The sequence below is a fragment of the Streptomyces yangpuensis genome (genome assembly GCF_001005295.1).
GTDB classification, from domain to species: Bacteria; Actinomycetota; Actinomycetes; order Streptomycetales; family Streptomycetaceae; genus Streptomyces; species Streptomyces yangpuensis.
On the sequence record NZ_LBMK01000003.1, the window covers coordinates 78,755 to 264,822 of the forward strand.

Annotated in this window: 176 protein-coding genes, 8 tRNA genes, 1 other RNA gene and 3 pseudogenes; 107 read left to right on the forward strand and 81 right to left on the reverse strand. The window is 70.6% G+C overall.

Features of this window, described 5'->3' with window-relative positions:
• From purL to purS, 3 genes are all read right to left on the reverse strand, one after another.
• A partial coding sequence (gene purL / locus AAT21_RS15575; protein ID WP_046778372.1) for a phosphoribosylformylglycinamidine synthase subunit PurL occupies positions 1–1,298 on the reverse strand: 1,298 nt, incomplete at both ends.
• A gap of 129 nt (positions 1,299–1,427) precedes the next feature.
• On the reverse strand, positions 1,428–2,108 hold the full coding sequence (gene purQ, locus AAT21_RS15580) for a phosphoribosylformylglycinamidine synthase subunit PurQ (protein ID WP_046777515.1): 681 nt from the start codon (positions 2,106–2,108) through the stop codon (positions 1,428–1,430).
• 2 nt (positions 2,109–2,110) lie between these two features.
• Entirely contained in the window at positions 2,111–2,362 is a 252-nt protein-coding gene (gene purS / locus AAT21_RS15585) for a phosphoribosylformylglycinamidine synthase subunit PurS (RefSeq protein ID WP_008740952.1), read from the reverse strand.
• A gap of 320 nt (positions 2,363–2,682) precedes the next feature.
• On the opposite strand from purS, the gene AAT21_RS15590 reads away from it, so the two are divergent.
• The 8 genes from AAT21_RS15590 (at position 2,683) to AAT21_RS15625 (ending at position 7,123) form a co-directional block, all read left to right on the forward strand.
• The gene (locus tag AAT21_RS15590; protein ID WP_046777516.1) at positions 2,683–3,000 is read left to right on the forward strand and encodes a histone-like nucleoid-structuring protein Lsr2; all 318 of its coding nucleotides are present in this window, start codon (positions 2,683–2,685) and stop codon (positions 2,998–3,000) included.
• Between the two features lie 88 nt (positions 3,001–3,088).
• Positions 3,089–3,160 (forward strand) — tRNA-Gly (locus AAT21_RS15595).
• Between the two features lie 72 nt (positions 3,161–3,232).
• Positions 3,233–3,305, forward strand: a tRNA-Gly gene (locus AAT21_RS15600).
• Between the two features lie 149 nt (positions 3,306–3,454).
• A complete protein-coding gene (locus tag AAT21_RS15605; RefSeq protein WP_046777517.1) occupies positions 3,455–4,399 on the forward strand; it encodes an ABC transporter ATP-binding protein in 945 nt (314 codons plus the stop codon).
• Positions 4,396–5,160, forward strand: a complete 765-nt coding sequence (locus tag AAT21_RS15610) for an ABC transporter permease (protein ID WP_046777518.1) — start codon at positions 4,396–4,398, stop codon at positions 5,158–5,160. The genes AAT21_RS15605 and AAT21_RS15610 overlap by 4 nt, the downstream gene beginning before the upstream one ends.
• A gap of 21 nt (positions 5,161–5,181) precedes the next feature.
• Positions 5,182–6,420: a sensor histidine kinase gene (locus AAT21_RS15615; protein WP_046777519.1), complete on the forward strand. Its 1,239-nt coding sequence runs from the start codon at positions 5,182–5,184 to the stop codon at positions 6,418–6,420.
• Positions 6,417–7,028: a response regulator transcription factor gene (locus tag AAT21_RS15620; RefSeq protein WP_046777520.1), complete on the forward strand. Its 612-nt coding sequence runs from the start codon at positions 6,417–6,419 to the stop codon at positions 7,026–7,028. The genes AAT21_RS15615 and AAT21_RS15620 overlap by 4 nt, the downstream gene beginning before the upstream one ends.
• A gap of 22 nt (positions 7,029–7,050) precedes the next feature.
• Positions 7,051–7,123: transfer RNA gene (locus AAT21_RS15625), tRNA-Gly, on the forward strand.
• A 47-nt stretch (positions 7,124–7,170) separates the two neighbouring features.
• On the opposite strand, the gene AAT21_RS15630 is transcribed toward AAT21_RS15625, so the two are convergent.
• The 7 genes and pseudogenes from AAT21_RS15630 to ffs form a co-directional block, all read right to left on the reverse strand.
• On the reverse strand, positions 7,171–8,076 hold the full coding sequence (locus tag AAT21_RS15630) for a phosphoribosylaminoimidazolesuccinocarboxamide synthase (RefSeq protein ID WP_046777521.1): 906 nt from the start codon (positions 8,074–8,076) through the stop codon (positions 7,171–7,173).
• Positions 8,077–8,193: 117 nt separating this feature from the next.
• Complete coding sequence (locus AAT21_RS15635; protein WP_046777522.1) at positions 8,194–9,681, reverse strand: N,N-dimethylformamidase beta subunit family domain-containing protein; 1,488 nt, start codon at positions 9,679–9,681, stop codon at positions 8,194–8,196.
• Between the two features lie 237 nt (positions 9,682–9,918).
• A pseudogene (locus tag AAT21_RS39015) lies at positions 9,919–10,413 on the reverse strand (hypothetical protein); the annotation flags it as partial.
• A gap of 1 nt (position 10,414) precedes the next feature.
• Positions 10,415–11,789: pseudogene (locus tag AAT21_RS38370) on the reverse strand (M48 family metalloprotease); the annotation flags it as partial.
• A 286-nt stretch (positions 11,790–12,075) separates the two neighbouring features.
• Positions 12,076–13,329 carry a phosphoribosylamine--glycine ligase gene (purD, locus tag AAT21_RS15650; protein WP_046777524.1) on the reverse strand — a complete coding sequence of 418 codons (1,254 nt, stop codon included), beginning with the start codon at positions 13,327–13,329 and terminating at the stop codon, positions 12,076–12,078.
• 60 nt (positions 13,330–13,389) lie between these two features.
• Positions 13,390–15,654, reverse strand: a complete 2,265-nt coding sequence (locus tag AAT21_RS15655) for a DNA polymerase III subunit gamma and tau (RefSeq protein ID WP_046777525.1) — start codon at positions 15,652–15,654, stop codon at positions 13,390–13,392.
• A gap of 97 nt (positions 15,655–15,751) precedes the next feature.
• An RNA gene (gene ffs, locus AAT21_RS34955) (signal recognition particle sRNA small type) lies at positions 15,752–15,846 on the reverse strand.
• 121 nt (positions 15,847–15,967) lie between these two features.
• Here ffs and AAT21_RS15660 point away from each other — a divergent pair.
• The 5 genes from AAT21_RS15660 (at position 15,968) to AAT21_RS15680 (ending at position 20,872) form a co-directional block, all read left to right on the forward strand.
• Positions 15,968–16,052, forward strand: a tRNA-Ser gene (locus AAT21_RS15660).
• 282 nt (positions 16,053–16,334) lie between these two features.
• The gene (locus tag AAT21_RS15665; RefSeq protein WP_046777526.1) at positions 16,335–18,755 is read left to right on the forward strand and encodes a helicase-associated domain-containing protein; all 2,421 of its coding nucleotides are present in this window, start codon (positions 16,335–16,337) and stop codon (positions 18,753–18,755) included.
• Between the two features lie 122 nt (positions 18,756–18,877).
• Positions 18,878–19,093, forward strand: coding sequence for a type II toxin-antitoxin system VapB family antitoxin (locus AAT21_RS15670; protein ID WP_046777527.1), 216 nt, complete (start codon positions 18,878–18,880; stop codon positions 19,091–19,093).
• Entirely contained in the window at positions 19,090–19,512 is a 423-nt protein-coding gene (locus AAT21_RS15675; protein ID WP_046777528.1) for a PIN domain nuclease, read from the forward strand. The genes AAT21_RS15670 and AAT21_RS15675 overlap by 4 nt, the downstream gene beginning before the upstream one ends.
• Positions 19,513–19,912: 400 nt before the next feature.
• The gene (locus AAT21_RS15680; protein ID WP_046777529.1) at positions 19,913–20,872 is read left to right on the forward strand and encodes a phosphorothioated DNA-binding restriction endonuclease; all 960 of its coding nucleotides are present in this window, start codon (positions 19,913–19,915) and stop codon (positions 20,870–20,872) included.
• Here AAT21_RS15680 and AAT21_RS15685 read toward each other — a convergent pair.
• From AAT21_RS15685 to AAT21_RS15700, 4 genes are all read right to left on the reverse strand, one after another.
• Complete coding sequence (locus tag AAT21_RS15685; protein ID WP_046777530.1) at positions 20,847–21,275, reverse strand: type II toxin-antitoxin system VapC family toxin; 429 nt, start codon at positions 21,273–21,275, stop codon at positions 20,847–20,849. The genes AAT21_RS15680 and AAT21_RS15685 overlap by 26 nt on opposite strands.
• Positions 21,272–21,460, reverse strand: a complete 189-nt coding sequence (locus tag AAT21_RS36805; RefSeq protein ID WP_235439063.1) for a hypothetical protein — start codon at positions 21,458–21,460, stop codon at positions 21,272–21,274. The genes AAT21_RS15685 and AAT21_RS36805 overlap by 4 nt, the downstream gene beginning before the upstream one ends.
• A 742-nt stretch (positions 21,461–22,202) precedes the next feature.
• Positions 22,203–22,706, reverse strand: a complete 504-nt coding sequence (locus AAT21_RS37570) for a hypothetical protein (RefSeq protein WP_157879718.1) — start codon at positions 22,704–22,706, stop codon at positions 22,203–22,205.
• Between the two features lie 424 nt (positions 22,707–23,130).
• Positions 23,131–23,943 (reverse strand): VOC family protein, encoded by an 813-nt coding sequence (locus AAT21_RS15700; protein ID WP_046777532.1) that lies wholly within the window; start codon positions 23,941–23,943, stop codon positions 23,131–23,133.
• Positions 23,944–24,046: 103 nt separating this feature from the next.
• On the opposite strand from AAT21_RS15700, the gene AAT21_RS15705 reads away from it, so the two are divergent.
• The gene (locus AAT21_RS15705; protein WP_046777533.1) at positions 24,047–24,664 is read left to right on the forward strand and encodes an HhH-GPD-type base excision DNA repair protein; all 618 of its coding nucleotides are present in this window, start codon (positions 24,047–24,049) and stop codon (positions 24,662–24,664) included.
• 76 nt (positions 24,665–24,740) lie between these two features.
• Positions 24,741–25,214: a cupin domain-containing protein gene (locus AAT21_RS15710; RefSeq protein WP_046777534.1), complete on the forward strand. Its 474-nt coding sequence runs from the start codon at positions 24,741–24,743 to the stop codon at positions 25,212–25,214.
• Here the strand turns inward: AAT21_RS15710 and opcA are convergent.
• On the reverse strand, positions 25,163–26,095 hold the full coding sequence (gene opcA, locus AAT21_RS15715; RefSeq protein WP_046777535.1) for a glucose-6-phosphate dehydrogenase assembly protein OpcA: 933 nt from the start codon (positions 26,093–26,095) through the stop codon (positions 25,163–25,165). The genes AAT21_RS15710 and opcA overlap by 52 nt on opposite strands.
• Positions 26,096–26,115: 20 nt before the next feature.
• On the reverse strand, positions 26,116–27,798 hold the full coding sequence (locus AAT21_RS15720; RefSeq protein WP_079025731.1) for a helicase HerA-like domain-containing protein: 1,683 nt from the start codon (positions 27,796–27,798) through the stop codon (positions 26,116–26,118).
• A gap of 88 nt (positions 27,799–27,886) precedes the next feature.
• On the opposite strand from AAT21_RS15720, the gene AAT21_RS15725 reads away from it, so the two are divergent.
• Both AAT21_RS15725 and AAT21_RS15730 read left to right on the forward strand, forming a co-directional pair.
• Positions 27,887–28,183 carry a type II toxin-antitoxin system VapB family antitoxin gene (locus tag AAT21_RS15725; protein ID WP_008740979.1) on the forward strand — a complete coding sequence of 99 codons (297 nt, stop codon included), beginning with the start codon at positions 27,887–27,889 and terminating at the stop codon, positions 28,181–28,183.
• Positions 28,184–28,275: 92 nt separating this feature from the next.
• On the forward strand, positions 28,276–28,953 hold the full coding sequence (locus tag AAT21_RS15730; protein WP_046777536.1) for a LytR C-terminal domain-containing protein: 678 nt from the start codon (positions 28,276–28,278) through the stop codon (positions 28,951–28,953).
• 54 nt (positions 28,954–29,007) lie between these two features.
• Here AAT21_RS15730 and upp read toward each other — a convergent pair whose 3' ends face one another.
• Positions 29,008–29,643: a uracil phosphoribosyltransferase gene (upp, locus tag AAT21_RS15735; RefSeq protein WP_030647077.1), complete on the reverse strand. Its 636-nt coding sequence runs from the start codon at positions 29,641–29,643 to the stop codon at positions 29,008–29,010.
• Between the two features lie 160 nt (positions 29,644–29,803).
• On the opposite strand from upp, the gene AAT21_RS15740 reads away from it, so the two are divergent.
• From AAT21_RS15740 to AAT21_RS15780, 10 genes are all read left to right on the forward strand, one after another.
• A complete protein-coding gene (locus AAT21_RS15740) occupies positions 29,804–30,760 on the forward strand; it encodes a universal stress protein (RefSeq protein ID WP_046777537.1) in 957 nt (318 codons plus the stop codon).
• Between the two features lie 84 nt (positions 30,761–30,844).
• Positions 30,845–31,024, forward strand: coding sequence for a hypothetical protein (locus AAT21_RS15745; RefSeq protein ID WP_030647083.1), 180 nt, complete (start codon positions 30,845–30,847; stop codon positions 31,022–31,024).
• A gap of 271 nt (positions 31,025–31,295) precedes the next feature.
• Positions 31,296–31,844 carry a tRNA adenosine deaminase-associated protein gene (locus tag AAT21_RS15750; protein WP_030957005.1) on the forward strand — a complete coding sequence of 183 codons (549 nt, stop codon included), beginning with the start codon at positions 31,296–31,298 and terminating at the stop codon, positions 31,842–31,844.
• Between the two features lie 59 nt (positions 31,845–31,903).
• Complete coding sequence (gene tadA / locus AAT21_RS15755) at positions 31,904–32,332, forward strand: tRNA adenosine(34) deaminase TadA (RefSeq protein WP_046778376.1); 429 nt, start codon at positions 31,904–31,906, stop codon at positions 32,330–32,332.
• Between the two features lie 57 nt (positions 32,333–32,389).
• Positions 32,390–32,474: transfer RNA gene (locus tag AAT21_RS15760), tRNA-Ser, on the forward strand.
• 143 nt (positions 32,475–32,617) lie between these two features.
• Positions 32,618–32,947 carry a hypothetical protein gene (locus tag AAT21_RS15765; protein ID WP_136230385.1) on the forward strand — a complete coding sequence of 110 codons (330 nt, stop codon included), beginning with the start codon at positions 32,618–32,620 and terminating at the stop codon, positions 32,945–32,947.
• Between the two features lie 387 nt (positions 32,948–33,334).
• Entirely contained in the window at positions 33,335–33,496 is a 162-nt protein-coding gene (locus tag AAT21_RS38055) for a hypothetical protein (RefSeq protein WP_167344740.1), read from the forward strand.
• Between the two features lie 227 nt (positions 33,497–33,723).
• Entirely contained in the window at positions 33,724–34,725 is a 1,002-nt protein-coding gene (locus tag AAT21_RS15770) for an RNA polymerase sigma factor SigF (RefSeq protein ID WP_412180321.1), read from the forward strand.
• A gap of 230 nt (positions 34,726–34,955) precedes the next feature.
• A complete protein-coding gene (locus AAT21_RS15775) occupies positions 34,956–35,798 on the forward strand; it encodes an RNA polymerase sigma factor SigF (RefSeq protein WP_030956999.1) in 843 nt (280 codons plus the stop codon).
• Between the two features lie 86 nt (positions 35,799–35,884).
• On the forward strand, positions 35,885–36,682 hold the full coding sequence (locus AAT21_RS15780; protein WP_046777540.1) for a hypothetical protein: 798 nt from the start codon (positions 35,885–35,887) through the stop codon (positions 36,680–36,682).
• A gap of 40 nt (positions 36,683–36,722) precedes the next feature.
• On the opposite strand, the gene AAT21_RS15785 is transcribed toward AAT21_RS15780, so the two are convergent.
• Positions 36,723–36,962 carry a hypothetical protein gene (locus tag AAT21_RS15785; protein ID WP_046777541.1) on the reverse strand — a complete coding sequence of 80 codons (240 nt, stop codon included), beginning with the start codon at positions 36,960–36,962 and terminating at the stop codon, positions 36,723–36,725.
• 131 nt (positions 36,963–37,093) lie between these two features.
• On the opposite strand from AAT21_RS15785, the gene AAT21_RS15790 reads away from it, so the two are divergent.
• A complete protein-coding gene (locus tag AAT21_RS15790; RefSeq protein ID WP_046777542.1) occupies positions 37,094–37,546 on the forward strand; it encodes a MarR family winged helix-turn-helix transcriptional regulator in 453 nt (150 codons plus the stop codon).
• A gap of 109 nt (positions 37,547–37,655) precedes the next feature.
• Complete coding sequence (locus AAT21_RS15795) at positions 37,656–39,278, forward strand: MDR family MFS transporter (protein ID WP_046778377.1); 1,623 nt, start codon at positions 37,656–37,658, stop codon at positions 39,276–39,278.
• 44 nt (positions 39,279–39,322) lie between these two features.
• Here AAT21_RS15795 and AAT21_RS15800 read toward each other — a convergent pair whose 3' ends face one another.
• The 9 genes from AAT21_RS15800 to AAT21_RS15840 form a co-directional block, all read right to left on the reverse strand.
• Positions 39,323–39,976 (reverse strand): TetR/AcrR family transcriptional regulator, encoded by a 654-nt coding sequence (locus tag AAT21_RS15800; RefSeq protein WP_046777543.1) that lies wholly within the window; start codon positions 39,974–39,976, stop codon positions 39,323–39,325.
• Between the two features lie 153 nt (positions 39,977–40,129).
• On the reverse strand, positions 40,130–42,313 hold the full coding sequence (locus tag AAT21_RS15805; protein ID WP_046777544.1) for a glycosyltransferase family 39 protein: 2,184 nt from the start codon (positions 42,311–42,313) through the stop codon (positions 40,130–40,132).
• Complete coding sequence (locus AAT21_RS15810; protein WP_046777545.1) at positions 42,310–43,641, reverse strand: bifunctional glycosyltransferase family 2/GtrA family protein; 1,332 nt, start codon at positions 43,639–43,641, stop codon at positions 42,310–42,312. The genes AAT21_RS15805 and AAT21_RS15810 overlap by 4 nt, the downstream gene beginning before the upstream one ends.
• A gap of 25 nt (positions 43,642–43,666) precedes the next feature.
• Positions 43,667–45,253, reverse strand: coding sequence for a sensor histidine kinase (locus AAT21_RS15815; protein ID WP_046777546.1), 1,587 nt, complete (start codon positions 45,251–45,253; stop codon positions 43,667–43,669).
• Positions 45,253–46,020, reverse strand: a complete 768-nt coding sequence (locus tag AAT21_RS15820) for a response regulator transcription factor (protein ID WP_046777547.1) — start codon at positions 46,018–46,020, stop codon at positions 45,253–45,255. Before AAT21_RS15820 ends, AAT21_RS15815 begins: the two co-directional genes overlap by 1 nt.
• Before the next feature lie 70 nt (positions 46,021–46,090).
• The gene (locus AAT21_RS15825; protein WP_046777548.1) at positions 46,091–47,002 is read right to left on the reverse strand and encodes an amidohydrolase family protein; all 912 of its coding nucleotides are present in this window, start codon (positions 47,000–47,002) and stop codon (positions 46,091–46,093) included.
• A complete protein-coding gene (locus AAT21_RS15830) occupies positions 46,956–47,294 on the reverse strand; it encodes an antibiotic biosynthesis monooxygenase family protein (protein WP_046777549.1) in 339 nt (112 codons plus the stop codon). The genes AAT21_RS15825 and AAT21_RS15830 overlap by 47 nt, the downstream gene beginning before the upstream one ends.
• A 155-nt stretch (positions 47,295–47,449) precedes the next feature.
• Positions 47,450–48,343, reverse strand: a complete 894-nt coding sequence (locus AAT21_RS15835; protein ID WP_046777550.1) for a DUF2797 domain-containing protein — start codon at positions 48,341–48,343, stop codon at positions 47,450–47,452.
• Positions 48,340–48,774, reverse strand: a complete 435-nt coding sequence (locus tag AAT21_RS15840; RefSeq protein WP_030956979.1) for an Lrp/AsnC family transcriptional regulator — start codon at positions 48,772–48,774, stop codon at positions 48,340–48,342. Before AAT21_RS15840 ends, AAT21_RS15835 begins: the two co-directional genes overlap by 4 nt.
• Positions 48,775–48,881: 107 nt before the next feature.
• On the opposite strand from AAT21_RS15840, the gene AAT21_RS15845 reads away from it, so the two are divergent.
• Positions 48,882–49,793, forward strand: a complete 912-nt coding sequence (locus AAT21_RS15845; protein ID WP_046777551.1) for an SMP-30/gluconolactonase/LRE family protein — start codon at positions 48,882–48,884, stop codon at positions 49,791–49,793.
• 18 nt (positions 49,794–49,811) lie between these two features.
• On the opposite strand, the gene AAT21_RS15850 is transcribed toward AAT21_RS15845, so the two are convergent.
• Positions 49,812–50,177, reverse strand: a complete 366-nt coding sequence (locus tag AAT21_RS15850) for a PH domain-containing protein (RefSeq protein ID WP_046777552.1) — start codon at positions 50,175–50,177, stop codon at positions 49,812–49,814.
• A 522-nt stretch (positions 50,178–50,699) separates the two neighbouring features.
• Here AAT21_RS15850 and AAT21_RS15855 point away from each other — a divergent pair.
• From AAT21_RS15855 to AAT21_RS37580, 3 genes are all read left to right on the forward strand, one after another.
• Positions 50,700–51,437 carry a TIGR04255 family protein gene (locus AAT21_RS15855; RefSeq protein WP_079025734.1) on the forward strand — a complete coding sequence of 246 codons (738 nt, stop codon included), beginning with the start codon at positions 50,700–50,702 and terminating at the stop codon, positions 51,435–51,437.
• A 202-nt stretch (positions 51,438–51,639) separates the two neighbouring features.
• Positions 51,640–52,089 carry a hypothetical protein gene (locus AAT21_RS37575; protein WP_157879719.1) on the forward strand — a complete coding sequence of 150 codons (450 nt, stop codon included), beginning with the start codon at positions 51,640–51,642 and terminating at the stop codon, positions 52,087–52,089.
• Between the two features lie 89 nt (positions 52,090–52,178).
• Positions 52,179–52,514, forward strand: a complete 336-nt coding sequence (locus AAT21_RS37580; protein ID WP_157879720.1) for a hypothetical protein — start codon at positions 52,179–52,181, stop codon at positions 52,512–52,514.
• A gap of 63 nt (positions 52,515–52,577) precedes the next feature.
• On the opposite strand, the gene AAT21_RS39020 is transcribed toward AAT21_RS37580, so the two are convergent.
• Positions 52,578–53,147 carry a GNAT family N-acetyltransferase gene (locus AAT21_RS39020; RefSeq protein ID WP_079025735.1) on the reverse strand — a complete coding sequence of 190 codons (570 nt, stop codon included), beginning with the start codon at positions 53,145–53,147 and terminating at the stop codon, positions 52,578–52,580.
• Positions 53,144–53,917, reverse strand: a complete 774-nt coding sequence (locus tag AAT21_RS15860) for a GntR family transcriptional regulator (protein WP_046777554.1) — start codon at positions 53,915–53,917, stop codon at positions 53,144–53,146. The genes AAT21_RS39020 and AAT21_RS15860 overlap by 4 nt, the downstream gene beginning before the upstream one ends.
• 477 nt (positions 53,918–54,394) lie before the next feature.
• Between AAT21_RS15860 and AAT21_RS15865 the strand changes: the two genes are divergently transcribed.
• The 15 genes from AAT21_RS15865 to AAT21_RS15925 all read left to right on the forward strand — a co-directional run bounded on the left by AAT21_RS15865 (position 54,395) and on the right by AAT21_RS15925 (position 65,335).
• On the forward strand, positions 54,395–54,664 hold the full coding sequence (locus AAT21_RS15865; protein WP_046777555.1) for a DUF6284 family protein: 270 nt from the start codon (positions 54,395–54,397) through the stop codon (positions 54,662–54,664).
• Entirely contained in the window at positions 54,661–54,987 is a 327-nt protein-coding gene (locus AAT21_RS15870) for a DUF6303 family protein (RefSeq protein ID WP_052757832.1), read from the forward strand. Before AAT21_RS15865 ends, AAT21_RS15870 begins: the two co-directional genes overlap by 4 nt.
• Positions 54,984–55,256, forward strand: coding sequence for a DUF6303 family protein (locus AAT21_RS15875; protein ID WP_046777556.1), 273 nt, complete (start codon positions 54,984–54,986; stop codon positions 55,254–55,256). The genes AAT21_RS15870 and AAT21_RS15875 overlap by 4 nt, the downstream gene beginning before the upstream one ends.
• Complete coding sequence (locus AAT21_RS15880; protein ID WP_046777557.1) at positions 55,253–56,092, forward strand: DUF2637 domain-containing protein; 840 nt, start codon at positions 55,253–55,255, stop codon at positions 56,090–56,092. The genes AAT21_RS15875 and AAT21_RS15880 overlap by 4 nt, the downstream gene beginning before the upstream one ends.
• Positions 56,089–57,183 (forward strand): DNA cytosine methyltransferase, encoded by a 1,095-nt coding sequence (locus AAT21_RS15885; RefSeq protein ID WP_046777558.1) that lies wholly within the window; start codon positions 56,089–56,091, stop codon positions 57,181–57,183. The genes AAT21_RS15880 and AAT21_RS15885 overlap by 4 nt, the downstream gene beginning before the upstream one ends.
• A 23-nt stretch (positions 57,184–57,206) precedes the next feature.
• Complete coding sequence (locus AAT21_RS15890) at positions 57,207–57,587, forward strand: DUF6251 family protein (protein ID WP_046777559.1); 381 nt, start codon at positions 57,207–57,209, stop codon at positions 57,585–57,587.
• 74 nt (positions 57,588–57,661) lie between these two features.
• On the forward strand, positions 57,662–57,823 hold a 162-nt coding region (locus tag AAT21_RS39700; RefSeq protein WP_268768186.1), incomplete at its 3' end, for a DUF6257 family protein.
• 19 nt (positions 57,824–57,842) lie between these two features.
• The gene (locus AAT21_RS40010; protein ID WP_412180326.1) at positions 57,843–57,971 is read left to right on the forward strand and encodes a hypothetical protein; all 129 of its coding nucleotides are present in this window, start codon (positions 57,843–57,845) and stop codon (positions 57,969–57,971) included.
• A 95-nt stretch (positions 57,972–58,066) separates the two neighbouring features.
• Positions 58,067–60,133 (forward strand): cell division protein FtsK, encoded by a 2,067-nt coding sequence (locus AAT21_RS15895; protein ID WP_046777560.1) that lies wholly within the window; start codon positions 58,067–58,069, stop codon positions 60,131–60,133.
• A 149-nt stretch (positions 60,134–60,282) separates the two neighbouring features.
• On the forward strand, positions 60,283–60,528 hold the full coding sequence (locus AAT21_RS15900) for a hypothetical protein (protein WP_046777561.1): 246 nt from the start codon (positions 60,283–60,285) through the stop codon (positions 60,526–60,528).
• 155 nt (positions 60,529–60,683) lie between these two features.
• Complete coding sequence (locus AAT21_RS15905) at positions 60,684–60,872, forward strand: hypothetical protein (RefSeq protein ID WP_030742441.1); 189 nt, start codon at positions 60,684–60,686, stop codon at positions 60,870–60,872.
• Between the two features lie 105 nt (positions 60,873–60,977).
• The gene (locus tag AAT21_RS15910) at positions 60,978–61,862 is read left to right on the forward strand and encodes a bifunctional DNA primase/polymerase (RefSeq protein ID WP_046777562.1); all 885 of its coding nucleotides are present in this window, start codon (positions 60,978–60,980) and stop codon (positions 61,860–61,862) included.
• 2 nt (positions 61,863–61,864) lie between these two features.
• A complete protein-coding gene (locus AAT21_RS15915) occupies positions 61,865–63,340 on the forward strand; it encodes a hypothetical protein (protein WP_046777563.1) in 1,476 nt (491 codons plus the stop codon).
• Between the two features lie 514 nt (positions 63,341–63,854).
• Positions 63,855–64,052 (forward strand): helix-turn-helix domain-containing protein, encoded by a 198-nt coding sequence (locus AAT21_RS15920; RefSeq protein WP_030647177.1) that lies wholly within the window; start codon positions 63,855–63,857, stop codon positions 64,050–64,052.
• Positions 64,052–65,335, forward strand: coding sequence for a tyrosine-type recombinase/integrase (locus tag AAT21_RS15925; protein ID WP_046777564.1), 1,284 nt, complete (start codon positions 64,052–64,054; stop codon positions 65,333–65,335). Before AAT21_RS15920 ends, AAT21_RS15925 begins: the two co-directional genes overlap by 1 nt.
• Positions 65,336–65,413: 78 nt before the next feature.
• Here AAT21_RS15925 and AAT21_RS15930 read toward each other — a convergent pair.
• Both AAT21_RS15930 and AAT21_RS15935 read right to left on the reverse strand, forming a co-directional pair.
• Positions 65,414–65,486, reverse strand: a tRNA-Arg gene (locus AAT21_RS15930).
• Positions 65,487–65,744: 258 nt separating this feature from the next.
• Positions 65,745–65,835, reverse strand: a tRNA-Ser gene (locus AAT21_RS15935).
• A 186-nt stretch (positions 65,836–66,021) separates the two neighbouring features.
• Here AAT21_RS15935 and AAT21_RS15940 point away from each other — a divergent pair.
• The 3 genes from AAT21_RS15940 (at position 66,022) to AAT21_RS15950 (ending at position 70,507) form a co-directional block, all read left to right on the forward strand.
• On the forward strand, positions 66,022–66,447 hold the full coding sequence (locus AAT21_RS15940) for an SSI family serine proteinase inhibitor (protein WP_046777565.1): 426 nt from the start codon (positions 66,022–66,024) through the stop codon (positions 66,445–66,447).
• 120 nt (positions 66,448–66,567) lie between these two features.
• Positions 66,568–69,918, forward strand: coding sequence for a PAS domain-containing protein (locus AAT21_RS15945; protein ID WP_046777566.1), 3,351 nt, complete (start codon positions 66,568–66,570; stop codon positions 69,916–69,918).
• Between the two features lie 13 nt (positions 69,919–69,931).
• A complete protein-coding gene (locus tag AAT21_RS15950; protein WP_046777567.1) occupies positions 69,932–70,507 on the forward strand; it encodes an antibiotic biosynthesis monooxygenase in 576 nt (191 codons plus the stop codon).
• A gap of 22 nt (positions 70,508–70,529) precedes the next feature.
• On the opposite strand, the gene AAT21_RS15955 is transcribed toward AAT21_RS15950, so the two are convergent.
• From AAT21_RS15955 to AAT21_RS15990, 8 genes are all read right to left on the reverse strand, one after another.
• Entirely contained in the window at positions 70,530–72,179 is a 1,650-nt protein-coding gene (locus AAT21_RS15955) for a long-chain fatty acid--CoA ligase (protein ID WP_046777568.1), read from the reverse strand.
• Between the two features lie 163 nt (positions 72,180–72,342).
• Positions 72,343–72,876: a SigE family RNA polymerase sigma factor gene (locus AAT21_RS15960; protein ID WP_046777569.1), complete on the reverse strand. Its 534-nt coding sequence runs from the start codon at positions 72,874–72,876 to the stop codon at positions 72,343–72,345.
• Positions 72,877–73,013: 137 nt separating this feature from the next.
• On the reverse strand, positions 73,014–74,180 hold the full coding sequence (locus AAT21_RS15965; RefSeq protein WP_046777570.1) for a lipid-transfer protein: 1,167 nt from the start codon (positions 74,178–74,180) through the stop codon (positions 73,014–73,016).
• Complete coding sequence (locus tag AAT21_RS15970) at positions 74,177–74,560, reverse strand: MaoC family dehydratase (RefSeq protein ID WP_046777571.1); 384 nt, start codon at positions 74,558–74,560, stop codon at positions 74,177–74,179. The genes AAT21_RS15965 and AAT21_RS15970 overlap by 4 nt, the downstream gene beginning before the upstream one ends.
• Complete coding sequence (locus AAT21_RS15975) at positions 74,557–75,609, reverse strand: acyl-CoA dehydrogenase family protein (RefSeq protein WP_046777572.1); 1,053 nt, start codon at positions 75,607–75,609, stop codon at positions 74,557–74,559. The genes AAT21_RS15970 and AAT21_RS15975 overlap by 4 nt, the downstream gene beginning before the upstream one ends.
• Positions 75,609–76,559: a bifunctional MaoC family dehydratase N-terminal/OB-fold nucleic acid binding domain-containing protein gene (locus tag AAT21_RS15980; protein ID WP_046777573.1), complete on the reverse strand. Its 951-nt coding sequence runs from the start codon at positions 76,557–76,559 to the stop codon at positions 75,609–75,611. The genes AAT21_RS15975 and AAT21_RS15980 overlap by 1 nt, the downstream gene beginning before the upstream one ends.
• On the reverse strand, positions 76,556–77,707 hold the full coding sequence (locus AAT21_RS15985; protein ID WP_046777574.1) for an acyl-CoA dehydrogenase family protein: 1,152 nt from the start codon (positions 77,705–77,707) through the stop codon (positions 76,556–76,558). Before AAT21_RS15985 ends, AAT21_RS15980 begins: the two co-directional genes overlap by 4 nt.
• Positions 77,708–78,107: 400 nt before the next feature.
• Positions 78,108–78,530: a DUF6344 domain-containing protein gene (locus AAT21_RS15990; RefSeq protein WP_046777575.1), complete on the reverse strand. Its 423-nt coding sequence runs from the start codon at positions 78,528–78,530 to the stop codon at positions 78,108–78,110.
• A gap of 406 nt (positions 78,531–78,936) precedes the next feature.
• Between AAT21_RS15990 and AAT21_RS15995 the strand changes: the two genes are divergently transcribed.
• Positions 78,937–79,368 (forward strand): SCO4225 family membrane protein, encoded by a 432-nt coding sequence (locus tag AAT21_RS15995; protein ID WP_167350594.1) that lies wholly within the window; start codon positions 78,937–78,939, stop codon positions 79,366–79,368.
• A gap of 763 nt (positions 79,369–80,131) precedes the next feature.
• Complete coding sequence (locus tag AAT21_RS37585; RefSeq protein WP_157879722.1) at positions 80,132–81,265, forward strand: hypothetical protein; 1,134 nt, start codon at positions 80,132–80,134, stop codon at positions 81,263–81,265.
• A 116-nt stretch (positions 81,266–81,381) separates the two neighbouring features.
• Here the strand turns inward: AAT21_RS37585 and AAT21_RS16000 are convergent, their stop codons facing one another.
• Together AAT21_RS16000 and AAT21_RS16005 are read right to left on the reverse strand one after the other, a co-directional pair.
• The gene (locus AAT21_RS16000; RefSeq protein ID WP_046777577.1) at positions 81,382–81,747 is read right to left on the reverse strand and encodes a hypothetical protein; all 366 of its coding nucleotides are present in this window, start codon (positions 81,745–81,747) and stop codon (positions 81,382–81,384) included.
• 14 nt (positions 81,748–81,761) lie between these two features.
• A pseudogene (locus tag AAT21_RS16005) lies at positions 81,762–82,733 on the reverse strand (transcriptional regulator); the annotation flags it as partial.
• Here AAT21_RS16005 and AAT21_RS35695 point away from each other — a divergent pair.
• The 5 genes from AAT21_RS35695 (at position 82,723) to AAT21_RS16025 (ending at position 87,209) form a co-directional block, all read left to right on the forward strand.
• On the forward strand, positions 82,723–82,980 hold the full coding sequence (locus AAT21_RS35695) for a hypothetical protein (RefSeq protein WP_412180331.1): 258 nt from the start codon (positions 82,723–82,725) through the stop codon (positions 82,978–82,980). The pseudogene AAT21_RS16005 and the gene AAT21_RS35695 sit on opposite strands and share 11 nt — an antisense overlap.
• Before the next feature lie 189 nt (positions 82,981–83,169).
• The gene (locus AAT21_RS16010; RefSeq protein ID WP_046777578.1) at positions 83,170–84,564 is read left to right on the forward strand and encodes a tyrosine-type recombinase/integrase; all 1,395 of its coding nucleotides are present in this window, start codon (positions 83,170–83,172) and stop codon (positions 84,562–84,564) included.
• A gap of 192 nt (positions 84,565–84,756) precedes the next feature.
• Positions 84,757–85,323, forward strand: coding sequence for an RNA polymerase sigma factor (locus AAT21_RS16015; RefSeq protein WP_235438894.1), 567 nt, complete (start codon positions 84,757–84,759; stop codon positions 85,321–85,323).
• Positions 85,320–86,327, forward strand: a complete 1,008-nt coding sequence (locus AAT21_RS16020) for a CU044_5270 family protein (RefSeq protein ID WP_052757833.1) — start codon at positions 85,320–85,322, stop codon at positions 86,325–86,327. Before AAT21_RS16015 ends, AAT21_RS16020 begins: the two co-directional genes overlap by 4 nt.
• Before the next feature lie 189 nt (positions 86,328–86,516).
• A complete protein-coding gene (locus AAT21_RS16025) occupies positions 86,517–87,209 on the forward strand; it encodes a peptidase inhibitor family I36 protein (RefSeq protein WP_079025737.1) in 693 nt (230 codons plus the stop codon).
• Between the two features lie 257 nt (positions 87,210–87,466).
• Here the strand turns inward: AAT21_RS16025 and AAT21_RS16030 are convergent.
• From AAT21_RS16030 to AAT21_RS16055, 6 genes are all read right to left on the reverse strand, one after another.
• A tRNA-Ser gene (locus AAT21_RS16030) sits at positions 87,467–87,551 on the reverse strand.
• Between the two features lie 50 nt (positions 87,552–87,601).
• Positions 87,602–88,558, reverse strand: coding sequence for a trypsin-like serine peptidase (locus tag AAT21_RS16035; RefSeq protein ID WP_046777581.1), 957 nt, complete (start codon positions 88,556–88,558; stop codon positions 87,602–87,604).
• 208 nt (positions 88,559–88,766) lie between these two features.
• A complete protein-coding gene (locus AAT21_RS16040) occupies positions 88,767–89,813 on the reverse strand; it encodes a YeiH family protein (RefSeq protein WP_046777582.1) in 1,047 nt (348 codons plus the stop codon).
• On the reverse strand, positions 89,813–90,361 hold the full coding sequence (locus AAT21_RS16045) for a cysteine dioxygenase family protein (RefSeq protein ID WP_046777583.1): 549 nt from the start codon (positions 90,359–90,361) through the stop codon (positions 89,813–89,815). Before AAT21_RS16045 ends, AAT21_RS16040 begins: the two co-directional genes overlap by 1 nt.
• Before the next feature lie 79 nt (positions 90,362–90,440).
• Positions 90,441–91,346, reverse strand: coding sequence for a LysR family transcriptional regulator (locus tag AAT21_RS16050; protein WP_046777584.1), 906 nt, complete (start codon positions 91,344–91,346; stop codon positions 90,441–90,443).
• A 92-nt stretch (positions 91,347–91,438) separates the two neighbouring features.
• The gene (locus AAT21_RS16055; RefSeq protein ID WP_046777585.1) at positions 91,439–93,022 is read right to left on the reverse strand and encodes a S1C family serine protease; all 1,584 of its coding nucleotides are present in this window, start codon (positions 93,020–93,022) and stop codon (positions 91,439–91,441) included.
• Positions 93,023–93,260: 238 nt separating this feature from the next.
• Between AAT21_RS16055 and AAT21_RS16060 the strand changes: the two genes are divergently transcribed.
• The 3 genes from AAT21_RS16060 (at position 93,261) to AAT21_RS16070 (ending at position 95,928) form a co-directional block, all read left to right on the forward strand.
• Positions 93,261–94,049 (forward strand): glycerophosphodiester phosphodiesterase, encoded by a 789-nt coding sequence (locus tag AAT21_RS16060; protein ID WP_200904431.1) that lies wholly within the window; start codon positions 93,261–93,263, stop codon positions 94,047–94,049.
• A gap of 171 nt (positions 94,050–94,220) precedes the next feature.
• On the forward strand, positions 94,221–94,736 hold the full coding sequence (locus AAT21_RS16065; protein ID WP_046777587.1) for an ATP-binding protein: 516 nt from the start codon (positions 94,221–94,223) through the stop codon (positions 94,734–94,736).
• A gap of 217 nt (positions 94,737–94,953) precedes the next feature.
• On the forward strand, positions 94,954–95,928 hold the full coding sequence (locus AAT21_RS16070) for a DUF5926 family protein (RefSeq protein WP_046777588.1): 975 nt from the start codon (positions 94,954–94,956) through the stop codon (positions 95,926–95,928).
• An 864-nt stretch (positions 95,929–96,792) separates the two neighbouring features.
• Here AAT21_RS16070 and AAT21_RS16080 read toward each other — a convergent pair.
• A complete protein-coding gene (locus tag AAT21_RS16080) occupies positions 96,793–97,557 on the reverse strand; it encodes a bifunctional DNA primase/polymerase (protein WP_046777590.1) in 765 nt (254 codons plus the stop codon).
• Positions 97,558–97,955: 398 nt separating this feature from the next.
• On the opposite strand from AAT21_RS16080, the gene AAT21_RS16085 reads away from it, so the two are divergent.
• Together AAT21_RS16085 and AAT21_RS16090 are read left to right on the forward strand one after the other, a co-directional pair.
• Positions 97,956–99,509, forward strand: coding sequence for a PP2C family protein-serine/threonine phosphatase (locus AAT21_RS16085; RefSeq protein ID WP_079025739.1), 1,554 nt, complete (start codon positions 97,956–97,958; stop codon positions 99,507–99,509).
• A 117-nt stretch (positions 99,510–99,626) separates the two neighbouring features.
• Entirely contained in the window at positions 99,627–101,093 is a 1,467-nt protein-coding gene (locus AAT21_RS16090) for an aminopeptidase P family protein (protein ID WP_046777592.1), read from the forward strand.
• 89 nt (positions 101,094–101,182) lie between these two features.
• On the opposite strand, the gene AAT21_RS16095 is transcribed toward AAT21_RS16090, so the two are convergent.
• Complete coding sequence (locus tag AAT21_RS16095) at positions 101,183–101,626, reverse strand: ATP-binding protein (protein ID WP_046777593.1); 444 nt, start codon at positions 101,624–101,626, stop codon at positions 101,183–101,185.
• Positions 101,627–101,869: 243 nt separating this feature from the next.
• Between AAT21_RS16095 and AAT21_RS16100 the strand changes: the two genes are divergently transcribed.
• The 9 genes from AAT21_RS16100 to AAT21_RS16140 all read left to right on the forward strand — a co-directional run bounded on the left by AAT21_RS16100 (position 101,870) and on the right by AAT21_RS16140 (position 111,669).
• Positions 101,870–102,679: a hypothetical protein gene (locus tag AAT21_RS16100; RefSeq protein WP_046777594.1), complete on the forward strand. Its 810-nt coding sequence runs from the start codon at positions 101,870–101,872 to the stop codon at positions 102,677–102,679.
• A 108-nt stretch (positions 102,680–102,787) separates the two neighbouring features.
• Positions 102,788–103,522: a YcnI family copper-binding membrane protein gene (locus AAT21_RS16105; RefSeq protein WP_046777595.1), complete on the forward strand. Its 735-nt coding sequence runs from the start codon at positions 102,788–102,790 to the stop codon at positions 103,520–103,522.
• 75 nt (positions 103,523–103,597) lie between these two features.
• Entirely contained in the window at positions 103,598–104,254 is a 657-nt protein-coding gene (locus AAT21_RS16110) for an SCO family protein (RefSeq protein WP_046777596.1), read from the forward strand.
• Positions 104,251–104,730: a copper chaperone PCu(A)C gene (locus AAT21_RS16115; RefSeq protein ID WP_046777597.1), complete on the forward strand. Its 480-nt coding sequence runs from the start codon at positions 104,251–104,253 to the stop codon at positions 104,728–104,730. The genes AAT21_RS16110 and AAT21_RS16115 overlap by 4 nt, the downstream gene beginning before the upstream one ends.
• Positions 104,731–104,751: 21 nt before the next feature.
• Positions 104,752–106,800 (forward strand): copper resistance CopC/CopD family protein, encoded by a 2,049-nt coding sequence (locus AAT21_RS16120; protein WP_046777598.1) that lies wholly within the window; start codon positions 104,752–104,754, stop codon positions 106,798–106,800.
• Positions 106,725–108,083 carry an iron uptake transporter deferrochelatase/peroxidase subunit gene (efeB, locus tag AAT21_RS16125; protein WP_079025740.1) on the forward strand — a complete coding sequence of 453 codons (1,359 nt, stop codon included), beginning with the start codon at positions 106,725–106,727 and terminating at the stop codon, positions 108,081–108,083. Before AAT21_RS16120 ends, efeB begins: the two co-directional genes overlap by 76 nt.
• Before the next feature lie 42 nt (positions 108,084–108,125).
• A complete protein-coding gene (pheA, locus tag AAT21_RS16130; RefSeq protein ID WP_046777600.1) occupies positions 108,126–109,061 on the forward strand; it encodes a prephenate dehydratase in 936 nt (311 codons plus the stop codon).
• A gap of 521 nt (positions 109,062–109,582) precedes the next feature.
• A complete protein-coding gene (gene serS, locus AAT21_RS16135; RefSeq protein ID WP_046777601.1) occupies positions 109,583–110,860 on the forward strand; it encodes a serine--tRNA ligase in 1,278 nt (425 codons plus the stop codon).
• The gene (locus AAT21_RS16140; RefSeq protein ID WP_046777602.1) at positions 110,857–111,669 is read left to right on the forward strand and encodes an HAD family hydrolase; all 813 of its coding nucleotides are present in this window, start codon (positions 110,857–110,859) and stop codon (positions 111,667–111,669) included. The genes serS and AAT21_RS16140 overlap by 4 nt, the downstream gene beginning before the upstream one ends.
• 137 nt (positions 111,670–111,806) lie before the next feature.
• On the opposite strand, the gene AAT21_RS16145 is transcribed toward AAT21_RS16140, so the two are convergent.
• Complete coding sequence (locus tag AAT21_RS16145) at positions 111,807–112,361, reverse strand: hypothetical protein (RefSeq protein WP_046777603.1); 555 nt, start codon at positions 112,359–112,361, stop codon at positions 111,807–111,809.
• Positions 112,362–112,523: 162 nt separating this feature from the next.
• On the opposite strand from AAT21_RS16145, the gene AAT21_RS16150 reads away from it, so the two are divergent.
• Together AAT21_RS16150 and AAT21_RS16155 are read left to right on the forward strand one after the other, a co-directional pair.
• Positions 112,524–113,534 carry a sensor histidine kinase gene (locus AAT21_RS16150; RefSeq protein ID WP_157879723.1) on the forward strand — a complete coding sequence of 337 codons (1,011 nt, stop codon included), beginning with the start codon at positions 112,524–112,526 and terminating at the stop codon, positions 113,532–113,534.
• A gap of 10 nt (positions 113,535–113,544) precedes the next feature.
• Complete coding sequence (locus tag AAT21_RS16155) at positions 113,545–114,189, forward strand: response regulator (protein WP_046777604.1); 645 nt, start codon at positions 113,545–113,547, stop codon at positions 114,187–114,189.
• Here the strand turns inward: AAT21_RS16155 and AAT21_RS16160 are convergent, their stop codons facing one another.
• The 5 genes from AAT21_RS16160 to AAT21_RS16180 form a co-directional block, all read right to left on the reverse strand.
• Positions 114,190–114,855, reverse strand: a complete 666-nt coding sequence (locus AAT21_RS16160) for a rhomboid-like protein (RefSeq protein WP_046777605.1) — start codon at positions 114,853–114,855, stop codon at positions 114,190–114,192.
• 84 nt (positions 114,856–114,939) lie between these two features.
• Positions 114,940–115,659 (reverse strand): ABC transporter permease, encoded by a 720-nt coding sequence (locus tag AAT21_RS16165; RefSeq protein WP_046778382.1) that lies wholly within the window; start codon positions 115,657–115,659, stop codon positions 114,940–114,942.
• A 21-nt stretch (positions 115,660–115,680) separates the two neighbouring features.
• Entirely contained in the window at positions 115,681–116,592 is a 912-nt protein-coding gene (locus AAT21_RS16170) for an ABC transporter ATP-binding protein (RefSeq protein WP_030956885.1), read from the reverse strand.
• Complete coding sequence (locus AAT21_RS16175) at positions 116,589–117,476, reverse strand: ABC transporter permease subunit (RefSeq protein WP_046777606.1); 888 nt, start codon at positions 117,474–117,476, stop codon at positions 116,589–116,591. The genes AAT21_RS16170 and AAT21_RS16175 overlap by 4 nt, the downstream gene beginning before the upstream one ends.
• Positions 117,466–118,455, reverse strand: coding sequence for an ABC transporter ATP-binding protein (locus AAT21_RS16180; RefSeq protein ID WP_079025741.1), 990 nt, complete (start codon positions 118,453–118,455; stop codon positions 117,466–117,468). Before AAT21_RS16180 ends, AAT21_RS16175 begins: the two co-directional genes overlap by 11 nt.
• 217 nt (positions 118,456–118,672) lie before the next feature.
• On the opposite strand from AAT21_RS16180, the gene AAT21_RS16185 reads away from it, so the two are divergent.
• From AAT21_RS16185 to AAT21_RS16195, 3 genes are all read left to right on the forward strand, one after another.
• Positions 118,673–119,545: a M24 family metallopeptidase gene (locus AAT21_RS16185; protein WP_046777608.1), complete on the forward strand. Its 873-nt coding sequence runs from the start codon at positions 118,673–118,675 to the stop codon at positions 119,543–119,545.
• 23 nt (positions 119,546–119,568) lie between these two features.
• Positions 119,569–121,332 carry an SDR family oxidoreductase gene (locus tag AAT21_RS16190; RefSeq protein WP_200904432.1) on the forward strand — a complete coding sequence of 588 codons (1,764 nt, stop codon included), beginning with the start codon at positions 119,569–119,571 and terminating at the stop codon, positions 121,330–121,332.
• Positions 121,333–121,557: 225 nt separating this feature from the next.
• Positions 121,558–122,472, forward strand: coding sequence for a MerR family transcriptional regulator (locus tag AAT21_RS16195; protein WP_046777609.1), 915 nt, complete (start codon positions 121,558–121,560; stop codon positions 122,470–122,472).
• A gap of 115 nt (positions 122,473–122,587) precedes the next feature.
• Here AAT21_RS16195 and AAT21_RS16200 read toward each other — a convergent pair whose 3' ends face one another.
• Positions 122,588–123,415, reverse strand: coding sequence for an aquaporin (locus AAT21_RS16200; protein ID WP_079025742.1), 828 nt, complete (start codon positions 123,413–123,415; stop codon positions 122,588–122,590).
• 143 nt (positions 123,416–123,558) lie between these two features.
• On the opposite strand from AAT21_RS16200, the gene AAT21_RS16205 reads away from it, so the two are divergent.
• A complete protein-coding gene (locus tag AAT21_RS16205) occupies positions 123,559–124,098 on the forward strand; it encodes an RNA 2'-phosphotransferase (RefSeq protein ID WP_046778385.1) in 540 nt (179 codons plus the stop codon).
• An 83-nt stretch (positions 124,099–124,181) separates the two neighbouring features.
• Here AAT21_RS16205 and AAT21_RS16210 read toward each other — a convergent pair whose 3' ends face one another.
• Complete coding sequence (locus AAT21_RS16210; protein WP_046777610.1) at positions 124,182–125,087, reverse strand: LLM class flavin-dependent oxidoreductase; 906 nt, start codon at positions 125,085–125,087, stop codon at positions 124,182–124,184.
• 117 nt (positions 125,088–125,204) lie between these two features.
• On the opposite strand from AAT21_RS16210, the gene AAT21_RS16215 reads away from it, so the two are divergent.
• Positions 125,205–126,098: a Cof-type HAD-IIB family hydrolase gene (locus AAT21_RS16215; RefSeq protein ID WP_046777611.1), complete on the forward strand. Its 894-nt coding sequence runs from the start codon at positions 125,205–125,207 to the stop codon at positions 126,096–126,098.
• Between the two features lie 80 nt (positions 126,099–126,178).
• Here the strand turns inward: AAT21_RS16215 and AAT21_RS16220 are convergent, their stop codons facing one another.
• The 4 genes from AAT21_RS16220 to AAT21_RS16235 form a co-directional block, all read right to left on the reverse strand.
• Positions 126,179–127,930, reverse strand: a complete 1,752-nt coding sequence (locus AAT21_RS16220) for a GAF domain-containing sensor histidine kinase (RefSeq protein WP_046777612.1) — start codon at positions 127,928–127,930, stop codon at positions 126,179–126,181.
• 24 nt (positions 127,931–127,954) lie between these two features.
• Positions 127,955–131,536, reverse strand: coding sequence for a thiol reductant ABC exporter subunit CydD (cydD, locus tag AAT21_RS16225; protein ID WP_046777613.1), 3,582 nt, complete (start codon positions 131,534–131,536; stop codon positions 127,955–127,957).
• A gap of 81 nt (positions 131,537–131,617) precedes the next feature.
• Complete coding sequence (gene cydB / locus AAT21_RS16230; protein ID WP_046777614.1) at positions 131,618–132,619, reverse strand: cytochrome d ubiquinol oxidase subunit II; 1,002 nt, start codon at positions 132,617–132,619, stop codon at positions 131,618–131,620.
• Between the two features lie 18 nt (positions 132,620–132,637).
• On the reverse strand, positions 132,638–134,143 hold the full coding sequence (locus AAT21_RS16235; protein ID WP_046777615.1) for a cytochrome ubiquinol oxidase subunit I: 1,506 nt from the start codon (positions 134,141–134,143) through the stop codon (positions 132,638–132,640).
• 187 nt (positions 134,144–134,330) lie between these two features.
• Here AAT21_RS16235 and AAT21_RS16240 point away from each other — a divergent pair, with 187 nt between their 5' ends.
• Entirely contained in the window at positions 134,331–134,699 is a 369-nt protein-coding gene (locus AAT21_RS16240) for a cyclophilin-like fold protein (protein ID WP_046777616.1), read from the forward strand.
• Between the two features lie 102 nt (positions 134,700–134,801).
• Here AAT21_RS16240 and hisC read toward each other — a convergent pair whose 3' ends face one another.
• On the reverse strand, positions 134,802–135,881 hold the full coding sequence (gene hisC / locus AAT21_RS16245) for a histidinol-phosphate transaminase (RefSeq protein ID WP_046777617.1): 1,080 nt from the start codon (positions 135,879–135,881) through the stop codon (positions 134,802–134,804).
• Positions 135,882–136,242: 361 nt separating this feature from the next.
• Between hisC and AAT21_RS16250 the strand changes: the two genes are divergently transcribed.
• The 3 genes from AAT21_RS16250 (at position 136,243) to AAT21_RS16260 (ending at position 139,907) form a co-directional block, all read left to right on the forward strand.
• The gene (locus AAT21_RS16250; RefSeq protein ID WP_030028209.1) at positions 136,243–137,358 is read left to right on the forward strand and encodes a LacI family DNA-binding transcriptional regulator; all 1,116 of its coding nucleotides are present in this window, start codon (positions 136,243–136,245) and stop codon (positions 137,356–137,358) included.
• Between the two features lie 261 nt (positions 137,359–137,619).
• Positions 137,620–138,939, forward strand: coding sequence for a metallophosphoesterase (locus tag AAT21_RS16255; protein WP_079025842.1), 1,320 nt, complete (start codon positions 137,620–137,622; stop codon positions 138,937–138,939).
• Positions 138,940–139,088: 149 nt separating this feature from the next.
• Entirely contained in the window at positions 139,089–139,907 is an 819-nt protein-coding gene (locus AAT21_RS16260; RefSeq protein ID WP_046777618.1) for a membrane protein, read from the forward strand.
• Positions 139,908–139,928: 21 nt separating this feature from the next.
• Here AAT21_RS16260 and AAT21_RS36830 read toward each other — a convergent pair whose 3' ends face one another.
• Positions 139,929–140,693, reverse strand: coding sequence for a hypothetical protein (locus AAT21_RS36830; RefSeq protein ID WP_157879724.1), 765 nt, complete (start codon positions 140,691–140,693; stop codon positions 139,929–139,931).
• Between the two features lie 319 nt (positions 140,694–141,012).
• On the opposite strand from AAT21_RS36830, the gene AAT21_RS16270 reads away from it, so the two are divergent.
• A complete protein-coding gene (locus AAT21_RS16270) occupies positions 141,013–142,101 on the forward strand; it encodes a glycosyltransferase (protein ID WP_046777619.1) in 1,089 nt (362 codons plus the stop codon).
• 74 nt (positions 142,102–142,175) lie between these two features.
• Here AAT21_RS16270 and AAT21_RS39040 read toward each other — a convergent pair whose 3' ends face one another.
• A complete protein-coding gene (locus AAT21_RS39040) occupies positions 142,176–142,472 on the reverse strand; it encodes a hypothetical protein (protein ID WP_052757836.1) in 297 nt (98 codons plus the stop codon).
• Positions 142,473–143,560: 1,088 nt separating this feature from the next.
• Positions 143,561–145,348: a phosphomethylpyrimidine synthase ThiC gene (gene thiC, locus AAT21_RS16280; RefSeq protein WP_046777620.1), complete on the reverse strand. Its 1,788-nt coding sequence runs from the start codon at positions 145,346–145,348 to the stop codon at positions 143,561–143,563.
• 211 nt (positions 145,349–145,559) lie between these two features.
• Here thiC and AAT21_RS16285 point away from each other — a divergent pair, with 211 nt between their 5' ends.
• Positions 145,560–146,957 carry a YibE/F family protein gene (locus tag AAT21_RS16285; protein ID WP_046777621.1) on the forward strand — a complete coding sequence of 466 codons (1,398 nt, stop codon included), beginning with the start codon at positions 145,560–145,562 and terminating at the stop codon, positions 146,955–146,957.
• 8 nt (positions 146,958–146,965) lie between these two features.
• Here AAT21_RS16285 and AAT21_RS16290 read toward each other — a convergent pair whose 3' ends face one another.
• The 4 genes from AAT21_RS16290 to AAT21_RS16305 all read right to left on the reverse strand — a co-directional run bounded on the left by AAT21_RS16290 (position 146,966) and on the right by AAT21_RS16305 (position 149,251).
• Positions 146,966–147,415 (reverse strand): SsgA family sporulation/cell division regulator, encoded by a 450-nt coding sequence (locus AAT21_RS16290; RefSeq protein ID WP_046777622.1) that lies wholly within the window; start codon positions 147,413–147,415, stop codon positions 146,966–146,968.
• A 97-nt stretch (positions 147,416–147,512) separates the two neighbouring features.
• Entirely contained in the window at positions 147,513–148,250 is a 738-nt protein-coding gene (locus AAT21_RS16295) for an IclR family transcriptional regulator (protein ID WP_412180327.1), read from the reverse strand.
• A gap of 305 nt (positions 148,251–148,555) precedes the next feature.
• On the reverse strand, positions 148,556–148,783 hold the full coding sequence (locus AAT21_RS16300) for a DUF5326 family protein (protein ID WP_183066369.1): 228 nt from the start codon (positions 148,781–148,783) through the stop codon (positions 148,556–148,558).
• Between the two features lie 150 nt (positions 148,784–148,933).
• Complete coding sequence (locus AAT21_RS16305) at positions 148,934–149,251, reverse strand: cupin domain-containing protein (protein WP_030956841.1); 318 nt, start codon at positions 149,249–149,251, stop codon at positions 148,934–148,936.
• A gap of 88 nt (positions 149,252–149,339) precedes the next feature.
• Between AAT21_RS16305 and AAT21_RS16310 the strand changes: the two genes are divergently transcribed.
• From AAT21_RS16310 to AAT21_RS16330, 5 genes are all read left to right on the forward strand, one after another.
• A complete protein-coding gene (locus AAT21_RS16310) occupies positions 149,340–149,717 on the forward strand; it encodes a phage holin family protein (RefSeq protein WP_046777624.1) in 378 nt (125 codons plus the stop codon).
• 12 nt (positions 149,718–149,729) lie between these two features.
• The gene (locus tag AAT21_RS16315) at positions 149,730–150,221 is read left to right on the forward strand and encodes a low molecular weight protein-tyrosine-phosphatase (RefSeq protein WP_046777625.1); all 492 of its coding nucleotides are present in this window, start codon (positions 149,730–149,732) and stop codon (positions 150,219–150,221) included.
• Positions 150,218–151,387: a cystathionine gamma-lyase gene (locus AAT21_RS16320; protein ID WP_046777626.1), complete on the forward strand. Its 1,170-nt coding sequence runs from the start codon at positions 150,218–150,220 to the stop codon at positions 151,385–151,387. The genes AAT21_RS16315 and AAT21_RS16320 overlap by 4 nt, the downstream gene beginning before the upstream one ends.
• Before the next feature lie 219 nt (positions 151,388–151,606).
• Positions 151,607–152,512, forward strand: coding sequence for a LysR family transcriptional regulator (locus tag AAT21_RS16325; protein ID WP_046777627.1), 906 nt, complete (start codon positions 151,607–151,609; stop codon positions 152,510–152,512).
• A gap of 61 nt (positions 152,513–152,573) precedes the next feature.
• Positions 152,574–153,053 (forward strand): NUDIX domain-containing protein, encoded by a 480-nt coding sequence (locus tag AAT21_RS16330; protein WP_046777628.1) that lies wholly within the window; start codon positions 152,574–152,576, stop codon positions 153,051–153,053.
• Positions 153,054–153,109: 56 nt separating this feature from the next.
• Here AAT21_RS16330 and AAT21_RS16335 read toward each other — a convergent pair whose 3' ends face one another.
• Both AAT21_RS16335 and AAT21_RS16340 read right to left on the reverse strand, forming a co-directional pair.
• A complete protein-coding gene (locus tag AAT21_RS16335) occupies positions 153,110–154,318 on the reverse strand; it encodes a globin domain-containing protein (RefSeq protein WP_079025844.1) in 1,209 nt (402 codons plus the stop codon).
• Positions 154,319–154,438: 120 nt separating this feature from the next.
• A complete protein-coding gene (locus AAT21_RS16340) occupies positions 154,439–155,089 on the reverse strand; it encodes an HAD family hydrolase (RefSeq protein ID WP_046777629.1) in 651 nt (216 codons plus the stop codon).
• Between the two features lie 172 nt (positions 155,090–155,261).
• Between AAT21_RS16340 and AAT21_RS16345 the strand changes: the two genes are divergently transcribed.
• From AAT21_RS16345 to AAT21_RS16355, 3 genes are all read left to right on the forward strand, one after another.
• Positions 155,262–156,149, forward strand: a complete 888-nt coding sequence (locus tag AAT21_RS16345) for a GNAT family N-acetyltransferase (protein ID WP_107081308.1) — start codon at positions 155,262–155,264, stop codon at positions 156,147–156,149.
• A 15-nt stretch (positions 156,150–156,164) separates the two neighbouring features.
• Positions 156,165–156,626: a GNAT family N-acetyltransferase gene (locus AAT21_RS16350; RefSeq protein ID WP_079025745.1), complete on the forward strand. Its 462-nt coding sequence runs from the start codon at positions 156,165–156,167 to the stop codon at positions 156,624–156,626.
• Positions 156,627–156,687: 61 nt separating this feature from the next.
• The gene (locus AAT21_RS16355) at positions 156,688–157,863 is read left to right on the forward strand and encodes a winged helix DNA-binding domain-containing protein (RefSeq protein ID WP_046777631.1); all 1,176 of its coding nucleotides are present in this window, start codon (positions 156,688–156,690) and stop codon (positions 157,861–157,863) included.
• Positions 157,864–157,880: 17 nt separating this feature from the next.
• On the opposite strand, the gene AAT21_RS16360 is transcribed toward AAT21_RS16355, so the two are convergent.
• Together AAT21_RS16360 and dnaB are read right to left on the reverse strand one after the other, a co-directional pair.
• Positions 157,881–159,266, reverse strand: coding sequence for a serine hydrolase domain-containing protein (locus AAT21_RS16360; RefSeq protein ID WP_046777632.1), 1,386 nt, complete (start codon positions 159,264–159,266; stop codon positions 157,881–157,883).
• 9 nt (positions 159,267–159,275) lie between these two features.
• Positions 159,276–160,739 (reverse strand): replicative DNA helicase, encoded by a 1,464-nt coding sequence (dnaB, locus tag AAT21_RS16365; protein ID WP_030647415.1) that lies wholly within the window; start codon positions 160,737–160,739, stop codon positions 159,276–159,278.
• 452 nt (positions 160,740–161,191) lie between these two features.
• On the opposite strand from dnaB, the gene AAT21_RS16370 reads away from it, so the two are divergent.
• Entirely contained in the window at positions 161,192–162,529 is a 1,338-nt protein-coding gene (locus AAT21_RS16370; RefSeq protein ID WP_046777633.1) for an MATE family efflux transporter, read from the forward strand.
• A 132-nt stretch (positions 162,530–162,661) separates the two neighbouring features.
• On the opposite strand, the gene rplI is transcribed toward AAT21_RS16370, so the two are convergent.
• From rplI to rpsF, 4 genes are all read right to left on the reverse strand, one after another.
• Positions 162,662–163,108 carry a 50S ribosomal protein L9 gene (gene rplI, locus AAT21_RS16375; protein ID WP_030956813.1) on the reverse strand — a complete coding sequence of 149 codons (447 nt, stop codon included), beginning with the start codon at positions 163,106–163,108 and terminating at the stop codon, positions 162,662–162,664.
• A gap of 18 nt (positions 163,109–163,126) precedes the next feature.
• Positions 163,127–163,363, reverse strand: a complete 237-nt coding sequence (gene rpsR, locus AAT21_RS16380; protein WP_005315025.1) for a 30S ribosomal protein S18 — start codon at positions 163,361–163,363, stop codon at positions 163,127–163,129.
• Between the two features lie 42 nt (positions 163,364–163,405).
• The gene (locus AAT21_RS16385; protein WP_046777634.1) at positions 163,406–163,993 is read right to left on the reverse strand and encodes a single-stranded DNA-binding protein; all 588 of its coding nucleotides are present in this window, start codon (positions 163,991–163,993) and stop codon (positions 163,406–163,408) included.
• Between the two features lie 72 nt (positions 163,994–164,065).
• Positions 164,066–164,356, reverse strand: coding sequence for a 30S ribosomal protein S6 (gene rpsF / locus AAT21_RS16390; RefSeq protein WP_004950685.1), 291 nt, complete (start codon positions 164,354–164,356; stop codon positions 164,066–164,068).
• A gap of 251 nt (positions 164,357–164,607) precedes the next feature.
• On the opposite strand from rpsF, the gene AAT21_RS16395 reads away from it, so the two are divergent.
• The 3 genes from AAT21_RS16395 (at position 164,608) to AAT21_RS16405 (ending at position 167,274) form a co-directional block, all read left to right on the forward strand.
• Positions 164,608–164,910: a hypothetical protein gene (locus tag AAT21_RS16395; protein WP_046777635.1), complete on the forward strand. Its 303-nt coding sequence runs from the start codon at positions 164,608–164,610 to the stop codon at positions 164,908–164,910.
• A gap of 141 nt (positions 164,911–165,051) precedes the next feature.
• On the forward strand, positions 165,052–166,170 hold the full coding sequence (locus AAT21_RS16400; protein WP_030956809.1) for a lipid II:glycine glycyltransferase FemX: 1,119 nt from the start codon (positions 165,052–165,054) through the stop codon (positions 166,168–166,170).
• A 72-nt stretch (positions 166,171–166,242) separates the two neighbouring features.
• Positions 166,243–167,274, forward strand: coding sequence for an alanine racemase (locus AAT21_RS16405; RefSeq protein ID WP_046777636.1), 1,032 nt, complete (start codon positions 166,243–166,245; stop codon positions 167,272–167,274).
• A 10-nt stretch (positions 167,275–167,284) separates the two neighbouring features.
• On the opposite strand, the gene AAT21_RS16410 is transcribed toward AAT21_RS16405, so the two are convergent.
• Positions 167,285–168,745 carry a glycosyltransferase family 87 protein gene (locus AAT21_RS16410; protein ID WP_046777637.1) on the reverse strand — a complete coding sequence of 487 codons (1,461 nt, stop codon included), beginning with the start codon at positions 168,743–168,745 and terminating at the stop codon, positions 167,285–167,287.
• 94 nt (positions 168,746–168,839) lie between these two features.
• Positions 168,840–171,407 carry a transglycosylase domain-containing protein gene (locus tag AAT21_RS16415; RefSeq protein ID WP_046777638.1) on the reverse strand — a complete coding sequence of 856 codons (2,568 nt, stop codon included), beginning with the start codon at positions 171,405–171,407 and terminating at the stop codon, positions 168,840–168,842.
• A 275-nt stretch (positions 171,408–171,682) separates the two neighbouring features.
• Between AAT21_RS16415 and AAT21_RS16420 the strand changes: the two genes are divergently transcribed.
• The 3 genes from AAT21_RS16420 to AAT21_RS16430 all read left to right on the forward strand — a co-directional run bounded on the left by AAT21_RS16420 (position 171,683) and on the right by AAT21_RS16430 (position 174,792).
• The gene (locus AAT21_RS16420; protein ID WP_030839336.1) at positions 171,683–172,285 is read left to right on the forward strand and encodes a PadR family transcriptional regulator; all 603 of its coding nucleotides are present in this window, start codon (positions 171,683–171,685) and stop codon (positions 172,283–172,285) included.
• A 49-nt stretch (positions 172,286–172,334) separates the two neighbouring features.
• Positions 172,335–173,417 (forward strand): inositol-3-phosphate synthase, encoded by a 1,083-nt coding sequence (locus AAT21_RS16425; protein WP_030956798.1) that lies wholly within the window; start codon positions 172,335–172,337, stop codon positions 173,415–173,417.
• A 106-nt stretch (positions 173,418–173,523) separates the two neighbouring features.
• On the forward strand, positions 173,524–174,792 hold the full coding sequence (locus AAT21_RS16430) for an MFS transporter (RefSeq protein ID WP_046777639.1): 1,269 nt from the start codon (positions 173,524–173,526) through the stop codon (positions 174,790–174,792).
• Between the two features lie 67 nt (positions 174,793–174,859).
• On the opposite strand, the gene AAT21_RS16435 is transcribed toward AAT21_RS16430, so the two are convergent.
• Positions 174,860–176,326: a CCA tRNA nucleotidyltransferase gene (locus AAT21_RS16435; protein WP_079025746.1), complete on the reverse strand. Its 1,467-nt coding sequence runs from the start codon at positions 176,324–176,326 to the stop codon at positions 174,860–174,862.
• A 185-nt stretch (positions 176,327–176,511) separates the two neighbouring features.
• Between AAT21_RS16435 and AAT21_RS16440 the strand changes: the two genes are divergently transcribed.
• From AAT21_RS16440 to trxA, 7 genes are all read left to right on the forward strand, one after another.
• Positions 176,512–178,776: a DUF6049 family protein gene (locus AAT21_RS16440; RefSeq protein WP_046777641.1), complete on the forward strand. Its 2,265-nt coding sequence runs from the start codon at positions 176,512–176,514 to the stop codon at positions 178,774–178,776.
• Between the two features lie 46 nt (positions 178,777–178,822).
• Positions 178,823–180,997 carry a murein biosynthesis integral membrane protein MurJ gene (murJ, locus tag AAT21_RS16445; protein WP_046777642.1) on the forward strand — a complete coding sequence of 725 codons (2,175 nt, stop codon included), beginning with the start codon at positions 178,823–178,825 and terminating at the stop codon, positions 180,995–180,997.
• Positions 180,998–181,114: 117 nt separating this feature from the next.
• Positions 181,115–182,839, forward strand: coding sequence for a protein kinase family protein (locus AAT21_RS16450; RefSeq protein ID WP_046777643.1), 1,725 nt, complete (start codon positions 181,115–181,117; stop codon positions 182,837–182,839).
• A 105-nt stretch (positions 182,840–182,944) separates the two neighbouring features.
• Positions 182,945–183,643 carry an RNA polymerase sigma factor SigM gene (gene sigM, locus AAT21_RS16455; RefSeq protein WP_046778392.1) on the forward strand — a complete coding sequence of 233 codons (699 nt, stop codon included), beginning with the start codon at positions 182,945–182,947 and terminating at the stop codon, positions 183,641–183,643.
• Entirely contained in the window at positions 183,640–184,560 is a 921-nt protein-coding gene (locus AAT21_RS16460) for a zf-HC2 domain-containing protein (protein WP_046777644.1), read from the forward strand. The genes sigM and AAT21_RS16460 overlap by 4 nt, the downstream gene beginning before the upstream one ends.
• A 126-nt stretch (positions 184,561–184,686) precedes the next feature.
• Positions 184,687–185,646, forward strand: a complete 960-nt coding sequence (gene trxB / locus AAT21_RS16465) for a thioredoxin-disulfide reductase (RefSeq protein WP_046777645.1) — start codon at positions 184,687–184,689, stop codon at positions 185,644–185,646.
• A gap of 61 nt (positions 185,647–185,707) precedes the next feature.
• Entirely contained in the window at positions 185,708–186,049 is a 342-nt protein-coding gene (gene trxA / locus AAT21_RS16470; RefSeq protein WP_030839308.1) for a thioredoxin, read from the forward strand.
• Positions 186,050–186,068 lie beyond the last annotated feature (19 nt).

Consider the following 186,068-nt stretch of genomic DNA (forward strand, 5'->3'; position numbering starts at 1 on the left):
AGGACGGTGTTGCCCTGCACGAAGCGGTCGTACTGGTCGGTGACCCAGGACTTCGACGCCTGGTTCGGGGAGGCGACCAGGGCCAGGACCTGCGCGCGCAGTTCCTCGGAGGTCTGCGGGCGGGGCAGCTTGCCCGCGTCGTCGGCCTGGAGGGCGTCCTGCCACTCGGGGCGGGCGTAGGGGCGGTTGTAGACCGGGCCCTCGTGGGCGACGGTGCCCGGGGGCACGTCCACGATCTGCTCACCGTGCCAGAAGATCTCCAGGCGCTCGCCGTCGGTCACCTCACCGATGACGGTGGCGATGACGTCCCACTTCTCGCAGATCTCCATGAAGCGGTCGACGTGCTGCGGCTCGACGATCGCGCACATCCGCTCCTGCGACTCGCTCATGAGGATCTCCTCGGGCGAGAGCGTCGCGTCGCGCAGCGGGACGGTGTCGAGCTCGACGCGCATGCCTCCGGAGCCGGCGGAGGCCAGCTCGGAGGTGGCGCAGGACAGGCCGGCGCCGCCGAGGTCCTGGATGCCCGCGACCAGCTTCTCCTTGAAGATCTCCAGGGTGCACTCGATGAGGAGCTTCTCCTGGAAGGGGTCGCCGACCTGGACGGCGGGGCGCTTGGTCGGCTTGGTGTCGTCGAAGGTCTCGGAGGCGAGGACCGAGACGCCGCCGATGCCGTCGCCGCCGGTGCGGGCGCCGTAGAGGATGACCTTGTTGCCGGGGCCGGAGGCCTGGGCGAGGTGGATGTCCTCGTGCTTCATCACGCCGATGCAGCCGGCGTTGACCAGCGGGTTGCCCTGGTAGCAGGCGTCGAAGACGACCTCGCCGCCGATGTTCGGCAGGCCCAGACAGTTGCCGTAGCCGCCGATGCCCGCGACGACGCCCGGCAGCACCCGCTTGGTGTCGGGGTGGTCGGCCGCGCCGAAGCGCAGCGGGTCGACCACCGCGACCGGGCGGGCACCCATGGCCAGAATGTCGCGGACGATGCCGCCGATGCCGGTGGCCGCGCCCTGGTAGGGCTCGATGTAGCTCGGGTGGTTGTGCGACTCGACCTTGAAGGTGACCGCGTAGCCCTGGCCGACGTCGACGACGCCGGCGTTCTCGCCGATGCCGACGAGCATGGCGTCGTTCTGGGGGGCCTTCTCGCCGAACTGCTTCAGGTGGACCTTGCTGCTCTTGTACGAGCAGTGCTCCGACCACATGACCGAGTACATGGCGAGCTCGGCGCCGGTCGGGCGGCGGCCGAGGATCTCCCGGATCCGGGCGTACTCGTCCTCCTTGAGGCCGAGCTCCTTCCAGGGCTGNCTCGGCGCCGGTCGGGCGGCGGCCGAGGATCTCCCGGATCCGGGCGTACTCGTCCTCCTTGAGGCCGAGCTCCTTCCAGGGCTGGGAGGCGTCCGGGGTTTCGGTGGCGTTCTTGACGGTGTCGAGGCTCATGCGCTGACCAGCTTCTTCAGGACCGACGTGAAGAACGGGAGGCCGTCGGTGCGGCCGGTCCCGATCAGCGGCTCGACCGCGTGCTCGGGGTGCGGCATCAGGCCGACGACGTTGCCCTCGGCGTTGGTGATGCCGGCGATGTCGCGGAGCGACCCGTTCGGGTTCATGTCCAGGTACCGGAAGGCCACGCGGCCCTCGGCCTCCAGTTCGTCGAGCGTGCGCTCGTCGGCGACGTACCGGCCGTCCATGTTCTTGAGCGGTACGGAGATCTCCTGGCCGGCGGTGTAGTCGCCGGTCCACGCGGTCTCCGCGTTCTCCACCCGCAGCTTCTGGTCGCGGCAGATGAAGTGCAGGTGGTTGTTGCGGAGCATCGCCCCCGGCAGCAGGTGGGCCTCGGTGAGGACCTGGAAGCCGTTGCAGATGCCGAGGACCGGCATGCCGGCCCTGGCCTGCTCGATGATGGTCTCCATCACCGGCGAGAACCGGGAGATGGCCCCGGCGCGCAGGTAGTCCCCGTAGGAGAAGCCGCCCGCGAGGACGACCGCGTCGACCTGGTGCAGGTCCTTGTCGCGGTGCCACAGCGAGACGGGCTCGGCCCCCGCGAGGCGGACGGCGCGCAGCGAGTCACGGTCGTCGAGCGTTCCGGGGAACGTGACGACACCGATGCGAGTGGTCACCGTCAGGCCTCGACCTTCACGGTGAAGTCTTCGATGACGGTGTTGGCGAGGAACGTTTCGGCCATCTTGTGGATGCGGTCGAGGGCGGCCTGGTCGACCGGTCCCTCCACTTCCAGTTCGAAGCGCTTCCCCTGACGGACGTCGGCGATGCCCTCGAAGCCCAGGCGCGGCAGTGCACGCTGCACCGCCTGGCCCTGGGGGTCGAGGATCTCCGGCTTGAGCATGACGTCGACTACGACGCGTGCCACTGGCACTCCCGATGAGGTGGTTGGTGCAAGGCGGTTCCTTCAGCGTACCCGCCCGAAATTTCTACGCGGGTAGATATCCGAGGGCCCTGATCACCGGGCCGTTTCGGCTTCACCAACGCTTCGCAAAATCCCCAGGAAAACCACGTACCCGGCATTGCGGCGGGACACGCGGAGAGAATTAACTGAGCTTCGCAATGCAATGGGAATCGGGGTACAAAGGAATCAACCGGGATTCCGGCCGAAAGTTTCATTGCCTCAAAACATCCGAACAGGCGACATCGCCGCACGTCAGCAGGTGGCGGCGTCGCACGAAGGGACCGATATCCGTGGCGCAGCGCGTAGTAGTCACGCTCTCCGACGACATCGATGGCGGAGAAGCGGCGGAAACGGTCACGTTCGCCCTGGACGGTAAGTCGTACGAGATCGACCTCAATGTGGCCAACGCAAAGAAACTGCGGAAGAGCCTCGCGCCCTTCGTGGCCGCCGGCCGCCGCCAGTCACGCTCGGGGAAGACCTTCAAGCACACCTCGGTCGCACCCGACCCGGCGGTCGTCCGCGCCTGGGCCCGGTCCAACCAGCACGACGTGCCGCCCCGGGGCCGCATCCCGAAGAAGATCTACGAGGCCTACAACGCGGCTCACTGAGGGCCGATTTGCCATCCACCCCCTCCCTTCGGCTAATGTGTGGATCACGCCGAGGGGCGAGGCCGCAGGTCAGAGCCTCCGAGGTCGTGCGGGTGTAGTTCAGTAGCAGAACATCCCTCTTCCAGAGGGAAGGCGCAGTGTGCGATTCCTGTCACCCGCTCTGCATGACTTTCCGACCACTCCGGTGGATCGGGTAGAGTGATGCACGTACTGCTCCGGCAGTGCACTGCTTGCGGACGTAGCTCAGTTGGTAGAGCACCACCTTGCCAAGGTGGATGTCGCGCGTTCGAGTCGCGTCGTCCGCTCTGTAAGTCGAAGGCCCCGATCATCATGATCGGGGCCTTCTTCGTATTCCGCCTCCGCAGCATCCGGCACCGGGCCTCCTGACAAATGTCATCTCCGGTCATGACAGCGCGCACTGCCGGCCCGGTCCGGGCGCCGGGACGCTTGGATCATGACTGACACCGTGATCAAAGCCCGGGACCTCCGCCGCGGCTACACCGGAGGATTCGAGGCCGTACGGGGCGTCTCCTTCTCCGTGGCGCGGGGTGAGATCTTCGCCCTGCTCGGCACCAACGGCGCGGGCAAGACCTCCACCGTCGAACTGCTGGAGGGGCTGGCCGCGCCGAGCGGCGGGCAGGTCCGCGTCTTCGGCCTCGACCCGCTCACCCGGCGGGCCGAGGTCCGGCCGCGCACCGGGGTCATGCTCCAGGAGGGCGGCTTCCCCTCCGACCTGTCGGTCGCCGAGACCGTGCGGATGTGGGGCGGGGTCACCACCGGCGCCCGCCCGGCGGCCGAGGTGCTCGAACTGGTCGGCCTGGCCGCACGGTCCTCCGTACGCGTCAAACAGCTGTCCGGCGGCGAACGGCGGCGCCTCGACCTGGCGCTCGCCCTGCTCGGCCGGCCGGAGGTGCTCTTCCTGGACGAGCCCACCACCGGCATGGACCCCGAAGGGCGGCGGGACACCTGGGCCCTGGTGCGCGAACTGCGGGAGCAGGGCACCACGGTGCTCCTGACCACCCACTACCTGGAAGAGGCCGAGGAACTCGCGGACCGCCTCGCCATCCTCCACGAGGGCGAGCTCGTCCTGTCGGGCACTCCGGCCGAGGTGACCGCCACCCGGCCCGCCCGGATCCGCTTCACCCTGCCCGAGGGGGTGCCCGCGGCCCGGCTCCCGCTGACCCTGCGGGCGGCGGCCTTCGGGCAGCGCGTGGAGATCCGTACCGAACGGCTCCAGGAGGACCTGACCGAGCTGCTCGGCTGGGCCCGGGAGGACGGCGTACAGCTGACCGGGCTCGACGCCCGGTCGGCCTCCCTGGAGGAGGCCTTCCTGGAGATAGCCCAGAACCGCCGCGGCGCCGGCGACCGTACCGAGGACATGATGGCGGGGACCCGATGAACACGCCCACCTTGAACGCCGGCCGGATCACCGCACTCGGCCGCTGCGAGCTCACCCTGCTGGTACGCAACCGGGCCACGCTGACCCTGGCCCTCCTGATGCCGCTGCTGATGGTGTTCGTCCTGCGCTCCTCCCTCGGCGGCGCCGAGGGCGCACGAGCCGTCGGCGAGGCCACCCTGACCGGCGGGATCGGCATGGTGCTGCTCCTCGTCGTCCACATGAACCTGGTCTCCGCCTACGTCGCCCGCCGCGAGGAACTCGTCCTGAAGCGGCTGCGGACCGGCGAGGCGAGCGACCTGGAGATCCTGGCCGGAACCGCGCTGCCCGCCGCCGCTCTCGCCCTCGCGCAGATCGCCGTCCTCGCGGTCGCCGGGGCGGTGGCCCTGGACGTGCGCATGCCGCAGAACCCGCTGCTGCTCGTGGCGGCCGTCCTCGCCGGAGTCCTGATGCTCGCCGCGCTGTCCGCGGTGACCAGCTCCTTCACCCGCACCGTGGAGACCGCCGGCCTCACCACGCTGCCGCTGTTCCTGGCGACCGTGCTCGGCTCGGGGCTGTTCGCGCCGACGGACGCGCTGCCCGACCTCGCGGCCTCCCTGTGCGAACTGCTGCCGCTGAGCGGGGTGATGACGCTCGTACGGGCCGGCTGGAGCGGCGGCGCCGAGAGCGGGGACCTGCTGGGGGCCGCGCTCACCGCGCTGGCCTGGATCATGATCAGCGTGTTTGCTGTCCAGCGGTGGTTCCGCTGGGAACCACGGCGCTAGGACGAGTCGGGGGACAGGGCCGTGTCGAAGCTGACCGGGTGGTGGAAGAACCGCAGCACCGCGGGGAAGGTGGAGCTGTACACCAGGGGGTCGTTCTACCTCTTCGTGTTCCTGGAGATCCTCTCCTTCGGGCTGACGCCGCTGGTCGCCGCGGCCGCCGAGCGGACCTCCTACGTGGTGCCGCTCGCGCTCTTCCTCATGATGTGCGCGCACGCGGTCCTGTGCGGGGTGCTCAGCTCCCGGGCGCTGCACTGGGTGGTGGGGCGGCGCGAACGCCCCACCCGGCTCGCGGTGGCCACCGCCCTGGTGACCGTGGGATGCATCCTGGGCGTCCTGATGCTGCGGACCGCCGGCGAGTCCCAGGCGACCGTGGCCCCGACCATGGTGGCGGGGCTGGCCTGGTTCACCTCCGGAGCGCTCGTCCTGTGCCTGACGTCGGTACGCCGGATGTGGTACGTCGCGGCGGCGGCGGCCGCAGCCACCGGGCTCGGCGCCCTGGGCCTCGGCATGCCGCCGGCGAAGGCGCTCGGGTACGCCGTCGGCGTGCTGCTGGGAGGCCTGTTCTTCGGCGCCACCTGCGGGTTCTCGGGCTGGCTGCTGAGGACCGTCTACGAACTGGACCGCTCCCGCGAGGTCCAGGCGCGGCTGGCGGTGGCCGAGGAGCGGCTGCGCTTCGGCCGCGACCTGCACGATGTGATGGGCCGCAACCTGGCCGTCATCGCCCTCAAGAGCGAGCTGGCGGTCCAACTGGCCCGGCGCGAACGCCCGGAGGCGGTGGATCAGATGATCGAGGTCCAGCGGATCGCCCGGGAGTCCCAGCGGGAGGTACGGGACGTGGTGCGCGGCTACCGGGAGGCGGACCTGGCGGTGGAGCTGGAGGGCGCGCGCGGCGTGCTGAGCGCGGCCGGGATGGACTGCCGGGTCGACTTCCGGCCCGACCGCGAGCTGCCTTCCGAAGTCCAGTCCGCGCTGGGCTGGGTGGTCCGCGAGGCCACGACGAACGTGCTGCGGCACGGGGACGCGCAGCGCTGCCGGATCCGGCTGACGGCCCCGGAGAGCGGCCCCGTGACGCTGCTGGTGGAGAACGACGGCGCGCCGGAGGCCCCTGCCGGGCCGCCCGGCTCGGGACTCGCCGGGCTGCGGGAACGGCTCGCCGTACTGGAGGGGACGCTGGAGGCGGGGCTGGTCGGCGACGGCCGGTTCCGGCTGCGTGCCGAGATACCGGGCCCACGGCTCGATGGACTGGAGGTGCGGGCGTGAGCCCCGTACGCGTACTGCTCGCCGACGACGAGCACCTGATCCGTGGGGCGCTGGCCGCGCTCCTGGCACTGGAGGACGACCTGCTGGTCGTCGCGGAGGCGGCGTCCGGCCCCGAGGCGCTGGCGATGGCGCGGGCGCACCGCCCGGACGTGGCGGTGCTGGACCTGCAGATGCCGGGGGCGGACGGTGTGAGTGTCGCCACATCGCTGCGCGCCGAACTCCCCGACTGCCGGACGATGATCGTGACCAGCCACGGCCGGCCCGGACACCTCAAGCGGGCCCTGGCCGCCGGGGTGCGGGCCTTCGCCCCGAAGACGGTCTCGGCGCAGCGGCTGGCCGAGCTGATCCGGACCGTGCACGCCGGAGGCCGCTATGTGGACCCGGAGTTGGCGGCCGACGCGATCAGCGCCGGGGACTCCCCGCTGACCGCCCGGGAGGCCGAAGTGCTGGAGCTGGCGGGGGACGGGGCGCCGATCGCGGAGATCGCGGAGCGGGCCTCGCTCTCGCAGGGGACCGTCCGCAACTACCTGTCCTCGGCGGCCACGAAGCTGGGTGCCGAGAACCGGCACACCGCAGTGCGTCTCGCGAGGGAGCGAGGTTGGGTATAGTAGGTCTCGCCTTACGGCGCTTGCGGACATAGCTCAGTTGGTAGAGCACCACCTTGCCAAGGTGGATGTCGCGCGTTCGAGTCGCGTTGTCCGCTCTGTAAGGAAGAAGCCCCGGTCCTCGGACCGGGGCTTCTTCGTTTCCCTACACCCAGTCCAGACCGGTCAGGCGCTCGTACGCCTCGATGTACTTCGCGCGGGTCTGCGCGACGACCTGCGTCGGGAGGGCCGGCGGCGGGAGTTCGCCCTTCGGGTCCCAGCCGGAGGCTGCGGAGGCCAGCCAGTCGCGGACGTACTGCTTGTCGAAGGAGGGCTGCGCGCGGCCCGGCTCCCACTCGTCGGCCGGCCAGAAGCGGGAGGAGTCCGGGGTCAGCACCTCGTCCGCGGCGACCAGGGTGCGGTCCTCCGGGTCGAAGCCGAACTCGAACTTGGTGTCGGCCAGGATGATCCCGCGCTCGCGGGCGATGTCCCGGGCGCGGCTGTAGACGGCGAGGGTGGTCTGGCGCAGCAGTGCGGCCGTCTCGGCGCCGGTGGTGCGCGCGACCTCCTCGTAGGAGACGTTCTCGTCGTGCTCGCCGACCTCGGCCTTGGCGGCCGGGGTGAAGATCGGGCCGGGCAGCTCGGAGCCGTTCACGAGGCCCTCGGGCAGGCCCAGTCCGCAGACCGTGCGGGTCTGGTTGTACTCGACGAGGCCCGAGCCGGTGAGGTAGCCGCGGGCCACGCACTCGACCGGCACCATGTCGAGGTTCTTGCAGATCAGGGTGCGGCCGGCCCAGTCGGCGGGGGCGCCGGCGGGCAGCTCGGTGGAGACCACGTGGTTCGGGACGAGGTCCGCGAGCTGGTCGAACCACCACAGGGAGAGCTGGGTCAGGACCCGGCCCTTGTCCGGGATCTCGGTGGGCAGCACCCAGTCGAAGGCGGAGATGCGGTCGCTGGCGACCATGACGAGGCGGCCGTCCTCGTCCCGGTAGAGGTCGCGCACCTTTCCGGTGTGGAGGTGGACGAGGCCCGGAACCTGAACCGGCTCGGGCTTTTCTACGAATCCGGACACGGGGTCTCCCTGTGGTTCTGTATGACGCGCACCCCGATTCTCGCGCACCCGGGTCCCCTCGCGGGGACAGGGGTGCGCGGCCGCCCGCCGCCGTGTCAGTCGTGGGTCAGTCGTGGGTCAGTCGTGCTTGCAGATCCGGTCGAGGAGATTGGCCGTGGCCCGCTGCACGCGCTCGTCGACGTGGCCGGGGCGGTCGAGGGCCGGGGACCAGGCGAACGTGCCGGAGGCGAAGACCAGGGCTCCGCTGGGGGCCCGGTAGAGGGAGGTCTCCTGGTGGCGGCGCTGGCCCTCGCTGTCGAGGTACGGGGAGTGCGCGAGCAGGATCCGGTCCTCGTGCTCGGGGAGCTGGGTGCGCGGGAAGTACCGGTCGGCCTCGCCCGCGACCAGGCCGGGCAGTTCGTCGTTCTCGCCGGCGCCGGTGGAGTCCCACAGCCAGTGCGTGGCGTTGCGCACGATCATCGGCGCGGGCTCGGGGACGCGGCCCGCGTACTGGATGCCGAGCAGCTGCTGCTCGGGCCGGTCGACCTCGCGCCAGAGGCTCGGGCGGCCCGGGCCGCGGCGTTTGCGGCAGGTCAGCAGCCGGTCCGCGACGCCGGAGGGCGACGGGGCCAGCTCGACCTGCCAGTACATGGTGTTCGCGGAGAGGAAGACGAGCGACGTCCCGTGGTTGCGGGCCCGCTCGACGGTGCGGCGCATCGGGGCCGACCAGTACTCGTCGTGGCCGGGGAAGACCAGGCCCCGGTAGCGGGTGGGGTCGACGCGGCCGGCGTGCAGGTCGCGGGTGTCGGCGTAGGCGATGTCGTAGCCGTAGCGCTCGGCCCAGCGGATGAAGTCGTAGGCGTGGCCGACGTGGAGGGGCAGGCCCGCACCCGCGTAGGGCCGGTCGAAGGAGACGGTGACGGCCGCGTCCTGCTCCCCGAGGAGCCGGCCGGCCTCGTCCCAGGCGTGGTAGAGGCTGGCGCCGGTCCGGCCGTCCTCCGGGTAGAGGTTGTACGCCTGCCAGGTGATGTCGGGGAGCAGGAGCAGGAGGTCGGCGGGGTGGTCGTCGCGGACCGTGAAGGGGATGTGGGAGCGGTAGCCGTCGGCCGTGGTGAGGACGGCCACGTACGCGCCGACGCTCCAGTACGACGGGACCTGCAGGCGCCAGGAGAGCCACCAGTGGTGGCAGGAGACGGTGCGGTCCGCGGTGAGGGGCGCGGGCTGGACGATGCCGGACAGGCGGGGGCTGGTGGTGATCTTCGAGGCGCCGTCGCCGCCGTAGTGGCCGATCCGGTAGACGTCGACGGAGAACTGCTGGGGCGGGTCGACGGTGATGTGGAAGTCGATGGCCTCGCCCGGGGCGACGGCTCCGGTGGAGGCGAAGCCCTTGATCTGGCGGTGCACGTCGTCGGCGGTGCGCGGGCCGCCGGTGCCGCGGGCCCGGGGGATCTGGCCGGTTCCGGCGGCCGCGGCGGCCGGGTCCACGTACCAGGGGACGACCTGGCCGGTGTCGTCGAAGTAGAGCTCGCTGCCCCGGAACCAGGGCAGGGGGCCCTGCCCGAAGGGGTCGTTCACCGCGTGCGCGAGCGCACCCGACTCCCAACGCCGGATCTGGTCCGTACCCATGACCGCTCCCCTCCCTCGCTCCCCCGGCCGGCGTGGATCGCCTCGGTGCGTGGCGCCCGTCGGCGCCGGTACGGCACTGCCCGGACCTCCGCTGCGGGAGCGTCCAGCCGCGACCGGTCCCAGCACATCACATAACGCACGCAGTCCGTCACCGTTCGTCGCGAATTGACGAGACCGGAACATTGACGTCCGCTTGTGTGTGCGGTCCGTCGCCCCGTCGGGGGAGGGGTGGCCTTCTCAGACCAGGCGGACCGGCTTCTCCGTGCGGACGCCCAGGGCCGACAGCCACTCCCGCAGGGGCTCCGGGTCGCCGTCCTCGACCAGACAGAGCACACGGGGTGCCAGATCCGCCCGGCGGTCGCCGCCGACCAGCAGGACCGGCCCGTCGAGCCAGTCCATGCCGGGGGCGGCCCCGGCGGAGTCCACGGCCGCGCAGCACACCATCGCCGTCACGTGGTCGGCCAGCAGGTCCCGGCCGCTGCGCGGCGGCTGCAGCGGGAACAGCGGTACGGCGTCCGCTCCGCGCGCCTTCCCGGCCCCGCCGGCGGTGCCCGCGGCCCGCTCCTCACGGGCCAGGTCGGCGCTGAGCCGGCCCGCCAGGGCCTCGCCGAGCGCCCCCTCTCCCGAGGCGCCGGTCAGGCAGCCGAGCACCCGCTCCAGCGTGGGCCCGGCGAAGCCGTCCACGGGGGGCTCCGCGTCGGAGGCCTCGATCGTGGCGGCCCCCCCCCCCCCNGGGGGGCCCCCGCCGCACCGGACGGACCGGACGAGGCGGGTGAGCCGGCGGCTGCGCCGGCAGCGGCGGCGGGGGCGGTCGCAGGGACGGGGGCTGCGGCGGTTGCGGGGGCCACCGAAGCGGCGGGAGCGGTCGTACCGGCACCGGCCGGGCTCGCGGAGCCGGCGGCCCCGGAGGGTCCGGCCGCCCCGGTCGGACCGGCCAGGCCCGCCGGGCCGGCGAGCGCATCCAGTGCCGTGTGCAGGCGGGCCGCCTCCGTACGCCACTTGCGGTCCACGACCTCTTCCGGATAGGCCGCCCACTCCACCGGGGACCAGTCGGGCCCGGCCTCGGCGGGTCCGCCGTGGAAGAGCCGCGCGGCCAGCAGGGAGGTCGCCTCGTCGATCACGCCGGGCTGCTCCAGCAGGTCGCAGGCGGGCCGCTCGCCGAGTCGCGAGGTGAAGCCCTCCGCCAGCCGGTCGCGCCGCGACAGCTCGGTCAGCGCCGAGACCACCCCGGCGTCCAGATGCGCGGGCCAGCGGCCCATCCGCCAGGCGGGCAGGGCCACCCGGGTGAGCAGCCGGTCCCAGCCCGCGTACGCCAGGCCCACCTGCTCCTGGGCGACGATGCGCAGCCCGTAGTCCACACCCTGTGCCCGGTCCGACGCGGCGGCGGCCACCCCGCGCTCCATCTCGGCGGCGTCCGTCCGGCACAGCCTCAGCAGGAGCCGGGCCGGGGCGGCGATCCAGCCGAGCCCGCGACGGCTGCCCACGTCCACGGCCGCGTCCAGGCCCCGCACGAAGCCCCGCGCGTCGGCTATGTCCGGGTGCGCGGAAGGACCCGTACCGGCCACGACCGGCGCGAGGACCGCCCGCAGCTCCGCGACCCGCATCCACCACAGGAACGGCGAGCCGATCACCAGCACCGGAGCCGCACCGGGCGCGGACTGGGGGCCGCCGGCTATGCCGCCCCGGCGGTGGGCCGCATGGGCGCGGTCCTCCAGCCAGCTGTCGCAGTCGGGCGTCAGGGCTATCGCGGAGGGCGGCGGCACGTCCATCCGGTCGGCCAGGTCCCGCACCAGACGGTAGAGATCGGGAGCGGCGGCCTCGGACAGCGGCACCGTCGGTGTCACCGCCGGGCCCGCCCGCAGCACCACCGCGGCGAAGACCCCGCCGAGGACCAGCACCAGCGCGGCCACCGCGCACACCACGAGCGTCACGGTGCCCCAGGGCCCGCCCGCCAGCCGTCCCGTCGTCCGGGCCGCCACCAGGACCACCGCGAGGGCGGCCGGCAGCAGCACAACGGCCAGGGCCCGGCTGCGCACGCGCAGCACGGCCAGGGCGCGGGACCGCGCGGACGGAACGCCCGCCTCCATGATCGAACCGATTCCGGACACGGCCGGTCTCACCCCCTCTGCCCTGCGGCTGCGTTGCTCACTCCCCCACTGTGACACCCGCCACTGACATCGCAAGGTCGGTGGGCCAAGTGCCGGAATGCTTGCGCCGCACCCTAGTTGGGGCGCGCCCGGCCGTCAGGCAGACAAGCTGACGATCACCCGATGGAATGGCTTTGGGTAAAGGTGGATGCGTTCGAACGAGGCCGGATGCAGTCGCCCGCGGACATGCCCGCGGGCCCGGGCGCGGAACGTGCGCACCGGGCCCGCGGGTCTGCGGGGCCGCTGCTCAGCGCAGCCCGGCCACCTTCGCGGCGATGTCCGTACGGTGCTGCGAGCCCTCCAGCCGGATGCGCGCCACCGCCGTATACGCCTTCTCGCGCGCCTGCGCCAGATCGGAACCGGTCGCCGTCACCGACAGCACGCGACCGCCCGCGCTGACGACGGCGTCGCCCTCGCGCCGGGTGCCGGCGTGCAGCACGTAGGCGTCGGGCGCGTCCTCGGCGGCCACCTCGGCCAGGCCCTCGATCGGGTCCCCGGTGCGGGGGGTGTCGGGGTAGTTGTGGGAGGCGATGACGACCGTGACGGCCGCGTCCTCGCGCCACACCAGCGGCGGCTCGTCGGCCAGGGTGCCCTTGGCGGCGTTCAGCAGCACGCCCGCGAGCGGGGTGCGCAGCCGGGCCAGGACCACCTGGGTCTCGGGGTCGCCGAAGCGGGCGTTGAACTCGATGACCCGGGTGCCGCGGCTGGTGATCGCGAGGCCTGCGTAGAGCAGCCCAGAGAAGGGGGTGCCGCGGCGGCGCAGCTCGTCGACGGTCGGCTGGAGCACCAGCTCCATGACCTCGTCGACCAGCTTCGGGTCGGCCCAGGGCAGCGGGGAGTACGCGCCCATGCCGCCGGTGTTGGGGCCCTGGTCGCCGTCCAGGGCGCGCTTGAAGTCCTGCGCCGGCTGGAGCGGGACCACGGTGACGCCGTCGGTGATGGCGAAGAGGGAGACCTCGGGGCCGTCGAGGTACTCCTCGATGACGACACGGTCGCAGCCGAGCGCGTGCGCGCGGGCCGCCTCCAGGTCCTCGGTGACCACGACGCCCTTGCCGGCCGCCAGGCCGTCGTCCTTGACGACGTAGGGGGCGCCGAAGGCGTCGAGGGCCGCGTCCACCTCTTCCGGGGTGGTGCAGACGTAGCTGCGCGCGGTCGGGACCCCGGCCGCCGCCATCACGTCCTTGGCGAAGGCCTTGGAGCCTTCGAGCTGCGCCGCCGCGGCGGACGGGCCGAAGACGGGGATGCCGGCGGCGCGCACGGCGTCGGCGACGCCGGCGACCAGCGGGGCCTCCGGGCCGACGACGACCAGGCCGGCGCCGAGTTCCGTCGCGAGAGCGGCGACGGCTTCGCCGTCGAGGGCGTCGACCGGGCGGAGCTCGGCCACCTCGGCGATGCCGGCGTTGCCGGGAGCGCAGTAGAGCGCGGAGACGTCGGGGTCGAGGGACAGAGAGCGGCACAGGGCGTGTTCGCGGGCGCCGCCGCCAATGACGAGGACCTTCACGCCGCTCAGCCTAGCCCGGACGACGGCGGCGGCTTCGTGCGGCCACCCAATCAGAACGGGCTACTCATTTGTGTACTCCTCCACAACGGTCGCTCCGAGCTCGCGCACGATCAGGTCGTGTCCGGTCAGCGCGCTCTCGACGAGGTCGGGGTCGTCGTCCTCCGCGAAGTCGTCCTCGGGGGCGACCGGCGGGGGTGCCTGCTGTACGGGCGGGGGCGGCGCGGAGGCCGACTGCTGGGGCTGCTGGGGCTGCTGCGACTGGTGAGACGGCTGCTGCGGCTGCTGCTGGGGCGCGGCCGGTCCCTGCGGCGCGGGGGTCTGCGGCGGCGGGGGCGGGCTGTACGCCGGGGCGGGCGCGGACGGAGCGCCATAGGACGAGCCGTAGGAGGAGCCGGGGGCCGAGGCCGGGACCGGGGAGCCGCCGACGACTGCGTCGATCTTCCAGTTGACCTGGAAGTGCTCGGCCAGAACCGCCTTGAGCACGTCCTCGCTGCCGCTGCTGGCGAAGTTGTCGCGGGCTCCGGCGTTGGGGAAGCCGAGCTGCAGGGTGGTCCCGTCGAAGCCGGTGACCTGGGCGTTCTGGCTGAGCAGGATCCAGGTGAACCGGCGGCGGTTCTTGACGGCCTCCAGGACGCCGGGCCACATCGCCTGCACCTGTCCGGCGCCGGCGGCCATGCCGGGGGAAGGCGCGGGGGCGGCGGCCGCGGCCGGGGCGGCCGCCGCCGGCGCCGGAGTGGCCGGAGTGGCCGGAACCTGCACGGGTGCGGGCGCGCCCTGGCCGGGCGCGGCCGCGCTGGGCCAGGCGCCGGGGGCAGGGGCCGCGGCGGCGGGCCGGGCGGCCGGGGCACCGCTGCCGGGCTGCGCGGCACCGGGCCACGCCCCGGGGGCGGGCGCCGCCTGGACGGGCGCGGCGGGCGCGGCGACGGGAGCGGCAGGCGCGGCCTGCGCCTGCGCCGGGGGAGCCGCGGCGGGCACGGGGGCCTGTACGGGGGCCTGTACGGGAGCGGCGACCGGCGCGGCGGGAGCGGGAGCCTGAGCCGAGATCGCGGCGGCAGCGGCGGCCCGCGCGGCGGCCGGCCCCCCGCCCGGACCGGCGGGTGCCATGGCGTGCGCCTCGGGCCCGGGCACGTAGCCCATGGCGGGCGGCCCGGCAGCGAAGGCGGCGGCCCCGCTGCGCTCCAGGCGGTCCAGACGGGCCTGGAAGGACCGCTCGTCGTCGAAGGCGGCCGGGAGCAGTACGCGGGCGCAGATCAGCTCCAGCTGGAGCCGCGGCGAGGTCGCACCGCGCATCTCGGTGAGCCCGGCGTTGACCAGGTCGGCGGCGCGCGAGAGCTCGGCGGCGCCGAACACCGACGCCTGGGCCTGCATCCGCTCCACCACATCGGCGGGGGCGTCGATCAGCCCCTTCTCCCCGGCGTCGGGCACGGCGGCGAGGATGACCAGGTCGCGCAGCCGCTCCAGCAGGTCGGCGACGAACCGGCGCGGGTCGTTCCCGCCCTCGACGACCCGGCCGACGACCTCGAAGGCCGCCGCGCCGTCACCGGAGGCGAAGGCGTCGACGACGGAGTCGAGCAGCGAGCCCTCGGTGTAGCCGAGGAGCGAGGTGGCCATGGCATACGTCACACCCTCCTCGCCGGCGCCGGCGAGGAGCTGGTCCATGACGGACATCGAGTCACGCACGGAGCCCGCGCCTGCGCGCACGACGAGCGGCAGCACGCCGTCCTCGACCCGGGCGCCCTCCCGGCCGCAGACCTCGCCGAGGTACTCGCGCAGGGTGCCCGGCGGGACCAGCCGGAAGGGGTAGTGGTGCGTCCGGGACCGGATGGTCCCGATCACCTTCTCCGGCTCGGTGGTGGCGAAGATGAACTTGAGGTGCTCCGGCGGCTCCTCGACCACCTTCAGCAGGGCATTGAAGCCCGCCGAGGTGACCATGTGGGCCTCGTCGATGATGTAGATCTTGTAGCGGCTGGACGCGGGGCCGAAGAAGGCCTTCTCGCGCAGGTCGCGGGCGTCGTCCACACCACCGTGCGAGGCGGCGTCGATCTCGATGACGTCGATGGACCCCGGCCCGTTCCGGGCGAGGTCGCGGCAGGACTGGCACTCCCCGCAGGGGGTCGGAGTGGGACCCTGCTCACAGTTCAGACACCGGGCGAGGATGCGCGCGCTGGTGGTCTTTCCACACCCGCGCGGCCCGCTGAACAGGTACGCGTGATTGACCCGGTTGTTCCGCAGGGCCTGCATCAGGGGTGCAGTGACATGCTCCTGACCGATGACCTCGGCGAACGACTCGGGGCGGTAGCGGCGGTACAGCGCAAGGGACGACACGCCTACGAGGTTATCCGGGCCCACCGACAACAGCGGCCCACGAACGCCACCGGCTCCGGAACACGGGGCCGGGAACGCCAGGGCCGGCCCGGGAACGCAAAGGGCCCCCCACGCACCCGCCAGAGCCCACTTACCCTTGCTGCCTTCCGGCCCTGGGGGAGTTGGGTGAGATAGCGCCACGTGAGGGGCTGGGCCCCACCCTAGCGGATCCACACCCCCGGAATCGACCCCGCCCCCCACCCGGACCCCCGCCGGATCCCCGCCGGACGATCACGTTCGCGAGCACCCCTCCACGTCTTGTATTGTTTGCGGCGGAGGATTCGCCTAGAGGCCTAGGGCGCACGCTTGGAAAGCGTGTTGGGGGCAACCCCTCACGAGTTCGAATCTCGTATCCTCCGCAGCCGCCTGAACAGGCGAAACGAAGAACCCGGACCGCTTCAGCGGCCGGGTTCTTCGGCATGTCCTGGCCTCAGTGCCAGTCTCGCTTATCTCGGGCATTCACGACATCTCGTACGGCGCGCCAGGATCGCCCGCACTCCAGCCCCGTCGACAGCCCGCCCTCTGCGGGTGAACTCCCCACCGAGTGGCGACGATGGACCCATCGAATGCGCGATTCTTGGCTCCGCTCGGGGCCGCTCCGGTCCCCAGCCGTGTTTCCCGGCCTCGCGAGGTGTTCCCCAATGACGTCCCGATCCACGCTGACGGCCTGGCTGGCCGGCCTCGACGCCCCACGGCTGTCGCGCGTACTCGGGATACGGAAGGACGCCGTTGCGCCACCGGAGCCACGTTCCATGGAGGAGTCGGCGGAACGTCTTCTGCGGCCCGGCTCGGTGGCGCTCGTCCTGCCACAGCTACCGCTGCCCTGCCTCCAAGTGGCCGAGGCCCTGGCCGCCTTGGGAGCCCTGTCGCGCGGCGCCCTGGCGAGGGCACTGGGAGCGACGGCACCCACTGTCGCTCGGGAACTGGACGCCGTGCTGGAGGCTCTGGCCGATCACGCACTGGTCTGGCCGGACGGCGACGGGAACCTCCACATGGCCGCCCCCTTGCGGCAGGCGTGGGACGCGCCTCTCGGGCTGGACGCACCGCTGGAGGAGCTGCTGGAAGGCGTGACCTCCGAGGAGCTGCGCGGCATGCTCGTGGCACTGGGCATCAAGCCGCCCGGCACCAGGCAGCAGCGCACGGCCGCTGTCCTGGAACATCATGGCGATCCGCAGCGCGTCGCCGCAGTGATCGCGAAGGCCCCTTCGGCCGCCCGGCAGCTGCTGGAGCGACGGGCGAAGTCCGCACCACAACACACGGAATTCGTCGTGTTCGGAGCCCCCATGGCCGATGTCCAGCCGGGTGAGCGATGGGCCCTGGACAGGGGGTTCCTGATCCGCAACCGCCACGGATACGGGCCCGCCCGCATGCCCGCCGAAGTGACGCTCGCGCTGCGCGGGCCGGACTGGCGTGCGCCGTTCGACCCCGTACCGCCCGTGGCGGAGCTGGTGCCCGTCCCCGCGGTGGAGGTGGAACGGGAGGCAGCTGCGGCGGCCACGGCGTTCGCCGCCCACGCCGCCTCGGTCCTGTCGGCCTGCTCGGCTGCTCCACCGGCCCGGCTGAAGTCCGGCGGGATCGGCGCGCGTGAACTGGGGCGGATCGGCAAGGCCGCGCAGGCCGATGATGCGGTGGTACGCATCACCCTGGAGATCGCCCACTCGGTGGGGTTGCTGGGCGCCGACGGCGACCGCATCGCACCCACCGCGGTATACGACACCTGGGTGGCGCAGGAACCGGCAGCGCAGTTCGCCGACCTGCTTCACGCATGGTGGAACCTGCAGTTCACTCCCTCGCAGTCCCGCGACGAGGACGACAAGTCGCTTCCTGCCGTGGCCGGAGCTCCTCGCTGCAGCGCCTGCCTGCAGGCCAGGCGCGGGCTGTTCGCAGCGGCGGCCGCGCTTCCGGAGGGTCAGGGTGTGCAGGTCGGCACCGATCTGGGTCCGCTCGTCGCCTGGCACCGTCCGCTCGCTCATCTGTCGTTCCACGACGAGACGCCCTGCGCCGCAGCGGTCCGCGAGGCCGAGCTGACGGGCGTCATCGCCCGAGGCGCACTCTCCCGGCTCGGTGCGGCCCTGGTGACGGGTGACCGGGAGGAACTGGCCGTCGCATGTCGACGGCTGCTGCCGGAGGCCACGAGAACGGCCCGGTTCGGTGGCGACCTCACCGCCATCGTCACCGGTACGCCCTCCGCACGCCTGGCCGAGCTCCTGGATTCGACCGCCGACCGGGAGACCAGCGGCACGGCCTCGGTATGGCGCTTCAGTGCCGACAGCGTCCGCCGCGCCCTGGACACCGGTCGCGCTTCGGACGAGATCTCGGCCGAGCTGACCGCCGTCGCCGACGGCCCCCTGCCGCAGCCCCTGTCCTATCTCATCGCCGACGCCGCCCGTCGTCACGGCCGTATGCGCATCGCCCCCGCCGCCTGCGTCATCCACAGCGACGAACCCGCGCTCCTGGCCGAGCTCGCCGCCCACCAGGCACTCGCCGCGCTCGGGCTGCGGCAGCTCGCCCCGACGGTGCTCGTCAGCGGCAGCTCGCCCGACAAGACCCTCGCCGCGCTCCGGAACCAGGGCTATGCGCCCGTCGCCGAGGCCGCGGACGGAACCGTACGCATCGAGAAGGTGCCGCCTCGACGGGCCGCCGCCGTTCCTGCCCCTCGGAAGGCCACCACGAAGGCCGGCACCGGACGCTCAGCACACCGGACGGCGAAGGAGCCTGCCGCAGTCGGCTCGTTCGGCCTGGCGGTCCGGCTGCTGGCCACCCCGCCGACCGCTCCGAAGCCCGACCCATCCGGCAACGGAGTCCCCTTCGGCACGGACACCGAGGAGATCGTCGCCGGATACGCAAAGCAGCTGACGTACACAGACGTCCGCCAGCTCGCCCACGCCATCGACACGGGCACGGCCATCACCGTCGAGTACGTCGCCGCCTCGGGCAGCCGCACCGTGCGCACCCTAGGCCGCCTCGAACTCGACCCGCCCTGCCTGGAAGCGTGGTGCCACCTGCGCGACGCCGAACGCGTCTTCACGCTTTCCCGTATCCACAGTGTCATGCCGGCGTAGGCAGACGACCTGGCGTACGCCCACGCCGAGGAGCGGCGGCATCACTCCCCGAGGAAAGCCGGGACACCGGTCATCCATCGAGATATATTCGATGGCACAGGTGATATCAGGAGGGATGCCCCATGAGTCGAACCGTGATCGACCTCGACGACGAGCTGCTGGCCGATGTCGCCCGAGCACTCGGCACCAGCACCAAGAAAGAGACGGTCAACACCGCACTGCGCGAGGTACTCGAAAACCGGCGGAGGGCGCTCGCACTCGCCCGACTGCGCGCGGCCTCCGCCGACGGCGCCTTCGACCTGGAGCTCTTCCAGGAGAAGGGCGATTACCGTCGGTGAACGCCGCGCAGTTCCTGATCGACACCAGCGCCCTGGCACGCTTCATGCGCACCGACGCCGAGCAGTTCGGCTGGGACCAGGCAGCCGCCGCCGGGCTCATCGCGACGTGCCCGATCACGGAGCTCGAATTCTTCTACAGCGCCCGCTCCGCGGCAGACCGCGCCCAAGGCATCGAGGACATGCGCCTGCTGTTCGGATGGGTGCCGGTCGATGACCGCGCCTACGACCGCGCCTGGCAGGTACAGGAAGCGCTCACCAAGCGAGGACAGCACCGCAGCGCTGGAGCCGTGGATCTGGTCGTGGCCGCTACGGCGGAACTGCAAGGGCTGACGCTCCTGCACTGCGACCGCGACTTCGAATGCATCGCGGCGGTCACCGGCCAGGCCCTTCAGTGGTACGGACCGGACACCGGCAAGTAAGGCAGAAGGCGGCCGAGCTCTGCTCTGTTCGCAGTCTCACTTCTGGTCTCGTTCACACCTGTCCGGACCCGTCTGGACGGGGCTACCGCGAACGCTCCGCCGCAGGTCAGGACGCCTACGGCCCCCGCCGGACCCCGGTACGAACATTTGGAAAGCCTGTGGGGGCAACCCCTCACGAGTTCAAATCTCTTATCCTCCGCAGCCGCCTGAACAGGCGAAACGAGGAGCCGGACCGCTGATCGCGGTCCGGCTCCCCGGCATGCCCTGGTCTCAGTTCCGGTCCCACTTGTTTCGGACATTTACTAACGAATCCCCATGGCGCCGTCGGCAGGTCGTCAGACACATGCCTGCGGCGGGCCCGGATCCCACGTTCAGTACGGCGCCACTACGATCGCCGGTCATGGACTGGCTGGAGCGGACCGCGACATTGCGGCAGTGGACCAAGAACGGGGCGCGCGCTCCCCACAAGCCGCTGCTCTTCCTGTACGCCCTCGGCCGGTTCCAGCAGGATGCGGACGGCGTGCTGTTCTACAGCGCGGTGGAGGAGGACCTGAAGCGGCTGCTGACCGAGTACGGTCCGCCCAACAGGACGACACCCGCCTACCCGTTCCACCATCTGGCCGGCGACGGGGTATGGGAGGTGCGCACCGACCGCGGCCCCGGCAGTCCCGGCAGCGCGGTGCGGGAGCTGCGGGCGGCCAGGGCTGTCGGACAGCTGGCGCCGGAGCTGCGGGCGGCACTGCGGCGCGAGCCGTCACTGCTGGGCCGGCTGGCGCGCGTACTGCTCGACCAGCACTTTCCGCCCTCCCTGCACAGCGAACTGTGCGAAGCGATCGGACTGGAGCTGGAGCCGGCGCAGACCGGACGGCTTCCGTCAGAGCGACGGCAGAGGGACCGGCGGATGCGGGAGCTGGTGCTGACGGCTTACGAGTACCAGTGCGCCTTCTGCGGCTACGACGGGCGGATCGGAGCGGTGCCCGTCGGGCTGGAGGCCGCGCACGTGCGCTGGTGGGCGTTCGGCGGGCCCGATGACGTCGACAACGGCCTGTGCCTGTGCGCACTGCACCACAAGCTCTTCGACAAGGGCGTCCTCGGTGTCGGCGACGGTCACCGCATCCTCGTCTCGCAGCACTTCGTCGGCCGCAGCCCCACGGCCCGCGAGCACGTCATAGCCCTCGCGGGCCGCCCGCTCATCGGTCCGCAGCCGGGCGTGCAGTCCGTGGCGGCGCACCACCGCTCCTGGCACACCAGCCAGGTCTTCCACGGCACCCCGCGCCCCGGCGCAGATCTTCCACGAAGTCGGTCTCGCGAGGGCTCGCGCCTCCGCCCGCAGGTCAGCCCCCGTACTCCCACGGGTTGAGCAGGAGCGCGCCAGTCCGGGCCAGGTGCTTGACGTTCCGGCTCACCAGGGTCCACCCGTTCGCGAGAGCAGTGGCGGCGATCAGTGCATCCGGCGGATCGATGCTGCTTCCGGCGCTCTTCAGCTTCCGATGAAGGGCGAGGTACGCGAGGGCCTCCTGTTCTCCGATGGCTGCGATCCGGTCGCTGTAGTCGACGCGAATGCCCTCGAGCGCCCGCTCGAAAGCGGCACGCCGTACCAGGTCCGGCGTCTCCGCGATGCCCGCCTCGATCTCCGCGATCGTGATGACACTCAGGTACAGGCCGGTGGAGGGGACAGAACGGGCCCAGGCCACAACAGCCGGAGCCGGCTTCGGCCGAGTGGCGATCTCGGAGACCACATTGGTGTCGAGCAGATAGATCACTCGCCGTCCGCCGCATCGTCGTAGGAGCGCTGCCCGAACTCCAGGCCCTCGAACGGTGTCGACGCAAGCCGATCAAGAAATCCGTCGCTGCCGAGGGTGGCCCAGCGGTGAAGCATCTCCGGAAGGGCGTCGATGTCCGTGTCGGCGAGTTCAGCGTCGAAGTGCCCGAGCTGCTGTTCGGGCAAGGACTCCCGGATCTCCCGAATTGTCCGCAGCGGATGTGGGTCTTCAGGCCGACGGGGCGGGAGCGGAAGGTTCGGGGCAGTACTCATGATCGGCTCCTCCACGAAGCGGTCCGCGGGCCCATACCTGGGGACAAGCCTAGAGTGGCCGGCCGCCGAGCAGGCCGGATCCGGGCGAACCCCAACCAGCCTGGTCTCAGTTCTGGTCTCATTCACCTCCATCCGGGCCCGTCCGGACGGAGCCACCCCCGCCGGGCGAGCACAAGGGCTTCGAGAAGGTGGCCGGTACCGCTCGTAGCGGTCTCGCGCAACGGGACCACCTGTGGCGGGCTCCAGGCGGCGTACGGACCCGAAGAACTGCTCGGTGCCTGGCGCAGGGGGTGATCAGGGGCCGGACTCATGGTTGCAGTTCCGGTTCCATTCGCCCCCGCCGAAGCCGTCCGGATGGAGGGCCCTTGAACGCTCCGCCCCAGATCAGGACGCCGGCGACCCTCGGCGAACCCCCGGCGGTGAACGCCGCGCAGTTCCTGATCGACACCAGCAAGTAACCCGCCAGTGGTGGCAGTTCTGGTGGCATCGGCCCCGTCCGACGCTTTCCGGACGAGCCGGGCGGGACACTCCACCGCAGGCCGCTCCGGTGGACAGCGAGCCGGCCACGGTGGACTTGGCGGGCAGGACGGACGCCTGGACGCGCTGACAGGCCGCTGTCAGCCCGCTCTCGGCCCGCTGGGCCCGCACCCCCCGGCTAGCCGGTGTAGGCGTCGAGGGCGGGGAAGCAGATCGCGTTGTCCGCGCTGCAGATGTAGTGGTCACCGGGCGTGAGGACCCCGACGGTGCGCTCGTATGTCAGGAGGCTCAGCGTCCGGCCGGAGGCGAAGGTGGCCGTGGCGTCGTGGACCGGGCCCATGTCCGGGCCGGGGGCGACGCCCGCCGTTCCCTGGTACCCGTACGGGCCGTGGCCGCCGTCCACAACGGCGAAGAAGACCGTACGGGCGGCCGTCGTACCGCCGGTGGTCACCAGCCGGACCCCGATCCGCGCCCACGACGCCGGCAGGGGCTTGCAGCTCGTCCGCGCCCTGGCCTCGCGGACCACGGCCAGGCAGTAGTTCCGCTCGTCCGGCATCCAGGCGAGCTCCCCCGTGCCCGAGGGACCGCGGTTGATCACGATCACGGCGTCGTCGCCGGGCACGGCCGCACCGGCTTCCTGCCGGGCGGCCGCCAGGAGCGGCTGGTCGGCGGCCGTGACCACGCCGTCCCCGGCCGGCACGGCGGGCCCGGAGTCGGACGGCGGAGGGGGCGACGACGGCGCCGGCGACGCCGAGGGAGACGGGGAGGACGGCGACGCGGAGGCAGAGGGCGGGGACGGCGAGGGCGATGGCTTCAGCGAAGGGGCGGACGTGGGCATGGGCGCGGTCTTCGGCAGCGCCCCAGGTGACATCGGCGGCGCCGGGGGCATCGCGCACGAGGCCGTCGCCAGCACCGCCAGCCCGCATCCCGCCATCGCCATCGCCATCACGACCGCCGTACGTCGCATCGGACCCGCCCCCCGCACGCTCGAACTCACGTATCAGGGGCGAAGTCTGCCCGGTCGTACGCGGCCACGGCCCTGCGGCCCCCGGTGGAGGCCGTGCGGACCGCGCGGCCCGCACGGACCGCGCGGCCCGCGGGCGGGATCAGCCGAAGGAGGGCATCTCACCGACCGTCGTCGTCAGGTCGATCACCGCGAAGGCGGCGCCCTGCGGGTCCGAAACCGCCGCGAACCGGCCGAACGGGCTGTCCATCGGGCCGAAGTGCAGCTTCCCTCCGTGCTTCTGCGTCTTCGACACCGCCTCGTCGCAGTCCGGGACCGCGAAGTAGACCTGGACGTACGGAGGCACCTCCGGCGGGAAGTCGTCGTCCATCTTCATCCGCCCCAGCACCGGCTGCCCCGGGTCGCCGACGCTGAAGACCATGAAGTCCATGTCGGCCGCCTCCGGGGCGTCGCCCGGGTCCATCCGCTCGGCGCCGTACGGGAAGACCTTCGTCAGGAAGGCGTCCGGCTTGGCCGGCTCCCGGGTGAAGACCTCCGCCCAGGCGTAGGAGCCCGCCTCGCCCATCTTCTCGAAGCCCTTGTGCTCGCCCGGCTGCCAGACGCCGAAGACGGCGCCGCTCGGCTCCTTCGCGATGAGCATCGTGCCGAAGGCGCCGACCTGCATCGGGCCCATCAGGACCTCGCCGCCGTTCGCGGTCACCTTCCCGGCCGTGGCCGCCGCGTCGGGCGAGGCGAAGTACAGACACCACTGCGAGGGCGCGTCGACCCCGGGCATCGGCGGTACGACGGCCGCGACGGCCTTGCCGTCGGAGTAGGCCTGCGTGTAGTTGCCGTACTCGCTGCTGGACTCGCCGAAGGTCCAGCCCAGCACGTCGCCGTAGAAGGTCTTGGCGGCCTCGACGTCCCGGAACATCGCGTCCACCCAGCACGGCGCGCCTTCGGGGAACTCAAGCATGATCGATCGACTCCTCGGCTCGTTCGTCGCTGTCGTCGTACTCACGCTAGGCGCGCGGTGTGCCGACCGCGCGGGGAGCGCGCCCGCGCGGGAGGCTGGAGCCATGGACAAGGACATCACCATCCGGCTGGCGCAGCAGCCCGAGGCCGACGCGCTGCTCGGCCGGAGCCCGCTCGCCGCGCTCGTCGGAATGCTGCTGGACCAGCAGGTGCCGATGGAGTGGGCGTTCTCGGGGCCCTGGACGATCGCGCAGCGGCTGGGCTCCGACGACCTGGACGCGCACGCCATCGCCGCGTACGACCCGGAGGCCTTCGCCGCACTGCTCTCCGAGAAGCCCGCCGTGCACCGCTACCCGGGGTCGATGGCGACGCGGATCCAGCAGCTGTGTGCGTACCTGGTGGAGCACTACGACGGGAACGCCGAGGCCGTCTGGTCCGACGCGCCGACCGGGCGGGAGCTGCTGGCGCGGCTCAAGGCGCTGCCGGGCTTCGGGGAACAGAAGGCGCAGATCTTCCTCGCCCTGCTGGGCAAGCGGTTCGGGGTGCGGCCGCCGGGCTGGCGGGAGGCCGCGGGCGGCTACGGCCAGGCGAACGTCTACCGCTCGGCGGCCGACATCACCGGTCCCGATTCCCTGGCCAAGGTGCGGGCGCACAAGCAGGAGATGAAGGCCGCCGCCAAGGCCGCCAAAGCCACCAGGACCGCCAGGACCGCGAAGGGGTGATGGGGTGAATTGACCGGCGGTACGGGGCCCCGATTGACCCCTGATCCCGGTCGATCGGGTCCGTAGATTGAAGGACATGACAGAGATCGCGACCCGCGCCGCCACCGCCGAAGCCATCCAGGACGCCCCCGGCAGCCTCATCACCCTGCTGACCGACACCGCAGAGCTCACCTGCAACACGGCCGCCTTCGAGGTGGGCGCGGCGGGCGCCCCGGTGCACTTCCACACCCGGGCCACGGAGTTCTTCCATGTCACCGAGGGACGGCTCGACGTCCTCGTCGGCGACGAGATCCAGACCCTGGACGCCGGCGACTTCATCGCGATCCCGCCGGGCGTCAAGCACGCCTTCGCCCCCGCCGCCGGCCACACGGCGAGCGTCTTCGTCGGCTTCACCCCCGGCATGGGCCGCTTCGACTACTACCGCCTCCTCGGCCAAGTCCACGCGGGCGAGGCCACCGTGCAGGACATCAAGGACAGCTCGGCGACCTACGACAACCACTACGCCGAGAGCCCCGCCTGGAGCGGCCGCCGCCGCAGCGCGGAGCCGTAGACCACGTCCGCGTCGAGGCGGCGCAGCTCCTCCGCGATCAGTTCGGCGCCGCTGCGGATCTTCAGGGCCACCCTGCGGTCGGGGCTCCCCGGAAGGGTCAGGGTGGCCAGCGCGCCCGCGGGCCGGTCCACCCGGACCTCCCCGCCGGTGGTGCGCAGTACCACCGCGGTGATGACCGGGCCGTCGGTCGCGACGCGGTCCACCGGGACCCCGAGCCGGTCCTCCAGCCAGCGTGCCAGCAGCTCGGCGCTCGCGTTGTCGGGTTCGCTCTCCACCGCCGCGCCGGTCACCGTGAGCGGCGTCTGGTCCAGGGCCGCGGCCAGCAGGGCCCGCCAGGGCGTGAGCCGGGTCCAGGCCAGGTCGGTGTCGCCGGGCTGGTATCCGACGGCCCGCTCCTCCAGCACGCCCACCGGGTCGAAGGCGGCGGCCGCGTCGGTGATCCGGCGCTGCGCGAGCGCGCCCAGCGGGTCCCGCGCCAGGTCGGCGGGGGCGGCGGCCGGCCACCAGGCCACCACCGGCGCGTCCGGCACCAGCAGGGGCAGGACGACCGACCCGGCCTGTTCGGTCAGCGCCCCGTGCAGGCGCAGCAGTACGAGTTCCCCGGCTCCGGCGTCGGACCCGACCCGCAGCTCGGCGTCCACCCGGCTCGCGCGGAGCTTGTGCGGGCCGCGCGACACCCGCTTGATGACGACGATGATGCGGCAGGGATGCTCGCGCGAGGCCTCGGTGGCCGCGCGTACGGCGTCGTAGGCGTTCTCCTCGTCGGTGACGACGACGAGCGTCAGCACCAGCCCCATGGTGGGGCTGCCTATCGCCCGGCGTGCTGCGAGCAGGGCCCGGTTGACCTTGCTGGACGTGGTGTCGGTGAGTTCGGTCCGCATGCACCGAGTCTGTCACCGCGTCACCTGCGCCTGCGCGCCGTCCCGAAGACGGAGCGCGAGATCTCCCGGCCCAGCTGTGTACCGATGGACCGGGCCAGCGAGCGGAACAGCCCGCTGCCCACCACCTGCTCGACCAGCGAGGGGTCCTCCTTCGGGGCGCCGCGTCCCGTGCCCCTGGCGGCTGTCTTCGAGGCCTGCTTCTCGGCCTCCGCCTCCGCCGCGGCCGCCTCCGCCCGGGCCTCCGCGGCGGCCTGCTCGGCGCTGATCCTCTCGTACGCCGACTCGCGGTCGACCGGCTCCGCGTAGCGCGGCCAGAGCGGCGAGGACTTCACCGCCCGGTCCAGCTCCGCCGCCGGTACGGGCCCCATCAGGGACTGCGGGGCGCGCAGCCGGGTCGCGGCGACCGGGGTGGGGGCGCCGTTCTCGCTGAGCACGGTGACGACGGCCTCGCCGGTCCCCAGGGCGGTGAGCAGCTCCTCCAGGTCGTAGGCGGAGTGCGGGAAGGTCTTCACGGTCGCCTTCAGCGCCTTGGCGTCGTCGGGGGTGAAGGCGCGCAGGGCGTGCTGCACGCGGTTGCCGAGCTGGGCGAGCACGTCGGCAGGCACGTCCTTGGGGGTCTGCGTGACGAAGAAGACGCCCACGCCCTTGGAGCGGATCAGCCGGACGGTCTGGGTGACCGACTCCAGGAAGGCCTTCGAGGCCCCGCTGAAGAGCAGGTGCGCCTCGTCGAAGAAGAAGACGAGCTTGGGCCGGTCCAGGTCGCCGACCTCCGGCAGGTCGGTGTAGAGGTCGGCCAGCAGCCACATCAGGAAGGTGGAGAAGAGCTGCGGCTGGTCCTGGACCGCCGGGAGTTCGAGTACGGAGACCACCCCGCGGCCGTCGGCGGCCGTGCGCAGCAGCTCGCTCGTGTCGAACTCGGGCTCGCCGAAGAACTGCGTGGCCCCCTGCGCCTCGAACGCGGTCAGCGCCCGCAGGATCACCCCTGCGGTCACCGTGGACAGTCCGCCGATGCCCTTGAGCTCGGCCTTCCCCTCGTCGGAGACGAGGAAGGCGACGACCGCGCGCAGGTCCTTGAGATCGATCAGCTCCAGGCCCTTGGTGTCGGCGTAGTGGAAGATCAGGCCGAGGGACTGCTCCTGCGTCCGGTTGAGCTGGAGCACCTTCGACAGCAGCACCGGGCCGAAGGCGGTGACGGTGGACCGGACCGGGATGCCGGGGCCGATCCCGCCCAGCGAGTAGAACTCGCCCGGGCATCCGGTGGGCTGCCAGCTCTGGGCCACCTCCCGGGCCCGCCGGCCGGTCCGCTCGCCGGGCACCCCGGGCGCCGTGATCCCCGAGACGTCGCCCTTGATGTCCGCGAGGAAGACGGGCACGCCGCCCGCCGACAGCTGCTCGGCGATGAGCTGGAGCGTCTTGGTCTTGCCGGTGCCGGTGGCGCCGGCGACCAGCCCGTGCCGGTTGAGCATGGACAGGGGGATGCGGATCTGACGGTCGGGCAGGCATACGCCGTCCCAGAGGAGGGCTCCCAGGTCGAGCGCGGGTCCGGTGAAGGCGTACCCGGCGGCGATCCGCCCGGCGGGGCCCGCCGCGTCCGCCGCCGCATCCGCCGCATCCGCCGCATCCGCCGCATCCACCCTGTCAGCCACGCCCGCCTTGCCCGTCTTGCCCGTCTCGGCGGCGGTGGCATCGGTGCTCTCGCTCATGGATCACTCCCCAAATAGCACTGTCCGTCACTTTTGCACCACCCTTGCGAGGCTGCGCCCGCAGGCACGGGCCCGGTAGGCTTTCCGTGTGATCTTCAAGCGCATCGGAAGCGGGCGGCCGTACCCCGACCACGGCAGGGAAACCACCCGGCAGTGGGCGGACGTCGCGCCGCGCCCGGTCCGGCTCGACCAGCTCGTGACGACCAAGGGCCAGCTGGACCTCGAAACGCTGCTCGCCGAGGACTCGACGTTCTACGGCGACCTGTTCGCCCACGTCGTGAAGTGGCAGGGCGACCTCTACCTGGAGGACGGGCTGCACCGCGCCGTGCGCGCGGCCCTGCAGCAGCGTCAGGTGCTGCACGCCCGCGTCCTCGAGATGGACTGACGCTTCGCGTAGATTGCGCCTTTCGGGTCACCATTGACCTATCAGCAGATCATTTAGTAGGCATCGCCACCGGCTCGCACTACGCTGCGCCCATGAGCATGCTCACTCCCCCCGGCATGGGCGGAAAGTACCGCGTCACGGGGACCGCCTACCCCCGCATGAGCCGTAAGCGGAGCCGACGACGGATCGTCCTCGGCGTGCTCGGCTCGGTCCTCGCGCTTGCCCTGGTCGGCTACGGGGCACTGCAGCTCATCGACGTGTTCCAGGGCGATGGCCCCAAACGGAACACGGCTGCCGGTGCCAAGGACTGCCCGACGAAATCTCCCGAGGCCGCCGCCAAGCAAGGCGCCCCCGCGGCCGCCTCCGCGGCGTCCGCACCCGCCCGACCGGCGGTCGTGCTCCCCCAGCCCGGCACGATCACGGTCAACGTCTACAACGCGACCCCGCGCGCGGGCCTGGCCAAGGCCGTCGGCGACGAACTCGCCAAACGCGGCTTCGTCATCGGCAGCGTCGGCAACGCCCCGGCCGACTTCGACAAGAAGGTGCCCGGGACCGGAATACTGCTGGGCTCCCCCGCGACCGACAAGGCCGTCTACGCGGTGCTCGGCACCCAGCTCCCCGGCACCACCCAGCAGACCGACGCCCGTGAGACCGCGGACGTCGACCTGATCCTGGGCGACGCCTTCAAGGAGCTCAGCACGAAGGAGGACGCGGACAAGGCCCTGGCCCTCCTGGCCAACCCCGTGCCCGCGCCCGCCAAGAACTGCTGAGCCCGCCGTACGGCGGCTGCGGCGGCCCGCCGGGGCCGCCGCAGCGCCCGGGGGCTACTCCGCCGAGCCGTACATCCGGTCGCCCGCGTCGCCCAGACCCGGCACGATGTAGCCGTGCTCGTTGAGCCGCTCGTCCACCGCGGCCGTCACGACCGTCACCGGCGTGCCCGCCAGGTCGCGCTCCATGACCTCGACCCCCTCGGGCGCCGCCAGCAGCACCACGGCCGTGACGTCGTCGGCGCCGCGCTTGATCAGCTCCTGGATCGCCGCGACGAGCGTGCCGCCGGTGGCGAGCATCGGGTCCACGACGTAGACCTGGCGTCCGGAGAGGTCCTCCGGCATGCGGGTCGCGTACGTGGAGGCCTCCAGGGTCTCCTCGTTGCGGACCATGCCCATGAAGCCCACCTCGGCGGTCGGCAGCAGCCGCACCATGCCGTCGAGCATGCCGAGGCCGGCCCGCAGGATCGGGACGATCAGCGGCCGGGGGGCCGAGAGCTTCACGCCGGTGGTCGGGGCCACCGGGGTCTCGATGTCGGCCTGCTCGGTGCGCACGTCGCGGGTGGCCTCGTAGGCGAGCAGGGTCACCAGCTCGTCCGCGAGACGCCGGAACGTCGCGGAGTCGGTGCGCTTGTCGCGCAGGGTGGTGAGTTTGTGCGCCACCAAGGGGTGATCGACGACCTGCAAACGCACAACATCCTCCAAAACTCCTGCGACCAGCAAAAACGGCCGCCCGACGCGACCTGCACCCAAAAGGCTACGCGCTGACGCGCCCCCTTCGCGTCCCCAGCGCCGGCCACGCCCGCGGCGGCCTGCGGATGCGGCCCGCGCGGACGCCCAGCACGCTGGACTGATGAGCAGCAACGCACCGGTGATCGCAGCCGTCGACGGGTCGGAGCACAGCCTGGTGGCCCTCCAGTGGGCGCGGGGTGCCGCGCTGCGGCACGGTGCGGAACTCCTCATCGCCCATGTACTGCCCGACCACGCCCAGTTGTACGCGGGCCGCCGGGCGTCACTGCACGACGCCCGGCAGCCCGGCGAGTTCGCCGACCCCGTGGGCGACTGGGTCCGCGGCGTGCTGGGCGACGGCCCCGCGCTGCCCGAAGAGGTCCGGTACGAGTCGCTGGAGGGCTCCGTCCCCGAGGCACTGCGCGTGATCGGATCCGGCGCCCTGATGCTGGTGATGGGCTCGCGGGGGCGCGGCGGCTTCGCCAGCCTGCTGCTCGGATCGAGCAGCAGGGCGGTGGCGTCGACCGCCCCGTGCCCGGTGGTGGTCGTCCCGCACGCCGAGCGCAACGCCGCCGCGACCATCGCCACGACCGCCTCCGAGCCGTCCGCCGGACGCGTGGTGCTCGGTCTGCACGCCGCCGAGACCCCCGACGACGTGCTGTCCTTCGCCTTCGCGGAAGCGGCCGTGCGGGGGACCACCGTCCAGGTGGTCTCCGCGTACGCCGTCCCGCCCGCGCCGGCCCTCGTGATCGACCGGCCCTTCGAGGTGATCCCGCCCGAGGGGCTCGCCGACGAGGGCGACGGCGTACCGGCCGAGCGGGAGATGCTCCGGTCCCAGACCGAGCGGCTGGCGCCGCTGCGCACCCGCTACCCGGACGTCCCCGTGGAGCAGGCCGCGGTCCCCGGCGACGCGGCGGGACGGCTCGTCGACGCCTCCCGGTCGGCGGCCCTGGTGGTGGTCGGCCGCCACCACCCGCGGCGCACCGCCATGTCCCTGCAGATCGGCTCCGTGGCCCATGCCGTACTGCACCACGCGCACGGCCCGGTGGCGATCGTCCCGACCCTCAAGGACGACGTCTGACCTGCACAGGGGTGGCATCAAACGCCCTGTCCGGGGGAAGGTGGATGCAGGGGGAAACGACCGACCAGCCCAGGGTGGTGGCCGATGCCCGACACGCAGCCGAGCGACGACACTCCGGAGACGGCGGCGCAGCGCCGAGCACGCCGCGCACAGTTCCTGCGTGACCTGATGGAGGCCCGCGCGCTGCGCGATCGCGTACAGCCCCGCCGCGCGCGTGCGGCCCGTATGCGCCAGCAGATGCGCATGCGCACGTTCCGCTGGTGATACGGGGCCGCGCGGCGCGACACGAGCGGCCCGTCGGGCAACCGGCGCGGCCCCCGGCACCCCGGAACGCCCCGGCGCCGCAACCCCGCACCGGCCCCGGCGGGGGACGGCGCGGCACGACGCAAGCGCGGAAGACCTCTCGCAACGCCGCCGTTTCTGCCACGATGCCGATTGGGCGGGGCAGGGCGGCGAGCAGCACGGCCGCTTTCGTCCCGTCCTCCGGCCGGGGGGATCTCCAACCGGCACGCCTAAGACCAGTGGGAGAGTCACGGTGTATTTCGCCGCACTGCTCGCGCGCACCGAAGACGGGTGGGAAGCGAGCGACATGGAACTCGACGACGTCGAGTCCCTCAGTGATCTGATCGATCTCGCCCGTTCCGCCGCTGTCGACGACGACACGGTGGTCGCCCTCATCGAGCAGGAGGACGCCTGGTTCGGCGTCGTCCGCGTGGACGGCGAGGAGGACCCGCGGTACTTCGTGTCGAACGCCGCCGCGGCCGCCCGCAGCTCCTACGGCTCGATGCTGACCAAAGAGCTGCTGGGCAGCGACGAGGAGGACGACGAACTCGACGAGCTGGACCTGGACGGCACCGAGGACGGCGAGGAGGAATCCATCGCCGCGTTCACGGACGAGGACGCCGACGAGGACGGGGAGCGCGGGGCCGGCTCGGAGCCGGTACCGGCCGGCCCGCTCGGCGACCCCCGGCTGCTGGACGACCTCGGCGTGACCAACAAGCAACTGATGACCCTGGACGGGGACGCCCTCACGGAGATCGCCGAGTCCCTCGGCGCCACCGAGGTCCTGGAGGCCGTCCGCTAGTGCTCACCGCGAACACCACCGATCCCGTGGATCCCGTGCGGGACCCGTGGCGGGACTCCATGCGCCTGGCGCTCCAGGAGGCCGCCCGGGCGGTGCCGGCCGGCGATGTGCCGGTCGGCGCCGTCGTGCTGGGCCCGGACGGCGAGATCCTCGCCACCGGTTACAACGAACGCGAGGCGAGCGGCGACCCCACGGCGCACGCCGAGGTCCTGGCGCTGCGCAGGGCCGCCGCCGAACTCGGGGAATGGCGGCTTCCGGGATGCACCCTCGTGGTCACCCTGGAGCCGTGCGTCATGTGCGCGGGCGCGCTCGTGCAGGCACGGATCGCCCGGGTCGTCTACGGCGCGGACGACGACAAGGCCGGCGCGGCCGGGTCGCTGTGGGACCTCGTACGGGACCGCAGGCTCAACCACCGGCCGGAAGTGGTGCGCGGTGTGCTCGGCGAGGAGTGCGCACGGCAGCTGACGGACTTCTTCCGCGACCTGTGAGCCGGCGTCGGCGCACCGATTTCAGCGGATGGGGTTCTTTAGGCTAGGATCCATCTCGGTAGTGTGTCCGAGTGGCCGAAGGAGCTCGCCTCGAAAGCGAGTATGGGGCAACCCATCGGGGGTTCAAATCCCTCCACTACCGCTTCGATCGAGAGCCCCGCCCCGCAAGGGTCGGGGCTCTCGACGTTTCCGACTGACATCCGGGTGCGCTCCGGGCAGGTTTTCGGGTGGGCTTCCGACCGGCTTTCGGGTGGGCTCCCGATCGGCCCTCCGGAGGACAGCGGCGTGACCGCCCGCCCCCTCGGCCGTTGTCACGGCATGACCAAGACCCAGCGCATCCTCGCCGCCTTCGCCCTCGCGGGGGCCGCCGCGGGCCTCGCCGCACCCGCCGCCTCCGCGGACACGGCCCCGATCTCCCCGCTGACCCTCCCGGATGTGCCGATCCCGTCGCCCGGGACGCCCGCGGGGGTCCAGCCCGCCTCCGTCCAGGAGGTCGTCGGGAAGGTCGGCGACGGCGCCAACGGGCTCAACGCGCTGACGGACCTGCCCAACCAGCTGGCGCCCGTGATCGCCCCCGTACAGCCCCTCACCGACCTGGCCGGCGCCATCCAGTAGCCGCCGCTCCGCGGGCGCACAGGAAGGGCGCACCCACGGGTGCGCACGAAGAAGGCCCCGACCGGGGCCGGGGCCTTCGACGCGCTTGCGGGGGAAGTGGCATCGGGGGGACAAGCCACTTCCCCCGACGAGGACGGACCTGCCGGCCCGGCCGCAGTCAGGGGGAAGCTCGCGGCCGGACCCCGCAGTGAGGCCCTGTCCCCCACCCACCGGTTTCCTGCCAGAACCGGTGGGCTCACGTCCATCCTGCGTCCGCCCCGGCCGGCGACCGACCGGCAAAAGACCCGGAGCACCGGGTCATTGGTCCTTAAAGGACAGGTGAGTGGCCAAACCCGACCGGTTAGACTCACCCGACTTGCAAGGACCGGTTGGGGAGGCCGCCCGCACGTGGACACCAAGAAGCTCATCACCGGTGCCCTCACCGTATTCGCCCTCTTCGTGATCATCACCCAGCCGAAGCGAGCCGCCGAGATCGTGGAAATAGGCTTCCAGGGGATATCGGATGCCGCCTCCGGCATCGGCGAGTTCATAACCGAACTGGTGCGCTGACCCGTACGCCGAAGCGGTTCCCGGACTTCCGGCCCCCCACTCGACGGGTGGGGGGCTTTTGCGTACCCACCGCCGGGCATAATGCCCGGATATGCCCAACTTGCCGTCAACACGGCGATATACGGTGCTTGCGCACAGTGCACATCTCTTGTGATGCTATGACCGCTTTTGACGGATGAGTTGACTGAAGGGGTGGCGTGACCGTGCCGGCCAGTACTGCGCCTCAAGTGCCACCCCAGCAGGACCCCCAGGTACCGCCCCAGCAGGAGCCCCGCACCGGAAGCCGCCAGGGGCAGCCGCCCGGGGAGCCTCCGGCGGCCCCTCCGGCCGGCTCTCCGGCGGTCCCTCCGGCCGGCCCTCCGGCGGTCCCTCCGGCCGGCTCTCCGACAGCTTCACCGGCAACCCCTTCGACAGCCTCCCCGACGGCCTCTCCGACAGCCTCTCCGGCAGCCCCCCGGCCCGCGGGCCGCGGCGCGGACACCCGGGCCCTCACCCAGGTCCTGTTCGGCCAGCTGAAGGGCCTCCAGCCGGGCAGCAGCGAGCACGCCCGGGTGCGCGGGGCCCTGATCGAGGCGAACCTCCCACTGGTGCGCTACGCGGCCGCCCGCTTCCGCAGCCGCAACGAGCCGATGGAGGACGTGGTCCAGGTCGGCACCATCGGCCTGATCAACGCCATCGACCGGTTCGACCCGGACCGCGGCGTGCAGTTCCCGACCTTCGCGATGCCGACGGTCGTGGGCGAGATCAAGCGGTACTTCCGCGACAACGTCCGCACCGTCCACGTACCGCGCCGGCTCCACGAGTTGTGGGTGCAGGTCAACGCCGCCACCGAGGACCTCACCACCCTGCACGGCCGTACCCCGACCACCGCCGAGATCGCCGAGCGGCTGCGCATCACCGAGGACGAGGTGCTGTCCTGCATCGAGGCCGGGCGCAGCTATCACGCGACCTCACTGGAGGCCGCGCAGGAGGGCGACGGCATGCCCGGGCTGCTGGACCGGCTCGGCTACGAGGATCCCGAACTGGCCGGGGTCGAGCACCGCGACCTCGTGCGGCATCTCCTCGTACAGCTGCCCGAGCGTGAACAAAGGATCCTGCTGCTCCGGTACTACAACAATCTGACGCAGTCACAGATCAGTGCCGAGCTCGGTGTCTCGCAGATGCACGTCTCGCGACTGCTGGCGCGCAGCTTCGCCCGACTGAGATCCGCAAACAGGATCGAGGCGTAACCGTAACGGGCGTAGATCATTCGCCTTTTTCCCGACAGAACGGGCTGATCACGCTCTGCCCCCTTCTGTCGTCGGAACTATATGTCGACATGGCGCTACAGCGCGTTGCCGACATGTGACATTCTGCGTGAACCGCGTTTGCCGCGGCCCCGCCTCCGGTATTCAGGTGGAAGCTGCGTTCCTCTGACGGGCGCGCCGTACGCGACCGTCCGCGACCTCAAGGGGGTGGCATGTCCGTAGACCAGGGCAGCTCCAAGGTGCTCACGCTCGTAAAGCCCGTGACGCCGCCGGCTGTTTCCGAACGCTCGGAAGCCATCGACACCCGAACCCTCTCCCGCTCGCTCTTCCAGCGGCTCTCCACCCTGGACGCGGACAGCCCCGAACGGGCTTACGTACGCGACACCCTGATCGAGCTGAACCTGCCTCTCGTGCGGTACGCCGCCGCCCGCTTCCGCAGCCGCAACGAGCCGATGGAGGACATCGTCCAGGTCGGCACCATCGGGCTGATCAAGGCGATCGACCGGTTCGACTGCGAACGCGGCGTGGAGTTCCCGACGTTCGCGATGCCGACCGTCGTGGGCGAGATCAAACGATTCTTTAGGGACACCTCCTGGTCCGTGCGCGTTCCGCGCCGGCTCCAGGAGCTGCGCCTGGCGCTGACCAAGGCCAGCGACGAGCTCGCCCAGAAGCTGGACCGCTCGCCGACCGTCCCCGAACTCGCCGCCGTGCTCGGCGTTTCGGAGGAGGACGTCGTCGACGGCCTCGCCGTCGGGAACGCCTACACGGCCTCCTCGCTCGACTCGCCCTCCCCGGAGGACGAGGGCGGCGAGGGCTCGCTCGCGGACCGTCTCGGCTACGAGGACACCGCGCTCGAAGGCGTCGAGTACCGCGAGTCCCTGAAGCCGCTGCTCGCCAAACTCCCGCCCCGGGAGCGGCAGATCATCATGCTGCGGTTCTTCGCGAACATGACGCAGTCGCAGATCGGCGAGGAGGTCGGCATCTCCCAGATGCACGTCTCCCGGCTGCTGACGCGCACGCTCGCGCAGCTGCGCGTGGGCCTCATCGGGGACTGACGCGAGGGGTGGGCGGTCCGGCATCCCGGCCGCCCGACCGCTGCCGGGCGCTTCCCAATTGACGAGCCGTCAGGAACACTGGCTCGATGCGAACGGGATCGCGCGCGGCCACCGCCCTGCTCGCCCTGTGCTGCACGGCTGCCGCCGGCCTCACCGGCTGCGGCGGCCCGGGGCGCGAGGGCTTCTCCGCCGTGGGCGCCGCCGCCCCGGGTCCCGAACGGGGCGCGGGGGAGAACGTCGCACCGCAGGGTGGGGTGGAGTTCCAGCAGCTCGGCGGCCCGCCGGCGGCGGGCGGATCCCCCGCAGCACCCGGTACGTCGGCCACACCCCCGGGACCGGACGGCGCGGGCGGCTCCACCCCGGGCGGAGCCATGAGCGCCGCCCCCGGCGGCCCGGCAAGCACCCCCGGATCCACCGGCGGCCCAGGACGTACTCCCACACCGCCCGGAACTCCCGGCGCACCCGTCCCCGCGAACCCCACCGGCCCCACCGGCCCCACGGGGCCGACGAGCCCCGGCGGGCCGCCCCCGCCCAGCAGGCCGGGCACCACGCCCCCGGCGCCGTCGCCCCCGGCCACCCCGGCGCAGCTGACGTTGTCCGCGCCGGTCCGGTCCGCCGCGGCCAACCGCTGGTGCGAGCGGGTCGCCGTGACCTTCACCAACACCGGCACCACCGCGGCCCGTTCGGGCACGGTCAGCTTCGCGACGCACGTCATCGGCGCCCTCGGCATCGACTGGGCCACGATCACCACGACCCAGCCGCTCCCCGCGCCCATCGCGGGCGGAGCCTCGAAGACGCAGACCTACACGGTGTGTCTGGAGCCCTGGCGGGTGCCGCTGGGCATGCACGTGGACACCCGAAAGGTCACCGCGACCTGGAACTGACCGGCGCGGAGCCGGTCGGCTGCGGCATTCCGCGCCGCTTTCAGCCCAGGACCAGCCAGGCGGCCGCACCGATCACGAGCACCAGCGCGAGGACCAGCGCCACCTTCACGGCCGGCCCCGGCCCCTTGGCGGCGTCCTGCTCGGCGCGACGCTGCTGGCGCGCCCCCGGGCCCGCCTGCCGGGCCGGTGCGGCTTCCTCGACGAAGGCCCGGAACATCTGGGTGCTGCCCGCCGGGTCGTAGTTGCCCTCGGGAACCTGTGAGTTGTGGTTGTCAGCCATGGAGCAGGACCCTAGCCGGTTTTCCGATTCCTTTACCGCCCCGCCCCCGGATTCATTTGCCTGTAGCAACCACCGACTCTTATGGTTGCCTCAAGCAACAAGATGGGGGTCGCCCGGTGCCTACACAGACCATGCAGACGACGCGGACCGCGCAGATCACGCGGACCACACAGACCACTCCGCACGAGGAGCTGGCCCGTCGGCTCACCGGCATCGGTGCGGTCAAGCGTGAGCTCGCCCGCAACCTGCCCGCGGACTGCCCGCCCGGCGCCGCCGCCGTGCTCACCGTGCTCGACCGGCACGGGGAGATGCGGCTGAGCCGGCTGGCCGACCTCATGGCCGTCGACATCTCGGTCACCAGCCGGCACGTCACCCACATCACCGCCCGCGGCTGGATCGAGCGCGAGCCGGACCCGGGCGACGGACGCTGCCGCATCCTGCGGCTCACCCCGGCCGGCCGGGCGCTGCTCGCCGAGATCGGCGCCCGGTACACGGCCGCCCTGGAGAGAGCTCTCCACGACTGGTCCGTCCAGGACATCGACGTACTCAACACCCTGCTGGCCCGACTCCGATCGAGCTTCTAGAGAAAGGAAGGACATGGCCCCGTCGGAGAAGACCACCGACCCCGCGTCCACGTCCGCGTCCGCGTCCGTTTCCACATCCACTTCCACTTCCACGTCCACCGCCGTGGACATGACCCATCCCCAGATCATGAAGGCGCTGTCCGGGCTCATGCTCGGCATGTTCGTGGCGATCCTGTCCTCCACGATCGTTTCCAACGCCCTGCCCCAGATCATCAGCGACCTCGGCGGCACCCAGTCCTCGTACACCTGGGTCGTCACCGCCGCCCTGCTGTCCATGACGGCCGCCACCCCGCTGTGGGGCAAGCTGTCCGACCTCTTCAGCAAGAAGCTGCTGGTCCAGATATCCCTGGTGATCTACGTCCTCGGCTCCGTGGTCGCGGGCATGTCCCAGAACACCGGCACGCTCATCGCCTGCCGCGTGGTGCAGGGCATCGGCGTCGGCGGCCTCTCGGCGCTCGCCCAGATCGTGATGGCCGCGATGATCTCCCCGCGCGAGCGCGGCCGGTACAGCGGCTACCTCGGCGCGGTCTTCGCCGTCGCCACCGTCGGCGGCCCGCTGCTGGGCGGCGTCATCACGGACACGGAGTGGCTGGGCTGGCGCTGGTGCTTCTACGTCGGCGTACCCTTCGCGATCATCGCGCTGATCGTCCTCCAGAAGACTCTCCGGCTGCCGGTCGTACGGCGCGACGTCAAGGTCGACTGGCTGGGCGCCTTCCTGATCAGCGCCGCCGTCTCGCTGCTGCTCATCTGGGTCACCCAGGCCGGCGACTCCTACGAGTGGATCTCCTGGCAGACCTGGGCGATGACGGGCGGCTCGGTGGTCCTCGGACTGCTCTTCGTCCTCGTCGAGTCCCGTGCGAGCGACCCGATCATCCCGCTGCGGCTCTTCCGTAACAAAACCATCACCCTCGCCTCCACGGCCTCGCTGTTCGTGGGCATCGCGATGTTCTCGGGGACCGTGTTTTTCAGCCAGTTCTTCCAGTTGGCCCGTGGCGAGTCCCCCACGATGTCCGGGATCCTCACGATTCCGATGATCGCCGGGCTCTTCGTCTCCTCCACCGTTTCCGGTCAGGTGATCACCAAGACCGGCAGGTGGAAGGTCTGGCTCGTCTCCGGCGGTGTGCTGCTGACGGCCGGACTGGGGCTGCTCGGCACCCTGCGGTACGACACCCCGTACTGGCACATCGCGGTCTACATGGCGCTGACCGGCCTCGGTCTCGGCATGATGATGCAGAACCTGGTCCTCGCCACCCAGAACCAGGTGGCCCCCGAGGACCTGGGTGCGGCCAGCTCGGTCGTCACCTTCTTCCGCTCCCTCGGCGGCGCCATGGGCGTCTCGGCGCTGGGTGCGGTCATGGCCCACCGGGTCACCGACTACGTCCAGGACGGGCTCGCGGCCCTCGGCCCGAAGGCCGCGGCGGCCATGGGCCAGAACGGTACGGCCGGGGGCGGGATCCCCGACCTCGACAAGCTGCCCGCGCCGATCCGTGAGGTCATCGAGTCGGCGTACGGGCACGGCGTCGGCGATGTCTTCCTCTACGCCGCCCCGTTCGCGCTCCTCGGCCTGGTGCTGGTGGTGTTCATCAAGGAGGTCGCCCTGAAGTCGAAGCCGGCGGTCCACAGCCCGGCGGCGGCCTCGGACGGTGCCTCGCCCGCCGGGAGGGCGGGGACGGCAGGGAGGGCGGGGACGGCCGGAGCCGGCGAGGTTGCCGACGCCACCATGAAGGCCTGATACCCGCCTGAGCGCCTGAGCGCCGCCCGACAGCCGGGCGGCGCTCAGGTGTCTGCCGTGACCTGTGCCGTGGCCGTGGCGTTTGCCTCGGCTTCGGCCTTGGCCTCGATGCCCGCGAGCAGGACGTCGAGTGCCAGGCAGAAGTCGCCCTCGGATGCCCGGCGGACCGCGCCCCCGCATCCGTGCAGGAACTGCCGGACCGCCTGGTGGGCACCGGTCCGGGCGGCGCCCACCAGGCCGGTGGCGTCCATCAGCCGCTGGAGGGCCGCGTCGAAGGCCCGGGCGTGGGGGCCGATGTTCGGGTAGGCGGCGGTGAGCGGAGCCACCCACGGGTGGGCCGCCAGCACCCGCCGGTAGCCCCGGGCCAGATCCCTCAGCCCCTCCTGCCAGCCCGCCCCGCCGGAGCCGTACGGACCGGCCGGCAGGGGCTGCTCCCCCAGGACCCGGTCCAGGGCGAGTTCGAGCAGATCGTGCTTGGTGTCCACGTACCAGTAGAGGGACATCGCGGTGACGCCGAGCCTGGCGGCCAGCCGTCGCATCGAGAACCGGGTGAGCCCGTAGGCGTCGAGCAGTCGGGTGGTGGCCGCGGTGATCCGCTCCCGGTCGAGCCCCGAGGGTGCCTCGGTACGGCGTCTGGCGGGCCTGGCCACCAGCCACACGCTGGTCGGGTTCTCGCCTGGATCGGTCGCGGTCACCATGCGGGCACCCTCCTCGCGACGGCCGGACCAGCCCGGAATGCCCGGTCCGCCCCCTTGATGCTCGTAGGGGTGGGCCGGGCATTGCGGGCTGATCGGCGGGAGACCCCCTCGGGGTGTCCGCCCGCCGAACGACGGGGGATCAGGGATCAGGGATCAGGACGTCGGGGCCGTCAGGTCGTAGAAGGCGGCTCCGCCGACCGTGGACTCCTTGAACGTGGCCTTGACCCAGTTCTCGATCTCCGTGCTGGTGCCACCACCGGGGCCCGCGGGACCACCGCCGCCCCGACGTCCGCCGTCCTCGCCGGCGCCGGCGGCTTCGGTGGTGTTGCCGCCCTGGCCGATGAACCAGTGGATCTTCCCGTCCCGCACGTACTCCTTGAACTGCTCCAGGGTCGGCGAGGGGTCACTGCCGTTGAAGCCGCCGACCGGCATGACGGGGACGCCGGAGGCCAGCTGGTAACTGGCCGCGTTCTGCGAGCCGATGGCCGCCGCCGCCCAGGTGTAGGAGTCGGCTCCGGCCGTGAGCGCCGCCTTGGCCTCGCTGCTGACACGGGCGCCGTTGAGCAGGCCACCGGCGCCGCCGCCTCCGCCCGGGCCTCCGCCGGTCATGCCCCCGGTCATGCCGCCGGGGAAGCCTCCCGGGCGCTCGGCTCCGCGGCCGTCCGCTCCGGGCATACCGCCCTGGCCCTGTGCTCGCTGGCCGCCCTGGCCCTGGCCCGGCGGTACGGCGCCCTGCGGCAGCGCGCCACCGGGCTGCCGCCCGCCGTCCCGGCCGCCCTGCGGCATCCCGCCGAACCCGCCCGGGCCGCCCATCATCCCGCCGGGGCCACCCCGGCTGCCTGCCACCGCCGGTCCGGCGGTCACGATGGAGCCGGTGTGCCCCGTGCTCACGGTGGTCATGCAGTACGCGAACGGCCCGGCCAGGGCCGCCACCACCCCGAGACCCGCGGTGGCCCGCACCATCCGCCGGCCGGCCCGCCCCGCGAACGGCAGCGCCACCGCGGCGAGCAGCCCGCCCACCAGCACCACCCAGCGCAGCCACGGCAGGTAGCCGGTGGCGCGGCCGAGCAGGACGTACGACCAGACGGCCGTCAGCGCGAGCGTGCCGGAGAGGGTGACCACGGCCACCGCGCTGCCCCGCTCCTCCCACAGCACGGCGACGCCCATGCCGATCAGCGCGGCCACGAAGGGCGCCAGGGCCACGGTGTAGTACTCGTGGAAGATGCCCTGCATGTAGCTGAATACCACCGCGGTGATCAGCAGGGAGCCGCCCCAGGCCAGGAAGGCCGCGCGTGCCATGCCGTCCACCGAGTCCGTGGTGCGGCGGGCCCGCCAGGTGATCACCAGTCCGGCCACGAGCAGCACCAGGGCCGCCGGCAGCAGCCACGAGATCTGCCCGCCGATGTTGCCCGAGAACAGCCGGTCGATGCCGCTCTCGCCCCAGCGTCCGCCCCCGCCGGCGCCACCGGGGCCACCCGCTCCGCCGCCGACGCTGCCGGTCTCATTGCCGTTGATCCGGCCGAGGCCGTTGTAGCCGAGGGTCAGCTCCAGGAAGGAGTTGTTCTGCGAGCCGCCGATGTACGGGCGGGAGGAGGCGGGCCACCATTCGACCACGGCGACCCACCAGCCGCCCGCCACCACCATGGCCCCGCCCGCGAGCAGCAGCTGGCCGAGCCTCCGGCGCAGCCCGGTGGGCGCGCAGACGGCGTACAGCACGGCGAGCGGCGGCAGGATGACAAAGGCCTGGAGAGTCTTGGTCAGGAAGGCGAACCCGACCGCGACGCCCGCCCACACCAGCCAGCGGCTGTGGGCCCCTTCGAGAGCTCGCAGCAGGCAGTACACGGTGACGGTGAGCAGCAGGGTCAGCAGTGCGTCGGGGTTGTTGAAGCGGAACATCAGCGCGGCGACGGGCGTCAGCGCGAAGGCGGCCCCGCTCAGCAGCGCGGCTCCCGGCCCGAACTGGCGGCGTACGGCGGCGTACAGCACACCGGTGGTCGCCACTCCCATCAGGGCCTGCGGGACCAGGATCTGCCAGGAGCCCAGTCCGAAGAGCCGGACCGAGAGCATCATCGGCCACAGGGCGGCCGGGGGTTTGTCGACGGTGATGGAGTTGCCCGCGTCGGAGGAGCCGAAGAAGAAGGCCTTCCAGCTCTCGCTGCCGGCCTGGACGGCGGCCGAGTAGAAGGAGTTCGCGTAGCCGGAGGAGCCCAGGTCCCACAGGAGCAGGGCCGCGGTGGCGATCAGCAGCCCGGCAAGGGCGGGCCGCTCCCAGCGGGGCCGGGCGCTACGGGCGCCGGCCACGGCGGCCGGGAGGATCGGGAGTGCTGCCGTGGTCATCGGCCCTCCTTGGACGGGGAAGTGGACGCGGACAGGGGTGCTGCCGCGGCCGTGGCCGTGGCTGTGCGGGGGCTGCGGGGATCGGCGCCGCGCCGCTCGGGGAAAACCCAGGCGCGCAGGAGCAGGAAACGCAGCACGGTGGCCGCGAGGTTCGCGGTGATCAGCACGGCCAGCTCGGTTCCGTGCGCGGGATGGGGCGTGGCCGCCGCGAGGGCGGCGAGGGAGCCGCTGGTGAGAGCCAGGCCGATACCGAAGACCACCAGACCCTGGGCCTGGTGGCGTACGGCCCGCTCCCTGCCGCGGACGCCGAAGGTGAGCCTGCGGTTGGCCGCGGTGTTGGCCACGGCGGAGAGCAGCAGGGCAGCGCCGTTGGCGAGCTGGGGCCCGGCCCCGGCCCGGAAGGCGGAGTACAGCACCAGGTAGAGCAGGGTGGAGAAAACTCCGACGGTGCAGAAGCCGATGAGCTGGCGGGCGAGTCCGCCGTCCACTCCGGGCACCGCGGTGCGGTCACGGGGGTCGTCGCCGAAGGGGCGGGCGAGCCGGTCGAGGGGGAGCGCACCCACGGCCAGCGCCCGGCCCACGCGCCAGACGCCCTTGAGGTCCTCGGTGGCGGTCCTGACGATGTGCACGGTGGAGTCGGGGTCGTCGACCCAGTCGACGGGCACTTCGTGGATCCGCAGCCCGGCCCGCTCGGCGAGTACGAGCAGCTCCGTGTCGAAGAACCAGCCCGTGTCCTCCACCAGTGGCAGCAGCCGCTCGGCGACCTCGCCCCGGATGGCTTTGAAGCCGCACTGCGCATCGCTGAACCGGGCGGCGAGCGAGGACCGCAGCAGGAGGTTGTAGGCGCGGGAGACGAACTCCCGCTTGGCTCCCCGCACGACCCGTGAGGAGCGGGCCAGGCGGGTGCCGATGGCGAGGTCGGAGTGACCGGAGATCAGGGGGGCGACCAGCGGCAGCAGTGCGTTCAGATCGGTGGAGAGGTCCACGTCCATGTAGGCGAGGACGGGGGCGTCGGAACCGGACCACACCGTACGCAGGGCCCTGCCCCGGCCCTTCTCCGCCAGCCGGGTGCTGCGTACGCAGTCCAGTGCCGCGGCGAGCCCGGCCGCGACCTCGGGGGTGCGGTCGGTGCTCGCGTTGTCGGCGACCGTGATCCGGAAGGGGTAGGGGAAGGTCCGTGTCAGGTGGTCGTGCAGCCTGCGCACGCACGGCCCGAGGTCCTTCTCCTCGTTGAAGACCGGGATCACCACGTCGAGGACGGGCTCGCCGGGCACGGGTGCGAGGGGCGTCCGTGCCGGAAGGGCCCCGGGAGAGGTGTCGGTTGGCATGCTCCGACCCTCGTGGGGCCGCCTGTCACCTCATTGTGCTGAGCCTGTGGCCCGTCTGTGAGTTCGCCGCGAGCGGCAGTACGACCTCGAAGCAGGTCCGCCCCGGCCGGCTCCGCACGGCGACGCTCCCGCCGTGGGCCGTGACCACGGCCTGGACGATGGCCAGCCCGAGGCCGGTCGAACCGGCGGCCCGGGAGCGGGAGGCGTCACCACGGGCGAAACGCTCGAAGACCCGGGGGAGCAGCTCGGGCGCGATGCCCGGGCCGTCGTCCTCGATGCGCAGCCGGACGGTGGATGTTTCACGTGAAACATGGGCGGTGACGGTGGTGCCGGGCGGTGTGTGCGTACGGGCGTTGGCGAGCAGGTTGACCAGTACCTGCTGGATGCGGGCCGCGTCGGCGCGTACGGGCACGGGCTCCTCGGGCAGGTTCAGGCGCCAGTGGTGCTCGGGCCCGGCGGCCCGGGCGTCGCTGACGGTGTCGATGACGAGGGGGGCGAGGTCGGTTCCGGTTCCGGTGCCCGTGCCTGTGCCGGTACCGCCGTCACCGTCACCGTCACTGTCGCCGTCGCCGATGGACAGCGGGTGGCCGGCGTCGAGCCGGGCGAGCAGGAGCAGGTCCTCGACCAGGCCGGTCATCCGGGTGGCCTCGGACTCGATCCGGCCCAGGGCGTGCCGGGTGTCGGGGCCGGGCTCCTCGCGGCCCCGGCGGGTGAGTTCGGCGTAGCCGCGGATGGAGGCCAGCGGCGTACGCAGTTCATGGCTGGCGTCGGCGACGAACTGCCGTACCCGCATCTCGCTCTGCTGGCGTGCGGTGAGGGCGGAGGAGACATGGCCGAGCATCCGGTTGAGGGCGGCGCCGACCTGGCCCACCTCGGTGCGGGGATCGGCTTCGGCGTCCGGGACCCGTTCGTGGAGGGCGGGCTCGCCCTGGTGCAGGGGGAGTTCGGAGACGCGGGTGGCGGTGGCGGCGACCCGGCTCAGCGGACGCAGGGCGACGCCGACCAGGGCCTGCCCGGCGAGCGAAGCGGCGATCAGTCCGGCCAGGGTGACGCAGAGCTCGACCCCGACGAGGGTACGGACCGTGGAGTCGACCTCCCGGAGCGGGAAGGCGAGCACGAGGGTCCGGTCGGGGGAGACGTGCACCCGGTAGGCACCGAGGTCCGGAAGCTCCGCACCCACCGCCGGGCCGGGCGAGCCCTGCGCGGCCTTCTCGGCGGCCCGGGCGAGGGCCGCACTCTGGGCTTCGGTGAGGGACGGCGGAATCTGGTCGGGCGACCACCCCTCGTGGCGGGTGTTGCGGGCGCTCCCGAGGACCGCTCCGGTGTGGTCCAGCCGGATCCCGGTGGCGTCCACGGGGCTGCCGGGGGCCACGACGAAGCCCGCGCCGCTCTCCCGGGCCGCCTTCCCGCCCGGCATCCGGGCCGCCATCCTCATGGAGGTGGCCAGCTGCTCGTCGAGCTGGGTGACGAGGTACGAGCGCAGCGCAAGGGTGGTGACGGTGCCGATGGCCGCTCCCACCACGCCGATCAGGGCCACCGCCGAGACGACGAGCCGGGTCCGCAGCGACCAGGGCCGGCGGCCGCCCGGTCGCCGGCGCCCGCGCCGTGCCACTACTCGGCCGGCTTGATCAGATAGCCGGCGCCGCGCCGGGTGTGGATCATCGACGGCAGCCCGAGGCCGCTCTCCAGCTTGCGGCGCAGGTAGGAGATGTAGAGCTCGACCACATTGGCCTGGCCGCCGAAGTCGTAGGACCAGACCCGGTCCAGGATCTGCGCCTTGCTCAGCACGCGCCGCGGGTTGCGCATGAGATAGCGCAACAGCTCGAACTCGGTGGCGGTCAGGTGGACGTCCTGGCCGGCGCGCACCACCTCGTGGCTGTCCTCATCGAGGCACAGATCGCCGACGGTCAGGACCGAGCCGCCGCGGGCGGCCTGTGCCGCGCCCGAACGCCGCACCAGGCCACGCAGCCGGGCCACGACCTCCTCCAGGCTGAAGGGCTTGGTGACGTAGTCGTCGCCGCCCGCGGTGAGGCCCGCGATCCGGTCCTCGACGGAGTCCTTGGCGGTCAGGAACAGAACGGGGACCTGGGGGATCTCCCGGCGCAGCTGCCCGAGGACGGTGAGGCCGTCCATATCGGGGAGCATGACGTCGAGGACCACCACGTCCGGGCGGAAGCCGCGGGCGGCCCGCAGCGCCCCGGCCCCGTCGCCGGCGCTGCGGACCTCGCAGCCTTCGTAGCGCAGGGCCATGGACAGCAGCTCGGAGAGCGAGGCCTCGTCGTCGACGACGAGCACCCGGCAGGGCCCGCCGTCGGGCCGCACCAGGGCCGTGTGGTTACCGGTGGACGTGGACGCATGGGAGGTGGTCGTCGCAGTCATACGCACACGTTCCCCGGCGCCTCTGAGAGCGTTCTTGCCCCAACCTGTGAATTTCCTGAGAAACGACGGGTCAGCGGTCGAGGCGGAAGAGCCGGGCGCCGTTGTCGTGGCAGACCGCCCGCAGCCAGTCGTCGCCCAGGCCCAGCCGTTCGAGGGCGGCGAGCTGGTGCTCGTACGGGTAGGGGATGTTCGGGAAGTCGGTGCCGAACAGGATCCGGTCGCCGAGGTCCCCGAGCCGTCCCAGGTCTGCGGGCGGGAAGCCGCTGAACCGCTCGGAGAAGTCGGTGAAGGCCATGGTCGTGTCGAGGCGCACCGTCGGGTGGCGGTCGGCGAGGTCGAGGAAGTCCGCGTACTCGGGCATGCCCATGTGGGCGATGATCAGCGGCAGCCGCGGATGGCGGGCCAGCAGGCGGGCGACCGGGCCGGGCCCGGTGTGCTTGCCGGGGACGGGACCGGAGCCGCAGTGGATCACCGTGGGGATCCCGGCCTCGGCCAGCAGCCCCCAGACGGGGTCGAGGCGGTCGTCGTTCGGGTCGTAGCCGCCGACCTGGAGGTGGGCCTTGAAGACCCGGGCGCCCGAGGCGACGGCCTGGCGGACGTAGCCGTCCACGCCCTCCTCCGGGAAGAAGGTCGCGGTGTGCAGGCAGTCGGGGGTGCGGGCCGCGAAATCGGCGGACCAGGCGTTGAGCCAGGCGGCCATCTCCGGTTTGTGCGGGTAGAGCATGGAGGTGAACGCCCGGACCCCGAACTCCCGCAGGAGCGCGACCCGCTGCTCCTCCTCGTGGCGGTAGGTGATGGGCCACTCGACGCCGGTCAGCGGCCCGATCGTGTCGAAGTAGTCCCACACCTTGTCCAAGACCCGCCGGGGCATGAAGTGCGTGTGGACGTCGACCAGTCCGGGCAGTCCGAGCCGCTCCGTGAAGGCGCGGACCGCATCAGCCGTTGCGGACAAAGCCGTGGCTCCGCTCGACGGTGGCGACATGCAGGGTGTAGCTCTCGTACCAGTCGGCGCGCCCCCGCTTCATGGCCGCCTGGTGCTGCAGGTTCTCGCGCCACACCGTGAGGGCCTCGTGGTCCCGGAAGTAGGCGACGGTGATGCCCAGACCGTCGGGGGTGCGCGCGGACTCGTAGCCGAGGTAACCGGGGATCGCCTCGACGATCTCCTCCATCCGGTCGTTGAGTTCGTCGAATCCGGTGTCGTCCGCGGTGCGGACGTTGCTGAAGACGGCCATGACATAGGGCGGTTCGAAGGCCGCCACCGGCTGAATGGTCATGCCCACCACCCTCAGCGGAGCGCCCCCGGCATGTCCACCCGAATCAGCCCCGGAAGGCCAAAGGGATCCAATTCTTGACCATGGCGTCCATGGAGCCCGTAGGTGCCGGCGGCTCTCACGGACCGTCATGATCCTTCGCGATCCTCCCCGAGACGTCAGAACAGCCCGTCCTGCCCGGCCCGAGGAGCGGCCGCGGACGGGATCCGCGCCACCGGCACCGAGGTCACCGCCCCCTCACCCGGCACGGCGAGCTCCCATCCGGCCAGCAGCCGGGTGTCGACCACGAGCCCGTCCTCGAAGTGCAGGTCGGGCCCGGCGGCGCCGACCAGCCGTCCCACGACGGCCCCGTCCGCCGCCATCTCCGCGATCACCCGGTCCGGGTCCGGGAACCCCTCCCAGCCGTCGGTGCCGAACACCGCGGCGTGGTCGGTGACTTCGCACCCCAGCCGCTCCAGCGACTCCGGCCACCCGGCCAGCGCCGCCGCCCGGCCGTGCAGCTCGGTGACCTCCCGCGCCCGCTCCGGCGCGCCCGGCAGGTGTGCCCGTACGGCGCGCTTGCGGGCGTACCCGATCCGGTCGGGCACCCCGAGCGCCGCCCGCAAAAGCTCCTCGGTGCGCCGGGCGGCCATCAGCGGCCCGCGCCCCAGCCAGGTCCACGACATCGCCCCCTGCTCCAGCAGCCGGGCGGATCGGCGCTCCTCGGCGGTGATGCCCACCTTGACCATGCCGGGCCCGAACCATGCCAGATAGACCCGGTACGTCCGCGGATCGGCGGCGTTGGTGTCGGCGGCCACGGAGAACGACCGGTCGAGGCGCGCGCACTCCGGGCACTGGGCGCTCCCGCCACGGCCGGGCACGGTGGCGGAGGCCGGACAGGGCGTCCGCTTCCCGGCCCGCCGCACGCCCAGGCAGCACCGCTCCCCGCGTGCGACGAAGGCCAGCCGCTGCCCGTACACCAGGGCGCTCGCGCGCTCGCCGCGCTCCTGGCCGTACCACCCGATGGCGGGTGCGGAGTCCTTCCACCGGATCCCGGTGCACCACCAGGTCACAGCGGGAGCGGCCGCTCGAAGAAGGTCTCCAGGACGACGGTCGCGTGCGTACCGCTGACCCCGTCGATGGCGTAGAGACGGCGCAGGACGTCCTGCAGCTGCTCGGTCGAGGCCGTGCGGACCTTCACCAGTACGGACGCGCTGCCCGCGATGATGTGCGCCTCCTGGATCTCGGGGATCGCGGCGAAGTCGTCTCCGGACTCGCCCATCCACGCGTTGGAGTCGACCATCACATAGGCCAGGACCCCGCTACCGACCGCGGCCGGATCGACGTCGACGGTGGTCCGCCGGATCACCCCGCGCTCGCGCAGTTTGCGTACGCGCTCGTGGGTGGCCCCGGCCGAAAGGCCGACAGCCGTACCGAGAGCCGCGTAGGACTGCCCGGCGTCCTGCTGCAGGCGCAGGACGAGCGCCCGGTCGATGTCGTCCACGCAATCTTCCTCTCATGGGCCTGACAACCCTTGCGAAGACGGTACATGATCCTGCAATCTCACCATCAGACCGAACATAGTTCGGCAAAACTTCCTCAGGGGGAATCATGTCTGCCATAGCCGACCTCACTTTGTACGAGATTCTGGACGAGCGCTTCAAGACGGGCCGCTGCGCCAACGGCGACGCCCGGCTGGAGCGTCTCTACGACGACTGCCGCTGGGCCGAAGGCCCGCTGTACCTGCCGGCCTGGCGGCAACTGGTGTGGAGCGACATCCCCAACGACCGGATGCTGCGCTGGGACGAGGCGACCGGAGCGGTCTCCGTCTTCCGGTCGCCCGCCGGCCACTCCAACGGCAACACCCTCGACCGCGAGGGCCGCCTGATCTCCTGCGAACAAGGCAACCGGCGCGTGACCCGCACCGAGCCCGACGGCAGCATCACCGTGATCGCCGACCGCTTCGACGGCAAGCGGCTCAACAGCCCCAACGACGCGGTGGTCCGCTCGGACGGCTCCATCTGGTTCTCCGACCCGGACTTCGGCATCACCAGCGACTACGAGGGCCATCGCGCGCCCGGCGAGATCGGCGCCTGCAACCTCTACCGGGCCGATCCCTCGACCGGCGAAGTGCGCCTGGCGGCCGACGGCTTCCTCGGCCCCAACGGCCTCGCCTTCTCCCCCGACGAGAGCGAGCTGTACGCGGCGGACACCAGGGCGGGCCACATCCGCGCCTTCAAGGTCGCCGACGACGGCACCCTCACCGGCGACCGCGTCTTCACCACCTGCCCCGGCGTCGACAACATCCGCTTCGACGACGAGGGCCGGCTGTGGGCGGCCGCGATGGAGAACGGCGTCCACTGCTATGCCACCGACGGCACCCTGATCGGCCGCCTGCGCGTCCCCGAACCCGTCTCGAACATCGCCTTCGGCGGCCCCAAGAACAACCGCCTCTTCATCACCGCCACCACCTCCCTCTACTCCCTGGTGATGTCGGTGACCGGCCTCCCCCGGGTCCTCTGAGGCTGGCCGGACAGCCGGCTACCGGGCGACGAACTGCGTCAGGACCGCCTGCACCTCGTAGATGTCGACGCCCTTGGTGAAGGCCTTCTCGATCGGCGCCGGGCTGCCGGATATCCAGATCTTCAGCTCGGCGTCGAGATCGAAGTGGCCGGCGGTCTCCACGGAGAAGTGCGTGATGCTGCGGTACGGGACGGAGTGGTACTCCACCTTCTTGCCCGTGAGCCCCTGCTTGTCGACGAGCACCAGGCGCCGGTCGGTGAACAGGATCGTGTCCCGGATCAGCAGGAAGGCGGCGTGCACCTGCTCCCCCTGCCCCAGCAGCCGCGCGTAGTCCCGCTGCGCCGACACGGGGTCGACGGTGTGCGCATTCCCGAACAGTCCCATGATTGCCCCCGTTCTCCAGCTTCGGACGATCTTCAAGAACCGTACCGACGCCACCGGGTGGTCGACGTCCCCCGCCAGAGCCATCCCGCCCCTGACATCTTCCGGGGGACCCCCTCCCCATCGAGGAGGAGATCCCGCATCCCGCCCGGCCCGTCCGGGACATGAGGAGGACGGGCATACCGAAGACGGGCATACGACAGAGGCCCCGGACTTTCGTCCGGGGCCTCTGCCCTGCTGTGCACTCGGCAGGATTCGAACCTGCAACCTTCTGATCCGTAGGCGGGTGCCCTCATGGTTGCAGGGCGTCCTGCACGGGCATCACCCCGCTTACGGAGCTGCCGGATGTCCGCCTCTGTCCGCCGCCGTCTCTGGATGTTGATGTCAGCGGTTGATGTCAACCCACCCCAGAGGAGCATCGTCCGAACCCGCTGACAGGCTCAACATCAGCCCCTAGCCTTAACCTTGAGTCGCTAGCAAAACTACTCTGAGTAGTTGCACCTACACGATCCACCCGGAGGCAGCATGGGCGGCGAGGCTGTACCCCCACGACGCACTTACAGAAACCCACCGATCGTGGAAGCTATCTGCAGCTTCACGTTCGCTCCGGATTCCCCATGGAACCCGACCATTCCGGGGAGGGTCTTCGAGCAGGTTCAAGACCGCTACCCGGACGAGCCCGAAGAGCGCACCATGCTTCAGGGAACCGTCGGCCCGGACACCGAGGCGGGTTTCAGTACACGAATCGCATTCCGCGATGGCCCTCGGGTTCTAAGCATCGGACCCAGAAATATCAGCGTACACTCCCTGGCCCCGTACGAAGGGTGGGAGTCATTTCGGCATCGCGCCATCGAAGCCCTCGATGCTTACAACAAAGTTGCAGCGGGCTCCCAGATCGTCACAATCGGCCTCCGCTACGTGAACCGAATCGTCATCCCCGATTCACAGTTCAATTTCCTTGACTACTTTACGATCGCGCAAGGATTGCCAGCCAACGGATTCCCCGGCGGGATCACTTCCTTCTTTGACCGGATGGAAGTCGCCTATAGCGGCACCCCGGAAAGGATTGTATTCACGTGGGCTAGCGACGGCGATGTCGCCGGAAACCCGGCATTTGTCATGGACTTCGACCTGACGCGCCACGGGGAAATTCTCCAAAGCGACGTTCCTCTTTTTCTCGACAACCTTAGGAGTCGAGAGCGAGCTGCTTTTGAATCCATCATTCAAGACAAGCTGCGTGAGGCTTTCGATGCAGACTCTTAAGGCGTCGCCTAGATTCTCAACTGTCAGCGCCCCTCCAGCAGACTCTGTTCACCACGGCGGCCTTCTCACGGGCTCCACCCAGCGTCATCGAGTTCCAGCGCGGAGCACGGAAGCCTTCTCTGCCGAGCTGTCGTCGCTCCTGACACGCATACGGAATCTGACCGGGCAAATCCAAAGCCTGGAAGACTCCACCCTGCGGACGATGTCTGCAGTCATCGAACAGGGCAACGCAGAAGACCAACCCGATCCGTGGGCCTACGCCGAAAGACAACTAAAGGATCTCACCTCGCTGCCCGACGGCTGGGACGGGGAAGATGCACCCCCGGTCTCACCTATGGCCGCCAAACGCGTCATGCGCCTCATCCGAGCCATCACTGACAGTAACTCTGTTTTCCCTACACTGGTCACAGACTACGAAGGTGGAGTTACTGCGGAATGGCGTTCCGGTAGACAGAGGGTCGCCATTGAAATCGACTCGACAGGCGAGGCATACCTATACGCGAACGACCCTGAAGGGAACAGCGTCCTCGAAGACCTCGTACCCTTCAATCAAGAGGCGTACAGAAAGGTCCGGATCGCCCGAAACGAGCTCTCTCGCATGTCTGCACGCGTTTCGCGGATCAATCCGAACTGGCGGTGCCTGTTTCAGTGAGCGAACCTTCCCCTACATGGGTTTGGAATGATCCCGGAATCCCTCACGAGAGTGCCGTGTATCGACGAATCCCCAATCAACCTAATTTCATGGTCCCCGACCTCGAAAGCGGAGGCCCCGGGTCTCCGGCTCCCGGAGCCTTCAAGAACGATGCCGACGGCATATCCGTCTATCGCGACGAACCCATGAAGGTGCACGGAATTTCCGTAGCGGATCTCAAAAGACGAGAAGACGATCGAGTGTTCGGTATTCGCGTCTCAGATGTCCGCAGCGCTGGCGCCGGAGTGGTCGACAGCCCGGATCCGGAAGACTCCGACGTCGGCCCCGCACACGCGTCAATTCGCTATCCGCAGGAAAAGGTCAGCAAGCCAGTCGAGCGCGGGATCCGGCTCAAGATGATCGAGGCGTGCTGGCCGGCCGAGTAGGGGTAAAGAGCCCGGAACTTATGCCGACTAAGTGGCTCTCACCTCACGATGAAACGGACAGCATCATGTTGCCGACATGGGCTTCGGATCCGCAGTCCTGTCCAACAGGCCATGGCTGGCTGCGGGCCGCGCTGGACGCTGGGCGAGCCACCCAGAGACACGCGGTCCGCCATTCACCGCACCACCTTCTCTGACAGTGCGGACGTACTCGAAGCCGTGACGTAGGTAGTAGCGGTGTAGCTCTGTGTTAGTGGTCCACGCATCGAGGCGTAGCCAGGAGGCTCCGGAACGGTGCGCTCGGTCGCCAGCCCAATCGAGCAGGCGTCCGCCGAGGTCGAGTCCCGCATGTGTCCTCGCAACGGTCAGCTTGTTCACGAACACGGAGGGCTCGGCGAGTTCTTCAGCTGACCACAAGCCTTCCTCAGCGTCAGACGTCAGCGTGATAGTCGCCGCGGTTACGTCCCCAGCACGGACCATGAAGACCGTCCCGGCCTCGATGGTGGCCAGCAGCCGATCCGCAGGGTAGGGGCGACGCCATTGATCCGAGCCAAGTTCACTCAGCCAGGCTGCCGCCTCCACGCGAAAGGCGAGCAACGTGGCAAGGTCATCAGGAGTAGCAGCCTCGATAATCACGGGCGCGCGCCCTCGATTCGTGCGGGAAGTTCACCGATCTCGTAGCTCATGCGGTTGAGGTCTCCGCGGAAGGTGGTGATCGTGCAGCGAATGACCTTGTCGCCCGCGTACCCCGTTCGGGTCCAAAGCAGCACCGGCACGCCGGCGCCCACGTCGAGGAGTCGGGACTCGTCGGGGGTCGGCATGCGTGTGGCAATCTCATCGAAGTAGCCGACCTGCGCAATCCCGGCGGCCGCCAGGTAGCGAGTCGTGCCCTCCGCGATGTCCCCCGGCTCGGCGAGGCGAGGCGCCTCCTTCACAAGCCAGTCGGGGTAGTACGTCGCCTGGGTGGACCACGGCACATCATCAACGAAGCGGTGGCAGAACCGCAGAACCGTCGTCGAGCCAACATCGACCTTGAGGCGCCCGGCAATGTAGTCCGTTGCCGGCGTCACCTCGACCCGAAACGTCTGCGTCGGGTGACGCCCAGCGTTGGTGACATCCGTGTTGTAGGCGTCGCCGTTCTGCGGAAACGTCAGGTTCTCGAAGCGGGAAGCATTCAGCTCAAAGACCTCATGCTTGCGCACCTCGTAGCCCAGGCCTTGGCTGGAAAAGATCAAACCCTCACTGACCAGCGCGTTCAGGCCTGAGCGGACCGTGTTCCTCGACGCCTCGAACCGAGTCGAGAGTTCGCTCTCGGAAGGCAGGCGAGACCCCGGCGGGTAGACGCCATTGTCGATCTCACGACGGAGGGCGTCAGCCACCTGACGGTACTTCGGCTGCTTGTTCATGGCCCCATCATGACGCACTCGCTCAACTTGTTGGTACATGTGGGCCCCATTCCCTTGACGACTCACTGTCCGTGGGTGCAGCATCACTGCATCAGCTTGTACCAACAAGTTGAGCAAGCGGTGCAGAGGGGTCAAGTATGCCCCGCCCTGCCTCGCCTAACGCACGACTTGCAAGACCAGGAGCCCCGCAGCGGACGGGGGGAGGCGGCCCGGCGCCTTGGCATTCACCGGAGGGCTTAGACCGAAAGGTCATGTCTCCATACGCCTTCGCCAGGTCCCAGACCTGAAGGAGACACACGCACTGCTCAGCCCTCCGCGCCGTTCTCGGCGCGGCCGGTTGCCTCCCCTGCCCGTCTCGCACGGGCGGGGTCGAGGGGAGCCGGATTGGTTCCACCCCCGAATGCAGTGCAGCCCCCGGCGTTGGAGCGCCGGGGGCTGCTGTTCGGGTCCCGTTCCTCTCTCGAAGGAGCAAGACCCATGAAGTCCATCGCTGCACTTCAGAACCGTGTTACCCCGTGGTCCGACGGCTTGGAGCCGTCGGACCAGGAGCTGGACGCAATCGAGCAGGAGATGCCGCTGATCCTGGCGCGCGTCGACCTGCTCGACGCGCAGATCATGACGATCGACCGCACCCCGACCGAGGTGGACGAGCGTCGGATCCGCCGGGCCCGCAACCGGGTCCTGGCGGCCCGGCGGGACCTGGCCAACCGCACCGCCGGCTCGACGGGCTCGGGGGACGCGGCATGAGCAGGCAGATCTTCGGAGCGCAGATGTCGCTGCGCTGCTGCGGCCCGACGTTCCCGGGTCGGACGGGCCGCCCGTGTTGGCAGTTGTACGTGGCCCAGACCGGGCTGGTCAGCGAGTGGCCCACCTACACGTGGCCGACGTCCACGGAGGTCCCGACGGTCGGCCGGCGGCTCGATGCGCTGACGGAGCTCGGCTTCACCCCGGCCGAGGACGCCGAGTGGGAGTGGACGGAGCACGTCGGCCCGGACTACCACCAGCACCCGGCCCGGGTGCTCCTGCTGGCTGCGGTGAAGGTCCGGCCGCTGGAAGGCGGTGTGGCATGACGTACGGCGCCCGTCTGGCGAACTCCTACTTCGGTGAGTGGGAGATCTACATCGTCATCGAGGGTCACTCCGACGACTGGCCCCTCCACTGCTTCGGCCGCACCGCGCCGACCCCCACGCTCGCCGAGCGCACGGCCGCCCTGGCCGGCCTCGGCTACGAGGCCGTGGACGGCGCAGCCTGGGAGTGGATCGAGATGGACAACGACGACACGAACGCGGTCGAGTTCCGCGGCTCGTTCGAGGTCCGCCCTATCGGGGAGGCGCTGTGAACCGCACCGCCAAGTGTGCTCTCGTCCTCGCGCTGGTGGTTGTGGTCGGCATGGCCTTCCGGGTCTCCTGGAACGCCTTGCGGGACGTCGCCAAGACGATCGGTGCGGACGACGCGGCGGCGAACCTCTATCCCTTCGTGGTCGACGGTCTGATGGCCTTGGCACTCGTCGCGGCCCTCGTGCTGACCGGCGACGCCCGCAGGTTCGCCCTGCGGGTCCTCGCCGCGTACACGCTCGCCTCGCTGGTCCTGAACTACGTCCACGGATTGGTTCCCGCCCTCCACAGCGAGGCGGTCGACTGGGGTCGACTGGCCGACTGGGATCCCGCGAACTGGGCGCTCGTGCTGCTGGCGACGTCGCTTCCGGTCGGGTCGATCTACTTCGGCTCCGACCTCGTCGCCAAGGTCCTCCACCACCGACCGGCGATCGAACCGGACCAGCAAGAATCCACCCACACCCCCGTATATCGGTCCACCCCTGAGCAGGACGAACCCCCCGCCGAGCAGCCCGAGCCGCAGGAGGAAGTGGACTCTTCCCCCGCCGCACCGATCGAGGCGATCGAGACCCGACCGCAGCTCGCCGTGGCGGCCGAAGTCACGCATCCTCGTCGGGCGACCGGTCGAGTACCCGCCGCCGCCCGATCGACCCGACCGACCCGGACGGAAGCCGAGCTGCTGGCGGAGGCACGCAGCCTGACGGAGTCCTGGCCGGTCGACAAGCTGACCGGTGAGGGGATCCGCAAGGCACTGCGTACCTCGCCGGCGAAGGCCCGGATCGTACGGGAGACGTTGAAGGCGGAGCGCGAACGCGACGCGGCCGCGGCGGTGACCGGATGAGCCTTCGGATCGGTTCGCTGTGCACCGGCTACGGCGGCCTGGACATGGCCGTCCAAACCGTCCTGGGCGGCTCTCCCGTATGGGTCGCTGACAACGACCCGGGCGCCTCGCGGATCCTGGCCCACCACTTCCCCACCGTGCTGAACCTGGGGGACCTGACCGTCGTCGACTGGCACCAGGTCGAGCCCGTCGACATCGTCTGCGGCGGGTATCCGTGCCAGCCGTTCAGTTCCGCCGGCAAGCGCAAGGGAGTCGCCGATGACCGGCACATCTGGCCCCACATCGCCCGTGCCCTTGGCGTTCTTCGACCCCGCTACGCGGTCTTTGAGAACGTCGCAGGGCACCTTTCCCTCGGATTCGACACCGTCCTCGCCGACCTTGCCGCCCTCGGGTTCGATGCACGGTGGGCTTGTGTACGCGCGTCGGACGTCGGTGCCGCCCACCAGCGCAACCGGCTCTTCCTCCTCGCCTGGCCTGCCGACACCCAGGGCTCGGGACGCGAAGGGCCGGGGCTTCCCGGACGGCCTGCCGGCCGTCGCCTCACTGCTGCCCACCCCCTCGACGTCGGAGGCGGCCGGCACCGGCCACGCGGCACAGGGCGGGATGAACCTTCGGCACGTGGTCTCGCTGCTGCCCACACCGGTGGTCGGCGACTCCAAGGGCGCCCGGCAGGCGACAGCCCGGAATCCGCGCAGCAGTTCACCCACGCTGTCGGACCTGTCGTTCGCGAAGCTGTTGCCGACGCCGAGGGCGACGGACGGCAGCAAGGGCGGGCCGAACCAGCGGGGCAGCAAGGGGGACTTGACGCTCCCCTCGGCGGCCCACCGGATTGGGGCTCCTACGCCCCCGCCATCGCCAGGTGGGAAGGCGTCGCCGGACGCTCCGCTCCCCGGCCAACTGACTCTCTGGGACGACTGAGCCCGCCCTTTGTCGAGTGGCTGATGGGTCTGCCCGCCGGCCACGTCACCGACGTCCCCGGCCTCTCCCGGACCGCCCAGCTCAAAGCACTCGGCAACGGCGTCGTCCCCCAGCAGGCCACCGCCGCCCTACACACCCTCATGAACGCCGACGAAGCGGCCGCGGCCGCCTGAACCCCTTCCGAAGGGAGACGCTCGTGAACCACCTGCCCGAACCCGCCCACGTCGTCCGGCTCCCCGACGGCACCCACGTCTACGCCGACCAGATGCCCGCCACCCTCCAGGGCCCGCAGGTCGTTCACCAGCACATCCACCAGGCCGCCCCTGACCGGACCGTTCAGCGCCTGGCGCTCGGTTCCGGGATCGGCGCCGGAGCCGTCGCGGCCGGCGTGTACTTCGGACCGCTCCTGATCGCCGCGCTGACCGCGATCGCTGCGAACTTCGCGTTCCTGGCCTTCCTCGCGCTGATCCTCGGTTGGGGTGTCCACACCGTCGTGAAGTCGATCGGCGGCTCCCACGGCGAGGCCGCCGTGAAGAACGTCGGCAAGGCCGCCAAGCTCGCCCGCCGCCGTCGCTGACGGCTGCCCGATCCACCCGCCACGGCGGGTGGTGAGGGGAGCCGGACAGACCGGCCCGCGGAAGGAGTCCCGTGATGGCGAAGGACCCGAAGTTCACCGCCAAGGAGATCACCCAGCTCGGCTGGTACACGGCCCGGATGGCCAAGCGCGGTATCGCCGGGGAGAACGTCCACCTCGGCGACCTGCAGAAGAAGGTCGACCGGATCATCGACGGCGCCCGCGACCGCGAGGCCCAGNAACGTCCACCTCGGCGACCTGCAGAAGAAGGTCGACCGGATCATCGACGGCGCCCGCGACCGCGAGGCCCAGCAGGCCGCCGACGCCGCCGAGGGCGAGAAGGCCGCCCGCAAGGCCCGCGCCAAGAACGGCAAGACCCGCAAGTAGCTGTGCCCCGGGGCGGCCGCCCCTTCTCGCCAAAGAACGCCGGCCGCCCCGGGCCCTACCCACCCCGCCAGTCAGCGAGAGCAGGAGTTCTCAGCATGACCGATTCCCCGACCACGCACCTGCGGGCCGTCCCGGACGAGGATGTCGAGCCGGTGATCCCAAAGATGGTCGACAACCCGGACCTGCCCGACCCCAAGATGCGTGAAGAGAAGCGCAAGCCGGTCGTGGCCGGGTGGCTGACCAACCGGCGGGACTTCGCCGCCACCGCCCGGCACGCCGGCGCGAACCTCGGCTACGCCACCCTCTTCCACGGCGTCCGCCTGCCCGTCTACGCCGCCCGGCTCGGCATCCGCTCCCCGCGGGGCGCCTGCCGGTTCATCGCCTCGACCAACCGGTGGGTGTGGGACCGCGAGGCCGCGCCGCTGCGGGACTTCGCGGTCCGTACCGAGGACGTCGACGAGTACATGCGCTTGGCCAAGCTGCGCCAGGGCCGCATCCGTCTGCGCGGGCTGGTCACCCTCGTCGCCGCCGTCTTCGGTGTTGGTTTCGCCCTGTGGCTGTACGTCCTGGCCCCCGTCTACCTGTACGCGTTCGCCGCCGGCGGCGTGCTCCTCCTTGGCCTGGCCGGGCAGCAGCCCGACGCCCCGGTCATCGGCCCGGCCGTCCTGAAGACCGAGCTGCAGAAGATGACCGGCTCGATCGTGCTGCGCGGTCTGGACAGCATCGGCAACGCGAAGATCTCCGCCGCCATCAAGAAGGGCGGCGACATGAACGGGCTCCGCTTCACCTCGGAGATCGTGAGGGACGGGCCCGGCTACCGCGCCGACCTCGACCTCCCATATGGCGTGACGCCCGAGGACATCATGGAGGCCCGCAAGCCGCTCGCCTCCGGCTTGCGCCGCAAGGTCGGCTGCGTCTGGCCGTCGCCGGATCCGACGGAGCACGAGGGACGGCTGATCCTGTGGGTCGGGGACAAGCCGATGAACGAGACCACCAAACCCGCCTGGCCGCTCCTGAAGTCCGGTCAGGTGGACCTGTTCAAGCCGGTCGTGTTCGGCAACGACCAGCGCATGCGGGACGTGTCCGTGACCCTCATGTTCGCCTCCGTGGTCGTCGGCTCCATCCCCCGCATGGGCAAGACGTTCCTGATGCGCCTGTTCCTGCTCATCGCTGCCCTCGACCCGCGGGCCGAACTGCACGCGTTCGACTTCAAGGGCACCGGCGACTTCGGCGCCCTGGAGCCGGTCTGCCACCGCTACCGCGCCGGCGAAGAGGGCGAGGACATCGAGTACGTCGTCCAGGCCCTGCGAGAGCTGAAGGACGAACTGCGCCGCCGGGCCAAGGTCATCAAGTCCCTGCCCCGCTCGCGCTGCCCCCAGTCGAAAGTCACGCCCGAACTGGCCTCGGACAAGACGCTCGGCCTGCACCCGATCGTCATCGCCCTGGACGAGTGCCAGGTGCCGTTCGAGCACGACAAGTACGGCCAGGAGATCGAGGACATCTGCGCCGACATCACCAAGCGCGGCCCGGCCCTGGGCATGGTCGGCATGTTCGGCACCCAGCGGCCCGACGCCAAGTCCCTGCCTACCAACATCTCCGCGAACGCCGTCCTCAGGTTCGCCCTCAAGGTCATGGGGCAGCCCGCCAACGACATGATCCTCGGCACGTCCATGTACAAGGCGGGGTACCGGGCGACGATGTTCTCCCGCTCCGACCGCGGCATCTGCTGGATGGCTGGCGAGGGAGACGACCCCCGCATCGTCGCCTCAGCGTTCGTCGACGCCGTCGGAGCCGAGCAGGTCGTGACCCGTGCACGGAAGATGCGTGACGAGTACGGCAACGTCACCGGGCACGCCATCGGCAAGGGCCCCGAAGCCACCGCCGGACTCGACATCCTCGCCGATGTCCTGGCGGTGATCCCCGCGGACGAGGACGCGGTGTGGTGCGAGCGGATCGCCGCCCGCCTCACCGGCTTGCGCCCCGACGCGTACGCGGGGTGGAAGGGCGAGAACGTCACGGCCGCCCTCAAGCCCTGGGGCATCAAGCCCGGCCAGGTCTGGGGCCAGACCGACGAGGGCGAGGGCAAGAACCGGCGCGGCATCAAGCGCGCCGACATCACCACCGCCATCACTCGCCGTGACGCCGACAGGGCCGCCGCCTGACCCTCGAACCGGTGCTAGACCTAGCAGCCGCCGCCGCTAGGTCTAGCACCCCCGCTAGCACCCCATCACGCCGCTGACCTGCGAACTAGCGTCTAGCGGCCCACCTGCGAAAAGCCCGGAAACCGCCCCAGCCATGGGAAGGACCCCGCATGCTCATCGCTAGCACCGCCCTCATCCTCGCCACCCTCGCCGGTTACACCGTGTTGTGCATGGCCAGCCCCTTCGGGACCTGCCGCAAGTGCGACGGAGAAGGCGCCAAGCTCACCGTCAACCGCGCCGGGAAGATCAAACGGGTCAAGCCCTGCCGCCGCTGCAAAGGCCACGGCAAGCGCCTGCGCGTCGGGCGCCGCCTGCACAAGCAGAGCCGCGAACTCCACCGCGCCGGCGACCGCTGACCCCGGACAGCACAAAGCCGGTGGCCGCCCGCCATAAGGCGGACCCCTCGCCTAGCTGGCGACAGGTTGGCGCGACCACCGGCACTCGAAACCCGCCCACGAGGGGCGAACCGTCCACACCCTATCGCGCCCAACTCCCGCACTGGAGACCAGCCGTGGCCATCACCGTCTCGCTCGTCGCGCTCTTCGGACTCGTCCTGTACTTCCTCCTGCGCTCCCACAGCCTCAGCGCGGGCAGCGCGTTCGTCGCCGCCGGGTTCGGGTTCTTCCTCGCCTCGACCGGCGCCGCGGGCCCCATCAACGAGATGGCCAACGCCATCGTCCATGCCATCCCCAACCTCTAGGGACCACTGACCACTCGCTCCACACCCAAGGCAAAGGGCGGCCCCGTCTCGCCAAAGTCCGGGGCCGCCCTCATCCAGCACGCTCAAAGAACTGGAGACACAAGCATGGCCCACCCGACCGACTTCCCGCGAGACCCCGCCCGTCCGGCCTTACCGCCGCACCTGCGTACGGCGCTGTGGCTCGCCGAACTGGGCCTGCCCGTGATGCCGCTGCGGGAGGGCAAGCAGCCCTTCGGGAACTGCCGCACCTGCACGCGCTCGGCCTGCGGGGACCGGCCCCACATGAAGGCCGCCGGCCCGTGTGAGTGCCCTGCTCCCTGCCACGGCTGGGCCGCCGCCACCGCTGACCCGGACGTGCTCGCCTCACCTGCGTGGGCAGCGGCCTGGAGGAAGGCCACGGCCGTCGCCTATCACCCTGGTGGAGCGGCGCTGACCGTCGTCGACCTCGACGACGCCGACGCGGTCGCATGGGCCCGCCAGACTCTCCCGGCGACCAAGACCGTGCCCACGACGCGCGGAGAGCACTGGGTCTATCTCGGCGCCATGACCTCCCGCAACGACGTACGGCCTGGCGTGGACATCAAGTCCGCAATGGCATACGCGCGCTGGCTCGGTCCTGGCATCGGGACCATGACGCGGTTGCCGGATGTTGTGCGGGCACTCGCGGTCAAAGAGCCCGCCACGGTTCCGGCTGCATCGTGCGCCGTCACGGTGCCTGCACCGCTGGGGGATGCGGTGTGCCGTCACCGCTCGCCCGCCTATCTGGAGCGCGGTATCGCGATGGCGGAGCAGCGCATCAAGGAGGCACCCGGCGCTATCCACAGGACCGTGTACCGGATGTTCCTCGCGGTGCTGTCCGCGCACGGCCAGTGCGGCTGCCTCGCCCAGGCGCACATCGACCGGCTGTTCACCGTGGCGCAGGAGAAGGGCGAGTCGTTGCGGCACTGCGAGGACGCCTGGTCCAACGCGCGCATGAAGCTGGGGATGTAGGCATGCCCGAGGAGGAGAAGACGCCGGCCCGCGAGGTCATCACGGAGTACGCGCAGGCGCACTTCCGGTACTTCCGCACCGCCGACGGGACCGTGTACGCGCAGAAGAACGGCCACCCCGTGGCCCGGCCGATCCGCTCGCAGGGAACCGCGGGCAGTCACCGCCAGGAGCTGATGGTGGGGCTCTTCGCCGACGGTCTCGGTGTGTTCAACGGAACCGCTCTCAAGGAGGCTCTGGACTTGATCGAGGCACTGGCCATGAGTGAGAAGGTGCAGCCCGTCCACATCCGCGTGGCGCCCGGGTTCGACGGTGCGACATGGCTGGACCTGGGCCGCAACGACGGCAAGTCTGTCCGCATCCACCCCACCGGGTGGGACATCCTCACCCCCGACCCGCAGGAAGTGTGCTGGCGGCGCACGCAGCTCACCGGGGAGCTGCCCCTGCCGGCCAAGGACACCGACGGCAAGGGCATCGACCTCCTGATGCGGCTGTGCAACTTCGCCAACGCCCAGACCGAGAGCCTGGTCATCGCCTGGCTCATCGGCTGCCTGGGGCCGTCCGTGCCCGTCCCCGCCCCGTTCCTGACCGGCCCCCAGGGGGCGGGCAAGTCCACCGGCGCGCGGATGCTCCTGCGGATCATCGAGGGCATGAGCAGTGACCTGCGCCGCGCCCCGAAGGACGAGGAGAACCTGATCGCGGCCGTGGCCGCCGGCTGGGTCACCGCCCTGGACAACCTCTCGCACCTGGGACCGGACCTGTCCGACCTCATGTGCTGCATCGTCACCGGGGCCGAGACCATCAAGCGGGCCCTGTTCACCGATGGCGACGTGGTCCGCTCCCGCTACCGCAAGCCGCTGCTGCTGACCGGCATCGACGTGGGCGTCATCCGCCCCGACCTCGCCGAACGGCTCCTCCCGCTCCGGCTGGAACGGCCGAGCGTGCGGCGGACCGAGGCGGAGCTGTGGGCGGAGTTCGAGGACGTCCTGCCGGTCATCCTCGGCTCCCTCCTCGACCTCACGGCCAAGGTCCGGGCCGTGCAGGCCGAAATCCCGACCGACCTGCGCATGGCCGACTTCGCCCACCTGTGCGCGCAGCTCGACGCGGCCACCGGCCTCGGAGCGCTGGGCGCCTACCGGGCCGCCCTGGACGACCTCAACGACGACGTCATCGAAGGCGACCTGCTCGCCCAAACGGTTCTCAAGCACGCCGCCGGCAACGAGCCGGGCCAGGAGGTGCGGATGACTTCGGCCGAGTGGCTGCACGCCATCACGCAGCTCTACACCGGCGAGGACTGCCGGCCCCTGCCCAAGGGATGGCCCACCACCGGCAAGGTCTTCTCCGACCGTCTAAAGCGGCTTCAGCCGACCCTCGCCGCCCGCGGCGTCCTCTTCGACTGGGGCCGCACCAACACGGCCCGCTACATCGAGATGACCCGCCCGGCCGCCCCGCCGCCGGACCAGCAGCAGGCCGCGTTCTAGCCGTCCGGCAATGACCGACCTGCACAAGCAAGAGGAGCACCCGGCACAGGCCGCGCGTGCTCCTCTTGCTGTTCCGGCGGCTTGCCGCCGCTGCACTGGACGTGCCGCGTAGCGGCTCCTCCTTCACGTTCTGAGACGCACCGCACCACAACAGAAACCACCCCTCTTTTTTCCTAAGAGAAAAGACGCTGCGTCACCTGCGTCACGACAGGCAGCCAAACGATCGATGACCTGCGGATACACCGGTGACGCAGACGGCCACCGACTGCGTCACCTCGCGTCACCTGCGTCACCGGCCTGCGTCACGCGGCGCTGCGGGTGACGCAGGCCGGTGACACACGCCGCCCCCTTGCGTCACGGAAAACCGCAGGTCAGACAGCCGAGTGACACAGATGACGCAGTGACGCAGAAATCCGGACCTCGGACAGGCGCAGGCGGCCCGAACCGCGCCTCAGCCCGTGCCCAACTCGCCCAGCACCTGTGCCCCAGCGGGACCAGCAGCCAGGAGGCAGCCGTGTTCACCGTCCTGCCCACGACCCACCAAACGCTCACCGTCCCCGAGGCCATGGCGGCCCTGCGGTACAGCCGCAGCAAGGTCTACGACCTCATCCGCTCGGGAGCCCTGCCCAGCTTCACCGAGGGACGCGCACGGCGTATCCCCGCCGACTCACTGCACACGTACATCCGTAACCGACTTGAGGAGGCTGCCTGATGGCCAAGCGACGCGCTAATGGCGAAGGCACCATCACGAAGCGCAGCGACGGCCGCTATCAGGCTGCGGCTTACGTCTTCCGCCCCGACGGCACCCGCGTCCGAAAGTTCGCCTACGGCAAGACCCGTGACGAGGTCAGCGTCAAGCTCATCGAGATGCAGGACAAGACCCACAAGGGGATCCCTGCCGCCACGTCCACGATGGCACTCGGCGACTACCTCACGTACTGGCTCGCTGCCGTCGCTCCGAACCGCCTGAAGCCCGCGACCTTGAACAGTTACGAGGGGCTGACCCGCCTCTACATCCGGCCGGCGCTCGGGAAGAAGCGTCTCAACCGGCTGTCCCCCGCCGACATCCGACTCTTCCTGACCGACTTCAAGAGCGGGTGTCTCTGCTGCCTGCGAGGAGCGGACGCGGCGCGGGCTGAGGGTGACCGGAACTGCTGCGCCGTGAACCGGTGCTGCAAGCGCAGCCCATCCGCCCGGACCGTCCAGTACGTCCACGCGGTTCTGCGCTCCGCTCTTCAGCAGGCAGTCCGGGAAGAACTCATCGCGCGCAACGTCGCCGGGATCGTGGAGACCCCCACAGTGAAGAGGGAAGAAGTGCACCCGCTGACCGCCGGAGAAACCCGGATGCTCCTCAGGGCTGCCCGCCCACACCGCCTCTCCGCGCTGTGGCTGCTGCTGGTGTCCACGGGACTCCGGCGGGGCGAGGCCCTGGCCCTTACGTGGTCTGACATAGACCTGGCCGCCGGACAGCTCCGGGTGCGCAGAAACCTCCAGAGGATCCGACGTGAGCTGATCTTCGGCACGCCCAAGACCGCCCGGTCCCTGCGAACGATCTCCCTGCCGAAGCGCTGCGTGGAAGCCCTGAAGGCCCACAAGACGGCGCAGGACGAGGAGCAGCTGATCGCGGGCAAGAAGTGGCAGCCGCTCGACCACCAGCCGAGCGGGCTGATCTTCACCACCGCCACGGGGCGCCCGACCGACCCGCGCAGCCTGAATCGAATGCTCACGCTCCTGTGCTCCAAGGCCAAGGTCCGGCGGGTGCGGGTGCACGACCTGCGCCACACCTGCGCCTCACTGCTGCTCGCTCAGGGCGTCGACGCGCGCACGATCATGGAGACGCTCGGCCACAGCACGATCACGATGACGCTCGATACCTACGCCCACGTCATGGAGTCGACCCTGCGCGCAGCCGCCGAGCGGATGGAGGACGCACTGGGGATCGAAGATTCACTCGAAGAGGAGGGTGCGGCTCCCGGCGAGCCGCCGGCCGCCTGATGGAGTTCCGGGGACGTTGATGTCACCCGCTGATGTCAGAAGCCCCCTGGAGAATCTCCAGGGGGCTTCTGGCCTGTGTGCACTCGGCAGGATTCGAACCTGCAACCTTCTGATCCGTAGTCAGATGCTCTATCCGTTAAGCTACGAGTGCTTGGGCTTCCCGGGGTTTTTCGCCCCGTTGGCCTTGCGAGAACAACAATACATGGACCTCGCCGGGACGCGAAATCCATTACCCAAAGCCCGACTGACCTGCGGAAACGCTCCAGACGAAGATCATCCGTATGGGCTCGCGCGAGGGGCGGACAGAGGTCGGGCAAGACTCGGAACCGGCCGGAACACCTCAGCGGGCGCACAGACCCCGGAACGCATCGAAGCCCCGGTCCTGACGGACCGGGGCTTCGATGAACTGCGGAGGCGGAGGGATTTGAACCCTCGATGGGTGGTAAGACCCAAACCGCATTAGCAGTGCGGCGCCATAGACCGGACTAGGCGACGCCTCCAGCACACCCCCGCGTACGAAGGTGCGTGCAGATGATGACACAGGCGCAGGGCCCCTCACCAATCCGGTCCCACGGTACTAGGCGGGACGGGCCGAGGGCAAAGCCTTAAAGGCCCCGCCGCACGCAACATCGGCGGGCCCCCGTCGTTGGTCAGGCGTATGACCCACGGACGACCTGGAGTGCCCCATGCTGCGTCTCGCCGCCTTCGCCGTCACCTCGGCCCTGGCCACCGCTGCCGCCGGGCCGCTGCCCCCACTGCCCCTGGGACAGCTGCTGGCGACGCCCGACCGGCTGACCATGACCATGGCCGACACCGGCAACCGGCAGCTGGACCGGGAGTACACGCTCGAATGCGGCCCCGTCGGCGGTGACCACCCCGAGGCCGAGGGCGCCTGCGCGCGGCTGGACCAGCTCGCCGGGGAGGGCCGCAACCCCTTCGCGCCCGTCCCCCCGGACCGGATCTGCACCAAGCAGTACGGCGGACCTGCCACCGCGCGCATCACCGGAACGTGGAACGGACACAAGGTGAACGCCACCTTCCGCCGGACGGACGGATGCGAAATCAAGCGCTGGGACGACTTGGAACCTCTGCTTCCGAGTGGGCGTTCCTGACCTGGGAGGATGCCCGGAAGGGGCGTCGTCGGGCGCACATCGGCCACCTCGCCGCGGGCCCGTGGCCTTAGACTCCTCCCGTGACTTGCCGGTAGTCGTTGGTCAGGGAGGAAGCTCGTCGTGAGCAGCAGGCCATCACGAGGCGCTGCTCGCCTCGCAGCAATACTCGACGCCCTTCCGGACGCGCTGTTGCTCGTCAACGCCAACGGCACGGTCGTCAACGCCAATTCGATCGCGCTCGAGGTCATGGAGAGCCCCGGCACCGGACTGGTCGGCCGGGGCGTGCTCGACCTCCTGCCCGAGTTCGACTCCAAGCTGATCCCCGGCTCCATGCGCCGGCCCGGCGAGGACGACGGCGGTCGCACCAAACCCAAGCGGATGGTCGCCCGCCGCACCGACGGCTCCGAGTTCCCCGTCGAGGTCACCAGCGCCCACCTCGACGGCCGCGACGCCTACCGCGAGCCGCAACCCGCCTACACCGGTGACGAGCTGCTGATGCTCGTGGTCCGGGACCTCTCGCAGACTGTCGACACCGAGGCCGAGCTGGCCCGCTCCCAGCGGCAGACCGAGATGATCCTGCGCGCCGCAGCCGAGGGTGTGGTGGGCACCGACACCGACGGCCGCGTGGTGCTCGTCAATCCTGCGGCCGCCCAGATCCTCGGCTACCGCGCCACCGACCTCGGCAACCGCGAACTGCACGGCCTGGTCCAGCACTCCCGCGCCGACGGCTCGCCCTTCCCCTTCGAGGAGTCCCCGCTCGCCGACACCCTGCGCAGCGGACGCAAGCACCGCGTGCGCGGGCAGGTGCTGTGGAACAAGGCCGGACAGCCGGTCGCCGTCGACCTGACCACCTCCCCCGTACGGGACGGGGAGCAGCTCGTGGGCGCCGTCATGACCTTCACGGACCGGCGACCCTACGACGCCCTGGCCGCGCGGCACGCGCAGCTGATCGCCGTCCTCGGTGACTCCCTGCGCGGGCCGCTGGACGAGCTGCGCGGTGAGCTGGCGACGCTGGCGGCCGACGACGCCGGACAGCTGTGGCCGGAGGCCAACCAGCTGCTGCACCACCTGGCCGCCGGGTACTCGCGGATGACCACCCTGGTGGACAACGTGCTCGGCTTCCAGCGCCTGGACGCCGGCCGCGACAAGCTCGCGAAGAAGAAGGTCCTGATCAACGGCGTGGTCACGGCCGGTGTCGACGGCGCGGTCGAGCTGATCGGGCCCGGGCGTGCGCAGTTCGCCGTCCACGCGCCGACCATCGAGGCCGAGGTGGACGCCGAGCGGATCTCGACCGCGCTCGCGCACCTGGTCGCGGACGTCGCCGGGGTGGACGCCACCGGCAAGACCCGTCAGGGCAGCGGCTACAGCGACTCGACGATCGTGGTGGCCGCCGCGCAGCGCGGCGATGTCGTACGGATCGAGGTGCGCGGCCCCTACGAGGGCGGCAATCCTGTCCACGAGCCGATCGTCCGGGGCATCGTGGCCGCGCACGGCGGCGTACTGCAGACGGTGGAGGTCCCGGGCGCGCCCGGCGGGGCCTACGTGCTGGAACTCCCGCTCGGTGCGGGTGCCGGGACGGTAACCCTGCCCGATCCGCCGGAGGAGCCCCCGGCGGGCAACGGGACGGACGGCGCCGGGACGGCCGGGGGTGCCGCCCCCGGCCGGGTCTCCGGCGGCCGGCGGGGCCGGCGCGGGGTGGACGCCTTCCTGGAGGACGAGACCTCGGAGCCGCAGGCCGCGCAAGGCGGTCAGGGCGGGGGCGCGCTGGCGCTGCCGTCGGGCCGTCGGCGGGCGGGCGAGGCCGCCCCGCCCCCGGGTCCCGAGCTCGCGCAGTCCCCGGTGAACCCCGCGGGTCTCGGAACCGGGCGCAGGCGCGGCCGGGCCGGTGACGACAGCGGTGAAGGCGCCCCCGAGGGCCAGGGCGGCCCCGGCCGGCCCGTGCAGCCGCAGGGCACCGCCATGCCCGCGCTCCCGCCCGTACCCGCGGTGCCCCCGGTTCCGGTGTCCGAGCACCCCGCCGGCCGACGGCGGGCGCTGGCTCCGGCCGGGCCGGCGCAGCCCGGCGGGCCGGTACCGGCGACGGGGCTCGGCCCGACGCCCGCTCCGGCCCGGCCCATCGCTCCGGAGGGCGGCTTCGCGCTGCCCGCCGGCCCGTCTCCGGTACCTGCCGCTCCTCAGACTCCCGCGGTGGCCGGCACGTCCGTGGCGGTCTCCGAGGGCGAGGGCGGGCCCGACGGCGAGGCACCGTCCGGGCGGCGTGGCCGCCGGGCGCTGGGCGCCCCGGGAGCCGAGCCCGAGACGCCGGCCGCTCCGTCCGACGCTCCCGCCGAGAACCCGACCGGGCGGCGGCGCGCTCTGGCCGGTGCCCCCGCGTGGCCGGCTCCGGCCGCCCGTACCGGTTCCGAGGACGACGGGGCTTCCGGCCAGGTCGCGCTCCCCGGAGCCCGCCAGGCGCAGGACGCACCGGCGCAGGGGCAGGGGCAGGGGCAGGCCGCGCAGCCGATCAGCGTGCGAGCTCTGGGCACCCTCGGCCAGGGCATCGCCGTCGACCCCGCCGCGGCGGGGCCCGCCACGGGTTCCGGCTCCGGCCGCCGTCGCCGGCTCGCCGAGCCCGGTGCGCAGGGCCGGGCCTTCGCGATAGGGGCCCCCGAGGCTGGTTCCGACGAGGGTCCCGAGCCGCTGGACGGCCCGGGTGGTGCGGTCGAGGTCCTCAACCGGCCCGTGCCGCAGCCCGTGGACGACGAACTCCCGCCGGAGCCGCTGGACAACCCGCGCCGGCTCCTGGTGTGGCCGGCGCCCGACGTGCAGACCCAGCAGGCGCTCAGCGACCGCGGCTACCGCCCGGTGGTCGTGCACTCGCGTGAGGAGGTGGACGCTCAGATCGCCGCCTTCCCGGCCGCTCTGTTCGTCGACCCGCTGACCGGGCCGATCACCCGGACCGCGCTGCAGTCGCTGCGGCAGGCCGCCGTGGCCGCCGAGGTGCCCGTACTGGTCACGGCCGGGCTGGGGCACGCCACGCGCGAGGCGGCGTACGGTGCCGATCCGGCCGTGCTGCTGAAGGCGCTGGCACCGCGTGACAGCGAGCAGCACCCCTCGCGGGTCCTGCTGATCGAGGAGCACGACGAGATCGCGACCGCGCTGACCGCGGCCCTGGAGCGGCGCGGGATGCAGGTCGCCCGGGCGGGCGCGGACACCGACGCCGTGGAGCTGGCGACGCGGATGCGGCCCAACCTGGTAGTCATGGACCTCATGCAGGTCCGCCGTCGGCGGGCCGGGATCGTGGACTGGCTGCGGGCGAACGGACAGCTGAACCGCACTCCGCTGGTGGTCTACACGGCGACCGGCATCGATCCGGCCGAACTGCCGCGGCTGGCCTCGGGCGAGAGCGTGCTCTTCCTCGCCGAGCGGGCCACGACGACGGACGTCCAGGGTCGCATCGTGGACCTGCTCGCCAAGATCGGCACCAACTAGCGATCCTGGCCCGATGGCCACCATCAACACGACCGAGCACACCGTCCCCGCCGACAACGGGGAGGTGAACCTGCTCATCGCGCGACAGGTGGAACCGGGGCACGAGGAGACGTTCGAGGCCTGGGCCCACGGGATCCTGGAGACGGCCGCCGGTTTTCCGGACCACCTGGGCTACGGGCTGTTCCGCCCTGCGACGGAGGGCGGGCCGTGGTTCCTGGTTCACCGCTTCCGCAACCAGGCCGCTTTCCAGCGCTGGCAGGACTCCCCGGAGCGGGCCCAGTGGTTCTCCAACTGCCTGGGCCACCACCACACGGAGATAGCCCGGCGGGAACTGCAGGGCATGGAGACCTGGTTCGCCAAGCCGGGTACGACCCGGCCCGCGCCGCCGCGGTGGAAGATGGCGATCAGCTCGGGGCTGGCCATCTTCCCGATCTCGCTCGTCGGCAACGCGGTGCTCGGGCCGTACCTGGTGGATCTGCACTTCGTGCTGCGAACGGCCGCCTTCGCCGTAGTCTTCAGCACGCTGATGACCTACGTGGCCATGCCCGCCGTCAGCAGGCTGCTGCGGCCATGGCTCACGCGGGGCTAGCCACCCGTCGGGGCGGGCGACATCAGGCGATCTTGGTGACTTCCAGTGCGCCGTCCGCGTACTGCTGCCGGATCACCTTCTTGTCGAACTTGCCGACGCTGGTCTTCGGGACGGCGTCGATGATCGTCCAGCGCTCCGGCAGCTGCCACTTGGCGATCGACTGCGAGAGGAACTCGCGCAGCCCCGCGTAGTCCACGGTGGCACCGGGCTTGAGGACGACCGTCGCCAGCGGCCGCTCGCCCCACTTCTCGTCGGGAACGGCGACCACCGCGGCCTCGGCGACCTCGGGGTGCGCCATGAGGGCGTTCTCCAGATCGACGCTGGAGATCCACTCACCGCCGGACTTGATGACGTCCTTGGCACGGTCGGTGAGGGTGAGGTAGCCATCGGGGCTGATGACGCCGACGTCGCCGGTCTTGAGCCAGCCGTCGGCGCTGAACTTGTCCTCGGGCCGGAAGGGTTCGCCGGAGGCACCGCCGTAGTAGGCGTCCGCGATCCAGTTGCCGCGCACTTCGAGCTCGCCGGCCGACGCCCCGTCCCAGGGCAGCAGATCACCGCCGGGGCCGACGAGACGGGCCTCCACACCGGCGGGGAAGCGGCCCTGCGTGATCCGGTAGGGCCACTCCTCCTCGGCGCTCAGACCGGCCGGCGGGTGCGCCATCGTGCCCAGCGGGGAGGTCTCCGTCATGCCCCAGGCGTGGCAGACGCGCACGCCGAGCTTGTCGTAGGCCTCCATCAGGGAGGGCGGACAGGCCGCGCCGCCGATGGTGACCTGCTTCATCGAGGTCAGGTCGCGCGGGTTGGCGGTGACCTCGGCGAGCAGCCCCTGCCAGATGGTGGGGACGGCCGCGGCATGCGAGGGCTTCTCCCGCTCGATCATCTCGGCGAGCGGGGCGGGCTGCAGGAAGCGGTCCGGCATCAGCATGTTGATGCCGGTCATGAAGGTGGCGTGCGGCAGGCCCCAGGCGTTCACGTGGAACTGCGGAACCACCACGAGGGTGGTGTCCTGGTCGGTCAGACCCATCGACTCGGCCATGTTGACCTGCATGGAGTGCAGGTAGAGCGAGCGGTGGGAGTAGACGACGCCCTTCGGGTCCCCGGTGGTGCCGGAGGTGTAGCACATCGCGGCCGCCTGGCGCTCGTCCAGCTCGGGCCAGTCGTAGTTGTCGGAGCGGCCTTCGAGGAGCTCCTCGTACTCGTGCACGCGCACGTTCAGACCGTCCAGCACGGAGCGGTCGCCGATGCCGGCCACGACGACGTGCTCGATGGTCGGCAGGTGCGGCAGCAGCGGCGCGAGCAGGGGCAGCAGCGTGCCGTTGACCAGGACCACCCGGTCGGCGGCGTGGTTGACGATGAAGACCAGCTGCTCCGGGGGAAGCCGCAGGTTCAGGGTGTGCAGGACCGCGCCCATGGAGGGGATCGCGAAGTACGCCTCGACGTGTTCGGCGTTGTTCCACATCAGGGTGGCGACCCGGTCGTCCTGCTGCACTCCGAGCTCGTCGCGCAGGGCGCCGGCGAGGCGGGTGGCGCGGAGGCCGATCTCGGCGAAACTGCGGCGATGCGGCTCTGCCTCCCCGGTCCAGGTCGTGACCTGGGACTTTCCGTGGATCGTCATCCCGTGACGGAGTATGCGGGTGACGAGGAGCGGTACGTCCTGCATGGTGCTGAGCAAAGCGTCCTCCCGGTGAGCGCTGCGGCGCTGCGGCGGCTACGGATGCAGCAGATTCTGCGCACGTACCAGTCGGTCTGTCACTACCCGAGGGTAGAAACCGCTTCGTGTTTCACGTGAAACATCCTCGAAACATCCTCTGGTTTCACGTGAAACATCGCCCGCCTCAGCGGACCGGGGTGAGCTCCGGGTCCTCGCGGAGCTTGCCGAGCGCGCGGGAGACGGCGCTCTTGACCGTGCCCACCGAGACCCCCAGCAGCTCGGCGGTCTGCACCTCGCTCATGTCCTCGTAGTAGCGCAGGACGACCATGGCCCGCTGCCGGTCGGGCAGCCGGGTCACCGCACGCCACATCGCGTCGCGCAGCGCCTGGGCCTCTGCGGGGTCGGAGGAGGGTGCCTCCTCGGTCTCCGGGAGCTCGTCGCACACGAACTCGTCGACCCTGCGCTTGCGCCACTGGGAGGTGCGGGTGTTGACCAGGGTCCGCCGGACGTAGCCGTCCAGGGCACGGTGGTCCTCGATGCGGTCCCAGGCCACGTACGTCTTGGTGAGGGCTGTCTGCAGCAGGTCCTCGGCATCGCACGGGTTGGCGGTGAGGGAGCGCGCGGTGCGCAACAGGACCGTGCCGCGGGTCCGGACGTACGCCGAGAACGACGGGTACGGCGTCGGGTTCGAGGCGAGCGTGCACACAGGCGGGGTCATGTCTCCACGCTAGGAGCGCCCGTCGGCCATGGAATCGCCCGCAGGTGCCGATGGGGGATCCACCTCAGGTTGTAGGAGTAGGGCCACCCCCACCGCCTGAAGGTGGAGGGGGCGGGGCCTGGGCAAGGACCGGGGTCTCAGCCGTCGGCACCGAGGATCAGCCCGGACGTCGGCACCCCGGTGCCGGCCGTGACGAGTGCGTGCGAGGCCCCGGCCACCTGGTTGACGGAGGTGCCGCGCAGCTGGCGGACGGCTTCGGCGATGCCGTTCATGCCGTGCAGGTACGCCTCTCCGAGCTGCCCGCCGTGGGTGTTGAGCGGGAGCGCGTCCGCGGCCACGAAGTCGGCGGCCTCGCCCGGCTTGCAGAAGCCGAACTCCTCCAACTGCATCAGCACGAAGGGCGTGAAGTGGTCGTAGAGGATGCCGACGTCGATGTCGGAGGGCCGCAGCCCGCTGGTGCGCCACAGCTGGCGCGCGACCACATCCATCTCCGGCAGGCCGGTCAGGTCGTCGCGGTAGAAGGAGGTCATACCCTCCTGGCGGCGTCCCGCGCCCTGCGCCGCCGCGGTGATCACGGCGGGGGCGTGTCGCAGGGCGCGGGCCCGTTCGGTCGTGGTGACGACGAGGGCCTGGCCGCCGTCGGTCTCCTGGCAGCAGTCCAGCAGTCGCAGCGGTTCAACGATCCAGCGCGAGGCGGCGTGGTCGGCGAGGGTGATCGGCTTGCCGTGGAAGTAGGCGGCCGGGTTGTTCGCGGCGTGCCGGCGGTCGGTGACCGCCACGTGCCCGAAGGCTTCGGGGGTGAGGTGGTAGGCGTGCAGGTAGCGCTGGGCTGCCATGGCCACCCAGGAGGCGGGGGTGAGCAGCCCCCAGGGCAGTGACCAGCCCAGCGCCGCGCCCTCTGCCGAGGGCTCGCGCTGCTGGACGCCGGAGCCGAAGCGGCGTCCGGAGCGCTCGTTGAACGCGCGGTAGCAGACGACGACCTCCGCGACTCCGGTGGCGACGGCGAGGGCGGCCTGCTGAACGGTGGCGCAGGCGGCGCCCCCGCCGTAGTGGATGCGGGAGAAGAAAGACAGCTCCCCGATGCCCGCCGCCTGCGCGACGGTGATCTCGGGGCTGGTGTCCATGGTGAAGGTGACCATGCCGTCGACGTCGGCGGGGGTGAGCCCGGCGTCGTCGAGGGCCGCGTGCACGGCTTCGACGGCGAGCTTGAGCTCGCTGCGGCCGGAGTCCTTGGAGAACTCGGTCGCGCCGATGCCTGCGATCGCGGCCCGGCCGCCGAGCTGGTCCCGGCTGCGGACGCTCATGCCGCCACCTCCGCGACGACCGTTCCCGACACGTGGTGGCCGATGCCGTTGGCTCCGACGACCCGGATCTCGACACTGCTGCCGAGCACGGCGGTGACGGTGCCGGTGAGGGTCATCGTGTCCCCCGGATAGTTGGGGGCGCCGAGGCGGATGGCCACCTTGCGCAGCACGGCCCGGGGCCCGAGGTGGTCGGTGACGTAGCGGCCGACAAGACCGTTGGTGGTCAGGATGTTCATGAAGATGTCCGGGGAGCCCTTCTTCCGTGCGAGCGCCGCGTCGTGATGCACGTCCTGGTAGTCGCGGGAGGCGATCGCGCCCGCGACGATCAGCGTGCGGGTGACCGCGATCTCCAGCGGCGGCAGCGTGTCGCCGACGTTCATGCCTGATCTCCCTCGGCTATCGAAGCTCCCAGCTCGGCCAGCAGCTCGCTGCCGCAGCCCAGGTAGGCGTCCAGCTGGCGCCCCCACAGGAAGTGCCGGTGGACGGGGTGGTCCAGGTCGGCGCCCATGCCGCCGTGCAGATGCTGGCCCGCGTGCACGACCCGCTTGCCCGCCTCCGAGGCCCACCAGGCCGCCGTGAGCGCGTGCTCGTGCGCCGGGAGCCCCTGGTCGATGCGCCAGGCCGCCTCGTAGGTGGTCACGCGGATCACCTCGGTGTCCATGTGGGCGTCGGCCGCGCGCAGCATGACCCCCTGGTTGGTGGAGAGCGGCCGGCCGAACTGCTCGCGGGTGGAGGTGTACTCCACCGCGCGGGCGAGCGTGCCCGCGCAGACGCCCGCCTGGAGGCCGGCGAAGGCGGTGCGCGCCGCGGCGAGGGTGTGCTCGTAGGCGCCGGCGGAGCCGATGCGTTCGGCGTCGGCCCCGCTCAGGGCCAGTCGGCCCGCGGACCAGGGGGCGGTGGTCTCGACGGGGGACGCCCGCACGCCGGGCGCGTCGGTCCGTACGAGCCAAAGGGCCTGGTCGGTGTCCGGGACCAGGACGTGCGTGGCGTCGCGCAGCCAGGGGACGGCGGGGACGGTGCCGGTGAGCCGGCCGCGTTCAGCAGTGGGCCGGCCGTGCTCGGCGGTGATCCGGCCGCGGGCCGGGAAGGCTCCGGTGGCCACCATCTCCCCGCTGCCGAGCGCGGGCAGCAGGCGGGCCCGCTGCTCCGGGCTGCCGTGGGCGGCCACGGGGAGGATTCCGTACACGCAGGTGGCGGCGTAGGGGACCTGGGCGGTGGTGCGGCCCTGCTCCTCCAGCAGCAGGACCAGCCCGAGCAGGCCGATCTCCTCGACAGCTGCGGTCAGTCCGGCGGCGGTGAGTGCCTTCCACAGTTCGGCGTCGCTGCCGGTGCCGGTGGCGGCGAGGCGTTCGTGGGTGGCGAGGTCGGAGAAGATCCGGGCGGCGAGGCCGGCCGCGGCGGCCTGTTCCTCGGTGGGGTGGAAGTCCATCAGCCCTCGCTCCCGCGGAAGACGGGGAGTTCGAGGTCGTCGTCGACACGCTGGAACTCCAGTCGGACGGGCATGCCGATGCGCACCTTGTCGTACGGGACACCGGTGATGTTGCTGATCATGCGGACCCCTTCGGCGAGCTCGACCAGCGCGACGGCGTACGGCGGATCGAAGGCCGGGAACGGCGGGTGGTGCATGACGACGTAGCTGAACACGGTGCCGTCGCCGCAGGCTTCGACCGTGTCCCAGTCGGGGCTCGCGCAGGTGTTGCAGCCGGGAAGCCAGGGGAAGCGGAGGGTGGCGCAGGAGGTGCATCGCTGGATCAGCAGCCGGTGGTCCCGCACCCCGTCCCAGAAGCCCTGGTTGTCGCGGTTGACCACGGGGCGGGGGCGTTGCACCCCGGTCTTCCTCCCAACGGGTTCGGCTTGCTTCGCCGGCCGTCGTGCGGGGGCGTACTTGAGGATCCGGAAGCGGTGCGTGCCGACGGACTCTCCGCCCGCCCGGACGTCCATGCGGGTCGTCACGAAGTGACCGGTGCCCAGCTTGGTCGTCTTGCGCGGTGACACGGACTCGATGACGGCGTCGAAGGTGATCGTGTCGCCGGGGCGCAGCGGACGGAGGTATTCCTGCTCGCAGTCGGTGGCGACCACGGAGGTGAAGCCGGCGCCGTCGAGGAGGGCGAAGAGCTCGTCCTGGGCGGACGTGCGGTCGGAGTGGCCGGAGAGCCCGCCCATGGTCCAGGCCTGCAGCATGGTGGGGGGAGCGATGGCGTCCGGTCCGGTGTAGGCGGGGTTGGTGTCGCCCATCGCCTCGCACCAGTGTCGGATCATCGGCTCGTTGACCGCGTCCTTGCCGTGGCCGGCGACGGCGGCCGGCTGTCCCTCGAAGGCCGCCAGCAGTGTGTGGAACCGGGCCGCCTCCTCGGCGGCACCGGTCGCGTCCGCCGTCATCGCTTCCTCCCCTTCATGCCGAGCCGCATCATGGCGACGATCTCCCGCTGGACCTCGCTCACCCCGCCGCCGAAGGTGTTGATCTGGGCGGCCCGGTTCATCCGCTCGAGTTCTCCGCCCGCGAAGGCCTCGGGACCGCGTACGAGCGCCTCCTCGCCCACCACCTCCTGGCACATCCGGTACACCTCGACGGTGGACTCGGTGCCGAGGAACTTCACACCGCTGGCGTCGCCGGGGGCCAGGCTGCCGCTGCCCACGTCCTGGACGAGACGCCAGTTGAGGAGGCGTACGGCGGCCAGCCGGGCGTGGGCCTCCGCGAGCCGGGACCGCACCCAGGGCAGGTCGGCGGGCCGCTCCCCGGTGGCCGGGTCGGGGGTGCGGGCGTACCGGAGGGCACGCTCGTAGAAATCCTCGGCCTGCATGCCGATCGCGGCGAGGGCCACGCGCTCGTGGTTGAGCTGGTTGGTGATCAGCCCCCAGCCGCCGTGTTCGGGGCCGACGAGGTTCCCGGCCGGCACGCGGACGGAGTCGTAGTACGTCGCCGTGGTCGTGAGCCCGCCGACGGTGTCGATCGGGGTCCACGAGAAGCCGGGGCCGTCGGTGGGCACGAGGATGATCGAGATGCCCTTGTGCTTGGGGGCCCGGGGGTCGGTGCGGCAGGCGAGCCAGATCCAGTCCGCGTTCTGGGCGTTGGAGGTGAAGATCTTCTGTCCGTCGATCAGCCAGTCGGCGCCGTCGCGGACAGCCCGGGTGCGCAGTGCGGCGAGGTCGGTGCCGGCCTCGGGCTCGGAGTAGCCGATGGCGAAGACAATCTCACCCGCGAGGATCCGGGGGAGGAAGTAGTCCTTCTGTTCCTCGGTCCCGTACTTCATCAGGGTCGGGCCGACGGTGTTCAGCGTGACCATGGAGACAGGAGCGCTCGCGCGGTACGCCTCGTCGAAGAAGACGAACTGCTCGTCCGCTCCGCGGCCCTGCCCGCCGTACTCGACGGGCCAGCCGAGGCCGAGCAGCCCGTCGGCGCCGATGCGGCGGAGCAGTGCCCGCTGGCTGGCGGGGTCGTCGGGGACCCCGTCGGGCAGGAGTTCCCTGAAGTACGCGCGCAGTTCGGCACGGAGCCGCAACTGGCCTTCGGTCGGGGCGAGGTGCACGGCGCAGGCCTCCCGGCATCCACATCGTCGAGGTACCTGACTGTCCGTCAGATCTGCCCGCGGTGTCAAGGTCGGGAAGGGCCGGGGCATGCGCGAGGGCGCCCGCGCTACCGGACCCCAGCCGGTCCGGTCGCAGAAGCGTTCCGCCAGACCGCCGCTTGCGGACATGCCGAAAAGGGCCGCGCCGTCCGGGAACCCCACCGTCTCCCGGGCCTGCGGCCCTGCCATGCCAGGCTTCACGCCCCTGCACGCTCCCCGGCGCAACGCCGGGGTGGTCCATCCGTGCCCCGCTGCCGGGGCACCACGCGGCGCGATCCGCGGTCACGACCGGACCGGGCTCCAGCGCCTGCGTACGTCGCTGCTTCTGCGTTCCTGCTTCGTCCGGACCGCCCGTACAGGACTACGCGGCAAGGGCCAGCGCCTCACGGGCGGCACCTGCTGTACCCATGGCACGTGCGGCGCGGAGGGCACGGGGGGCGGCTACCGCGGGAGGCGTCAGGGTGCGGGCAGCGGTTCCCGGCGCGGCGCCCATGGCTGCGGCGGTGGTCGAGCGCCGGACACCGGGGGTCTTGCCGTGGGCCTCGGCCCGGATGCGCTGCTTCAGGGTCGGCGGCAGCGAACCGCCCCGCATCATCTGCCGCCAGCTCCGCGGGGCCGAGACGGCCGGCCGGCGAACCGGGGTGGCGACGGTGGCCGCGGAGCCGCCGGCGGTGGAGGCGGCGGCCGGGGCCGCCTTGCCACCGAAGCCGAGGGCGGAGAGGACCGCCACGAGGGCGGCGAGGACGGAGGTCCAGATCGACGTGCGGGCGGTGCGGTGAGCCATGACGGAGTGCCTCGATTCGCGATGTTCGGACGGGCGGATCTGAATACATTCGTCATGATGTGGGGGCAACCGCACTGCGCTCATCACACGCGCCGATCTTCTGACAAACACCACTCGGAAGGCCCAATACGGTCTTTCGTCCCGTCTCCCGGCCCCTGTCGGCCGGGCTTCGGGGCCGCCCGGCACCGGGCCCGGCCCGGGGTCACGGCCCCGCACACCGCCGGCCGACCGGCAACCCGAGAATCCCACCGCACGCCCTGCTCCGACCAGGTACGCACGGCCGAGCAGGATGAGTAGGCGTACTCAGGTGGCGGTCCTCGGCAGCTTCGAGACTGGGCGCAGGCCGAACGAAGCGGAACGGAACGGAACGGGGAACGTCATGGTGCGGCGCTGGTCGAAGCCTCAGATGTGGGTGCCCGGTGCCTACCTGGCCCTGGTGGTCGCGATGCTGGTCTACGTCGCGGTCGGCAGCCGGACGGGCGACATCGGGTTCTTCGGAGTCTGGCCGATCCTGGCCACCGCGCCGGTCAGCCTCCTTCTGCTGAGCACGATCGGACCCGCCGCGGACGCCCTGGCCGAGTCGGCCCCGGACATGGGGCCCACCTACGAAGGCTCGCAGCCGCCGCCCGAGCCGCTGCCCACGCAGTTCCCGCCGGAGGCCGCCCCGCACCCCTCGGACTGGGCACCGGACACATCCCTCGACACCAAGCTCGACATGGGGGCCGAATTCGGTTTCTACGGTGCGGTCCTGTTCAGCGCCCTGGTCAACGCCGCGGCGATCTGGGCCCTGCTCCGCTACGTCGCGCGTCGGCGTGACGCCATGAGTACGCAGCTCTAGCGCCGTGAACCTGGCCCAGAGATGGCCCATACGCGCTGGTCCACAGCGGGATGCGGGTGCATCGAGGTGAGACGGGATGAAGAGAGAGGGCGGGTACCCGGTTCGGGTACCCGCCCTGTGACCTGCTACTTCTCTGACCTGGCGGTGGGTGTGGGATTTGAACCCACGGTGACATCGCTGCCACGACGGTTTTCAAGAGAGTGCTGCGAGCAGCGTCTTCGTCGTGCATGACCTGCACGTTCCCCCACCGCCGGGTCACTCACCGCCGCTGGCGGTCCACACCTGGTCCACTAGCCCATCAGATACCGCTGGGCAGGTACTCAGACAGGGCGAGCGTCTGGGTGATCCAGCGCGCAGGCACCTTGGCAGGAGTGAACCTCCGGTGCTGGTGGCGGGTCTCCTCGCCACGCGCGTTGCGCAGCACGCCAAGAGTCGAAGACTCCAGGCAATTGATCAAGCAAGCCCTTGGCAGCGAATAATGCCACGCTCGCCACGCCCGAGCCGGCCAGAACCCAGAGCGTGATGGTCACATCCACTGGTTCCATGCTCCTCTCACCGTCTGACAACGCGTCCGTTGATGGGGACGCGCTCCAAGGGAAGCTGTCCGTCGGAGCTGTCCACCAGTGCCTCGGACGTTCCTGCTGAACTCCGGACAGTCGGCTCACCGCGCCCTAGTCTGAACGGAACTGAGCTGGACAGTTGTGGCCGATGCTGGACGACTCTGGACAGGCGGCGGCAACGAACCATGAGACGGGGCGGGGCGATGGCTGATGACTCCCTGGCGAAACAGCTGGGTCGCTTGCGTGTTCGAGCTGGAAACCCGTCGCTGCGAGACCTGGAGAAGCTCACTGATCGCCAAGGCAGAAGGATGAGCCGGGCCTCTATCCAGGATAAGTTCGCCGGAACTAGTGCACTGAAAATGGTCCAGGTGCTGGCTCTGGTTCGAGCGTGCGCCGACTACGCGCATTCGATCGGCGCTCCGCTTCCGTCTGAAGATACCGACGAGCAAGTTTGGCAAGAAAAGGCAGCACACCCCACTGCGCCCAAAAATCGGCATGCCGTTGAACCGTCACACGAGATGACTCCCAAGGAATCCCAGGATCAGAAGACCGGCGACCCCTCTGATCTAGAGGCGCTAATCCCGCCCCTCGTCAACGCTGGCATGGACGATATTGCAAATCTCGCAAGACAGGGGGCAGGTCAACCCCTAGAAACATGGCTGCCAACTGTCGTTGTTGCACTCGGACACGCACATATGGATTACCAAGGTTATCTCAACTTGGCCGCCCATGCACCACCCGGCCAGATAGTGAAAATCCTCGAATCAATAGCCGAGGACGGTCCCGAAAATATCGGCAACCGATACTTCCAAACTTGCCTGCTGACTCAGCAGCCCTCAGAGATACCCAAGCTCCTGGTCGCACTTCGTCGGGCCGAAGGGGAGCTGAGCCTCTGGTACGCGCACAATTTCGTTGACGCCATTCTCGGCAGAGGCGACTGGCTAGGGGGCACCAGGCCAGATCTGGCCGACGTCCTGCGAACGCTGCGTGCGGCCACACTGAAGGATGATGCCGATAAACTCGCAGAGAATATCGGATTGCATGCATGGCCCAGAATAACATTGGCGACTGCCGGAGCTATTCCTGAAGCCTTCCTTGGGGATCGAGAGCTTATCCTGCATGCAGGATCACAGGGTGGACCGCATCGACTCTTGAGGTTGATCGACTGCCTGAAAACAGAGCAGATTCCGGGAATCGAATCGAACGCGACGCTGGAGTATCTACTGGCAGCGGTACCCAAGGGCAAGCATGCGGATTTCTCTCGCATGCTGGACGACGCCGGAATGCAGTCCGAGGCTCAAAGATTGCTGGAACTGGAAACAGAAATTCCATTCTGACACTCTGACAACTGCAACATACACAGAAAGCACACCCCCGGCCCATATCAGACTCGGGGGCGTGCACGCGTAGGTCAATTAGCGGGTGCTCTTCCCCCACCCACATCTAGCGGTGATCAGCTGCATGCCTTCTCGATGGCCTCGAAGATGTCGGCGTCCGTCTCCTGCTGCCAGGACGGCAGGTCAGGCCAGTCCGCCACGTAGCCCGGCTTCGGCTCCTCGAAGTGCTTGAACATCTGTGCCGTCCAGCACGTCGCGACGAACCGACTCTTCTGCTCGCGGGACAACCTCGACGTGTGGCCACCGCTGATCTCGATGAACTGCCGGACCTGGTCGTAGACCGAGCCTGCGGCCTCGCGCTCCCACTGCGGGGTGTCTTCCCACGGGATGACGTAGCCGGCCTTCGGCTCCCCGGGGAAGTGCTGGTGCACTCCCGCGATCCAGGTTTCCCGGAACAGTCGTGCGCCTTCGGTCTGCGACATGCCTACCCCTCTCGTCACGGCGTGCTCAGCGTGGCGATCTCCGCCCCCAGATCCGCTACGCGGTGGTCGCGGCTCAAGGGACCGAACTCGTCGCACAGGGCTTGGAGTCTACGGGCGACGTACCCGGATGCTGAGGCTCGGGCCAGGCTGACGGCCTCCCGCCCGTACGCAAGAACCTGGTCGGGATCACGCCGCTTCGCTCCGATGGCGGCCAGGCTGGTCAGCACTGCGCCCCGGCGCCTATACGACTGCCCCGAGGCGAGGGCCGTCTGGGCCAATGCGGCCTTCAAGGTCGCCTCCGCCAGGTCCAAGCGGCCGAGCTGCACGTACCGTGCTCCGCGTTCCTCGGCCAAGCGGGTGCCGTCGAAGCGGAGCCATCCGCCGTTCGTGCTCTCCGCGGTGAGGTCCCTGACCTTCTCGGCCTGGTCCAGCGCGCGTTCGCACGCTGTGAGGTCCCCAAGGCCGGCGTACGCCTCCGCTTGGACCGACGCGACCCAATGCCGCGTCGAAAGGTCGTTGTCCCCTCGACCGGCCAGCCGTTCGGCCACACCCAGCATCTGCGCCGCCTGGCGGTAGCGCTGCTCGGACATGTCCACGTAGGCGTGGCGTACGAGGGCGCAGGCCCACAGGTCGTACGCGCCCGCGTCCTTGCTGACCGAGGCCGCGAGCGAGTACGAGGCTGCGGCGTCGGTGTACCGGTTCCCGTCGAAGGCGACTTCGCCGGCCATCTGGAAGAGGTCGGCCGCTGCGCTCAGGAGGGGGCGGGAGCTGCCTCGGCTGGCGGCCAGTGCTTCGTTCAGGGTCGTCAGCTGGTCACGGATGACGGGGTAGACCGAGCCTTTCGAACGCGCCAGTTGGTAGACCTGCCACAGGTGGCTGTTCATCCGCTCGAAGTCGGCGGGCATCCCCCTCAGCACCCCATCGGTGAGGGCCTCGGCCTCGCCGACCGGTAGGGCCGTCAGGGCCCCGCTGACCGTGAGGACCCTCGGAGCCCTCCGCGACGTCCGCCGCGCCTGGCGCCTCGCCCAGGCCGACGCCGCCCGCGCCCGCGCCCGCGCCGGCCACCCCGCACCCAGCCCGGACACCGTGCTCGTCACCGAGTCCTCCTGGGCCTACCTCGCCTCCGGCTACCGCCCCGGCGAAGAACTCCTCGCCGCCCAGACCCGCCACGACATCAACCAGACCCGTGCCGACAAGGAACGGGCCAAGACCGAAGGGGAGGTCTGGCAGTGACCGCCGCACCGACCACCCGCATGCTGACCATGGTCGAAGCACTGGCCGAACTGCGCATGTCGCGGGCGGCCTTCTACCGGCTCCGCGCCGCCGCGGGAACGCGCCCCGCTGCCTCAAGCTCCCGAACGGGCAGATCCGCATCCGCCGGGCCGACCTCGACGCATGGTTCGAGGGCTGCGAGGTGCCCGCATGCTGACGTACGACGTACAGATCTGGGGCATCCGCAAGCGCCCCGACCGCGCTGCGGCCTACCAACTCCGCTGGCGGGTCGGCGTGCAGCCGTTCTCGAAGAGCTACAAGATCAAGGCTCAGGCGGACGGCCGACGCTCCGAGCTGCTGGCCGCGCTCCGCAAGCGCGAACAGTTCGACACCGAAACCGGCCTTCCGGCCTCGGAGGTGCAGGCGGCCCAGTCCCCCACCTGGTTCGCACATGCCCGGGAGTATGTGGCGATGAAGTGGCCGAACGCTTCAGCCAAGCACCGCGCGAGCATCGCGGACGCCCTCGCCACGGTCACCCCGCGCCTGGTGAAGGACAACCGCGGTGCCCCCGCTCCCCGGGTTCTGCGGACCGCCCTCTACTCCTGGGCCTTCCGCCTCGTCCTCGACCAGGACGGCGAACTCGTGGCCCGGATTGATGCCGAGGAAGCACCCGAAGCCATCGTGGCGGCCCTCGACTGGATCGGCCGGAAGTCCGTGGACATCTCGGCCCTGAACACACCGACGGTCGTGCGGTCCGCACTGGACGCGCTGGCCCGCAAGATGGACGGGACCGCTGCGGCGGACAACACGGTGAACCGCAAGGTGCCCGTGTTCAGCAACTGTCTACGCTACGCCGTCGAGCTGGACCGCCTGCCCTCCCTGCCCCTGACCAAGGTGGACTGGACGGCACCCGAGACGGACGACGAGATCGACTTCCGATACGTCCCCGGCCCGGCCCTGGCCCGCAAGCTCATCAACGCCGTGGGCGAGCAGGGAGACCGTGGCCGCCACCTCAAGGCGTTCTTCGGGTGCCTCTACTACGCGGCCACCCGCCCCGGCGAAGCCGTGAGCCTGCGCGAATCGGACTTCACCCTGCCCGAGGAAGGCTGGGGCCAAGTCATCCTGTCGTCCAGCTCCCCGCGCGTCGGATCCGGCTGGACCGACTCGGGGGAGTCCTACGACTCCCGGGGGCTCAAGAAGCGTGCCCGGAAGGCCACCCGCGAGGTACCGATCCCGCCGGTCCTGGTCCGTCTGATCCGCGACCACATCGCGGAGTTCGGCACGGCCGAGAACGGCCGACTCTTCCGCGCGGCCCGTGGGGGCGGCCTCTTGAGCAAGGAGTACGGCGACATCTGGAAGGCTGCTCGCCGGGCCGTCCTCACCAAGCAGGAAGTCAAGACGCCCCTGGCCGAGGTCCCTTATGGGCTTCGCGCCGCGTGCGTCTCCCTCTGGCTGGAGTCCGGCGTCTCCCCGGCCGAGGTCGCCCGCCGTGCCGGCCACAGCATCGCCGTGCTGTTCCGCTTCTACGCCAAGGCCATCCGCCGCAACCAGCACCACGCGAACCAGCAGATCGAGAGGGCCCTGAACGACGACAGTGACCCGTAGGTCAACCAAGGCACTGTAGGAAGTCCTCCGCAGCAGCCCCCTCCCTCCTGGCAACGAAGGCCCGCGGCGGAGGCATGCGGCTCGTTGGACGGGATTTCGTACCGGGTAGCCGGGTGACGATGGGACCAACCCGACTTCAGGGCGTGACCAGCGTCACATGCAACAAGTGACGGCGGGCGGACACTAGTGAGTGTGGACCAGCAACTGTTCGCGGAGCTCTACGACGCGCATGCCCAGGCGGTGTACGCGCATGTCGTCCGCATGACTTCCGACCGTGCGGGGGCGGATGACATCGTCTCCCTCACGTTTCTCGAGGCTTGGCGATTGCGGGGGAAACTCGACGAAGTCACAAATCATCGCGCCTGGCTGCTCGGGGTCGCCACCAATGTCATACGCAACACCCGTCGGGCCGCGCGGCGACACAGCGAGGCGCTGACGCGCTTACCCCTACCCGATGCCGTCCCGGACCCGGCCGACCGAGTGGTGTCCCGGATCACGCACACCGCGGAGGCTTCCGCAGCCCTGGCCGCATTGGACCAGCTCCGACGTGCCGACCGTGAAGTCATCGTCCTGTCCGTCTGGTCCGGGCTCAGCCATGGCGAAGTGGCAAAGGCGTGCGGTGTCAGTGAATCGACCGTTCGCTCCCGGCTGTCACGGGCACGCAGCCGCCTTCGCAAACTCACCACCGCCAGACTGGCCGCGGACCCAGCCGGGGGGCGTGCGTCCGCGTCTCGCACCGCACGGGAGGGACACCTGTGAACGCCGCTGATGGCGCACGGACCGAACGATCCGAGCACGACGAACTCCTGCGGCGCCTGGACGGGATCTCCGATGGGGACCTGCCCTTCCGCGCCCAGCGCCCGATCAAGGAGCATCTGATGCGTGAAATCGCACAAGCGGAGCAGACCACGCGCCGGCGGTCCAGGCGCCCCCTGTTCCTTTCCCTGGGGGTGGTGGCGGCAGCATGCGCGGTGGCCGTCACCTTCACCCTGAGCGGCAAGAATCCGGAGGAACCCGCCAAGGCCGCCCGCCCTGAGCCTGCGGCCGTGCAACTCTTGGACCGCGTCGCCTTGGCGGCCGGATCCGCGCCGGCCCCGGTGGTGCGCGACGGGCAGTTCCTGTACACGAAGACCGTCGCACGGTCCGTCACCCTCTCCGAGATCCCGGGCGGAGGAGGAAAGATGGAGAAGATCCCCACAGACGATTCGGACGAATGCTGGTTCTCGGTCGACGGCTCGGCGGGATGGACGAAGCGCACCGTGCGAGGGTCCGAGACGTTCCCCCCCGAGGGTTCGCCGAATCTAAACGACCCCACGTATCGATTCCTCGAGTCGCTGCCGACCGATCCCGACCTGCTGTTGAAGTTGATCTACGATGACACGCGCAAGCAACACGGGGACGGGTCCGGTTCGACCACCGGACCCGATCAGCAGGCATTCGTCGCCATCGGCGATCTTCTGCGGCAGTTCCAGGCGCCGCCCGGTTTGAGCGCGGCGCTCTACCGCGCGGCAGCGCGCATTCCGGGTGTCGTCCTGGTCCCCGAGGCGAAGGACGCCGCGGGTCGAACGGGTGTCGCGGTCGCGCGGGTCCACGACGACGAGCGTACCGAGTGGATCTTCGACAAGCAGAGCCTGCGGCTCCTGGGTTCCCGCACGGTCATCCTCAAGGACAGCTCCTGGGGCAAGGCTGGCGAGACAGTGGACACGCGGGCCATCGTCGCCCAGGGAGTCACGGACCGCGCCGGACAACTACCGCGCGAATAAAAGGCGTTCGGGCCAAAGATCCTGCGATCCTGTCCGACTCGCCGCCAATTCGAACATCTATGTGATCCTCGCCACGTGCGGCTCTCCGGTCAAGTCGTAGCCTCCTGCACGCGCAGTCACACAAGTTGTGACTGCGCGTGCAGTGTTTAGGCAGAGCCGCCAACGGGCGGACAATCAGGGGGAGGACCGATGCGTTCACTACGTGTCGCTATTGCTACGGGTGCCGCTCTGGGTGCCATCATCATCACCGCGCCGGCGGCCAATGCCACGACGCCTGCTCCGACGACGGTGGCGCCGTCGGCCGGGGTGCTGAGCCCCGCCGCTGATGAACAGGCGCGCAAGGATGCGCAAACGTCCAAGCCGATCTTCGCCACATACAAGGGCAAGCGGATCAACCTGACCGAGGGGTGGCAGGGGGCTCAGATCTGTGTTGAGACGCTGAACCTCGAAGTCAAGTGCTTCGACAACCAGGCCGAAGCGGACGCCAGCCTGGTCAAGGACAACGCCGCAGTGGCCAAGAAGGCGACGGAAGAAGCACGGAAGCTCGGCGTCAAGGCGGCCCAAGAGGCTCCGGCGTCAGTAAGGGCCGCCAGCGACTGCGGGTACGGATGGGTCTGCGTTTGGCAAGACATCAACTACACGGGTCGCAAGCTTCAGTGGAGTGCCAGCGGCCACAAGAAATTCGCTGACTGGGACTTCCGCGACAAGGCCACCTCGATCTGCGTCGCTCGACCGACCTACGGGGCAACCCTGATCGACTACCGAGACTTCATGGTGGACCCCACCATGTCCATAGGGGCCACAAACTGCCACAACCTGACCAATATCAGCTACGTCCACGGTGGCACCTGGAACGACAAGGCCGACGCGATGGACATGTAACAGCCTTCACCGCTCGAACCGTCGACAGATAGTCGCAACAGTCACCACAAGGGGCGCCCCGGTGCGGGCGCCCCTTTCGCCTGCCCGCGTATGTGCAGGTCAGCCACCTGCGGACCAGTGAGCCGTGGTCCACACCTGGTCCACAGCCAATGATCCAAAACGGTACACGGGCGAATCAAGGTGAGACAGGGCACATGACGAAGGGGCGCCCCGTTCTCGGGACACCCCTTCTGATCAGCAGCTTCTCTGACCTGCTGCGGTGGGTGTGGGATTTGAACCCACGGTGACTCGCGCCACGACGGTTTTCAAGACCGTTCCCTTAGGCCGCTCGGGCAACCCACCTGGCCGGTACAGAGTACCGGCCGGGCGGGGGTGACGGGGCGACTGTCGGATCAGGAGGCCTGCGCCTTGTCGTAGGCGGCCTTGGCCTCATTGCCGAGGTACGGGCCGTACATCCGGTTCGGCAGGAAGGTGTAGCCGAAGCTGTTTACCGAGACCTGGGTACCGAGGCCCGTGGCCTCGTTGAAGTCCTGGAACCAGGGGCCGCCGCTGGAGCCGCCCGTCATGTTGCAGCCCAGGCTGTGGTCCTTGGTGAGCAGGAAGTCCTTGCCGCTGTTGCCGCTGCAGTAGACCAGCTTCGTTCCGTCGTACGGGGCGGCCGCGGGGAAGCCGAAGGAGTACATCTTCTTGTTGTAGCCGCCGTTGAAGAGGACCCCCTGGGCACCGACGGCCTGGCTGAGGGTCTGGCCGTTCAGCGGGGCGACGACGGCGAGGCCGACGTCCATGTTCATGTCCTCGCTGGCCGCCCACTGGTCGGTGGCGAAGGTCTTGGTGGCCGGCCACTGGCCGTAGGGCGCCGACCCGTTGTTGTAGGCGGGCACGAAAACCCAGTTCGTGTGCCACGCGCCCTGGTACTTCACGCAGTGGCCGGCCGTCATGACCGTGCTGCCGTTGGCGCTGGTGATCGAGTTGCCGGAGCAGGAGGCGGTGCGGCCGCCCATCGTGAAGAAGACCCGGCCCGAGGTCTTCACGACCGCGCCGCCGCCAGTCCAGGCCCCGCCCGCCTGCGGGAACGCCGTGGGCGATACGGCGGACGAGGCGGCCGTCGGGGCGATGGCGGTGGGAGCCGCCGAGCCGGCCACCACGGCACGGGCGGCGCCGGGCACCGCCGTCACGTCGAGCGGGGTGGCGGCCCGCATCCGCTCGGCGGTCCAGAAGCCCTGGGTCTGCTGCGGCCGGAAGGACGTCGGGGTGTCCGCCGCGATCGAGGGGGTGGCCGCCGTCAGGACGCCCGCGACCAGGGCGCCCGCCGAGAGCAGGACGGACAAGGCCGTGCGATGACGATTCACGCATGACTCCTTCTGCCGTGCCCGGACCGGTCGGAGCCGGGCAGGGTGGGGGTGAAGAGCGGTCGGTGCGGATCGGCTGTGCGTGGTGCGTCGTACGTGGTACGGCTTGCCGGGGCAGAGTGGCACGGCCCCGCGTCAATGTCAGCGGGCAGTCGGAACGTTCGGTCGGTTCCGGCCACGAAATGGCCAACTCCCGGCCGTTGCAGCGTCATACGGTGAGAACAACTCCCGCGTACGAGACCCCGGCGACGACCACCCACGCCCCGAGACCCAGGGCCGCCGCGCGGCCCCCGGTTCGCGCCAGCGTCGGCAGATGGACCGCGCTCCCCAGGCCGAACAGGGCAGCCGCCAGCAGGGCCTCCTGCGCGGTGTGCGCCCACTGCAGGGCTACGTCGGGCAGCACACCGGTAGCGCGCAGCCCGGCCGCGGCCAGGAATCCGGCCACGAACATCGGCACCGGTGCCGGCCGGCGCCCCGAGGGGGTGCACACCCCGCGCCGCCGGGCCCGTACCGAGAAGGCGACCGCCGCCACCAGCGGAGCGAGCAGGGCCACCCGCATCAGCTTGACCAGCACCGCCTCGCCCAGGGCGTCCGGGCCCGCGGTCTGCGCGGTCGCCACCACCTGTCCGACGTCGTGGACACCGGCACCGACCCACCGCCCGAAGGCCAGGCCGGAGAGAGCCAACGGGTCCTGGAGAAGAGGGAGTACGGCTATGGCGAGCGTCCCGCAGAGGGTGACCAGTGCCACCGATGCCGCCACGTCCTCCTCGTCGCTGCCCGAGACCTCGCTCACGGCGCCGATCGCCGAGGCGCCGCAGATCGAGTACCCCGTGGCGATCAGCAGCGGCTGATCGCCCGGAAGTCCGAGCCGGCGGCCCAGCCAGAGGGTGCCGAAGAACGTGGCCGCGACCACGGCGACCACCATGACCACCGTGGCCCAGCCCAGCCGGAGCACCTGGTCCAGCCCCAGGCCGAGGCCCAGCAGGACGATGCCGATCCGCATGAGCCGCCGGCCGGCCAGGGACAGGCCCGGGCGCCCGGCTCCCCGTACGAAGGTCCGTGGCCCGGGGAGGTGCGCCACCGCGATGCCCAGCACCACCGAGGCGGTCAGCATGGGTACGGCAGGTATGAGCCGGTGGATGCACCAGGCGACCAGGGCCCCGCCCGCGGCGAGCGCCAACCCCGGCCAGGGCGTGGATGTTTCACGTGAAACATGCCGAACCGCCGTGCTCTGCGGGCGGTGAAGGAGGGCCATCAGTCGACGGGGAGCTTGTAGACGCGACGGATGCTGGTACCCAGGCGGGACACGTCGGCGCCGTAGACGTGCACCGATATCGCCTTTGTGGCACAGGAGTTGCGCACCTTGTGGATGTCTCCGGGCGGCGCGAACCCGCAGACCTCTCCCTGGGCGTTGACCACGTCCTCGGTCGCCACCAGACGGGCGGGACCGGCACCGGGGGCGAGCCGGAAGCGGCGCTCGCTCTCCTCACCCTGGTGCACCCCTGCCACACACCACGACACGTGGTCGTGGATGCAGGTCTCCTGCCCGGGGAGCCACACCAGCGCCACCACGGAGAAGCTGCCGTCAGACTCCGCGTGCAGGATGTGCTGCCGGTAGCGCTCGGGGTCGCCCTCCTGCTGCATCGGCGTCAGCAGGTCGGGCGCCCCCAGGTGCGGGGCGAGCCGTTCGCCCACGAGGTAGGCGGTGAGGTCGGGAGCCAGTCCCCGCTCCACGACCGTGCGGATCTCACTGACGAGGGCGGCCATCCTCGTGGTAGTACGGGCCGGTGTGGTGGTGGTCATACGGGCAGCGTGCGGGCGTCGTTCCCTCGCGTCCAACGACAGTTGTGACGTGAAATCCCAAGCAGCGCTTATGGATCGGTCAGCAGCCGACCCGGTTGGCGGCCACCTGCTTCAGCGCGTCCAGCACCACGGCCGTCGCCGGGATCCGCAGATGGTCCCGGTAGACGTACGCGGCGATGTGCCGACGCGCGGCGGGCTGGAGCGCCCGCCCGCACACCCGGTTCAGCGAGAGCGAGGGCAGGACCAGCGCGGGCATCATCGCCACGCCCAGGCCCTGCGCCACCAGGCTCTGCACCACCAGGTTGTCGTCGGTGGCGAAGCGGATGTCGGGCACGAAGCCCAGCTCCGCACACTCGTGCAGCAGGTTCGCCCGGCAGCGCGGACAGCCCGCGATCCACCGCTCCTCGGCGAGGTCGGCCAGGTGCACGGCACGCCGGCGGGCCAGCGGATGCCCGTTCGGGAGCAGCACCGTCAGCTGGTCCTCCAGCAGTCTGACCTCGGCGACCTCCTCCGGCACCTCCTCGTGCAGGCCCGGATAGGTGAAGGCCAGGGTGATGTCGCACTCGCCGCGCTCCAGCCGTCGCAGCGAGTCCGGTGGCTCTCCCTCCAGCAGTTCCACCTGTATGCCCGGGTGGTCCTTGGCCAGGCCGCTCAGGGCTTCCGGGACCAGCGTGACATTGGCGCTGGGGAAGCCGCACAGTCTGACCCGGCCGGTGCGCAGACGGGCGTACGCCCGCAGCTGCGCCTCGGCGGCGGAGAGGTTGCCGAGGATGGTCTCGGCGTGCCGGGACAGGGACTCCCCGGCCTCGGTGAGCTGCATCCTGCGGCCCACGCGGGTGAACAGCGGGGTTCCGACGGCGCGTTCGAGCGCCTTCATCTGCTGGGTGATGGCGGGCTGGGTGTAGCCCAGCACGCGGGCGGCCGCCGAGTACGAGCCGGAGGCGACCACCGTGTGAAAGGTCCGTATGTGCCGAGAATCGAACACCAGCGAAGCATAAGCGGACGTTGGAGGGGCCGTGGGCGGGATTCCGCCCACGGCCCCTCGTCACCGGGCCACCGCCGTGGCCTGTACTGCTCCTACTTGTCGCCGATCCTGGAGCCGAGCGTGATGTCGACGGTGGTCGGCTTGCCGTCGCGCAGGTAGGTCAGCTTCACCGTGTCGCCGGGCTTGTACGTCCAGATCATGCTGATCAGGGTCGGGCCGCTGTCGACCGGCTTGCCGCCGAATTCCGTGATGACATCGCCCGGCTTGAGGCCCGCCTTGCCGGCCGGACCGTTGGGGTCGACGAGCTCGTTGGCGGCCGCGCCCTGTTCGGAGATCTTCGCGCCCTCGGTCTTGGCCTGGAGGTCCACGGAGACCGAGATCACCGGGTAGACCGGCTTGCCCGTCTTGATGAGCGATTCGGCCACGTTTTTGGCCTGGTTGATCGGGATGGCGAAGCCGAGGCCGATGGAGCCGGCCTGGCCGCCGCCGAAGCCGCCGTTGCCCGCCGACTGGATCGCGGAGTTGATGCCGATCACCGCGCCGCGTCCGTCGAGCAGCGGGCCGCCGGAGTTGCCCGGGTTGATCGAGGCGTCCGTCTGGAGCGCGCTCATGTACGAGTTCTTGCTGCCGGTGCCGTCGCCGGAGGCGACCGGGCGGTTCTTGGCGCTGACGATGCCGGTGGTGACGGTGTTGGACAGGCCGAACGGGGCGCCGATCGCGATCGTGGCGTCCCCGACGGCGACCTTGTCGGAGTCTCCGAGCGCCAGCGGCTTGAGGCCGGCCGGCGGGTTCTTCAGCTTGAGCACGGCGACGTCGTAGCCCTGGGCCCGGCCGACGACCTCGGCGTCGTACCGCTTGCCGTCGGAGAAGGTCGCGAAGAGCTTGCCGCCGTTCGCCGCGGAGGCCACCACGTGGTTGTTGGTGAGGATGTGGCCCTGCTGGTCGTAGACGAACCCGGTGCCGGTGCCGCCCTCGCCGTCGCCGGCCGAGGCCTCGATGGTGACCACGCTGGGCAGCGCGCCGGCGGCGAGCCCGGCGATGGAGCCAGCGTCGCGCTTGAGGTCCTTCGGAGTGTTGGTCGCGCTGATGGTGGTCGAGCCGGTGCCGTTGTTGCTGCGCTCGGCGGCCCAGTAACCGACGCTGCCGCCGATGCCGCCGGCGACGAGGGCCGCCACGAGCACGGCCGCGATCATGCCGCCCTTGCCCTTCTGCTTGGGCGCGGGATAGCCGTCGGCGGCCGGGGGAGCACCCCAGACAGGGCCGCCGCCCGCACCGCCGGCGCCGTACGCCGGCACGGTGGGCGGCGGGGGCGGCCAGCCCTCGGCTCCGTGCGCGGCAGGGGCGGGCGCAGGGGCAGGAGCCTGGCCGTAGGCGGGGGCCTGCGCCGCGGTCGCGGGCGGGATCTGCTGGGTCGGCTCGGTGCCCGGCGCAGGCGTCGGCGGAAGCTGCTGGGTCACCTGCTCACCGGCTGAGGGCGCCGCGGGCGCGGGCGCGGCCGGCGCTGCGGGCGCGGCGGGCGGGACCGGCGGCGCGGCCGGAACGGCGTCCTGCGGGGCGTGGTCCGGCCGCGGAGCGGGCGCGGAGGCCGCTGGCGCCGTCTCGGAGCCCTGAGCAGGGGTTACGGACGGGGCCGCGGGGGGTGTGGGGGCCGCGGTGCCCTCGTTCTCGGTGCTCACAGCTCTCTCTCCTCGTCACACACAGCTTCGGAAATCTGGCGATATCGATCCGGCTGAACGTTCGACGTACCGTACAAGTTCCTGGGCAGAAGCCTTTCCCATGACCCGTCAGAGCACTGTAAGCCGGACCTGTGCATCTCTCCCCATTCTTTATGTCCGACATTTCAGACGCACTCGCAGGACCAGACCTCGACGCCCAAGGGGCTGACGGTGGCACCATGACCCGGTGACCCACGCAATGCCGCGCACCATCCAGGTCGTCGCCCACCGCGGTGCCTCGGAGGACGCCCCCGAGCACACGCTGGCCGCCTACCGCAAGGCCATCGAGGACGGCGCCGACGCCCTCGAGTGCGACGTCCGGCTCACCGCGGACGGCCATCTGGTCCTGGTCCACGACCGCCGGGTGAACCGCACCTCGAACGGCCGCGGCGCCGTGTCCGCCCTGGAGCTGGCCGATCTCGCCGCCCTCGACTTCGGCTCCTGGAAGGACCGCGAGGAGTCCCCCGACTGGGACGCCGACCCCGCGCGCACCTCGGTCCTCACCCTGGAGCGCCTGCTGGAGCTGGTCGCGGACGCCGGACGGCCGGTCCAGCTCGCCATCGAGACGAAGCACCCGACGCGCTGGGCCGGACAGGTGGAGGAGCGCCTCCTCTTTCTCCTCAAGCGCTTCGGCCTGGACGCCCCGCCGGCCGAGGGTCCGCACCCGGTCCGGATCATGAGCTTCTCCGCGCGCTCCCTGCACCGGGTACGGGCCGCCGCACCGACGGTCCCGACCGTGTACCTGATGCAGTTCATCTCGCCCCGGATGCGCGACGGGCGACTCCCGGCCGGTGTGACGATCGCCGGCCCCGGGATGCGGATCGTCCGCAGCCACCCCGGCTTCATCCGCAAGCTCCAGGGCGCGGGCCATTCCGTGCACGTATGGACAGTGAACGAGCCAGAAGACGTTCAGCTCTGCGCTGATCTGGGTGTGGAAGCGATCATCACGAACAGACCCCGTCAGGTTCTGTCCCAACTAGGGCGCTGACGTCCCCATTTACGCACCCGCCACCTCCACCCCCTTCGTCACAGGGCGTGCCCCGGCGCATCCGCTCCGCATTCGGTCGGCGTGAATGCGTCAGAGCGGCCTGCTCCGGCGGTTTCCGGTCCAGGCCAAAGGGGCATCCAGACCATGCGTGGGGCTAAGGAGGTTCCGGGGGTGGCGTTGGTGGTGGCACACGAAGTGCCCACGTCGTCGTGCATGGACGTACGCCATGGTCCTGCGGGCGTGGGCGAGGCCAGACACCGGATGCGTGAGCAATTGCGTATCAGCGGGGTGGCCGAATCGGTCGTGGACGATGCCGTACTGATCCTTTCCGAACTGCTCAGCAACGCCTGTCGACACGGCAGGCCTCTGGGCGCACGGGAGGTCGGGGACGGGGAGATACGCGCCGCATGGCGCGTCGACAGAGCGGGGCGGCTGACGGTCGAGGTCACGGACGGGGGTGGGCCCACCCGGCCTGTTCCTTCCACGCCCTCAGTCACCGCACGCGGCGGCCGGGGGCTGAACATCATCAGTGCCCTCGCCCAGGACTGGGGTGTCCGGGACGGAGCGGCGGGCGAGGTCACCGTCTGGGTGGTCGTCGCCTGTGGGCCCCGGCACGAGGATTTCGCTACGCGCGTTGCGCCCCCGGCGATCGACTTCAGCACGGCGTTCGACAATTTCGATGTCTGAACGCATGGATCCGCGAGCCAGGACCCTCCGGAAGCCGGATCCCTGACCGCACAACAGCTCATCGTCAGCACAGCAGTACCGGTCATCCGTACAGGCGGCCGTCCGGGAGCGCACGCCGACCGTGCTCCCGGCCGCACCCCACCGGTTCCGGCGGTACGAACGGCTAGGCTCGCGCCCAGACACGACGCCGTACCGCCGCAACCGGGAGACACGCACGATGGCCAAGAAGCGCCCCGCAGCCAAGTCTGCAAAGCCGCAGCTCAACAACGGTGAGATCCCCGTTGTCGGCGCGCGTGAGCCCTGCCCCTGCGGATCCGGGCGCCGCTACAAGGCCTGTCACGGCGCAGCCGCCGCGCACGCCGCCACCGACCCGGTCCGGCGCCCCTTCGAGGGCCTGCCGGGCGAGTGCGACTGGGTCGCGCTGCGCGAGCTCGTGCCCGCGGCCACCGTCCCGCTGTCGCTGAAGGGCGGCCTGCCCGAGGGCGTCCCCTCCGTCACGCTGGTGACCGTACTGCCCATGGCCTGGCCGGCGCTGCGCCGCGAGGACGGCTCCGTACTGCTCGGCCTGCAGAACGAGACCTCCACCGGGGACCTGAGCCGCGACATGGCCGACACCCTGGAGCGCGCACTCGTGGCGGAGCCCGGAACTCCGGTCGCTGCCCGCCGGGTCCCGGCCGAGGGTCCCCGACTTCAGGATCTCCTGGACACCGACGGCGGTTTCGAGCCGGTTGTGCACACCGGCTTCGAATTCTGGATTCCGGAATCCGAGGGCGGCCAGAACGCGTCTCCGGAGATCGCCGCCTCGCTGGAGCGCGCCAACGCCGCCGCCATCCCGACCGTGAAGCTGACCGGCGTCGACGCCGCCTACTGGTGCGAGACCCCGGACAAGAACCACCTGCGCTGGGTCATGCCGCACCCCGAGGAGAAGCTGCTCGACGCACTCGCGCGGCTGCACGCGGCCGGCACGTCGTCGCTCGGCGAGGGCACGAAGCTCGTCGGCTCCTTCCGCGCCCACGGGCTGATGGTCCCGGTCTGGGATCTGCCGACCGGAGTGACCGCCGACGACGTCGAGAAGCCGGCGGCGGAGTTCGCGGAGCGGCTGGCCAAGGCGCTGGCCACGGATGCTCCGCTGTCCACGGAGGAGCGCCGGGCGCGCGGCGGTCTCACCAACCGCCAGGTGACCCTCAGCTGACCTCGCGGGCACGCGCGGGACCGGTGACCGGAGTCACAACTCCCGGTAATCGTCTGCAAATCGGTGTCTGAATATCAGAGATCGAATTTGCGTACAGGCGATCTCTTGTTACCGTTCTTGTAGCCCGGTCGCTGGTGCATCCCCCGTCGCCAGCGACCGGGCCCTTCCATTTAAGGCGGTACTCAACCGTCACCCGGTGCCGGTGAGTTGCTCCCGGACCGCAAGAGCAGCCGCCCTTCATCATCCGGAACTGCAAACTCCGCAACAGCGGAGTAACTCTCCGGCTCTCCGGCCGAGTCCTCTTTCGGCGTCTCGCAGAGCCCGGGTTCGTCACCGGCGCCGACCGAACAGCGGATCTGCACCGTGCGCCCGGCCGGGCCCATCATCGCCAGCACGGCGTCCAGCGCCCGACCACTCGTGTTCCGGTAGTAACTCCTGCCCCACGTCCGGCCTTCGGCCACCAGCACGCACGTCTGCGCCTCCACTCCGTGGGGCGAGGACAGTTCGGGGCCGCAGCGGGAATCCGTACGGGGCTGCTCCGCCGGGCCGGTCCGCTCGGTCCCGGCCGGTGCCGCCGGGCGCCCGGCCGGCGCGGGAGAGGTGCGGGCAGGGTCCGAAAGGCCGAGGGTCCGGAACAGGCCACCGCCCTTTCCGTCGTCCTGACCGGCCAAATCAGGCCCGGCGATCGCGCCGGCGAGCGGGAGCGACAAGATGATCAGCACACCGGCGCCGATACCGATGAGGCGGAGATTCATTCGCCGAAGATAGCGATGCGGGAAAGGGGCGCGGAGATCCCCGCGCCCAATTCCCTTGGAAACTCGTCCCGCTGGCACCCGTACGAGTGATCCTGCGGAACCGCGCAGGTCAGTACGCGAGCCGGCTGCCGCCACCCGGCGCGCCGCTGCTCGCCTCGACCAGCGCGTCCACGACCGCCTCGACATCGGGCAGCCAGAGCTTCGTCCCCGGGCCCTGCGCGGGCCGTGGGCCGGGGGACTTCGGATCCGCCGGGCACCGCGACGGCGGCAGCGCACGCGGTTCGCGCTCCCAGCGCACCCGGCCGCCGCTGGACGCGGCGGACGGCGGCAGCAGCAGGTAGCCGCCCTCTCCGTGGAACCGCAGCGAAGAGGGCACGTGGTCCTTCGCGTAGAGCAGTTCCCCGAGCCGCTCCAGTGAGTACGGCGCCACGAGCAGCGCCCACCGGGTGGAGGTGGCGACGACCGGCCCGAGCCGCATGCCCTGCGCGTCCAGTCGTACGAGGGCCCGCGCGGCCGCGCCCGCCGGGAGGCTCACCGCACACGGGGCGGTTCCGCCGGTCGCCAGCAGGACGGGCGCGGTGGGCCGGTTGGTCCACCACCAGGCCACCATCCGGGGGTCGGTGGAGGCGGCGAGCAGACCCGGATCGAAGGGATGGGCACCGGGAACGACGCAGTCGGGGTCGGGGCAGGCACAGCGCGTGCCGTCCGTACCGGACCGGCCTACGCCGGGCAGGACGGGCCACTGCCAGGTGGTGGCGCAGGTGAGCGCCGCTTCGAGGAGAGCGGAAGTGTCGCCGTTCCGTCCCCGGTCGGGGCGCAGGGATTGAAAGCGATCGCGGAGCCGCTGGAGACGCCTTCCGAGGATCTCGCGCATGAGCGCTCGTTCCTTTCCGTTGAACGCCGAGGGCCACATCACACCATGTAACCGGTGACTCACCACACGTGCAGGTTTAGCGGCACTGTCCGTCAGAGGCAGGTTCACGCGGTTCGTGCAGTTTTCTTACGGGTCCATCAAACGTCCGGCGGGGATGGAGCGCGACCCGCGCCGACTGCCGAGACCGGCTGCCGTCGCTAACGACGACCGCCCGCGACCGAGCGGTTCCCGGTACGCCAACTGACCTCGGTCACCACCGAGTACGTACCCCGACCCCCCTGCGGAGCTCGTCCAGTCGACCCCAAAAACCGACCGCTTCCAGCTTTTTCCGGCCAAGTTCTAGCCTTGACCCGACAGTGAGTTGCCGCCTCACGGACACCAGGATTCCCACCTAGGCAATGCTGGACATGCATCCATGTGTGCGTGTAGATGTGGATTCCTTGATGGCGGCGCAGCACGGTCTGGGGGTTTGCGATGCTATTCGGCGAATCGCACCAGGTGGAAAGGCGGACGCCATGAGCGCCCCGCATCTGCCGAAAGTGGCTGGAATCGATCCAGCAGTTACCGCGTCGCCGCACACTGCTGCGCCCGCGCCCGTCCGGACCACCCCCGCACCGGCCCCGCCCCCCGCACCGGGCAGCCTCATCCAGGACCGGCTGGCGGGCATGGTCTCGGACCTCACCACCTTGCACGAGCTGACCGAGCGCCTGGCCCGCGCCGAGGACCTGGACACCTCCCTCCACGAGTTCCTGCGGGCCGGAGCCGCACTCGTCGGTGCCCGTCGCGGCCTGATCGTCCTGGAGCCCTCCGACGGACTCGGCCCCACCGCCACCATCGGCCTCGGTCTCGGCCACGCCGAACTGGGCCACATCGAGACCGTTCCGCGCAGTGCGACCTGTTACGGGCGGATCCTCGACGGGCTGCCCGACGCCCAGGGCGGCTCGGAAGTCCTTCCCGAGCCGGACGCGCCTCCCGGCACCGGCGGGTTCGCCGCCCCCGTGGACCCCCGCCACCGCGAGGTCGCCGCCCGGCTCGGCTACGCCGCCAGCTACGCGCTCCCGCTGACCGCCGAGGCCACCGGCCGGCTCGGCGCGGCCGTATGGCTCTACGACGAGCATGCCGAGCCGAACGAGCGCCAGCGCGACCTGGCCGGGCTGTACGTGCGGCACGCAGCCGAGCACCTGGCGCGGATGCTGGAGGTGGAACGATCCCGCACGCGCCTGGCCACCGTCGCGGAGGAACTGCTGCCCAGTCGGCTCCCCCGGATTCCCGGTGTGCAGCTCGCGGCCCGCCACCACACGGGACCGCGCGGCGGAGGCGACTGGTACGACGCGCTGCCGCTGCCCGAGGGGGCCCTGGGACTGGCCGTGGGCTCCGTCACCGGATCCGGCCCGAGCGCCGTCGCGGCCATGGGACGGCTGCGCGCGTCACTGCGCGCCTACGCCGTCATGGAGGGCGAGGACCCCGTGGCCGTCCTGTCCGACCTGGAACTGCTGCTGCGGCTGACCGAGCCCGCCCGCTGCGCCACCGCGCTCTTCGCCTACTGCGAGCCCGCCGGTGGCCCTCAGGACGCCGGCCGACGCAGCAAAATCATCCTGGCCGGGGCCGGACACACCCCGCCGCTCCTCATCGGCGAGCACCGCACCGAGTACGTGGAGACCTCCCTCTCCGCTCCCCTGGGCATGCTGTCCTGCTGGGAAGCGCCGAGCATGGAGATCGAACCCGCACCCGGAGAAACGGTGCTGCTCTACACCGACGGGCTGCTGCGCCACACCGGCGACCTGATGGACCGGGCGTACGCGCGGCTGCACGCGGCCGCCGCGGGGGTCCCCCGTGCCGCCCGGGAGGACCCGGCTGCCCTGTGCGACCACATCCTGCGGACCGTGCTGCCCGACGGGCGGCCGGCCGACGCCCCCGAGGACATCGTGCTGCTCGCCGCCCGCTTCGAGTGATCCGCCGTGGGCCCGGACCATGACAACCCGCACGATCCCGGCCACGCCTTCCCCGTACACGCATACGATGGATGGGGTCCACACCCAGGTCCGTACCGTCGTAGCTGAGGAGAAGACGTGGCTGACGAGCTCACCCCGGAGACCCCGGAAGAAGAGCAGCCCAAGAAGACGCACAAGCAGCGCAAGAACGGTCTGTACCCGGGCGTCAGCGACGAACTCGCCGAGAACATGCGCACCGGCTGGGCGGACACCGAGCTGCACGGTCTGGAGCCGATCGCGCAGGCCGCGCACACCGCCGCCCGGCGTGCCGCGCTGTCCGAGCGCTTCCCCGGTGAGCGCCTGGTGGTCCCCGCGGGCCGGCTGAAGACCCGCTCGAACGACACCGAGTACCCCTTCCGCGCCTCGACCGAGTACGCGTACCTCACCGGCGACCAGACCGAGAACGGCGTCCTGGTCCTGGAACCGACCGGCGAGACCGGGCACACCGCGACCATCTACCTGCTGCCGCGCTCCGACCGCGAGAACGGCGAGTTCTGGCTGTCCGGCCAGGGCGAGCTGTGGGTCGGCCGCCGCCACTCCCTCACCGAGGCCGAGCAGCTCCTGGGCATCCCCGCCCAGGACGTGCGCGAGCTCGCCGAGGCCCTCACCGAGGCCGGGGGCCCGGTCCGCGCCGTGCGCGGCCACGACGCGGTGATCGAGTCCGCCCTCACCGACAAGGTGACCAAGGAGCGCGACGAGGAGCTGCGCGTCTACCTCTCCGAGGCGCGCGCCGTGAAGGACGAGTTCGAGATCGGCGAGCTGCAGAAGGCCGTCGACTCCACGGTCCGCGGTTTCGAGGACGTCGTGAAGGTCCTCGACAAGGCCGAGGCCACGTCCGAGCGCTACATCGAGGGCACCTTCTTCCTGCGCGCCCGCGTCGAGGGCAACGACGTCGGCTACGGCTCGATCTGCGCCGCCGGCTCCCACGCGTGCACCCTGCACTGGGTGCGCAACGACGGGGACGTCCGCTCCGGTGACCTGCTGCTGCTCGACGCCGGCGTGGAGACCCACTCCCTCTACACCGCCGACGTCACCCGCACGCTGCCGATCAACGGCACGTACACCGACATCCAGCGCAAGATCTACGACGCGGTCTACGAGTCCCAGGAAGCCGGCATCGCCGCGGTGAAGCCGGGTGCAAAGTTCCGCGACTTCCACGACGCCTCCCAGCACGTGCTGGCCGAGAAGCTCGTCGAGTGGGGCCTGCTGGAGGGCCCGGTCGAGCGTGTCCTGGAACTCGGCCTGCAGCGCCGCTGGACCCTGCACGGCACCGGCCACATGCTCGGCATGGACGTCCACGACTGCGCCGCCGCGCGCACCGAGGCGTACGTCGACGGGACGCTGGAGCCGGGCATGTGCCTGACCGTCGAGCCCGGCCTCTACTTCCAGGCCGACGACCTGACCGTGCCCGAGGAGTACCGCGGCATCGGCGTCCGGATCGAGGACGACATCCTCGTCACCGAGGACGGCAACCGGAACATGTCGGCCGGGCTGCCCCGCACCTCGACCGACGTCGAGGCCTGGATGGCGCGCCTGAAGGGCTGACGTCAGGGGGCCGACGTCCCCGTGACCGGCGTCCGCACCGCTAGGTGCCGGTGGGCGGGATCCCGGACGGGGTCCCGCCCACCGCCGCACTACGACACCTTCAGCAGCGCGTCGTCGCGCCACTTCAGCATCTTGTCGAAGCTCACCACGGCGCCCCGGCCCGGCCCGTTGCGGAAGCGGACGTGGTCGGAGAGCTCGGCGATCAGGTGCAGGCCCCGGCCGTGCTCGGCCAGGGCGGGTCTGCAACGGGCCACCGTGGCGGGTGGGAACCCCGGACCGGAGTCGGTCACTTCGATACGGCAGCAGTCCCCGTCCAGATAGGCCGTGACGTGGTACGCCTCGGTCTCGTCCGGGGAGTCCGCGCCCCCGCCGTGCTCCACCGCGTTGGCGCAGGCCTCGCTCAGCGCCACCGAGAGATCGAAGGAGATGTCCGGGTCCACCCCCGCGGTCTCCATCGTCCCCAGCAGCAGTCGCCTGGCGAGCGACACGCTCGCGGCTTCGCGCCTCAAGTGGAGAGACCACCAGATGCTCATACGGATACCTATTGCCGCCCGTGAGGGGCCGTAAGCGCCCTGCGGCCGTCCGGGAGGGCAATGCGCCCGTCCGGCGGATGCGGCTCTCCCGAAGAGCGGTGTATGCGGTGGCGCGCTGCCCGCACCGTCCGGCGGCGGAGCACACCGTCCGGTACCGCCTCCGCCCTTCGCACAGTGGACTCATGCGGACCTTCCGGACCTGCCGTATGGAGGACATCAGCGCAGTGCGATGATGACCCGGCCATGTCTGACCCCCACGCGACGCACGCCGGAGCCGGCCTCCGGCTGATCCGGGCCGCGGTGTTCACCGCGGTCTGTGTCGTGCTGTCCGCGGCCGGGCACGCGCTGGCGTCCTGCGCCAGCGTGCCCTGGTGGTCCCTGTGCATCGGTTTCCTCGCCGTCTTCGCGGTCGCGGCGCCGCTCGCGGGACGCCGCAGGACGCTGCCCGGCCTGGCCGCCGGGCTCACCGCCGGACAGCTCTCGCTGCACGCGCTGTTCGGCATCGGCCAGCACAGCACCGCGGCCGCCCAGGCAGCCGGCGGCGCGTCCGACAGCTCGCTCGCGGAACTCGCCGCCCGGCTGGTGTGCGGGGGCAACTCCGTACCGCTGAGCCCGGCCGACGCCCGCAGGGTCCTGGAGGCCGCCGGCCTGGACCCGGCCGCCCTGGCCCAGCAGGCCGCGGAACAGGGGCACGGCACGCACGTGGCCCAGGCCGTCACCACCGCGCCCGAGACCGGCCTGTTCAGCCCGGCCATGCTGCTCGGACACCTGCTGGCCGCACTCGTCGCCGGCTGGCTGCTCGGCCGCGGCGACGCCGCGCTCTTCCGGCTCGTCGAACTGTCCCGGCTCACCGCCGAGGCCGTCCCGATGCGCCCGCTGCGCGCCGCACTGGCCTTCGTACGCGCCCTCGGCGCCGGACTCGGCGGGCCTGCCCGCACCCCGCGGACCGGGCGCAGGACCGGGACCGACCCAGCGGCCCGCACGGGCCGGGAAGCACTCCAGCACACGGTGATCCGCCGCGGGCCGCCCGCAGTGTTCGCCCTCGCAGCCTGACGCGGCACCCTCCTCCCCGGGACACAGCGGGAGCACCGGTGCCGCGTGCTCCGCGCGCGCCCGTGCGCGGAGCCACCGCCACCACTGCTTCCGTGGAGTGTTTCTGCCATGAAGACCTCGCGCGTCTCCTTCGCCGCTGCCCTCGCCGCCGGCTCGGTCCTCGTCCTGTCCGGCACCGCCTTCGCACACGTCGGCGTGCAGCCGATCGGCGAAGCCGCCAAGGGCGGGTACGCGACGCTCAACTTCAAGGTCCCCAACGAGCGCGACAACGCCTCGACCACGCAGCTCGAGGTCAACTTCCCGGTCGACCAGCCGCTCACGTCCGTCATGCCGCAGGACGTTCCCGGCTGGACCGTGAACGTCGAGAAGACGAAGCTCGACAAGCCGCTGACCGTGCACGGAAAGCAGGTCAACGAGGTCGTCACCAAGGTGACCTGGTCCGGCGGAAAGATCGGACCGGGCATGTTCCAGCAGTTCCCGGTCTCCGTCGGCAAGCTCCCCGAGAACGCCGACCAGATGGTGTTCAAGGCGATCCAGACCTACGACAACGACGAGGTCGTGCGCTGGATCGAGGAGGCCAAGGAAGGCGCCGCGGAACCGCAGACGCCGGCCCCCGTGCTGAAGCTGGCCGCCGCGAAGGGCGCCGACCACCACGCCGGCGGCAAGACCGACGAGGCGAAGAACACCGAGAAGGACGGCGGAAAGGACGCCGGGCACGGCCACGACGAGGCCTCCGCCGACCACGGCTCCGACACCACCGCGCGCGCGCTCGGCATCGCCGGCATCGTCGTCGGACTCGGCGGTGTCGCCTTCGGCGTCGCCTCGCGCCGCCGCTCCGCCTGACGTACCGCGCCCCCGGGCGCGTTCTCTCCGTACAGCCCGACCATCCTGCATCCCCGATCCCAGGGACATCTCTCCATGCGCACCACACGTGTGACGGTCGCCGCGCTCCTCGCCGCGGCCGCGCTCACCCTCACCGCCTGCGGCGGCGGTGAACCCGCCAAGAACAGCGGCGTCACCCAGATCTCCGGCGGCCAGAACGGCAACAAGGCGGCCACGGTCCTGGACCGCCCCTTCACCAAGCCGGAGCTCGTCCTGACGGACACCACCGGCAAGCCGTGGAACCTCCGCGAGCAGACCCAGGGCAGGCCGACGCTCATCTACTTCGGCTACACCAACTGCCCCGACGTGTGCCCGCTGACGATGAGCAACATCGCCGTCGCCAAGAAGAACCTCCCCAAGGAGGACCAGGAGAACCTGCGGGTGGTCTTCGTGACCACCGATCCCGAACGGGACACCGCCGAATCCCTCGGTGCGTGGCTCAAGGCACAGGACCCGTCCTTCATCGGGCTCACCGGGGACTTCGCGACCATCCAGGCCGCCGCCCGCACGCTCGGCATCGGCATCGATCCCGCCAAGAAGGAGACGGACGGCAGCGTCGTCTCCATGCACGGCGCGCAGGTCATCGCGTTCTCACCCAAGACCGACGAGGGCTACGTCCTCTACGGCGAGGGCACGACCGTCGACGACTACGCCAAGGATCTGCCGAAGCTCATCAAGGGGGAGAACCCGTGAACACCCGCACCACCCGCATCCTCGCCGCCGCCCTCTCCCTGACGGCAGCGCTCGCCATATCCGGCTGCTCCGGCGACAGCGAGCCCGCGATGAGCGTCAGCGGCGCCTTCATGCCGCAGCCGGTCAACAACAAGATGGCCGGCGGGTTCATGGTCATCAAGAACGACTCCGGCACCGCCGACAAGCTCACCGGCGCCACCTCCCCGCTCTCCGACGATCTCCAGATCCACGAGACCAAGGACCAGAAGATGCAGCAGGTCCAGTCGATGGACGTGCCGGCGAACGGCGAGCTCAAGCTGGAGCGCGGCGGCAACCACATCATGTTCATGGGGCTGAAGAACACCCCGAAGGTCGGCGACAAGGTCACCGTCGAGCTCCGCTTCGAGAAGGCCGGCTCCGTCAAGGTCGAGCTGGACGTGAAGGACCGGACGTACAACGCGCAGGCTCCGACATCCACGGGCCACAACGGCCACTGACGGACCGAGGACTGACACGCCATGACGGCCACCGCCCCCTCCACGGCCCGCGCCCTCGCCAAGGCATTCCTGCCGCGGTTCGCGCTGGTCCTCGCAGCCCTGCTGGCGACCCTGTTCACCGCGGCCTCACCGGCCACGGCGCACGCCGCACTCACCGCGAGCGACCCCACGGACGGGGCGGTGGTCGCCACGGCACCCGCCCAGGTCTCGCTCTCCTTCTCGGAGCAGGTCGCCATGGGTGACGACTCGATCCGTGTCCTCGACCCCCAGGGCCGGCGGGTGGACACCGGTGAGCTGCGCGACATGTGCAGCGGGAACACCGTCCGCTACGGCACCGCCCTGCATTCCGGTCTGCCCAACGGCACCTACACCGTCGCCTGGCAGGCAGTCTCCGCGGACAGCCACCCGATCTCCGGCGCGTTCACCTTCTCCATCGGCGCGCCCTCGGCCACCGAGGTCTCCCTCCCCACCACCCGGGCGGGCGGCGGACCCGTCGGGATCGCCTACGGCATTGCCCGCTACGCCGCCTACGCCGGCTTCACCGTCCTGGTGGGCGGTGCGGCCTTCATCCTGCTGTGCTGGCGCCGGGGCGCCGCCGAGCGGCCGCTCCAGAAGCTCGTCGTGCGGGCCTGGGTCACCCTGACCGCAGCCACCCTCGCGATGCTGGTGCTGCGGGCCCCGTACACGGGCTCCGGCCGGTTCGCGGACGCCTTCGACCTGGACGGGCTCAGGGCGGTACTGGAGACCAGGACGGGTGCTTCGCTGGTCTCCCGGCTGTTGCTGCTGGGGGCGGCCGCCCTCTTCGTCGCGGTCCTCTTCGGCGTGTACGCGCGCCGCCTGCAGGACACCGGGTCCGAGGAGGACACCGCCGAGGACACCGACGACCTGACCTTCGGGCTGGCCATCGGCGGGGCCGTCGTCTCCGGCGGTATCGCGGCCACCTGGGCCCTCTCCGAGCACGCCTCCACCGGCATCCAGCCCGGCCTCGCCATGCCGGCCGACATCCTGCACATGCTGGCCGTCGCCACCTGGCTCGGCGGTCTCTCCGCCCTGCTCGTCGCCCTGCACAAGGTGCCGGGAATCGAGCGCTCGGCGGTGCGGGGGTTCTCCCGGGTCGCCTTCGTCAGTGTGGTGGTCCTGGCCGTCACGGGCGTCTACCAGGCCTGGCGGCAGACCGGCAGCTGGTCTGCGCTCACCGGCACCGAGTACGGGCGGCTGCTGCTCCTCAAGGTCGCCCTGGTCGCCGTTCTCCTCGGCGTCGCCTCCATGTCGCGGAAGTGGACCGCCCGGCTCGCCGAGGCTCCTGCGGCCGCCGAGAAGCCCGGCACGAAGGTGGGCGCGCAGGTGCCCGCGGGGGACGATGTTTCACGTGAAACACGTCCGGACACCTCCGGCACTTCGGGCGCCTCGGGTACTGAGGGCACCGTGGGTACTGAAGGCGCCTCGGATGCCTCCGATGTTTCACGTGAAACAGAGCCCGCCACCGTTCCGGCGGACCCGGAGCGTGCCGCCCAGCTCGCCCGGCAGCGTGCCGCCCTCGACAACGCACGCGAGAAGCGGGTGCGGGACGCGGACCCGGACCGCGCGGGCCTGCGCCGCTCGGTCCTCGTCGAGGCGGCGATCGCCGTGGTCCTGCTCGTCGTGACCACGGTCCTCACGAGCACCGAGCCGGGGCGCACCGTCGAGCAGGAGGCGGCCCGCGGCTCCACCGCCACCGCGGTCCCCGACCGCGCCGTGAAGATCACCCTGCCGTTCGACACCGGCGGCCCGAACGGCAAGGGATCCGTCCGGCTGGAGCTCGATCCAGGCCGGGTCGGCGCGAACACCCTGCACCTATGGGCGGACTCCGGCGACGGGCAGCCCTTCGACCTCCCCGAGATCAAGGTGGCCTTCACCCTCCCGGCCAAGGACATCGGCCCCCTGCCGGTGGTCCCCGACCAGGCCTCCCCCGGGCACTGGACCGCATCGGGCGTCCAACTGCCGCTCGCCGGCGAATGGCGCATCGATGTGACCGTCCGTACGTCCGACATCGACCAGACCACCGTCCAGAAGACTGTGAAGATCGGCTGACCAGCGTGACCGAGAGCAACCCCGACATCGAGATCTCCCGGCGCAGACTGCTGGGCACCGTCGGCGCCGCAGGCGCCGTCGGCCTGGCCCTGGGCGGCGCGAGCGGCGCCCTCGCGCACTCCGCGCTCGCCGACTCCGGGGGCGGCTCCGCCACCGGAGCGGCAGGGAGCCTCTCTTCCCTCGGAGCCACCCGGGTGGCGTTCGACGGAGACCACCAGGCCGGCATCACCACTCCCCTCCAGGCCAAGGGACATGTCCTCGCCTTCGATCTGGCCCCGGGAGCGGGCCGCACCGAGGCCGCCGCGCTGCTGCGACGCTGGTCCGAGACGGCACGCCGGCTCATGGCGGGCGAGACCGCCCCGACGGCCGACAGCGGCATCGCCCTTGATGCCGGGCCGTCCTCCCTCACGGTCACCTTCGGCTTCGGACATTCCTTCTTCGAGCGCACGGGCCTCACCGCCCGCCGCCCCACCGCCCTCGACCCGCTGCCCGACTTCTCCTCGGACCGGCTCGATGCCCAGCGCAGCAACGGCGACCTGTGGGTCCAGATCGGCGCGAACGACGCACTGGTCGCCTTCCACGCCCTGCGCGCACTCCAGAAGGACGCCGGGGAGGCGGCGCGCGTCCGCTGGCAGATGAACGGCTTCAACCGGTCCCCCGGCGCGACCGGCACACCGATGACCGCCCGCAACCTCATGGGGCAGGTCGACGGCACCGGCAATCCGAAGCCCTCCGAGCCCGACTTCGACAAGCGGATCTTCGTGCCCGCCCAGGGCCCCGGGCCCGCGGAACACGCCTGGATGGGCGGCGGCTCGTACGCCGTCGTGCGGCGCATCCGTATGCTCCTCGACGACTGGGACAAGCAGTCCCTCGCGCAGCAAGAACAGGTCATCGGCCGGACCAAGGCCACCGGGGCCCCGCTGACGGGCGGCAGCGAGACCACCGAGATGCAGCTCGACAAGATCGGCACCGACGGCAAGCCCGTCATCCCGTCCAACGCCCACGCCCGGATCTCGGCCCCCGAGCAGAACGGCGGGGCGGCCATGCTACGGCGCCCCTTCTCCTTCCACGACGGGATCGGCCCCGACGGCGCTCCCGATGCCGGGCTCCTGTTCATCTGCTGGCAGGCCGACCCGCTGCGCGGGTTCGTGCCCGTGCAGCGCAAGCTCGACCGCGGCGACGCGCTGTCGGCGTTCATCCGGCACGAGTCCAGCGGCCTGTACGCGGTTCCACCCGGCCCGCGCAGCGGCGAGTACGTGGGCCAGCGGCTGCTCGAAGGGTGAACAGCACCGCAGCGGCCGGCGCCCCGGCATTAGGCTGATCGCATGTCAGCCACCCGCTTCACGTATCTCGGTCCCGAGGGCACCTTCACCGAGGCCGCCCTGCGCACCCTGCCGGAAGCCGCGACCCGGGAGCTCGTCCCGATGGTGTCGGTCCCGGCCGCCCTGGACGCCGTGCGGGGCGGGGAGGCGGCCGCCGCCCTCGTCCCGATCGAGAACTCTGTGGAGGGCGGGGTCACGGCCACCCTCGACGAGCTGGCCTCGGGCGAACCGCTGATGATCTACCGCGAGGTGCTGCTGCCCATCGCGTTCGCCCTGCTCGTCCGCCCGGGTACCGCCCTGTCGGACGTGAAGACCGTCACCGGGCACCCGGTCGCCCAGCCGCAGGTACGGAACTGGCTGCGGGCGAACCTGCCCGACGCGGTGTGGGAGTCGGCGGCCTCGAACGCCGACGGCGCCCGGCTGGTCCAGGAGGGGCGCTTCGACGCCGCCTTCGCGGGCGAGTTCGCCGCCGCCACCTACGGCCTCGTCCCGCTGGTCACCAAGATCCATGACGCGGAGAACGCCGAGACCCGGTTCGTGCTGGTGGGCCGCCCCGCGCGGCCGGCCGCGCCGACGGGGGCGGACAAGACGTCCGTCGTGCTGTGGCTCGGCGACGATCACCCCGGTGCACTGCTGGAGCTCCTCCAGGAGTTCGCGGTCCGCGGGGTGAACCTGATGCTCATCCAGTCCCGTCCGACCGGACAGGGCATCGGCAACTACTGCTTCGCCGTCGACGCGGAGGGCCACATCTCGGACCGGCGGGTCAGCGAGGCCCTCATGGGCCTCAAGCGGACCTGTCCCCAGGTCCGCTTCCTCGGCTCCTATCCGCGGGCCGGGGTCGCTCAGAGTGACGTCCGCTCTCCGCGGGCCGGTACCTCCGATGGCGACTTCACGGCTGCCTCCGACTGGCTGGCCCGCTGCCTCGACGGCCGGGCGTAGGACCTCCGCTGTCCACAGGGTTATCCACAGGCCGAGGTGGGGCCTGGGGACAAGTCGACAGAGCGGGCCGACAAGGTCGACATATCGGCTGGGGGCCCCAGGTTTCGCTCCGGGAAGCGGTACATGAACGGTGTCACCCCCGCATCGCGGATCAACTCTTTGGAGCGAGTCATTCCCACCCGAATGAGTGTGTGAGGGTGGTTTGACCCCCGATTCACCTCGACCATCCGCCGATCAGGAGTGATCTATTCCTGTGTCCACAGATGCAGCACACAGCCTGTGGATAAACTGCGGACGGTCACTATTCCTGTGGACAAGAACCCTCTCGGCCCTGCTCAGAGCCCCGCTCCGGAGCCGGCATCGTGCCCCTTTTCGGGGAATGGGCCCAGCTTTATCGACCACCGACAGGGGTCACTTCCGGTCAGCGATCGAGACTTATATATTCGTTGCAATTGGGGCATAGCGACACGCAGCGTGATATCGGTGTGATCCCAGGAAGCCCAGCCCGGTAGCCTGGAGGGGTGATTGACCTCCGGCTGCTCCGTGAAGACCCTGACCGTGTCCGCGCCTCGCAGCGCGCTCGTGGAGAGGACGTCGAACTCGTCGACGCCCTGCTCTCCGCGGACGAGCGCCGCAGGTCCTCTGGCATGCGCTTCGACGAACTGCGCAATGAGCAGAAGTCGCTCGGCAAGCTCATCCCGAAGGCCTCTCCGGAGGAGCGGACGGAGCTGCTGAAGAAGGCCGAACAGCTCAAGCAGGACGTCAAGGCCGCCGAGGCCGAGCAGAACGAGGCCGACGAAGCCGCCAAGCGCCTTCTCCTCCAGCTCGGCAACATCGTCCACGAGGACGTTCCCGTGGGTGGCGAAGAGGACTTCACCGTCCTGGAGACGCACGGCACCGTCCGCGATTTCGCCGCCGAGGGATTCGAGCCCAAGGACCACCTGGAACTCGGCGAACTCCTGGGTGCCATCGACGTCGAGCGCGGCGCCAAGGTCTCGGGCTCGCGCTTCTACTACCTGACGGGTGTGGGCGCCCTGCTGGAGCTGGCGCTGGTCAACGCCGCCATCGCCCAGGCCACCGAGGCCGGCTTCATCCCGATGCTGACCCCGGCGCTGGTCCGCCCGCGCGCCATGGAGGGCACCGGCTTCCTCGGCCAGGCCGCGGAGAACGTCTACCACCTGGAGAAGGACGACTACTACCTGGTCGGCACCTCCGAGGTCCCGCTCGCCGCATACCACATGGACGAGATCATCGAGGGCGACAAGCTGCCGCTGCGGTACGCCGGCTTCTCCCCGTGCTTCCGCCGTGAGGCCGGTACGTACGGCAAGGACACCCGCGGCATCTTCCGCGTCCACCAGTTCGACAAGGTCGAGATGTTCTCGTACGTCGCGCCGGAGGACGCCGAGGCCGAGCACCAGCGGCTCCTGGAGTGGGAGAAGCAGTGGCTGACCAGCCTGGAGCTGCCGTTCCAGGTGATCGACGTCGCCACCGGTGACCTGGGCGCCTCCGCCTCGCGCAAGTTCGACTGCGAGGCGTGGATCCCGACCCAGGGCAAGTACCGCGAGCTGACCTCCGCCTCGAACTGCGACAGCTTCCAGGCCCGCCGCCTGTCGATCCGCTACCGCGACGGCAAGAAGACCCAGCCGCTGTCCACGCTGAACGGCACCCTGTGCGCCGTTCCGCGCACGATCGTGGCGATCCTCGAGAACCACCAGCTGGCCGACGGTTCCGTACGGGTGCCCGAGGTGCTCCGTCCGTACCTCGGCGGCCGCGAGGTCCTGGAGCCGATCACCAAGTGAGCCCGGCACCGTTCCCGTACAAGCTCGTCGCGACCGACCTCGACGGCACGCTGCTGTGCGGCGACGACACCGTTTCGGAACGCACCCGTGAAGCGCTCGTCGCGGCCACCGCGGCGGGCGCGGCCCACATCATCGTCACCGGCCGCGCCGTGCCCTGGACCCGGCACGTACTGGACGATCTCGGCTACAAGGGGATCGCCGTCTGCGGACAGGGCGCCCAGGTCTACGACGCGGGTGCGCACCGGCTGCTGACCTCGGTGACGCTGGACCGGCAGCTCGCCGGGCTGGCGCTGTCGAAGCTGGAGGCGGAGGTCGGTCCGCTGGCCCTGGCCGCCAGCCGGGACGGGGTGGACGGCGAGGTCCTGTTCGGGCCCGGCTACCAGGTGCAGGAAGGCCTCCCGGCCCTCCGCCTGGAAGACACGACCGCGGTGTGGACGGCTCCGCTCAACAAGCTCTACATCCAGCACCCGGAGCTCGATGACGACCAGCTCGTCAAGGTGGCCCGGGAGACCGTGGGCAGCCTGGTCGACGTCGTCATGGCGGGTCCGGGGATAGTCGAGATCCTGCCGCTGGGCCTGACGAAGGCCACCGGCCTGTCCCTGGCCGCGCGCCGGCTCGGGGTGAAGGCGGCGGAGACGATCGCCTTCGGCGACATGCCGAACGACATCCCGATGTTCGGCTGGGCCGCTCACGGGGTGGCCATGGCCAACGCCCACGCCGAACTCAAGGCGGTGGCCGACGAGGTGACGACCTCCAACGAGGAGGACGGGATCGCGGTGGTGCTGGAGCGTCTGCTGGGCGCCGCTTAACGCGCCGGACGTACGAGAGGTCCGGGGCAGCCCGCGCCAGAAGGCGCGCTCGAAGTGGCTGCCCCGGACCTTTTGTTGCTCCCCGCGCACCTCACTCTGCCCCGCCCCGAAACCGCGTACCAGCGAATTTCCGCCGGTCAGCCGTGCAAGCGGCGCCGCCGCCAGTAGGCGACGGTGAGGACGCAGAGCAACGGCCCCCACATCAACAGGGGCACGTAGGACAGGGTGAAGATCCACAAGGCGGGTCCGGTGGGCGCGTCGGGGTTCGCGGCGTTGACCTCGCTCCATGTCGCGGCGCCCAGGAAGGTGATGCCGGTGAGCGCGAGCGCGCCCAGCACCGCGGGGACCACCGCCACCAACGGGTGGAACCGGCGTCCGCCCAGCCGCGGGATCCAGCCGGGCAGTTGCTCGCCCCATCGCCGGACCAGACCGAGGCTCAGCAGGCCCAGGCACTCCTGCAGGACGGTGACGAACACGAGGACCAGGGATTCCCGGCCCGGGTAGTACGAGTGGTGCAGATCGCTGCCCGGCCCCCAGCCCATGGGGACGCCGGCCGCGATCGCCAGCCGCCACAGGCAGCTGGGGAGCACGGTCAGCGAGGCAAGCACGGCGATCCGGTTGAGCCAGGGCGGCACTCCTGCTACGGCGTCCGGGGCCTGCGGGCGGGCGGTGGAGAGGGGTGCGGAGGTCATCGTCCAAGTCCTTCGGGTGAGGGGCGGTTCGATGCTTCGAGCCTCGTCGCCCCCGGCTCTCCGGGCCATACGCCGATCAGCAGGCCCGCGGTCATCCGCCGGGGCGGGAGGTCTGCCGGATGGGGGATGGGCGGGCGTCGGGTGCGCTCGTAGGGTCGGATCATGACCGTCAACCTTCGTGCTGTGTGGGCCCCGTTACTGGCTTCGGCCTCCCTCGCCGGAATCGTCGCCACCGCCCTGGGGGTGCCCGCGGTGCGGCTGATGCTCTGGTCGGGCTTCCTGCTCCTGCTGCTCGCCCTCGTGGCCCGCTGGTCACCGGCGCGGTCGGGGACCGTCGCGGGGCGGTCGGGGACCGTCGCGGGTGTCCTCGGTGTGGTCGCGGTCTCGGTGTGGCCGGTGCCGCTGGTGTGGGAGACCGGTTCGTGGCTGGAGATCAGCGGCGTGGCGGGCTTCTGGGCGGTCCCGGCCCTCGGGGCCGCGGCGGCCGGCGGCTACCTGCGCCGCCAGGCGGCCCGGATGGAGCAGGCCGTACGGGATGCGCGGCGCGACCAACAGCTGGAACTGGCCCGCGATCTGCACGACTTCGTGGCCCACGACGTGAGCGCCATCGTGGTGCAGGCGCAGGCCGCGCGGTTCGTGGCCGAGCAGGATCCCGGGCAGGCGGTCCGTGCGCTGGAGCGGATCGAGACGGCGGGGCTGAGCGCGCTGGCGTCGATGGACCGCACCGTGCACGCGCTGCAGGAGGCCGCGGGCGGGCCGACGGCTCCCGTCCCGGGCCTGGACCGACTGCCCGAGCTGGTGGGGCGGTTCGAGGGGGGAGCCCTGGACGCCGACCCCGAGGCGATGCGGGAGCTGTCGAGGGAGGCGGACACCACGGCGTACCGGGTGGCCGTCGAAGCGCTGACAAACATACGACGGCACGCGCCCGGGGCGGCCGTGGTCCGGGTCTCCGTACGCCGGGCCGGCGCGGGCACCGAGGTCAGCGTGACCAACTCCGCCGCCCCGCGCGGCGGGGGCGGGCTGCTGGCCCGCCGCCGACGGAGCGGTACCGGGCTGGCCGGCCTGCGGGCGCGGGTGGAGGCAGCGGGCGGAACCCTGCGGGCGGGGGCGGCCGAGGACGGCGGATGGCGGGTTTGCGCCGTCTTCCCGGCGGACGAGAAGGCCCTCAGGTGATCATGACGGGGTGACCACACGCATCCTGATAGCCGATGACCAAGAGGACATCCGCAGCGGATTCCGGCTCATCCTCGATTCACAGCCGGACATGACCGTCGTGGGGGAGGCGGCGGACGGGGAGAGCACGGTGGCGCTGGCCCGTCAGCTGCGGCCCGACGTGGTGCTCGCGGACATCCGGATGCCACGGCTCGACGGGCTGGAGGTGACCCGGCTGCTGGCACCCGAGACACGAGTGGTGGTCGTGACCACCTTCGACCTCGACGAGTACGTGCACACCGCGCTGCGCAACGGCGCCTGCGGTTTCCTGCTGAAGCGGTCCGGACCGGCGCTGCTGATCGAGGGCGTGCGGGCCGCGATGGCGGGGGACACCCTGATCAGTCCGCAGATCACGGTGCGGCTGCTGAGCCGGCTGACGCAGCCGGGTCCGGTCGCCCGGCCTGTGGCCCACCCGCTGACGGAGCGGGAGCTGGAGATCGTGCGGCTGGTGGCGCGGGGGTTCACCAACGCCGAGATCGGCGGGGAGCTGTTCATCACCGCGGGCACGGCCAAGACTCATATCGCGAACATCCAGGCCAAGATCGGGGCACGGAACCGGGTGGGGATCGCCGCATGGGCGTGGGAGCACGGCGTCGCGAAAGCGGAGGCCGACTAGTCACGTTTCACGTGAAACAGGCGGTGCGGGCGGTGTTTCACGTGAAACAACGTGGCGCGTCAGCGGCCAGGAAAGCAGTCCGACGGCCAGCGCGATGGCGTGGCCGAGGTCGGTGAAGGTGCCGCCGGTGGCGAGGGGGATCCCGAAGAAGGCGACCGCTCCGGCCAGGTAGAACCATCGCCAGGGGCTGGGGAGCCGGTAGGTGAGAACACCGATGGAGGCCGCGAGCCCGTAGCTGACGCCGATGTCGACGACATGGGTCATGCTGCGCGGGGCACGGTGGTCCTGGATGGCCGTCAGGAGGACTTTCTGGCTGATCAGGGTGGCGACGACATGGGCGGTGGCCACGATCACGAGCCAGCGCAGGGTCCCGAGCCATCGCTCGACGGGTGCGTGGAAGACCTCGAAGAGCACGGCGTAGAGGGCGAGCGAGGCCGGGTTCGCGATCCAGAAGGCGCTGCTGATGAGCGCCCGGACCGGGTGCTGGACGAGCTGGTGGATGTTGCTGCTGTTGCGGTGCAGCAGGACACGGTCCAGCTGGTCGGGCGCGATCGCGACGATGATGCTGGTCACGGCGATGATCAGCAGCCAGATGTGGGTTCCGGGCGAGGAACGTATCCAGGACCGCAGGGGCCTGGACGGCTCCGGAGCGGTGTGCTGGATCATGCACCGATGATGACCCGCAAAGCGGTGCCCCGCCTGGCCGGTGGGCCGGGCGGGGCACTGTTGCGCGAGTGCGTGCGGCCGGGTCTACTCCTCGCCCGCCAGCGTGAGGCGGCGTAGCTTCTGGCCCGCGTAGGCGGTGGCTCCGACGGTGACCACGACGAGCAGGACCGACGCGGTGGGCAGGCCCACCGTGGCGTCGACGTACCCCTCGCCGGCGACCTTCTCGGCCAGGGCCAGAGCCCACTGCTGGACGCTGAGGGTCTTGGCCCCCGAGACCAGGCTGCCGAAGAGCGACTCCCAGATCAGGGCGTAGACCAGGCCGAAGACGACCGCGTGCCGGCTGACCGTGCCCAGCAGCAGGAAGAGGGCGCTGTAGGCGATCGAGGCCACGAGCGCGGCGATCGTGTAGGCGACGGCGATCTGCTGGCCGTTGCCGTTGAGGATGAATCCGGCGATCAGGGTGGGGATCGCGGAGAAGGCCATGGTGACGGCGATCGCCACGATCAGCTTGGTCATGATGATCTTCGGGCGCTTCACCGGCTTGGCCAGCAGATAGACGATGGAGCCGTCGTCGATCTCGGGCCCGATGGCGCCGGTGCCGGCGATGACACCGATCAGCGGGACCATCGTGGCGAGCGCGAAACCCCCGAGGAGATCGGCCGCGACCTTGTCGTCCACACCGACGAAGGCACGGACCACGAGGGCGATGACGATCAGCAGGGCGGGCAGTGCGAAGAGAATCAGCGCGCGGCGCCGGCCGAGCAGGGCCCGGTAGGTGAGCCGGGCGACGGTGGGGTCGTACACGTACATGGGTGCCAGCTCCTTTCAGGCCGTGACGAGGTAGGAGAAGACCGACTCGAGGGACTCGTCGGAGGGCGAGACCGTCAGCAGCCGGATGCCGTGCTGCCGGGCCACCAGAGGCAGCAGCTCGGTGAAGCGGCCGAAGTCCACGGCCTGGATGCGCAGCGCACCCTCCTTCAGATCGACCTCGATGCCGGCCGTGGAGGGGTCGGCAATCAGGGCCGCGGCGAGCGACCGGTCGTCGGAGGAGCGGACGAGGTAGCGGTGCGGGCGGTCCGTCATCAGGCGGCGGATCTTGCGGAAGTCACCGGAGGCGGCGTGCCGGCCGGCCACGACCACCTCGATGTGCGAGGCGAGCTGTTCGACCTCCTCCAGGATGTGGGAGGAGAACAGGACGGTGCGTCCTTCGTCGCCCATGCGTCGCAGAAGGTCCATCAGCTGCATGCGCTGGCGGGGGTCCATGCCGTTGAACGGCTCGTCCAGGAGCAGCACGGACGGGTCGTGGACCAGGGCGGACGCCATCTTCACGCGCTGGCGCATGCCCTTGGAGTACGTGGAGATCTTGCGGTCCTGCGCGTACTCCATCTCGACGGTGGCCAGTGCGCGCTGTGCGGCCGCGTCGTCGAGGCCGTGGAGCTCGGCGTTGGCGACGACGAACTCACGGCCGGTGAGGAAGTCGTACATCGCCTCGCGCTCGGGCACGACGCCCACGTGCTTGTAGATCTGCTCGTTCTGCCAGATCGGGGCGCCGTCGAGGGTGACGGTGCCCGTGGAGGGGGCGAGGAAGCCGCCCATCATGTTGATGAGGGTGGACTTGCCCGCGCCGTTCGGGCCCAGCAGTCCCGTGACGCCGGGGCCGATGCGCATGGTCACGTCGTTGACGGCGACGACGTTCCCGAACCAGCGGGAGGTGTGGTCGATGTCGATGGTGGTCACAGCCCGGCCTTCCGGTAGCGGGCCATCAGGGCGGCGTAGGAGCCGGCGATGAGGCCGAGGGCGACGAGCAGGTAGACGAAGCCGATGCCGGCCGAGGGGCCCTCACCGCCGGGGAAGGCGGAGGTGGCGCCGAGGAACGCGGTCTGCACGCCGTCGATCAGGGTGATCGGGGAGAACAGGCCCAGCCAGTCGATGGATCCGGCGTTCCCGGTGCTGTAGGCGATGCCCTGAACCGCGGTGACCGCGCCGTAGGGGATCAGGAGCACTGCGATGATCGCCGCGACGCCGAACCCGCGGCGCGGGGTCAGCGCGGCCATCACCAGGCCGATCCCGGAGAAGAGCAGCGACAGCAGCAGAACCGACACGAGTCCTTGCCCGAATCCCTTGGTCTGGTCGACGAAGTCGAACTTCGCCAGAAGCGCGCCGATCCACATGATCAGCAGCGGGGTCGCGGTGAGGATGAACATGGCCGAGGCCATGGCCGCGTACTTGGCCACGACGTAGTCGACGCGCTCGATGGGCCGCGAGAAGTAGAGCGGGACCGTCTTGAATCGCAGGTCCCGCGAGACGGACTGCGGCGCCTGGGAGGCGAGGTAGAGGCCGATGACCACCTGGGTGGTCAGGGCGTACGTCGTGTACTTGATCGGCAGGTCCGTGGAACCGGGCACCGCGATGGCCACCGCGACGATGATGAGCGCCGGGACGCACATCACCGCGAAGAGCAGCATCGGGAGGACCTTCGACTTGGCGGACCGGCCCAGCCCGTAGGCGCCGCGCAGGGACTGCGAGAACAGCGACTTGCGGGCGTAGGCGCGGCCGAGCCGGGGTCCGTCGTAGGACCGGTAGCCGATGTTGTGGATCTGCGTCGACGTCTCAGGCGCCATCGGAACCGGCTCCCTTCTGCTGAGCGGTGTACGCGGGCTGGTCGTTGTCGCGGAAGACCTCCGCGATGTGGTGGCGGCGCTGTTCCATGCGGACCAGACCGACGCCCAGGTCGGCGACGGTGTCGCGGATGGTGTCGTAGGTGCTCTCGCCGGTGGCCTCGACGAGGAGGATGTGGCCGGCTCCGGGCAGGCCCTGCTCCTCTCCCGCGTGCAGGGTGAGGCCGGCCTCGGTGAGCGCCTTGCGCAGGGCGGCGGTGCCGTCCGGGTGGGCGTCGGAGTCGGTGACCTCGACCGCGAGGGTCGCGGTGGTCTGCGTGAAGTCGCTGGTGGAGCTGGAGCGCAGCAGCTTGCCGCCGTCGACGACCACGACGTGGTCGCAGGTCCTCTCCAACTCGCCGAGGAGGTGGGAGGTGACCAGGACGGAGATGCCGAAGTCGGTGTAGACGCGACGGATCAGGCCGAGCATCTCGTCGCGCCCGACCGGGTCCAGACCGTTGGTCGGCTCGTCGAGGAGGACGAGCTGGGGGTCGTGGACGAGTGCCTGGGCGAGCTTGACGCGCTGCTTCATGCCGGTGGAGTAGCCGCCGATCGGGCGGTAGCGCTCCTCGTACAGCCCGACGTGGCGCAAGGTGTCGGCGGTGCGCTCGCGGGCCGCGGTCGGCGGCAGCCCGGACATGCGCGCCATGTGGACGACGAACTCGGTGGCCGAGACGTCGGGTGGCAGGCAGTCGTGCTCGGGCATGTATCCGACGCGTTCACGGATGGCGCTGCCATGCGTATGGACGTCGAGGCCGAGCACGGCAGCGCTGCCCTCGGTGGCGGGGGACAGTCCCAGCAGAATCTTGATCAGCGTGGACTTGCCGGCTCCGTTGGCGCCCACGAGCCCGGTCACGCCGGGGCCGATGTCCAGGGAGAGCCGGTCGAGGGCGGTCACTCGGGGGTACCGCTTGCTCAGGCTTTCAGTCGCGATGACAGTCACGGAACCGACGGTAGTGGCGCGGCTGTCGTGAGGCGTCAGACCTGGAGCTGGATCCGGTCTCAGCCTTCAGGCGTACATGCCCGTACTGGAGGCTGATGTGGACCGGACAAGTTTGTCCACAGGTCCGTGCACGACCCTTGACGCGATCTCCGGTCATTGTCACATTCATCAGTGTCAACTTACGGGCGCGTACGGCTACACGGATGGACGGGCTGACATGGCTGGGGACACCAGGCAACGCACCGCGCTGCACTCCGGACGGCTCTCGGCCGGCCTGAGCGGCTTCAGAGAGGTGCAGCGCCTCTCGTACGAGTGCGCCGAGGCGGTCGCGGCCCAGCTGCGGCCCGGCGTGACCGAGCGCGAGGCCGCGCGCATGCAGCGCGAGTGGCTGCGCGACCGCGGGGTGCGGGACTGGTTCCACCTGCCGTTCGCCTGGTTCGGGGACCGCACCGCATTCACGAACTTCCGTTTCCCGCTGCAGTTCTTCCCGACCAACCGGCGGCTGGAGCCGGGCATGCCCTTCATCCTCGACATGGCGCCGGTCTACAAGGGCTTCTCGGCGGACATCGGCTACTCGGGCAGTCTCGGGCTGAATCCGGTGCAGGACCGGCTCATGGCCGACCTGCGGGCGCACCGGGAGCTGATCCTGGAGCAGGTGCGCGAGTGCCGCTCCCTGCGCGAGATCTACGAGGACGTCGAGCGACTGATGAACCGGCAGGGGTACGCCAACCGGCACCGCGCCTACCCTTTCGGCGTGATCGCCCACAAGATCGACCGGGTGAAGGAGCGGCGCTGGTCGCCGACGGCGTTCGGTTTCGGCACCCAGTCCCTCAAGGGGCTGGCCAGTGACGCCCTGCACGGGCACCGTGAAGGCTGGTCCCCGCTGTGGAGCCCCTACCACTTCTCCGACCACCCGCCGCAGCCTGGACTGTGGGCGGTGGAACCACACCTGGGCTTCCGGGGCACCGGAGCGAAGTTCGAGGAGATCCTCGTGGTCACCGACTCGCGGGACCCCGAGGAGAGCGCGTTCTGGCTCGACGACGACCTGCCGCACGTGCGGCGCTGGGCCGAGGAGGAGAAGGCAGCATGAGCGGCATGAGCGGAGCGGGAGCGATGGAGCCGGCGGGCGCGCGGGAGCGCTGGGTGCGCACCGGCGGGGTCGAGTTGTGCGTGGTCGAGCTCGGCGAGCGGGACCGTCCGACGGTGCTGCTGGTGCACGGCTACCCGGACAGCAAGGAGGTCTGGACGGAGGTCGCCGAGCGGCTGGCGACCCGCTTCCACGTGGTGCTCTACGACGTGCGCGGCCACGGGCGCTCCACCGCGCCGCAGCCGCTGCGCGGCGGTTTCACCCTGGAGAAACTGACCGACGACTTCCTGGCGGTGGCGGACGCGGTCAGTCCGGACCGGCCGGTGCACCTGGTCGGCCACGACTGGGGTTCGGTGCAGGGCTGGGAGTTCGCGACGGTCGGCCGCACGGAGGGGCGGATCGCGTCCTTCACGTCGATGTCGGGGCCCTCCCTGGACCACTTCGGGCACTGGATCAGGAAGCGCATGGCGCGGCCGACGCCGCGGGCGGCGGCGCAGCTCCTCGGCCAGGGCGCCAAGTCCTGGTACGTCTACATGCTGCACACCCCCGTGCTGCCGGAGCTCGCCTGGCGCGGACCGCTCGGCAAGCGGTGGCCCAAGATGCTGCAGCGCGTCGAGAAGGTGCCGGCCGGCTCCTACCCGACGGCCTCGCTGCCCTCGGACGCGGCGAACGGGGCCTGGCTCTACCGCGACAACGTGCGCCCGAGGCTGCGCCGGCCGCGCTCCGACGCGTACGCCCACGTACCGGTACAGCTGATCACTCCGACCGGTGACGCGTTCCTGTCCGAGCGGCTCTACGACGGCCTGGAGCGGTGGGCCCCGGACCTGCTGCGGCGGACCCTGCCCGCCAAGCACTGGATACCGCGGACCCGGCCCGACCAGCTGGCCTCCTGGATCACCGAGTTCGTCACGGCCCGGGAGGAGCCGGCCGCGCGGGCACCGGAGCAGAAGGCCCCGGCCAGGTACGCCGACCGCTTCGGCGGCCAGCTGGTCCTGGTCACCGGCGCGGCCAGCGGGATCGGCCGGGCCACCGCCTTCGCCTTCGCCGAGGCGGGAGCACGGGTGGTGGCCGTGGACCGCGACGAGGAGGGTGCGGCGCGCACGGCCGACATGGCCCGCCTGGTCGGCGCCCCCGAGGCGTGGGCGGAGTGCGTGGACGTCAGCGACGAGCAGGCGATGGAGAAGCTGGCGGCGAAGGTCGCCGCCGAGTACGGGATCGTCGACGTCCTGGTCAACAACGCCGGGATCGGCCTGTCCGGGGCCTTCCTCGACACCACGGCCGAGGACTGGAAGAAGGTCCTGGACGTCAATCTGTGGGGCGTCATCCACGGCTGCCGGATCTTCGGGAAGCAGATGGCCGAGCGCGGCCAGGGCGGGCACATCGTCAACACCGCCTCGGCCGCGGCCTATCTGCCCTCCCGCACCCTGCCCGCCTACAGCACCTCGAAGGCGGCGGTGCTGATGCTGTCGGAGTGCCTGCGCGCGGAACTCGCCTCGAAGTCCATCGGCGTCTCCGCGATCTGCCCCGGCATCGTCAACACCAACATCACCGCGACCTCTCGCTTCGCCGGGGTGGACGAGGCCGAGGAGAAGCGACGCCAGGAACGCTCCTCGCGGCTGTACGGCCTGCGCAACTTCCCGCCGGAGAAGGTCGCCGACGCGATCCTGCGCGCCGTCGTCCGCAACGAGGCGGTCGTGCCGGTCACGCCCGAGTCCAAGGGCGCCCTGTGGATGTCCCGGTTCGCCCCGCGCGCCCTGCGGCGCATCGCCCGGCTGGAGCCCCGGCTGTGACCGGGGTCCCGGATCCGTCGCGCGTGCACGGCCGCGCGGGGGCCGCGGGATCGGTGCCCCCGCGCAGAGAGCCCGGCACGGCCATATCCGGCTTCTGCCGGCGGTCGTACCATCCCTCGCAGGAGGGCTCGCTGCGCAGGGCGGTCGAGTACCTTGCGGCTTCGCCTGCCGCCCGGGCCGCAGCCGGCGCGGGCGGCCGAGCCGCCATGTCGTAGGGAGCCGGGATTGTCCGATCAGGCCGTAGCCGAGTACCGGATCGAGGATCTGGCGCACCACAGCGGAGCGACGGTGCGCACGATCCGCGCGTACCAGGACCGCGGTCTGCTGCCCAAGCCGGAACGGCGGGGCCGCTCCAACGTCTACCGGGACACGCACCTGGCGCGGCTGCGCCAGATCGCCGACCTGCTGGACCGCGGCTACACCCTGGCGTCCATCAAGGAGCTGCTGGAGGCCTGGGACGCGGGACGCGGACTGGGCGGCGTACTGGGGCTGGTCGCGGAGGTGCACGGGCCGTGGACCGATGAGGAGGCGGCCCGGATCAGCCGGGAGGAGTTGAACGCACGGTTCGGCGGCCTGCCCGACGACCAAGCGGTGAGCGAGGCCTGCGATCTGGGTGTGCTGGAGCGGATCCCGGGGCGCCCGGACCAGTTCCTCGTGCCGTCCCCGCAGGAACTGGCGGTGGCGGCAGAGCTGTACGCGGCCGGGGTGCCGCTCGCGGCGATCACCGGTCACCTCCGGGAACTGCGGGGTCAGGTGGAGCACATCGCCTCGCGGTTCCTGGAGTTCACCACCGAGCACGTCTTCGCGCGCTACCTCGGGCAGGTGCCGCCCACCGACGCGGACGCCGCGGAGGCGGCGACGATGGTGCGGCGGCTGCGGCCGCTGGCGCAGCAGACCGTGGACGCGGAACTGGCGCGGGCGATGCGGCTCTTCGCGACCCGGCACCTCCAGCGGCATCTGGGAGCGGCGGGGACGCCGCAGCCGACGGGCCCCTCGCCGGTGGCCCTGCCCGCCGGAACGGTACGCGCGGTGCAGGAGCTGGTCGGCGCCGAGCACGTGGCGGAGTTCGTGCGGGCCGCGACGGAGCGGGAGATCCAGGCCCGGACGATGAACGATCTGGCACGTCGGCGGGACCGGTAGCGCCTGAGCGGATCGGTCCACAGGTTCCACAGGGCGGATCACGCGTTTGTCGTCAAAACCCGCCCAAACGGCTGTGGACAAGTGTCCTTTTCCTGTGGGTAACCGGGACGGCGTCTCACCCTACGGTCCGGTAGGCGTCCCGGTCGGGGCTCGCGCCGTCTCCTGGCCCGGTCGCGGGGAGCGCGGCTGGTACGGCCGTTGCGCCCGGACCCGGCTCGGCCCCGCGGGTCCCCCGGTCCGTACGGCCCGTGCCGCCCTTCGTGCCGGATCCGTAGAGGAAGGTGGCCAGGGCCAGCCCGACGATCCCGCCGAACAACTGGGCGGCGACGAAGCCCGGCAGCGAACCGGGCGCGATGCCGGTGAAGGAATCGCTGAAGCTGCGCCCGATGGTGCCGGCCGGGTTGGCGAAGGAGCCGGAGGAGGTGAACCAGATCGCGGCCGCTATGTAAGCCGCCACCGCCGCCGGGATGAAACGGGCGCGCCCGATGCGCCCCAGCCCCTGGATCACGAGGACGAGACCGGCCGTGGCGATCACCTCTCCGACGAGCAGGTGGCCCCCGTCGAGGGCCTGCGTGGCGAAGGCGCCCGGGGTCCGGCCGAACATGGCCTCCGCGAGGAAGGCGCCGCCGATGGCCCCGGCCGTCTGGGCCGCGACGTAGACGGGCACCTCGCGCCCGCCGACCCCCTCGCCGCCCGTGCGGCGGGTCCACCAGGAGGTGAGGGTCACCACCGGGTTGAGGTGGGCGCCGGACAGCGGCCCGAAGAGGGTGATGATCAGCCCGAGGCCGATGGCCGAAACGAACGAGTTGGCGATGAGGGCGACACCGGTGTCGGTGCTGAGCTCCGCGGCCTTGAGCCCGGAGCCGATCACGACCACGAGCAGGCCGGCGGTTCCGATCAGCTCGGCAGCCGCACGGCGTGGCAGAGAGGTGTGGACTGTCATGGTTCTCCCCCAGGGCGGAAGTGATAATGGAAAGCATATTCCGCATCCTGGAATGATGGTAGAGGGCGTCCACCACCGTGCGGCACCGCGAACCCCGCGAAAATCCCTGCCGGAAGGTCTCCCGGGCGGGCACGCTGGGGTTCATGGATGAAAGACGCACCGTGAAGGTGTCCAAATACGTCTCGAAACACCTGCGGCACCAGCCGGAACGGATCGGACTGGTGCTCGACGCCAACGGCTGGGTGGAGATCGACGACCTGCTGGGCGCCGCCGCCGCGCACGGCTTCCACTTCAGCCGCGCCGAGCTCGATCACGTCGTGGCAGCCAACGACAAGCAGCGGTTCGCCGTCGACGGAACCCGCATCCGGGCCAGCCAGGGACACACCGTGGCCGTGGACCTGGACCTTCCGGAGGCCGAACCGCCCGCCTACCTCTACCACGGCACCGTGGCCGCCGCCCTCGACCCAATCCGCGCCGAAGGCCTGCGCCCGATGGCCCGCCACCATGTGCACCTGTCCCCCGACCGGGAGACCGCGACCCGGGTGGGCGCGCGCCGCGGCCGGCCCGTCGTGCTCAGCGTGGACGCTGCGGCGATGCGTGCGGCCGGGCACGTCTTCCGGATCAGCGCCAACGGGGTATGGCTGGTGGACGCCGTACCCCCGCAGTTCCTGCGCTTCCAGTAACCGAACCCTGCACCCTCGCATGCGAGGTGACGCCCCATCCACCATCTGCCGCCGCTCCGCCCGGAGCGGCGACGGCCGGTCGGTCAGCTGTCGAGCTGCGCCAGGGCCTCGGTGGCGATCTTCTCGAAAACGGCCTCGTCGGCGGCGAAGTCGGAGTCCGGGATCGGCGCGTGGATCACCAGCTCCGTGAAGCCCAGCTCGCGGTGCCGGCCCGCGAAGTCGACGAACGCGTCCACGGACGCCAGCACGGTATTGGCCTCGGGCGTGAAGCCGGTCAACAGGATCTTCTCCATGGGCTCGGAATCCCGGCCCATCTCGGCGCAGGCCTTGTCGAGCCGTGCGAGCTGCCCGCGCACAGCCTCCAGCGACTGCTCGGGCGTGCCGTCCTCGGAGAGCTTCGGGTCACCCGTGGTCACCCACGCCTGCCCGTACCGGGCGGCGAGCCGAAGACCGCGCGGTCCGGTCGCGGCAACCGCGAACGGCAGCCGCGGCTCCTGCACACAGCCGGGGAGGTTGCGGGCCTCCTCGGCGGAGTAGAAGGTGCCCTCGTGGCTCACTGAGCCCTCGGTCAGCAGCCGGTCCAGCAGCGACACGAATTCGGCGAAGCGATCGGCGCGCTCACGCGGGGACCATGCCTCCTGGCCCAGGGCCGTCGCGTCGAACCCGTTGCCGCCGGCGCCGATGCCAAGGGTGATACGGCCGCCCGAGACATCGTCCAGGGTGATGAGGTCCTTGGCGAGGGTCACCGGGTGGCGGAAGTTCGGTGAGGTCACGAGCGTGCCCAGACGCAGCCGTTCGGTGGCGGCAGCCGCGGCGGTCAGGGTGGGCACCGCACCGAACCAGGGGCCGTCGCGGAAGGTCCGCCATGACAGGTGGTCGTAGGTGTAGGCGGTGTGGAACCCGAGCTGCTCGGCCCGCAGCCACTGGTCCCGACCCCCCTCATGCCATCGACGTACCGGAAGGATCACCGTGCTCAGACGCAGACTCATGCATCGAGCCTACGGCGGGCCGATGTTTCACGTGAAACATCGGGCCACTCGATGTTTCACGTGAAACAGCGCCCTCCACGGCAGCCTGGCTTGATCATGGTCCGGTCCTCCCGTCCCATGGGCGAAGATGGAGCCGTGACCTCGGCTCCTCAGTGCCCGGACGGGCCCACCCCCACTCCCCGGCTCATCGCCACCGACCTCGACGGCACCCTGCTGCGCGACGACCAGTCCGTCTCGCCGCGTACCGTCGCCGCACTCGCCGCAGCCGAGGAGGCGGGCATCGAGGTCTTCTTCGTCACGGGCCGCCCCGCACGGTGGATGGACGTGGTCGCCGACCACGTCCACGGTCACGGCCTCGCGATCTGCGCCAATGGCGCGGCGGTGGTCGACCTGCATTCCGGACGGGAGTTCGTACAGGTCAGAGCCCTCCCGAGGACGGCCGCACTCTCCGTCGTCGAAGCTCTGCGTGCGGCGGCACCCGGGACGTCCTTCGCGGTCGAACTGACCACCGGCATCAACTACGAGCCCGCCTACCCGCCCTTCTTCAAGGATCCGGGCGCCAGGCTCGCGGCCGCCGAGCACCTGCTCCAGGAGAACACGGGCGAAGACGAAGGCCCAGCGCCCGTACTCAAGCTGCTGGCACACCACTCCGAAATCGCCCCGGACGAGTTCCTCGCACTGGCCCGCTCCGCCGCCGGCGCGTACGCGTCGATCACCCGGTCCAGCCCCACCTCCCTGCTGGAGATCAGTGGGCACGGCGTGTCCAAGGCGAGCACGCTGGCGCTGTGCTGTGCCGAACGGGGCATCTCCCCGGACCAGGTGGTCGCTTTCGGGGACATGCCGAACGACGTGGAGATGCTCAGCTGGGCCGGCACCTCCTACGCGATGGGCAACGCCCACCCCGATGTGATCGCGGCCGCGTCCGGCCGTACGGTCGCCAACAACGAGGACGGGGTCGCCCTCGTCATCGAACGCATCCTGGCCGAAAGGCTCGCGCGGCACGAGGCGTAGGCCGGGCAGGCGCAGCCGGACCGGATTGGACCGGGCAAGCGCAGGCCAGGCAGGCCCAGACGCACGCCGGCCGGCCACCGCTACTGGAGCGGGGCCTCCCACACCAGGGTGGTCCCGCCGCCGTCCTCCCCGAGGCCCGGCCCGTAGGAGCTCGTGCCGCCCAGGGACTCCGCCCGCCGCCGCAGGTTGCGCAGGCCGCTGCGCCGACCGCTCTCGGGGATGCCCACCCCGTCGTCGGCGACTTCCAACCGGACTCCGGGCCGGCCGTCGGGCAACGTGACGGTGCAGTCCAGGACCACCTCGATCCGGGACGCGTCGGCGTGCCGGAAGGCATTGGACAGCGCCTCACGCAAGGCGGCGATCAGGTTCTTGCCCACGAGCTCGCCGACGACCGTGTCGACCGGGCCGAGGAAGCGGTGTGCCGGTTTGAAGCCCAGCGGGACGGCCGCCATGTTGATCTCCCGCAGGACGCGGGTGCGCAGCCCGGACGGTGCCTCCGCGGGACCCTGCTGGAGGGCGAAGATCGCCGTACGGATCTCCTGGATCGTCACGTCCAGTTCGTCCACGGCCTTGCCCACGCCGTCGCGGACCTCGGGCACGATCGACCTGCGCTGGGCGCCCTCCAGCATCATCCCGGTGGCGAACAGCCGCTGGATGACCAGGTCGTGCAGGTCACGCGCGATCCGGTCGCGGTCCTCGAAGACCGCCAGCCGCTCCCGGTCGCGTTGCGCCTCGGCCATCATCAGCGCGAGCGCCGCCTGCGAGGCGAACTGGGTGGCCAGGGTCCGCTCGGACTCGCTGAAGGGCCGCCCGCCGCGGGCCCGCGGGGTGACCAGAGCGCCCAGGACCCGCCCGCCGCTGTGCAGGGGGAGCATCATGCAGGGGCCGAACGCGCTGGTGAGCGGACTGACCATGCGGGGGTCCGACGAGGCATCGTCCGTGAAGACCGGCTCGCCGCACAGCAAATGGTCCACCACCGGACTCTCGGCCGGGATCACCACGCCGAGGGAGGTGGCCGCGCTCTCCGCCGAAACGGCGACGATCTCCATCCCGCCCTCCTCGGCCGGCAGCAGGACGATCCCGGCGGCGGAGTCGGCCAGGCGGCGGGCCTGTTCGGCCACCACCGAGAGGGCGTCGTCGGCGTCCCCGCCGGACAGCAGGGCGGTGGTGACGGCGACCGAGCCGTCGATCCAGCGCTCGCGCTGGGTGGCCGCCTCGTACAGCCGGGCGTTGCCGATGGCGATGCCCGCCTCGGTGGCCAGCACCCGGACCATGTGGACGTCGTAGTCGCTGAACTCGACGCCGCCGTGCTTCTCGGCGAGGTACAGGTTGCCGAAGATCTCACCCTGCACCCTGATCGGGACACCGAGGAAGGTCTTCATGGGCGGGTGGTGCGCCGGGAAGCCGGCCGAGCGCGGGTCCTTCGTCAGGTCGGCGAGCCGGACGGTGTCCGAGTGCGAGATCAACGCTCCGAGCAGGCCCCGTTTCCCGTCCGGACGGTGGCCGATCTGCCGGGCCACCTCCGGGCTGATCCCGTACGTGACGAAGTCGGAGAGCCCGCGGCCCTCCGTGTCGACGACACCGAGCGCCGCGTAGCGGGCGTCCGCGAGCTCGGCCGCGGTCTCGCAGATGCGGTCGAGCGTGGAGTGCAGCTCCAGCCCGGTACCGACCGACCGCATGGCCTCCAGCAGCTGCGGCACCCGGGCCGTGAGCTCGGTCGACAGTCCGTGCAGGCTCTTGGTGGCCTCGGTGGCGGCGGCCAGGGGATCCGGTGTCCCCTGCGAGGGATCCGGCAGCGGATCCGATGAGTGCTGCGACGACTGCGCTGACATGTCCTTGAGCCTAGTTAGTCCCCATTAGGCGGGAAAGTTGGCCAAAGTCCGGTCGGTTTCCCGTTCCCGCTCCAGCATCCGGCGCAGCGGCCCCTCGACGGCGGCCAGCTCCGCGTACTCCCCGCGCTGCACAACCTCGCCGCGGTCCAGCACGAGCACCTCGTCGACCGCCTCCAGGCCGGCCAGCCGGTGCGTGATCAGCACAGTGGTCCTGCCCTCCGTGGCGGTCAGAAGGTCCGCGGTCAGGGCGTCCGCCGTGACCAGGTCCAGGTGCTCGGCCGGCTCGTCCAGGACCAGTACGGGGAAGTCCGCCAGCAGCGCCCGGGCCAGGGCCAGGCGCTGGCGCTGGCCGCCCGAGATCCGCTCGCCGTGCTCGCCGACCAGCGTGTCCAGCCCGTCCGGAAGGCCGTCCGCCCACTCCAGCAGCCGGGCCGCGGCCAGCGCGTCCCGTAGCTGCTCCTCGCTCGCCCCGGTCCGGGCCAGCCGGAGGTTCTCCCGGACCGAGCTGTCGAAGAGGTGCGCGTCCTGGGCGCACAGGCCGACGAGCGCCCGTACGTCATCACTGTCGAGTGTGCGCGCGTCCACACCGGCCAGGCTGTAGGAGCCCTCGGCCGGGTCCAGGAACCGGAGCACGACCTGGGCCAGCGTGGTCTTGCCGGAGCCCGAGGGGCCGACGACAGCGATGCGGCGGCCGGCCTCCAGGGTGAGGTCCAGCCCGCGCAGCGCGTCACGTTCCTGGCCCGGGTGGCGGGCGGTGAGTCCGGTCAGCCGGAGCGGGAAGGGCGAGGCGGGAGCAGCGGCGGGCTGCTCGGGCTCGGCGACGGGGACGGGCGCGTCGATGACCTCGTAGACCCGTTCGGCGCTACGGCGCACCCGCTGGCGGTACTGGACGGCGAGGGGGAGTCCGCTCACCGCCTCGAAGGCGGCGAGGGGCGTCAGAACCGCGACGGCCATCGCGATCCCGGACAGCCGTCCGTCGTGGACCGCGTTCGCGGCGACAGCTGCGGCGGCCACGACCGTGAGCCCGCACACCAGGGCGGACAGTCCGCTGCCCAGCCCGCCGGCGGTGGCGCCCCGCGCGGCGATGCGCGTCAGCACACCGTCGCTCTCCCGCGCCCGGCCCTTGCGGTCCGCCAGCGCCCCGGCCACCGTCAGCTCCGCGGTGCCGGTCAGCAGGTCGGCCACCCGGGTGGCGAGTTCGCCCCGGGCGGGCGCGAGCCTGCGCTCCGCACGGCGGGCGCAGGCGCCGCTGACCAGCGGCACCCCGATACCCGCGGCGAGCAGGCCGACGGCGAGCACGGCCCCGGCCTCGGGCAGCAGCCACGTGGTGAAGGCGACGGAGCCTGTTCCGACGAGCACCGCGGTGCCGACGGGCAGCAGCCAGCGCAGCCAGTAGTCCTGCAGGGTGTCGGCGTCGGCGACCAGCCGGGCCAGCAGGTCTCCGCGCCGGTGTTCGCGCAGTCCGGCGGGCGCGATGCGCTCCAGCCGCCGGTACACCGACACCCTGAGGTCGGCGAGCATCCGCAGGACGGCGTCGTGCGAGACGAGCCGCTCGGCGTACCGGAAGACGGCGCGGCCCAGTCCGAAGGCCCGCGTCGCGGTGACCGCCACCATCAGATAGAGGACGGGGGGCTGTTCGGAGGCCCTGGAGATCAGCCAGCCCGACACTGCCATCAGGCCGACGCTGCAGCCGACGGCCAGCGCCCCGAGCAGCAGCCCCAGCCTGAACCGTCCCTGCCATGCCTCCGCCACCGCCCGTACCCGGCGCAGCGGATCCGCGCCGCCGGTGTCGGACGCACCGCCGCCGGTCCGCACCCGCTCCGGGGCGGAGCCGAGGATCCACTCCCCGGCGTCCGGGCCGAGGCCGTCGGGGAAGGGCTCCCCGGCTTCCGTCCCGGCCCTTCCGGGGTGGGGGAGCGGTTCTTCGGGCAGCGCGAGCCCGGAGAGCGGCTCGCCCGGCACAGGACCGGCCGTCATACGGACCACCCGGTCCGCGACGGCGAGCAGGGCCGGCCGGTGCACGACCAGCAGCACCGTCCGTCCCGCGCAGAGCCGCCGCACCGCGTCCACGATCCCCGCCTCGGTCTCGCCGTCCAGCGCCGCCGTCGGCTCGTCCAGCAGCAGGACCGGCCGGTCCGCCAGGAAGGCCCGGGCCAGTGCCAGCCGCTGCCGCTGCCCGGCGGACAGGCCGACGCCGCCCTCGCCCAGCAGGGTCTCGGCGCCGCGCGGGAGCGCGGACACGAACTCCCAGGCTCCGGCGTCCTTCAGGGCCGCGGTCACCTCGCCGTCACCGGCCCCGGGCCGGGCCAGCCGTACGTTCTCGGCGACGGTCCCGGCGAACAGGTGCGGCCGCTGCGGCACCCACGAGATCCGCTCCCGCCAGTGCTCCGGTGACAGCTCGGCCAGGTCCACGCCCGCGATGCGGACCCGCCCGGCGGTCGGCCGCACGAATCCCAGCAGCACCTGGAGCAGCGTGGACTTGCCGGCCCCGCTCGGGCCGGTGAGGGCCACGCACTCCCCCGGTGCGACGGTCAGCGATACCGGCCGGGGTGAGTCCTCGTCCCGGCCCTCGTACCGGACGGCGATCCCGTCGATCTCGATCCACAGGGGAGTGCCGGCCGGCAGTCCCGCCGTACCGGCCGGACCGGCGGCGGGGGTCTCCAGGACCTCGAAGATCTCCTCGGCGGCCGCCAGTCCTTCCGCAGCCGCGTGGTACTGCGCCCCCACCTGTCGCAGCGGCAGGTAGGCCTCGGGCGCCAGGATCAGGATGACCAGCCCGGTGTAGAGGTCCAGTTCGCCGTGGACCAGTCGCATGCCGATGGTCACGGCGACCAGCGCGACCGACAGGGTCGCCAGCAGTTCCAGGGCGAAGGACGAGAGGAAGGCGATGCGCAGTGTCCGCATCGTCGCCCGCCGGTAGTCGTCGGTGATCTTGCGGATCGACTCGGCCTGCGCCTTGGCCCGGCCGAAGACCTTCAGTGTGGGGAGCCCGGCCACCACGTCGAGGAAGTGCCCGGACAGCCGCGACAGCAGGCGCCACTGGCGGTCCATCCGGGACTGGGTGGCCATACCGATGAGGACCATGAACACCGGGATCAGGGGGAGGGTGACCACGATGATGGCCGCCGACACCCAGTCCTCGGTGACGATACGGGCGAGCACCGCCACCGGCACCACGACCGCGAGCCCCAGCTGGGGCAAGTAGCGGGAGAAGTAGTCGTCGAGCGCGTCCACGCCCCGGGTGGCCAGCGACACCAGCGACCCGGTCCGCTGTCCGCCCGGACGCCCGGGACCGATCTCCGCGGCCCGGTCCAGCAGCCGGCCCCGCAGTTCCGACTTGACCGCCGCGCTGGCGCGGTGCGCGGCCAGCTCCGTCAGCCATGCGATCAGAGCGCGGCCCAGCGCCACGGCCGCGAGCAGCAGCAGCGGCGTGCGGAGCGCAGCGCTGCCGAAGCCCTGCTCGAAGGCGCCCACCACGATCTCGGCGATGAGCATCGCCTGGCCGACGACCAGCCCCGCCCCGGCCAGCCCGAGGGCCACCACCGTCCCCAGGAAGAGGCGGGTGGAACGGGCGTACCGGAGCAGGCGCGGGTCGATCGGTTTCACGTGAAACATCCTCCGAGGGAGGGCCGGCCGGGCCGGCGGGTCGGGCGGCGCGAGGAGACGGGCGAGTTCACCGGCACGGAATCAGTGCGCGTCGACGATGTGCTGCGTACCGATCCGCTTGCGGAACACCCAGTAGGTCCAGCCCTGGTAGAGCAGAACGAGCGGGGTGGCTACGGCGGCGCACCAGGTCATGATCTTCAGCGTGTAGGGGCTGGACGAGGCGTTGGTGACGGTGAGGCTCCAGGCCGCGTCGAGCGAGGAGGGCATCACGTTCGGGAAGAGCGTCAGGAAGAGCATCGCGACGGCCGCCGCGATGGTGATCCCGGACAGTGCGAACGACCAGCCCTCGCGCCCCGCCAGGTTGAAGCCGAGCGCCCCGAGCAGGGCCAGCACCGCGACGGCCATCGCGACCAGGCTCTTGCCGTCGCCGCGCGAGACCTGGGTCCAGATGAGGAAGACCAGGGCGAGTACAGCGGTGACGAGGCCCAGCACGGTCGCCGTCCTACGCGACCGCTCCCGGATGTCACCGACCGTCTTGAGCGAGGCGAAGACCGCGCCGTGGAAGGTGAACAGGGTGAGGGTGACCAGCCCGCCGAGGACCGAGTAGACGTTGAGCAGGTCGAGGAAGCTGCCGACGTACTCCTTGTTCTGGTCGATCTTCACTCCGCGCACGATGTTGGCGAAGGCCACGCCCCAGAGGAAGGCGGGGATCAGCGAGGTCCAGAAGATCGCGTGCTCCCAGTTGGTCTGCCAGCGGTCCTCGGGGCGCTTGTGCCGGTACTCGAAGGCCACCCCGCGGATGATCAGGCAGATCAGGATGAGCAGCAGCGGCAGGTAGAAGCCGGAGAAGAGGGTGGCGTACCAGTCGGGGAAGGCGGCGAAGGTCGCACCGCCCGCCGTGAGCAGCCAGACCTCGTTGCCGTCCCACACGGGCCCGATCGTGTTGATCAGAACCCGCTTCTCCGTACGGTCGCGGGCGAGCAGCTTGGTCAGCACGCCGATGCCGAAGTCGAAGCCCTCCAGGAAGAAGTAGCCGGTCCACAGGACGGCGATCAGCACGAACCAGACGTCGTGGAGCTCCATGGTGCGTTCTCCTCAGCCTCAGTACGAGAAGGCCATCGGCCGGTCGGGGTTCTTGTCGTCCCCGCCGATCTTGGTGGGCGGGTTGAGGTCGGCCTCGGTGAGCTCCGGCGGGCCGAGCTTGACGTACTTGACGAGGAGCCGGACCTCGATCACGGCGAGCACGGCGTAGAGCAGGGTGAAGCCGATCATCGAGGTGAGGACCTCGGCCTGGGAGACGTTCGGCGAGACCGCGTCCCGGGTTCGCAGGACTCCGTAGACCACCCACGGCTGACGGCCCATCTCGGTGAAGATCCAGCCCCAGGAGTTGGCGATGAGGGGGAATCCCATGGTCCAGAGGGCGACGATCCAGTAGAGGTTGCCGATCCTGGGGCTCAGCGCCTTCTTGAAGAGCACCAGGTGGGGGACCTCGTCCTCCCCGGTGCGCAGCCCCGGCGGGAGCAGGAACTTCCTGCGGGTCAGCCAGAGGCCCAGCATGCCGATACCGAGCGAGGCCATGCCGAAGCCGATCATCCAGCGGAAGCCCCAGTAGGCGACCGGGATGTTGGGCCGGTAGTCGCCCGGTCCGAACTTCTCCTGTTCGGCCTTGTTGACGTCGTTGATGCCCGGGACGAAGGAGGTGAAGTCGTCGTTGGCCAGGAAGGACAGCAGACCCGGGATCTCGATGGCCACCTTGTTGTGGCCCTTTTCGACGTCGCCGTAGGCGAAGACGGAGAAGGGCGCGGGGGCCTCGCCGTCCCAGAGGGCCTCGGCGGCGGCCATCTTCATGGGCTGCTGCTTGAACATGACCTTGCCGAGCAGGTCACCGCTGATCGCCGTGCCGAGGCCGGCGATGATCAGGACGACCAGGCCCAGGCGCAGCGAGCTGCGCATCACCGGAACATGCTTCTTGCGCGCCAGGTGGTAGGCGGAGATGCCGGCCATGAACGCACCGCCGACGAGGAAGGCGGCCGTGATGGTGTGGAAGAACTGGGTGAGCGCGGTGTTCTGGGTGAGCACCAGCCAGAAGTCGGTGAGCTCCGCCCGGCCCCGCTCCTCGTTGATCCGGTAGCCGACCGGGTGCTGCATCCAGGAATTGGCCGCCAGGATGAAGTAGGCGGACAGGACGGTGCCGATGGACACCATCCAGATGCAGGCCAGGTGGATCTTCTTGGGCAGCTTGTCCCAGCCGAAGATCCACAGTCCGATGAAGGTGGACTCGAAGAAGAAGGCGATCAGCGCTTCGAAGGCGAGGGGGGCGCCGAAGATGTCACCGACGAAGCGCGAGTAGTCGGACCAGTTCATGCCGAACTGGAACTCCTGGACGATGCCGGTGACGACACCCATCGCGATATTGATCAAGAAGAGCTTTCCCCAGAACTTCGTGGCCCTGAGGTACTTCTCCTTCTCGGTGCGCACCCAGGCGGTCTGCAGGCCGGCCGTAAGGGCGGCGAGCGAGATCGTCAGGGGCACGAAGAGGAAGTGATAGACGGTGGTGATGCCGAACTGCCATCGCGCCAGGGTTTCTGGCGCCAGAGCCAGGTCCACGTCCTCGTCTCCTTCGTGTCGCCGTGATCACAGCGGCAGCCTGCTTTCCGAACCCGCCGATTCCGGGAGGAAGCACACACGCTTGTGAACGCGTTCACATTCACAAGCATTATGGCGCATCGCATTCGGCCACCTTCCAGCGGGGTACCCCTAGCCAATCGATTCAACAGATTGTTGAATCTGGCTCATGCAGATTCGAATCTCCTGGCCTGCGGGCCAGCTCACCGCAACCCTCGACGAGACCCCGACCAGCAAGGCGCTGGCCGAGGCTCTTCCGATCTCCGCCTCCGCGAACACGTGGGGCGAGGAGGTCTACTTCGACACCGGTGTCTCCGTGGCCCTGGAGGACGACGCCCGGCAGGTCGTCGAGCCCGGCACGGTCGCGTTCTGGACCGAGGGCGACGCCCTCGCGCTGCCCTACGGCCCGACGCCGATCTCGCGCGGGGGTGAGAGCCGCCTGGCGAGCCCGTGCAACGTGCTCGGCTCGTTCGACGGCGACCCCCGCCTGCTGTCCACCGTTCGCGACGGCGATCCCGTCCGCGTGGAACTGGCCTGAGACTCCCGCCCCACCCGTCCGCGCGGCGCTCCCGCCGGCCGGACGGCCGCGGCCCGCGCCGCCGCCGGAACCCGCGCGGCCGCCGGACCCGCGCCGCGGAGCCTAGAGCTCCTTGAAGAACGCCTCCGCCGTGTGCAGGAAGAGGTCGTTCGCCTCGGGCTCACCGATCGTGACCCGAAGGCCCTCGCCCGCGAAGGGCCGGACCACCACACCGGCCTTCTCGCAGGCCGCCGCGAAATCGAGGGTCCGCTCGCCCAGGCGCAGCCACACGAAGTTCGCCTGCGTGTCCGGCACGGTCCAGCCCTGCGCCAGCAGCGTCGAGTGGACCCGCGCACGCTCGCCCACCAGCGCACCGACCCGGCCCATCAGTTCGTCCTCGGCGCGCAGCGAGGCCACCGCCGCGTCCTGCGCGAGCTGGCTGACGCCGAAGGGCACCGCCGTCTTGCGCAGCGCCGCCGCCACCCGCTCGTGCGCGACCGCGAATCCGACCCGCAGACCGGCGAGCCCGTACGCCTTGGAGAACGTCCGCAGCACGGCGACGTTGGGGCGGTCGCGGTAGAGCTCGATGCCGTCCGGGACGTCCGTGTCGCGCACGAATTCGCGGTACGCCTCGTCCAGGACCACCAGGACGTCCGAGGGCACCTGGTCCAGGAAGCGCTCCAGCTCGGCCCGGCGCACGGCGGTGCCGGTGGGATTGTTCGGGTTGCAGACGAAGATCAGCCGCGTCCGCTCGGTGATCGCCGCGGCCATGGCGTCCAGGTCGTGCACATCGCCCTCGGTCAGCGGGACCTGCACCGAGGTCGCACCCGAGATCTGCGTGATGATCGGGTACGCCTCGAAGGACCGCCAGGCGTACATGACCTCGTCGCCCGGGCCCGCCGTGGACTGGATCAGCGACTGGGCCACGCCCACCGAGCCGGTGCCCGTGGCCACGTGCTCGACCGGCACGCCGAACCGCTCGGCGATCTCGTTCACCAGTCCGGTGCAGGCCATGTCCGGGTACCGGTTGAAGGCACCCGCAGCCGTGACGGCGCTCTCCAGCACCCCCGGCAGCGGCGGGTACGGGTTCTCGTTCGAGGACAGCTTGTACGCGACGGGCCCGCCCGCGGCAGCCGGCTTTCCGGGCTTGTACGTCGGAATGCCGTCCAGCTCGGCGCGCAGCTTCGGGCTCTTCTCGCTCACCGCAGGTCCTCCTCGACCGTCCCGTCCGACGTCGCCGTCGACTCAATACTGCTCACCTTATGAGGATTCCGCTCTCCCGAGAATGGGGGCGCCTGGATTGCGGGGGAGCGCGCGCATATATGCGCGCGCCGGTGGCCTGCGCCGTGGCGCGCATCCCTCGTGCAGGTGAGTTGCGGCCGACACGAAAGCGCGCCGTTTTGGCATGCCCGGTCCCGTCGACAAGCCCCACCGCCAGCATGTGCGACCAAACGCCTTTATTTCCAAGGTCATTGGGGGTGGCAAACCATGCAGAAACGTGCCTGTCAACGCGTGCATATGCACCCGGACCGCCCACCCCACCGAGCCCTACTATCGGCTCGCCATGACAGCAGCAGGGAAGCACCAGGTGAGCCGGACCGAGACCACCCGGCGGGCCGCCGGCCGACAGGGCCGGGCCGGCATCAGGGACGTGGCCGCCGCGGCGGGCGTCTCCATCACGACCGTCTCCGACGCGCTCAATGGCAAGGGACGGCTGCCCGACGCCACCCGCCGCCACGTTCGCGAAGTAGCCGACCGGCTGGGCTACCGCCCGTCGGCCGCCGCCCGCACCCTCCGTACCGGAAAGTCGGGCCTCATCGGCCTGACCGTGACGACGTACGGGGATGAACCTTTCACCTTCACCGAATTCGCCTACTTCGCCGAGATGGCCCGGGCCGCCACCTCGGCGGCGCTGGCCCGCGGATACGCCCTCGTCATCCTCCCCGCCACCTCCCGCCACGACGTGTGGTCCAACGTCGCCCTCGACGGCACCGTCGTCATCGACCCCTCCGACCACGATCCCGTCGTCACCGAGCTCGTCCGCCAGGGCCTGCCCGTGGTCTCCGACGGCCGGCCTGCCGGCTCCCTCCCCGTCACCGCCTGGGTCGACAACGACCACGAGGCCGCCGTGCTCGGCCTCCTCGACCACCTCGCCGCCGCCGGCGCCCGCCGGATCGGGCTGCTGACCGGCACCACCACCGACACGTACACCCGCCTGTCCACCACGGCCTACCTCAACTGGTGCGAGCGCGTCGGCCAGGACCCCGTGTACGAGTCCTACCCGGCCCACGATCCGTGCGCGGGCGCCGTCGCCGCCGACCGGCTCCTGGCCCGACCCGACCGCCCCGACGCCGTCTACGGTCTCTTCGACCCGAACGGCACCGACCTGCTCGCCGCCGCCCGCCGCTACGGCCTGCGCGTCCCCGAGGACCTGCTGCTCGTCTGCTGCAGCGAGTCCACCGTGTACGCCAACACCGAGCCGCCCATCACCACGCTGTCCCTCAAACCGCGCCGCATCGGCACCGCCGTCGTGCAGCTGCTCATCGACGCGATCGAGGGCGTGGACACCGGACGGCCGGTCGAACAGGTCGTCCCGACCGAGCTGATCATCCGCACCTCTTCGCAGCGCAGGCAGCCCCGAACGACCGTCAGCCCACCCCGGTCTCCGGCCCAGGACTGACCGCCGGACCGTCCGGTCGGCCTGTTCGGCGGGTCGTCCGGAATTTCAACAACCGGCAATATCGGGCAAAAACGGTAGGAACGATACGCTCCGCAAAGGATTCACCACCCCTGGTGCGTCACACAGCGCGAGCCGCATTCCTATGATGGGCGCACGACATCACGGACCCTCCTCCCAGGAGGTCAGGAGGGTCCGCAGGTGTACGGCAGCGCGACGGTGGTGGAGGGGTCGATGACTCAGGGGGCCGGTCAGGGACCCGCGATGCGGACGGAGACGCTGCGGGACTTCCGGGTGCCAGTCACCGAACCCGCCGCCCCGTACGCCGTATCCACCGGTCTGCCCGACGAGGCTCCCGTGTACGGCGAGTACCCCGCGTACTACGAGGACGGCGCACGGGCCGCCGTGCCGCCCCAGCCCGGGTACCTGCCGCAGCCGCCCGCGGCGCCGGCCCCGCAGCCCGATCCGCACCGCGAGCAGCAACACGAGCAGCACCGCGATCCGCGTCACGACTCCCGGCAGGACCCCCGGCAGGACCCGCGCCCCGAGGGGCACCCGCACGGGCGTCCCCAGGGTCCCCCGCAGCCCCACGCGCACACCGAGGCCGAACCGGTGCACTCGATGACCAAGGGCCCCGAGGAGGACGAGCCCGAGGGCTACACCCCGACCTACCGGGACCTCCCCGTCATCGGCCGTGCCCCGCTCGGCGGCCCCGGCGACACCGTCCAGGTCCAGTACATCCCGCAGGACGCCGCCGGCCCCGGCCCGCTGTACGTCGTCGGCGACGTCCACGGCTACCTCGACGAGCTCGTCACCGAGCTGCGCGCCCAGGGCCTGATCGACGGGGAGGGCCGCTGGTCCGCGGGCAACGCCCGGCTCTGGTTCCTCGGCGACTTCACCGACCGCGGCCCGGACGGCATCGGCGTCATCGACCTCGTCATGCGGCTGTCCGCCGAGGCGGCCGCGGCCGGCGGCTACTGCAAGGCCCTGATGGGCAATCACGAACTGCTGCTCATCGGCGCCAAGCGGTTCGGCGACACGCCCGTCGTATCCGGCGCCGGCACCGCCACCTTCCAGGCCGCCTGGCTGCTCAACGGCGGCCAGCGCACCGACATGGAGCGCCTGCAGGACGTGCACATCCAGTGGATGTCGAGACTGGACGCGGCCGTGCTGGAGGAGGACCACCTGCTGCTGCACTCCGACACCACGGCCTACCTCGACTACGGCGACTCCATCGAGGACGTCAACGACACCATCCACGAGCTCCTCAACCGGGGCGACGTCGACATCACCTGGGACCTCTTCCGGAAGTTCACCAAGCGCTTCGCGTTCCGCGACGAGGAGACCGGCCCGCAGGCCGTCCGCGAACTGCTCGACACCTATGGCGGCAGCCGCGTCGTGCACGGCCACAGCCCGATCCCGTACCTGCTGGGCGAAGTGGGCACCGAGGACGGCGACGAGTCACGCGGACCGGAGGCCGTGGACGGCCCGCACGTCTACGCGGACGGCCTCGCCATCGCGATGGACGGCGGGGTGACCATGGCAGGCAAGCTGCTTGTCGTACGGCTTCCGCTGAGCGACTGAGAGCTTACGCAGAGGGGTATTTCCGGAAAGCCCCTGTCACGGCGCGGTGTGGTCGCTCTACCATCGCACTATCCGTAGCAGGCTCTCCTCCGTTTCAGCCGGCACCCGGGTCTACGCGCGGCAAACCGGCTTCTACGGAGCATCGGGGGATGCACATGACCAGCGCTCCGCACCTGCTGACCGAGGACCGGCCCGAATTCGACCGGCTCATCGACGAAGCACTGCGCGCCGCAAGCGAACGGCCCGAACTCGCCACGCTCGGCGAACGGCTGAACGCCGAACAGCTGCGCACCATGGCCCAGGGCGCCAGCGCCCTGCTGGCGGCTGCCGCAGCCGCCGAGTACGGCCACTACGTGAAGGTCCGCGAGGAACGACGCGACGAGACGCTCTACGCCCCCGGTACGACGGGGGACGAGGACGGTGACGGGAGCAGCGGCGCCGGCGCGGGCGTCAGCGCCGTGGTCGCGGTCCTCGCACCGGTCCTGGCGGGCACCGCCATGCTGATCTTCCTGCTCGTCGGCTACATCCTGAAGATGGTCGAGCCCGAACCGGCCTTCGCACAGACCATGGTGACGGCGGGTTGGCTCTTCGGGGCGCTCACCGCGGCCGCCCTCCTCTTCGCCGTGATCGGGCTGCTGGTCACGGCCGTCCGCAACAGCGCGACCGAGGTGGCGGCGGACGAGACCGAGGCGATACCCGACGAGGTGGCGCGGGCCCGCGAGGCCTGGCGGCACGCCCTGCTGGAGCGCGGCATCATCCCGTTCCTGCGGGACGCTCTGGCCGATCCGAGCGCCGGCCCGGGCTTCCCGACCCCCCGTACGCCAGGGGCCGGGCGCATCCCCAGTCTGGGGTACACCCGGCCCGACTTCACCAGCCCGGGAACCCCTTCGCAGGGGTCCCCGCCCGGCTACACGTCACCGGACTTCACCAGCCCGGACTTCGGCGGTCCGGAGCAGAGGCCGGAGTAACGGCTCCGGCCCGCTCCGCGGCTACTTCAGCTCCTTCGGCAGGTGGTTGGGGTCCATCGGGAGAACCGGCTGCGCGGCGGCCCGCAGCGGCGGCGGCGGGTCGCCCGGGTTGGGCTGCGGTACTCCGAGGTTCCACACCCCGTCGCACGTGAGCGTGTCGGGGGTACCCGGGACCACGTTGCAGAACGTCTCGTAGATCTCGCCCGTCTGGGTGATCACTTCGATCTCCAGCCGGTTGGCCTGGTGGGAGAGGGAGACGGCACAGGCGCCCTCCGGATACTCGCCCTCCTCGTTGGTGGTGAGGTCGTACCAGATCCAGGGCCCCAGCGTGGTGTTCTGGACCTCCCGGACGCCGGCGTACGTGATGCCGTCCGGGGTGAGCGCCGCCTTGAACTCGCGGTCGTTGTTGTCCCGGACGGCGTCGATGTCCACGCACGTGCCCGGCCCGGTCGGACCGGTGGGCCCCGTCGCGCCGGTCGCACCCGTAGCACCGGTCGCGCCCGTGGCGCCGTCGGCGCCCGGCTCGCCACGCGGACCCGTGGGGCCGGTCGGACCCGTCGGACCGCGCTGGCCCTCGCACTTGTCGCCGCCGCCGCGGGGGCCGGCCTCGACGTCCGCCGCCCTCGGATCCTGGCTCGAGCTCTTCTTCGTCGTGCAGTCACCGCCGCCGGCGGGGCTCTCCGACCGGACCGTGGCGGCCGACTGGACGGTCTGCGCGGTGGCGAACGCCGGGCTGGCGATGCCCGCCATCACCAGGGCCAGTGACGCCAGCGTGCCTCCCTTCACCACAGCACTCCGCCTGGCGACCGGGCCAAGGGGTGACCTGGTCCTGTTCACGGGGCTCATATACGCCGCTCCTTCTCGAAACCGAATCGAACGATGGGCGATCGGCCCGGACGGGCCGCCTCGCCCATAGTCGGTAAATCGGATTGAAGGAATGAGACGCCTCGCATCGCCGTCATCTCATCGGACGAGCAAGAGACCCCCAATGGCGGCTCTCATCGCGCCTTCCTTGCACCCCCTTGGCCCGATCCCTACGGTCGCCTCACGGTCGTCTTCACCACCACCGTGGACGGGATCCTTGAAAGCCAAAATCTGCCTGAACATGATCGTAAAGAACGAGGCTGCGGTGATCAGGCGCTGTCTCGAATCCGTACGTCCTTTGATCGACACCTGGGTGATCGTCGACACCGGGTCGACCGACGGCACCCAGGAGATCATCCGGGAATTCTTCGGTGATCTCCCCGGGGTCCTGCACGAACGCCCCTGGAAGGGATTCGACGGCAGCCGCAGCGAGGCGATCGACCTGGCCCGCTCCAGCGCGGACTACCTGCTGTTCATCGACGCGGACGACGTGATCGAGGTGGACCCCGGATTCCGGATGCCGGAGCTCACCTTCGACGCGTACGGCGTCGCGGTGCACCACCAGCCCGTCATCCACTGGCGGCCGGCCCTGGTCTCCACCCGGTTGCCCTGGAAATACGTCGGTGTGCTGCACGAGTACCTCGATTGCGAGGAATCCTTCACCCGGGGGGCTCTCGAAGGCTTCCATATCCGCATCGTCGGCGGCGGAGCCCGCCAGGGCGAAGGCGGTGACCGGGAGAAGTACCTCCGCGACGCCGGGATCCTCGAAAAGGGCCTGCTCGATGAACCCGGGAACGCCCGCTACGCCTTCTACCTGGCCCAGAGCTGGCGCGACGCGGGCGAGCCGGAGAAGTCCCTGGCCGCCTACGACCACCGGGCGGGCATGGGCGGCTTCGCCGAGGAGGCCTACTGCGCCCGGCTCTACGCGGCACGCCTCGCGGCGAGCCTCCAGCGCCCGTCGGCCGAGGTGATGGACCGCTACCTCCGGGCCCACGAGAGCCGTCCCGGGCGGGCCGAGGCGCTCGGCGATCTGGCGCGCCTGTGCCGTCTCGACGGCCGCTTCCCGCTGGCGTACCTGTTCGCCCGTCAGGCGGCGCGGATCCCGCGGCCGGACGACATCCTGTTCGTCGAGTTCGACTGGTACGAGTGGCGCGCGCTCGACGAGCTCGCCGTGTCCGCCTACTGGGTCGGCGCGTACGAGGAGTCGCTGCGGTGCTGCGAGCGGCTGCTGCAGGAGGGCGGGCTTCCGGAGAGCCAGCGTGAACGGGTCGTGGAGAACCGCGCGTTCGCCCTCGGCAAGCTGGGACCGGAGTACCAGGTGGTGGCCTGACGGTCCCCGCTCCGCACGGCCGAGGGGCCGGACACGTCCACGCCGTGGATGCGTCCGGCCCCTCTTTCCTGTGCCTACCGTCCGGCGCGGTGGGGGAAGGCCTTGCCGCGGAGGGCCACGACCGGACCAGGGGTCAGCTCGGTCCACCCCTCGTCCCAGACGAAGGTGGTGCCGTTGGTGTCGCCGTGTGTCTGATAGACCCGGTTGTCCGTGGTCAGGACCCTGATGTAGGTGTTCGTTCCCTGGTCGATGATGGTGATGCCGCAGGCCGTGGCGGCGGGGAATCCGGGGTTGTCCCCGTCCGAGACGTTCTGCCAGACGGGTACGCCTCCGGCCGTGGCCGAGCGGCCTGCGTAGGCGACGCCGTTCATGAGGACGACACCGAACGATTCACTGTTCGAGGGTGCGACGGTATCGATGTCCCGGCAGCGAAGAGTGGCACCGGTCGCACCCGTGGCTCCCGTGGCGCCGACCCCACCCGTGGCACCGGTCGCACCCGTGGCACCCGTGGCTCCGACAGCCCCATCAGCACCGGTAGCACCCGTAGCTCCGACCGCACCATCTGCACCCGTGGCACCCGTGGCACCTGTAGCGCCGGTCGCCCCGTCAGCACCGGTAGCGCCTGTTGCCCCGTCGGCTCCGGTGGCGCCGGTGGCTCCATCGGCACCCGTAGCACCGGTGGCACCGTCAGCACCAGCCAAACCTGTCGCACCAGTAGCGCCAGCCGCGCCTGTAGCCCCCGTGGCCCCATCAGCACCTGTCCCGCCCGTCGCGCCCGTCGGGCCGGTCGCGCCGTCCGCGCCATCGGCACCGTCCGCACCGTCCGCTCCCCTGGCTCCCGTCGGACCGGTGGGGCCGGTCGGGCCGGGCCTGCCCGGCTCGCAACGGTCGCCGCCGCCGCGGGGGCCGGCCAGGAGAAGGTCCACCGCCGTCCGGCCGTCGTCCGGGTCGAATTCCGGGCCCTGCTCCGGGTCGAGGTCCGCCCACGGGTCCGGCTCCTGATAGGGATCGCAGCCGTCCCCGCCCGCGCGGCTCGCCGCGTCGACCCGCTCGACCGCCCGGACGCCCTGCGCCACGGCGATGGAGGGGCTCGCCACTCCCATCATCACCAGGGCGAGCGACGCCAGCGTGCCGGCCTTGCGCCAAGTACTCCTCGGCAGGGGGCCAAAGGGCGACCTGGTCCTGTTCTCGGGGCGCATACCACTCCTTCTCGAAACCGGTCGAACGATGGTGGCGGGCCTCTTTGGCCACATCGGTAGCGTGTGAACCGCCACCACGAACACCCCGGACCCCTCGCAGAAAAGTCCACTTATCGGACTATTCATGCGACACCAATGGCCTCTCCGCCGACCACGGGGCCCGGCCTCTCCGTGGCGACGGCACGAAAAACGGGCGGGCCCGCGACTCCCCCCATGGGTCGCGGGTCCGCCCGTCCGCAGTCGGGTCCTGCCGGCCGGCCTCAGTCGGCCAGCGGCAGGTAGACCCGGTTGCCCGAGGCCGCGAACTCGGCGGACTTCTCCGCCATGCCCGCCTCGATCTCGTCGGCCTTCAGGTCCCCGCCGTGCTCACGGCGGATGTCCTGCGAAATCTTCATCGAGCAGAACTTCGGACCGCACATGGAGCAGAAGTGCGCGGTCTTGGCCGGCTCGGCGGGCAGCGTCTCATCGTGGAACTCACGGGCCGTGTCCGGGTCCAGCGCCAGGTTGAACTGGTCCTCCCAGCGGAACTCGAACCGCGCGTCGGACAGGGCGTCGTCCCACTCCTGGGCGCCCGGGTGCCCCTTGGCGAGGTCCGCGGCGTGCGCCGAGATCTTGTACGTGATGACGCCGGTCTTGACGTCGTCCCGGTTGGGCAGGCCCAGGTGCTCCTTGGGCGTGACGTAGCAGAGCATCGCCGTGCCCCACCAGGCGATCATCGCGGCGCCGATGCCCGACGTGATGTGGTCGTAGGCGGGCGCGACGTCGGTGGTCAGCGGGCCGAGCGTGTAGAACGGCGCCTCCTCGCAGATCTCCTGCTGGAGGTCGATGTTCTCCTTGATCTTGTGCATCGGGACGTGGCCCGGGCCCTCGATCATCGTCTGCACGTTGTGGCGCTTGGCGATCGTGTTGAGCTCGCCCAGCGTCTTCAGTTCGGCGAACTGCGCCGCGTCGTTGGCGTCCGCGATGGAGCCGGGGCGCAGGCCGTCACCCAGCGAGTACGTGACGTCGTACGTCGCCAGGATCTCGCAGAGCTCCTCGAAGTTCGTGTAGAGGAAGTTCTCCTTGTGGTGCGCGAGGCACCACGCGGCCATGATCGAGCCGCCGCGCGAGACGATGCCCGTCTTGCGGCGGGCGGTCAGCGGGACGTACGGCAGCAGCACGCCGGCGTGGACCGTCATGTAGTCGACGCCCTGCTCGGCCTGCTCGATGACCGTGTCCTTGTAGATCTCCCAGGTCAGGTCCTCGGCGCGGCCGTCGACCTTCTCCAGCGCCTGGTACAGCGGCACGGTGCCGATCGGGACGGGGGAGTTGCGCAGCACCCACTCGCGGGTGGTGTGGATGTTGCGGCCCGTCGAGAGGTCCATGACCGTGTCCGCGCCCCACCGGGTCGCCCAGGTCATCTTCTCCACCTCCTCCTCGATGGAGGAGGTGACGGCGGAGTTGCCGATGTTGGCGTTGACCTTCACCAGGAACTTCTTGCCGATGATCATCGGCTCGATCTCGGGGTGGTTCACGTTCGCCGGGAGCACCGCGCGGCCTGCGGCGATCTCCTCGCGGACGACCTCGGGGGAGACGTTCTCGCGGATCGCGACGTACTCCATCTCCGGGGTGATCTCGCCGCGGCGGGCGTACGCGAGCTGCGTGACGGCGGCGCCGTCACGGCCCCGGCGGGGCTGGCGCGGACGGCCCGGGAAGACCGCGTCGAGGTTCTTGAGGCCACCGCGCGGCGAGGTGTGCTTGATGCCGTCGTCCTCGGGGCGGACCGGGCGCCCGGCGTACTCCTCGGTGTCGCCGCGGCCGATGATCCAGTTCTCGCGCAGCGGCGCGAGGCCCCGTCGCACATCGGTCTCGATCTGCGGGTCGGTGTACGGACCGGACGTGTCGTAGAGCGTCACGTCCTTGCCGTTGGTGAGGTGGACCTGGCGGACCGGCACCCGGATGTCGGGGCGGGAGCCCGCCACGTAGCCCTTGTGCCAGCCCGGCTTGCGCTCGGTCGAGCCGTCGGCGTCCTGGCTGACGGCAGGCGTGCGTGCGTCCTGAATGGTCATGAGACCTATCTCCCTACGCCGGCATTACCCGGTAACAGGTTCGGCGGTCGACGCAGCCTCCTCCCGTACGCATCTGTGATGCGCGTACGGTGATCAGCGTCCTCTCAGCCCGGTGCTCCGAGCTCCCGCGTTGTGCAAAGTAGCCCCCACGCTAGCGTCATCCATGGCGTGCTGAACAGTGGGCCCCCTCATCTCTTGCGATGATCTGCTGGTGACGTCATCGCCGCAGCCCCCCAACGAGCCCACTGAGCCCGGTGCCCACTCCGGCCACGCGCACGACGGCCATGGTCATTCCTCCGGTCACTCCTCCGGCCCTTCACCTGGTCATTCCCACAGCCATGGCCACGGCCCGGCGGCCCCTGTCTCGAAGCACCTGCGCAAGGTCATCGCGGCCGTACTGATCCCCTTCGCCGCCGCCGTCCTCGTCGGCCTGGTGGTGCTCTGGCCCGGCGGCACGCCCGGCCACGAGCGGACCGGGGTGGGCTTCGACCGGCAGACCCAGCAGGCCAGGGTCGTCTCGCTGGAACAGGTCGACTGCAAGTCCGTGAACGCCTCGCAGGCCGCCCCGCCCGGCGGAGCCCCGTCGGGCGGCGCGGCACGGGCCGCGCAGACCGGGGACTGCAAGAAGGCCACCGTCGAGATCGGCAGCGGACCGGACAAGGGACGCACCTTCATCGAGATCGTCCAGCCGGGCGCGCCACGGCAGTTGGCGGACGGCCAGGAGGTGGTGGTGGCGTACGCCCCGGACGCGCCCCGCGACCTGCAGTACTCGGTGATCGATGTGAACCGCAAGCTCCCGCTGGCGGTGCTGGCCGGCATCTTCGCGCTCGCGGTCGTCCTCGTCGGGCGGATGCGCGGGGTGTTCGCTCTGATCGCACTGGTCGTCAGCTTCGGCGTGCTGACGCTGTTCATCCTGCCCGCCATCCTCCAGGGGTCGAATCCCCTGGTGGTCGCGGTGGTCGGGGCGAGCGCGATCATGCTGATCGCGCTCTACATGTGCCACGGTCTGACCGCCCGCACCTCGGTGGCGGTCCTCGGCACGCTCGTGTCGCTGCTGCTGATCGGCCTGCTGGGATCGGTGTTCATCGACTGGGCGTTCCTCACCGGCAACACCGACGACAACACCGGGCTGATCCACGGCCTGTACCCGGACATCGACATGAGCGGTCTGCTGCTCGCCGGCATCATCATCGGATCGCTGGGCGTGCTCGACGACGTGACGGTCACCCAGACCTCGGCGGTGTGGGAACTCCACCAGGCCGACCCGTCGATGGGGCCGCGGGCCCTCTACCGCGCGGCGATCAGGATCGGCCGCGACCACATCGCGTCGGTGGTCAACACCCTGGTGCTGGCCTACGCAGGCGCCGCGCTCCCCCTGCTCCTGCTGTTCTCCATCGCCAACAGCAGCATGGGATCGGTCGCGAACAGCGAGCTGGTCGCGGTGGAGATCGTGCGCACCCTCGTCGGCTCGATCGGGCTGGTCGCCTCGGTGCCCGTGACGACGGCGCTGGCGGCGCTGGTGGTTTCGGCCGACCGGCCGGAATCCCCGGCCGTCGCACCGGGCTCGGGACCGGTGCGCGGCGGCCGGGGCCGGCGGCGCAAGCGCTGAACGGCGGTTCAGCCGGCGTTCTGCTCGTTGTGCTCGGACTCGGCCAGGATCCTGCCGAGCGCCTCGTCCAGGTGCTCCTCGAAGTCCCCGGTGTTCCGCTCCTGTCCGAGCGGAACGATCCGGTCGGTACGGTCGAGGAACGCGACGAGCGGTGCCGCGCCGGCCCGGAACAGGGCCCGGTCGCCGCCGACCTGGAGCCGGATGTGGACGTCGGACAGCTCCTCGGGGCTGGTGGGAGCGATGTGCACATCGCCGTCACCGCACGGCTTGTTGATGCCGTCGAGAAGCAGCTCCCGGCCGAACGCCCAGGTCACGGGCGCGTCTCCGGGAAGGTGGAAGGTCAGGCGGACTGCGTAGGGATCACGGGCGTCGTACCGGAGCTCCACCGGGATCCGGAACGAGAGCTCCTCGGAAACGAGGAAACTCATCATGACCTCTGCCTGTACCGACTCGCGCATTGCCTACCCCGCTGTAGTGGAAGTGGCCAGGAATGATCCCCCAGGGCCCTCTTGACAAGAGTGGTGGAAGCGCTTGCAGATCACAAGGAGTGAGTTTTCAGATACTGATAGAGAAGGAGAGGGTGCTCAGCAGCGCGCCTACTTCACTCCGTAGCCGATCGACTACATAGAGCAATCGATCTTGCTGGTGCAGGGGCAAAGAAATGGCCATGGTCGCCGCCGCATCCCCGGCCGTGATGGGGATGGCGGCGCAGACCGTGCCGAGGGCATATTCCTGCCTCTCGATTACAGGCTGCATTCGCCCGAGGGCCCCGATCCGGTTCTCCAGGGAGCGCAGATCGCGCACGGTATAAGGGGTGATGGCCTCTACCGGATGCCGGTCGTAATAGTCCCTGCGTGCGCTCTCGTCGAGCTGGCCGAGCAGGCACTGCCCGATGGCGTGCGCGTGACCGGTCTCCCGGAAGTCGGCCCACTCCTCGCACGCCGGACTGCCCGGGGTGTCCGAGACCCCCACGACCTCGATTTCACCCTCGCGGTAGACCGCGAAGTAGACGGGCGCCCCGACCGCGTCGCGGAAGTGCGCGAGCGAATCGAGGATCATGCTGCGACGTTTCTGCTGGAGTCCTCCGACGGCCAGCCTGGCGGCTGCGTCACCGAGTACGAAGACTCCGCGCTGTCTGCGCAGGTAGCCCTCGTGGGTCAGGGTGCGCAACAGGTGGTAGGCGGTGGGGAGCGGGAGCCCGGCCTCACGCGCCAGCTGCTTCGCCGGGGCTCCCCCGCTGTGGGATCCCGCAGCTTCGAGCAGCCTCAGCGCCCTCTGCACCGAACCGATCAGTGTCGGCACACCGGCATTGTGGACCGGAGACAAAGCTCACCCCCAGGCGTGGCTGCGGGCCTTCAGGGGTGGCCCGCCCTGCGGGGGCCGCCCCCGCGCATGCCGTGTCCTGGGGGTCGCGCTCGGCGGTTCGTCGCCTTCACCACAGGTCAGGCGGTGACAGCGGCTCTCGGTGCCCAGGGATCGGCACAGTTCGCGACTCTATCCACCGATTCCGGGGCCGTGAGCCGCTCAGGGCATCACGTTCCCTCAGCTGGGTTAACGGGGTAACCGCCCCCGAGGCCGGGAAGCGGCCCCGAGGCCGCCTACCACTCGCCGGAGGAGGACTTCGAACGCCCGCCGCCGAGCTTCTTCACGACGAAGATCAGACCGCCGACGAGGCCGACGAAGAGGAGCAGCTTGAAGGCGAACGAGATCAGTGCGCCCAGGATGCTCGTGATGACACCGCCGAAGACGAACAGGGCCAGCAGCGGAACGGCGACCCACTTAACCCACCAGGGCATGCCTGCGAATATCTCTCGGATGCCGTTCATGTCCTCGACCTCTTCCTGGTCTTCCCGTCCTTGACTTCCTGCTCTCGATGCTAGGAGTCCGCAGGCTCCGATCGGGGCCCGGGAGCCCCCGGAGTCCCCTGATCCGCCCCTTAGGGGGATCAGGGGGCGCGACCCTCATCCGCGGTCGGCTCAGCCCTCGGGCGGGGAGAAGACCACCATCACCTTCAGGTCCTCGGTGATGTGGTGGAACTTGTGCGGGACGCCCGCCGGGACGTAGACGACGCTGCCGCGCGCCACGGTGGTGGTCTCCTCCCCGACCGTGATCGAGGCCCTCCCGCTGACGACGAAGTACACCTCGTCCTGACCGTGCGGCCGCTGCGGATCGGTCTGGCCGGCGTCGAGCGCGTACAGCCCGACGGACATGTTCCGCTCACGCAGGAACTGCAGATAGGCGCCGTCGTTGGCGGCCCGTTCCGCTTCGAGCTCGTCAAGCCGGAAGGCTTTCATCCTCGTTGTGCCCCTTGCCTCGATCGTTCCCTCACATCCGCTGATCTGCGGATGTCCCACCGGGATCTTCTCTGCCACGATCAGACACATGACGAATTTCGTAGTCAAGACGCTCGCCAATGCGGCCGCCCTGGCCGTCGCCATCTGGCTGGTCGCCGGCATCACCCTGGACGACGGCAGCACGACGGGCCGCCGGACGCTGACCCTGATCCTGGTCGCCCTGCTCTTCGGCCTGGTCAACCTCATCGTCAAGCCCGTGGTCAAGCTGTTCTCGCTGCCGCTGTTCATCCTCACGCTCGGCCTGTTCACGCTCGTCGTGAACGCGCTGATGCTGATGCTGACCTCGTGGCTGGCCGACCAGTTCGACCTCAGTTTCCATGTGGACAATTTCTGGTCGGCGCTGATCGGCGGCCTGATCATTTCCATCGTCTCCTGGGCCGTGAACATGGTCCTGGACAACGACTGAGCGCGGCCGCACATGTACCGCGTCTGCTTCGTCTGCACGGGCAACATATGCCGCTCCCCCATGGCCGAGTCCGTCTTCCGCGCCCAGGTGGAACGGGCCGGGCTCGGCGCCCTCGTCGAGGTGGACAGTGCCGGAACCGGTGGCTGGCACGAGGGCGACGGCGCCGACCCGCGCACCGTCTCCGTCCTGGAGGCCGCCGGCTACACCCAGGACCACCGGGCCCGGCAGTTCCGTGCCTCCTGGTTCTCCCGCCTGGACCTGGTCATCGCGCTCGACTCCGGGCACCTGCGGGACCTGCGGGCGCTCGCGCCCACCCCGCAGGACGCCGCCAAGGTCCGGCTGCTGCGGTCCTACGATCCGGCGGCCAGGGCTGGTCACGACGATGTACCGGACCCCTACTACGGGTCGCTGGAGGGGTTCGAGGAATGCCTGGAGCTGGTCGAGGCGGCCGGCCCCGGTCTGCTGGACGCCGTACGCGAGGCGATGAAGGAGCCCACCGCGTGAACGAGTACGCCCCCGAAGGACCCGGTGAGTCGATCGGCGACGGCACCCGAGCCGTGCGCGCCGGCCTGCCCGAGGTCGTCAAGAACGAACCGCCCCTGCCCGGGCCGGTCTTCGCCGCCCACTTCCACCTCCCCGGAGACGTCGAGGGCCCGTACGCCTACGGCCGCGACACCAATCCGACGTGGACCCTGCTGGAACGGGCGATCGGAGAGCTGGAGGCCCCCGGCCAGGACGTGCACACCATCGTCTTCGCCTCCGGCATGGCGGCCGTCTCCGCCGTCCTCCTCTCCCAGGCGCGCACCGGCGACACCGTCGTCCTGCCCGACGACGGCTACCAGGCGCTGCCCCTGCTGCGGGAGCAGCTGGAGGCGTACGGGATCCACGTGCGCACCGCGCCCACCGGAGGGGACGCCCAGCTCGAGGTCCTCGACGGGGCCCGGATGCTGTGGATCGAGACCCCGTCCAATCCCGGGCTCGACGTGTGCGACGTACGACGCCTCGCGGAGGCCGCGCACGCCGGCGGGACCCTGGTCGCCGTCGACAACACCCTCGCCACCCCGCTCGGACAGCGGCCCCTGGAGCTCGGGGCTGACTTCTCCGTGGCCAGCGGCACCAAGGGCCTCACCGGCCACGGCGACCTGCTGCTCGGATACGTCGTGTGCCGCGACCCGGAACTCGCGGCCCGTGTCCGGGGCTGGCGCAAGATCGTCGGTGCGATTCCGGGTCCCATGGAGGCCTGGCTGGCGCACCGCTCGCTGGCCACCATCCAGCTGCGCGCGCAGCGCCAGTGGACCAACGCCCTGGCCGTCGCGGAGGCGCTGGGCGACCGCCGTGAGGTGAGCGGGGTCCGCTACCCGGGGCTGACGAACGACCCCTCCCACAAGACGGCAGCCCGTCAGATGCGGGGCTTCGGCTCGGTGGTCTCCTTCACCCTGCCCGACCGGGCCCACGCACAGCGCTTCATGGCCGCCCTGCACCTGGTCGAGGACGCCACGAGTTTCGGCGGGGTGCGGTCCACCGCCGAGCGGCGCGGGCGGTGGGGCGGAGACGCCGTGCCCGAGGGCTTCATCCGCTTCTCCGCCGGGGCCGAGGACACCGAAGACCTGGTCGCGGACGTCCTGCGGGCTCTCGACCGAGCCGTCGCCCCGGCCGGTCTGGACGGCTGAACACCGCTGGGCACGTCTGGCGCACATCTGGCACACGTCAGGCACACGTCGTGAAAGGGCAGTCCGAGCCTCCCCCCTAGTGGCTCGGACCGCCCCGGGTTCCGCGCGCGAAGAACCACGCGACAAGGCTAGTTGACTCAGCGTCAGAGTCCAATCACGGTAGCGACAGGGGCCTATCTGCATATTTATAGTTGTAGGCCCCCACCGAGAGGTGTCGCGATGGATCTGGCCCTGCTGCGCACCTTCGTCACCGTCCACCGGGCGGGCTCGTTCACGCGCGCCGCCGCCCTCCTCGGACTGTCCCAGCCCGCCGTGACCTCGCAGATCCGCACGCTGGAACGCCAGTTGGGCAGGCCTCTCTTCCACCGCCGGGCCCGCGGTGTCACACCCACGGCCGTCGGCGACGAACTCGCCCACAAGGCCGCCCCGCACCTCGACGCCCTGCTCCGGATCACCGAGGCGGAGCGGGAGGACGCGGGCGGGCTGCGGTCCCTCCACGTCGCCGGGCCGCCCGAGTTCCTGTCCCTGCGGGTGCTCCCCGCCCTCGCACCCCTGGTCGGCCAGGGCCATACCCTCCGGGCCACCCTGCAGGGCGACGCCGGGACGGTGCTCGACGGGCTCGCCGCCGGCCACCACGACCTCGTCGTCACCACCGCCCGCCCTCGCGGTGGCCCCTTCACCGCCACCGCCCTGTGCGACGAGGAGCACGTCCTGGTCGCCGCCCCCTACTGGGCCGCCCTCGTCGACACCGACCGGCTGCGGGACGACGGTCCGGGGGCGCTGGAGGGCATCCCGCTCGTCGAGGTCCACGAGACCCTGCCGCTCGTCACCCGGTACTGGAGCGCCGTCTTCGACACCCTGCCGGACGCGAGGTCCCTGGCCGCCACCGTGGTCGTACCCGATCTGCGGGCCGTACTGGAATGCGTCCTCGGAGGCGCGGGGCTCGCCGTGCTGCCCCGCTACCTGTGCCAGGAGGCCCTCGACAGCGGCCGGATCGCGGCCGTGGCGGAACCTGCCGTACCACCGCTGCGCACCTGGTTCCTGGTCCTGCGGACGGGGAGCCTCTCCCTCGCCCACCTCGCCCGGGCCCGCGAGCGTCTCCTGGACGCCGCTGTGCACTGGTGAGCCCCCTGTTTTGCGGCCCCTGGCGCGTTTCAGAAGCGGAGCGGCGGGCCACTCTTCTCCCATGACCGAACGTCCCGTGGTCAAACGCACCGCCCGCGCGATCCTGCTCGACGGTGACGACCTGATCCTCATCAAACGCACCAGGCCCGGCGTCGACCCGTACTGGCTCACCCCCGGCGGGGGGGTGGAGCCCTCGGACGCCACCGTCGTCGACGCCCTCCACCGAGAGGTCCACGAAGAACTCGGCGCGAAGATCACCGATGTCGTGCCCTGCTTCGTCGACACCGTCGAGCACATTGCCGGCGGCGGGGTGACCGGCGTGAAGGTGCAGCACTTCTTCGTCTGCCGCCTCGAATCGATGGACCCGAGCCTGCGGCACGGCCCCGAGGTCGACGAGCCCGAGGGCGAGTACGAGATCGTCCGGGTGCCCTTCAGCCGGGTGGGCATCGCCGCGGTCCATCTCGTCCCGCTGTCCCTACGGCACTACCTGGACGGGAACATCGAGGGCGTGCGCGCCATGCACGCGCCCGACCTGGGCTGAGACCGCGCCGGGGCCGGTGGGCCGCCGCCGGTCCCGGACCGGCGTGCCCGCCGGTCTCATCCGGCGATGCCCACCAGTTCCTCGACCGCGTCGTGCCGGATCCGCTCGCCGGGGATACCGATGCGCAGGAGCTCGTCGACCCCGCTGCGGATCATCGCGGGCGGTCCCGAGATGAACGCGTCGTAGGAGCTCCACGGCCCGTGCTCGCCCACGGCCTGCGGCAGCTGTCCCGCCAGCCCGTCGCCCACCACCGGCCGCACCGACAGCCACGGGTGCGAGCGCTGCAGCCCCAGCAGTGTGTCCTTGTCGTACAGGTCGTTGTCGCTGCGTGCTCCGAAGAACACCTCGACGGGACGGCGCTCGCCGTGTTCGGCCACATCCTCGATCAATGCCTTGATCGGGGCGATACCGGTGCCCCCGCCCAGGCAGAGCATCCCGTTGTCGGTGGTGTGGTCCACCACCATCGACCCGGCCGGCGGTCCCAGGCGCAGCACGTCCCCGGGGCGGGCGTGGCGCACCAGGGCGTTGGAGACCCAGCCCGCCGGGACGGCCTTGACGTGGAAGGAGAGCAGCCCGTCGGCACGGGGTGCCGAGGCGAAGGAGTAGTGCCTCCAGACCCTCGGCCACCACGGGGTCTCCAGGCTCGCGTACTGGCCGGCCAGAAAGGCGTACGGCTGATCGGGGCGGACGGTCAGCACCGCGATATCCGGGGTGCGCAGGTCGTGGGAGACCACCTCCGCGTGCCACCAGGCCGGGGCCTTCACCTCGTCCGCCGCCGCCGCGTCGATCATGATCTGGGAGATCGCGGTGTACGCCCGCACCCACGCGGCCTCGGTCTCGGGCCCCCAGCTCTGCGTCGCGAACCGGGCCAGTGCTCCCACGAGGGCCTCGCCGACCGCGGGATAGTGGTAGGCCATGGTGCCGTACTTGCGGTGTCCGGTGCCCAGTCGGCAGAGGTAGGGGGCGAGCACGTCGGGATTGTCGATGTGCTCGGCGGCGGTCAGGAGCGCCTTCAGCAGGCGGTCGCGCTGGGTGTCCATGGCCGCCGGGAACATGCCCCGCACTTCCGGGTGCCCGGTGAAGACCAGAGCGTAGAAGTACGAGGTCACCTTGTCGGCGACCGGGGCGATCTCCGCGAGGGTCCGGCGGATGAGTACGGCATCCGGTGAGGGCTCGGCCGCTTCGCCCTCGGAGGGTATCCGGGCCGCTTCGCGTCTGGCCGATCTGGTGGGCGGAGCGTCCATGCGGTGCCTCGCTTCGAGCATCTCGGTCGGTGTGCACACGCCACGGTCATGAATCCGTGGTTCCCGGTTTCACAGCGTGCCAGCCGCCCCAGAGGCCTGCGGGGAAACGCAGAAAATCCGCGATTCGAACCCACTTTCCTCCTAAGATGCGTCAACTCCCGGGCGCGCCACGGCCACGAGCTGGTATACCTCCCGCAGATCCCGCCCCTCGTAGACATGGGTCGCGCGCGCGGCCAGATGCGGTCGCGCGTTGACCGCCACAGAAACGGACACCGCTTCGAAGAGGTGGATGTCCGTCCCCGAATCCCCGTACGCCACGCAGTCGCCGCGGGTCACACCGAACTGCTCGCACAGCCGGTCGGCCACCATGACCTTGCCCTCGGGAGTCAGGATCCCGGCCTCCTCCACGGGCCGGGTGAACGGCACCTCGGGGAAGACCGAGCCGTGGGCGGCATGAGCGCCCCACTCCAGCAGCAGTTCCACGAAGAAGGACGGGGACAGGGAGACCACCGCGCAGTACTCCCCGCGCCCGCGGATCTCCTGCCAGACATCGCGGATGCCCGCGAGCCAGGGAGCCCCCTCGAACGCCGCCCTGACGTGCTGCGGCGTCAACTCGGCCCACAGCGCGTGAACCGCCACCGAGAACTGGTGCGGCCCGATCTCCCGCGCGGAGAAGGACCGCTCCAGCGCGGCGATCTCGGCACTCACCCCGAGCTGGCGGGAGATCTCCACCGGAGCCGCCGAGCCGTACATCAGCGTGCCGTCGAGGTCGAAGAGGTGCAGGCGCGTCATAGCTGTCGAGGCTAGTGGCTCGGTTTCACGTGAAACACCGTGTTTCACGTGAAACACCGCCCGGCGCGGCCGCCCGTGCAGCTCATGTTTCACGTGAAACATGAGCGGTTTCACGTGAAACATCGGCCCAAATCCTCTGGACGACTCCCGGCCCATGATCCAGTCTGGGCCGGTGACACCACCACACATCACCGATCTGCCGATCCGGGCGCTGTCCGTGGACGATCTCCACCGCTGCGCCGACCTGTCCGAAGATCGTGGCTGGCTCCGCGAGGACCACAAGTGGGGACTGCTGCTCGCCGCCGGAAGCGGCTACGGCATCGATGCCCCGGACGGCCGGGGCCTCGCCGCCGCCTGCGTCGTCACCCACTACGGCAACACCTCCACCGGCCCCGGACTCGCCGCCATCGGCATGGTCCTCGTGGCCGACCGCTATGCACGCCAGGGGCTCGGACGCGCCCTGATGACCCACATCTGCAACGACGTACTCAAGGGCGTCCCGCTCACCCTGCACGCCACTCCTTATGGGCGCCCGCTCTACGAGGAGCTCGGGTTCAACACCACGGGGCGCGCCGAAATGCTGGTGGGGGCCTTCCGGGAGGACACCTCCGGCGCGCACGGCACCGCTCGGGTACGACGGGCGGTCGCGGAAGACCTCCCCCGCATCCTGCGCCTGGACGCCGAGGTCTTCGGCGCCGACCGTACGCACATGATCACGCGGCTGCCCGCCTTCGCCGACCAGCTGCTCGTCGCCGAGGACCGGACAGACGGCACGCTCACGGGATACGCGGCGGCCTGGCCCAATATGCACACCCATGTCATCGGCCCCCTGATCGCCCGGGACACCGATACCGCCAGGTCCTTGGTCACCGCTCTCGCCAGGGGCACGGACCGGGTGCTGCGCACCGATGTCGACGTACGGCACGAGGAACTGCTCGCGTGGCTCAAGGAACGCGGCCTGGAGTCCGTCTCCTTCAACGCCGTGATGACACGGGACATCCCCGGGCTGCCCGGTGACTGGACCCGCCGCTGGGCGCCGCTGACCGTGGCCGCGGGCTGAGGAGGGGTTCCCGTCGTGACCGACTCTCCCGCGTTGGTGATCCGGCCGGCCACCGAGGCCGATCTGCCCGCCATCGTCGCCATGCTCGCCGATGACCCGCTGGGTGCGACCCGCGAGTCCCCGGACGACCTCACCCCGTACCGCACGGCTCTGGAACGTCTCATCGGCGACCCGAACCAGCATGTGGTCGTCGCCGTCCGGGCCGGCCGTGTCGTGGGCACCCTCCAGCTGACGATCGTCCCCGGCCTCTCCCGCAAGGGAGCCACCCGCGCCATCGTCGAAGGCGTCCGTGTCCACGCGGACGAGCGCGGCAGCGGACTGGGCACCCGGTTCATCGAGTGGGCGATCGAGAAGTCCCGGGCCGAGAACTGCGCACTCGTCCAGCTCACGTCGGACGTGACCCGGACCGACGCCCACCGCTTCTACGAACGGCTCGGGTTCACCGCCTCGCACGTCGGGTTCAAGCTCCAGCTGTGACCGGCAGGATCGTGGGCCGGGCCGCACCGTGGTGTCGGTGGCCCGGCCTACGATCGGGAGGATGAGCGCCCGTCTCCCCCTCCTCGGTACCACCGAGCGCCGGAACCGCCTCGGCCGACGCCACCGTCTGGCCCCGTCGGCCCACGCCGCGACGGTCGCGGAGGCTGCGGACTCCGTCGTCGCTCTGCACGCCACCGACGCCGCGACCGTCTTCCTCTCCGTCCGGGCCCGGCTGGCCGTGGGCGGCCCCGGAGCGGTCGAGTACGCGCTCTACGAGGACGTCCGCCTCGTGCGGCTGCTCAGCATGCGCAACACCCTCTTCGCGGTGTCGACGCGTCTCGCCCCGTACGTCGACGCGTCGACCGCCCGCGCCATCGCGGTCAAGGAGCGCCGCACCCTCCTCAAGCACCTGGCCGAGGACGGGCAGGGTCTCGACGCCGCATGGCTGGCCGGGGCGGAGACCGCCACTCTGGACACCCTGGACACCAGCGGGCCCCTTACCGGCAGTCAGCTCTCCGCAGCCGTGCCCGCGCTGCGCCGGAAGATCACCGTCAGCCGGGGCAAGAAGTACGAGACGGAGCAGGGCGTCGCCACCCGCGTCATCCGTCTGCTGGCCGCCGACGGCAGGATCCGCCGCGACCGGCCGCGCGGATCGTGGACCTCCAGCCAGTTCCGGTGGGTCCACACCGCACCCTGGCCCGCCGTACCGGCCGCGGAGGCCCGCGCCGAGATCGCCCGCCGCTGGCTGGACGCGTACGGCCCGGCCACCGAGGCCGACCTGAAGTGGTGGACGGGCTGGACCCTCACCGAGGTCCGCAAGGCCCTCGCCGCCGTCGGTCCCGACCAGGTGCGACTCGAAGACGGCAGTACCGCCCTGGTGAGCCCCGGGGACACCGCACCCGAACCGGCTCCCGAGCCCTGGGCGGCGCTGCTGCCCGCGCTCGATCCGGCCGGCATGGGCTGGGCCGACCGGGGATTCCACCTCGACGCCGCCCACAGGCCCGCCCTCTTCGACTACGCGGGCAATATCGGTCCCACCGTGTGGTGGAACGGCGAGATCGTCGGCGGCTGGGCCCAGCGCCCGGACGGCGAGATCGTCTGGCGGCTGCTCGGCGACCCCGGCCGGACCGCGGAGGAGGCGATCGCCGCCGAGGCCGCGCGCCTCGCCGCCTGGGTGGGCGACGCCCGGGTCACCCCGCGCTTCCGTACCCCGCTGGAGCGCGAACTCGTCGCCTGAGACGGGCTTCCGGGCCCTCAGCCGATCCCGCGCCAGCCCTGCGGGTCGACACCGCCGGGCACCGGGGCAGCGGCGTCGTAAGGCTCCCTCGTGAACACGAACGACGCCAGATCGAGGTGGCTCACCGAGCCGTCCTCCCGGCGGACCGCCCGCAGCGTCTCACCGGCGTAGTACCCCGACAGCCCGGTCCAGCTGCCGTCGGGCTCGGAGCGGAACCGGGCGTTGCGCCCACCCCCAGCGACCGGCCCCAGTTCCAGGGATCCGTCCGCGAGCAGCCGCACCACGTGAGCCGAAGTCCCCCAGTACCAGGGGCCGCACAGTTCGAGGGGCACCTGATCCGCGGCCGTGAACGGCCGCCACGGGCGGGGGAACGGGGGCTCCGCGTCCGCCACGATCCCGACGAGATCGACCGCCACGGCCGAGGCCGGCACCCCCGACGTGCAGTTGGCCAGCACCACGGCGGCCACGTCGTCCGTCTCACTCATCCACAGCCCCGCGACGAACCCGGGCAGCGAACCGCTGTGGCCCGCCAGCCTGCGCGCGCCCTGGGCCGTCAGCTGCATCCCCAGCCCGTAGCCGAGGTCGGAGAGGCCGGGCTCCGGGGGGGCCGCCGGGCGGCGCATCTCCCGTACGGACTCCGCGCTCAGGACCCGCTCGTCACCGCGCAGCAGGAAGGCGGCGAACCGTGCGAGGTCCCGGCTCGTGGACCACAGCTGACCGGCCGCGGCCATCAGCCCCAGGTCCTCCAGCGGTTCGGGCATCATCACGTCGGCCCACGGGTGCACCGCCCAGCCGCCGGCGTGCGGCGCCTGCGGCAGTCCGCTCGTACGGTCCAGGCCGAGGGGTTCCAGCACCTCGGCCCGCAAGGCCTCTTCCCAGGGCCTGCCGCGCAGCGCCTCCACCAGCGAACCCAGCAGGGTGTAACCGGGGTTGGAGTAATGGTGCCTGGTGCCCGGGGCTAGCTTGAAGGGCTCCTCGCCCAGCACGTCGGCAAGCTCGGGCCGCTGCGAGCCGGGGGTGCGCTCCCACCACTCGCCGGGGGTCTCCGCCGCCAGTCCGCCGGTGTGGGCAAGCAGTTGGGCGATGGTCACCTGGCCGACGGCGGTCCCCGGGAGGTGCTTGTCCAGCGGGTCGTCGAGCCTCAGCAGCCCCTCGTCACGCAGGCGCATGACGAGGACGGCGGTGAAGGTCTTGCTGATCGACCCGATCCGGTACTGGACGTTCCCGTCCGGGCCGTGCCCTTCGACGGAGGTCCGGGACCCCTCCCAGACCACCTCTCCGCCGCGCAGTACGGCCGCGACGACCGACGGGGCCCGTCCTGTGCTCTGTGCGACGGCGATCCGGTGCCTCAGCGCACGCCGGGTGGCAGGAAGCAGTTCACGGTCCTCGGCAAGCTCATCCATGATCGGATGCTATGTGTTGGCCATGTCCACGAAGCGCGAGTAGTGACCCTGGAAGGCGACCGTGATCGTCGCGGTGGGGCCGTTACGGTGCTTGGCCACGATCAGGTCGGCCTCACCGGCACGAGGTGACTCCTTCTCGTAGGCGTCCTCGCGGTGGAGCAGGATCACCATGTCGGCGTCCTGCTCGATGGAGCCCGACTCACGCAGGTCGGAGACCATCGGCTTCTTGTCGGTCCGCTGCTCCGGGCCACGGTTCAGCTGGGAGAGCGCGATCACCGGGACCTCCAGCTCCTTCGCCAGCAGCTTCAGATTTCGGGACATGTCCGAGACCTCCTGCTGTCGGCTCTCGGGCCGGCGCGAGCCACCCGACTGCATCAGCTGGAGGTAGTCGATGACCACGAGCGAGAGGTCGTTGCGCTGCTTGAGCCGACGGCACTTGGCCCGGATCTCCATCATCGACAGGTTGGGGGAATCGTCGATGTAGAGCGGGGCGGCGGAGACGTCGGGCATCCGGCGGGCCAGCCGGGTCCAGTCGTCGTCCGTCATAGTGCCCGAACGCATGTGGTGCAGCGCCACCCTGGCCTCGGCCGACAGCAGGCGCATGGCGATCTCGTTGCGCCCCATTTCGAGGGAGAAGATCACGCTGGGCAGGTTGCTCTTGATGGAGCAGGCGCGGGCGAAGTCCAGCGCGAGCGTGGACTTGCCCATGGCCGGACGTGCGGCGATGACGATCATCTGGCCCGGGTGCAGGCCGTTGGTCAGCGAGTCCAGGTCGGTGAAGCCGGTGGGCACGCCCGACATCTGCCCACTGCGCGAACCGATGGCCTCGATCTCGTCGAGGGCGCCTTCCATGATGTCGCCGAGCGGCAGGTAGTCCTCGGAGGTCCGCTGCTCGGTGACGGCGTAGATCTCGGCCTGGGCGCTGTTGACGATCTCGTCGACGTCGCCGTCGGCGGCGTAACCCATCTGCGTGATCTTCGTACCGGCGGCGACGAGGCGGCGCAGGACGGCCCGCTCGTGGACGATCTCCGCGTAGTACTCGGCGTTCGCCGCCGTAGGCACGGACTGGACCAGCGTGTGCAGGTACGAGGCCCCGCCGACCTTGCTGATCTCGCCGCGACGGGTCAGTTCGGCGCCGACCGTGATCGGGTCGGCCGGCTCGCCCTTGGCGTACAGGTCGAGGATGGCCTGGTAGATCGTCTCGTGCGAGGGCCGGTAGAAGTCGTGGCCCTTGATGACCTCGACCACGTCGGCGATGGCGTCCTTGGAGAGCAGCATGCCGCCCAGCACCGACTGCTCGGCGTCGAGGTCCTGCGGCGGGACGCGCTCGAAGCCGCCACCGCCGCCGTCCCAGGAACCGCCCTCGCGGCCCCGGTCGTGCTGCTCGTCGCCGCGGCCCCGGCCTTCGCTGTTACGGCGCGGCCGGGCGGGCAGACGGTCGCTCGGACCGCTGTCGGCCCAGGGGTCGTCCATGGGCTCGGGCATGCTCACCGGGCCGCCTCCTCCGTCCGCAAAGCGGACCTCGCCGTGCGGCTCTTTCTACGACACGGCTCTGACATTCGGGGCACCCGAATCGGCTGTCGGCGAGTCGGGCAACGCACCACGGTAGGGCCGCGAGCGGCGTCAGCCAATCTTGTTATCCACAGGCTCTGTGGATGAGATGTGGACGACGGCGCCAATGCTGTGGGTAACTCCCCCGAAGCTGTGCACGGACCGGGGGACGACGCTGTGGACAAAATCACCCGGGAGACCCGGTTACCCCACCTGACCTGGGATTTCGCCTTCCACCGAGCGTGTGGGGGAAATTTCTTCGGCGCGCTCCCGAGAACGCCTCCAACCGGGCGGGAAGAACGTCCGAGTCAGCGCAACCAGTAAGGATCCATTCGAGGTTGCGTCCATTACCTGTGGAAGATTAGATTGGGCGAATGACCCAGGCCCTCGCAGCACCCAAGGCTGGGCCGAGACGGCACGACCGAGAGATCTTCGCGCTCGCTGTCCCCGCCTTCGGCGCCCTCGTCGCCGAGCCCCTCTTCGTGATCGCCGACAGCGCCATCGTGGGACACCTCGGCACCCCCCAGCTGGCCGGCCTCGGCATCGCCGCCGCCCTGCTCACCACCGCCGTGAGCGTCTTCGTCTTCCTCGCCTACGCCACCACGGCCGCCGTTTCCCGCCGGGTCGGTGCCGGAGACCTGCAGGCAGCCATCCGGCAGGGCATGGACGGCATCTGGCTGGCCCTCCTGCTCGGCGTGGCCGTCGTCGCCGTCGTCCTGCCCGCCGCTCCCTCCCTGATCTCCCTCTTCGGCGCCTCGGACAGCGTCGCCCCGCACGCGATCACCTATCTGCGCATCTCCGCCCTCGGAATCCCGGCGATGCTCGTGGTCCTGGCCGCGACCGGTGTCATCCGCGGCCTCCAGGACACCCGCACACCCCTCTATGTCGCCATCGGCGGCTTCGCCCTCAACGCGGCACTGAACGTCGCGCTCGTCTACGGTGCGGGCCTCGGCATCGCCGGCTCCGCCTGGGGCACCGTCCTCGCCCAGTGCGCCATGGCGGCCGCCTACCTCTTCGTGGTCGTACGCGGAGCCCGTCGGCACGGAGCCTCCCTGCGTCCCGACAGCGCCGGCATCCGCGCCTGTGCCCAGGCCGGTGCTCCGCTCCTGGTCCGCACCCTGTCGCTGCGCGCCATCCTGATGATCGCGACTGCGGTGGCCGCCCGGCTCGGCGACGCCGACATCGCGGCCCACCAGATCCTGCTCTCCCTGTGGAGCCTGCTCGCCTTTGCGCTCGACGCCATCGCCATCGCCGGGCAGGCGATCATCGGCCGCTACCTGGGAGCGGGGGACGCGGAGGGCGCGAAGGCCGTCTGCCGCCGGATGGTGCAGTGGGGCATCGCCACGGGCATCGTGCTCGGCCTGCTGGTGGTCCTGGCCCGCCCCGTCTTCATTCCGCTGTTCACCAGCGACCCGGCGGTCGAGAACGCCCTGCTGTCCGCCCTGCTGGTCGTGGCCCTCTCCCAGCCCGTGTCCGGCATCGTCTTCGTGTTGGACGGGGTCCTGATGGGCGCGGGGGACGGGCCCTACCTGGCCCGGGCCATGCTCGTGACGCTTGCCGTCTTCGCTCCGGTCGCGCTGCTCGTCCCGGCCCTGGGTGGCGGTCTGACGACGCTCTGGTGGGCCATGACGCTGATGATGCTGGTCCGGATGGTCACCCTGCAGCTGCGGGCCCGCTCCGGCCGATGGGCGGTCGCGGGTGCCACCCGGTAGGTGTTTCACGTGAAACAACGCCGGGGTGGTCATGTTTCACGTGAAACATGACCACGGCCCGGGCCCGGCGCGGGGAACTCGAAACGGCGAAGGGCCGCACCCCAGCGGGGTGCGGCCCTTCGCGTGCAGCCCTTAGGCGGCGACGACCTCGATGCCCACGTTCGCGGCCACATCGCTGTGCAGACGCACGGAGACCTGGTACGAACCGAGGGTCTTGATCGGGGAGCCCAGCTCAACGCGGCGCTTGTCGACCTTCGGGCCACCGGAAGCCTCGATCGCCGTGGCGATGTCGGCCGGGGTCACGGAGCCGAAGAGACGACCGGCGTCACCCGCACGGGTGGCCAGACGGACCTTCACGCCCTCGAGCTTGGCCTTGACCTCGTTGGCCTGCTCGATGGTCGCGATCTCGTGGATCTTGCGGGCGCGGCGGATCTGCGCCACGTCCTTCTCGCCACCCTTGGTCCAGCGGATCGCGAAACCACGCGGGACCAGGTAGTTGCGAGCGTAACCGTCCTTGACGTCGACGACATCGCCGGCGGCACCGAGGCCAGAGACCTCGTGGGTCAGGATGATCTTCATTGGTCGGTCACCCTTTCCTTATCGCGCGGTGGACGTGTAGGGCAGCAGCGCCATCTCACGGCTGTTCTTCACGGCCGTGGCGACGTCACGCTGGTGCTGCGTGCAGTTGCCGGTGACGCGGCGGGCACGGATCTTGCCGCGGTCGGAAATGAACTTCCGCAGCATGTTCGTGTCCTTGTAGTCCACGTACGCGGTCTTGTCCTTGCAGAACGCGCAGACCTTCTTCTTAGGCTTGCGCACAGGCGGCTTCGCCATTGTGTCTCTCCTGTGTGATCAAGAAGTTTGGATGGAGCTGCCCTAGAAGGGCGGCTCGTCCGAGTAGCCACCGCCGGAGCCGCCGGAGCTTCCGCCCCAGCCGCCCCCGCCGCCGCCCTGCTGCTGGCCACCGGCCGGCGCGCTGGACGCCCACGGGTCGTCGGAGGGAGCTCCGCCGCCCTGCTGGCCGCCGCCGGGGGCTCCGCCCCAGCCGCCGCCACCCTGCTGCTGACCGCCGCCGCCGTATCCACCCTGGCCACCGCGACCGGTGGTCTTGGCGACCTTGGCCGTGGCGTTCTTCAGGCTGGGGCCGACTTCCTCGACGTCCAGCTCGTAGACCGTGCGCTTGACACCCTCACGGTCCTCGTACGACCGCTGCCTCAGCCGGCCCTGCACGATGACGCGCATGCCTCGCTGGAGGGACTCGGCGACGTTCTCCGCCGCCTGCCGCCACACCGAGCAGGTCAGGAACAGGCTCTCGCCGTCCTTCCACTCATTGGTCTGACGGTCGAAGGTGCGGGGGGTGGACGCGACACGGAACTTCGCGACCGCCGCACCCGAGGGGGTGAAGCGCAGCTCGGGGTCGTCGACGAGATTGCCGACGACCGTGATGACGGTCTCGCCTGCCATGGATGAACCTCTCGGCGGGGATTGCTGCTGGGCTGCTGTGCTACTCGATCCCGATTACCGCTGAACCGAAGTTCAGTGGGTCTCGGGGCGAAGGACCTTGGTCCGGAGAACCGACTCGTTCAGGTTCATCTGTCGGTCAAGCTCCTTGACGACCGCAGGCTCGGCCTGGAGGTCGATGACCGAGTAGATGCCCTCGGGCTTCTTCTTGATCTCGTAAGCGAGACGACGACGGCCCCAGGTGTCGACCTTCTCGACCTTTCCGTTGCCCTCACGGACGACGGAGAGGAAGTTCTCGATCAGCGGGGAGACAGCGCGCTCCTCGAGATCGGGGTCGAGGATGACCATCACTTCGTAGTGACGCATGTGGAACCCACCTCCTTTGGACTCAGCGGCCACGGTCGTTCCGTGGCAGGAGGGTCGTGATGCGTGAGCACGGCGTCCACAGAGCAGACACCGCGCAGCTGTACAGACTACCTGCTCGCGTCCTTCCGGTTGAAATCCGGCAGGAGAGGACCACAATCTGTATCCATCGGGTGTGCTCGGTGCTATGCCCCCCGGCCCCCTGCCGGAGGCAGCCCGCAGCACCGCCAGCTTCAGCCAGGAGGTGCCTTCCGATGGCACAGGCAATGCGGTCCCCTCAGATCTCCCTGCTCTCGACCGACGGAAAGCCCCATCCGCTGCAGGACACCCTGATGGCGGTCACTCTGACCCTCGGTGTCGTGGCGTTCGTCACGGCCTTCTTCCACAACCTGCACCTGATCAGCTCCTGGGCAGGACTGATCGGAATCCTGACCGGCGCGTACGGACAGTTCGTCTCCGTCACGACACGCGAGCGCTTCGCCCTGATCATCGGCCTTGGCGCATCTGCCATCGGCTTCTACCTCGGCATGTTCCACGGCGGTCTCTTCGGGGGCTGACCCCGCTGCCCGCGGCACCTCCTCGGCAGGGCGCCGGCCGGACTCCGGCCCAGGCCCACGGCCCGTCCCCCAGAAGGGTGGCGCCCCTGTCGCAGTAGGCTTCGCGCCATAGCCAGCGAAGCCGCCGAGGAGACGCCCCGCATGAGCCTGTCCCTGAGGACCATCAGCCGAGAGCAGCATCTGGGTTACCTCCAGAGCCTGCCCTCGGCGAGCCACTGCCAGGTCCCGGCGTGGGCCGACGTCAAGAACGAGTGGCGTTCCGAGAACCTCGGTTGGTTCAACGAGTCCGATGAACTCGTCGGAGCCGCACTCGTGCTGTACCGGCAGCTGCCCAAGGTGAAGCGCTACCTCGCTTACCTCCCCGAGGGCCCGGTCATCAACTGGTACGCCCCGAACCTGGAGGAGTGGCTCCAGCCGATGCTGGCCCACCTCAAGCAGCAGGGCGCCTTCACAGTGAAGATGGGTCCGCCCGTCGTCATCCGCCGCTGGAACTCGGCGGCCATCAAGGCCGGCATCCAGGACCCGAACGTCAAGCGCCTACGCGACGTGGAGGCCTCGGTCATCGAGCCGCGCGCCTTCGAGGTGTCCGACAAGCTGCGCCGCATGGGCTGGCAGCAGGCCGAGGACGGCGGCGCCGGCTTCGGCGACGTCCAGCCGCGCTACGTCTTCCAGGTGCCGCTCGCCAACCGCTCGCTGGACGACGTCCTCAAGGGCTTCAACCAGCTGTGGCGCCGCAACATCAAGAAGGCCGAGAAGGCCGGCGTCGAGGTCGTCCAGGGCGGCTACGACGACCTGCCGACCTGGCAGCACCTCTACGAGATCACGGCCGAGCGCGACAAGTTCCGCCCGCGCCCCCTCAGCTACTTCCAGCGCCAGTGGACGGCCCTCAACTCCGAGGACCCCAACCGGATGCGCCTGTACATCGCCACGCACGAGGGGGAGCCGCTGGCCGCCGCCACGATGCTCACCGTCGGCCAGCACGTCTGGTACTCGTACGGCGCCTCCGCCAACCACAAGCGTGAGGTCCGGCCCTCGAACGCGATGCAGTGGCGGATGCTGCGCGACGCGTACGCGCTCGGTGCGAGCGTCTACGACCTGCGCGGAATCTCTGACACGCTGGACGAGAACGACCACCTGTTCGGTTTGATCCAGTTCAAGGTCGGTACCGGCGGCGAAGCCGTGGAGTACGTCGGCGAGTGGGACTTCCCGCTGAACAAGGTGCTGCACAAGGCGCTCGACATCTACATGTCGCGTCGCTGACCCCGATCCACCCGTTTTCCCCACACAGTCCCGCTGCACCGCGCAGCTTCATCGGAGAGGTTCCGGACGGGCATGGCGCTCACGCTCTACGTCGACACCGCGCGCTGGCGTGCGCACCAGAAGCAGGTCCAGGACCAGTTCCCCGGGATGATCCCGGTCTGCAAGGGCAACGGCTACGGCTTCGGCCACGAGCGGCTGTGCGAGGAGGCGACCCGGATGGGCGCCGACGTGCTCGCGGTCGGCACGACGTACGAGGCCGCCAGCATCAAGGACTGGTTCGGCGGCGACCTGCTCGTCCTCACCCCGTTCCGCCGGGGTGAGGAGCCTGTGCCGCTGCCGGACCGGGTCATCCGCTCGGTGTCCTCGCTGGAAGGCGTCCGCAGCCTGGTCGGCGCCCGCATGGTCATCGAGTGCATGAGCTCGATGCGCCGCCACGGCATCTCCGAGCAGGACCTGGGCCAGCTGCACGGCGCGATCGAGGACGTACGGCTGGAGGGCTTCGCCCTGCACCTGCCGCTGGACCGCCCGGACGGCTCGGACGCCGTGGAGGAGGTCATCGGCTGGATGGACCGGCTGCGCGCGGCCCGGCTGCCGCTGCACACCATGTTCGTCAGCCACCTGCGGGCCGAGGAGCTGGCGCGGCTCCAGCAGCAGTTCCCCCAGACCCGCTTCCGGGCCCGGATCGGCACCCGGCTGTGGCTGGGCGACCACGAGGCGACCGAGTACCGCGGCTCGGTGCTCGACGTCACCCGTGTGGCCAAGGGCGACCGGTTCGGCTACCGCCAGCAGAAGGCCGCCTCGGACGGCTGGCTGGTCGTGGTCGCCGGCGGTACCTCGCACGGTGTCGGTCTGGAGGCCCCGAAGGCGCTGCACGGTGTGATGCCGCGCGCCAAGGGGGTCGCCCGGGCCGGCCTGGCCACGGTCAACAGGAACCTGTCGCCGTTCGTGTGGGCGGGCAAGCAGCGCTGGTTCGCCGAGCCGCCGCACATGCAGGTGTCGATCCTGTTCGTGCCGGCCGACGCGGCCGAGCCGAAGGTCGGCGACGAGCTGGTCGCGCACCTGCGGCACACCACCACGCAGTTCGACCGGCTGCTCGACTCCTGAACCGTCCCGGTCAGTTCCCGGGGCCGGCACCCCAGTCGACCCGCTGTCCCTCCGAGGGCGTCGCGTACCGCGGCGCCCTCGCTGCGTCCGACAGCACGAACACGTCCTCGGCGCCGTCCAGGACGCCGCCGGAGGGGTCGTCCGAGCCGTCCCGGCGGACGACGTCGTGCTCCGGGTGCAGGATGTCGCGGACGACGACGGCGCACAGGTACAGCGTGGCCAGCAGGTGGGCGGCGATCGCCAGCTGGTAGCCCTCCACGGGCAGCCCCTGGTGCTTGTCGCCGCTGTTGATGTAGGCGAGGTAGAACCAGATGCCGAGGTAGTAGACGACCTCGCCGGCCTGCCAGATCAGGAAGTCCCGCCAGCGCGGCCGGGCCAGCGCGGCGAGCGGGATCAGCCACAGCACGTACTGCGGTGAGTAGACCTTGTTGCAGAGGATGAAGGCCGCGACGACCAGGAAGGCGAGCTGGGCGAAGCGGGGGCGGCGAGGGGCGGTCAGGGTGAGCAGTCCGATGGCCCCGCACAGCAGGAGCGTCAGCCCGGTCGCATACGTGTTGGCGTCGTGCAGGGGGTTGCCCGAGCGCTGGGAGATCAGCAGCCATACGGAGCCGAAGTCGATGGGCCGCTCCTGGCTGAAGGTGTAGAACTTCGTCCAGCCCTCCCAGGCGAACAGCATGACGGGCAGGTTCGCCACGAGCCAGGCGCCGGCCGCGCCCAGGGCCGCACCGCCGAAGGCACGCCACCTGCCGGCCCGCCAGCACAGGACGAACAGGACCCCGAGGAGCAGGACGGGGTAGAGCTTCGCCGCGGTCGCCAGACCGATGAGGACCCCGAAGAGGACCGTCCGCCCCCGGGACCACATGAGCATCCCGGCCGCGGTCAGGGCGATGGCCAGCAGGTCCCAGTTGATCGTCGCCGTGAGGGCGAAGGCGGGCGCGAGGGCGAAGAGCAGGGCGTCCCAGGGCCGGCGGCGGTGGGTGCGGGCGACGCACACGGCGATGACCGCGGCGCAGGCCATCAGCATGCCGGCGTTGACCATCCAGTACATCTGCTCGCGGTGCTGCATGGAGCCGCTGCCGGGGGTCAGCCAGGAGGCGATCTCCATGAAGAGACCGGTGAGCACCGGGTACTCCAGGTACTCCATGTCGCCGGGAATCCGGTCGAAGTAGGGCGTGAGGTTGTCGGCGAAGCCGCGGACCGCGTACAGGTGCGGGATGTCGGAGTAGCACGCGTGGGTGTACTGCGAGGTCGCGCCCTGGAACCACGCCCAGTTGTAGCAGGGCACCTTCTGCACCATGCCGAGCGCGAACATGCCGATGGCGATGAGGGCCACGACGCGCACCGGCCCCAGCCAGTGTCCGCCGAGGCGGGCGTAGCGGCCGATCGGGCCGCCGATGAGCTCGCTGCCGGCTGCGGCGACCTCGTCCTGCTGCGTGGGCCGTACGGGACGGTCCTCGTGCACCTTCGTCATGGGGGTCATCCTGCCGTACGGGGCCCGGCACGGGGGAAGGCCGCCGCACGACGGGTGCGACGGCCTTCCTCGGTCCTCGGGGCGGTGGAGTGGGTCAGTCCTGTGCCGTGCCGGTGGTGGATCCGGTCAGGCCGCCCGGACGGCCCGGCCGGCCGGTGGGCGACGGGGACGGCGATCCGCTGGGTCCGCCGATGATCCCGGTCGTGGTTCCGCTGTCCGTGCCTCCGTCGGTGGTCCCGCGCGTGGTGTCCGGGTCGCAGTACAGCTCCCACGGCTTGCACGGCCGGCCGCCCTTGGAGGGCGTCGGGGACGGCGGCGGGCTGCTCGGCGGGAGCGAGGACGGGGACTGGGACGGCGTCACGGGTGCCGTGGGCGTGGGGGAGGGGGCGCCGGCGGAGTCGGCCGTGACACCGATGTCCTCGGCCTCCGGGAAGTCCTTGACCGGGGTGCCCTTGAGGGCCTGGCCCATGTACTCGGTCCAGATCTCGGCCGGGATGTCACCACCGTGGAGGGAGGGGATGTCGCCCACGCCCTTCATGGAGATCAGCTTCTTCTCGGCCGAGTTGGGGTCGGTACGGAAGAGGACCACGGAGGTGGACAGTTCCGGGGTGTAGCCGACGAACCACGCCGACTTGTTCTCGTCGGTGGTGCCGGTCTTGCCCGCCGCGGGCCGGCCCAGCTTCTTGGCCTTCTTGCCGGTGCCGTTCTCGATGACGTTCTCCAGCACCTTGGTGACGTTGTCCGCGACCGCGTTGTCCATGGCCCGCTGGTCCTTGGGGGGCTCGAAGCCGGACAGCTTCTCGCCGTTCTTCTCGACCGCGGTCACGGAGTACGGCTCGCGGTGCATGCCGGACGCGGCGAAGGTGGCGTAGGAGTCGGCCATGCGGATGGCGCTGGGGGTGGAGGTGCCCAGGGCGAAGGAGGCGTCGTTGTTCGGGTTGATCGACTCCTCGAGAATGCCCGTGGCCTTCGCCACGTTCTTGACCTTGTCGTGGCCGACGTCGAAGACGAGCTGGGCGAACGGGACGTTGATGGACTTCTCCATCGCCTCGTTGAGGGTCACGTACCCGAAGGCGGTCGGGCTCTCGTTCTTCTGCCGGAACGGGTTGCCCGAGGAGTCGCGCAGCGGCTTGCCCTCACGGTTGTTGATCACCGTGAGGTCGTTCGCCTGGTACTTGCTGTCGACCGAGATGCCCTTGCCGTTGGAGTTCTGGGTGCCGTACTCCATGGCCGCCGCCAGCACGTACGGCTTCCAGGTCGAGCCGACGGGGACACCGCTGGTGTTGGCGTTGTTGCTGAAGTACTTCTTGTCCCAGCCCGGGCCGCCGTACAGGGCCACGAGCGCGCCGGTCTTCACGTCCACGGAGGCCGCGCCGAACTGTACGAAGGTGTCGGTGTCGGGGCGCTTCTTCTCGTCGATCAGCCCGGCGCGGATGTCCTCGACGGCCTTCGTCATCGCGTCCACCTTGGGCTTCTCGAAGGTGGTCTTGATCCGGTAGCCGCCCATGGCCATCTGCTCGGCGGTGATGCCCTTGGTCTTCATCACGTACGCCTTGGCCGTGTCGACCAGGTAGCCGATCTGACCGGTCATGCCGCGGGCCTGCTCCGACTCGACGCGCGCCGGGAACTCCGTGTACTTCGCCCGCTCCGCCGGGTCCATGCGGCCCACCTCGACCTCGCGGTCCAGCACCCAGGCCCAGCGCTTACGGGCCCGGTCCTCGTTGAGTTCGGGGGTGGCGGCGGCACCGATGCCGCCGTCCGGGTTGTAGAGGTTGGGGCCCTTGAGCACGGCGGCGAGGAACGCGCACTCGGAGGGGTTCAGGTCCTGGCTGTCCTTGCCGAAGTAGGCGCGGGCCGCGGCCTGGATGCCGTAGGCGTCCCGCCCGTAGTAGGCGGTGTTGAGGTAGCCGGCGAGGACCGTGTCCTTCTCCTCCGTGACACCCAGCCTTATGGCGATGAAGAGCTCGGTGACCTTGCGCTTGAGCGTCTGGTCGGAGTCCAGGTAGGTGTTCTTCACGTACTGCTGGGTGATGGTCGAGCCGCCCTGGGTGGAGCCGCCCGTGCCCATGTTCCACACGGCGCGGGCGATGCCCATCGGGTCCACGCCCTTGTCGGTCTCGAAGGATTCGTTCTCCGCCGCGATCACGGCGTCCCTCATCGACCGGGGGATGCTCGAGATGGGAACGATCTGCCGGTTCATCGAACCGCCCGTCGCCACCATCTGGCTGCCGTCGGCCCAGTAGAAGACGTTGTTCTGCGCCTGGGCCGCTTTGTTGGGGTCGGGCGTGCTCACCATGGCGATACCGATGCCCGTACCGGCGACGATGACCGAGAAGAAGCCCAGGGCGGTGCCGGAGACCAGCTTCCAGGAGGGCACGAAGCGCTTCCAGCCGTCCCGGTCGGACCGCGGGTAGTTGATCAGCCGCTTGTCCGGGCCGCCGGCGCCTCCTCTGCCACGGCCCGAGGATCCTCTCTGCGCGGCCCGGCGGGCATCGGCGCGACTGCCCTGGGCGGGCTGCTGTGCGTAGGGGCCGCTGTGTGACGCGGTGGGGACGTCACGTCCGGCCGGGGCACCCCTGCCGGGGCGCGGCGGGGCGGCGCGGCGGGCGGAGGCCCGCCCCCCGCCCTGGGGCTGCGGCGGTTTGCGGCGGTGCTCGCTCATCGAACGACTACTCCTCGGGCAGGCGAGTGGCCTGGAAGCGGCAGATGAATTCCGGTTCCCCCCGGTGTCATGGCGCACAGACTACGCACGCTCAAAACCCGACCAGTGCCGAAGTTCACCCCAAATCAGGCAACCTGCCTGGTGCGAACCGGTGATGTGATGCCGGTCACCATGTCTCCCCTTGTCGATGAAGGCGGCCCGTTCTATCGTCTGGATGTATCGAGCCGATACATCAGCTCGACATAAAGACTCAGGGGTGGAGGAGAGGCAGGCGGATGAGCAGACGCTCCGGCATCCTCGAGTTCGCCGTCCTCGGGCTGCTCCGCGAATCCCCCATGCACGGTTACGAGCTGCGCAAGCGGCTCAACACCTCGCTGGGAGTGTTCAGGGCCTTCAGCTACGGGACGCTCTACCCCTGCCTCAAGACACTCGTCGCCAACGGCTGGTTGATCGAAGAACCGGGCAACGCCCCGGAAGACGCTCTCGCCGCTTCACTCGCAGGGCGCCGCGCCAAGATCGTCTACCGGTTGACGGCCGCGGGTAAGGAGCGCTTCGAGGAGCTCCTCTCCCACACGGGCCCCGAGACCTGGGAGGACGAGTCCTTCGCCGCCCGCTTCGCCTTCTTCGGCCAGACCGAACGAGACGTGCGCATGCGGGTGCTGGAGGGCCGCCGCAGCCGGCTGGAGGAGCGCCTGGAGAAGATGCGCGCCTCCCTCGCCCGAACGCGGGAGCGCCTCGACGACTACACGCTTGAGCTGCAGCGGCACGGCATGGAGTCCGTGGAGCGCGAAGTGCGCTGGCTGAACGAGCTCATCGAGAGTGAGCGGGCGGGACGGGATCGGCGACGATCAGGTCCGTCCGACGAAACCGAAAAATGAGGACTGCATTGTGCAGACCTCGTCCGAGAACAAACAGGGAGCAACCGGAATGGGTTCGGTTCGCGTAGCCATCGTCGGCGTGGGCAACTGCGCCGCCTCGCTGGTGCAGGGCGTCGAGTACTACAAGGACGCCGACCCGGCGTCCAAGGTCCCCGGGCTGATGCACGTCCAGTTCGGCGACTACCACGTGCGTGACATCGAGTTCGTCGCCGCGTTCGACGTCGACGCGAAGAAGGTCGGCCTCGACCTTTCGGACGCCATCGGCGCCAGCGAGAACAACACCATCAAGATCTGCGACGTCCCGAACGCCGGTGTGACCGTTCAGCGCGGCCACACCTACGACGGTCTGGGCAAGTACTACCGCCAGACGATCGAGGAGTCCGCCGAGGCCCCGGTCGACGTCGTCCAGGTCCTCAAGGACCGTGAGGTCGACGTCCTGATCTGCTACCTGCCGGTCGGTTCCGAGGACGCGGCGAAGTTCTACGCGCAGTGCGCCATCGACGCCAAGGTCGCCTTCGTCAACGCCCTCCCGGTCTTCATCGCCGGCACCAAGGAGTGGGCCGACAAGTTCACCGAGGCCGGTGTCCCGATCGTCGGCGACGACATCAAGTCCCAGGTCGGCGCCACCATCACGCACCGCGTGATGGCAAAGCTGTTCGAGGACCGCGGTGTCCGTCTCGAGCGCACCATGCAGCTCAACGTCGGCGGCAACATGGACTTCAAGAACATGCTCGAGCGCGACCGCCTCGAGTCGAAGAAGATCTCCAAGACCCAGGCCGTCACCTCGCAGATCCCCGACCGCGAGCTGGGCGAGAAGAACGTCCACATCGGCCCGTCCGACTACGTCGCGTGGCTCGACGACCGCAAGTGGGCCTACGTCCGCCTCGAGGGCCGCGCCTTCGGTGACGTCCCGCTGAACCTGGAGTACAAGCTCGAGGTGTGGGACTCCCCGAACTCCGCCGGTGTCATCATCGACGCCCTGCGCGCCGCGAAGATCGCCAAGGACCGCGGCATCGGCGGCCCGATCCTGTCGGCGTCCAGCTACTTCATGAAGTCCCCGCCGGTCCAGTACTTCGACGACGAGGCCCTGGCCAACGTCGAGAAGTTCATCAAGGGCGAGGTCGAGCGCTAGTCGAAGCCCCGCGAGTCCTGTCGACACCTGGACTTCGGCTGTTCTTCCGCGGAGGGTCCCCGGGCAATGTGCCCGGGGACCCTCCGCGTATGTGACCCTTTCCCTCATGCCTGTCGTACGTGATCTGCGCGTACTCCTGCGCCTGAGGGACTTCCGCAACCTGCTCGCCGTACGGCTGCTCTCCCAGGCGGCGGACGGCGTGTACCAGGTCGCGCTCGCCACCTATGTCGTCTTCTCCCCCGAGAAGCAGACCTCGCCGGCGGCCATCGCCTCGGCCATGGCGGTCCTGCTGCTCCCCTACTCGGTGATCGGCCCCTTCGCCGGTGTGCTCCTCGACCGCTGGCGCCGTCGTCAGGTCTTCCTCTACGGCAATCTGCTGCGGGCCTTCCTCGCCTGCATCACCGCGGTGCTGATCGTCGCCCACGTTCCCGACTGGCTGTTCTACGCCTCGGCGCTGTCCGTGACCGCCGTGAACCGCTTCGTGCTGGCCGGGCTGGCCGCCTCGCTGCCTCACGTCGTCGGAGCCGATCAGCTGGTCACCGCGAACGCGCTCTCCCCCACCGCGGGGACCCTCGCGGCCGTGGCCGGCGGAGGACTGGCCTTCCTCGTCCGGCTGCTGGCGTCCGGCTCCAACGCCCTCGTCGTCCTGCTCGGGGCCTGTCTCTATCTGTGTGCGGCCCTCGTCTCCCTGCGGCTGGCCATCGGGCTGCTCGGTCCCGACCACTCCGCGGGGCAGGCCCACCCGTCGGTGGCCCAAGGCATCGCCCTCACCGTGCGGGGCATGACCGAAGGCCTCCGCCACCTCGCCTCCCGGCGCCGGGCGGCCTGGGCACTCACCGCGATGACCATGATGAGGTTCTGCTACGGGGCCCTGTTCGTCATGCTGCTGATGCTCTGCCGCTACGCCTGGTCGGACAACGAGGCCGAGGGGCTCGCCCTCCTGGGCATCGCGGTCGGCACCTCCGGAGCGGGATTCTTCGCGGCCGCCGTCGTGACCCCGTGGCTGGTGGGGCGGCTGGGCACCCTCGGCTGGATCACCGCCTGCGCCGCGGGCTCCGCTGTCCTGGTGCCGGCCCTCGGCCTGTTCTTCGCCCCAGGGCCGATGCTGGTCGCCGCGTTCGTCCTGGGTCTCGCCACCCAGGGCGCCAAGATCTCCACCGACACCGAACTGCAGTCCCGGGTGGACGACGACTACCGCGGCCGGGTGTTCTCCGTCTACGACGTGCTGTTCAACGTCGCCTTCGTCGGGGCGGCGGCGGTGGCCGCTCTCATGCTCCCCCCGGACGGGCGGTCCGTGGTCCTGCTCGCCTGTGTGTCCGTCCTCTACGCCCTGACCGCGGTACTCCTCGGCCGACGCAGCCGATGTTTCACGTGAAACATCGCCGATGCCCGTGGGCGCCGTGCCGATGTTTCACGTGAAACATCGGCACGGCGCCCACGGGTCAGCCTTGGGCCGCCCACCACTCCTTGAGGGCGGCGACGGCGGCGTCATGCTCCATCGGGCCGTTCTCCAGCCGCATCTCCAGCAAGAAGGCGTAGGCCTTCCCGATCACCGGCCCGGGGCCCACGTCCAGGACGCGCATGATCTCGTTGCCGTCGAGGTCGGGCCGGATCGCGTCCAGCTCCTCCTGCTCCTGAAGCTGTGCGATCCGCTCCTCCAGCCCGTCGTAGGTGCGGGAGAGCGCGTTGGCCTTGCGCTTGTTGCGCGTGGTGCAGTCGGACCGGGTCAGCTTGTGCAGGCGGTCCAGCAGCGGGCCGGCGTCGCGGACGTAGCGCCGCACCGCGGAGTCCGTCCACTCACCGTCTCCGTAGCCGTGGAAGCGCAGGTGCAGCTCGACCAGCCGGGACACATCCTTGACCATGTCGTTGGAGTACTTCAGCGCGGTCAGCCGCTTCTTGGTCATCTTCGCGCCCACCACCTCGTGGTGGTGGAAGGAGACCCTGCCGTCGCTCTCGAAGCGCCGGGTGCGGGGCTTACCGATGTCGTGCAGCAGGGCAGCGAGCCGCAGCACGAGGTCCGGGCCGTCCTCCTCCAGCGCGATCGCCTGCTCCAGCACGATCAGCGAGTGGTCGTAGACGTCCTTGTGCCGGTGGTGCTCGTCACTCTCCAGCCGCAGAGCCGGCAGTTCGGGCAGCACCCGGTCGGCCAGCCCGGTGTCCACCAGCAGTCCCAGACCCCGGCGCGGGTTGGCGGAGAGGATCAGTTTGTTCAGCTCGCCCTGGACCCGCTCGGCCGAGACGATCTCGATCCGTTCGGACATCGCCTTCATCGCGGCCACGACCTCCGGGGCGACCTCGAAGTCCAGCTGCGCCGAGAAGCGCGCCGCCCGCAGCATCCGCAGGGGATCGTCGGAGAAGGAGTCCTCAGGGGTTCCCGGGGTCCGCAGCACGCCCGCGGCCAGGTCGTCCAGGCCACCGTGCGGGTCGATGAACTCCTGCTCGGGCAGGGCCAGGGCCATCGCGTTGACCGTGAAGTCACGGCGCACGAGGTCCTCGTCGATCGAGTCGCCGTAGGACACCTCCGGCTTGCGCGACGTGCGGTCGTAGGCCTCCGAGCGGTACGTCGTCACCTCGATCTGGAAGTTCCGCACGACGTCCCCGACGCGCGCGTTCTTCTGGGCCCCGACGGTGCCGAAGGCGATGCCGACGTCCCAGACCGAGTCGGCCCACGGCCGGACGATCTTCAGAACATCCTCGGGGCGGGCGTCGGTCGTGAAGTCGAGATCGTTGCCGAGACGCCCGAGCAGCGCATCGCGGACGGACCCGCCGACCAGAGCGAGGCGGAAGCCCGCCTCCTGGAACCGGCGGCCGAGCTCGTCGGCGACAGGAGCGACCCGCAGCAGTTCACTGACCGCGCGGCGCTGCACCTGACTCAGGGCACTGGGGTTGTCTTCGTTGGCGTTCGGCACAACAGAAAAGGGTACGTGCCCAACCCACCCGGGACCGCCCCGTTTATCGGCGCCCCCGGCACCCGGCCGCCGCGCGGCCGGCCGATCATGTGGAGCAAGGGGCGGCACTCGCACACAGCGCACCTCGTTACCATTCGTGGACGCACAAAAGACGACCACTGACACTTCTAGGGACGGGCTAGCGCGTGGCCGAGGCGGCAGACATCCAAGGGGCCTCCCCCGCCCCTGTCCGGCGCCGATGGCTGCGGCGCGCGATCGTCCTGCTCGCCGGGACCCCCGTGCTGGCCGCTCTCGTCTACGCCCCCGCCCCACAGGCCGAGGCCGCGCAGGCCTCCTCCGTCGACGTCCAGCTTGTCTCCATGGCCCCGACCGCCCCGGTGAAGGGCGACACCCTCACCATCCAGGGCACCGTGGTCAACACCGGCTCCGAGACGATCACTGACGCCCACGTGGGGCTGCGGGTCGGACCCGCGCTCACGGACCGGTCGTCCATCGACGAGACGGCGGACCGTAACGGCTTCCGGGCCGGCACCGACCCCGGCGAGATCGACTCGGCCTACGCCGTGAAGATCGCCTCCCTGCCGTCGAAGGTCACCCACAACTTCACCCTCACCGTCCCGGTGAACAAGCTCGAGCTCGACAAGGACGGCGTCTACCAGCTCGGGGTCTCCCTGTCCGGGGTGACCGACAGCCGGCCGTCCGAGCAGGTGCTGGGCATCAAGCGGACCTTCCTGCCCTGGCAGCCCGAGGCCGCCGCCAAGCGCTCGCAGCTCACCTACGTATGGCCATTGATCTCCACCACCCGCGTCACGGCCGAGACCGGATCGGACGAACTCCAGACGCCGGTCTTTCTCGACGACTCCCTCTCCGAGGAGATCAAGCCCGGCGGCCGCCTGGAACAGATGGTCACGCTCGGCAAGGACCTGCCGGTCACCTGGGTCATCGATCCCGACCTGCTCTACACGGTCGACGCGATGACCAAGGGCTACCGGGTCCGCACCCCCAACGGGAAGTCCGTCCAGGGGAAGAACAAGGCCGTCGCCGAACAGTGGCTGAACTCACTGGAGGCGGCCGTCCAGGGCAAGAAGGTCGTCGCCCTGCCCTTTGCCGACCCCGACCTCGCCTCCCTGGCACACCACGGCAAGGACGTCTCGGGCACCCTGGGGCAGCTCCGCCCGGCCACCGACAAGGCCAAGGCAGCCGTCCAGACCGTCCTGCACGTCCCCGCGTCCACCGACTTCTCCTGGCCCGTGAACGGCGCCATCGACCCGGCCATCGTCAACGTGGCCACCTCGGCCGGCGCCCACAACGTCCTGACCCGCAGCGACAGCCTCGTGGAGAGCGGCGCCCTCGGCTACACGCCGTCGGCCGCCCGCCCCATCGGGGCCGGCACCACCGCCGTCGTGGCGGACGCCGAGCTGTCCACCGCGTTCGAGGGCGACATGCTGAACGCCGGCAGCTCCACGCTCGCCGTGCAGCGGTTCCTCGCCCACAGCCTCGCCCTGAACCTGCAGAAGACCGACGAACAGCGCAGCTTCGTCGTGGCCCCGCAGCGGATGCCGACCGTCAGCCAGGCGCAGACGATGGCCGCCGCCGTACGGGGCCTCCAGGGGGGCCGCTGGACGCAGCCCGCGGACCTCGAAGCGGCCGCCGCCGCCAAGCCCGACCCCGGCGCCGCCACCCAGGTGCCGGGCGCCGGCCAGTACCCGGAGGACCTGCGCAAGCAGGAGCTGCCGGTGTCGGCCTTCGAGAAGATCCGCACCACCCAGAACACTCTCGACCATTTCAAGGTGATCCTCGCCGCACCCGACCGCGTGGAGATCCCCTTCGGCAACACGATCAACCGGGAGATGTCGACCTCCTGGCGAGGACGTCCCGACGAGGCCCGCCTCTACCGGGACCAGGTGCAGGAATACCTGATGGGTCTCACCGAGAAGGTCAAGGTCATCCCCAAGTCCGACGCCACCCTGTCCGGACACAGCGCCACCATCCCGGTCAGCGTCCAGAACAGCCTCGTGCAGGACGTGCACGACCTGGTCCTGCGGGTGAAGTCCGCCAACCCGTCCCGCCTGATGTTCGGCGACAGCGGCCAGGCGGAGCAGCAGGTCACCGTGCAGGGCGACCACACCCAGACGGTGAAGTTCCCGGCCAACGCCACCGCGAGCGGACCCGTCGAGGTCACCGCGCAGCTCTTCACCAAGGACGGCATCCCCTACGGCAAGGAACGCCGGTTCACCGTGGAGGCCACCGAGATCACCCCCACCGTGATGCTCGTGATCGCCGGCGGTGTGCTCCTCCTGGTTCTGGCAGGCATCAAGATGTACGCCAGTCGCAAGCGTGTCGCAGCCCGCGCCGCCGCCGAGGAGAGCGAGCAGCCGAGTGACGAGTCCCCGGACACCGAACCGCAAAGCACCGAGGGGTCCGGCACGAGTGAGACAGTGGACCGTTGAGCGATGCCGTGGCCGGTCGGCCTGGGGACGATGAGGTGGGGTTTCGATGAACGCGCCGTACGACGGTGACCGCGCGCAGGGCACTGGCGGGCCTGCGCCCTCCCAGGGCACTGCCCCGGGCACCCCGGTGCCCGGGCAGGTTCCCGCGCCTGCGCCCGCGCCGGACCGCGACCCGTACGTCCAGGGTGCCTACGACTACGACCCGTACCGGTCCCAGGACCTCTCCGCCCAGGACCCCGTCGGCGAGGTCCTCTACGACCGGGCCGCGCACCCGCCGCCGCCCCCCGGCACCTTCCAGGAGCCCGGTCCGCTCTACGCGGCCCCGACCGCCCCCATGTACTCGCCCGACCCGCGCGTCTGGGCCCAGACCCCGCCGCCGGAGCCGGACGGCCCCTCCCGGCACCTGCCGTACGGCGACCGTGCCGCCACCACCGAGTTCGTGGGCGTGGACTCCCTCGTCACACGGGCCTCGGAGGAGCAGCCCGAACCGGATGCCTTCGCCCACCTCTACCGGGACCAGGAGGCGGCGCCCCGTACCCCCACCGAGGACGCCCCCGTCGCGGCACCGGCGCCGAGCAAGCCGGCCGGCCGCGCCGCGAGCCTGCTGAAGTCCAGCGCGCTCATGGCCGCGGGCACGATCGTCTCCCGCATCACCGGCTTCCTGAGAACCCTGGTCATCGCCGGGGCGATCGGCGTCGGCACCTTCAACGACACGTACCAGATCGCCAACACGCTGCCCACGATGATCTACGTGCTGGTCGGCGGCGGCGCCCTCAACGCGGTCTTCATCCCGCAGCTGGTCCGCGCGATGAAGAACGACGACGACGGGGGAGAGGCGTACGCCAACCGGCTGCTGACCCTCGTCGTGGTCCTGCTGGCCGGCATCACCACCATCTGCGTCCTGGCCGCACCGGTGTTCATCACGATGATGTCGCCGAAGATCGCCTCCGACCCGCAGCAGATGGACGTGGCCGTCGCCTTCGCGCGCTACTGCCTGCCCACCATGTTCTTCATGGGCGTCCACGTGGTGCTCGGTCAGATCCTGAACGCCCGCGGCCGGTTCGGCGCGATGATGTGGACCCCTGTCCTCAACAACATCGTGGTCATCGCCACCTTCGGCGCCTTCATCTGGGCCTTCGGCGGCTTCACCACCTCCGGCGTCAACGCCACCACGGTCACCCCGGAAGGCGTCCGCCTGCTGGGTCTGGGCACCCTGCTCGGCCTGACCGTCCAGGCCCTCGCGATGCTCCCGTACCTGCGCGACGCCGGCTTCAAGCCGCGCCTGCGCTTCGACTGGAAGGGCCACGGCCTCGGCAAGGCCGCTCGCCTGGCCAAGTGGACGTTCTTCTTCGTCCTCGCCAACCAGGTCGGCCTCGTCATCGTCACCCAGCTCGCCACCTGGGCCGGTTCGGTCGCCGAGAAGCAGGGCCACCCCGGCACCGGTATCACCGCCTACAACTACGCACTGCTGCTGTGGCAGATGCCGCAGGCGATCATCACCGTCTCCGTCATGACGGCCGTCCTGCCCCGCATCTCCCGCTCCGCGCACGACGGGGACGCCGCCGCGGTCCGCGACGACATCTCCTACGGACTGCGCACGTCGGCCGTCGCGATCGTGCCCTGTGCCTTCGCGTTCCTCGCGCTCGGCGTCCCGATGGCGACCCTGCTCTACGCGGGCTCCGGCGCCGGCGCCCAGAACATCGGCTACGTCCTGATGGCCTTCGGCCTCGGACTGATCCCGTACTCCGTCCAGTACGTCGTCCTGCGCGGCTTCTACGCCTACGAGGACACCCGGACGCCCTTCTACAACACCGTCATCGTCGCCGCCGTCAACGCGGCGGGCTCGGCGGTCTCCTTCTTCGTGCTGCCCGCCCGCTGGGCAGTCGTCGGCATGGCCGCCTCCTACGGTCTCGGCTACGCCGTGGGTGTGGGCGTGGCCTGGCGCCGCCTGCGCACCCGGCTCGGCGGCGACCTCGACGGAGCCCACGTGATGCGGACCTACGCCCGCCTCACCGGTGCCTGCGTCCCGGCGGCCGTCGTGGCCGGCGCGGCCGCCTACGGGGTCACCCAGTGGCTCGGCAGCGGAGTTCTCGGTTCCGCCACGGCCCTGCTCACCGGCGGAATCGCCCTGGCCGCCGTCTTCCTCATCGCCGCCAAGCGGATGCGGATCGAAGAGCTCAACGCGATGGTCGGAATGGTCCGCGGACGTTTGGGGCGCTGATGCGCACAACCGTCGCCCCCTTTCGTGTGTCGTGCATAGCGTCGGACTGTGGGCACAATTGGCATGGCTTCGCAGACTGGCCTACAGCGCGCAACGGATGGGGAGGCAGGAACGACGGTGGCGGAACGTAGCACGGCTGCCGTCGACGTGGCCGACAACGACGGTGACGAGCCGTCTGCCGCTCAGGCGGCGAAGGCCACGTCCGACGGGGTGGACACCCAGAACGGACGAGCCGCGGACGGACCCATGCCCGACAAGGACGGCGAACGCACGAACACGGCCTCTACGGCCGCACCCGAACTCCACAGCGGTCACAAGCTCGCCAGACGGTACCGGCTGGAAGAGTGCGTCACCCGTGTGGACGGATTCAGCAGTTGGCGCGCGATGGACGAGAAGCTGCGCCGGGCCGTGGGCGTGCACCTCATGCCCGCCGACCACGCGCGGGCGCGCTCGGTCCTGGCCGCCGCCCGTTCGTCCGCCCTCCTCGGCGACCCACGCTTCGTGCAGGTGCTCGATGCCGTGGAGGAGAACGACCTCGTCTACGTCGTCCATGAATGGCTGCCCGACGCCACCGAACTCACCGCCCTGCTCGCCGCGGGCCCGCTGGAGCCCCACGAGGCCTACCAGCTCGTCAGCCAGGTCTCCCAGGCGATGGCCGCCGCACACCGCGAGGGCCTCGCCCACCTGCGGCTGACGCCGAGCGCCATACTGCGCACCTCCACGGGCCAGTGGCGCATCCGCGGCCTCGCCGTGAACGCGGCGCTGCGCGGCATCACCAGTGAGACGCCGCAGCGCGCCGACACCGAGGCCATCGGTGCCCTGCTGTACGCCGCCCTCACCCAGCGCTGGCCGTACGAGAGCGACGCGTACGGCCTGGCCGGGCTGCCCAAGGGGGTCGGCCTGATCGCCCCCGACCAGGTCCGCGCCGGCGTCCACCGGGGCCTGGGCGAGCTCGCCATGCGCGCGCTGGCCAACGACGGGGCCACCGCCTCCCGTCAGGAGCCGGCCTGCACCACCCCGGAAGAGCTCTCCAAGGCCGTGGCCGCGATGCCCCGCATCCGGCCGCCGGAGCCCGCCTTCACGGCCCCGCCGGAGTACCAGCACACCACCTACCAGCAGGGCAGCTACGGCCGCACCACGCCCGTCGGCGTGATCTCCGCCCAGAGCCTGCCCGTCGCGCCCCCGCCGCCGCCCCTGCAGAGCCGTACCGGCCGCGCCCTGAAGTGGGGCGTCGCCGCCCTGCTCATCGCCGCCCTCGGCCTGGGCAGCTGGCAGCTGGCCGACACCCTCCTGGAACGCGGCACCCAGAAGGGCAACAGCGGCACGAGCAACAACACCAAGCCCGGCACCACCGAAGACGACCCGAAGGAGACCGGGCCTGGGGAACCCCTGAAGATCCAGGGCGTCTCCGTCATAGGGGGTTCGGTGAAGCCGGCGCTGGCCCCGAAGACCATCGATGGTGATCACGAAACCGCCTGGATCACCCCCGAGTACTACAACTACGCCAACTTCGGCCGCCTGGAGCAGGAGAACAACGGCAGCGGGATCATCGTCGACCTGGGCGAAGTCAAGAACGTGTCCGGGCTTGAGGTCGACATGTACGTGGCGGGACAGACGGTGGAGGTACTCGCCGCAGCCCCGGATGCCACGAACCCGGGAACCGTCGGGGCCTTCGGCCAACAGATCACCAAGCTGGAACGCACGGACAAGAAGCTCCAGACCACGCTCGAGAAACCGGTCCGCACTCGATACGTGCTGATCCACGTCACCGAGCTGCCGGCATCCGGTGGGGGCTACCGCGGCGGAATCAACGAGATCAAGATGCTCGGCTCCGCGTCGTGACCACACCCGTCTCGGCTGCGCGGCCCGGCCACAGGCCGGGCCGCGTGATTGTTTACGCGCCCGGCCGACGCACCTAGTCTCCATGCGGGGAGGAAGCAGGGTGTGATGCGAGATGGAAGCACGGAAGGGCGCAGCGACCAAGAGCTTCTGGCGCTGCACGCGGCCGGGGATCCTGATGCCTTCGGGGAGCTGGTGCGGCGGCATCGGGATCGGTTGTGGGCCGTGGCGCTGCGGACGCTCGGGGACCGGGAGGAGGCCGCGGACGCGGTGCAGGACGCCCTGGTCTCCGCCTACCGGGCCGCGCACACCTTCCGCGGGGAATCCGCCGTCACCACCTGGCTGCACCGGATCACCGTCAACGCCTGCCTCGACCGCGCCCGTAAGGCCGCCTCGCGCAGGACCGCTCCCCTGGACGACACCGAGCGCCTGGAGCGCCTCCTGGAGCCCCATGAGTCCGCAGAGGCACCCGCTGAGCGCCAGGACCTCCACCGCCAGCTCCTGGCCGCCCTCAGGACGCTCCCGGACGAGCAGCGGGCCGCGCTGGTCCTCGTCGACATGCAGGGATACCCCGTCGCGGAGGCCGCCGACATCCTCGACGTGCCCACCGGCACGGTGAAGAGCAGGTGTGCGCGCGGCCGGGCGAAACTCCTGCCGCTCCTCACTCATCTGCGCACGAATGCCGGGGATAACACCACCGCCGAGCGGGGAAGGAACCGGACGCCGGGCACGCCCGTCCCACCAGCGGCAGCAGAACCCCGGCAAACAGACCCAGACGCTGTGAAGGGCGGAGGTGGACGACCGTGAGCCCTGCGACTGGCACGCCCGGCACGACCGGCACGATCCGGCACCCGGACGTCTCGGAGATCTCCGACCTGACCGAAGGGCTGCTCTCTCCGTCCCGGACCGCGGAGATCCGCCGCCATCTCGACGGCTGCGCCCTGTGCGCCGACGTCCGCTCCTCCCTGGAGGAGATCCGCGGTCTCCTGGGCACCCTGCCCGGGCCCGCCCGTATGCCCGGCGACATCGCCGGACGGATCGACGCCGCCCTCGCCGCCGAGGCCCTGCTCGACGCGACGCAGCCGCAGGCCCAGGCCGAGCCGGCCGCCCGCCTCCGTACAACGGCCCGCGATGTTTCACGTGAAACATCGCCCGCGGGTCACCCCAACGGACCAACCGGTCCCGGGCGACGCCGCGCCCGCCGTCGGATGGCCGTCCTCGGCGGCCTGGCCGGGGCCGCCGCATGCGCCCTCGGCGTCTTTCTCTTCGTCGACTTCGCCGGCACCCCTCGCCCCCACAGCGCGGCTTCGGACTCCGCAGCCCACCCGCCCGCCAGCTCTGCCGCCGGTGGTACCTACACCGCACAGGGGCTACAGAACAGCGTGCAGCGGCTCATCGCCTCCGGAGCGGCGGCCAAGACCGACCCCGGCCAGCAGAACAACACGTACGGGATGGACGAGACCACCGGCGCCCCCAGTGTCGCTCCCGGCGGCAAGCGGGCGGTGTCCGCGGTTCCCTCCTGCGTCCAGGACGCCACCAGCCGCTCCGACGCCCCGCTCGCCGCCGAACGCGGCAGCTACCAGGGCGCCGCCGTCTACCTCCTCGTCCTGCCGCACCCGGACGACGCCTCACTCGTGGACGCCTACCTCGTCGACACCACGTGCGAGAGCACCGGCTCGGACACCCCGGGAGAGGTCCTCCTGAAGAACACCTATCCCCGATAGCTGACACGTTCAGGTCCGCTGCGACAGGTGGGGAATGCAGGCGCCGTAGGATCCGTTGGGTGGGGTGAGAGTCCGCACCGGCCCCCGGTAGGCAGCACGCAGTCCGCAGAGACGAGGAAGAAACCCGTGAGCGACGTTCGAAACGTGATCATCATCGGCTCCGGGCCGGCCGGTTACACCGCCGCCCTGTACACCGCACGCGCTTCGCTCAAGCCCCTGGTTTTCGAAGGTGCCGTCACCGCGGGTGGCGCCCTGATGAACACCACCGAGGTGGAGAACTTCCCCGGGTTCCAGGACGGCATCATGGGCCCGGACCTCATGGACAACATGCGCGGCCAGGCAGAGCGCTTCGGTGCCGAGCTGGTTCCGGACGACATCGTGTCCGTGGACCTCACCGGTGAGATCAAGACCGTGACCGACACCGCCGGCACCGTGCACCGCGCGAAGGCCGTCATCGTCACCACCGGTTCGCAGCACCGCAAGCTGGGACTGCCCAACGAGGACGCCCTCTCCGGCCGCGGTGTCTCCTGGTGCGCCACCTGCGACGGCTTCTTCTTCAAGGACCACGACATCGCCGTCGTCGGCGGCGGTGACACCGCGATCGAGGAAGCCACCTTCCTCTCGCGGTTCGCCAAGTCCGTCACGATCGTCCACCGCCGTGACAGCCTGCGCGCCTCCAAGGCCATGCAGGACCGCGCGTTCGCCGACCCGAAGATCAAGTTCGCCTGGGACAGCGAGGTCTCCGAGATCCACGGCGACCAGAAGCTCTCCGGCCTCACCCTGCGCAACACCAAGACCGGTGAGACCTCCGAGCTGCCCGTGACCGGCCTCTTCATCGCCGTCGGCCACGACCCGCGCACCGAGCTCTTCAAGGACCAGCTGGACCTCGACGACGAGGGCTACCTCAAGGTCGACGCCCCCTCCACCCGCACCAGCGTCACCGGCGTGTTCGGCGCCGGCGACGTCGTGGACCACACGTACCGTCAGGCCATCACCGCCGCGGGCACCGGTTGCTCCGCCGCCCTCGACGCCGAGCGCTTCCTCGCCGCCCTCGCGGACGCCGAGAAGGCGCACGCAGCGGTCTGACCGGTCCCACCCCCCGCACCAGCCCCACACCCCACCCCGCAGGAAGAACAAGGAGGCCGCTGTGGCCGGCACCCTCAAGAACGTGACCGACGCCGACTTCGACGCCGAGGTCCTCAGGAGCGACAAGCCCGTACTGGTCGACTTCTGGGCCGCCTGGTGCGGACCGTGCCGCCAGATCGCGCCGTCCCTCGAGGCCATCGCCGCTGAGTACGGCGACCAGATCGAGATCGTCAAGCTCAACATCGACGAGAACCCGGCCACCGCTGCCAAGTACGGCGTCATGTCCATCCCGACGCTGAACGTCTACCAGGGCGGCGAGGTCGCCAAGACCATCGTCGGCGCCAAGCCGAAGGCCGCCATCCTGCGCGACCTCGCTGACTTCGTCGAGGTCAAGACCGCCTGACCGCGGCCTTGTTTCACGT

Excerpts from the sequence above, each read along its gene's own strand:
- murJ (WP_046777642.1), top strand. The coding sequence starts at position 178,823 with ATGAACGCGCCGTACGACGGTGACCGCGCGCAGGGCACTGGCGGGCCT.
- rplI (WP_030956813.1), bottom strand. The coding sequence starts at position 163,108 with ATGAAGATCATCCTGACCCACGAGGTCTCTGGCCTCGGTGCCGCCGGC.
- AAT21_RS16095 (WP_046777593.1), bottom strand. The coding sequence starts at position 101,626 with ATGAGCATCTGGTGGTCTCTCCACTTGAGGCGCGAAGCCGCGAGCGTG.
- AAT21_RS16300 (WP_183066369.1), bottom strand. The coding sequence starts at position 148,783 with ATGAACGGCATCCGAGAGATATTCGCAGGCATGCCCTGGTGGGTTAAG.
- AAT21_RS16290 (WP_046777622.1), bottom strand. The coding sequence starts at position 147,415 with ATGCGCGAGTCGGTACAGGCAGAGGTCATGATGAGTTTCCTCGTTTCC.
- AAT21_RS15975 (WP_046777572.1), bottom strand. The coding sequence starts at position 75,609 with ATGGACTTCCACCCCACCGAGGAACAGGCCGCCGCGGCCGGCCTCGCC.
- thiC (WP_046777620.1), bottom strand. The coding sequence starts at position 145,348 with ATGACCATTCAGGACGCACGCACGCCTGCCGTCAGCCAGGACGCCGAC.
- AAT21_RS16220 (WP_046777612.1), bottom strand. The coding sequence starts at position 127,930 with ATGTCAGCGCAGTCGTCGCAGCACTCATCGGATCCGCTGCCGGATCCC.
- AAT21_RS15795 (WP_046778377.1), top strand. The coding sequence starts at position 37,656 with ATGACCCATCCCCAGATCATGAAGGCGCTGTCCGGGCTCATGCTCGGC.
- AAT21_RS16335 (WP_079025844.1), bottom strand. The coding sequence starts at position 154,318 with ATGCTCGAAGCGAGGCACCGCATGGACGCTCCGCCCACCAGATCGGCC.
- AAT21_RS15990 (WP_046777575.1), bottom strand. The coding sequence starts at position 78,530 with ATGGCTCACCGCACCGCCCGCACGTCGATCTGGACCTCCGTCCTCGCC.
- AAT21_RS15855 (WP_079025734.1), top strand. The coding sequence starts at position 50,700 with ATGGGCGGCGAGGCTGTACCCCCACGACGCACTTACAGAAACCCACCG.
- AAT21_RS15950 (WP_046777567.1), top strand. The coding sequence starts at position 69,932 with ATGGCCACCATCAACACGACCGAGCACACCGTCCCCGCCGACAACGGG.
- AAT21_RS16145 (WP_046777603.1), bottom strand. The coding sequence starts at position 112,361 with ATGACCTCCGCACCCCTCTCCACCGCCCGCCCGCAGGCCCCGGACGCC.
- AAT21_RS16045 (WP_046777583.1), bottom strand. The coding sequence starts at position 90,361 with ATGACCACCACCACACCGGCCCGTACTACCACGAGGATGGCCGCCCTC.
- dnaB (WP_030647415.1), bottom strand. The coding sequence starts at position 160,739 with ATGGACGACCCCTGGGCCGACAGCGGTCCGAGCGACCGTCTGCCCGCC.
- AAT21_RS15720 (WP_079025731.1), bottom strand. The coding sequence starts at position 27,798 with ATGAGCGAGAGCACCGATGCCACCGCCGCCGAGACGGGCAAGACGGGC.
- AAT21_RS16200 (WP_079025742.1), bottom strand. The coding sequence starts at position 123,415 with ATGACAGTCCACACCTCTCTGCCACGCCGTGCGGCTGCCGAGCTGATC.
- AAT21_RS16430 (WP_046777639.1), top strand. The coding sequence starts at position 173,524 with ATGCCTGTCGTACGTGATCTGCGCGTACTCCTGCGCCTGAGGGACTTC.
- AAT21_RS37575 (WP_157879719.1), top strand. The coding sequence starts at position 51,640 with ATGTCTGCAGTCATCGAACAGGGCAACGCAGAAGACCAACCCGATCCG.
- AAT21_RS16340 (WP_046777629.1), bottom strand. The coding sequence starts at position 155,089 with ATGACGCGCCTGCACCTCTTCGACCTCGACGGCACGCTGATGTACGGC.
- AAT21_RS15825 (WP_046777548.1), bottom strand. The coding sequence starts at position 47,002 with ATGTCGCCACCGTCGAGCGGAGCCACGGCTTTGTCCGCAACGGCTGAT.
- cydB (WP_046777614.1), bottom strand. The coding sequence starts at position 132,619 with ATGGAGCTCCACGACGTCTGGTTCGTGCTGATCGCCGTCCTGTGGACC.
- AAT21_RS16105 (WP_046777595.1), top strand. The coding sequence starts at position 102,788 with ATGAAGACCTCGCGCGTCTCCTTCGCCGCTGCCCTCGCCGCCGGCTCG.
- AAT21_RS16315 (WP_046777625.1), top strand. The coding sequence starts at position 149,730 with ATGTACCGCGTCTGCTTCGTCTGCACGGGCAACATATGCCGCTCCCCC.
- AAT21_RS16080 (WP_046777590.1), bottom strand. The coding sequence starts at position 97,557 with ATGCGCGAGATCCTCGGAAGGCGTCTCCAGCGGCTCCGCGATCGCTTT.
- AAT21_RS15740 (WP_046777537.1), top strand. The coding sequence starts at position 29,804 with ATGAGCAGCAACGCACCGGTGATCGCAGCCGTCGACGGGTCGGAGCAC.
- AAT21_RS15665 (WP_046777526.1), top strand. The coding sequence starts at position 16,335 with ATGACGTCCCGATCCACGCTGACGGCCTGGCTGGCCGGCCTCGACGCC.
- AAT21_RS15635 (WP_046777522.1), bottom strand. The coding sequence starts at position 9,681 with ATGGGTACGGACCAGATCCGGCGTTGGGAGTCGGGTGCGCTCGCGCAC.
- AAT21_RS37580 (WP_157879720.1), top strand. The coding sequence starts at position 52,179 with ATGGTCCCCGACCTCGAAAGCGGAGGCCCCGGGTCTCCGGCTCCCGGA.
- AAT21_RS15705 (WP_046777533.1), top strand. The coding sequence starts at position 24,047 with ATGGACAAGGACATCACCATCCGGCTGGCGCAGCAGCCCGAGGCCGAC.
- AAT21_RS16175 (WP_046777606.1), bottom strand. The coding sequence starts at position 117,476 with ATGGCGCCTGAGACGTCGACGCAGATCCACAACATCGGCTACCGGTCC.
- AAT21_RS15605 (WP_046777517.1), top strand. The coding sequence starts at position 3,455 with ATGACTGACACCGTGATCAAAGCCCGGGACCTCCGCCGCGGCTACACC.
- AAT21_RS15780 (WP_046777540.1), top strand. The coding sequence starts at position 35,885 with ATGCGAACGGGATCGCGCGCGGCCACCGCCCTGCTCGCCCTGTGCTGC.
- efeB (WP_079025740.1), top strand. The coding sequence starts at position 106,725 with ATGGCGCATCGATGTGACCGTCCGTACGTCCGACATCGACCAGACCAC.
- AAT21_RS16370 (WP_046777633.1), top strand. The coding sequence starts at position 161,192 with ATGACCCAGGCCCTCGCAGCACCCAAGGCTGGGCCGAGACGGCACGAC.
- AAT21_RS15785 (WP_046777541.1), bottom strand. The coding sequence starts at position 36,962 with ATGGCTGACAACCACAACTCACAGGTTCCCGAGGGCAACTACGACCCG.
- AAT21_RS16070 (WP_046777588.1), top strand. The coding sequence starts at position 94,954 with ATGGCCAAGAAGCGCCCCGCAGCCAAGTCTGCAAAGCCGCAGCTCAAC.
- AAT21_RS15960 (WP_046777569.1), bottom strand. The coding sequence starts at position 72,876 with ATGACCCCGCCTGTGTGCACGCTCGCCTCGAACCCGACGCCGTACCCG.
- AAT21_RS15710 (WP_046777534.1), top strand. The coding sequence starts at position 24,741 with ATGACAGAGATCGCGACCCGCGCCGCCACCGCCGAAGCCATCCAGGAC.
- AAT21_RS15980 (WP_046777573.1), bottom strand. The coding sequence starts at position 76,559 with ATGACGGCGGACGCGACCGGTGCCGCCGAGGAGGCGGCCCGGTTCCAC.
- AAT21_RS15965 (WP_046777570.1), bottom strand. The coding sequence starts at position 74,180 with ATGAGCGTCCGCAGCCGGGACCAGCTCGGCGGCCGGGCCGCGATCGCA.
- AAT21_RS15995 (WP_167350594.1), top strand. The coding sequence starts at position 78,937 with ATGTGGGTGCCCGGTGCCTACCTGGCCCTGGTGGTCGCGATGCTGGTC.
- AAT21_RS16405 (WP_046777636.1), top strand. The coding sequence starts at position 166,243 with ATGGCGCTCACGCTCTACGTCGACACCGCGCGCTGGCGTGCGCACCAG.
- AAT21_RS15775 (WP_030956999.1), top strand. The coding sequence starts at position 34,956 with ATGTCCGTAGACCAGGGCAGCTCCAAGGTGCTCACGCTCGTAAAGCCC.
- AAT21_RS15910 (WP_046777562.1), top strand. The coding sequence starts at position 60,978 with ATGGCCCACCCGACCGACTTCCCGCGAGACCCCGCCCGTCCGGCCTTA.
- pheA (WP_046777600.1), top strand. The coding sequence starts at position 108,126 with ATGTCAGCCACCCGCTTCACGTATCTCGGTCCCGAGGGCACCTTCACC.
- AAT21_RS15810 (WP_046777545.1), bottom strand. The coding sequence starts at position 43,641 with ATGCCAACCGACACCTCTCCCGGGGCCCTTCCGGCACGGACGCCCCTC.
- AAT21_RS16330 (WP_046777628.1), top strand. The coding sequence starts at position 152,574 with ATGACCGAACGTCCCGTGGTCAAACGCACCGCCCGCGCGATCCTGCTC.
- AAT21_RS15700 (WP_046777532.1), bottom strand. The coding sequence starts at position 23,943 with ATGCTTGAGTTCCCCGAAGGCGCGCCGTGCTGGGTGGACGCGATGTTC.
- AAT21_RS15970 (WP_046777571.1), bottom strand. The coding sequence starts at position 74,560 with ATGAACGTCGGCGACACGCTGCCGCCGCTGGAGATCGCGGTCACCCGC.
- rpsF (WP_004950685.1), bottom strand. The coding sequence starts at position 164,356 with ATGCGTCACTACGAAGTGATGGTCATCCTCGACCCCGATCTCGAGGAG.
- AAT21_RS15900 (WP_046777561.1), top strand. The coding sequence starts at position 60,283 with ATGCTCATCGCTAGCACCGCCCTCATCCTCGCCACCCTCGCCGGTTAC.
- AAT21_RS16060 (WP_200904431.1), top strand. The coding sequence starts at position 93,261 with ATGCCGCGCACCATCCAGGTCGTCGCCCACCGCGGTGCCTCGGAGGAC.
- AAT21_RS15915 (WP_046777563.1), top strand. The coding sequence starts at position 61,865 with ATGCCCGAGGAGGAGAAGACGCCGGCCCGCGAGGTCATCACGGAGTAC.
- AAT21_RS16025 (WP_079025737.1), top strand. The coding sequence starts at position 86,517 with ATGCGTTCACTACGTGTCGCTATTGCTACGGGTGCCGCTCTGGGTGCC.
- AAT21_RS16010 (WP_046777578.1), top strand. The coding sequence starts at position 83,170 with ATGCTGACGTACGACGTACAGATCTGGGGCATCCGCAAGCGCCCCGAC.
- AAT21_RS15800 (WP_046777543.1), bottom strand. The coding sequence starts at position 39,976 with ATGGTGACCGCGACCGATCCAGGCGAGAACCCGACCAGCGTGTGGCTG.
- AAT21_RS16270 (WP_046777619.1), top strand. The coding sequence starts at position 141,013 with ATGATCGTAAAGAACGAGGCTGCGGTGATCAGGCGCTGTCTCGAATCC.
- AAT21_RS15940 (WP_046777565.1), top strand. The coding sequence starts at position 66,022 with ATGCTGCGTCTCGCCGCCTTCGCCGTCACCTCGGCCCTGGCCACCGCT.
- AAT21_RS16000 (WP_046777577.1), bottom strand. The coding sequence starts at position 81,747 with ATGTCGCAGACCGAAGGCGCACGACTGTTCCGGGAAACCTGGATCGCG.
- AAT21_RS15745 (WP_030647083.1), top strand. The coding sequence starts at position 30,845 with ATGCCCGACACGCAGCCGAGCGACGACACTCCGGAGACGGCGGCGCAG.
- AAT21_RS15875 (WP_046777556.1), top strand. The coding sequence starts at position 54,984 with ATGACGTACGGCGCCCGTCTGGCGAACTCCTACTTCGGTGAGTGGGAG.
- AAT21_RS39040 (WP_052757836.1), bottom strand. The coding sequence starts at position 142,472 with ATGAACGGCGTCGCCTACGCAGGCCGCTCGGCCACGGCCGGAGGCGTA.
- AAT21_RS16190 (WP_200904432.1), top strand. The coding sequence starts at position 119,569 with ATGGAGCCGGCGGGCGCGCGGGAGCGCTGGGTGCGCACCGGCGGGGTC.
- AAT21_RS16040 (WP_046777582.1), bottom strand. The coding sequence starts at position 89,813 with ATGGCCCTCCTTCACCGCCCGCAGAGCACGGCGGTTCGGCATGTTTCA.
- AAT21_RS15845 (WP_046777551.1), top strand. The coding sequence starts at position 48,882 with ATGTCTGCCATAGCCGACCTCACTTTGTACGAGATTCTGGACGAGCGC.
- AAT21_RS15865 (WP_046777555.1), top strand. The coding sequence starts at position 54,395 with ATGAAGTCCATCGCTGCACTTCAGAACCGTGTTACCCCGTGGTCCGAC.
- opcA (WP_046777535.1), bottom strand. The coding sequence starts at position 26,095 with ATGCGGACCGAACTCACCGACACCACGTCCAGCAAGGTCAACCGGGCC.
- AAT21_RS16385 (WP_046777634.1), bottom strand. The coding sequence starts at position 163,993 with ATGGCAGGCGAGACCGTCATCACGGTCGTCGGCAATCTCGTCGACGAC.
- AAT21_RS16120 (WP_046777598.1), top strand. The coding sequence starts at position 104,752 with ATGACGGCCACCGCCCCCTCCACGGCCCGCGCCCTCGCCAAGGCATTC.
- tadA (WP_046778376.1), top strand. The coding sequence starts at position 31,904 with ATGCGCCTGGCGCTCCAGGAGGCCGCCCGGGCGGTGCCGGCCGGCGAT.
- rpsR (WP_005315025.1), bottom strand. The coding sequence starts at position 163,363 with ATGGCGAAGCCGCCTGTGCGCAAGCCTAAGAAGAAGGTCTGCGCGTTC.
- AAT21_RS16255 (WP_079025842.1), top strand. The coding sequence starts at position 137,620 with ATGCGGACGGAGACGCTGCGGGACTTCCGGGTGCCAGTCACCGAACCC.
- AAT21_RS15670 (WP_046777527.1), top strand. The coding sequence starts at position 18,878 with ATGAGTCGAACCGTGATCGACCTCGACGACGAGCTGCTGGCCGATGTC.
- AAT21_RS37585 (WP_157879722.1), top strand. The coding sequence starts at position 80,132 with ATGGCTGATGACTCCCTGGCGAAACAGCTGGGTCGCTTGCGTGTTCGA.
- AAT21_RS16250 (WP_030028209.1), top strand. The coding sequence starts at position 136,243 with ATGACAGCAGCAGGGAAGCACCAGGTGAGCCGGACCGAGACCACCCGG.
- AAT21_RS16085 (WP_079025739.1), top strand. The coding sequence starts at position 97,956 with ATGCTGGACATGCATCCATGTGTGCGTGTAGATGTGGATTCCTTGATG.
- AAT21_RS15850 (WP_046777552.1), bottom strand. The coding sequence starts at position 50,177 with ATGGGACTGTTCGGGAATGCGCACACCGTCGACCCCGTGTCGGCGCAG.
- AAT21_RS15860 (WP_046777554.1), bottom strand. The coding sequence starts at position 53,917 with ATGAACAAGCAGCCGAAGTACCGTCAGGTGGCTGACGCCCTCCGTCGT.
- sigM (WP_046778392.1), top strand. The coding sequence starts at position 182,945 with ATGCGAGATGGAAGCACGGAAGGGCGCAGCGACCAAGAGCTTCTGGCG.
- AAT21_RS16210 (WP_046777610.1), bottom strand. The coding sequence starts at position 125,087 with ATGAGTCTGCGTCTGAGCACGGTGATCCTTCCGGTACGTCGATGGCAT.
- AAT21_RS15820 (WP_046777547.1), bottom strand. The coding sequence starts at position 46,020 with ATGACTGCGACGACCACCTCCCATGCGTCCACGTCCACCGGTAACCAC.
- AAT21_RS15805 (WP_046777544.1), bottom strand. The coding sequence starts at position 42,313 with ATGACCACGGCAGCACTCCCGATCCTCCCGGCCGCCGTGGCCGGCGCC.
- AAT21_RS15790 (WP_046777542.1), top strand. The coding sequence starts at position 37,094 with ATGCAGACGACGCGGACCGCGCAGATCACGCGGACCACACAGACCACT.
- AAT21_RS16185 (WP_046777608.1), top strand. The coding sequence starts at position 118,673 with ATGGCTGGGGACACCAGGCAACGCACCGCGCTGCACTCCGGACGGCTC.
- AAT21_RS16305 (WP_030956841.1), bottom strand. The coding sequence starts at position 149,251 with ATGAAAGCCTTCCGGCTTGACGAGCTCGAAGCGGAACGGGCCGCCAAC.
- AAT21_RS16355 (WP_046777631.1), top strand. The coding sequence starts at position 156,688 with ATGAGCGCCCGTCTCCCCCTCCTCGGTACCACCGAGCGCCGGAACCGC.
- AAT21_RS16100 (WP_046777594.1), top strand. The coding sequence starts at position 101,870 with ATGTCTGACCCCCACGCGACGCACGCCGGAGCCGGCCTCCGGCTGATC.
- AAT21_RS16415 (WP_046777638.1), bottom strand. The coding sequence starts at position 171,407 with ATGAGCGAGCACCGCCGCAAACCGCCGCAGCCCCAGGGCGGGGGGCGG.
- AAT21_RS16260 (WP_046777618.1), top strand. The coding sequence starts at position 139,089 with ATGCACATGACCAGCGCTCCGCACCTGCTGACCGAGGACCGGCCCGAA.
- AAT21_RS16410 (WP_046777637.1), bottom strand. The coding sequence starts at position 168,745 with ATGACGAAGGTGCACGAGGACCGTCCCGTACGGCCCACGCAGCAGGAC.
- AAT21_RS16205 (WP_046778385.1), top strand. The coding sequence starts at position 123,559 with ATGGATGAAAGACGCACCGTGAAGGTGTCCAAATACGTCTCGAAACAC.
- AAT21_RS16360 (WP_046777632.1), bottom strand. The coding sequence starts at position 159,266 with ATGGATGAGCTTGCCGAGGACCGTGAACTGCTTCCTGCCACCCGGCGT.
- AAT21_RS15680 (WP_046777529.1), top strand. The coding sequence starts at position 19,913 with ATGGACTGGCTGGAGCGGACCGCGACATTGCGGCAGTGGACCAAGAAC.
- AAT21_RS16150 (WP_157879723.1), top strand. The coding sequence starts at position 112,524 with ATGACCGTCAACCTTCGTGCTGTGTGGGCCCCGTTACTGGCTTCGGCC.
- AAT21_RS16110 (WP_046777596.1), top strand. The coding sequence starts at position 103,598 with ATGCGCACCACACGTGTGACGGTCGCCGCGCTCCTCGCCGCGGCCGCG.
- AAT21_RS16310 (WP_046777624.1), top strand. The coding sequence starts at position 149,340 with ATGACGAATTTCGTAGTCAAGACGCTCGCCAATGCGGCCGCCCTGGCC.
- AAT21_RS15895 (WP_046777560.1), top strand. The coding sequence starts at position 58,067 with ATGACCGATTCCCCGACCACGCACCTGCGGGCCGTCCCGGACGAGGAT.
- AAT21_RS15885 (WP_046777558.1), top strand. The coding sequence starts at position 56,089 with ATGAGCCTTCGGATCGGTTCGCTGTGCACCGGCTACGGCGGCCTGGAC.
- AAT21_RS15870 (WP_052757832.1), top strand. The coding sequence starts at position 54,661 with ATGAGCAGGCAGATCTTCGGAGCGCAGATGTCGCTGCGCTGCTGCGGC.
- AAT21_RS16240 (WP_046777616.1), top strand. The coding sequence starts at position 134,331 with ATGCAGATTCGAATCTCCTGGCCTGCGGGCCAGCTCACCGCAACCCTC.
- AAT21_RS15925 (WP_046777564.1), top strand. The coding sequence starts at position 64,052 with ATGGCCAAGCGACGCGCTAATGGCGAAGGCACCATCACGAAGCGCAGC.
- AAT21_RS15730 (WP_046777536.1), top strand. The coding sequence starts at position 28,276 with ATGAGCATGCTCACTCCCCCCGGCATGGGCGGAAAGTACCGCGTCACG.
- AAT21_RS15830 (WP_046777549.1), bottom strand. The coding sequence starts at position 47,294 with ATGACCATTCAGCCGGTGGCGGCCTTCGAACCGCCCTATGTCATGGCC.
- AAT21_RS16425 (WP_030956798.1), top strand. The coding sequence starts at position 172,335 with ATGGGTTCGGTTCGCGTAGCCATCGTCGGCGTGGGCAACTGCGCCGCC.
- AAT21_RS16400 (WP_030956809.1), top strand. The coding sequence starts at position 165,052 with ATGAGCCTGTCCCTGAGGACCATCAGCCGAGAGCAGCATCTGGGTTAC.
- AAT21_RS15610 (WP_046777518.1), top strand. The coding sequence starts at position 4,396 with ATGAACACGCCCACCTTGAACGCCGGCCGGATCACCGCACTCGGCCGC.
- AAT21_RS16420 (WP_030839336.1), top strand. The coding sequence starts at position 171,683 with ATGAGCAGACGCTCCGGCATCCTCGAGTTCGCCGTCCTCGGGCTGCTC.
- AAT21_RS16160 (WP_046777605.1), bottom strand. The coding sequence starts at position 114,855 with ATGATCCAGCACACCGCTCCGGAGCCGTCCAGGCCCCTGCGGTCCTGG.
- AAT21_RS16215 (WP_046777611.1), top strand. The coding sequence starts at position 125,205 with ATGGGCGAAGATGGAGCCGTGACCTCGGCTCCTCAGTGCCCGGACGGG.
- AAT21_RS16325 (WP_046777627.1), top strand. The coding sequence starts at position 151,607 with ATGGATCTGGCCCTGCTGCGCACCTTCGTCACCGTCCACCGGGCGGGC.
- AAT21_RS16395 (WP_046777635.1), top strand. The coding sequence starts at position 164,608 with ATGGCACAGGCAATGCGGTCCCCTCAGATCTCCCTGCTCTCGACCGAC.